The following is a 229220-nucleotide window of genomic DNA, read 5'->3' as shown; positions in this document are numbered from 1 at the left end:
CCTCGGACTGGCCCGCGGGACGGCCCACGGCATCCTGCGGACGCTCCAGCTCGTCGGCTTCGTCGAGCAGGACGACGCGACGGGCAAATACCAGCTCGGGGCGGCCCTGCTCCACCTCGGCACCAGCTACCTCGACGTCAACGAACTGCGGTCCCGGGCCATCAACTGGGCCGACGCGCTGGCGGCGCGCAGCGGGGAGGCCGTCCGCATCGGCACCCACCTGCAGGGCAAGGTCCTGGTCGTCCACCACGTCTTCCGGCCGGACGACAGCCTCCAGACGCTCGACGTCGGCGTGCTGCTGCCGATGCACGCCACGGCCATCGGCAAGGTCCTGCTCGCGTACGACGCCAACGCCGCGGCGGCGGCGCAGGACAGCGAGCTGGAGCAGTTCAGCCGGCGCACCATCCGCACGCCGAAGGAACTGGCCCGCGCGCTCTCGGGTGTCCGCGAGGTCGGCTGGGCCGCCGACGTCGACGAGATCGCCATGGGAGAGGCGGGGGTGGCCGCCCCGATCCGGGGGTACGGAGGGCTGGTGGTCGGAGCGATGGGCATATCCGGCTCCGCCGACCGGATCTGCGACGCCGCCGGACGCCCCCGGGGAGAGCTGGTGAGCTACGTGCGCGACGCGGCGCGGGCCGTCTCCCGCGACCTCGGCGCCGCACGCTGGTGACCGTCACCCCCACAGCCCCGCACCCCGTCGCCCTCACTTCTTTCTCCCCTCGCGGCCGTCCCGGCACGACCTGCCGGAGACCGCCCGCCGTCCCTCCCGACGCCCGCCCGACCCGGAGGTAGGCCACGTGACCGAGCGCTATGTCATGTCCATCGACCAGGGCACCACCTCGACCCGCTGCATCCTGTTCGACCACCGCGGCCGCCTGGTCTCGGTCACCCAGCGCGAGCACAAGCAGCACTTCCCCAGGCCCGGCTGGGTGGAGCACGACCCGATGGAGATCTGGCGCAACCTGGAGCGGATCGCGCCGGAGGCGCTCGCCCAGGCCGGCATCGGCCCCGGCGAGGTGGCCGCCGTCGGCATCGCCAACCAGCGCGAGACGACCGTGCTGTGGGACCGCCGCACCGGGCTCCCGGTCACCCCCGCCGTCGTCTGGCAGGACACCCGGACCGGCGACCTGGTCGACGAGCTGGCCCGGCGGCCGGACGCGCACGTGGTCAAGGACCGGTGCGGGCTGCCCCTGGCCACCTACTTCGCCGCCCCCACCGTCCGCTGGCTGCTCGACCACACCCCGCGCCTGCGCGAACGCGCCGAGCGCGGCGAGGTGCTCTTCGGCACCATGGAGAGCTGGCTCATCTGGAACCTGACCGGCGGACCCGACGGCGGCGTCCACGTCACCGACGTCACCAACGCCAGCCGGACCCTGCTCATGGATCTCCGCGCCCTGTCCTGGGATCCCGTCCTGCTCGACTTCTTCGGCGTGCCGCGGGCCATGCTCCCCGAGATCCGGCCGTCCAGCGAGACGTACGGCACGGCGCGGCGGGTGCTTCCCGGCGTGCGGATCGCCGCCGCGCTGGGCGACCAGCAGGCGGCGCTGTTCGGGCAGACCTGCTTCCACCGCGGCGAGGCCAAGTGCACGTACGGCACGGGCGCCTTCCTGCTGCTCAACACCGGCACCGAGCCGGTCGCCTCGACCCACGGCCTGCTCACCACCGTGGGCTACCAGATCGGCGACCAGCCCGCGGTCTACGCGCTGGAGGGGTCGATCGCCATCACGGGCGCGCTGGTTCAGTGGTTCCGCGACCGTCTCGGGATCATCAGCAGCGCCCCCGAGATCGAGACGCTGGCCCGCACCGTCGACGACAACGGCGGCTGCTACATCGTGCCGGCCTTCTCCGGCCTGTTCGCGCCCCACTGGCGCAGCGAGGCCCGCGGCGTCATCGTGGGCCTGACCTCGTACATCACCAAGGGCCACCTCGCCCGCGCCGTGCTGGAGGCGACCGGCTGGCAGACCCGCGAGGTCGTCGACGCGATGAACGCCGACGCCGGGCTGACGCTGACCACGCTCAAGGTCGACGGCGGCATGACCTCCGACAACCTGCTCATGCAGTTCATCGCCGACGTCCTCGACGTGCCGGTGGTCCGGCCCATGGTCGCCGAGACCGTCTCCCTCGGCGCGGCGTACGCCGCGGGCCTCGCGGTCGGCTACTGGCCCGACCTGGAGGTCCTGCGCGGCAACTGGCACCGCGCCGGCCAGTGGCTGCCCGCGATGGACCCGCAGCGCAGGGAGAGCGAGTACGGCAACTGGCGGCGCGCGGTCGAACGCACCCTCGACTGGATCAAGCCGCCGGCCGGCTGACCCGGACGGCCTCCCGCATGTGCGGGACCGCTAATGGCGGGGCCCCGATGGCGCGGCCCGCGCCGGGACGCGCCCGGCCGTGCTCTCCCTGACCTCCAGGCGGTATCCCACGGTGACCTCCTGCGGGGGGCGTCCCGGCCCCTCGTCGAAACGGCGGCGCAGCAGCCTGACGGCGGCGCGGGCGAGCTCCGCCTTGTCCTGGGCGAGCGTGGTCAGCGTGGGCGTGCTGAAGCGGCCGTCCTCGATGTCGTCGAGCCCCGCCACCGCGATGTCCTCCGGCACCCGCAGTCCCGCGGCGAGGATGGCGCGCATCGCCCCGAGCGCGAGCAGGTCGTTGAAGCAGAACACCGCGTCCGGCGGCTCCGGCGCGGCCAGCAGCCGGCTCATGGCCGCCGCGCCCTCCGCCCGGCTGAAACGCTCGACCTTCGCGAGCCGCTGGGGCAGCCCGTGGGCGGCCATCGCCGCGGCGTAACCGGCCAGCCGCAGCGGGGCCGTGCCGCTCGCGGTGTTGTCCTGCGCTCCGAGCGCGGCGACCCGGCGGCGACCCAGTGCGAGCAGGTGATCGGTGATGTCCCTGGCGGCCCGGACGTTGTCGATGGCCACATGGTCGGCGGGGCCGTCGTGGATGCGCTCCCCCAGCAGGACGAGGGCGGCGGCGTCGGTCCGCGCGGCCAGCTCCTCGACCCCGATGGCGAGGGGGCTCAGGATCACCCCGTCGACCAGGTGGTCGCGCACCCCGTCGAGGACCCGCCGCTCCCGGTCGAGGATCCCGTCGGTCTGCTCGATCACGACGATCCACTTGTGCTCCGCGGCCGCGTCGATGACGAACCGCGACAGCTCGGCGAAGTAGGGCGCGGTGAGGTCCGGCAGCGCGAGAGCGATCACACCGGTGCGGCCGAGCCGCAGGTTGCGGGCCGACAGGTTGGGCCGGTAGGCGAGCTGCGACAGGGCCTGCTCGACCTTCGCCCTGGTCTCGGCGGACACGTGCGCGTAGCCGTTCACCACATTGGAGACGGTCTTCACCGAGACTCCGGCGAGCACGGCGACGTCGCGCAGACTCACTCCCACAGCACGCAGCCTCCGATGCTCCGTACGGCCGTGGCGGCCCGTACCGCACCTGATCCTAACGTTCCGCGGTCGACCTCGATTGACAGGATGTAATGTCCGGCCGGATAGGGACGTCACACGCTCCGTATACTGTAGGCAGTCACGACGGGCGGGAGAGTTCCAGCACGATGCCATCGCACTCCGGCGGAGCGATGAAGATTCCCCGGCCGATCCCGTTGAGAGAGAGCGTCTTCGAGGCTCTCCTCGAGCTCATCATCTCCGGGCAGCTCACGCGCGGTCAGCATCTCGTCGAGAGCGAGCTGGCGGCACTGCTGGGCGTCTCCCGGCAGCCCGTCCGCGAGGCGCTCCAGCTGCTGAGCGGCGAGGGATGGGTTGACCTTCATCCCGGTCAGGGCGCGTTCGTCCACTCCCCCACCGCGGAGGAGGCCGACCAGCTCCTGGCGGTCCGGGCGCTGCTCGAGACGGAGTCGGCCCGGCTCGCGGCGCGGCACGCGACCGCGGAGGAAGTGGAGCGGCTCCGCGCCCTGTGCGCCCGCGGCATGGCGGCGACCGAGGCCGGCGACATCGACACGACGGTCGCGCTCAACTCCGAGCTGCACGCCGCCGTCACGGAGCTGTCCCGCAACGCGGTGCTGGGAGACCTCGCCGCGCAGGTGTCCCGCCGGGTCCGCTGGTATTACACCCCGGTGGCCGCCCGCCGCGGCCGGTCCTCCTGGGAGGAGCACGCCGCGTTGATCGACGCGATCGCGGACGGCGACGCCGGCCAGGCCGCGACGATCATGCGCGCCCACACCGAACACACCCGCACGGTCTATCTGAGCCGGCTCGCCGAGGAGCACCCGGCATCGCCGGAGCCGGTCCGGCGCAGGCGCCGCCGCGGTCCCCTCGACAGTTGACACAGATGTCACCGGCCGGGCGCGCCGGTGAAACATCCGTGGGCGAGAGTGGTCAGTGGCGGGACGACCGGTCCGAGGACGGGTCTGGCGAAAACCGACGGCACGCGGTGAGGCACCATTCGCCAGGCCCGGCCCGAACCATCGAGTGACGGCGTAGCGGATCAGCCGTTGGGCCCCGCCTGGGGACCGGCTCCGCCGTGATGACCACCCCCGCCGCCACCGGGACCAGCCCCGCCGGGACCGCCTGCGCCGCCGCCCGGCCCACCGCCGGGGCCCTGCCGCCCGCCGCCCGCGCCGCCGCCCGCGCCGCCGCCAGGGCCGCCGAACCCGTCGTTCGGGCCGAAGTCGGGCGTGGTCCGTACGGGCTGGCAGGAGCTGCCGCAGCCGCCGAAGCGGGCGGTGTCGATCGGCGGGAACGACGTCGCCTTGGTCCCCTTCAGCGCCGCGATCATGGTGTACTTCCAGATCCGGCCGGAGATGTCGGCTCCGAAGACGGCGGAGTAGTAGTGGCCGCCGATGGTCACGCCGGACAGCCGGTGAGCCGACGCGCCGCGGGGGTCGCCCAGGCTGACCGCGCCGGCGAGATCCGGGGTGAAGCCGGCGAACCAGGCGGTGGCGTAGTCGTCGCTCGTGCCGGTCTTGCCCGCGGCGTCACGCCCGATGCCGCCCACCGCGGCCATCGTCCCGCTGGGGCCGAGGACGCCCTTCAGGATGTGCGCGGCCGCGTCGGCGACGGCCGGTTCGAGAGCCTGACTGCACTTCGGCTGGTAGGTGGTCGTCTTGCCGTTCCGGTCGGTGATGGAGGTGATCGCCTGCGGCGGGCAGTAGGAGCCGCGGGCGCCGATCGCGGCGTAGGCCGCGGCCACGGTCACCGGGTCCATCTCGTTGATTCCGAGCGTGAAGGTCTCGAACTGCTGGAGCGGCTTCCCGTCCGCCCGCTTGATGCCCAGCGACTCGGCCGTCTTGACGACGTTGCAGAGGCCGACCTTCTGTTCGAGCATGAGGAAGAAGGTGTTGACCGACTCCCAGGTGCCCGTCTGCAGCGTCTTGAACCCGCCGGATCCCTCGTCGTTGAGGACGGGATGACTGGGATCGCCGATGGGCTGATCCGCGCAGTTCCGGAACGCGCCGGCGGAAGGGGCGTGGTAGACCGCGGGCGCGCTCAGCCCATCGTTGATCTTCATGCCCTGCTTGAGCGCGGTGAGCAGCGTGAACACCTTGAACGTCGAGCCCGCCTGGAACCCGGTACCGCCGCCGTGCGCGGCGTTGGCCGGCAGGTTGTAGGAGATCTCGTGCTTGGCGACGCCGTACTTCCTGCTGGTCGCCAGCGCCTTGATCTGCCCGGTGCCCGGCTGGACGAGGGCCTCGGACGCGACGGGGTTGTCCGTCGGGAAGACCCGGTCGCGGATGGCCTTGTCGGCCGCGGCCTGCATCTTCGGGTCGATCGTGGTCTTGATCGTCAGGCCGCCCTGCTTGAGGAAGCGGTCGCGGGCCTGCGGCGTCTTGCCGAAGGCGCGGAAGACGGGGTTGGTCAGGATGTCGGACTTCACGTACATGCAGAAGTACGGATAGCGGCTCGCCTCGCACCCGCCCGGCAGCGGAACGCCCTTGTAACCGAGGGGCCGGGCCTTCGCCTCGGTCGCCTGCGCCTTGGTGATCTTGCCGAGTTCGGCCATCCGGTCCAGCACGACATTCCGCCGGGAGACCAGCCGCTGGCGGGCCGAGCGTCCGGTCGAGGGGTCGGTCGAGTTGGGCAGCCGCACCGCGGCCGCCAGCGTGGCGGCCTGGACGAGGTTCAGGTTCGCCGCGGTGACCCCGAAGAAGCGCTTGGCCGCGGCCTGCACGCCGTTGGCCCCGGCGCCGAAGTAGGCGATGTTGAGGTACTTCCCCAGGATCTCGTCCTTGGTGTACTTCTTCTCCATGCCCATCGCGTACCGCAGCTCGTTGAGCTTGCGGGTGTAGCTGGGCGCCAGCGCCTTCTCCTTGTCGGCCTCGGTCGGCGCCATGTTGTACAGGACCTGCTTGACGTACTGCTGGGTGATGCTCGAACCACCCTGGGCCACCCCGCCGGAGGTGATGTTCCGGGCGAGGGCGCGCACCGTGCCCTCGATGTCGATCGGCCCGTGCTGGTAGAACCGGTCGTCCTCGATCGAGATGATCGCCGTCTTCATCACGTCCGCGACCTGGTCGAGCGGGACGCTCTCCCGGTACTGGTCGTAGAACTGGGCGATCTGGTGCCCGTTGGCGTCGAGCACCGTCGTCTTCTCGGGCAGCGGTGGTTCCTTCAGGTCCTCTGGCTTGAGATCCAGCACGTCAGACGCGGTCTTGACGCCCAGGCCCGCACCGCCGACCGCCGGCAGGCATATCCCCGCCACCAGCAGTCCCGCGACGACCGCCACTCCCAGCAGGCTTACGAGCCCCCGGCCCGCCCCAGCCCGATTGAACCCCCGATTTGCCATGAATCTAGGGTATTGGGTGGTTGATGTGGCTTGGGTGACCGTTCCCTGAGGATTGCCGCAGAGCTCACTCGCCTCAGCCGACGAAGGCCGGGTTAAGGGCGGCGAGCGCCACCCGCGCCGGCGCACCCGTCCCGTCCGCGGGGACCGACCACAGGTCGTCGCCGAAGTCGCCGGCCAGGCCGTACAGCACCCTGTCGCCGTCCGCCCAAACCACCTGGTCGTCGACGCTGCGCGATTCGGCGAGCGGCGTCTCCCGCATGGTCCGCAGGTCGAGCGCGTACAGCCGCCAGGGCGCGTCGGGACTGAGGCCCGCCACGCGCTTCTTGAACACCAGCCGGGTGCCGTCCGGTGACAGCGACGGGCACTCCACATTGGGACGGACCGTCGTCAGCGTGCGCGCGGCGACGTCCCCGCGCACGAGGTACGTCCGCCCCTTCGTGGCGACGGTGGCGTAGAAGCGGCGGTCGTCGGCGAAGGTGACGCCCCAGACGTTGACGTCGGGCGCGCGGTAGGTCCGCCCGTCCTTGATCACTCGGTACGACTCCAGGTTCGGCGTCAGCGTCCACGTCCGCGTGTCGACGATCGAGGTCCGCGTGGAGAACGCGCTGCTCGCGTAGGCGTCGCCGCCCACGAAGACCGTCCAGGCCGCCAGGTGACCGGACGGCGACATCCGCGCCCGCGACGGGACGCCCGCGAGGGGGAACTCGCGCAGCGTCTTCAGCCCCGTGTCGAGGATCGACGCGACGTAGCTCTCCCCCACCGCGTCGTCCGCTCCGCGGAGGCAGACCCCGGCGCCGGCGGCCGCGTGGAACCGCAGGCAGCGCACCGGCGCCGCGACGCGCCGCCCACCGGGGTCCGCGGCGTCGACGGACACCAGGTCGTCGCGGAACGGCCCCCAGGTCATGTTCCGGAAGATCATCTGCTTGTGGCCGGCGAGGGTGACCGTCCCGGCGACGACGCCGGGGCCGCCGGGCCGCTCCCCCTGGTCCCGGTCCCCCGCCCGGCCGCCGCCGTGCCAGACCGAGGCGGCGCCCGCCACGGTCAGCGCCACCACTGCCGCCGCTGCCGCCGACAGCGTGAGCAGTCGAGCCCGCGATGCCACCGCGCCTCCCATGGGTTTCCCGTCGGCTTCCCGTCGGCCCCGTCCGCCGCTCCCTCACCGGGCCGGCTCGAAGTCGGTCAGCTCCAGATTCCGGTGATGTCCGAGGCGGAGGCCGCGTTGCCCGCGTGGGTCGTCAGGCCGGCCAGGTCCTCCAGCGTCCGGAGCAGGTTGTAGTGGTTGTAGGTGGTGCTCGAACTGCTGCCCGCGGTGACGTGCGCGCCGTACACGACGGTCGCGATGCGGTTGCCGCTCAGGCTGTTGTCCTCGTCGAAGGTGAGGACGAGCAGGCTGTTGTTCGACTTCGCCCAGGTCGCGTAGGCGCCGAGATTGTTCTTCACCCAGGTGTCGCCGGTCGAGACCGAGCAGTCGTGCATGTCGTTGCAGAGGTTCGGCACCACGAAGGAGACCTTCGGCAGCGTCGCGAAGTTCGTGGGGAACTGCGCCATCGTGTACGCCGTGGACGCCGGCACGTTGGCGAAGCCGAACCACGGGTTGTGCTTCTGCGCGTACTTGGTGCCGCTGCTGGTGCACACCGTGGACCCCTGGCTGGGCAGGCCCTCGTTGTAGCTGCCCCACGTCTGCCCGGCGGCGATCAGCTCGGAGCCGAGGTTGGCGGCGGAGCTGAACCCGATCTTGACGCAGCTGTCGTTCGTGATGCCCTGGGTCTTGCCCGAGAACATCGCGTAGTAGTTGGGCTGGCTCGGGTGCGTCTCGGCGTAGAACTGACTGAGGTTGGCGCCGCCCGTACGCAGGGAGTTGATGTACGGGGCGCTGGAGCTGCCGATGACCTGCGAGTAGGCGTGGTTCTCGAAGACCACCACGACCACGTGGTCGGGCCGCGGCAGGGAGGCGGCGTCCGCCCCGGTCGCGGCCACGCCGCTGGCCGTGGCCGCGACGCCCAGCACGGAGGCGATCGCGAGGAACTTTCGCCGGGAATGCGTCTTTCCAGCAGAAAAGACCATGACCATCCTTCTTCGGGGGGTTTACGAAGCGATGTCAGATTAGATCGACATTGGGGATCTCTTGGAGCAGCCGGGTGAATAGCAGCCGAACACTGCGTGCCTCTCCCACGCGGCTCCCGGCCCCGCCGGGACTGCCGGGCCGGAGCTCGCCCGGCGACGGAGATCGTCTTCTGTTACCGTTGGTAACAGCTGAGAGGGGAGCGGGAAGATGACCTTCTGTCCCGAGGTGAGCGACGACGTCCGCGAGGTGCGCGACTGGGTGCACGAGTTCGCCAGGGACGTGATCCGTCCGGCCGGCGCGGAATGGGACGAACGGGAGGAGACCCCGTGGCCCGTCATCCAGGAGGCCGCCAAGATCGGGCTCTACTCCCTGGACTTCTTCGCACAACAGTGGTTCGAGGAGTCGGGGCTGGGGCTGCCGGTCGCGTTCGAGGAGCTGTTCTGGGGGGACGCGGGCATCGGCCTGTCCATCGTCGCGACCGGGCTCGCCGCCGCGGCGGTCGCCAAGAACGGCACGCCGGAGCAGATGGGTGAATGGCTCCCGCTCATGTTCGGCACGCCGGACGACGTGAGGCTCGGGGCGTTCTGCGCCTCGGAGCCGGACGCCGGGAGCGACATCGGCGCGATCAGGACGCGGGCCGTCTACGACGAGGCGGCGGACGAGTGGGTGCTCAACGGGGTAAAGACGTGGGCGACCAACGGCGGCATCGCCGACGTCCACGTGATCGTCGCGTCCGTCGACCCCGCTCTGGGCAGCCGGGGCCAGGCGTCGTTCGTCGTCCCGCCCGGCACCCGCGGGCTCTCACAGGGACAGAAGTTCAGGAAACACGGCATCCGGGCCTCGCACACCGCCGAGGTCGTCCTCGACGACGTACGGGTGCCTGGCCGGTGCCTGCTGGGCGGCCGGGACCGGCTGGAGGAGCGGCTGGCCCGGGTCAGGTCGGGCGCCCACGGCGGCGGCCAGGCCGCCATGCGCACCTTCGAGGCCACCCGCCCGGCCGTGGCCGCGATGGCCGTCGGCGTCGCCAGGGCCGCGTACGAGTACGCCCGCGACTACGCCCGGGAACGCGAGCAGTTCGGCCGGAGGATCGGCGAGAACCAGGCCGTCGCCTTCCTGCTGGCCGACATGGCCACCAGGGTCGACATGGCGCGGCTGATGACCTGGCGAGCCGCGTGGATGGCCCGCCAGGGCCGTCCGTTCGACCGGGCCGAGGGCTCCATGAGCAAGCTCGTGGCCGGCGAGACGGCGGTGTGGGTGACCGAGCAGGCCGTCCAGATCCTCGGCGGCGCCGGTTACACCCGCGAGCACCCGGTCGAGCGCTTCCACCGGGACGCCAAGATCTACACCATCTTCGAGGGCACCAGCGAGATCCAGCGCCTCATCATCGCCCGCGCCGTCACCGGCCTCCCCGTGCGCTGACAGCACCGCGGCCTCGCGCGAACGGCGGCGAGCCGTCGCCCGCTTCGGCGCCTGTCATTACGGAAGTCCATTTCCCGGCTTTCTATCGCCTTTTACGCTATTCATCAGGCGACGCGAGCGACGCCGCGCCGCGCCTCAGCGCGACCCGGCCCCTTTATTTACCGATATTTCGGCATACACCATTTCCTCTAGACATCTGACCTGATTTACAGATACATTGTCGCCGCCGAACCGAAGTGAGGACCGATGGCATGGGCGGGGCCGCCGGTCGAATGAGCCGGTTCGAATGAACGGAGGCCTTCTTCAGTGAGCGTTGCCGACGTGGAATCACGAGTGACAACCATCTGCGCGGAGGTTCTGAACCGTTCGGATCTCGGCCCCGACGACGACCTGATGGAGGCCGGGATGGACTCCCTGGCCGCCGTCGAGATCGTGACGCGGATCGAGCTCGCCTTCGGCGTCGACGTCGTCGACGCCGTGTTCGACACCCCGACGGTGCGCCAGCTCTGCCTGGTCGTCCGCAAGTCGATCGAGTCCGCCGGGGCGGCCGAGGGGTCCGATGGCACGGCCTGACTCCGCTCCGGAGTGGGGCTCGCTCACCGCCACGAACATCGCCGGCCTGGTCACGGGCGCCGCGGGCGCGTACGGCGACCGGCCGTACCTGATGCCCGCCGAGCCGGAGGGCCGCGTCCTCACCTTCGCGGACATCCTGACCTTCGCGAAGGGGTGCGCGGCCCTGCTCGACGAGCACGGTGTGCCGCGCGGGGGGCGCGTCGCCGTCGTCGCGCCCAACTCGTCGCTCGCCGCGCTGCTGTTCCTCGGCGTCGTCGCCGCGCAACGCGTGATCGTCCCACTGAACCCGAAGGCCGGTGCGGCCGAGCTGGACGTGCTCCTCGCCCACGCACGGCCGGGGCTCGTGCTCGGCCGCGCGCCGTCGGCCGCGAAGCTGGAGGGCCGCTGGGCCTGGCTGTCCGCCGACGACGAGCAGGCGCTGCTGTCGGACGTCCTGTCCCGCGGCGCGGCCTGCGCCGGACCGCTGCCCCCGGCCGGGGGCGACGGGACCGAGGACGCCACGATCGTCTACACCTCCGGCTCCACGGGCACGCCCAAGGGCGTCGTGCTGTCGCACCGGAGCCTGCTGTCCGGATCGGCCTCGATGGCGCGCTGGGCCGGCGCGGACGAGGACGATCTGATCCTCAACGTGAACCCGATGTTCCACGCGGGCGGGCAGATGTTCCCGACGCTGACCCCGCTGTGGAGCGGCGGCCGGACCGTCTGCGTCCGCTCGGAGGCGGGCCTGGCCCGGTTCTGGGGGTATGTGGACCGGTTCGAGCCCACCTGGACGCTGGTGGTCAACGCCTACCTGGCCCATCTGGCCGAGCGGCCGGAACGCCCGGTCTCCCGGCGCCTCAAGGGCGTGCTCGCCGGCGGCTCCCCGCTCAGCCCCGAGCTGATCCACCGTTTCGAGGGCACCTTCGGCATCCCCGTCCATCAGGTGTACGGCATGACCGAGATGGCGTCCGTCACCACCGTCGAGCCACGCCGGGAGCCGGGCGACCGCCGCACCGCCGGGCTGCCCATCGACTGCAGCGAGGTCCGCGTCGTCGCGGAGGACGGGAGCGACCGGCCGGCCGGGCAGAACGGCGAGGTCCTCCTGCGGGGCGACAACATGTTCACCCGCTACGAGGACGCCCCCGAGCTCACCGAGCGGCGGCTCAGGAACGGCTGGATCCACACCGGCGACCTGGGGCAGCTGGACGAGAACGGGGAGCTGTCCATCGTCGACAGGCTCGACAGCATGGTCATCGTCAACGGCGAGAACATGTACCCCGCCGAGGTCGAGGGCGTCGTGCCCCACCTCGAAGGCGTTGAGGACGCCGTCCTGGTGGCCCTGCCGCACCCGGTGACGGGGGTCGAGCTCGTGCTCGTCTACACGCTGCTGCCCGGGGCGACGGCCAGAGCCGACGATTGGCGCGCGACGCTGCTGAAGTTCGTCAGCACCTTCAAGGTGCCGCGCAGGTTCGTCCCGCTGGCGGACCTGGGCGCCGACGCCTTCCCCCGCACCCCGCTCGGCAAGATCGTACGGCCGGACGTCCAGCGGCTGGCGACCGAGCGCCTGTCGTGAGTTCCGGCGGGAGCGCTCCCCTGGTGGTCGACCAGATGCGGCGCGCGCTCCGGCTGGCCCACGAGCGGCGCGGCTCGTTCGAGGACATCCGCCGCCGCGAGGCCCTCGTCGCGGCCCGCCGCCGGGCCCTCATACCGGCCGTCGCGGAGACCTGCGGCGGTGTCGGGACGCTCCGCGTCCGGCGGGGCACGACCGGCGGGCCCGGCGTCATCGTGTTCGCGCACGGCGGCGGTTTCGTCACCGGTTCGCCGGAGCTGTGCCTCCCGCTCGCCGTACGGCTCGCCGAGTCGTCCGGGTGCGACGTCGTCCTGCCGCGCTACCGGCTGGCTCCCGAGCATCCCGCCCCCGCGGCGATCGACGACGTCACGGCGGTCGTCGTCGCGGTCTCCGCCGCGCTCCGCGCCGCCGACGGCGCGTCCGGCGGGGTGGTGCTGGCGGGGTGCTCGGCGGGCGGCGGGATCGCCCTGTCCGCGGCGCGCGCCCTGCGCGGGACGGACGCGGCGCCGCGCGGGCTGGTGCTCACCTCGCCCTGGGTGGACCTGCGGCTGCTCACGCCCACCCTCTCGCGGGCCGGCCGTCTCGACCCGGCCGTGACCTCCGACGAGCTGGGGCGCTGCGCGGACGCCTACCGCGGGCCGCTCCCGGTGACCGACCCGCACGTGTCCCCCGTCCTCGGCGATCTGCCGGGGCTGCCGCCGGCGCTCGTCCAGGTGGGCACGGACGAGGCGCTGCACGGCGACGCGGCGCTCCTGACCGCGCGGCTGCGCGCCGACGGCGTCGACTGCGAGCTGCGCGAGTGGCCCGCGATGATCCACAACTGGCAGTTCTTCCTGGAGTCCCTCGCCGAGGCGGGGGCCGCCGTCGACGAGGCCGCGCGCTGGTGCCGGGAGAGGCTGGCGCGTCCGCCGGGCGGGCCGGGCGGGCGGGGCGACGCCCGCTGACCGCGCGGCGCGTCCCCGCCCGTGTGATCCGCGGGCCGGCTCTCAGACCGGGCCGGCTCCGGGACCGGCCGGAAGGCTCCGCACCTGGCGGGAGGGCAGCGCGAACTGCATGGTGCCGACGGCGATCAACCGTCCGTCCACGTCGCTGACCCAGCCGTTGGTGACCGCCATCCGGCGTCCCAGCTTGGCCACCTGGATCACCACCTCCAGCGGGCCCGGCTCGGCGGCCTCCAGCAGGTTCACGCTGCCGTGCGTGAGCACTCCTGTCACCACCCGGCCCGCGTAGGCGTTGACCGCCAGGAACGCGGACAGGTCGAGCGCCTTGAAGATCGCCGGTCCGGAGAGCGTGCCGCCCGGCCTGGTCTCCAGCCCGTCGGGCCCGGCCGTCACCACCACGCGGCGCGGGGACACCTCCCTGACCCACAGGCCGGAGCCGGGCAGGAACTCCTCGAGGAGCTCCCGCACCTCCTCCAGCGACAGGCGGGGCTGCGTGACCGGGTGATCGATCGGGGGGCCCGTCTCGCCGGAACGCACACCGGCGCCGTTCAACCGCGGGGTCGCAATCATCGTCTCTCCTTGACGTCGGCCACGTGGGTGACGTGCTGCCAGGGGTACGCCGGCACAGTGGCGACGTTCCGGACGGCGCCGGACGTCTCCCAGGGCAGCGGCTCCGACTCGCCCAGGAACCGGACCCGGGGGTGCTCGCGGCCGCCGGCCAGCGCGTCCGCCGCCTCGCGGGCGGACGCCACGCCGCCCGCCTCGACCCACGCCGTACGGCGCTGGCGCGTGCGGCCGTGCGTGGCGGTGTACGCGAACGCCGGATATCCCGGCTCGCCGAGCTCGGCGAGGTGCTTCCGGTAGCGCCCGGCGAGTTCCTCCAGGGCGGCCGGGGTGCGGGCGGAGACCATGAACCCAGGCGCCGGGCCCGCGGCCGGTTCCGCCGGAGGCGCGGCGGACAGCACGGCGTAGGCGTTGGTCCCGCTCATGCCGTACGAGCAGACGGACGCGCGGTCGCCCGCCTCGGCCCCCCACACGCGCGGCGCGGCCGGGATGACGACACCGGTGCCGGACAGGTCGATCCTGGGGTTGAGCACGGCGAAGCCGGCCTGCGGGGGGATCACCCGCCGCTCCAGGCAGAGCAGGGCCTTGATGAGCCCCAGCACGCCCGCGGCCGACTCCGTGTGGCCGACGTTCGCCTTGACCGAGCCGACGTAGAGGGTGCGGTCACCGGCTCCGCCGTCCGGGCCCGGGCGGAGGGCGGCCGTGATGGCCGCCATCTCGATCGGGTCGCCGAGCGGCGTGCCCGTGCCGTGGGCCTCGTGGTAGCCGATGTCCGCCCCGGTCAGGCCCGTAGCCGCGAGCAGCGACGCGATGAGCCTGGTCTGGGCCTCCACGTTGGGCGCGGTGAAGGTGGCCGAACGCCCGTCCTGGTTGATGGCGCTGCCGTCGATCACGGCCCGGATCCGGTCGCGGTCGCGGAGCGCGTCGTCCAGGCGCTTCAAAATCACAGCCCCGCACGCCTCGCCGCGGACGAAGCCGTTCGCCGCGGCGTCGAACGGCCGTGAGCTGCCGTCCGGCGACAGCGCCCCGGTCTTGCCGACCTCCCGCGTGGTGTGCGGCGACAGGATCAGGTTGACCCCCGACGCGACGGCGACGTCGCAGTCTCCCGCGGCGAGCGCCCGGCAGGCGGTGTGGACCGCCACGAGCGACGACGAGCACGCCGTGTCCAGCGCGAACGCCGGCCCCTGTAACCCCAGGGCGTGCGCGATCCGCCCGGCCGAGAAGCTGTGCCCGTTTCCCACGGTGGTGTAGGAGTTGGGCTCCGCCGGCAGCCAGCGCCGGTAGTCCTGGCCCGTGACGCCCACGAAGACCCCGGCCGACTCGGCCACCGTGTGCGGCGGGATCGCGGCGTCCTCGAACGCCTCCCAGACGACTTCGAGCAGCAGCCGGTGCTGCGGGTCGGCCGTGCGGGCCTCGCGCGGCGACATGTCGAAGAACCGGGCGTCGAAGTCGAACGGCCGGTCCAGGTAGCCGCCCCGGGTGACCAGGTCGTCCCACTCCGCGCCGAAGGCGTCCCGACGGTCCGCCGGCATGTCGCCGGTCAGGACGCGCGCGCCCACGACGGCCGCCCAGTACGACTCGGTGTCGGTGACGCCGCCGGGGGCGCGGATGCCCGCGCCCACCACGGCGACGCGCGTGGGCCGGGGCGACGTGGGAGGCATCTCAGGCCACCCGGCGCAGCCAGTTGTGCGTGTCCGCGGCCCGGCCGTACTGGATGTCCACGATGTGCCGGCGGATGTCGAGCGTCGCGGCGCCGGGCCTCCCGTCGGCCACCACCTGCTCGTAGCCGTTGCCCTTGAACCCGACGATGGGCGTGATGACCGCCGCGGTCCCCGCCGCGAACATCTCGACGATGGAGCCGTCCGCGCAGCCGGCCCGCAGCTCGTCGATGCCGACCTGCCGCTCCACCGCTTTGAGCCCGTGCTCGACCGCCAGGTCGAGCACGCTCGTCCTGGTCACGCCGTCGAGGATGGTGCCGAGGCACGGCGTGACCACCTCCCGGTCGGCGGTGACGAGGAACAAGTTCATGGTGCCCGACTCCTCCAGGTGGCGGTGTTCGTCGCCGCTGAGGTAGAGCACCTGGTCGCAGCCGTGCTCGGCGGCCTCGACCTGCGCGGCGAGGCTTGAGGCGTAGTTGCCGCCGCACTTCGCCGCGCCCGTGCCGCCCCTGGCCGCCCGCGTGTAGTTCTCGCTCACCCAGAGCGTGACGCCGCCGCTTCCCGCCGCGAAGTACGCCGCCGCCGGAGAGGCGATCACGCCGTACCTGACCTCGGCCGCGGGGCGCACGCCGAGGAACGCCTCGGAACCGAACATGTACGGCCGGACGTAGAGGCTGCGCTCTCCGTCGTACGGAGGCACCCACGAGCGGTCGGCCCGCACCAGGGCCGTGACGCTCTCCACGAACAACTCCTCGTCGAGCACGGGAAGCGCCAGCCGCCGGGCCGAGTGCGCGAACCGCCGCGCGTTCAGCTCGGGCCGGAACAGCCAGACGCTCCCGTCGGCGTGCCGGAACGCCTTCACCCCTTCGAAGATCTCCTGCGCGTAGTGCAGCACGGCCGCCGCGGGGTGCAGCGTGACGGGCGCGAGCGCGGCCACCCGGAGATCGTGCCAGCCCGCGTCCGGCGTCCAGGTGGCGGACGCCATGTGGTCGGTGAAGTGCCGGCCGAATCCGGGGTCGGCGAGAATTTTCTCCCTTTCGTCGTCCGGAAGGGGACGCTCGGCGGGGTGAAACTGAAATTCGGCCCTCATATGTTTCCTCCTGACAATCGCCGGCTCAATCGGATCCGTCCGCGGCGGTGAACACCGCCACACAATTCTGCCCGCCGAACCCGAACGCGTTGGTGGACGCGACACGCACCGGCATCCGCCGGGCGTCATGCGGAACATAGTCCAGATCGCATTCCGGATCCGGGATGTTCAGGTTGACGGTGGGCGGCACGACGCCGTCACGAATCGCCATGGCGCACACCATCGCGCCGAGCGAGCCCGCCGCCCCGATCAGGTGGCCGACCATCGACTTCGGGCTGCTGACGGCGACGTGATCGGCGGCCGGGCCGAGGGCTTCGCGGATCGCCCGCGTTTCGGCCCGGTCGTTCGCCGCCGTGGAGGTGCCGTGCGCGCAGACGTAGTCGACGTCGGCGGGCCGCACCCCGGCCCTCTCGTGGGCCTGCCTGATCGCGGCCGCCGCGTGCTCGGCCCCCGGGCCGGGTGCGCTGACGTGGAAAGCGTCGCAGGTCAGCGCCCCACCGGCGACGGTCGCGTACGGGATGACACCGCGCCGTGCGGCGTGCTCCGCGGACTCCAGGACGAGGACCACGGCCCCCTCGCCGAACACGAACCCGTCGCGGTCGGCGGAGAACGGCCTGCTCGCGCCCTCGGGGTCGTCGTTGCGCTCGGACATCGCGCCCATGCTCACCAGGCCGGCGAACATCACGGGGGTGATCGCGGCGTCGGTGCCCCCGCAGACCACCACGTCGGCCTCGCCCGCGAGGATGAGCCTCCGGGCGTCGAGCAGCGCGTACAGGCCGCTCGCGCAGGCAAGGGCGCTGGCGTTGACCGGGCCGTGCGCCCCGAGGTCGATCGCTATCTCACAGGCCGGCATGTTGGTCAGCGACGAGGGGACGAAGTAGCTACTCGGCGCGAGGGGCTCCGGCGCGGTCAGCAGTCCCCGGGTCGCTGCCTCGACCGTGTCGAACCCGGCCACCGCCGCGTTCACCACCACGCCGACCCGCGCGGCGTTGCCGGCGTCGACCTCGAACTTCGCGTCGGCGACCGCCTCGCGCGCCGCCGCGATCGCGAACTGCGAGAAACGCGCGGACCGGCGGATCCGCTTGGCGTCGAGGAAGGCGGCGGGATCGAAGCCCTTCACCTCGGCCGCGATCCTGGTCGGCAGCCCGGCGGCGTCGAACGCGGTGACCGGGCCGACGCCGGACCGCCCGGCGAGGAGGTTGCGCCAGGTGACGTCCCGGCCGACGCCGACCGGCGTGACGGCGCCGATGCCGGTGATCACGACGTCGCGGCTCGGGTGTCTGTCAGCCATCGGCCGGCCCTCCCACACTCGCGGGACCGGCGCCGCCTCGCGCCCCGGGTCCCTCCTCATCGATCCCGTCCACGATCTCCCCCGCGATCTCGGTCGCGGCCTCCTCCGCGGCGGCGAACCCCTCGGCGAAGGCCCGTACGGCGTCCAGCCCGCCGGCGTCGCGCGCGCCGCCGGCGACGCGGTGCCACACCCCGGCCCGCCGGACGAGGGCGGGGACGACGTCGTCGGCGATCTGACCGGCGGCGATCACGACGGTGTCCGCCTCGATCACACGGTCACCGCCCTCCGCGCCGGAGACATCGGCGCCGCAGATGTGCACGCCCTCAGGCGAGATCCGCCGGCACCGGATGGCGGGCACGACCCGCACGCCCTGGCGGCGCAGCTCGGCGAGCACCGCCCAGCGGGTCGACCGGCCCACGCGTCCGGCGAGCCGCGCGCCGCGGTGCAGCACGGTGACCGGGACGCGCCCGGTGACCGGCACCGCGCCCGCCGCCAGGCCGTGCTCCCGCAGGAATCGTTCGGCGTCGCCGAGGGGGCTGTCGCCGCGGCTCGCCAGATGGGCGAGGTCGGCCGCGACGCCGCCGCCGCCGATGATCACGACGCGTCCTTTCATGGCCCCGTCGGCGAACGCCTCGGGGTAGGTCAGCACGTTGGGCAGATCGGCGCCGGGGATGTCCACCCGCCGCGGCCGCACCCCGGTGGCGACGATCGCCCCGTCGTACGAGCGCAGCAGATCGAGGTCGGCGGGCCCGATCGCCCGGCCGAGGTGGACGCGCACACCGTGGCGGGCCAGCTCGGCGGCGAAGTAGGCGACGGTCTCGCCGTAGTCGGACTTGCCGGGCACCCGGGCGGCCAGGCGGAACTGGCCGCCGAGCGCGTCGCCCGCCTCGTACAGGTCCACGCGGTGGCCGCGGACCGCCAGCCGCTGCGCGGCCTGCAGGCCGGCCGGCCCGCCCCCGACGACCGCGACGCGGCGCGGCGCGGCGGTCCGTACGGCACGCGTGGCGCGCTCCCGCCCCGCGCGGGGGTTCACCAGGCACGACACCTCGCGGTCGGCGAGCGAGCGGTCGACGCAGGCCTGGTTGCACCCGATGCAGACGTTGACCGCGCCGCCGCCACGGGCCTTCGCGACGATCCGCGGGTCCGCGAGGAACGGCCGCGCCATGGAGACGAAGTCGAGGGAGGTGGACGCGAGGATCTCGGCGGCCTGCCCGATCCGGGTCACCCGGTTTCCGGCGATCACCGGCAGCTCGCCGACCGCCGCCTTCACCCCCTCGGCGTACCGCACCCACGTCCCCGGCGGCACGACGGCCTGGACGGTGGGCACCGCGGACTCGTGCCAGCCGACGCCGACGTTCAGCGCGTCGGCTCCCGCGGCGGCCAGGGCCCGGGCGAACGCGAGGGCCTCGTCCCAGCCGGTGCCGCCCTCCATGAGGTCGAGGCCGGAGAACCGGACGATGACCGGGTAGCCGGGCCCGGCCGCCGCCCGGACCGCCCGCGTCACCTCCGCGCCGAACCGCCCGCGCCGCCCGGCGTCTCCGCCCCAGGCGTCGTCGCGGAGGTTGGTCAGCGGGGAGAGGAACTGGTCGATCAGGTACCCCTCCGAGCCCATGATCTCCACCGCGTCGAACCCGAGGTCGCGGGCGTACTCGGCTCCCCTGGCGAAGTCGCCGACGGTGTCGGCGATCTGCGCCGAGGTCAGGGCGACCGGCTCGCAGCGGGAGAACCGGCTGTAGACGGCGGACGGCGCGACCGGCGGCCGGCCGGACGCCGAGGGCGGCGCGTACCGGCCGGCGTGGAAGAGCTGCAGCGCGACCAGCCCGCCGGCGGCGTGCGCCTCCTCCGCGACCCGCCGCAGCCGGGACCGGTACCCGGCGTCGGTCAGGACCCCGTATCCGGGGCCGCCCGCGCCGGCCGCGTTCACCGCCGCTCCGCCGGTGACCATGAGCCCGGCGCCGCCTCTGGCCCGTTCCGCGTAGAACGCGGCCAGGCTCGCGCCCTCGTCGTCGCGCGACTCCAGGCCCAGGTGCATGGCGCCCATGACGATCCGGTGCGGGAGCTCCAGACCGCCGATCCGGCCGGCGGCGAAGACGCGGCCGAGGTCAGCCATGCCACGCCAGCGGCGGCGTCAGGTCCTCGGCGAACGGCGGCGCGACCACCGACAGGCCGCCGTCGACGACGATCGTCTGCCCCGTGACGTACTCCGAGGCGGGCGACAGCAGGAACGCGACCACGTCGGCGACCTCCTGGACGGTCCCCATCCGGGCCTTGGGGATCTTCGGCAGCACCCGCGACAGCGGCGCCATGCCGGGGACGTCGTAGAAGAAGGCCGAGGAGTCCGACTCGATGATGCCGCCGTTCACCGCGTTGACGTTGACGCCCTTGTGCGCGAACTCCACCGCCATGTACCGCACCCACGCCTCGATGGCCGCCTTGGCGGCCCCCAGGTTGGCGTAGGTGGGATAGGCCCGGATGCTGCCGTAGCTGGACAGGGCGACGATCCGGCCGCCGTCCGTCATCAGGCGCACGGCGTGCTGGGCGCCGAGCACGAAGGCCCGCACGTTCATCGCGTACGAGCGGTCCAGGTGGTGCCGCCGCAGATCCTCGATGTTCTTGAACGAACTGGCCGCCGCGTTGCAGACGAAGAAGTCGACCCGGCCGAAGGCGTCGCCCACGGCCTCGAACAGCGCGTCGATCTCCTCCGGCTGCTCGACGTCGGCCCGTACGGCGATCGCCGTGCCACCGGCCTGCTCGACGTCCTTGCACGTCCGCTCGGCGAGGTCGGCGTTCTTCTTGTAGTTCACCACGATCGAGGCGCCGCCCGCGGCCAGCGTCAGCGCGAGCGACCGCCCGATGCCGCGCGAACTGCCCGTGATCACCGCGACCTTGCCCTGATATCCCGTCATCGTCCGGCCCCCAGCACGTCCCGCGCGATCACCGTCTTCTGGATCTCGTTGGTGCCCTCCTCGAACCGCTGCGCCCTCGCGTCGCGGTAGACCCGTTCGATCGGGCTCGACTCCCAGTAGCCGATGCCGCCGTGCACCTGCAGCGCCTTGTCGGTGACCCGGGTGAGCATGTCGACCGCGGTCAGCTTCGCCATTGACGACAGCGCCGCCGCCCGCTCGTCGCCCAGCTCCCAGCGGCGCGCCGCGTAGAGGGTGAGCTGGCGGGCGGCCTCCAGGTCGGCCGCGTTCTCGGCGAGCGCGAACGCGATCGCCTGCCGCGAGGCCAGCGGCTTGCCGAAGGTGCGCCGGGTCCGGGCGTGCTCGGTGGCGAGCTCCTGGGCCCGCCGGGCGAGCCCGACGCAGGTCATGGCGACCGCGATGCGGCTGGGGGTGAGGAAGCCGCCCAGGGCGACCTCCAGGCCGCGGCCCTCGTCGCCGAGCCGGTTGGCCACCGGCACCGGGGTGCGGTCGAAGAGCAGCCGGGCGTGGTCGGTGCCGCGAACGCCCATGGTGCCGGGCATGGCCTCCACGGTGACGCCGGGCGCGTGCCGGTCCACCAGGAGGGCGACCGTGCCGTCCCGCCCCGCGGTGCCCTCCAGGCGGGCGAACAGCAGCCAGTAGTCGCAGCTCACCCCGAAGGTGATCAGGTGCTTCTCCCCGGACAGGAGGTAGGTGTCCCCTTCGCGGGTCACGCTGCTGCGCAGGTCGGCCCCGGTGCCCGCGGTCGGCTCCGTCAGCGTGAACGCGACCCTGATGTCACCGGCGACCTGGGGCAGCACGAACTTCTTGCGCTGCTCGTCGGTGGCGAACCGGTCCATGGACCGCCACACGCCGTTGCACACGTGCACGATCATCCGTACCGAGGCGTGCGACATCGAGACCAGTTCGAGGACCTCGAGGTAGCGGGAGAACGGGATGCCCCGTCCGCCGTACTCCTGCGGCGCGGCCAGCCGCAGGTAGCCGCGGTCGCGCAGGTCCTCCCACAGCCGTTCGGGCACCGCGCGGGTGCGCTCGATCTCCGCCGCGTACTTCTCACCGGGGCCGCGGACGAACGCCTCGACCTCCTCGAGCAATGCCCCTAACTGCGCCTCGTCGGCCGTCATCACCCTCGTCCCTCGCTGTCGATCGATCGCCGTACCCACTCGCGGAGCACGAACTTCTGCACCTTGCCTGCCGGGTTGCGGGGCAGCCGGTCGACGACCTCCAGCCGCTCCGGCCAGTAGTGCTTGGCCACCCGGCGGGCATCGAGGAAGCCGCGTACCTCCGTCAGGTCGATCGGCCCCGCCGCCACCACGTACGCGCACGCGCGCTCGCCCAGCCGGTCGTCGGGCATGGCGACGATCGCGACGTCCGCGACGGCGGGGTGGGTGTGCAGCAGCTGCTCGATCTCCGCGACCGGCACCTTCTCGCCGCCACGGTTGATCACGTCCTTGACCCGGCCGGTGATCCGGACGAACCCCGCCTGGTCGATCACCGCGAGGTCGCCGCTGCGGTACCAGCCGTCGGGGGTGATCGCGGCCTCGGTCCACTCCGGATGGTCCAGGTAGCCCTCGAAGAGGCACCTGCTGGTGATCTCGAAGTTGCCCTCCTGGTCGGGGCCGAGGACGTTCCCCGCGTCGTCGGTCACCCGGATGCGGACGCCGGTGAGGGCGCGCCCGTCGGTGCCCCAAACCAGTCCCGGCTCGTCGCCGGGCGCGGCCAGGGTGCCGAGGCCGGTCTCGGTGGTGCCCCATGCGCCGCACACCGCGGCACCCAGCGTGCGGGTCGCCCGCTCCGCGAGCGCGCGCGGCACGGCCGTCCCGGTGGCCACGAAGACGCGCAGCGACTCGGGTGTCAGGCCCGTCTCCTCGACGGCGTTCAGCAGGTCCGACAGGAACGGCGTGGCCGCCTGGACGAAGGTGCAGCCCCATCGGCGCAGCGCGCCGAGCGCGGCGCGGCCGTCCCACACCGGCTGCACGACGTGCGGCACGCCGAGCGTCAGGGCCAGCCACATGCCATAGAGGAACCCGGTCTGGTGGGCCATCGGAGACGGAACGAAGATCCGGTCGCCGGGGGTGAGGCCCAGGTGCCGCACCTCCATCGCCGCGGCCCTGGTCAGCACGTCCATCCGGTGCAGCACGCCCTTGGGCTCCCCCGAGGTGCCCGAGGTGAACAGCAGCTGGGCGAGGGCGCCCGGCTCCGGCCGGCGCGCGTCGAGGGCGGAGCGGTCCACCGGCTGCCCGGCCACCGCCTCCTCGAAGCGGTGCCAGCGCGCCCTCGCGTCACCCGGCGCCTCCGGCGGAAGCGCCCGGTCGCCGCCGACCACGAGGACGTGCTCGACCGGCGGGGCGTCCGGCCCGGCGAGCAGCCCGGCCAGCTCGGCGGCGTGCTCACGCCCGCGGAACCGGTCGGGCACGACGACCACCCGCGCGCGGGAACGGCCCAGCATGAAGGCCATCTCGCGTTCGCGGAAGATCGGCATGAGCGGGCAGGCGATCGCGCCGATCCGGGCCGCCGCCACCGAAAGCACGGTGAACTCCGTCCAGTTCGGCAGCTGCCAGGCCACCGGCTCGCCGGGCGCGACGCCCAGCCGGAGCAGCAGCGACGCGGCGGCGTCCGCGCGCTCGTCGAGCTCTCTCCAGGTGACGACCTGTTCGGGGCGGCCCGGCGAGGCCACCTCGACCATCGCCGTGTCGTCCGGCCGCCGCCGCGCCCAGCGGCGCACGTACGCGCCGAGCGTGGTGGCCGCCAGCCTGCCCGGCTCGATCGCCGGGGCCGTGCCGGCGGGACGCGCCGTGCCCGCCGTGCCCGCCGCATCGGCCCTGTCCGTCCCGCGTCGTGCGGGCCGGACCGTCGTCTCCACCGACATGGACATGCCGATCGAGTTCATCTCGTCGAGGAAGCGCGGATACGAGATCTGGTAGGCGTTCGGGTAGGTCAGCCGGCTCTCGCCGTCGGCACGCGAGGCGGCGACCGCCAGCGCCATCAGCACCCGGTGGTCGTTGAAGGACGACAGGTCGGCGGGGGCGAAGTCGCCGGCGCCGTGGCAGAGCAGCCGCTCCCCGCGCAGCTCCAGCCGCGCGCCCATGCGGTTGAGCTGCAGCATCGCGGAGACCCTGTCGGACTCCTTGAGCCGCACGTGCGCGACGTTGTCCAGGACGGACGTCCCGCCGGCCTGGCTCGCGAGCACGCTCAGCACCGGCAGCATGTCCGGGACCACGCGGCAGTCGACCGACACCGGGGACAGCCGCAGGCCGTCGTGGCGCACCCGGACGAAGCCGGTGGCGGGATCGGGGTCGAGCGGCACGCCCATCCCGGCCAGGACGGTCAGCAGGTCGGCCTCGGGGTGATCGGTCCGCGCCGCGCCGACCGCGGGCAGACCGCGGAACAGCACGTCAGACGGGTGCAGCGCGGTGGCCGCGAGCCCGAACGCGGCGGCGCCGATGTCCGGTGGAAGGCACACCGTCGCCGGGTGCGGCCGCTGCCCCGGCTCGACGGAGAAGCTGCGGCCGTCCGCGCCGACGTCCACGACCAGGCCGAAACGCCGCATCATCGCGATGGTGAGGTCGACGTACGAACGCTCGTTGAACGGGCCGGTGACCTCGATGAGGCTGGGGCCGGACGCGAACGGCGCGACGAGCAGCAGGCCCGAGATCCACTGCGACAGGGCGCCGGGGATGGCGACCCTGCCTCCGGCCGGACGGTGCGGGACGACCGAGATGGGCGGGCTGCCGGTGGGCGCGTCGAGGCGCACACCCAGTGCGGCGAGCGCCTCGAGCAGCGGCCGGATCGGCCTGCGCTGGAAGTACTTCTGCCCCACGATCGTGACGGGCGCGGCCGCCAGGGAGACCAGCGGCGTCAGGAAGTAGAGAGTGGTGCCGGAACTGCCGACCGTCACCCGCTCGCGCACCGGGCGGTACTGCCCGCCCTCCACCACGAACGTGTCCCCGTCGACCTCGATGGACGTGCCGAGCTGCCGGAGCGCCCGGATGGTGTGCCGGACGTGGCCCGCCTCCGAAAGGCCGTGGATGCGGCTGGTCCCCGGCGCGAGCGAGGCGAGGATCAGGGCCCGGTGAGCGTGATATTTGGAGACCGGAATGTCGAGTGTCCCGGTGAGCGGTCCGACCGGACCCTTGACCAGGAGACGCACGCAGTGCTCCTTCCGTCCGTCACGGCAGTCGCCACGACGAGAGATGTCCCGGGCACGCTCGGTGCCGGGGCCGGGTGCCGAGACCGCGGCGCCGGGTCACGGCGCCGGTCACGGCGCGACGGGCATGGTGGGGGCCGCTCCGCGGGCGACATCCGGGGTGCCGCCGGGGGTGACGGGCGCGGCCGGGCGGCCGGCCCCGACCCCTCCGGTGACCGCGTGCATGCCGCCGTCGGCGTGCAGCACCTGGCCGGTGGTGTATCTCGCGAGGTCGGACAGGAGGAACAGCACCGAGCCGACCACGCGCGCCGGATCGGTGCGGTCCCACCCGAGGGGTGCCCACCGCTCGTAGTAGTCCGCGAGGTCGCCGAAGGAGGCCACCCCGCGCGCGGACACGGTCTCCACGGGTCCCGCGGCCACCAGGTTCGCCCGGATGCCGGAGGGGCCCAGATAGAGGGCCAGGTACTGGCAGATGGACTCCATCGCGGTCTTGAACACGCCCATCCAGTCGTAGCCCGGCAGGGCCCGGCCGGTGTCGACGGTCATCCCGACGATCGACCCGCCGTGCTCGGCGCGGGCCAGCGCGGGCGCGACCGCGTACGCGAGTTGCTGGAGGGAGTACGCGGAGGTGCGGAAACCCTGGAGGGCGCTGTCGGCCGGGGTGCTGAGGAACGCCGAGCCCAGCGCGTCGGACGGCGCGTAGGCGACGCTGTGCAGCACGCCGTCGATCCGGTCCCACCCCCCGACCTCCTCGGCCAGGGCCCGGAAACCCGCGTCGTCGGTCACGTCGAGTTCGAGGACGTCCGCCGCGGACGGCAGCAGACCGGCCGCCTTGCGGGTGATGCGCAGGGCGCGCCCGAACGACGTCAGCACGACGTCGGCGCCCTCCCGCTGCAGCGCCGCCGCGACATGCCAGGCGATGGACTCGTCGTTGAGCACACCGGTGATGAGGTACTTCCTGCCCGTGAACAGTCCGAACACCTGATGACTCCCGTCGCGGCCGGGCCGCGCCCGGTCCCCCCGCCGCGGCCCGGCCGCGGCCTCCGGGGACGACCTCGAACGCGGCCTCCTCCCCCTGTCTCACCCGGGTCCCTGGGTCACCCAGGTCTCACCCAGGCGGTCCGCCGCGCGCGGCGAACCCCATCGATCACGCGGAGGCCGCCGGCCTCTCCCGTACGACGCGCTCGGCCAGCTGCCCCAGGGTGATGCCGACGAGGTCCCGGCGCGGGATCTCGACCCCGTAGTCACGCTTGATCGAGGTCATCAGGTCGGCGACGTCGAGCGAGTCGATGTCGAGCTCGTCGAACCTCGCGTCCGCGGTGATCGAGTCCTCCTCCACACCGAGGTCGAGCAGCTCCTTCTTGATGAACTCCTGGATGGTGGACTCCACGGCTTCCTGCGACATGTCTGCGTTCCCTTCGGCTAGACGGCGGATGCGGACGTGGGACGGCGGGCGAAGTTCGGCGAATGGCGCTGCGACCAGTACCACTGCCGCCAGTAGGCCTCGGCGAGGTCGACCCACGTCTCCAACCGGCCGGCGTCGTCGAGGAACCGGTTGAGGCTGACGACCAGCCAGGTGTAGACGGCCTGACTGTCGCGGCAGCCGCCGCAGTCCCCCGAGGTGCAGCAGAACTGCAGGGTCCGGTAGTCGGCGCCGTAGACGGCGAACCCGTCGATGACCGGCTGGCCGCTGGCCACCCGCTCGGCGTGCTCGGGAAGCTCGACGCTGATGCTCGGGCAGACGTCGTATCCGAACTGGCCGCCCCAGTGGGTGCGCCCGGTGATCAGTGTCTCGATGTAGTAGGGGTGGCTCACCACCGTCTCCGGGAACAGCTCCTTCACCCGGAGCGCCTCGGCCAGGGTCCGCTTCTCGTTCTCGATCCGCAGCGGGTGGTCGGTGCCGTGCGCGCTGTAGAAGTTGAAGGTGACCTGGTTTCCATTGTCCTGGATGGCCCGAACCGTCGACTCGACGTACTGCAGGCCCTCCTCCGACAGGGCGTAGACGAAGGTGACCCGGGGATCGTCGCGGTAGTGGTTCAGGGCCTTCTCGAAGAGGCCGGTGAACGTCGACCCGTTGGGCCGGTGCGCGCGCAGGTCGTCGTCGAGCGGCCCGCCGCCGAAGAGGCTGATCGCGACCGCGACGTTCTCGAAGCCCTCACGGGGCAGGGGCCGCAGCCCGTTGGTCGAGATCGTGATGTACGGGAGCCGCTCGACGAACGGGATGACCCGGTTGAGCACCAGGGTCGGCTCGCCGCCGATGAGCGTCGCCTGGGTCACCCCGTCGGCGTCCAGCTTCTCGGCGAAGGCCCGGATCAGTCCCAGGTCGGACGTCTCGGGGACCGCGGCGTCGAAACCGCCCTCGAAGTACCAGCATCCCTTGCAGCGGATGTTGCAGGTGGTGGTCAGGTGGACCTCGCAGGCGCGGACCCGGCGGCCCATGTCCCGGATGGTCTGCAGGCGCCCGGCGAGGTCGGGGCGCTCGGCGAGCAGCGCGCGCAGCCGGGCCTTCGACTCGCGTCGTCCCGGTACGGGCGGATTGATATGGACCGGAATCGCCGTCATCTGATCAGGCCGCCTCAGTGCCGGGCACGCGCAGTCCCAGCTCCACGATGCGGCGCGACACGATGGCGACCCACTGGTCGCGGGCCTCGGCGTTGGTGGTCTTGCGCAGGCCGTACCGGACCGCCAGGTCCGCCCGCCTGGAGTTCGGGTTGCCGAAGACGCCGATGAAGGTGGGCCACAGCCGGTCGACGGCCGCCTGCAGCTGCTCGCGCCCCTCCTCGGTCACGGCGAGGTTCCGGCACACGCGGGCGCCGTGGGCGATGTGGATCTTCTCGTCGAGGATGATGGTGCGGACGGCGTCCGCCCACGGCTTGTAGCTGCTCTCCGCGAACTCGCGGATCATCAGCAGCGCCGCCTCCTCGCCGATGTAGGAGAAGACGCCGCGCTCCGCCCACGTGGTGCACGTGTGCAGTCCCTGGTCCGCGAACAGGTTGCGGTCGTCGAGCGACTGCGTCTCCATGTAGGTGGTGTCGACGCCGAGGTCGGCCAGCACCTTCTTGCCGATCTTGTAGTGGTCGTACTCCTCGGCGGCGCGCTCGGCGCACACCTGACGCTCCTCCGCGTTCGGCGCCATCGGGAGGAACATCATCGTGTAGTCGTCGCCGCCGGACAGCTCGCCCTCGGTGTTGATCATTATTTGACTGATGAGTAACTTCTGGTAGTCGGCGGGCGCCCGGTGAAATTCCTCTGGTGTTCGCACCACGAATGCTTCGTCATCGAGAACCGCGACTTTCTGGGCCACCGTCACGCCACCCTCCAATACCGGGCTGGGCCTACTGTTTCTCCAGGTACACGCACGTGAATATCGCGGAGATCGCGCCAGGCTCCGGCGCTCCGAACGTCCCCCGTCCCTGGCGGAAGCTATCAACAAGTCAAGGCCCAAAACAAGGGCGGGGTTACGACGGTGTGGCCTCCCCGTGAATGACGGGCCCTCCCCCATTCTCGTTTCCGCTGCTGAGAGGCGGTCCGCCGGGAGATTTCCACACCACCGAGCCCTGATATAACACTAAAGTAGTATGAGCCTCCGACCTGCGGGTTCATCGAAAATGACGGCCACTCGAACGGCCAGGCAGCGGGCGCGAATTTTGGTCCCTACAGATCCGCGAGAGTCCCCATGACGCTAATCGGGTACGGTCGGTGACGATCCCGATACAGGAACATGACCACACCGAAGCCACCCCGTCATGCGTGTCGTAAACAGCCCATCGGGAATGCCGGCGGACCAGAATTCGCCACTCCGATCCGCCGACCGAAACGTGCGGGACACGGCATGGGCGAACGGATCCGGGCGACCGATAAATGAGCGCTCCACGGCCGATTACCGGTGAGACGTACTGTGGTTTACTGAATCGGCGGACTCCGCGGCCGGAATGGCCGGCCCCCCGGGTCGCCGGCCGGTGCGCAGGCCTATTCGCGTTCGGAGGGCAGGGCAATGACCACGACACCGCTGGAGAGCGACTTCGACCCCTTCGCACCGGAGACCATGGCCGATCCGTACCCGGCCCTCGCCGGCCTGCTCCGCTCCGGCGAGCCGGCCTATCTGGAGCACCGCGAGATGTGGGTCGTGACGCGGTACGACGACGTACGGGCGGCCACCAAGGACCACACGCGATTCTCCTCAGCCGACGGCATCGCCTACGACCGTTCGCGGCTGCCGATCCTCTTCGGCGTCGACCCGCCGGACCACACCCGGCTCCGCCGCCTGATCAGCCGGGACTTCACGCCCCGCGCCGTGGAGTCGTGGCGTCCGCTCGTCGAGCGGATCTGCGGCGAGCTCGTCCGCGCGGCCGTCGAGGCCGGGGAGGTCGACCTGGTGCGCGAGGTGCTCGTGCCGCTTCCGGTGCGCGTCATCGCCGCGCTCCTCGGCATTCCGGGCGACGACGTCGCGCAGTTCAAGGCGTGGTCCGAAGGGGTCATCGAGGGGTTCAACGCCAACGCCCGGCTCCGCGTCCACGGGCGGCTCGGGCCGGACGCCACGGAGGAGGCCGCGCACCGCCAGCGGGCCGCCAAGAAGGCGCTCTCGGCCGTCGCGAACATCTCCGTCTACTTCCACACCCTGCTGGAGGAGCGGCGGGCGCAGCCGCGCGGCACCGACCTGATCTCGAAGCTGCTCGCCGCCAACGAGGACAACCTGCGCGACGACGAACTCGTCTGGCTCTGCCTCGCCCTGCTCGTCGGCGGCAACGAGACGACGACGCACCTGCTGGGAAACCTGTGCGTCGCCCTGATGGACCACCCCGGCGAGCACCGGCTCGCCCGCACCGGCCCGGAGCCCATGGCGGCGGCCATCGAGGAGACCCTGCGGTTCGATCCGCCCGTCCAGAGTGTCTTCCGCACGGCGGCCGGCGACATCGAGATCGGCGGCACGCTCATCCCGCGCGGCTCCCGGGTGCAACTGTCGTTCGCCGCGGCGAACCGCGACCCGCGCCGGTGGGACGATCCCGGCCGGTTCTCCATCGAGCGGGCGTCCGACGGACACCTGTCGTTCGGCAGCGGGATCCACTTCTGCGTCGGCGCCCCGCTGGTCCGGCTGGAGGCGGCGACGTTCCTTCGGCAGCTCTTCGAGAGCACCGACGCCATGGCGCTCAACGGCGAGCCGGAAAGGATCAAGAGCCCGACGTTCCGCGGATTCGCGCGGCTGCCGATGCGGCTCACGCCGTCCGCGCGCGCGTCGTAGGTCGTCAGTGGCCCCGCCGGGCCGACGTACGGAGAGAGGCCGGCAATTTGACCAACCAGGCACCGTCGCCGATCGCCCCGACGGCCCTGCCGCTGTCGCTGCAGCACACGGAGAACATGCCGGCGGGGTTCGCCGCGTCGACCAACGTGCCGATCGTCGCCGCCCGGTTCGGTGACGGACTGTGCCCCGATCGGCTGGCGCGCGCCTTCGCGTCCGTGGTCGCCCGGCACGAGGCCCTCCGCCTGCGATTCGTCTCCGGGCCCGGCGGCCCGGCCGGCCAGGTCATCGCCGCCGCCGGCGCCGTCGTCCGTGACTCTCTCCCGGGTGTTACCGACGACGCCGAGGTGACGGCCGAGTTCGAACGGATCCTGCGCGACCCGATGGATCTGGCCTCGGACGGCCCGGTGATCTCCAGGATCTACCGGCTCGGCGACGGCGGCCACGCGGCGCTGTTCGCGGTGAGCCACGTGGCCGCGGACGGCTGGTCCGCCGGTGTGCTGCGGCGCGACATCTCCCGGCTCTACCTGCGACCGCCGGACGGAGCGCTGCCCGCCCTGGAGGAGGACTACTACAGCCGCCACATGCCGGCCCAGCGCCGACCCGGCGAGACACTCACCGCGCGTCAGGCCGGCTTCTTCCGGTCGTCGCTGCGAGGAGTGCCCGCGCTGCCGGCGCGCCGGGGGCCGGACACCTCGCCCGTCCCGGCGTACCGGTACGCGGGGCGGCGGCTGGCGGACGCGGACGCTTCGGCCGTGTTCGACCTGGCGCGACGGTTGCGCACCACACCCGCCAAGATCCTCATGGCGGCCGCGTTCCTCGCGCTGCGCGACTACTTCGGCCGCGATTCCTTCGGCGTCCTGGACGTCGGCGCCGCGCGGAGCCGGGGCCAGGCCGACTGGGTCGGCCTGCTGTCCAAGGGCGTTCCCGTGCCCGTCCGCGCGCGGGACGACATGACGGCCGGAGGGTTCGTCGCGGACGTCCACCGGCAGTCACTGCAGGCGCTGCACATGATCAACGAGCCGTACACCCTCAAGCGGGTCCTCACCCTCCTCCACGGCACGGGCGAGTCGGACATGGCGAGCGCCCTCTACCGGCGGTTCTGGACGGACGAGGCGCCGTCCTCCCATTCGGTCATGTTCAACTGCCTCACCGTCCCGCCCGCACCGGCGGCGCCCTTCGGGCCGGACGTGGCGGTCCGCCCGCTTTTCCCGCGGGTTCCGCAGGCGCCGCAGAAGAGCAGGATCTCCGACCTGGACGTGCTCCCCGTCATCGAGGGCACGTCCATCACCGTCGCCGTCGCCGCGCACCCCGGCGTTCACGACGCGGCGGACGTGGAACGCGTCCTGTCGTCGTTCGAGCGCGTTTTGATCCGCTGGGCCCGCGACTGGGACGGGGACGCGCCCCTCTCCCGCTTCCGGTGACGCCCGCGTTTGGTTCCCTTCATGGTGACTTCCGCGTTTGGCGCCGCGGGACGGCCGCCGGGCATGGCAGCCGTCCGATCGGGAACTCCCTGGTCATGACCGAAGAAACGCACCAGTGGCGGGGCCGCCGCCCGGACGGGCTCGACGACACCACGGTCGAGGCCCTCAACCTGCTGTCCGACGCGCTGGGGATGGCGGTGCGCGCCCGCGGCCACCTCTACAGCTTCCATCAGCTCACCGGCGGCGCGCACGAGCGGCTCGCGGAGGCCGTGGAGCTGCTGCGGAACGCCGGCCACCACGAGCAGGCGGAGACGCTGTCGAAGGAACTGCTCGGCCTGGACGTCCTCCCGGGCAGATGGACGTTCCAGGTCGTCGAGGAGTACGACGACGGCTACTACGCGGCATTCACGGCGATGGAGAAGCGCCTGCGCGACGACCTGGCGGGGGGCCGGCGCAACATCCAGGAGTCGGAGCTGAAGGAGAGCCAGCAGAGCTGAGCGCTCGAAACGCCCGGGGGTGGCGCCGAGCCGAAGGCGCGCCCCCGGGCGGACAAATGTCATCCTCCCAGGGGAGCACGTCTTTACCCCCGTGGAGGAAGTCTGTCCACAGGCCCAATCGCGATTTGACTACCGCATGTAATCGGCTGATAGCTTCCCGCGCATGCCTGGCGCCCGACACGACGCGACCAACGAACTGGTCCGCCACCACCCCGAACTCGTCCAGCACCTCCTCCAGACCGTCGGCGGCTTCCCCCTGCCCGACAACGTCCCACTCCACATCCACAGCGGCGAACTCAACGACCGCATCTCCACCAACCGCCACGCCGACACCCTCATCCTCGCCGACCCCCCACACGACCCCCACTACGGCCTGATCTGCGAAATCACCGACCCCGACCAGGCCGTCGCCGACCCCGCCATGGCCACACTGTCAGTGATGCACCACGGCGACCGCAAAGAAGTCGCCGAAGCATTCCTGATCGGCCTCTCCACCCTCGATAACTCAGCGCGATATTATGAATACGCTCACGACATGGCTCCCCACCCGGTCAGACAAACCCTGGAGGAGTGATGACCACCACCAGCTGGCCCGTGTACAGCCCCTTCGCGAAAGAGCACTACGGCAAGGGCAAAGCCGAAGGCCTGGTCGAAGGCGCAGTGAAGGGCAAGGCGGAAGGCCTGGCCGAAGGCAAGGCCGCCGCGATACTGGCCGTACTCGCCGCCCGCGACCTCACCGTCACCCAAGCACAACGAGAGCTGATCGAAAACACCACCGACCACGACCGCCTCGACACCTGGGTCCGCCGCGCCGTAACCGTCCCCTCCACCGACGCGCTCCTCACCCCGGAGCAGGGCCGGTCGCCGTCTCATCCGGGAGCGCCCGACACGGCGGCAGACCGGTGACCGCGGGCCGGCCCTGAGACCCGTTCCCGAACGCCGGGGCCCGCGCTCCCGGCGTTCGGCGGCTGCTACAGGTTGTGCCGGGGAGAGGCCGGTTCGCGCCACCCCAGCATCGCCTCGGTCATCCGGACGGCCATGACGGCCCCGGGCACGTCGTGCACCCGGACGATCCGGGCGCCCTGGAGGACGCAGGCGACGTTCGCCGCGATCGTGCCCTCAAGCCGCCGATCCTTGGGCAGGTCCAGTGTCTCGCCGATGAAGTCCTTGTTGGACACCGCGACCAGCGTCGGATAGCCGATCGCGCAGATCTCGCCGAGCCGCCTGGTCAGCTCCAGGGAATGGTAGGTGTTCTTGTTCAGGTCGTGGCCGGGATCGATGACGATGTGGTCGGCCGGGATGCCGTTTTCGACGGCGAACCGAGCCCGGTCCCTCAGGAACTCGGCGACCTCAGCGACCACGTCGCCGTAGGCGGGCCGGGCGACCAATTTGCCCGGGCCGCCGATGCTGTGGGTGACGACGGCGTGTGCTCCGGCCTCGGCGACGGCGACGCAGACGCCGGGCCCGCGCAGCCCGTTGGTGTCGTTCAGCACGTCGGCCCCGGCGGCGAACGCGGCCCTCGCGACCTCGGCGCGGTGGGTGTCCACGGAGATCACGGCGTCGGTCTTCGCGCGGATCCGCTCGATGACCGGCACGACCCTGCCGATCTCCTCGCCGACCCCGATCTCGTCCTGGTCGTGGCGGAAGGCGAGGCCACCGACGTCGAGCCAGTCCGCGCCGTCCTCGACGGCCCGCAGGGCCGCCTCCACGGCCTGGTCCAGGGCGAACGTCCGCCCCCTGTCATGGAAGGAGTTCGGCGTCCGGTTCACGATCGCCATGATCGCGACCTGCCGGTTGAAGTCGAACGTCCGCCGGCCGATGCGCCGGACCGGCGCGATCAGGTCGGGGAGGAAGATACTGCTCGCCTCGCGCCCCATGAACTCTCTTCCCTCGATGACGACGATCACTAGGCCATGCGCCGCCCTGAGCGTACGGCTCCGGCGCGCGCCACGGCGCGCGGGTCGCTCACTCCGCCGCGTGGCGTTCCAGGAACGCGTACACGTCGGCCTCGTCGACCCCGGGGAACGAGCCGGGCGGCAGCACGGTCAGCACGTGTGAGTTGGCCCGCGCCGAGGGCCAGGCGTATCCCTCCCACCGCTGCGCCAGCTCGGCCGGGGGACGGCGGCAGCATTCGCCGCTCGGGCAGTTCGACCGGGTCCGTGTCGTGGTGTCGCGCCCGCGGAACCAGCGTGACTCGCGGAACGGCACACCCAGGGTGATCGCGAAGTCCTTCTCCAGGGCGGGGTCGACGTGGGCGACGCAGAAGTACGTGCCGGTGGGCGTGTCGGAGTACTGGTAGTAGAGGGAGAACCGGTCCGGCGAGCGGAACACCTGGCGGCCCGACCACTGGCGGCACATCCGCTGCCCCTCGATCGCTCCCTGCTCGTCGGCGGGGAAGACGATGCCGTCGTTCTCGTACGCCTTGTAGATGATGCCGCCCGCGTCGTTGCGGACGAAATGGCAGGTCAGGTCGAGATGCCGGGTGGCGAGATTGGTGAAGCGGTGCGCGGCCATCTCGTAGGAGACGGCGAAGACGTCACGCAGGTCCTCCACGGACAGGGACCTGTCGTTCTTGGCCTCCCGCAGGAACGGTACGGCGGCGGCCTCGGGCACCAGGACGGCCGCGGCGAAGTAGTTGGCCTCCACCCGCTGGCGCAGGAAGTCCGCGAAGTCGCGCGGCCTGTCGTGCCGCAGGGCGATGTGACCGAGGGTCTGCAGCAGGACCGTGCGCGGGGTGTGCATGCCGAGCTGCTCGCGCTTGAGGTAGATACGCCGGTTGCGCAGGTCGGTGACCGACCTGGCCGAGCGGGGCAGGTCGGGGGCCGTGTGGACGGTGTAGCCGAAGTGCGCCACCAGCGCCTGCACGGTGCTCTCCGAGAGCGCTCCGGCACGGTAACCGACCGCGGCGAGCGCCTCGGCCGCCGACGTCTCGATGTCCTCGAAGTAGTTGCCGATCTCCCGTTGCCCGCGGCGCAGCTCCGCGTTGGCGGTCCGGGCCTCCTCGGGCGTCGCGGTGCCCTTGGCCTGCCGCGCCTTGAGCTCCTCGTACAGTCCGAGGATGTGCTCCAGCACGTCGTTCGGCACCCGGGCCGACACCTTGAGCCTGCTCAGACCGAGACCGGCGTACAGGGGATCGCGCTGCGCCTCCTCCAGGGCGATCTCCAGCTGGGCTCTGCGGTTGGGCGCCTGGCGGCGCAGCAGTTCCTCCACCGGCACGTTCAACGCGGCGGCGAGCGCCTTCAGCAGCGACAGCTTCGGCTCGCGTTTGCCGTTCTCCAGCAGCGAGAGCTGGCTGGGCGCCCGGCCCACGCGATCGCCGAGGTCGGACAGGGTCAGGCCACGCTGCTTGCGCAGGTGCTTGAGCCGCTGGCCGAAGGCCAGGAGATCGATCTCCTGGGTCAAAGACAGCGGTTCTTCGCCGAGCACGGTGGGCATAGCAGGATCCTAGGCGAAAAAACGAGTGTTCTTCCACTCGTCGCGCCGCCGGAGACTCGATTGGTCTAGTCCATTCGGAAAGTTAGACCCTTCTTCCGGCATATACCAGGCCACAATTCGACAATAATAGAAGAATCGCCTTTCTTTCCAGAGCTCCCTTCTTGGCTGATGTCTTGATATCGACACAAACTCAGAGCAAGCCCCCAGGTGACGACAGTGGACGCAACGAGGGAGTGATCGTGAGATGTCTGACCGCCTCACCACCGCCGCCGAGCAGCTGCGGCACGAGTGGAACACGGACCCGCGGTGGCGCGACGTCGAGCGCACCTACACGGCCGAGGACGTCATCCGGCTCCGCGGCTCGGTGCGGGAGGAGCACACACTCGCCCGGCTCGGCGCCGAGCGGCTGTGGCACCTGCTGACCACGGAGGATTACGTCGCCGCTCTCGGGGCGCTCACCGGAAACCAGGCGGTCCAGCAGGTCAAGGCCGGGCTCAAGGCCGTCTACCTGTCGGGCTGGCAGGTGGCCGCGGACGCGAACCAGGCCGGCCAGACCTATCCCGACCAGAGTCTCTACCCGGCCGACTCGGTCCCCGCCGTGGTCCGCCGGATCAACAACGCGCTGCTGCGCGCCGACCAGATCACCTGGTCGGAGGGCGACGAGAGCGCGCCGCACTGGCTCGCGCCCATCGTGGCCGACGCCGAGGCGGGCTTCGGCGGCGTCCTCAACGCGTTCGAGCTGATGAAGGCGATGATCGCCGCCGGCGCCGCGGCCGTGCACTGGGAGGACCAGCTCGCCTCCGAGAAGAAGTGCGGCCACCTCGGCGGAAAGGTGCTGATCCCGACCGGGCAGCACATCAAGACGCTCAACGCGGCCCGCCTGGCGGCCGACGTCGCGGGCGTGCCCACGCTGATCATCGCGCGGACCGACGCCCAGGCCGCGACGCTGCTGACCAGCGACGTCGATCCCCGCGACCAGGCGTTCACCACGGGCGACCGCACCGCCGAGGGGTTCTACCGGGTGCGCAACGGCGTCGAGGCGTGTGTCGCCCGCGGCCTCGCCTACGCCCCGTACGCCGACCTGCTGTGGATGGAGACCTCCACCCCGGACCTCGACGTGGCCAGGGAGTTCGCGGAGGCGATCAAGGAGCGGTATCCCGAGCAGATGCTGGCCTACAACTGCTCACCGTCGTTCAACTGGCGCCGGCACCTGGACGACTCGACCATCGCCAAGTTCCAGCGCGAGCTCGGGCATATGGGATACGCGTTCCAGTTCATCACCCTGGCCGGATTCCACTCGCTGAACCACTCGATGTTCGACCTGGCCCACGGGTACGCCGAGGCGGGCATGCCGGCGTACGTGCGGCTCCAGGAGGCGGAGTTCGACGCCGAACAGCGCGGCTACACCGCCACCCGGCACCAGCGGGAGGTCGGCACCGGATACTTCGACCTGGTCAGCACGGCCATCGCGCCGGACTCCTCGACGACCGCCCTGACCGGCTCCACCGAGGAGGACCAGTTCGCGCGGTCACGCTGAGCCGGGCGGCGGCCGCCTGGAGGTTCAGGAGGCGGACCGGGAGGCGCGGGCGTACCAGCGGCCGTCCGCGGAGTCGAGCCGCAGCGGACGGCCGAAGCACTCGGACAGGGCGGCCCCGGTCAGCACCTCGCCCACCGGCCCGGCGGCCATGATCCTGGTGTCCCGCATCAGCAGGGCGTGGGTCGTGGTCGCCGGCACCTCCTCGAGGTGATGCGTCACCAGCACGGTCGTCAGTTCGTTCCTGGCGGCGGCCAGGTTTTCCAGCGCCTCGATCAGGTCCTCCCTCGCGGGCAGGTCGAGGCCCGCGAACGGCTCGTCGAGCAGCAGGATCGCCGGGTCGGCCATCAACGCGCGGGCCACTCGGACGCGGGCCCGCTCCCCCTGCGAGCACACCTGGAACCGGCGGTCGGCCAGGTCCTTGCAGCCGAGGTCGGCCAGCAGGCCGAGCGCGCGCTCACGCTCGGCCTCGCCGTACCGGTCCCACAGCGGGACGCTCGTGCCGGTGTGGCCGGTGAGGACGACGGTCAGCGCGGTGGCCTGCTCCTCCTCGAGGAGAGCCTCGTCCACCAGTCGCTGACTGGCCGCGACCAGCCCGATCTCGCGCCGCAGCTCACGCAGGTCGACCCGGCCGAGCCGCCGGCCGAGCACCGTGACGGAGCCCGAGCTGGGGTGCCGTACGGCGGCGGCGACCGACAGCATCGTGGTCTTCCCGGCCCCGTTCGGTCCGAGGATCACCCAGTGCTGGCCGTGCTCCACCCGCCAGTCGGCGCCGGAGACGAGGGTGCGGCCGACCACCCGGATGGTCACATCGTTCAGTTCGAGAGCGGGGTTCATGAGCACCTAGCATGCACCATCGGCTCCGGTGCGCGACTCACAGCCCGACGGCTTCGGCCGGCGTCGGAGTGGCCGTCGCGGCGGGGCTCGTGTCCGGCGCGGTCACCGAGGGCAGCGGGCTTGGCGAGGGCGATTCGCCGTCGCCCCACTGCGGCTCGGTCCCGATACTCGCGGACGGCCGGGGTGACCCGCTCTGTCCCGGCGGGCACCTCCTGGGCCGGCCCCTCGCGGTGAGACAGCTCTCGTCGTCCGGCGGCGGAGACGCGGAGGCCACGCCGCCACGGCCGCGTGGCGGGGGCGAGAGCGTGGCGGAGACCCACGGGCTCCGCGGCGTGTCCTCCGGCGGCGAGGCGGACCTGGTGGCGGTCACGGTCACCCAGGCACGCGGGCCGGGGGCCCCCGCCGTGCGCTCGGCCCCCCGCGCGTACCGCGGCGCGGACGAGGCGGGCGCGCCGCCGGGCGGCATCGTGCCGTCCTCGCCGGGGATCACGACCGGCCTCGCGGGCGGATCGACGGTCCCCTGCATGCGGGCGGCCCCGGTGCCCGCGGCCACCACGGTCATCGCGGCGATCGTCACCGTGGCGAGCGCGGCGAACCCCGCGTGCGCCACGTGGCCGTCCCGTCCATGGTCGCGCCCGTGGTCCCCCCCGCCGCGCCGGCGGCGCCGCGGCGGGCGCCGGTCCCTCTCCACGGTGGGCCCCGGCTCGGCCGCCGGGTACGGCACCGGCTGCCAGGTCTCCTCCAGCACCGCGGCCACGGCGGCGCGCGGCTCCGCGGCCGCGGTCAGGCCGCCGGCGGCGAGCAGGGCGGACAGCAGCGACGCCGAGGAAGGCCGGGCGGCCGGGTCCTTGGCGAGCGCGGCGGCGACGGCGTCCCACAGCAGCTTCGGCACGCCGGAGATCCTGGGCTCCTCCACCAGGATGCGCCGCGTCAGCACGTCGAGCTCTCCCGTGCCGAACGGGTGGCGGCCGGTCGCGGCGAAGGCGACCAGGCAGCCCCACGAGAAGACGTCGGAGGCGGGGATCGCCGGGCCGCCGCTCAGGCGTTCCGGGGCGACCCAGCCCGGGCTGCCCATGATCTGCCCCGCCTGGGTGTGGGCCACGGCCGCGTCGACGTCACGCGCGATGCCGAAGTCGATGACGAAGGGCCCGCGGGGCGACAGCAGCACGTTGCCCGGCTTGAGGTCCCGATGGACGAGCCCGGCATCGTGCGTGGCGACGAGGGCCGCGGCGGCCCCCAGGGCCACGCCGTACGCCAGGTCGGGGGTGAGCGGCCCTCCGGCCGTCACGACGTGGGACAGGGCCGGGCCGGGGATGTACTCGGTGACCAGATAGGGGCGTTCCCGATCAAACCCATCCTCGATGGGGGCCGCGGTGCAGAACGGGACCACCCGCCGGGAGTAGTCCACCTCCTCGGCGAAACGCGCACGCAGAGTGGGGTCGGACAGGTGCACGGCGTGGGGCGTCTTCAGGGCGACGAGGCCACCGTGGGGATGCTCGGCCAGGTAGACCACGCCCATGCCGCCCGCGCCGAGCCGGCCGAGGAGCAGATAGCGTCCGATGAAGACCGGGTCGCCGACCGTCAGCGGGCGCACGCCGGGAGGGATGCCGTCACGGGGGCCTGTTCCGCCTGGTGCCATACGGAAGCTACCTCTCTCACGGAAGTGCCGCACAGCACACTGTCGTCGGTTGGAACGCGCCACGCGGCCAAGTAGCCCCAAGCGGCATGACAGGTAAGGTCAATGGCACCTTGAGGTAAGAGAGCGGGAGAAGTCGCTGGTCACAGCCTCACCATTGGTCACATATCCCCCCTCAGGCCGCGTCCGCGCCGGGCTTCGCCGCGTGCGCCTCCACGGCGGCGAGGAAGCGGCGGATGTGCCCGAACAGCAGCCGGGCCTCGGGAAGGACGTCGGCCAGGATCGCGAAGACGTGCGGCATCCTCCGCCACTCCTCGTACGTCACCGGCACGCCGTTCTCCCGGGCGCTGGTCGCCACCCGGCGTCCGTCGTCGCGGAGGAGCTCGGTGGAGCCGGTCACTATCATCAGCGGCGGCACGCCCGTGTAGTCGCCGTACACCGGGGACACCAGGGGGTCGCACGGGTCGAGCCCGTCGGTCCAGCGGCGGGCCAGCCACTCGACGCGTCCTGCGGGGAGCATGGGGTCGGCCCAGAAGCGCGCCCGGCGGCGGGGACCGCTGAGATCGGTCCAGGGGGACAGGCAGATCGCGGACCCGGGCAGAGGCAGGCCGCGGTCGCGGAGGGTCAGCAGGAGGGCGAGGGTCAGATGACCGCCGGCCGAGTCGCCCGCCACCAGGATGTCGCGGCTCCGGTAGCCGCGGTCCAGCAGGCCCTCGTACGCGCCGAGCGCGTCGGCGAGGGACTCGCCGAGGGAGTGCGGCGGCCCCTGCCGGTAGTCCGCGGCGAAGACCGGGCGGCCGGCCGCGGCGGACAGGCGCCAGGTGATGGGACGGTGCGTGGCCGGGGAGCACACGAAGTAGGCGCCGCCGTGGAAGTAGAGGGCGACCTTGTCCTCGTCCAGGTCGCCGTGGAGATCGCCGTCGAGATCACCGTCTAAGCCGCCGTCGGAGCCTTCCCGTGGCCGGTCGCCGAGGCCGGCGGCGAGGCTCCCGTCGAGCCCGGCGCCGGCACTCCCCAGGGCGCTCTCGCGGAGGCCGCGGCCGGCCCTGACCCACTCTCCCGGGCAGGGGCCGGACCGGTCCGGCGTGACGCTGACGTCCCCCGGCAGCGTGCCGGGAACCCGGGCCCCGAGGCCCATCAGGCGGCCGGCCACCGCCATGCCCGCCGCGTTGCGCACGAGGAGGGACGAGATCGGCTTCATGGTTCCCCGGAGCACCCCGTTCAGCGCGGCCGCCTGCCAGCTGATGGGATATTCCGGCGTTATGTCCACATTGAGGTCATAGTCCATACAAACCCTCCTAAACGGGACATCCCGTAGAAGGACGGTTCTACCGGTCGGATTATTTCCCCATGCTTACAGCAACGTTTCGGTCAGGTAACGCCGCTGGTCGGAGGCATCCCGCGCACCCCTCGTCTCAGCCGCCACGCCGGCGCGCCTTTACAAAGTAGATCAAAGGTGTCCCGGACGTGGTCGTCAGTAGCCGAGGCCCTCGTCGTACTCCTCCTGGTCGTCGTCTCCGTCGGCCCTCACCCAGCGGGACGGCATCAGCACGGGAACGAACAGCGCCACGCCGAGCATGCCGTACACGCCGGTCGACAGGAGGGTGAGCATCCCCCGGCCCGCCTCCGCGAGATCCTGCTGGACGGAGGCGCCGGCGGGAACGAGGCTGGCGGCGCGGGAGACGTCGAGGATGTAGACGACGGTCCAGGCGAGCAGCGCCATCGAGGGGAGGAACGTGGCGAGCGGCGACACCCGGCACGCGATGACCAGCGCGAGCAGCAGTCCCACGGCCGCCATCACTCCGATGGCGATCAGCAGGCGGGTGTCCTTGGCGGGGTCGATGCTCTGCGCGGCGCCCCGGACCGCCTCCTGCGACGCCCATCCTCCGCCGAGCAGTACCGCCGCCGCGACGACAACACCAAGGAGCAGCCCGAAAAAGTGCCGCAATGCACACCGCCTTGTGAGAGGTCCGCGGCAACATTAGCGACAAAGAGCGGTAATAGGCACTATCTATCTGATGATCTTCTCCCCGTCCTCCATCGTCGCCCGTCCGGCGCCGCCGGCTCCCCATGTGGCACCCTCCCCGCACCCTTCCCAGAAGGAGACCCCCTTGCTTCCCGACCACGGCAGGACCGCCGACGATCTGCTGGCCGAGCTCACCGCGCTCAAGGCCGCCGACCTCCCGGTACGCGGGGGCAGGGTGACCGCGTACGTCTACGACACCGGACGGCCCGGCGTGCATGAGGCCGCCCACCGGGCGTACGCCGAGATGCTGGAGGTGAACATGCTCGACCCGACGGCGTTCCCGAGCATGGTCGCACTGGAGAAGCGGGTGATCGGGGCCGCCGCGGAGCTGCTCGGACGGCCGGACGCCGCCGGGATCTTCACCAGCGGCGGCACGGAATCGATCATGCTGGCGGTCAAGGCGGCCAGGGACGCCCGGCCCGGCGCCACCCGCGTGGTCCTGCCGGTCACCGCGCATCCGGCGTTCCACAAGGCCGCCCACTACCTCGGCATGGAGATCGTCCCCGTGCCCGTGGACCCGGACACGTTCCAGGCCTCGGTGCCGGCGGTCGAGGCGGCCGTCGACGACCGGACCGCTCTCGTCGTGGTGTCCGCCCCCTCGTACCCGCAGGGCGTGGTCGACCCGGTCGAGCGGATCGCGGCCGTCGCCGCGTCGCGGGGCGCGCTCTGCCACGTGGACGCGTGCGTCGGCGGCTGGCTGCTGCCGTGGCTGCGGGAGGCGGGCGCGGAGGTGCCGCCGTTCGACCTGTCCGTCCCCGGGGTCACCTCGCTCTCGTGTGATCTGCACAAGTACGGCTACGCGCCCAAGGGGGCCTCCGTGCTGCTCTTCGCGGATCCGGCGCTGCGGCGGCACGCGTACTTCGCCTCGGGGGCGTGGCCCGGGTACACGGTGATCAACGCCACGGTGCAGAGCTCGCGGTCGGCCGGCCCGCTGGCCGGCGCCTGGGCCACCATGCAGTCCCTGGGCAGGGAGGGTTACCGCGAGCTGGGCCGTGCCACCCTGGAGGCGACCCGCCGCCTCGTCCTCGGCGTCGGCGCGATACCGGGCCTGCGGGTGCTAGGGCGGCCGGAGGCGGCACTCGTCGCGATCGCCGGGTCCGCCGGCGTCGACGTGTTCGTGCTGGCGGACGAGGCCCGCCGGCGGGGCTGGTTCCTGCAGCCGCAGCTGTCCTACGCGGGGATCCCCGCCAATCTGCACATCACGGTCACCGGCGTCACGCTCGCCGGGGTCGACGCGATGCTTCAGGTCATCGCGGAATCGGCGGAGGCCGCGCGGGCGAACGGCCCGGCGAAGGTGCCGGACGGCCTGCCCGAGCTGATCGCCTCCCTCGACCTGGACGCCCTCGACGACGCGACCTTCGCGGAGCTCGCCTCCTCCGTGGGAATCGACCTCGCCGGCGCGGCGCAGGGCGGCGGCGAGACGGGCGGCGGGGGCATGGCCGCCGTGAACGCCGTGCTCGACGCCCTTCCCGCACCGACGCGAGAGGCGATCCTCGTGCGGTTCCTGTCCGTGCTGTACGGCTGAGCCGCGGGGCCGGATCCCCGCCCGCCAGGCGGGGCCGCGCCCGCGCTTTCTGGAACGCTCCAATCGCGGCGCATGTCGCTAAGCCGCCGATCCGCCCTCGGCCACCGCAAGGAAGTCCTGCGCCGTCGCCGTCAGCCGCCGCCGCGCGTGGACGACCGCGATGATCTTCCTGAGGGACGGGTCGAGCGAACGGACCACCAGACCGGCGCGCGCCGCCTGGTCGGCCATGCCGCGGTACCAGAGCAGGGACGCCTTGCCCTCGCGGACCGCGCGCAGCCAGCCCCGCCGCTCGTCCGACTCGATCGCCGGAATGGGCCGGACTCCGTACGTCGCGAAGATGTGGTCGAACTCCCTGCGCCGCGGGCTGCCCGGGGCCGGCAGGATCAGGCGCATGCCGCCGAGCCTGGCCATGGGCACCGGGTCGGGCAGGTCGACGCCGGGCGGGGAGATCAGCACGATCTCCTGGCGTTCGAGCGGATGGCTGACCAGGTCGGCGGGGACCGGCAGGTCGGTCAGCCCGAGGTCGGCCCGCTGTTCCCGGACGGCGCTGACGACGCCCTCCCGGCCGTCGCACCGCACGATCTGGACGCGGATGCCCGGATGCTCGGCGGTGTAGGCGGGCAACAGGCGCCCCGCCAGGCCCGGCTCCAGGCTGGGGGTCGAGGCGATCCGCAGTTCGGCGCCCTGGGAAGACCCCTGCGTGGCCAGCGCCTCGATCTCCGCCACCGCGTCGAGCGCCTCCCTGGCGAGTTTGACGACCCGCCGGCCCTGCGCGGTGACGACGACTCCCCTGCCGGAACGCGCGAAAAGCGTCATTCCGAGCTCCCGTTCCAAATCGCGTATCGCGCGAGAGAGCGCGGGCTGCGCGATATACAGCGACCTGGCCGCGTCGGTCATGGTGCGGTGCTCCGCGGTGGCGACCACATAACGGAGCTGCTGCAGATTCATGCGAAAAACGCTAGGGCAGACGAGCCCGGCGATTCCGGAACATCGCAGAGATCACCTCGGACGATTACGGAACGTACCCACCATCGACCACATCCGTGACGCCTGTTATTTCAGTATTGTTTTGCCCTGAATTAGCCGAGGGGGCCATTCGCCCGGATATCGCATCTGTAGTCCGTTCGCGGGTCATCCGTGGCCCATCCGCGAGCCGCCTCCGCCGCCTCACCGGGGCGGCGCGACCGGGCGGGCGCCGACCCTCGCCGCCCCCGGGCCCGCGCAGGTCATCCACCGCCTGTCCGCCCGCCCGGGGCCCACCGGACGGCCGATCCCGGGGCGCGGCGACGGGCGCCCGTGTCGTGCGGGTAAGCCTGAACTCTCGTTTACGTGACTCTTGTCCGGATATGGGGGTTAGAATCCCTAGCCAAGATTCGACGAGAGAGCGGTGAACCATGCACGGCGAGGGTCGCTCCGACGAGGCCGGGAGCCTCCCGGAAGGGCAGGGCCCACGCCGTCGGCGGGGAGAACCGGCGAGCACGGAGGATCGGGCGGTGCCCGTGTCCACCCTGTCACCCGCCTCGGACCAGTCGTCCGCCTCCTCAAAGGGCCCGTCGGGCGCCGGAGACCCGGCCCCGGCGCCCGGCCCTCGGAAGACGGGCCGCCCGCGGTTCGCCCGGCCGCTGAGCACCGGCGCGCTGATCGGCTGGACGGCCCTGTCGGCGGTCGTGCCGGGCGCCGCCCACCTGCGCGCGGGCCGTCGCCGCACCGGATTCGTCCTGCTGGGCGTTTTCGGCACCACGCTGGTGGCGCTCGGCATCCTCGCCCTCAAGCTCAGCGAGAACGCCCAGGTGGTGCTGCGCGGCAGCACGATGACGACCATCATGATCGGGGCGGGCGTCGGCGCCGTCGCCTGGTGCTCGCTCGTCGCCTTCTCCTACGTCGCCCTCCGTCCCCAGCGGCTCTCCCAGGGCGGTCAGGTGCTCTCGGGTGTCGTCGCCGGGTTCCTGTGCGTGTCGGTCATGGCGCCGTTCGTGTTCACCGCCGGCACGATCAGGACGGCGAGCCAGCTCCTCGACGCCGTCACCGCGCCCGTCGCCGGGGTCACCGCCTCACCGGTCCGGGCCGAGGACCCGTGGGACGGCCGCAAGCGGGTCAACTTCCTGCTGATCGGCGGCGACGCGGCCGGAAACCGGGTGGGTGTGCGCACCGACTCGATGACGGTGGCCAGCGTCAACATCGCCACTGGCAACACCGTGCTGCTGAGCCTGCCGCGCAATCTGCAGTATGTCCACTTCCCGGCGAGCAGTCCGCTGCGCAAGCAGTTCCCCGACGGCTTCAACGCCGAGGGGCAGGGCCTGCTCAACTCGGTCTGGTACTACGCGGACAACAATCCGCAGGTCATGGGCGGCAAGAACCGGGGCGCCCAGGCGCTCAAGGACGCCATCGGCTACACCCTCGGCCTGCACATCGACTACTACGCGATGGTCGACATGTTCGGCTTCGCCGCCCTGATCGACGCGGTCGGCGGTCTCAAGATCCGGGTCGAGCGCGACGTCAGGTGGGGCGGCCACTTCGGCACGGCAGGGACCATCAAGGCGGGCTACCGCACGCTGAACGGCGAGGAGGTGCTCTGGTACGGCCGCTCCCGGGTGGACAGCGACGACTTCTCCCGGATGGCCCGTCAGCGGTGCGTCATCGGCGCGCTCGCCCAGCAGGTCACGCCGGCGACCGTGCTCGCCAACTTCACCCGGATCGCGTCCGCGGCCCGGCACATGTTCCGGACGGACATCCCCCGCGACCTGCTGGAGCACCTGGTGCCGCTCGGCATGAAGGTGCGGAAGGCCTCGATCACCAGCCTCCAGTTCGTCCCGCCGATCATCTACCCCGGCGCCGCCGACTGGGCCAAGATCCGGAACATGACCCGGGAGGCCATCCGTGAGTCGATGGCCGATCGCCCCGCCACGACGACCGCCACGAACGGCGTGACCGGCGTGACCGCCGCGTCCCCGGGCACGTCACCGGGCACGACCGGAGGCGCCGGATCGTCGTCCGCCTCCGCCGGGGCTGCCTCCTCGCCCGCAGACGGCGCGTCGACGCCGACGGCGCGCGCCTCCTCGCCCCGGCTGACCCCCACGCCCAACAGCGGCAAGGCCGCCAAGAGCCTGTCCGAGCTCTGCGGCCTCTGATGCGGCCCGCCGACCGCTCAAAAACTTGCGCATCGCGCATCTTTGCGCGGCCCGCAAGTTTTGGTACGGTGAAGGGGTGAACGACGACAGGGGCGAGCGGGCGGGCCTGCGGGAGCGCAAGAAGCAGGAGACGCGGATCGCCCTGAGCTGGGCGGCCATCCGGCTTGTGGTCGAACGCGGGCTGGACAACGTCCGGGTGGAGGACATCGCCGCGGCCGCCGGTGTCTCTCCGCGCACGTTCAACAACTATTTCTCCAGCAAGGCCGAGGCGATCACCGCCCGCCACCTGGACCGGAGCAGGCTCACCGCCGAAGAACTCCGCCGCAGACCGGCGTCGGAGCCTCTGTGGGAGGCCATCCGGAACGCGGTGATCGCACGGCTGACGCTGGGGCAGGACGCCCCGACCGGCATGCCGGACCAGCAGTGGATCGACGGCGTGCGGCTGATGGTGCGTGAGCCGGCCCTCCAGGCCGAGTTCATCAGGGCGGAGGTCGAGGCGGAGGCCGCGCTCGCCGCCGCGGTCGCCGAGCGCGTCGGCGCCGATCCCGTGCACGACATGTATCCCCGTCTCGTGGCCGGCGCCGTCGGCGCGGCCGTCCGGATCGCCACGGACCACTTCCTGCGGGCCGATCCGCCGGCCGCGTTCGCCCCGCTGCTGGAGGATGCGCTCGGCCAGATCGCCCGGGGCCTCCCGGCCCCCTGATCCGCCGACTCACCCGAAGCCCGGGCACGTCTCCGCCACCGGGGCTCGGCACCCACCGATAGAACCGGCCCGACCGGCGCCGCCGGTCCGTCCCGTCATGCCCTTCCACGGACGGCCGGGTTCCCCACCATCGAAGGAGTATTCGTCATGCCCATCGACGTCGTCATCGCCGGGGCGGGGCCGAACGGCCTCATGCTGGCCTGCGAGCTGAGCCTGGCCGGAGTGCGTCCCGTCGTCCTGGAACGGCTCGTCACGCAGCCCGAGGAGAACCGGGCCAACGGCCTGGTCGGCCAGGTCGTCCGCGTGCTCGACCGCCGCGGCCTCTACCAGCGCCTGAGCGGTGGAACGGAGCCGCCGCAGCCCACCCCCGGCTTCGTCTTCGGCGCGCTGCCCCTGAATCTCTCCGTCCTGGACGACAACCCGATGTACATCCTCCCGGTGCCGCAGCGCCGGCTTGAGCGGGAGCTCGCGGCACGCGCCCAGGAGCTCGGCGTCGAGATCCGCCGCGGCCACGAGCTCACCGGGATCTCCCAGGACGGCGACGGGGTCGACCTGGAGATCGACGGACCCGACGGCCCCTACCGGCTGCGCACCGGCTGGCTGGCCGGGGCCGACGGCGGCCACAGCACCACGCGCAAGCTCTCCGGGATCGGCTTCCCCGGTGTCACCAGGGACGACTCCGTCTCCTTCACCGCGCACGTCTCCGTGCCCGCCGAACTGATCGATCCGGCCACCGGAGGGCTCCAGGTGCCCGGGTACGGCCTCGTCCCCGCGTTCCTGCACCACCGCACCGAACGCGGGCTCTTCGTCTACGCCGCCTTCCCCTCCCGCCCCCCGATGATGACCACGGTGGAATGGGGGCCTGAGGAGCCCGAGGGCGCGGCGCCCACCCTCGACGACTTCCGGGCGAGCGTTCGCCGGGTGCTCGGCGTGGACGTGCCGTTCGGCCCGCCGGAGGGCGAGGGCCCCCACATGCTGCGCCGGCTCGTCGGGGGCAACACCCGGCTGGCCGACCGCTTCCGGGACGGGCGGGTGCTGCTCGTCGGCGACGCGGCGCACGTGCACAGCTCGATCGGCGGCCCCGGCCTCAACCTGGGCCTGCAGGACACCGTCAACCTGGGCTGGAAGCTGGCCGCCGAGATCCACGGCTGGGCCCCGCCGGGCCTGCTGGACACCTACGACTCCGAGCGGCGGCCGGTGTCCCAGCGCGTCGTCATGCACACCCAGGCGCAGTCGGCGCTGATCGCCCCCGGGCCGGAGGTCACCGCGCTGCGCGAGCTGTTCGGCGAGCTGCTCACCGAGCCTCGCGTCGTCCGGCACATCGCCGCCCTCATGTCCGGGACGGACATCAGGTACGGCTACGCGACGCCCGGCGACCATCCGCTGGCCGGGCGGTGGGCCCCCGACCTCCTCCTGGAGACGGACGGCGGCACCGTACGGCTCGCGGAACTGACCAGGAACGCCCGGCCGCTGCTGCTCGACCTGACGGAGGACGCCTCGCTCGTGGCCGAGCTCGCCGCCTGGCGAGGACGGGTGGACATCGTCGCCGCCCGCGTGGGCACGCCGGAGGCTCCCGCCGCGCTGCTGCTGCGGCCCGACTGCCACGTGGCGTGGGCGACCGGCTCGGCCCGCCCGAGCCGGGCCGAACGCGACGGGTTGCGGGCGGCGGCCGCCCGCTGGTTCGGCGCCGCCGAACGCTGAGCGGCGGCCGCGCGGGCGGAGATCGGGCGGGGTCAGGTGTCGAGCGGGACGCTCCATTCGAGGCGGGCGCCGCCGCCCTCTCCGGAGGTGATCCGGAAGTCCCCGCCCAGCCGTTCGGCTCGGTCGGCGAGATTGCGCAGGCCGCTGCGGCGGCCCTTGGCGGGCACTCCCACGCCGTCGTCCTGGACGATGAGGGTCAGCCGCCGGTCCGCGGTCCGCACGGTGACGTCGGCACGGGACGCCTTCGCGTGGCGGACGACGTTCGACAGCGCCTCCCGCAGGACGGCCAGCAGATGCTCGGCCGGTTCCGCCGGCACGTCGGTGTCGAGGCGTCCCTCCAGGGTCAGGCCGGGCATGAAGCCGAGGTGACCGCGGGCGCCCTCGACCAGGTCGACGATCTGGGCGCGCAGACTCCGGACGGCCTCCTCGCGTGGTGTCTGGAGGGCGAAGATGGTCGAGCGGATCTGCCGGATGGTGGTGTCCAGCTCGTCGATCGCCGTCTGCACGCGCGCGGAGGCCTCCGGGTGGTCCACCAGCCGGACCGCGCTCATCAGCGTCATCGCCACCGCGAAGAGCCGCTGGATGACCACGTCGTGCAGGTCCTTGGCGATGCGGTCGCGGTCTTCGAGCAGCCCGAGCTTCTCGGCGTCCCTGCGGGCTTCGGCGAGCTCAAGGGCCACCGCCGCCTGCCCCGCGAAGGCGTGCAGCATCCGGAGCTCCGGGGTGCTGAACGGCAGGCGCCCCGCCCGTTTCGCGAGCAGGAGCACACCTCGTACGGCGCCCGCCGCGCCGAGCGGCACCGCGGCCACCGGGCCGAGCGCGCCACGCCGCGTGAAGGCCCGCACGGCGTCGGTCACGGCGGCGTCGTCGACCATGAGCGGCTCGCCCCGCAAGAACGCCCGGCCGGTCAGCGTCTCGGCGACCGCGACGTCCCGCAGCGCCGGGCCCGGTGCGCCGTCGTCCCAGATCGAGCCGTCCTCGAGCACGGGATGCAGGACCTTCGCGTCCGCCCCGGGCAGCAGGACGGCCGTGAGATCGGTGTCGGACATCTCCCGCGCGCGGCGCGCGATGAGCGTGAGCACCTCATGCGGCTCGGCGCCGGAGAGCAGCCGGGTGGTGATCTCCGAGGACGCCTGCAGCCAGGTCTCGCGGCGCCGGGTGTCCTCGTACAGCCGGGCGTTCTCGATGGCGACGCCTGCCGCGGTGGCGAGGGCGACGACGATCGCCTCGTCGTCCTCGTCGAACTCTCCGCCCCCGCGCTTCTCGGTGAGGTAGAGGTTGCCGAAGACGGAGTCCCTGACCCGGATGGGGACGCCGAGGAAGCTGCCCATCGCCGGGTGGCCGGGCGGGAACCCGTACGACTCCGGGTGATCGGAGATGTGGGACATCCGCAGCGTCTGCGGCTCCTTGATGAGCAGGCCGAGCAGGCCGAGGCCGTGGGGCCAGTGCTCGATGCGGGCGATCTCCTCCTCGGACAGCCCGACGGGGATGAACTCCACGAGCGTGTTCTCCTCCCCGATCACCCCCAGGGCGCCGTAGGTGGCGTCGACCAGGGTGGTCGCCGTCTCCACGATGCGACGGAGGACGGTCTCCAGGTCGAGGTCGCTGCCGACCGAGACGACGGCCTCCAGGAGCGCGTGGACGCGGTCACGGGTGGCGAGAACCGCCTCAAGCCGTGTCTGCAGCTCCGCCAGCAGTTCGTCCAGCCGCATGTGCGGCACGAGCGGCCGGGCCTCGTTGTCCGTCATAGCCCGAAGTTTTCCACCCCCGGCACGCGACTGCCCACCCCCCGGGGAAGGTAGGCGTCCGGGGCCGGCGCTCCGGTCACCTCAGGCCCTCTCACCCGAGGCCCGCTCATCTGGGCCCCGTCACATGGCCCCGTCACTTGAGCACGATCACTTGAGCACGATCACTTGAGCACGGGGAAGCGCCGCACCAGGGCGGTCCGGGTCCACTGGACGCCGAGCCCGAGGGTCCGTCCGGCGCCCGCCAGGGCGAGGCCGATCACGACGATCGCGTAGACGATGTGCTCGTCCAGGAAGGGGTTGGTGGTGAGGGGAAGCTCGGCGGCCCACATGAGGACCAGCAGGAGCGTCGCTGAGACCGCGGCGATCCGCATGCCCACGCCGAGGACGAGGGCGACGCCGATGCCGAGCAGCCCGCCCATGAAGAGCCAGTCGACCCACGCCTGACCGGCGAGGGCGCCGAACACCCCGCCGAACGTCCGGTCCGCGGTGCCCTTGAGGAAGCCGGTGGTCGGGCTGCCGCCGTTCACCCACGCGCCCTTGGCTGGGGTGGCGAAGCCCCAGCCGAAGAGCTTGTCGAGGAACGCCCAGAGGAACACCCAGCCGACGGCGATCCTCGCGACGGCCCAGACGTACGCGGCCGGGCCCGATCCGCTCCGATGGGGAGCGGTCGCGGCTTCCGCGGCCGCGGCGCCGTCGGCCACGTGGCGCCCGGCCGGGATACCGGCGGGGATGGAGGCCGCGTGACCGGAAGCGATGTGGTTGCGCCCGTGGTGCCCTTCGGTGATGGCCATGACCGGCCCCTCTCGACTCGTCCGCTGTTCGCGTCCCAAGCAAACCGCGGGGAGATCTTCTCCAGCAGAGCCGTAGGGCTCGCCTCTTCACCGCCGAAGTCCCGCCGGCGCGGGACTTTCGGCCCTCCGCGCCAACGTCGCCGTGGAGGGCACGGGCCGAGCCCGGGACACGATCGGCCCGAGCCTGGGCGATCGTGTCTCGAGTGGATGCGCCGGCGCTCAGTCCGTCATCTCGGCGGAGGGGCGGCGGACGCTGCGGCTCTCGTCGAGGACGAAGCCGAGCCTCATGACCATCTGCGGGAACCGGCCGGAGCTGAGGTTCCTCCTGATGAACTCCCTCAGCTCGGGCATCTCCAGCGCCTGGGTGTGGAAGGCGGCGCTCAGGCCGTAGGCGGAGCCGTGCAGGAGGACCCGCTGCAGCGCCTCTCCGGCGGCCACCCAGTCCCGCCGGCCGTCTCCGGCGGTCGTGAGCAGCGCGACCAGGCCGGTGGCGGAGGTGATCCGCTGGTCGGTCTCGATCCCCCAGGGGTGACCACGCGCGTAGTCACGCTGGGCGAAGTGCTGCGGACTGGTACGGGCCGGACCGCTCGGATAGGCCCCTGCGGGCACCCCGTCGCGGCGGGCGCTCCCCGGTGGCCGGGCCCACCGCAGGAGCTCCAGGCTGTAGACCCGGTCCTGCGACTGGATTTCCTGGGCGGCGGACGTGAGGTCGGCGAGCACCCGCACGGCGTGCTTCGAGACCACAGGTAGCAGGCAGGCGCCCTCGGCGGTCGCCGCGTCGACGAGCGCGGCCACCAGACGGTCGGGCACGGCCAGTCCGGTGAACCCGGCCCGGTGGGTGCGCCTGCGCTCGATCTCGGCGTGCAGCAGTGTGGCGTGCTCCTCGACCGGTGTGGACAGCCCGGGTGGACGGACCCGGACCGTCGCCACCAGAAGCGGCCGTTCCGGGTCGGGAAGGACACGCACCTCCGGCACCCAGCCCAGCGCGCGCAGCGTGACGCGCACGTTGAACAGCGCGGCACCGCAGCTGATGAGCATCTGTCGCCCGTCCGGGTCGCCGATCCGCATCTTCCGGTCGGGATCGGCCCGGAGGCAGATCTCGTCGCCGGAGACGGCGAACGACCAGGGCTGCGTGTTGTGGATGGACGGCGCCCATACCGCCGCCTCCACCGCCGCGTGAGCGGCACTGGCGATCGTGTCAGCGTTGTTCATGGTGTTCCCTCCGCCCGGGAGGTTGCCCACTCCTCCTCCCCTTACCCTGCCCCGCACAGCGGGCACGGGTCAGCGGTGAAGGTCCCGGCGAAAGGGGACTTTCGGCAGTGAACAGACGAGGATCAACCGTCGCGGCGGCGCGGGCCGGAGACGTCATCGTGCGGAGCGTCGGTGTCGATGACCTCGCCGTGCACCACCCGCCCCGGGCGCGAGCCGCCACCGGCGTAACCGGCCCCCGGAGCGCCGGCGGAACCGCCGCCCGCCGCGGACCCCGCCGTGAACTCCGTCGTGAAGAGAGGGCCGTACGGCGAGCTCTGCGCGAGGGCTCGGACCCGGCGGCCGAAGAACCACGACGCCGCCCGGCGGGCGATCGGCCGGGTGAACGGAAGGATCATGAAGAATCCGGCCACGTCGCTCAGGAAGCCGGGCGTCAGGAGCAGGGCGCCGCCCGCCACGATCAACGCGCCGTCGGCGAGCTCACGGTCCGGCATGCGCCCGGACTGGACGGCGGTCCGCAGCGCGGCCCAGGCCCTGCGGCCCTCCCTGCGCACGAGCCAGGCTCCGAGCAGGCTGTCCGCGATCAGCAGGGCAACGGTCTGCCAGCCGCCGATGACCGTGCCGACCCGGATCAGGAACCAGATCTCCAGCACGGGGACGACCAGGAAAGCGAGGAAAAGCCCGATCCGCAGCATCATTGCCTCATTCACACGGCAGTCGTACTACGGGCTCAACGTCCTCACCGGCGGCCTGGTTCCTCCCGGTCGCCTCCGGCGCTATCGCCGTGGGCGAAACCGCTCCTGCCAGCCGGTCACGCCCCACATGGTCACCCGCCAGAGCGCCTCGAGGATGACCTTGCGGCTCATCTTGCTGTTGCCCACGGTGCGCTCGACGAACGTGATGGGCACCTCGGCGGCGCGCAGGCCCTGCCTGACGGTCCGGAGGGTGAGGTCGATCTGGAAGCAGTAGCCCTGGGAGTCGACGTCGTTCAGCCCGATCTTCTCCAGGGTGGACGCCCGGTAGGCGCGGAAGCCGGCGGTGGCGTCGCGGACCGGCAGGCCCAGCATGATCCCCACGTAGGTGTTCGCCCCGCGCGACAGCAACTCACGGGAGACGGGCCAGTTGACGACTTTGCCCCCCGGCACGTAGCGGGAGCCGATCGCGAGGTCGGCGCCGTCGGCCACCGCGTCGAGCAGTTTGTGCAGCTCCTCGGGCTGGTGGGAGCCGTCGGCGTCCATCTCCACGAGCACGTCGTAGCCCTCGTCGAGACCCCAGCGGAACCCGGCGATGTAGGCGGCGCCCAGGCCCTGCTTCCCCGGCCGGTGCAGCACGTGGACGTGGTCGTCGGCCGCGGCGAGCTCGTCGGCGATGTCGCCCGTGCCGTCGGGGCTGTTGTCGTCGGCGACCAGCAGATGCGCGTCCGGCAGCGCGGCGCGCAGCCGGCCCGCGATCATCGGCAGGTTCTCCCGCTCGTTGTACGTGGGAACGATCACGAGCACCCGCCCGGGAGTACGCTCCATCAGCTCTTCCTCCGCCTCGAGATCGCCGCCACCGTGGCTCCGGCTCCCATCAGTATCAAAGTCCACTCCGGTAGTGCACCTACCCTGCTGGCCAGCGTGTTCTTTGTCCTCACGGGAACATCCACGACGTTCATCCCCGGCACGAGCTCGGCCGTCCGCCACTCCACGGTTCCCTCGGGATCGACGTACGCCGAGATCCCGGTGGTGGCGGCGGTGATCACCGCCCGGTTGAACTCCACCGCCCGCAGCTGCGACATGGCGAGCTGCTGCGGCGGGAGATTGGTCAACGCGTATGTCGCGTCGTTCGTCTGCACGACCAGGGGCGTGCCGCCCGCGTCCACGGTGTCACGGACGAGGCCGTCGAAGGCGACCTCGTAGCACTCGACCATCCCGACCGTGACCGGGCCCATGCGAAGGGCGCCCGGACGGTCCCCGGGGACGGACTGCCTGCCCACCAGGTTGGCCCGGGCGGAAAGCTTCAGGAAAAGATCTTTGAATGGGGTGTACTCGCCGAAGGGCACGAGCTTGCGCTTGTCGTAGTAGGCGCCGGGACCGGTGACCGGGTCCCACACGATGCCACGGGTGGCCCGGTGCTCGGTCCCGATCTCCGCCACCGCCCCGACGAGGATCGGCACGCCGATGTCCTTGGCGGCCGCGTCGATGACCGAGCGGGCGTAGTCGCTGCGGTAGGGATCGATGTCGGTCGAGTTCTCCGGCCACACGACGATGTCCGGTTTGGGCAGTGTGCCCTGTCGCACGGCCTGCGCCATCCGGTGCGTCTCGTCCGCGTGGTTGCGCAGCACGACGGCCGGCTCGTTCCCGAGGAAGTCCATCCCCCGTCCCGGCACGTTGCCCTGGATGACGCCGATCCTCACTGTCCTGCCCTCGTCGCCGAGCAGGGGCACCAACGACCCCAACACCGGTACGGCTATCGCGCCGAGGAGCGTTCCGGCAATGACCCGGTCCGGCCGGCGTGCCGCCACGACCCTCGTGACCAGCGACGCGACCAGCGCGCCGCAGAGGACGACCGTGAAACTTACAAGCGGCGCACCTCCGAGTGAAGCGAACCGGGTGAAGGGCGACTCGCCCTGGCTGAAGGCCAGCCGGGCCCAGGGGAAGCCGCCGACGGGGAAGAGGCCCCGGGCCCACTCCTGCGCCACCCACAGGGTGGCGACCCAGAGGGGCCACAGCCGCAGCCGGAGGACCAACGCGGCACCGGCGGCCATGGCGGCCCAGAAGAGGCTCTCGACGCCGGCCAGGGCCGCCCACGCGTCGTCTCCGATGGGCCGGACCCACGCCAGGGTGGGAAGGAGGAACGCGGCGCCCCCGAGGTAGCCGAGCCAGGCCGCGCGGCGCACCCGGACCCCGCGCAGGGCCAGCACGGACAGCCCCACGCCGAGCGGGGCGCAGAACCACCACCCGATGGGCGGGAACGCCAGGTATGTCAGCAGGCCGCCGGCGATCGACCCGCCGGCCCGGAGGAGGACGCCCAGCGGCGACGACCGGTGCGCCATCGGGGCGGGCGCGGCCACCTGATCTGTGATCTTCACTGCCACCGGGTGGTTCTCTCCTCATCTGTCGTGCCGCGAGGGCCGCCACACGCGGACGTCCGTCTCGTGTGCTCGACGGATGAGGCCCGACCGGCACGTCCGGACCTCGTCACTCTACGGCCGGTGGGAGTCGCTCGGGCGAGCGGATGCGCGCCTGTGGACAACCGCTCCGGCGCCGTCACATGGCGCGGCGAGCGCCCCGGCGAGCGACGGACAGACGAAGGCGGCGAACCCGCCCCGCTGGGAGAGGAGGGCCCGGATGTCCCTTCGGACCGGTTTCCGTCCCGCCGGCGGCGGGCGCGGAGCTCCGTTGTCTACTGGGCATCCGGGCCCCTCCCGGGTCCAACCCCCCGGCCGGCTGGGGTGCCCCGACAGGGCGGAACGCAGATCTGCGCCTGGATGGGCGGACGGAACGACGCGGGGAACGCCGCTCCGCCACGGACGCAGAGACCGCCGGACGCCACACGACGGCCAACCGGACAGTCCCGTGCTGGACCGCAGAGCAAACTACCGACCTCAGCTCAGATGTCAACCGCCTCCCGATCAGCGGGAACGACGGGTCTCCGCAGGCGGGGAAGGGCCGTCGGCGTCGGGCCCGTCCGGGCCGCCGCGTGTCTCGAGATCGCCGAGAACGGCGGGCAGCGGACCGGTGTGGACGACGCCGAGCCGCCCGGTCGCCCTGGTGAGCGCCACGTAGAGGTCGCTCGGGCCGCGGGACGACTCGGCCAGGATCCGGCCGGGGTTCACCACGATCACCGAGTCGAACTCGAGTCCCTTGGCGTCGGCGACGGAGAGTACGGCGACGGGCGCGTCGAGGGTGGCCGGTCCCGGCCCGGCCGCCGCGCCGGGCACCGCCCCGGCGACCGCCTTCCCGACCTCGGGCAGCTCCGAGGCGGGGACGATGACCACCAGCCGCCCGCCTTCGACGATCTCCTCCCGCACGACGGTCCCGACCTGGCCGAGGTCGCCGGCCCGCAGCGCCCACGGCCGCTCCCCCGTCTCCCGGACGGACTCGGGGGCCTTCAGGTCGGGGCCGACCAGTTCCAGGACGCGGGCGGCCACCCCCATCAGCTCCGCAGGCGTGCGGTAGTTGACGGTCAGCCGCTCCTCCCGCCATCGGCCCCCGACGTACGGGTCGAGGACGTGACCCCAGCTCGCGGCGCCCGCCGCCGACCCGGTCTGCGCGATGTCCCCGACGAGCGTCATCGAACGGCTCGGGCAGCGCCGCATGACCATCCGCCAGGCCATCTCGGACAGCTCCTGCGCCTCGTCGACGATCACGTGCCCGAACGCCCAGGTGCGGTCGCGGGCGGCGCGCTCCGCGGTGGTCAGGTACACCTCGTCGGCCTGCTGCCGCTCGGCGAACCGCTCGGCGTCCATGACGTCCGCCAGGCCGGTCAGTTCGAGCACCTCCCGGGCGTAGGCGATCCGCTCCTCCCGTTCCTGCTCGGCGCGGCGGGCCGCCCGCAGCACTCCCTCGTCGATGTCGCCGAGCAGTTCGGCGGCCTCGTCGAGCAGGGGCACGTCGGCCACGCTCCACCAGTCCTCCCCGGGCGCGGGCGGCACCCGGAGCAGCGTCCTGCTGTCACGGGCGGACAGCCCCGCGCGGGACATGCGCTCCGCCGAGGTGAACAGCCCGATCAGCAGTTGCTGCGGCGTCAGGTACGGCCAGAGCCGGTTGAGCGCCAGCCGGACCGGCTCCTCGGTGCGCAGGTCCTCGCGCAGTTCGGCGAAGTCGGCCTCGTCGAGCATGCCGCGGCCGAGGTGGCGGGCGGCCTGCCGGGTCAGCGCCGTGAGCAGGTGGCGGACGAACACCGCCCTGGCCTGGTTGTGCGGGCGGCGCGACCGCACGGCCTTGGTCTGGGCGGACTCCAGTGTCCGCCGGTCGAGGGTGAGGGTGAAGCGGTCGAGCCGGATCTCGACGGGCGTGCGCGGCACGCGCTGCCGCTCCCGCACGGCCGCCGCCACGACGTCGGCCATCCGGGCGGCGCCCTTCAGTGCCGCGGCCTCCGGCGTCTCGGTGCGGCGGCCGGTGACGCCCGGATAGAGGTCCCCGACGGACGACAGCAGCACGTCGGTCTCGCCCAGCGAGGGCAGCACCTGCTCGATGTAGCGCAGGAACGTCGGGTTGGGACCGAGGATCAGCACGCCGCGGCGTTCCAGCCGCTCACGGTAGGTGTAGAGGAGGTAGGCGGCGCGGTGCAGGGCGACCACGGTCTTCCCGGTGCCCGGCCCGCCCTGGACGACGAGGACCCCGCTCAGATCGCCGCGGATGATCCGGTCCTGCTCCGCCTGGATCGTGGCGACGATGTCGCGCATCCGTCCGGTCCGCTTCTCCGTGAGCGCGGCGAGCAGGGCGGCCTCGCCGTTCAGGGAGGCGCGGTCGGCGTCCGCGAGCCGGTCGAGGTCGAGCAGGTCGTCGTCGATCCCGGTCACGGTACGGCCCCGGGTGTAGAGGTGGCGGCGCCGCGTGACCCCCATGGGCGCGGCGGGCGTGGCCCGGTAGAACGGCTGCGCGACCGGGGCGCGCCAGTCGATCAGCAGCCGCTGCTGCTCGTCGTCGGACAGGCCGATCCGGCCGATGTACAGCCGCGAGTCGTCGGCGTGGTCGAGCCGGCCGAAGCAGAGCCCCGCCTCCACCGCCCACAGCCGGGACAGCCGCTGGGCGTACATGCCGGCGAAGGAGTCCCGCTCGGACCGGTTCTGGTGGGTGCCGGAGGCACCCTGGGCCAGCACGTCGTCGAGCCGCGCCCGGGTGCGCTCGCGCAGCACGTCGAGGCGGCCGTACAGGTCGGCCACGTATTCCTGCTCGCGGGCCAGTTCGCCCGCCGAAGACTTCGACATAGGCCGCCAGATTCTACGTGGTCGCGGGCCCGGGCCCGAGCCGCTCCCGCCCGCGAGAGTCGTGCCGGCCACCCCGCAACGGCTTGGCGGTGACCCGATCACAGGTCGGTTTCGAGCCAGTCCGGGCCCTTGACGCGCACGATGGGCAGTTCGTACCTTCCTCGAAATTAGGAAAGTTTCCTAACTTTGTAACGGAGGTCCGTGGTGAGCCGCCCGACACCCGGCACGCCGAGCCTGCTGCGGGCGATCAACGACCGCGCCGCGCTCACCGCGCTGCTCGAACGCGGCCCCCTCACCCGGCCGGAGCTGGGCGCGCTGACGGGCCTGTCGAAGCCCACCGCATCACAGCTGCTCGCCCGCCTCCAGGACGCGGGGCTGGTCGTCCTGGACGGCATCCGCGAGGGACTGCCCGGCCGCACCGCGGAGCTCTACCGGATCAACCCCCGTGCGGCGCACGTCGCGGGTCTGGACGTGACCCCGGCGCGGATCGCCGTCCAGGTGGCCGACATCACGGGCGCGGTCGTCGCCGAGCACCGCCTCGCCACTCCCGGACGGTCGGGCGGCGACGTCGTCGAGCGGGTCCGCGCCGCCCTCGCGGGCGCCTGCGCGGGCGCCGGGATCGCCCCGGACGGGCTCAACCGGGTGGTGATCGGGATCGGCGGCGCCGTCGACCCGTCGACCGGACGGCTCGGCTACGCGGCCCACATCCCCGGATGGCACATCCCCGGCCTGGTCGGCACCCTCCGCGACGGCATCGGCGTGCCCGTCGACGTCGAGAACGACGTGAACCTGGTGGCCCAGGCCGAGCGGTCCCACGGGACGGCGCGCGGGCACCGGGACTTCGTGCTGCTGTGGGCCGACGAGGGACTCGGCTCGGCCCTCGTGCTTGGCGGCCGCCTGCACCGCGGCGCGACCGGCGGTGCGGGCGAGGTCGGGTACATGCCCGTCGTCGGCGCGCCCACCGCCCGCGACGTCGGCAAGCGCGCCAGACACGGCTTCCAGGCGCTCTCCGGCGGCCCCGCGGTGCTCGCCACACTCCGCCGTCACGGCGTCCGGGCGTCCACGCCTCCGGCGGCCGTGCGGAACGCCGTCGCCGCCGCCGCCCGCGGCGGACCGGCCGGCAGACGGGCCCACGACGGCCTCACCGAGGTCGCCCGCGGGCTCGCGCTCGGCCTGGCGCCGATCACCGCCGTGGTCGATCCCGAGATCGTCGTGCTGTCCGGCGGCGTGGCTCTCGCCGGCGGGGAGCTCCTGCGGGACCTCGCCGAGCAGGAGCTGCACGCGCTGACGATTCCCCGGCCGCGGCTGCGGCTGTCCACCGTCGAGGGCAACCCCGTTCTGGCGGGCGCCCTCGACCTCGCCCTCGGCACGGCCCGCGACGACGTGTTCGGCGCGGTCAACCGCACGCCCGGGGACGCACCTCAGACCTCCCCTCCTGTCCCACCCCCCGCACCAAGGAGGCACTCCCCGTGAAACGACTGCCGGCGCTGTCGGCCGCCGTGGGCCTGGCCCTGCTCACCGCCTGTACGGCGGGCACAGAGAACAGCGCGCCGAGCGTCCCGGCCGGCTCGGCCAACCACGATCCGGTCACCATCGAGTTCTGGCACGGCTTCAGCGCCGACAACGAGCTGAAGGCGTTCGACGACACCCTCGCCGGGTTCAAGCAGAAATATCCGTGGATCACGGTGAAGGCCACCAAGGCCGTCCAGGACGACCAGATCCTGCAGGCCGTCCGCGGCGGGAACCCGCCGGACGTCGCGCTGTCCTTCACCACCGACAGCGTCGCCGAGTTCTGCAAGGCGGGGATCTTCCAGGACCTGAACCCGTACCTGGCGGCGAGCAAGATCGACCCGGCGACCCTGTTCCCGCCCGTGATCGCCGAGTACACCCAATACCAGGGCAAGCGGTGCGTGATGCCCATGCTCGCCGACGCGTACGGCCTCTACTACAACAAGAAGCTCATGAAGGGCAGCCAGCCGCCGAAGACGCTGAGCGAGCTGGCCGGCCTCGCCAAGAAGCTGACGGTCAAGGACGACAAGGGCGACATCGAGGTCGCCGGGTTCGTGCCGACCAGCCAGATGTACGAGAACGCGCCCATCCACACCGGCGTCATGGTGGGCGCCAAGTGGACCAACCCCGACGGCACCTCGGCCATCGGCTCCGACCCGCAGTGGAAGAAGCTGATGACCTGGCAGAAGGAGCTCGCCGACTGGTACGGCTACGACAAGCTGGAGAAGTTCCGCAAGAGCTTCGGCGACGAGTGGTCGGCCGACAACCCCTTCAACAAGGGCAAGGTCGCCATGGCGATCGACGGCGAGTGGCGCAACGCCATGCTCGCGTCCGACGCCCCCGGCGTCGACTACGGCACGGCGCCGCTGCCGGTCGCCGACGACCAGCAGGACCGGTACGGCGCGGGCTTCATCACCGGCACCGTCATCGGCATCCCGCGCGGCGCCCGCCACCAGGAGGCCGCCTGGGACCTGGTCGAATACCTCACCACGGACACCGACGCGCTGGTGAAGCTGTCGAACGCGATCAGGAACGTGCCGAGCACCCTGCCCGCGCTGCGGTCGCCGGACCTGGACAAGGACCCGAACTTCCAGACGTTCCTCGACATCTTCGCCAACCCGAACAGCTCGACGCTGCCGGCGAACGTCAACTCGGTGTTCAACCAGCAGACGATGCAGGAGGCGCAGATCCAGTGGGAGTCGGGACGCGCGACCGACCTGGACGCCCTGCTCGCCGACGTCGACAAGAAGATAAACGACAAGCTGAAGCTGACGGCGGGCGGCTGACGCATGGCGGCGACGGCGCTCGGGCGCCGCGGGCCGGCGGTGCCGTCCTCCTCCAGAGGAGGCCGGCGCCGCGCGAACCTCCGCGCCCTGCTCTACCTGTCCCCCTGGCTGGCCGGGTTCGCGATCTTCTTCGTCTACCCGCTGCTGTCCACGGTGTACTTCTCCTTCCAGCGGTACGACATGTTCACGCTGGAGCCGGTGGGGCTGCTGAACTACCGGTACCTCCTGCACGACGACGCCGCCTGGACGGCCCTGCGTAACACCCTGTGGCTGGTGGTCGTCATGGTGCCGCTGCGGGTGCTGTTCGGCCTCGGCGTCGCGCAGCTGATCACCAAGGTCAAGGCCGGGGCGGGCGTCCTGCGCACGATCTTCTACCTGCCGTCCCTGGTGCCGCTGGTGGCGGGCACGCTGGGGTTCGTCTACCTGCTCAACCCCGGCACGGGCCCCGTGCAGGCCGTGCTGGACGCGGTGGGCCTCCCCTCGCCCGACTGGTTCGGCGATCCCGCCTGGTCGAAGTGGGGCCTGACGATACTCGGGCTCTGGTCCGTGGGCGACCTCATGGTCATCTTCCTCGCCGCCCTGCTCGACGTGCCCAGGCAGCTCTACGAGGCCGCCGCGATCGACGGCGCGAACGCGTGGCACCAGTTCACCCGCATCACACTGCCCATCATCCGGCCGGTGCTGATGTTCGCCACCGTCACCGGCGTGATCCAGACCCTGCAGTACTTCACCCAGGCCATGGTCGCCGCCAGGGTCGCCTCCGGGGCCACCGACTCGGCCGGCTCGGTCTTCGTGCCCGGCTACCCCGACCAGTCCACCCTCACGTTCCCCGAGTGGCTCTTCCACCAGGGGTTCCGCGACTACGCGATGGGCTACGCCTGCGTGCTGGCGCTCGTGCTGTTCGCGATCTCGATGGTGTTCACGCTCATCCTGCTGCGTCAGTTCCGCGGCTTCGCCGAGGAGGAGGCATGACGACGACTCTCGCGTCCCGGCCGGTCGCCGCCGGGCCGGCGGCCCCGGCCCGGGGCACCCGCGGCAGGACCGCGCTGCTGTGGATCGCCCGGCACGCGATCGCCGTCGCGCTGTCCGTCATGTTCCTCGGCCCGCTGGGGTTCATCGTGCTCACCGCGCTGATGAGCGACCAGCAGGCGCTGACCTCCGAGCTGTGGCCGCGGAGCTGGAACTGGGGCAACTTCGCCGAGATCTTCGAGACCGCGCCCCTGCTCACCTGGATCCGCAACACGCTGCTCTACTCGGTGCTCGCCACCGCGTTCATGCTGGTGTCGTCGATCCCCGTGGCGTACGCGCTGGCGAAGTTCCGCTTCCGCGGCAGGAAACTGGCGTTCCTGCTGGTCATCACCACGATGATGCTGCCGCCGCAGGTGGTGGCGGTGCCCGTCTACCTGATCTGGGCCCGCTTCCACCTGACCGGCACGCTCTGGCCGCTGATCCTGCCGATGCTGCTCGGCGACGCGTTCTCGATCTTCCTGCTCCGTCAGTTCCTCGTCACGATCCCCCGGGAGTATTCGGACGCCGCGCGGGTCGACGGGTGCGGGGAGTTCCGGACCCTGGTGCGGGTGATCCTGCCCATGGCCCGCCCCGCGATCGCGGCCGTGGCCCTCTTCCAGTTCTTCTACTGCTGGAACGACTACTACGGGCCTCTGCTGTACGCGGGGACCGACCTGGACAACTGGACCCTGTCGATCGGCCTGGCCGCGTTCCGGTCGGTGCACCGCGTGCAGTGGAACCTCACCATGGCGGCCACCGTGCTCGCCACGGCCCCCGTGATCGTCGTGTTCTTCTTCGCCCAGAAGGTCTTCATCGAGGGCGTGAAGCTCACCGGGGTCAAGTAGGGCCCTCACCCACCACCTTTGCGAAGGGAGGACGGCGCACCGCCCGGGACCCGGTCCCCACGGCCCCGGCCGGTGCGCCGCACACCACATGAAACTGGCCGTTGTCGGGGGCGGTTCCACGTACACGCCGGAGCTGATCGACGGCTTCGCGCGGCTGCGCGACGAGCTTCCCCTGTCCGAGATCGCGCTCGTCGATCCGGACGAGCGGCGCCTGTCGCTCGTCGGCGGAATGGCCGCCCGGATGCTGGCCCGGGCCGGTCATCCGGCCACGCTGACCACGACCACCTCCGTCGAGGAGGGCGTCGCGGGCGCGGGCGCCGTGCTCCTGCAGCTCCGCGTCGGCGGTCAGGCCGCGCGGAACGTCGACGAGACCCTGCCGCTGGAGTGCGGGTGCGTCGGCCAGGAGACCACCGGCGCGGGCGGCCTGGCCAAGGCCCTGCGGACCGTCCCCGTCGTGCTCGACATCGCCGAGAAGGCGCGCGCGCTCGCGCCGGGCGCGTGGATCGTCGACTTCACCAACCCGGTCGGCATCGTGACGAAGGCGCTGCTCGACGCCGGCCACCGGGCCATCGGGCTGTGCAACGTGGCGATCGGCTTCCAGCGCCGGTTCGCCGCGACGCTCGGCGTCTCCCCCGAGCGCGTACGGCTCGGCCACGTCGGGCTCAACCACCTCACCTGGGAGCGGGCCGTCTACCTGGACGGCGAGGACGTGCTGCCCGCCCTGCTGGCCGGGCACGCCGACGAGATCGCCGCCGACGTCGGCCTGCCCGCCTGGGTGCTGCGCAGGCTCGGCTCGGTGCCGTCCTACTACCTGCGGTACTTCTACGAGCACGACGCGGTGGTGGACGAGCAGCGGGCCGGGCCGTCCCGGGCCGCCGAGGTCGCCGCGATGGAGTCGGCCCTGCTCGACCTCTACGCCGACCCGTCCGTGGACACCAAACCCGCGCTCCTGGAGCAGCGGGGCGGCGCCTTCTACTCGGAGGCGGCCGTCGCGCTGATCGCCTCCCTCGTGGGCGACCGCGGCGACACGCAGGTGGTGAACACCCGCAACAACGGCACCCTGCCGTTCCTCGACGACGACGCGGTGATCGAGGTCCCGGCCGCCGTCGGGGCGGACGGAGCCGTCCCGCTTCCGGTCGGCCCGGTCGAACCGCTCTATCGCGGGCTGATCGCCCACGTGTCGGCGTACGAGAGCCTCGCCCTGGAGGCCGCCCTCCACGGCGGCGAGGAGCGGGTGCGGGACGCCCTGCTGGCCCACCCGCTGATCGGCCAGGCGGCGCCTGCCGACGGCCTCGCCGCGCGGCTGGTCGAGGCCAACCGCGACTTCCTGCCCTGGGCGGTGTCCCGGTGACCTCCGCCGGACGAACGGGCGCCCTCCGTACGGTCCTGGCGGTCGACGGGGGCAACAGCAAGACCGACGTGGCCCTGGTCCGGGAGGACGGCGTGGTCCTGGCCGCCGCGCGCGGCCCGGCGTTCAAACCGCAGAGCGCCGGGGTGGCGCGGGCCGTCGACGTGATCGGCGAGACCGTGCGGCAGGCGCTCGCCGGCCTCCCCACCGGGCTCTCCGCCGGGCTCTCCGGCGCAACCGGGGACGGGGCCCCGCCGTACGCCGACCACGTGGCGGCGTACGTGGCGGGGGCCGACCTGCCGATCGAGGAGGAGCGGCTCGCGGACGAACTGCTGGCCCGCGGCTACGGCCGCACGGTGGCGGTCGGCAACGACACCTTCGCCCTGCTGCGGGCGGGATCGCGCACCGGGTGGGGCGTCGCCGTCGTCTGCGGCGCCGGCATCAACGCGGTCGGCGTCTCCCCCACCGGCAGGGTCGCGCGCTTTCCCGCGCTGGGCCGGATCAGCGGCGACTGGGGCGGCGGCCACCACCTCGGCGAGGAGACGCTGTGGCACGCCGTGCGCGCCGAGGACGGCCGGGGGCCTGCCACGGCCCTGACGGAGGTCGTCCGGTCGTGCTTCGGCCGCCCGGCCGTGGCGGATGTCGTCGTGGGCCTGCACTTCGGCGAACTGGCGGCCGAGCGGCTGCACGCGCTCGTGCCGCCGCTGCTCGACGCCGCGGGAGACGGCGACCAGGTCGCCCTGTCGCTCGTCGAGCGGCAGGCCGAGGAGGTCGCCGTGCTCGGCGAGGTCGCCCTGCGGCGTCTCGGCCTGCTCGGCGAGCCCTGCGAGGTCGTCCTCGGCGGGGGTGTCCTCACCTCGGGTCATCCGCTGCTCATGTCGCTGGTCGAGGGACACTACGCCCGGCGGGCGCCGCTGGCCCGGCTCGTCGTCGCCGATGTGCCGCCGATCGTGGGCGCGGCGCTGCTCGGCCTCGACCGGCTCGGCGCCACCGCCGAGGCCGGCGACCTGGTACGGCGGCGCTTCGCCGGACCGGGATGTCCGTCCCCGCGTCCGTAGGCGACGCCGGCTCTATCCGGGCGGTGGTGTGGTCCGGCCTCGGGCCGGCTGGCGCGCCTGGTCGCGCGCGTCCGTTCCGGCGCTCCGGCCGGCGGGATCGGGGGCGTGCTGGGTGCCGAGCATGTCGAGCAGGACCATGGCGTCGTGGTCGGGGCTCGCGACGTCGGCGTAGTAGACGACGAGGCGCTGACCGGAGGTGCCTTCGAGTTCCATGGGCTGGTAGCCGAGGGTGAGGTCGCCGACCTGGGGGTGGCGGAAGTGCTTGGTGCCGGGGCGATGGGCGCGGACGTCGTAGCGCTCCCACATGTGGGCGAAGTCAGGACTCTTCATCAGGAGTTCGCCGACGAGCTGGGCGAGGTCGGGGGCATCGGGGTCCGTTCCGGCCAGGGCCCGCAGGCGTGCGACGCACCCGCGGATCTGGTTGTCCCAGTCGGTGAACAGATCGCGGGCGGCGGGGTGGAGGAAGTAGTAGCGGGCGAGGTTGCGCCGCTTGGCCGGCCAGCTCTCGATGCCCGCGTAAAGGCGCAGGCCGCCGGGGTTGGCGGCGAGCACGTCCAGGGTGCGGCTCAGGACGTAGGCGGGGCTCGGCCGCAGATTCTCCAGCAGCAGCGGGACGCCGGGCCCCACCGCGCGGCAGGGCGCGGCGGGGGGCTCGGGTGCTGATCTGACGGCCCGGGCGGCGAGCCGGCGCAGGTGTTCGTGTTCGTCCCCCTCCAGGCGCAGCGCGCGGGCGAGAGAGTCGATGACGGCCTGGCTCGGATGGGTCTCCTTGCCGCGTTCCAGGCGCGTGTAGTAGTCGATGCTGACCCCGGCGAGGGTGGCGAGCTCCTCCCGGCGCAGTCCGGGGGTGCGGCGGCGCCCCGGGCCGATGGGGAGGCCGGCCCGTTCGGGAGAGAGCTGGGTGCGGCGGGCGCGCAGAAACCCCGCCAGGTCGTTTCCGTGCTGGTCAGAGGTCACGTGGACAGTGTGGCAGTCCGGTGACGGTGCTCCGGCGGCCGTGGGGGGCCGTGTTACTGCCTGGCACGCCGCTCCCCTGCACCGTGCGGCCTGCAACGGGATGGTCCCGGGCCGCGAGAGTGGAGAAGCCGCGAGGCCCTCGACCCGGCGGCTTCCCGTTCACGGGCTGTGATCCGGCAGCCCTCCGATCCGGTACGGGGCAGAAAACAGGAGGCAGGAAACACTATGCGCACCACCACCTTGGGCACCCACGGACCGCAGGTCGGCGTCATCGGCCTGGGAGCCATGGGGATGAGCTTCGCCTACGACATGACCACCCCACGCGACGACGTCACCTCCGTCTCCGTCGTCCACCAGGCCCTCGATCTGGGCATGACCTTGATCGACACCGCCGACGTCTACGGGCCCTACACCAACGAGGAACTCCTCGGCCGCGCTCTGGCCGGTCGGCGCGACCGTGTGGTGCTCGCCACCAAGGTGGGCCTGGAGGCCGTCGATCCCACCGGCGGCCCCGGCGGTTCCCCGCTGGTAAGGACCAATGGACGGCCCGAGCATGTCCGTGCGTCCATCGACGCCAGCCTGCGCCGCCTGGGCACCGACCATGTCGACCTCTACCAGCTCCACCGCGTCGACCCCCAGGTCGCGATCGAGGAGACCTGGGGTGCCATGGCGGAGGCCGTCGCGGCCGGCAAGGCTCGCCACCTGGGGCTGTCCGAGGTGGACGTCGAGCAGATCCGGCGTGCCCATGCCGTGCATCCGGTCACCACCGTGCAGTCCGAGTTCTCGCTGTGGTCCCGCGAGGTCCAGGCCGAGGTCCTGCCCTACTGCGAGCGGCACGGCATCGGCTTCCTGCCGTACTCGCCTCTGGGCCGCGGCTTCCTCGTCGGCCGGTTCACGTCTTTCGACGAACTCCCGCGAAACGACATGCGGCGGCGCCTGCCGCGTTTCCAGCAGGACAACCTGCGGGCCAATCTCGGCATCGCGGCCGGGGTCCGCGAGGTCGCGGACCGGATCGGCGCCACTCCCGCTCAGGTCGCCCTCGCCTGGCTCGTCGCCCAGGGCCCGCACGTCGTCCCCATCCCCGGCACCAAGACCCCGGAATACCTCGCCGACAACGCGGGCGCCGCGAACATCCGGCTGTCCCCGGACGACCTCGCGGATCTCGACGCCATCCCGGCCCCCGTCGGCGCCCGGTACTACTGACCGTCCCGTCCCGGCGCCAACCGGCGACCGGACCGTTCAGCGGGCGGCGTCGCCGGCGTCCTCGTCGGTCCGGATCCGGGGCGGCCGGTAGTCGAACGGCGTGCTCAAAACCACCGTGGTCCGGGTGCTCACGTTCGCCGACGCGCGGATCTGCTGGAGCAGCTCCTCGAGGTCGAGCGGCGAGGCCACCCGGACCTTGAGGATGTAGCTCTCCTCACCTGCCACGCTGTGGCACGACTCGATGGCGTCGAGGTGGCTGAGCCGCTCCGGGGCGTCGTCGGGCGCGGCCGGATCGATCGGCTTGATCGAGACGAACGCGGTGAGGGGGAGGCCGATCTCGTCGTAGTCCACCAGAGCCGAGTAGCCGCGGACGACGCCCCGCCTCTCCAGCCTGCGCACCCGCTGGTGCACCGCGGACACGGACAGGCCCGTCTCCTTGGCGAGGTCGGTGAAGCTCATCCGGCCGTCTTTCGCCAGGAGCGTGACGATACGGCGATCGATCTCCTCCACCCCTGCAACGGTAGCGCCGCCGGGCCACCGCCCGATATCGGAACCGGTCACGGCATGATTCCATCCCTGCCGGGACGACTCCCGACGATCCAGACAGACCTCAACAGAGCCGGACGCCGTCGCGTCAGACCGCCCAGTCCATCGGCGCGGGAGGCGTGAAAGCCGAGGTCAGCTCCACCGGCTTGCCCGTCTCGTACGACTCCCGGGTGGCGCAGAGGATCTCCACCACGTGGGCGGCCTGCCGTCCGGTGGCCCGGTGCGGCCGGTCCTCCCGGATCGCGGCGGCGAGGTCGCGGACCGCCCGCCCCCACTCCACCCTCGGGTACGGCTCCCGCACGGGGGCGACCGGCCGCGGGGGTCCGCCGGGGGTCCACAGGTCCAGGGCCTGGTCGAAGTCGTGCCAGCTCTCCAGCAGGAGCGATCCGTCGTCTCCGTGGAACTCCAGCCCGCGCTGCCGCGTCCCCTCGTTGTTCACGTAGAAATCGCAGGTGAGGCGGAGCGTGACGGGGCCGTCGAACTCGACGTTCGCGACCACGTAGTCGGGCGTGGTGATCGTGAACGGCGTGCCGTCCTTCCGGACGCGGTCCGGCCGGACGACCGAGGCGAACGCCGTCACCCGGCGGGCCGGACCGAGCGCTGTGGTGACGATGGTGAGCGGGTAGACCCCCACGTCGAAGAGCGGGCCGACCTCGTAGAACCCCTCGGGCTCGGGGTGCCAGCTCTCGATCCTGCCCCAGTTGACCTCGGCGTAGACGAGGCGCACCCGGCCGATCCCGCCCTCCCTGAGCAGCTTCAGCGCGGTCTGCTGGGTCTCGCCGAGGAACGTCGCGGGCGCGCAGCCCAGCCGGACGCCCCGGCTCTCGGCGAGGGCCACGAGCCCGGCCGCCTCCTCGTGGGTGAGGGCGAGCGGCTTCTCGCTGTGGACGTGCTTGCCCGCCTCCAGGCAGCGCCTGATCACCTCGTAGTGGGCCCGGTGCACCGTCAGGTTCACCACGATGCCGACCTCGTCGTCGGCGACGACCTCGTCCAGGGAGCCGTACACCCGCGCGCCGTGCGGGTCCGCGAGCGTCCGGGCCCGCTCCGGCTGGACGTCGTACGCGCCCACCAGCCGCATCTCCGGATAGCCGGCCAGGTTCTCGGCGTACCGGGCGGCGATGTTGCCGCAGCCGACGATGGCCACACCGGTGCTGTCGGGACGCACGATCGCTCTCCTCCGGCTCGGGAAATCCGGGTGCCCGATTCACTATGGATTTCAGTGAAAATCGGCACTCGCGACCGGACGGTACGCCCGCAGCCCGCGGTGGTCAAGGCCAAAAATCCCGCCAAACCAGCAGTTCTGGTCGCCTTGACGGCCCGGACATCCCGACCTAGCGTCGACCGCGGAGCGTATTTCACTGAAATTTCAGCAGCAGGGACGGGACATGCGCATCGCCCATCACATGCTGACCTGGCTCAACTGGCACAGCGAGCGGGACCCGCTGGAGCTGGACCGCATGCTGGAGGAGATCCGGGAGACGGGCTACGAGGGTGTCGAGCTGATGGAGCTGCCGGTCCTGCCCCCGGCGGCCATCGTCAAGGCGCGGCTGGCGGCGCACGACCTGGTCCCGGCGGCCTTCGCCAGCCTGGTCCCCGCCCGGCCCGAGGACGAGGAGCGCTACCGCGCCGACATGGACTACGCGGCCGAGCTCGGCATCACCACGATCATGGTGTGCGGCGGCTGGCTCGGGGAGGCGGGCCGCCGGACGACCTTCGACGACGACTACGCCCGCCTGGCGGAGAGCCTGTCCGCGGCGATCGATCACGCCGCGCGCAACGGCCAGATCGTGGCCTACCACCCGCACACCGGGACCATCGTGGAGACCGAGGAGGAGATCGCGATGCTCCTGCGCCACCTGCCCGGCCTGCGGCTGTGCGTCGACACCGGGCACCTCCTCGCCGTACGGTCCGACCCGGCGCGGGTCGTGCGCACCTACCCGGGACGGGTGGTGCACGCGCACCTGAAGGACTGGAGCCGCCGTGACCGGTTCTTCGCCGAGATCGGGCAGGGGGATTCCGGGCTGGACCTGACCACCTTCATCGGCGACCTGGAGCGCGACGGTTACGACGGCTGGCTCGTCGTCGAACGCGATCATCCGCGGGTCCCGCCGAAGGAGTCGGCCGCGCTCAGCTACGGTCACCTGAGGCGGATCGGCGTGCGCTGAGATCCTCCGGCCACCGGTAGGTTGGCTGCCGAGGAGGGGCTGATGGGGCGAGTGACGGGACGGTCCACTCTCAAGGAGGTGGCCGAGCGGGCAGGCGTGTCCATCGGCACGGCCTCGGCCGTCTTCGCCGGAAAGCCCTGGGTTTCCTCCGCGACCGGTTCGGTGGTGCGCCGGGCCGCCGAGGAGCTCGGTTACCGGCCGCGGCCGCGCCGGGGAGCCGAGCCGACCGGCATGATCGGCTTCGTCGCCCGGGCGAGCGAGCAGTTCTCCCCCGACGACCCCTACTACGCCCCGGTGCTGTTCGGCGCCCAGCAGGCCTGCGCCGAGCTGGGCCTGTCGCTGACGTACGAGGCGATCCCCCTGGGCGGCCGGCTCCCCTTGTGCGTCGAACGCGGCCAGGCGGACGGCCTGCTCATGCTCAGTCTGGGCAGCGACCGCGACTATCTGGCCAGGATCCTCGGCGCCGGCGTCAGCTGCGTCCTGCTGGAGCACGCCGTCGGCGACCTGCCGGTCGACCATGTCCGCCACGACGACGAGACGGGCGGCTATCTGGCCACCCGCCACCTGCTCGATCTCGGTCACACCGACCCGCCGCCCGCGATCATCACGGCGGGCGACCACATCGTGCCCGCCGCGCGCCGGCTGGCCGGTTACCGCAGGGCGCTGGCGGAGGCCGGGCTGCGGGCCGACCCGGCGTACCTGCGCCGCAGCGAGTTCAGCGTGCGGACGGGCCACGAGCAGACCACCGCCCTGCTGGACCTGCCCGTGCCCCCGACCGCCGTCTTCTGCGCCAACGACCTGTCGGCGATCGGCGCCCTCGACGCCCTGCGCGAGCGAGGGCTACGTGTCCCCGGCGACGTCAGCGTGGTCGGCTACGACGACATCGCCACGGCCGCCCACACGTCGCCACCCCTCACCACCGTCGCGTCCGACAAGGAGCTCCTGGGCGCGCAGGCCGTGTGGCACCTGGTGGAACGCATGCGCCGGCCCGGCATGACGAGCCGGGACACGCGCCTCGCGGTCCACCTGGCCGAACGCGCCTCGACCGCCCCGCCCCGCCGCTGACCCGGCGCCCGCCGGCCGCCACCACCGTCCGGCGTACGCGGCGCATACGCGGCGTACGCGGTCAGCCGGCGATCGCGCGGCCGATCACCACCCGCTGGATCTGGTTGGTGCCCTCGACGATCTGCAGCACCTTCGCCTCCCGCATGTACCGCTCGGCCGGGAAGTCCTCGACGTACCCGTACCCGCCGAGCACCTGCACCGCGTCGGTCGTGACCTTCATGCACACGTCGGTCGCGAACAGCTTGGCCATCGCGGCCCGGGTGCCGTACGGCCGGCCGGCGTCGCGCAGCCGCGCGGCGTCCAGGTACAGGGCACGCGCCGCCGCGATCGAGGTGGCCATGTCGGCCAGCATGAAGGCGAGCCCCTGGAAGTCGACGATCCGGGAGCCGAACTGCCGCCGCTGCCTGGCGTAGTCGGACGCGACGTCGAAGGCGGCCTGGGCCACCCCGACGGCGCAGGCGGCGATGCCGAGCCTGCCGCCGTCGAGGGCCGCCAGGGCGATCCGCAGGCCCTCCCCCTCGGCCCCGACGCGGGCGTCCTCCGGCAGCCGCACGGCGTCGAACCGGACCTGCGCCGTCGGCGAGGAGCGCATGCCCATCTTCCGTTCCGGCGGCCCGAACGACAGCCCCTCCAGGCCCGCGGGAACGTGGAAGCAGGAGACGCCGTGGGTGCGGTCCGGGGAGGTGCGGGCCAGGAGCGTGTAGAAGTCGGCGACGCCGGCGTGGGTGGTCCACGCCTTGACGCCGTCGACCACATAGCCGTCCCCGCCTGTCACCGGCCCGGTCACCGGCTGCGCGGCCGCCCGGGTGGTCATGGACGCCGCGTCGGAGCCCGACTGCGGCTCGGACAGGCAGTACGCGCCCAGCCGCTCGCCGCCGATCATGCCGGGCAGCCGCCCGGCGCGCTGCGCCGCCGTGCCGTACGACGCCAGGGGGAAGCACGAGAGCGTGTGGACCGAGACGCCCAGGCCGACCGCCAGCCACGCCGCCGCGAGTTCCTCCACCACCTGGAGGTAGACCTCGTACGGCTGGGCCGCCCCGCCGTGCTCCTCGGGATAGGGCAGGCCCAGCAGCCCGGAGGAGCCGAGCAGGTGGAACAGGTCGCGGGGGAACCGGCCGGCGGACTCGTCGGCCGCGGCCCGGGGCGCGACCTCCTTCACGGCCAGCTCGCGGGTCAGATCCAGCAGGTCGCGTGCCTCTGATGTGGGCAGAACGCGGTCGACGCTCATCGCAGGTGCTCTCCTACCCTGTGGGGTGGTACGGCTGTCGGGACGCGGGGCGGCCGGGATCGCCGGCCGCCGTGACATTGTTCCCGAACTTCGCCGATCTCCACAGGGGTCGGGCGCCGGCTGTCAGACCACCACGAGATCGCGGGTGCTGTGGTTGAGCCGCTCGCCCGCCGTCTCACCGCAGATGAGTATGTCCTCGATCCGGGCGCCGTGCTCCCCGGCCAGGTAGATGCCGGGTTCGACGGAGAACGCGAAGCCCGGCTCCATGAGCTCGTCGTTGCCCGCCACGATGTAGGGCTCCTCGTGGGTCTCCAGCCCGATGCCGTGGCCCGTGCGATGGATGAACAGGTCGCCGTACCCGGCCTCCTCGATCACCTCGCGGGCTGCGGCGTCGACCGACGCGCAGGTCACGCCGGGGCGCACATGGGCGCAGGCGGCCTCCTGCGCGCGCTGGAGCACCTCGTAGTAGCGGACGAACTCCGCGGGGGGCTCGCCCACGCTGTAGACCCGCGTGGAGTCGGAGCAGTAGCCGCTCGGCATCGTGCCGCCGATGTCCACGACCACGGGCTCGCCCGCCTGGATGACCCGGTCGGACAGCTCGTGGTGCGGGCTCGCGCCGTTCGGCCCGGACCCCACGATCACGAAGTCGACCCGGGCGTGCCCGGCCGCGACGATGGCCTCGGCGATGTCCTTGCCGACCTCGCGCTCGGTGCGGCCCGCCTTCAGCAGCCCGGGGACGAGGGCGTGGACCTCGTCGATCGCCGCGCCCGCCTCGGCCAGCGCCGCGGCCTCGGCCGGCGACTTGCGCATCCGCAGCTCGCGCAGCACCCCGCCGGCCAGCACCTGCTCGGTCCCCGGCATGGCGTCGCGGAAGCGGATCGACTGCATCGCCCACATCCGGTCGGCCAGGCCCACCCGGCCGACGGCGCCCAGCCGGCTCGCCACCCGTGCGTACGGGTCGTCGGTCTCGTCCCACGCCACGAACTCCACGCCGAGACGATCGGCCGGGGAGTGCCGGGCGGCGGGCAGTTCCAGGCGCGGCACCATCAGGAACGGCTCGCCGGACGCCGGCACGACGAGGCAGGTCAGCCGCTCCAGCGGCATCGCCTCGTAACCGGTGACGTAGCGCAGATCGGGGCCCGGGGTCAGCAGCAGCGCGCCGAGACCGGCCCGCGCGGTGGCCTCCTGGACCGCGGCCAGCCTGGTCGTGGGATAGAGCTCGGAGGAGTCGAACGACGTCGTTGTCACGAGACCAAATCTAACGACACGGCGGGCGCGCGGGCACACCGAGGCACACCCACCGGGGCACGACCGCCGAATCACGACCACCGAGTCACGACCACTGGGGCGAGCCGGACGGGACACACCGCGACGGCCCCCGCCGCACGGCTTTATTCCACGCGAGCGTAGAAAACCCACCCCGCCGGTTTCCCCTACTGCTACGCTCCGCGCTGGGGCGATCACCTTGCGTCCCGAAAAGATCACGCAATCCGAGAGCGAGACATATGGTCGGCGTAGTGGGCGGCGCCCAGCCACCCCTTCCCCCCGCGGACGACCGCGAGCCGGGCCCGGAGCCCGGCCCCATCCCCGGCGTCCTTCCCGAGGCCCCACCGGACCTCCTGGCCGAAGACATCACCGCGGACATCACCGAAGACATCACCGGTGACCTCGCCGTGAGCCTGCCGGGCGCGGTGCCCGCGGGCGTCCCGGCGGCGGTTCCGGCGGGCGTTCCCGCAGCCGTCCCGGCCGGGCCGCACGGCATGACGTACGGCCGCCCGGCCGCACCGAAGTACGCCGCGCTCCCGGCCCACCCGCGGCCGCGGACCCCCGACCTGAGCTGGAGCGAGTGGTATCCGTCCGACTCGCGGCGGCAGCTCGTCGAGGCCCGCGAGCGGGCGGCGGACGAGCGCAGGGTGACGCTGGCGCTCCGCGAGGCGATCCTGCCCGAGCCCGGATCGCCGGCCGTGCTGCCCTACGCCCGGATCGCGGTGCGGTACGTCCCCGCGGGCAAGGCGGGCAGCCTGGGCGGCGACTGGTACGACGCGACCACCCTGCCCGACGGCCGGATGTTCCTCGCCGTCGGCGACGTCTCCGGGCACGGGCTGCCCGCCATCGCCGAGATGGCCCAGCTCCGGCACGCGCTGCTGGGGCTGACCATGACCGGAGCCTCCCCCGGCATGCTGCTCGAATGGCTCAACGCCCTGGTGCTCAACCGGCTCGACGACACGACGGCGACCGTGGTGTGCGGATACTTCGATCCGGTGACCCGGCTGTTCACCTGGGCGCACGCGGGTCACCCGGCCCCGATCCTGGTGCGGCGCGGGGGCGCGCACCAGCTGGTCGCGCCGCGCGGGGTCGTGCTCGGGGCGACCCCGCACCTGCGCTACTCGGTGGCCGACGTCCGGCTGGAGCCGGGCGACCTGCTGCTGATGTTCACCGACGGCGTCGTGGAGCGCCGGACCCGCGGCCTGGACGAGGGGCTGTCGCTCATCGTCCGGGCCGCCGCCGCGGTCCCCGCCTGCGGCGACCTCGACGCGGGCCTCGACCGGCTGGTCGCCGCGATCGGCGGGCCCAACCCCGAGGACGACACCTGCCTGCTGGCGGTCGGCGTGACCGGAGGGTAGCGCCCGGCCGCAGGCGTGACAATGAAGGGGTGCTGATGCTTCTCGACACCCCGTCCCTGTACTTCCGCGCGTTCTACGGAGTCCCGGATTCGCTGACCGCGCCCGACGGGACACCGGTCAACGCCGTGCGCGGGCTGATCGACATGATCGCCACGCTGGTCCGGGACCACTCCCCCGCCGAGCTGGCCGCGTGCATGGACGCGGACTGGCGGCCGGCCTTCCGGGTGGCCGCCATCCCGTCGTACAAGGCCCACCGGGTGGCGAACGGCGACGAGGAGTCCGTGCCCGACACCCTGGCGCCGCAGGTGCCGGTGATCGAGGAGGTCCTCGACGCCCTGGGCATCGCCACGATCGGCGTGCCGGGCTACGAGGCCGACGACGTCATCGGCACGCTCACGGCCGGTGCGAGCGGAGCGGTCGACATCGTCACCGGCGACCGGGACCTGTTCCAGCTGGTCGACGACGCGAAACCGTGCCGGGCCCTTTACACAGTAAGGGGGATTCGCAACCTCCAGATGGTCGACGAGGCGTTCGTCAGCCAGAAGTACGGCATTCCGGGGCGGGCGTACGCCGACTTCGCCACGCTCAGGGGCGACCCGAGCGACGGGCTTCCCGGCGTGCCGGGCGTCGGCGACAAGAGCGCCGCCGCGCTGATCACCCGGTTCGGCTCGCTGGCCGCCGTGCTGACGGCTCTGGACGACGGGGTGACCGACGGGTTCCCCGCGGGGGTGCGCAACAAGCTGAACGCGGCCCGCGACTACCTCGCCGTGGCGCCCGCCGTCGTGCGGGTCGCTCACGACGCGCCGGTCCCGGCGATCGATCTCACCCGGCCGGCCAAGCCGCGCGACCCGGAACGGCTGATCGGCCTGGCCGACCGGTACGGCCTCGACGGCCCGCTCAACCGGCTGCTCGGCGTGCTCTCCGGCCGCTGACGCGGCCGCAGCGAATCTTCGGGAGACGCGGCGGTTCAGCCGACGGAGGAGTAGGCGACGACGCCGCGGCGCATGGCCTCGACGGCCCGCCCCGCGGCCGCGCCCACGGTGCCCCCCTTGGGCGCGGTGTCCTTGAGCTGGCCGAGCAGGTCGAGCAGCTGCTTCACCCAGCGGACGAAGTCGCCCGCGGCGAGGTCGCAGTCGGTCAGGACGGCGTCGAGGCTGTGTCCCCTGGCCCACCGGAAGGCCGCCCAGGCGAAGCCCAGGTCGGGCTCGCGGACGAACGACAGGCCGTGGTCCTGCTCGATGCCCTCGAGTTCGCCGAACAGCCGGACCATCTCGACGAGCGCGTCCCTGGCCGCCCCACCGGGGATCTTCGGGCTGCGCAGGTCGTCCGACTGACGGGACTCGTACACCAGCGCGGAGACGCAGGCCGCCAGCTCGGCGGGGCCGAGACCCTCCCACACGCCGGAGCGCAGGCACTCGGCGGTGAGCAGATCGAGCTCGGTGTAGAGCTTGGCCAGCCGCCGTCCCTCCTGGGTGACCGTCTCACCCTCGAGGTAGCCGAGCTGTTCGAGCACGCCGCAGACCTTGTCGAAGGTGCGGGCGATGACATGCGAACGGCCCTCCACGCGGCGGCGCAGCGACTCGGCGTCGCGGAGCAGCTTGTGGTATCGCTCGGCCCACCGCGCGTGGTCCTCGCGCTCGTCGCAGCCATGGCAGGGATGCTGCCGCAACTCGCGGCGGAGGCGGAGGATCTCGTCGTCCTCGGCGGCGTGGTCGCGGGCGCGCACCGGCCCGCCGAGGTCGCGGTCGCCGAGCTTGGCGTGGACGGTGGAGACGAGGTTGGCCCGTTCCTTGGGCGATCGGGGGTTGAACCCCTTCGGGATCCTGATCTTCTCCACGGGTTCGACCGGAACCGGGAAGTCGGCCGCCGACAGCCGCTTCACCTGCTTGCCGATGGTCAGCACCAGCGGAGACGGGCCCTCGCCGCGGCCGTCGGTGCCGGGGTCGAGCACGACGGCGATCCCGGCGCGCCGGCCGCCCGGCACGCGGATGACGTCTCCCGGCTTGAGGACCTCCAGCGACTGCACGGCCTGCGCCCGCCTGGCCGCCCCGCGCTGGCGGGCCAGCTCGGACTCCCGGTCGGACAGCCGCCGGCGCAGCCCGGCGTACTCCTGGAAGTCGCCCAGGTGGCAGGTCATCGCCTCGGCGTAACCCTCCAGGGCCTGCTCCGCCTTGCGGAGCTGCCGGGCGATCCCGACGACGGCGCGGTCGGCCTGGAACTGGGCGAAGGAGTCCTCCAGCAGGGTGCGGGCCCGTTCCCGGCCCACCTGGCCGACCAGGTTGACCGCCATGTTGTACGACGGCTGGAAGCTGGAGCGGAGGGGATAGGTGCGGGTGCCGGCGAGGCCGGCCACGCTCAGCGGGTCCGTCCCCGCCTGCCAGACCACCACCGCGTGGCCCTCGACGTCGATGCCGCGCCGCCCGGCCCGCCCGGTGAGCTGGGTGTACTCCCCTGGGGTGAGGTCGGCGTGGGTCTCCCCGTTCCACTTGTCGAGCTTCTCGATGACGACGGACCTGGCCGGCATGTTGATGCCCAGCGCCAGGGTCTCGGTGGCGAAGACGGCCTTGACCAGGCCCTTGGTGAACAGCTCCTCGACGACCTCCTTGAAGGCGGGGAGCATGCCGGCGTGGTGGGCCGCCAGGCCCCGCTCCAGGCAGTCGCGCCACTCCAGGTAGCCGAGGACGGCCAGGTCCTCGTCCGGCAGGTGGGCGGTGCGCTCGTCGACGATCTGCCTGATCTCGTGGCGCTCCTGCTCGGTCGTCAGCCGCAGCCCCGCGTAGAGGCACTGCATGACGGCGGCGTCGCAGCCGGCCCGGGAGAAGATGAACGTGATCGACGGCAGCAGGCCCTCGGCGTCGAGCTTCTCGATCACGTCGGAGCGGTTCGACTGGGGCGCGCGGGGCCGGCCGTATCCGCGCCGCCCGCGCTGCGCCAGCCGGGACTCGTCGCGGGTGATCCGCATCAGGGACGGGTTGATCCTGAGCGTGTCGTCGCCCTCGTTCACGAAGAGGTCGTAGAGCCGGTTGCCGACCATCATGTGCTGCCACAGCGGGACCGGCCGGTGCTCGTCGACGATCACGGTGGTGTCGCCCCGCACCGTGCCGAGCCACTCGCCGAACTCCTCGGCGTTGCTCACGGTCGCCGACAGGGCCACCACCCGGACCGCCTCCGGCAGGTGGATGATGACCTCCTCCCAGACCGCGCCGCGGAACCGGTCGGCCAGGTAGTGCACCTCGTCCATGACCACGTACGCCAGGCCCGTGAGCGTGTGGGAGCCCGCGTACAGCATGTTGCGCAGGACCTCGGTGGTCATCACCACGATCGGGGCCTCGCCGTTGACGCTGTTGTCGCCGGTGAGCAGTCCGACCCGGGCGGCGCCGTACCGGCGGACCAGGTCGTTGTACTTCTGGTTCGACAGCGCCTTGATCGGGGTGGTGTAGAAGCACTTGCGGCCCTGGGCGAGGGCGAGGTGGACGGCGAACTCGCCCACCACGGTCTTGCCCGACCCCGTCGGCGCGGCCACCAGGACTCCGTCACCCGCCTCCAGCGCCTGGCAGGCGTCGAGCTGGAACTCGTCCAGCTCGAAGTCGTACAGTCCGCGGAACGAGGTCAGAGCCGGTCCGTTGCCGGACTGCAGCTCACGGAATGCGGCGTAGCGTTCCGCTGGCGTACTCATACATCAACACTACCGATAACACCGATTGCGGCCATCCTTCACGACCAACGCGAGGCGGCTCAGGGAACCAGCACCCGGAGCGCTCCCGGCTCGACCGCGCAGCTCACCGGCGTGGGCCCCAGCCGTTCGCCGTCGGCGTAGGCGATCACGCCCGCCGCGTCCACGGTCACGTTCGCGGCCCGCCGCACCGTCACCGCCGGATGGCGGACGTGACCGCCCCGGTACACCAGCGGGAACGTCCGGAGGAAGTCGCCCCGCGGCATGGCGCCCAGCACCAGCACGTCGAGCAGGCCGTCGTCGGGGCGCGCGTCCGGGCAGATGCGCATACCAGCGCCGTAGGAGGCGGTGTTGGCCACCGCCACCAGGATCGCGTCCCGCTCCTCCGTCTCGCCGTCGAGTGTGAGGCGGAACGGGATCGGCGCGAACGAGCGGAGCTCCTGGGCGAGCGCGACCAGATACCTGGCCATGCCGGGAGGGCGGGTCATCCGGTTGGCCCGTTCGTTCACCCGGGAGTCGAACCCGCACGCCAGGACACCGGCGAACCACTCGCCCCGCTCCGTCCTGGCGGCGTCGACCGACCGCGTCCGGCCCGTGGCCACCCCCGCGGCCACCACGGCCGCGGCGGCCATCGGGTCCTTCCCGGGGATGCCGAGGGCGCCGGCGATGTCGTTGCCGGTCCCGGCCGGGACGATGCCCAGCGGCACCTCCGTCCCGGTCACGGCCTGGACGGCCAGGTGGACCAGCCCGTCGCCGCCGAAGGCCACGAGCGCGTCCGGCCCGGACGCCACCGCCCCGCGGGCCCGTTCGAGCGCGTCCGCCGGGGAGACGCCGACGACGACGGAGACGCGCCGCCCGCCCTGCCGCAGCCGGCGTACGACGGGATCCAGCAGGTGGCGGGTACGGCCGCCACGGGCGGCGGGGTTCGCGAGGACGACGATCTCACCGGGCACATGCGGAACATAGCGCCCGGATCGTGCGACGACCAGAAGCAGAGCGAACGCGCCGCGGGCATGGGCCCGCGGCGCGTTCGCCGGAAACGGAATCAGTCCAGGGTGTCGACGGAGTCGGCCGAGGACGCCGAGGCGCCGTCCAGCTCCTCCTCGATCGCCCGGGCCCGCAGCGCGTCGGCCGCGTCCTTCCTCTTGTCGTGGAAGTGCATGAACACCTCCGCGACGAAGAACAGGATGACCATCGGGAGCGCCAGCGCGAGCATGGTGAACGGGTCCTGGCTCGGCGTCGCGACCGCCGCGAAGACGAACAGCAGGAAGACGACCATGCGCTGGTGCTTGGCCACGGTCTGGAACCGCAGCACCCCGATCACGTTCAGGAACACCATCAGCAGAGGCATCAGGAACGACACCCCGAAGATGACGAGCATCAGGATCAGGAACGTCAGGTAGTCGTCCACGTCGATCAGCGGGACCGCGTTGCCGGGGACGAAGCTGAGCAGCAGGGACAGCCCTCGGTCCATCGTGAGGTAGGCGAGGGCCGCGCCGGCGGCGAACAGCGGGACGGCCAGGCACAGGAAACCGAGCGAGTAACGCCGCTCGTTCTGGTAGAGGCCGGGGGTGACGAAGGCCCAGACCTGGTACAGCCAGATGGGAGCGCTCACCACCGCCCCGAAGATGATCGCCACCTTCAAGTTGATCATGAAGCCGTCGAGCACCCCGTGGACGACCAGGGTGCACGCCGCGCCGTTGGTGATCCGGTATGCCTGGGGCAGCCGGCAGAACGGCGCCGTCATGAAGTCCCAGATGGGCCCGAAGAAGGCGAACCCCACGACGGTGCCGACGACGACGGCCAGCAGCATTTTGACGATGCGGTTGCGGAGCTCGCGAATGTGCTCCATGAGCGTCATGCGCCCGTCTTCCACCGGGGGAGCGGGGGTCGACCGCTTCAGCAGCGCCATCTGTTGATCCTGCTCGGAAAGGGGGCCGGGGCCCGGAGGGGTCAGCTAGATCTCTGGTCGTTCTGGGCCTGCGACAGCGGCACGCCGTTGACGGTGGGCTCGGCCGTGGCCTTCAGCCGCCGGTTCTCCTCCTCCAGCGTACGCAGCCGCTCCTCGACCGACGGGGTGGAGGGGATCTGCTGCGGGGGCACGGGCTCGGCCTTCACCACAGTGGGGGCCGGCTCGTCCTCCTCGCGCATCTTCGAGGTCTCCTTCTTGAACATGCGCAGAGACTGACCGAGAGCCCTGGCCGTGTCCGGGAGCTTCTTGGCCCCGAACAGCAGGATCAAAACCACGCCGATGATGAGCAGTTCCGGCGCACCGAGTTGGGACATGTCCGCTTCCTTCACACGCAGGGAGGTACCATCACCGATCGTACGCGCTACACCCGCGGGTCTTCACCCGCCACCCGCCCCGGTCCCGCGATCGGTCACCGGGAATTCATCGCCCGTCGGTCTGAGAGACCGGCGCGCCCGGTCCAGCTCGCCGCCCAGCTCACGGGCGGCGACCAGCACCCGGGCCGCCGGAACCGCCAGGGCGGCCAAGCCGGCCACCCCCGCGGAGACGGCGGCGAAGATCCACGTCATGACCGCCATGCTAACCCGGACCCATGCGGTCGGCCCAGCCCCCGATTTTCAGACGGCCGATTCGTACGCCGCCAGCGCGGTGCCCGCCGCCGCCGCCACGCGCCCGGCGAGGGAGGCCGGGGAGATAACCCTGCCGCTGTCGCCCAGCCGCAGCGCGAGCCGCACGACCCAGGACTGGTCGCGGGCGCGCAGCCGGATCCGCTGCCGGCCCTCCCCCAGCTCGGCGACCTCCTCGCAGGGGTAGTACTCGGCGACCCAGCGGCCCGCCGCGGTCACCTCCAGCTCGACCAGTTCGTCGCTCTCCGTGGGCCGGAACACGCCCCCGGCGACGTCCATGGGCTCGGCCTCAGCCGGCGGGTCGGCGGGCACGTCGAGCACCTCGACCTCGACGATCCGGTCGAGACGGAACATCCGCATCGCCTCCGCCCGGTAGCACCATCCCTCCAGGTAGTGCCATCCGTCCACGAGCACCACCCGGAGCGGGTCGACCTCCCTCGGGGTGATCTCGTCCCGGCCGGGGACGTAGTAGCGCAGGGACAGCCGCCGGCCCCGGCGGGACGCCTCGGTGATCAGCGCCAGCGCGTCCGGCGCGGCGCCGATGTCGACCTGCACCTGGCTGCTCACGGTCGACGCGCCGTCGCCGGCCGCCCGCTCCAGCTTGGCGATCACCCGTCCCAGCACGTCGCGGTCGGAGAACTCGGGCAGCTCGCCGAGCATGCGCAGCGCCACGAGCAGGGCGCTCGCCTCGTCCACGCCGAGCTTCAGGGGCCGGGCGATGGCGTCGGCGTTGTCGATGAGGATCTCGCCGCCGTCCCAGGAGACGTCGATCAGGTCGCCGGGGGTGTGTCCGGGCAGGCCGCACATCCACACCAGCTGCAGGTCGTCGACGAGCTGCTTCTCCGACAGGCCGAACAGCCGCGCCACCTCGGGCACCTGCGCCCCGGGGTTGGACATGAGGTACGGCACGAGCGCGAGCAGGCGCGGCAGCCGGTCGGAACTCATCGCCGCCACCCCTTCCCCGTGTACGGTCGCGCGCTCACTGCATGGCTCCTTTCAGGCGCCGGATCACGGCCTCGCGCGCGTCCGGCGGGTCGATCACCACGGCGTCCGCGCCCAGGCTGGCCATCCAGCTCGCCAGCCGCTCGGCGTCGGTGAAGGCGACCTCCACCTCGTCCCAGCCCTCCGGCCCGGGACGGACGGCCTGCGCGGCGTGCCGCAGGCCCAGGCAGGTCCCCTGGCGGACCCGGACGAGGGCCACCCGCTCTGCGGGCAGCTCCTGGTAGCCCACCATCGACCGCAGGTCGACGTCATCGGGGACGGAGAAGGCGTCTGGCCGGCCCGGCGTCGTGACCGCCCCGGCGATGCGGCTGAGCCGGAACACCCGGGACGCGCCGCGGTCGCGGTCGTGCCCGACGAGATACCACCGGCCGCGCCGGCTCACCACGCCCCAGGGCTCGACGGTGCGGGTGAGCACCGACTCGCTGCCGGCCGAGCGGTAGCCGAAGCGCACCACCCGCCGGTCCCGAACGGCCTCCCAGAGGGCGGGGAAGGCGGGGTCGCGGGTGTCCACGCGCAGCTCGAGAGGGCTTTCGACCAGGTCGGCCCGCACGCCCCCGGCCCGGAGCTTCAGCAGCGCCCCGCTCGCCGCGTCGGCGAGGCTGGCCCGCTCCCACACCTGCGCGGCCAGGCCGATGACCGCCGCCTCGTCGGCCTCCAGCGTGATCTCCGGCAGCTCGTAGGACTCGCGGACGATGCGGTAGCCGGGGTCGTCCTCCCAGGGATCCCGGTGGACCTCGACCGGGATGCCGATCTCGCGCAGTTCGCTCTTGTCGCGCTCGAACATGCGCTGGAAGGCCTCGTCGTTCTCCGGGTCGTACCCCGGCACGGCCTGACGGATCTGCTCCGCGCTCAGCGGCCGCCGCGTCGCGAGCAGGCAGATCACCAGATTGAGCAGCCGCTCGGTCTTCCGCCGCGACATCGGGCCTCCCCTCCAATCGAGAACGCTACCCTTTTCGGCGTGATCAGATGGCGCAAGGGCGAGGTGGTCCGGATCCGGCGGGAGTGGCCGGGGGCGGTGGAGCTCGACGTCACCCTCGCCGAGGGCACGTGCCGCGCCCTCGCCTATCCCCCGCTGGTCGGACGGCCCCTGCCGGGCGACACCGTGCTGCTCAACACGACGGCGCTCGCCATGGGCCTCGGTACGGGAGGGTACGCCATGGTGGTGGCCGTCCCGGACCGTTTGCCGGAAGATCCGTCCGGACCGGGACATCTGGTCAAGGCTCGGTACACCCCGCTCCAGGCGACCGTCCTGGGCGCGGACGAGCAGGACTCCCCCCATCACGAGGCGCTGCGCGACGCGGACTCGCTCGACGGGATGCCCGTCGTGATCGCCGACCTGCACTCGGCGCTGCCGCCGATCCTGTGCGGCCTGTACGCCTCCGCGACCGGCGCCCGGCCCCGCGTGGCGTACGTGATGACCGACGGCGGCGCCCTGCCGGCCTGGTTCTCCATGTCGTGCGCCGAGCTGAGAGCCCGCGAGTGGCTGTGCGGGGTGGTGACGACGGGCCAGTCCTTCGGCGGCGACGTCGAGGCCGTCACCCTGCACACCGGGCTCCTGGCCGCCCGGCACGTGCTCGGCGCCGACGTCGCCGTGGTGACCCAGGGGCCCGGCAACCTGGGCACCGGCACCCGCTGGGGGTTCTCCGGGGTGGCCGCGGGCGAGGCGGTGAACGCGGCTGCCGTCCTGAACGGCCGGGGGGTGGCCGCGCTGCGGGTCAGCGACGGCGACGCCAGGGAACGGCACCAGGGGGTCTCGCATCACTCACTGACCGCCTACGGCAGGGTCGCGCTCGCCCGGGCCCGGGTCGCGGTGCCCGCGCTGCCCGGCGCGTTCGGCGCCAGGGTGCGCGAGCAGGCCGCCCCCCTCGCCGTACGGCACGAGCTCGTGAACGTGCCCGTCGACGGCCTGCTCGACGCCCTGGAGGAGTCGCCCGTGCGGCTGTCCACGATGGGCCGCGGGCTCCGGGAGGACCTGTCCTACTTCCTCTCCTCCGCGGCGGCGGGCCGCGACGCGGCCTCGCTGCTGTCGTAGAAGTCCTTGAACGTGAAGGCGTGCGGCCCCGGCCCCTCCGCGCGGAGCAGGTCGAGCCGGGCCATCGCCTCCTCCAGCGGCGGCTCATGCCCCTCCGGCACCCACCACATGACGCTGTAGGGCTCGGCGACGCGGAGGAACCACTCCCGCCGCCGCCGCAGCACGTCCAGATGGACGCTGCGGTAGACGAAGTTCCACAACGCCTCCCGCGACTCCCACACCGACAGGTTCGTCACCAGGTGATCACCGTAGTCGTGTTGGACGGTGTCGGTCGGCAGCTCTCCGCCCTTGAGCCGCCAGACGAACCCCGGCGAGGTGTCGGAGACCGCGTTGACGGGCTCGAGCAGGGCCACGAAGCCGGCCAGTGTTTCCGAGTCGATCGGCGCGAGGAGGTGGGCGACGTTCAGTTGTGCGAGGTGCATGCCGCGATTCTAAGTCAATCTTCGTTGTTTTTAGAAGGGCCGGTTCGGGTGAAGGCGACGCAGCACTCCCCGGGCCGCGGATCGAGCGCGGCGGCGACGTCCCGTTCGCCCCGGGCTTCGAGCAGTCCCTCGCACATCGCGAGGTTCACCGAGCAGACGAGCCGGGGATGTGACTCGGCCAGCGTGTGGAAGGGGCAGTTGCGCAGCCGGATCCGGCTGCCCTCGTCGTACGGCTCGTAGCCGCGCGCCTCCAGGGCCTCCTTCAGGCCCGCTCCGGGATCCTCGGCGGCCGACCGCCTCCCCACCCGCCGGGCCGCCGCCTCCACCTGCTCGTCGTCGCCCAGCAGGTCCACGACCTCGGCCAGCACGAAGGCGAGGGTCCCGTAGTCACGCGGCGGAAGGCTCACCGAGAGCTCGCCGGCCGCCCGCCGGTAGACCTTGGCGGGACGGCCGCTGCCGGGCCCCGTGCGGTCTCCCAGGCGCCGGAAACCCGCCTCCAGCAGGCCCGCCTCCACCAGTTTGTCGAGGTGGAAGGCGGCGAGCGTGCGCTGGATCCCCGCGGCCTCGGCCGCCTCGTTGCGTCCCACGTCGCGCCCTCGCCCGGCCACGAAGCGGTACAGCCGCCGGCGCACGGGATCGGCGAGCGCGCTCATCGACTCAAGGTCGTCGCTCCTCACAGCCCGGAGTCTAAGTCGTCTCCCGCCGCGCCCCCGCGCCCCGCCGACCGGCGGGCTCCGAAGTTGACTTCCCCCTACCGCGCCGCTCTCATTGGGAACCTCCCGCACGAACGCGCCCGCCCCCGGAGCAGGCGGAGAAACGGACCCCCGGACTCATGAAGAACCCCTGGCCACGGCGCGCCGCCGCCCTGACGCTGGCCGCGAGCGCGGTCCTGGTGACCGCCCGGGCGGGGCTGGCCGCACGGCACCCGCGGCCCGGCGGCCCCGGGCCGGAGACGGCCGCGAGCCCGCTGGTCGTCGCCACCGCGGCGGCCCCGGCCGACCTCACGGACCCGGAGAAGAAGGAGATCGCGATGGAGCTCGTCTCCAGCGCGGAGAACTCCACACTCGACTGGCGGGCCCAGTACGCCTACATCGAGGACATCGGCGACGGCCGCGGTTACACGGCCGGCCTCATCGGATTCTGCTCCGGCACCGGAGACATGCTGAGGCTCGTCGAGCTCTACACGCGCCGCGAGCCGGGCAACCCGCTCGCCGCGTACCTTCCCGCGCTGCGGAAGGTGAACGGCACCGACGCGCACAAGGGGCTCTCCGGCTTCCCGAAGGCATGGCGCGCCGCGGCGGCCGACCCGGTCTTCCGGCGGGCCCAGGACGACGAACGCGACCGGGTCTACTTCGGCCCCGCCGTACGGCAGGCCAGGGCCGACGGTATGCGCGCGCTCGGCCAGTTCGTCTACTACGACGCCATGGTCATGCACGGGCCCGGCGCGGACCCCGCCAGCTTCGGCGGCATCCGTCAAACGGCGACGAAGAAGGCGAGGACGCCCGCGCGGGGCGGCGACGAGGTCGCCTACCTCAACGCGTTCCTCGACGCCCGCAAGGCCGCGATGAAGACCGAGGAGGCCCACAGCGACACCAGCCGCGTCGACACCGAGCAGCGGGTCTTCCTGCGGAACGGCAACCTGGACCTGGACCCGCCGCTGACGTGGAAGGTGTACGGCGATCCGTACCGGATCGGGGGCTAGGTCGTTTCCCGGCGCGACGGCCCGGCCTCGGCGAGGCCGCCGCGCGGGGAGCCGCCGATCAGGCCGCGCCGAGGACGTCGACCACGAAGACGAGGGTGTCGGTGCCCTTGATGCCGCCCTGCGGGTTGCCCTGCTTGCCGTACCCGAGGTCCGGCGGGATGGTGATCAGCACCCGGCTGCCGACGGGAACGCCGGTCAGGCCCTGCGACCAGCCCTTCACGACCTGGTTGAGGGCGAGCGGCGCGGGCGTGCCGCGGTCCCAGCTCGAGTCGAACTTCTTGTCGGTGCCCCAGATCTTCCCGATGTAGTGCGTGAGGACGGTCTGGTCGGCCTTCACCGCCGGCCCGTCGCCCTTGATGACCGTCTTGACCGTCAGCTTCTTCGGCGGCTTCGCGGCGGTCTTGGTGGTCAGCGTGGGGGCCTTGTCGCCGCCCGGGTTCTCCAGCTTGACCCCGTTGACACCCGGATCGACGGCGGTGCCCTGGGCGGCCTTGGCCGTGGCGTTGACCACGTCGACCACCAGCACCTGCGAGCTGGTGTCGAAGTCGGTGCCGCCCTGCTTGGCCTGGCTGATCTGGTCGGGCGTCAGGTTGTCCTTCGCGACCACGGCGAGCACCCGGCCGCCGGGCTTGGCGCCCACCAGCGCCTCGTGCAGGGCCTTCGGCAGGTTGGGGCTGACCGTGACGAACTCGGCCCGGCCCTGGTCGTAGTCGGAGCCCGGCGACGAGTTGGCCTTGCCGTCCCAGTTGTAGACCGTGACGTTCGCCATGAGGACGTCGCCGTCCTTGGCCGGCTCGCCGGAACCCTCGAGCACCTTCTGGGACGACGACGTCAGCGTGGGCTTGCCCGGCGGGAAGGTGAGGGTGGGCTTCTTGCCCGCCTCACCCGCCACCTTGATGCCGGAGGCGGCCTGCTGGGCGGGGCTGGCGCTGGGCGCGCTCTTCTGCGCGGTGCCGCACGCGGCGGCGAGCAGCAAAGGTAGTGCAGCGGCGATTGCCGTACGGCGGCGCATGTGGAAATCCTCTAACAGACAGCGGGTCCGGGTAACCCTACCCGAACCCGCTGTCAGAACCGTGTAAGACGATCACATGCCCGCGATCAGCTTGTCGACCCTCTCGTCGACGCTGCGGAACGGGTCCTTGCACAGGACGGTCCGCTGCGCCTGGTCGTTGAGCTTGAGGTGTACCCAGTCGACGGTGAAGTCGCGCCGCTTCTCCTGGGCCTTCCGGATGAACTCGCCGCGCAGTTTGGCGCGGGTGGTCTGCGGCGGGACCGACTTCGCCTCGAAGATCCGGACGTCGCTGGCGACCCGCTCGACCGCCCCGCGCTTCTGCAGCAGGTAGTAGAGGCCCCGCTTGCGGTGCACGTCGTGATACGCGAGATCGAGCTGCGCGACCCTCGGTGAGGAGAGCGGAAGGTCGTACTTCTGTCTGTAACGTTCAATCATCTGGTATTTGGTGACCCAGTCGATCTCCCGGGAGACGAGGTCGAGGTCGCCGGTGTCGACCGCCCGCAGCGTGCGCTCCCACAGTTCGAGCACCCGCTTGCTGGTCTCGTCCCCGCCGCGGCGGTCGACGAAGTCACGCGCCTTGGTCAGGTACTCCTGCTGGATCTCCAGCGAGGACGCCTCCCGCCCGTTGGCCAGGCGGACCCGACGGCGGCCGGTCATGTCGTGCGAGACCTCACGGATCGCCCTGATGGGGTTCTCCAGCGAGAGGTCGCGCATCACCACGCCCGCCTCGATCATGCGGAGCACCAGGTCGGTCGCGCCGACCTTGAGCAGCATCGTCGTCTCGCTCATGTTGGAGTCGCCGACGATCACATGCAGGCGGCGGAAGCGCTCGGCGTCCGCGTGCGGCTCGTCTCGGGTGTTGATGATCGGACGCGATCGGGTGGTCGCGGAGGACACACCCTCCCAGATGTGCTCGGCCCGCTGCGACACGCAGTAGACCGCGCCCCTGGGGGTCTGCAGCACCTTGCCGGCGCCACAGATGATCTGCCGCGTCACCAGGTATGGGATCAGGACGTCGGCCAGCCGTCCGAACTCCCCGTGCCGGCCGACGAGGTAGTTCTCGTGGCAGCCGTAGGAGTTGCCGGCCGAGTCGGTGTTGTTCTTGAAGAGGTAGATGTCGCCCGCGATGCCCTCCTCGCGGAGCCGCTTCTCGGCGTCGACGAGCAGGCCCTCCAGGATGCGCTCCCCCGCCTTGTCGTGGGTCACGAGCTCCACGACGTTGTCGCACTCAGGGGTGGCGTACTCAGGATGGCTGCCCACGTCGAGGTACAGGCGCGCGCCGTTGCGGAGGAATACGTTGCTCGATCGGCCCCAGGACACCACTCGCCGGAACAGGTACCGCGCCACCTCGTCCGGCGACAGCCTGCGCTGCCCGCGGAAAGTGCAGGTGACGCCGTACTCGTTCTCAAGCCCGAAGATGCGTCGATCCATCACCTCACCCTATTCCCCGAAACCGGCGAACGAACAGGGATCACACGGCTTATTGCCCGGCGGGACACAGGGCTGACACTCAGGCGGCGTAAATCTCGACGACCTTGACGATCTGGCGGCCCTGCACGGTGACGAGTGCGTACATGTCGCCCTTGTCGGCGCGGCTGATCAGCTTGTCCCGGGAGCAGCGCTGCGTCCCCACGTAACTGCTGTTGATCGTCTGGTCCTTGCCGTCGCAGCCGACGGCGCTGAGGAAGACGACGCCCTTCGCGATCGGCGCCGCGAAGGCCAGGCCGTCGCCCTCCGGAGGGCCCTCGAAGTGGCCGGCCGTGGAGCCGCCGACCTCCTTGACCCACTTGACGGGGACGTACTCGACGACGTTGGCGTCCGTCATGGTGCGCAGCTGGGCCCGGACCACGCCGTCCCGGCTCGGGCTGATGCCCTTCGTGAAGTCGTGCCCGGGGTCCGACTGGAAGACGCCGCCGAAGACCGGCGGGTTGGCGGCGGAGATGGGCGGCCGGGAGTCGTCGGCCGTCGGGTCGGCGACGCCGTTCCCGGCGGGCGCGCCGGGCGTCTCGGACGCATCGGGCGTGCCCGCGGCCGGCGAGTCCGCGGGGGCCGGCGCGCCGGTGGCCGCCGTCTCGGTGACCGTCACGGTCGCCGTGGGCGCGGCTACCGGGTCGGGCGTGCCGGAGCAGGCGGCCAGCGAGAGGAGAGCGACGGCGGCAGCGGGAATGCTCGCCCGTCGGAACAGGTCAAAGGTCGTCACAACCGGATGAGAGTAGCGAAATCCCGGTTTGGTTGCGCCCGGAACCCGTGATCTCCATCACCGGCTCCACGCATCGGTTCGAGCCCGGCCGAGCCCGGTTCGGCCCACGGACGCCGGAGGCGCGGCGGGCCGTGAGGCGGGCACGGCGCCGCCGCGTTCCGCCTCGACGGAACGCGGCGGCGGACACCACCCCACTGGCACCACCCCACTGGCACCACCCCACTGACGCCGGCTCACCGAACGCCGGCGACGCTGGGACCGGCTACTCGCCGGAACCCGTGTCGATGTCCCCGTCGGGCGCGGTCGGCGCCTCGTCACCTGTGTCGCCCGTGTCACCTGTGTCGCCGGAGGCGCCCGTGCCGGGGGCCTCCGCCGCCGGGGGCTGCGGCGCCTCGCTCGCGGCCTCGGCGAGCAGGCGCTCAAGCCTGGGCCCGGTCAGCCGCAGGAACTTGCGGTGCTCGCGGCCCCGGTCGAGGACGGCCACTTCGAGCTGGGTGGCCGGGGGCCGCTCGCCGCCCGGCTCGGTCAGCGCGTTGAGCGCGGCGTCGAGAGCCCGCGGCAGTGGCAGCGCCTCGCGGTAGTGCTCCTTCAGCCGGCCGCCCACCGCCTCGGCCTGGCCGCCGATCACGGCCATGCCCTGCTCGTCGAAGACCGAGCCGTCGAAGGTCAGCCGGTAGATCTGGTCTTCCTGGGGGCTCTCCCCCACCTCGGCGACGACGATCTCCACCTCGAGCGCCTTGATCGACTCCGTGAAGATCATGCCGAGGTGCTGGGCGTACAGGTTGGCGAGCCCGCGGCCGGTGACGTCGCTGCGGTTGAAGGAGTAGCCGTTCAGATCGGCATAGCGGATCCCGGCCAGCCGGAGCGACTCGAACTCGTTGTACCGCCCGACGGCCGCGAAGCCGATCCGATCGTAGATCTCGCTGATCTTGTGAAGGGCCTTGGACGGGTTGGGCGCCACGAACAGGATGCCGTCCGCGTACTGCATGACGACCACGCTGCGGCCTCGCGCGATGCCCTTACGCGCATACTCCGCCCTGTCCCGCATGATCTGCTCGGGTGAGGCATATCCAAAGGGCATGGACACCGGGGGTGTTCCTTCCTCGAAGAGTTAGCGCAGCGGGGCGGTCGGGCCGTCCGGGTCGGCCATCCGGACCTCCAGCATGGACTGGACGAACTCGGCGACCTCGTCGTCCGGCAGGCGGCGGAAGCCGTCGGCGGTGATGACCGCGACGACCGGCCAGATCTTGCGGGTCACGTCGGGACCGCCCGTCGCCGAGTCGTCGTCGGCCGCGTCGTACAGCGCGTTCACACAGGCGAGAACGGTGTCCTGCGGGCTGGCGCCCTCCCGGTACAGCTTCTTCAGCGCGCCCCGGGCGAAGATCGATCCGGAGCCGATCGAGTGGAAGTTCTGCGTCTCGTACGGCCCGCCGCCCACGTCGTAGCTGAAGATCCGGCCGGCGTCGCGGTCGGCGTCGTAGGCGGCGAACAGCGGGACCACCACAAGGCCCTGCATCGCCATGGCGAGGTTGCCGCGGATCATCGTGGCGAGGCGGTGCGCCTTGCCCTCGGTGGACAGCGAGCGTCCCTCGTTCTTCTCGTAGTGCTCCAGCTCGACCTGGAAGAGCCGCGCCAGTTCGATGCCGGTGCTCGCGGTGCCCGCGATGCCCATGCACGAGTAGTCGTCCGCGCGGAAGACCTTCTCCATGTCCCGCTGGGAGATCATGTTCCCGGAGGTCGCCCGCCTGTCACCCGCCATCACCACGCCGCCGGCGCAGGTCGCGGCGACGATCGTGGTCGCGTGGGGGATCTGGTCGCCCACCGGGGCCGCCAGCGCCTCGGCACGCGTCGGCAGCAGGTCCGGCGCGTACGCCCCGAGAAACTCGGTGAACGACGGCGATCCCGTATATGTGAAGAGGCTGTTCATCCAGGCTGGCTGAGATGCCACGCGACTCCCTCCAAGCGTGCGTTGTTACGCCCGACCCTACTCATGTCTCCGCACTGGTTGCACTCTTCCCGATCAGCTAAGCGCGAACCAGAGGTACGCCGGCGTCTCACCGCGCCCTCCGGGGCGCTCGGAGGCGCCGGCGGGGAAGGTAGCGGTCGTGGGGAATCTTGTACGCGGCACGGTCGTCCGCGGGACGTGGACGCTCGGCGACCGGCTGGCCGGGCCGGTCGTGGAGGTGCCCGTCGAGGTGCGGCCCGGCACGGCCGCCCTGACGGTGCGCCTGTCCTACGACAGGGCGGCGGGGGTGCTCGACCTCGGCTGCGCGGGCCCTGACGGCTTCCGGGGATGGTCGGGCGGCGCGCGGGACGGGTACACCGTCACGACTGACTGGGCGACCCCGGGTTACCTGCCGGGCGAGCCGGAGCCGGGGCTGTGGCACGTGCTGGTCGGCCTGCACCGCGTGCCCGCCGCCGGCCTGCCGTACGAGATCGAGGTCGTCGCACACGCCCGGCCCCCGGCCGTTCCGTCCGGGCATCCCGGCCGCTGCGGGCCGCCGCCGCGCCCAACGCGCCCGCCGGCCCGGGTTCCGGCCGCGGCGCGGCGTGGCCTGCCGGCGGTGGACGGGTTCCGGTGGCTGGCCGGAGATCTCCACGCGCACACCCACCATTCCGACGGCTCGCTCGGCGTTCTCGAGCTCGCGCGTGTCGCCGCCGGCCGGGGGCTGGACTACTTGGCGATCACCGACCACAACACGGTGAGCCACCACGCCGAGCTGGCCGCGGCCGGCGCGGCGGCCGGGATCGTGCTCGTGCCCGGCCAGGAGATCACCACCGACCTCGGCCACGCCAACGCCTTCGGCGCGATCGGCTGGGTCGACTTCCGGCGGCCCCCGGACGAGTGGGCAGCAGCCGTGCGGGCGGCCGGCGGGGTCCTGTCGGTGAACCACCCGGTGGCGGCGGACTGCGCCTGGCGGCACCCCATGGCCGACCGGCCCCGGGTGGCGGAGCTGTGGCACCGGAGCTGGTGGGACCGCACCTGGGGCGCGCCCCTCGCCTGGGGCCAGGCCTGGTCCGACGAGCTGGTGGCCGTGGGCGGCGGCGATTACCACAGCCCCAGGGAGGGCGGTCCGCCGGGCGAGCCGGCCACGTGGGTGCTCGCCGACGCGGCGGCGTGCGGCCCGCGGGCACATGGAGCCGGCGCGGCCGCGGAGGCGGTGGTGGCCGCGGTCGCGGCCGGGCGCACGGCCGTCTCGGCGTCACCCGACGGCCCGCTGCTCCTGCGGTACGGCGAGGAGTTCCTGGCCGTGGACGCCGACGGACTGATCCTTTGGGGCCCGGAGACCCGCGCGGTCGTCCGGGGGGACCGCGCCCGGCTGGCCGCCCGGCCGGGCCTCCACCGGCTGGAGAGCACGTCCAACGAGGTCCTGGCCCTGTGCGGCTGACCCTTCCGGACCGGTGGTTGCGCCGCCCGGCGGACGGGAAGGTGCAATCACACAGAAATCTCCACGAGTGGGGATGGATAGGGATCAATCGGACGAGGAGGGGCCGTGGACACGGTGAGAGTGGGGATCGTCGGGCTCGGCGCGATCGCACAGGTCGTCTACCTGCCGCTGCTCGCCCGGCGCGCGGACGGTTTCCGCATCGGCGCCGTCTGCGACCTCGACGGGGACCACGCCGCGGAGTTCGGCCGACGGCTGGGAGTGCCGGCGTTCGACGACCCGGCGCGGATGCTGGACGCCGGAGGCTTCGAGGCGCTCATCGTGCTGACCCCGGGATCCCACGGCCCGCTGGTGCGCGCCGCGCTCGACCGGGGCCTGTGGGTGCTGTCGGAGAAGCCCCTCGCGTACAGCAGGGCGGAGCTGCGCGGCATCCCCGAGGACGCCCGGCTGATGGTCGGCTACATGAAGCAGTACGACCCGGCGACGCAACGGCTCCTGGAGACGCTGCACGAGGTCGGCGGCCCGGCCGGGGTGCGCCACATGGACGTGACCGTGCTGCACCCGTCGGAGGAGTCGCAGCTGCTGTTCGCGCGGGCCCGGCCGTCGCGGCCGTCGCCCTCGAGTCTCGCCCCCTACCTCGGCGCGGACGACCGCGCGCTGACCACCGCGCTCGGCACCTCCGCCCACCGGCTGCGCAGGCTGTACGCCGAGGTGGTGCTGGGAAGCGTGTGCCTCGACCTGTCGCTGATGCGGCTGCTCGTCGGGCCGCCCGACACCGTCGACCACGTGGCGGTCTGGCCCGCCGACGCCTTCCCGCCCTCGCTGGAGATCAGCGGCGTCCTGCCCGGGGGCGGCAGATACGGCCTGCGCTGGCACCACCTGCCGGGCTATCCTGCCTATCGCGAGATCGTGACCCTGCACCACGATCACGGGTCGCTGCAACTGCGGTTCCCCTCGCCGTACCTGCTGAACGCCCCCACCCACTTCAGCCTCACCTGCCGGGTGGGCATCACGGAACGCACGACGGTCTACCGGGACGTCGCCGAGGCCTTCGAGCGTCAGCTCCTCGCGTTCCACCGGTTCGTGACGGAGGACACGCCGCCCCTCACCGGGCTGCCGGGCGCGCGGACCGACATCGTCACGGCCCAGCGGGTCGTCGCCCGGTACGCCGGGTGGGCCGGCATCCCGGTCGGCGGGGAGTGCGCCGCGGAGGGTCCAGGCGGCCCGGACGGCCCGGACGGCCCGGTCACCGAGGAGGCGCTGGTTGGCGGATGAGGCCTGGCCGGCCGCCGCCGGGCCCGAGGGCGGGACGGCCGCCTCCCCGCCGTGACGCGGGGCGGCCCCGGGGGCGCGCCACCCGCCCCCGGGTCCCGCTACTCGCCGCCCTTCTGCACGTAGGAACGGACGAACTCCTCGGCGTTCTCCTCAAGAACCTCGTCGATCTCGTCCAGGATCGCGTCGACGTCGTCGGTGAGCTTCTCGTGGCGCTCCTGGACGTCCGGGGACGCCTGCGCCTCGGTCTCCTCGACCTCGTTCTCCTGCCGGCCGGTCTGCTTCTGGCCGCCCGTCTCCTTCGTGGCCATCCTGATACCTCCGGTGCTCGGGGACCCCTTTCCCCATATCTTCCCCGAACCCGCCGACATTGCGCGCGAAAGGCTTCGCGATCTCTGTCTTCTCCATCACGCCCCCGCGCTCACCGGGCTCGGAGATCGGATCGTTATGGACGTCACACGTACCGTAACCGTCATCACGCGCGGCGCCCCCCGGATCAGGACGACAATGGGAGAGCTCGAAGACGGTGAGCCGGTGGCACGCGGATGGGTGATGGGAACGGGCGCACGGGAACTGCTGGCCGACCGCTACCGGTTGCTGTCCCCTGTCCGCCGCAACGGCGGGGGCATCATGTGGCACGCGCACGATCTGCGCCTCAAGCGCGACGTGGCGATCAAGGAGGTGCAGCCGCCGTACGAGCCCGACGTCGTGGACCTGGCCGCGGCACGGCGCCAGGCGCTGCGTGAGGCTCGATCTGCGGCCCGGCTGAGCCATCCGGCCGTGATCACGGTCCACGATCTCCTCGAGGACAAGGGCCGCCTCTGGATCGTCACCGAGCTGCTCCAGGGCCTCACGCTGAGCGAGACCGTGCGGCACCTGGGCAGGCTCCCGGTGCACTGGGCCGCCTGGGTGGGCTTCCAGCTCCTGTCGGGCGTACGGCACGCGCACACCATGGGTGTCGTCCACGGGGACATCCGCCCCGGCAACGTCCTGCTGACCGAGGACCGGGTGGTGCTGACGGACTTCGGGATCGCGGCCTTCGACCGCGGCCCGGACACCTCCGCGACCGTGCCGAACCTGCGGGCGGGCCCATACCTGGCTCCCGAGCGCCTGCGCGACCAGGTCATGACACCGGCCGCGGACCTGTGGTCGTTCGGCGCGACCCTGTACTGCGGAGTGGAGGGCAGACCGCCCCACCTCGGCGCCGAGCCCGCCGGGCACGCTGGTCTCACCGGTCCCGCTGCTCCCACTGGTCCCGGCGGGTTCGCCGGCTCCGGCGAGACGGCGACGCGGGAGCCCGGCGCGCCCAGGCGGGCGGGCCCGCTCCGGGAGGTGCTCGACGGGCTGCTGCGGCCCGACCCGGCTGATCGGCTGAGCGCAGACGAGGCCACGAAGCTGCTCGCCGAGGTGCTGCGGCGGCAGGGCATTCCCGCCGCTCCGCCCGGCCGCAGCTCCGGGGAGTTGCCCGCCGCCCGCCCGGCCGCCCACACGCCGGCCCACGCGGCCGTACGGCCACCTTTGCGACCGTCAGGGCCGGCGCAGGGCACGGATCACCGGGGCTGGCCGGTGCCCGATCACCCCGCGCTCTGATCGCGTCTGCGGCCCGTACGCGGAACGGCCGGTGCGGGCCGCGTACGAGCCGGGCGGCGAAAGGGGCGGCTCAGCCCTGGCCGGTGAGAGCGGCGACGAGGTCGGCGGCGGTGCGGCAGTTGTCCAGCAGCTCGCCCACGTGCGCCTTGGTGCCCCGCAGAGGCTCCAGCGTCGGCACCCGCTGCAGCGACTCCCGGCCGGGGATGTCGAAGATCACCGAGTCCCACGAGGCCGCGGCCACCGAGTCGCTGTACTGCCGCAGGCAGCGCCCGCGGAAGTAGGCGCGGGTGTCGGTGGGCGGCAACTCGACCGCGCGGTCGACCTCGTCGTCCGTGACCAGCCGATGCATGCGCCCGCGGGCGACGAGCCGGTTGTAGAGGCCGCGCTCCGGCCGGATGTCGGAGTACTGCAGGTCGACGAGCTGGAGCCGGGGATGGGACCAGGGCAGCCCGTCACGGGTGCGGTAGCCCTCGAGCAGCTCCAGCTTCGCCACCCAGTCGAGCTCGCGCGACAACTGCATCGGGTCCTCGGCGAGCCGGGTGAGCACCGACTCCCAGCGGTTGAGCACGTCCTTGGTCATGTCGTCGGCCCCGGAGCCGAACCGGTCCTCGACGTACTTGCGGGCCTGCTCCAGGTATTCCATCTGGAGCTGGACGGCGGTCATCTTGCGCCCGTTGCGCAGGGCGATCTCGTACCGGCAGGTGGGGTCATGGGACACCGCCCGCAGGGCCGCCACCGGGGACTCCGGCGACAGGTCGGTGGTGAGGAATCCCTCCTCGATCATGGCGAGGACGAGAGCCGTCGTACCAAGCTTCAAATATGTCGAAATTTCCGACATATTGGCGTCGCCGATGATCACGTGCAGCCGGCGGTACTTCTCCGGGTCGGCGTGCGGCTCGTCCCGGGTGTTGATGATCGGGCGCTTGAGCGTCGTCTCGAGGCCGACCTCGACCTCGAAGAAGTCGGCGCGCTGACTGATCTGGAAGCCCTCGCCGCGCGAGTCCTGCCCGATGCCGACCTTCCCGGCCCCGCAGACCACCTGGCGGGTGACGAAGAACGGCGTCAGGTACCGGACGATGTCCGCGAACGGCGTCGCCCGGCGCATCAGGTAGTTCTCGTGACAGCCGTAGGAGGCGCCCTTGGCGTCGGTGTTGTTCTTGTAGAGCTGGATCGGCGCGTTGCCGGGCATCGACGACGCGCGGACCGCCGCGTCGTACATCACCCGCTCTCCCGCCTTGTCCCAGATGACCGCCGCCCGGGGGTTGGTGCACTCGGGCGTCGAATACTCGGGATGCGCGTGGTCGACGTAGAGCCGCGCCCCGTTGGTGAGGATCACGTTCGCGAGGCCGAGTTCCTCGTCGGTGAGCTGGCTCTGATCGGCCACCTCGCGGGCGAGGTCGAATCCCCGTGCGTCGCGGAGCGGGTTCTCCTCCTCGAAGTCCCACCGGGCCCGGCGAGCCCGGGCGGCCGACGCCGCCAGATACGCGTTGACGACCTGTGAGGAGGTCACCATCGCGTTGGCTCCCGGTTGACCTGGTACGGCGATGCCGTACTCGGTCTCGATGCCCATCACCCGCCGAACCGTCATTCGCACCCCGCCTGCTTCAGGCCGTTGTCGTCATAACCGAGCCTAGCCCTTTCTCTATGCCCTGCTACCGGACAGTTACGGCACAGATGCCTCCCGACTTTGCGCCGGGACCGGCCGCCTCGGCGGAGCGGAACGGCCCGATCCGCGGCCTCCCCGCCTCCGCGACGACGGCAGCAGGGCACTCAGCCGGGCGCGCAACCACCGCTGACCTGGCCTGTCGACGACCCGGTACACGAGGTAGGCGAGCGCGATCGAGACCGTCATGGTGATCGCGGCCAGCAACCAGGGGTCGAGCGCGTCCCGATATGTGGGGATCAGTACGGCCGAGACGGTCTGGTGCAGCAGATACAGGGGATACGTGAGTGCTCCGACGACCATCAGACGGCGCCAGCGCAGCCATCTCAGCCACCCCAGCGCCACGGCCGCCATCAGCAGGAAGATCACTGTGATCGCGGCGATCACCGCGGGCGGCGGGGCCGGGTAGTGCTTGGCGCCGACCAGCCGCACCCGTTCCGCCACGCGCTCCAGGGCGGCGTACACGCCCATGGCGTAGCCGCCCGCCACGAACAGCCAGGACAGCAGCCCGGCTGCCCGCGGGCCGAACCGGTGGATCAGGTAGAAGGCCATGCCCGCGATGAAGTACGGCGCCTGCCGGGGCTGGAAGAGGAAGACGAGCGCGTCGTTCTGCGTGTACTCGGCCAGCAGCGCGAGCGCGAACCAGGCGCCCATGAAGGCCAGGCAGCGCCACAGGGTGATCCCGAAGAGGGCGAACACCGCGACCAGGAGGTAGAAGCGCAGCTCCACCCACAGAGACCAGAAGACCGCGCCCGCGTGGCCCACGTCGAAGGCGCCCTGGAAGAGGGTCAGGTTCAGCGCGTACTCGCCGGTCGTCAGCTTGGGGTCGAAGCTGGTCACGCCGCTGAACCGGTACATGATGAAGATCACGATCACGGCGAACCAGTACGCCGGGTAGAGCCGCGAGACACGGGACACGGCGAACTCCCCGACCGTGCGTCCCCACGCGCTCATCAGGATGACGAACCCGCTGATGAGGAAGAACAGCTCCACGCCCAGGATGCCGAGCGTCGTCAGATGGTCGACCGGGGCGAACAGCGTCGTCGGATATTCGTTCCAGAGCGACTTGCTGGCCGCCAGGTAATGGAACGACATCACCGCGAAGGCGGCGACGAAGCGCAGGACGTCCAGTTCGAAGAGGCGGACCCCCTTCGCCGGCCCGGTGGCTCGCCGGCCCGGGGAAGGCACAGAAGTCACTCGCGCACCTTTAGGTAGATCACGCCATATTGGACGTAACGAGGCCCTGTCCCGGTTCCCCCCGATCTTTACCGTTCTCTCGTATCGCTCTGTCCTGCCGGGCGCACGCCGGAGGGCGGCGCGATCGTGGATCGCGCCGCCCTCCATGGGTGACGCTCTAACCGCACGCCGGTCGGCGCGCGGCGCCCGTCAGGGCCTGCGGGTCACAGGTACTGACCGGTGTTGGCGACCGTGTCGATCGACCGGCCGGCCTCGGTGCCCTGCTTGCCCTGCACGAGGGTGCGGATGTAGACGATCCGCTCGCCCTTCTTGCCGGAGATGCGGGCCCAGTCGTCCGGGTTGGTGGTGTTGGGCAGGTCCTCGTTCTCGGAGAACTCGTCCACGCAGGCCGCCAGCAGATGCGAGATCCGCAGGCCCTTCTGCTTGGTCTCCAGGAACTCCTTGATGGCCATCTTCTTGCCGCGGTCCACGATGTTCTGGATCATGGCCCCGGAGTTGAAGTCCTTGAAGTACAGGACCTCCTTGTCGCCGTTGGCGTAGGTCACCTCGAGGAAGCGGTTCTCCTCACTCTCGGCGTACATGCGCTCGACGACCCGCTGGATCATCGCCGAGATCGTGCCCTCACGGCTGTCGCCGTGTTCGCTGAGATCCTCGGCGTGCAGGGGCAGGTCGCTGACGAGGTACTTCGAGAAGATGTCCTTGGCCGCCTCGGCGTCCGGCCGCTCGATCTTGATCTTGACGTCCAGACGGCCGGGCCGCAGGATCGCGGGGTCGATCATGTCCTCGCGGTTGGAGGCGCCGATGACGATGACGTTCTCCAGGCCCTCGACACCGTCGATCTCCGACAGCAGCTGGGGGACGATGGTGTTCTCGACGTCGGAGGAGACGCCGGAACCACGGGTGCGGAAGATCGAGTCCATCTCGTCGAAGAACACGATCACCGGCGTGCCCTCGGATGCCTTCTCACGGGCCCGCTGGAAGACCAGGCGGATGTGCCGCTCGGTCTCGCCGACGTACTTGTTCAGCAGCTCCGGACCCTTGATGTTGAGGAAGAAGCTCTTGCCGGACTGGCCGGTCTTCTCCGCGACCTGCTTGGCCAGGGAGTTGGCCACGGCCTTGGCGATGAGCGTCTTGCCGCATCCGGGCGGCCCGTAGAGCAGCACGCCCTTCGGCGGGCGGAGCTTGTGCTCGCGGAACAGGTCGGCGTGCAGATAGGGCAGCTCGATCGCGTCCCTGATCTGCTCGATCTGCCGGCTGAGGCCGCCGATCTCCTCGTAGGAGATGTCGGGGACCTCCTCAAGCACGAGCTCCTCGACCTCCGACTTCGGAATCCGCTCGTAGACGTAGTTGGAGCGCGGTTCGAGCAGAAGCGAGTCGCCCGCGCGGATCGGCTGGTCGAGCAGCGAGTGGGCGAGCTTGACAACCCGCTCCTCGTCGGCGTGGGAGATGACCAGGGCGCGCTCTCCGCCGTCCAGCACTTCCTTCAGCATGACGATCTCGCCGACGTCCTCGTAGCCGAGAGCCTCGACCACGTTGAGCGCCTCGTTCAGCATGACCTCCTGGCCACGCTTGAGCGAGTCGACGTCCACGGCGGGACTGACGTTCACCCTGAGCTTGCGGCCGCCGGTGAACACCTCGACCGTGCCGTCTTCCCTGGCTTCGAGGAAGACTCCGAAACCGGATGGCGGCTGCGCCAGCCGGTCGACCTCCTCCTTCAGGGCGACAATCTGATCCCTGGCCTCCTTGAGGGTGGAAACCAGCCGCTCGTTCTGGCTGGTGAGGGCGGCCACCTGGGCCTGCGCCTCATGCAGACGCTCTTCGATGACCCTGGCCTGCCGGGGGGACTCGGCGAGCTTCCGGCGCAACGCGGTGATCTCCTCCTGAAGGAAGGAGACCTGTGTTGTGAGGTCTGCGACCTCCCGTTCGCGCTGCGCGGCCCGAGCCTCAGCGTCGTCGCGAGCTGCCACGCCCCGTCACCTCCTTCCCCGTCGAGAACGACTACTCAAGACCCTACCTATCTTGGCGCTGTACGTAACCTGGCCGGGCAGTGTTCGTGTAGTTACGTTGGGTGTTCGGCGTTTGAGACCTTATGGATGGTTTCTTTCGCTCAGCATTAGGAACACACCCATATGTTCCCTTGTCACGCGGTTTTGCCGGGTTGTGGCTGAATTGTCACAGTTGTTCGATCCCCTCTCCATACGCCCCCTTGGCCGGGCGCCTGCGCCGGGGTGGGGGTGTCACGCCGTCCGCCATGCGACGGGCGGTGACGAGAAACCCCGTGTGGCCGACCATCCGATGATCCGGCCGTACGGCGAGGCCTTCCACATGCCAGTCGCGAACCAAGGTCTCCCACGCGTGGGGCTCGGTGAAACTCCCGTGCTCCCGCAGCGTCTCCACGGTTCTCGACATCTGCGTCGTAGTCGCCACATAACAGCAAATAACTCCGCCGGGGGTGAGCGCTTTCGCGGCGGCGTCGACGCACTCCCACGGCGCGAGCATGTCGAGGATCACCCGGTCCACGTCGGCCTCGTCGAGCGCCGACACGAAGTCGCCGACCACGAGCCGCCACTGCTCCATCGGACCGCCGAAGAACTTCTCCACGTTCTTCGTGGCGACCTCGGCGAAGTCGGCCCGGCGCTCGTAGGACGTCAGCGCCCCCTCCTGGCCGACGGCGCGCAGCAGGAAGCAGGTGAGCGCGCCGGAGCCCACGCCGGCCTCGACGACGCGCGCGCCGGGGAAGATGTCGGCCATCGCCACGATCTGCGCGGCGTCCTTGGGATAGACGACCGCGGCGCCCCGGGGCATGGAGAGGGTGTAGTCGGCGAGCAGGTGACGGAACGCCAGGTAGGCCGTGCCTCCGGAGGAGCGGACGACCGAGCCCTCGGGCTGGCCGATCAGGTCATCGTGCGGAATCGACCCCTTGTGCGTGTGGAACACACCGCCCTCTTTCAGCGTCACGGTGTGCCGCTTGTTCTTGGGATCGGTGAGCTGGACCTGATCTCCGGCCTGGAACGGGCCGTGCCTGCGGAAACCCATGGGGAAAGGCTAGTGCCCCTCCCGCGGGCCTTCGCCCCGTCGCGTCGCCGGGAGCGACCGGAGAGATCGGCCGAACCGGCCTCAGTCGGCCCCGTACGCCGCCCGCAGCTTGCCGAAGGCGGCGTCGGTGCCCTGCAGGGCCCGGTCGATCTCCTCGTCGGTGTGGGCGGTGGACAGGAACCAGTTGTGCCACCCGTGGAGGTACACCCCCTCGTCCAGGCAGGCGGCCGCCCAGGCCATGCCCTTCTCCAGGGTCTCGTCGCCCTCGAACGACAGCCACGGGACCTGCACGGGGCCGGTCTGCCTGACCACGAAGCCGTGTGACGCCGCCTGGGCCGCGATTCCCTCGCGCAGGCGGGTGCCGGCCCGGTGCATCAGCGCGACGCCGTCCGTCTCCCTGAGGATCTCAATGGTGGCCTTGGCGGCGGCCATGGCCGTCGCGGAGAACCAGAAGGAGCCCGTGGAGTAGAGGGTCTGGGCCGGTCCGCGCAGGGCGTCGGTCCCCGTGACGGCCGCGATGGGGAAGCCGTTCGCCATGGCCTTGCTCCACGCGGTGAGGTCGGGCCGGACGCCGAACGGCTCCCACGAGCCGCGCAGGTCGAGCCGCCAGCCCGCCCGCACGTCGTCGATCACCAGCGCGGCGCCGAGCCGGTCGGCCAGGGCCCGCACGCCGCGGGCGAAGGCCGGGTCGGCCGCCTCCTGGTCTTCGAAGGAGTCGTGCTTGAACGGGGTGACCAGGATGGCCGCCACGTCTCCCCCGGCCTGCTCGGCGGCCGTCTCCGCGCTCGCGAGGTCGTTGTAGGTGAACTCGATCGAGTCGGCGCGCTGGCTGGGCGTGACGCCGGACAGGCCGGGCGTGCACCAGGGGTCGGCGCCGTGGTAGGCCCCGTGGGCCACCAGCACCTTGGTGCGGCCGGTGGCGGCCCTGGCCACCATGAGGGCCTGGGTGGTGGCGTCGGTGCCGTTCTTGGAGAACATGGCCCAGTCGGCCGAGGGGATGAGGTCGACGAGGAGCTCGGCCAGCTCGACCATGATCGGGCCCGGCCCGTTCAGGCAGTCGCCCGCCGCCTGCTGTGCCGCCGCCGCGGCCTCGACCCGCGGGTTGCGGTGGCCCACGATCATGGGGCCCCAGCTGCACATCAGGTCGACGTACTCGCGGCCGTCGGCGTCCCACTGGCGGGCGCCCTCTGCCCGGACGAAGAACTGCGGATAGCTCTCACCGTGGAGCGCCGCGTTGAGGTGGCCGTACATGCCACCGGGGACGACCTTGGCGGCGCGGGCCCGCAGGGAGGCGTCGAGCGACATGGGGGTTCTCCCGTCTGTCAGCGGTCGGCGGCGCCGGGCGCACCGGCCCCGCCGCTGTCGGTGGCGCCGGATCCGGCGTCCGGGGTGAGTGGCCCGCCTGTGACGGGACCCTCCGTGATCGGCCCGTCGAGGCCCGCGTCGGAGCCCAGGCCCCCGGCGACCCGGGCCGCCACGGCGGTCGCGAGCCGGGCGGCGGCGAGCACGTCGCGGCCGCCCAGCAGGCCGGCGACGAAGCCGGCGCAGTAAGCGTCTCCGCAGCCCGTGGTGTCGACCACCGGGACGTCGAGCGCGGGCACCGTCACCGCGCCGGAGGGGGTGACGACCAGGCTGCCGGCGGCCCCGAGGGTGATCAGCGCGCCGCGCGGCCCGTCGGCCAGCAGGGCGGCGGCGGCCTCCGCCGCGGTGGCGGCGCCCGTGAGCATGAGCGCCTGCTCCTCGTTGGGCAGCACGTAGTCGACGTGCGGGAGGAACGACCGCACCGCCGGCATGAGGTCCGGCATGTTCGACAGCAGGTCCATCGTGACCACGGCGCCCGCTTCGCGCGCCTTGTCGAGCAGCGCGAAGAACTCCGGATCGTGCAGGCCCCAGGTGACGTCCATGCCGCCGAGGTGCACGATCTTCGCCCGGGCGAGGCGCTCCTGGTCGATGTCGGCGGTCGAGAGCCCCAGATTGGCCCCGGGCACGTGGAACGACGGCCGGCCGCCGTCCGGGCGGATCGGCAGGATCGAGGCGGCCGTCTGCTCGCCCGTCCTGCGGACCACCCCGCCCACGTCGACGCCGTGCCGCGCCATGATCATCAGGAGGAAGTCGCCCAGCTCGTCGTCGCCGACGGCGCCGAGGGAGGCCACCGGGACCCCGAGCTTCGCGAGGTCGACCGCCGTGCCCGCGGCGGCGCCCGCCGCGGTGATGCGGATCTGCTCCAGCAGGTGGGTGTCCTGCCCCGAGGGGATCGACTCCACCGGCCTGGCCAGCACGTCGACGATGTGCACGCCGACCGTCACAACCGACATGTGCGCATAATAGACGGGCGACCGACTAAAAGGTCAACCCGAAGGGGGAACAGCCGTGCCGAAGATCGTCGACCACGGGGAGCGGCGGGAGGAAGTTGTCGAGGCCGCCCGGCGGATCATCCTGCGGGACGGCATCGACGCCGCCACGACCCGGGCCATCGCCAGGGAGGCCGGATACTCCAACGGCGTCCTGACCCACTACTTCGCCGACAAGGACGACATCCTCGTGTCGGCCCTCGAGGCGTCGCACCGGAGGATCGCCGAGCGGCTCCGGGCCAGGCTCGCCGGGCTGACCGGGCTCGCGGCCCTGCGCGAGGTCCTCCTCGACAACGTGCCGCTGGACGAGGAGCGCAGAGGCGAGACCGGCCTTGAGGTCGGCTTCTGGGGGCGCAGCCTCACCGACCCCGCTCTTCTCGAGGTACAGCGGCGCGAGGCCGCCGAACTGCGCTATCTCGTGGTGAGCCTGCTCAGGTCGGCCGCCGAGGCAGGCGAGGTGCGCACCGGCGGGCGCCTGGACGAGGACCTCGACGACGTGGCAGAACGGCTCCTCGCGCTGGTGGACGGCCTGAGCGTCCACCGGCTGCTCTACCCCGGCCGCGTCCCCGACGACCGCCTCGAACGGCTCATCCTGGCCGAGCTCGACCGCCTCACCGCCTGACCACCCGGCCGCCTGCCCTCCGTATCGGGGGCCTCCTAGCCGACGGCGGCCACCCGGGGGGCGACGCGCTCGGCCAGCAGCTCGGCGAAGGCCGCCGGGTCGCGGTCCGGGAGCACCTGGACCTCAGCCACGCCGAGCTTGGCGTACTCCTCGATCTCCGCGAGGAACGCGTCGGTCTGGTCGAGCACCGAACCGCTGCTGTACATCACGGTCTTCTCGATGGCCTGATAGTCGCGCCCCTCGGCCTCGCAGTGCGCCCGCAGCACGTCGAGCTTGCGGGCTACCTCGTCCCGCCCCCGGGCGAACAGGTTGCAGGCGTCGCCGTACCGGGCGACCAGCAGCAGGGTCTTCTTCTCCCCGCCGCCCCCGATCAGGATGCGCGGGCGGGGACGGGAGAGCGGCGCGGGGACGCAGATCGTCTCCTCCAGCCGGTAGTGCCGCCCTTCGTACGGCCCGTCGTCCTCGCTCCACATCTGCAGGCAGATCCGCAGCGTCTCCTCCAGCCGCTCGAACCGCTCGGCCATCGGCACCACGGGCACGCCGTACGCCCGCTGCTCACGCTCGTACCAGGAGGCGCCGAGCCCGAGCTGGGCGCGGCCGCCGGACAGCACGTCGAGCGTGGTCACGATCTTCGCCAGCGGCCCCGGGTGCCGGTACATGACACCCGTGACCAGGACGCCGAGCCGGATCCGCTCGGTGAGCGCCGCGACGTAGCCGAGCGTGGTGTAGGCCTCGAGCATCGGCTCGTCCGCGTGGCTGGCCGCCGTCTGCATCTGCAGGTAGTGATCCATGACGCTGAACGACGACAGGCCGGCCTGGTCGGCCACGCGCGCCGTCCGGGCCAGCGTCGGCGCGATCAGCGCCGGGTCGGCCGGGGTCGAGAAGTTCCAGTAGTGCAGGCCGAGCTTCACGGTCACCTCCGGGACAGGGGACTGCCTCGGCCGCCGGGGCGGCGGCGAGGCTCGGCGTCCGAGCGGCGGCCCGGACGGCCGGCGGATCGGCGGGGAGCTCCGTACGCCCTACGCGTTGCGGAGCCCCTCGTAGCGCATGGTGCGGGAGACACCCACCCGGACGGTCGTGCCGGGGAGGATCGGCACGGGCTCGTTCGGCGGGATGTCATAGAAGTTCGGGTCGCCGGGCGGCTGGATCTGCGTTCCGTTGACCGAGCCGAGGTCGAGCAGGTTGACGTCCCAGTTTTCCAGGAACACGCGCAGGTGCCGGCGGGACACCGATCCGTCGGGGCTGGTCACCCGGGCCGGCCGGGCCTCCCCCGACTGCACCTCCGCCGCCCGCTCCGGGTCGCGTCCGAGCACGTAGTCGCCGTCCAGCGGGAGCGACATCCCGTCGTCCAGCTGAAGCACGCCGAGCTGCGGCCGCGGCCCCTTGTAGGGCACCACCGCCCGCTGGTCGATCGGCACCCCGCAGATCGAGCAGTAGGTCGCCCGCGGGTCGTTGAAGTGGTCGTTCGTGCAGTCCACGCCGTACACCATGGGGCGCGAGTCACGCTCGGGCGTCACGTCGAGCTGGGTGGCCTCGCCCGCGTCCTCCTCCTGCGCCGCGGGGGCGGCGTGCGCGGCGGGCTCGTAGGCGGAACCCTCGAACCCTGGGCCCTCGAACCCGGACTTCTCGAACCCGGACTTCTCGAAGGCCGGGCCGTCGAAGCCGGGCCCCTCGAACGCGGGGCCGTCGAACGCGGTTGGGTCGTAGGCGGGGGGCTCGTAGGGCGGAGCCGGCTCGAAGGGAGCGCCGCCGGCGTCCTGACGGGGCCGGTCCTCGCCGCCGGGCCTGTCGTACGGCTGCGGCAGGTCCGGCCCGGTGTCGTACAGCGGGTGCGGGTCCTGGCCAGGCTCCTGCACCGGCTGGGGGCCGGACACCGGGCCCGGCACGGACTCGGGGAGCGGCGGCTGCTGGTCCGGCTGCGGCGTCCCGAGGTAAGGCGGCAGCGGACCGAACGGCCCGGACGACGCGGGGTCGGAGATCGGGGGCGGCGGGGCGAGCGGCTGCGAGGGCTGGGGCAGATAGGGCGAGGAGACGGGCTGCGGCGGCTGCGAGGGGTACGGCGGCGCGAGCCCGGGCTCCGGCGGCACGGCGGGGGGAACGGGACCGGGCGGCATGGGCGGCGGCGGGACCAGCGGTTCGCGGGGGGAGATCGGCTCGGGCAGCCCGGGAGCCGGCGGCTGGTAGGGCTGTCCGTGCGGGGGCCGCGGCGGCAGCGGGGGGAAGGCGAGCTCGCCGCTCTGGCTGAAGTCGCACTCGATCCCGGCGCCGCCGACCACTCCGCCGTCCAGGCGGGCGTACGGCCCGGCCTGGCCCGCGCCGGGCAGGCGCAGCTCGATCCGGGTCACCGGGCCGTTGACGAGCCTGTCGGTCCAGGTCAGGGCGTCCCGGCCGGCCAGCCGGACCTCACCGTCGGGGCCTCCCGACACGACCGCGAGCGCGGCCCCGCTGACAAGCACCGCGACACCGCCCCCCGCGGGGCCGGCCACCGCGCAGGTGACGGGCTCGCCGCCGATCGACCGGTCCATCGCCCTGGCGAGTACCTGGGCCACCCGGCGGGCCAGCGCGCGGCCGTCGCCCCCCGTCGTGGCGGTCTCGTTCAGCGCGCCGAGCAGTTCCTCGACCGGCTGCTCAGCGGCGGCGCACACGAGCAGCAGGCCGTTCACGTGCGCGACCACGCCCTCTCCCGGCAGCGGGCGGACCACCCCCACGCCCTGTTCCGTCACAGAACTCTCCCTCCGGAAACGCCACCGGTCTGACCGGCACCTTCGTCGGCACACCCGGCCGGTGCCGGATCGATCACCCCAGAAAGTAGCAAAAAGAACCGTGAAACGGCCGTGTCCGGAACGGCGGCGCTCGCTCCCGGACACCCACTCTGTGCCGAGGCAACCCTATGCCCACCGGCGGCGGGCCGACGAGGGGGAGGGACGGGAGTCAGACCCCGCTGAACACCCGGTTGACGTCGGCTGTCGCGAGCACCCCGTAGATCTCGCCGCCCCGCTCGACGAGCAGGTACTCCCCCGCCGGGGTCTCCCGCATCGCGTCCAGCAGCGACTCGCCCTCCAGGTCGGCCCCGAGCACCAGCGCGGGCTCAAGCGCGCGGGACAGCGAGCCGACGTTGACCCACGGCCGGCGCTGCTCGGGGGTGGCGGTGACGGCCGCCTCGTTGACGATGCCGATCGGATGGCCGTCGTGGTCGACCAGGACCATCGCCCCGGCCCCGGCCTCACGCGCGCGCCGCAGGCCCTCCGACAGCGGCACCTCGGACGTGACGGGAATCGCCCGGCGGGCCAGCGCCCTGGCGCGCAACTTCGGGAGCCGGGCCCGGGCGCGGGCGACCCGCAGCGACTGGGTGGCGCCGAACCAGATGAACGACCCCAGCACGATTCCCCACACCAGCATCTCGAGGCGGGGCTCCTGGCCGGAGGCGAGGGCGAGGATCAGCGGCACCACGACGACCGCCACGGCGACCGTGCGGCCGACCCAGGCGGCGGCCACGGTGCCCGTGCCGGAGTCGCTGGACACCTTCCAGACGGCGGCCCTGAGCATGCGGCCGCCGTCCAGCGGCAGGCCGGGCAGCAGGTTGAAGACGCCGACCACCAGGTTGGACCACCACAGCTGCATGACCAGCACCGAGACGACCCCCTCCGGGGGGACGGCGTAGCGGTAGGCCAGGTAGCCGACGCCCGCGAGCCCGAGCGACAGCAGCGGTCCGGCGAAGGCGACGTTGAACTCCCGGCCCGCCGTCTCCGGCTCCCGCTCGATCTCCGACACGCCGCCGAGGAGATAGAGCGTGATGCGGCGCACCGGCAGGCCGTAGTGCTTGGCCACGACGCAGTGGGCCAGCTCGTGCAGCAGCACCGAAACGTACAGCAGGACGGCGAAGGCGAGCGCCACGGCGTAGGTCCCGGCCTCGCCGTACTCCGGCAGCCTGGAGGCGAACGCCGGCTGCAACGTGATCGTGATGAACGCCGCCACGATGAGCCACGTCGGGGAGACGTAGACCGGAATGCCGAACGGACGCCCCATCCGCAACCCCGGCGACGTTTTGACAGGTGTGCTCATGCTGGCCGCCTTCTCTTCCCTTGGCCTCGATGCTACGCGCCCGCGAGGTGAGATCAGCCTAGGTCGTACGGGCCCGGTCTGTCGGTCGGGTGTCCTACAGTTCCGGTCATGACCCTCGCCGAAGAGCGCTCGATCATCGGCGCCCTCTCCCCCTCCCGCGCCGGTGATTTCATGACCTGCCCGCTGCTCTACCGGTTCCGGGTCATCGACCAGCTTCCCGAGCGGCCCTCCTCGGCCGCGGTGCGCGGCACGCTGGTCCACGCGGTGCTGGAGCGGCTGTACGACCTGCCGGCCGAGGCCCGCACCGTCGCGGCCGCCCGCGACCTGCTCGACCCGCAGTGGCGGCGGCTGCTCACCGACGAGCCCGAGTACGCCGGGCTGTTCGAGACCGACGAGGAGCGCGACGCCTGGCTCGCCCAGGCCGCCGGCATGCTCGAGCGCTACTTCACGCTGGAGGACCCGCGGCGCCTGGAGCCGGCCGAGCGTGAGATGTACGTCGAGACCGTGCTCGACAGCGGGCTGCTGCTGCGCGGCTACATCGACCGGCTCGACGTGGCGCCCACCGGCGAGATCCGGGTGGTCGACTACAAGACGGGCACGGCCCCCGGCCGGGAGTTCGAGGCGAAGGCGCTGTTCCAGATGAAGTTCTACGCCCTCGCGCTGTGGCGGCGCGACGGGCGGGTGCCGCGCATGCTCCAGCTCATGTACCTGGGAAACGGCGAGATCCTCCGCTACGTGCCGGACGAGGCCGACCTGCGGGCCACCGAGCGCAAGGTCGAGGCGCTGTGGGCGGCGATCGAGCGGGCGATCCGCACCCGCGAGTGGCGGGCCCGCCCGTCCCGGCTGTGCGACTGGTGCGATCACCAGGCGCTGTGCCCCGAGTTCGGCGGCACACCGCCGCCGGTGCCCGACAGGGAGCCCGGTCTGTCGGCCCGGCCCGGGAGCAGGAGGGCCGCGACCGACGAGCTGTGACCTCTCCTCCCCGCGGAGGAGAGCCGATATCCCACCCAGGCAGGGTGGCGTCCAGATCTGACCGCCTAGATTTGGTGGGTGCGCACCACCCTCGACGGCCCGCGGTCCCGGCTTCGAGCCCCTCTGATCGCCGACTCGATCATCGCGGTGGTCCTGACGGCCGGCTCCCTTGTGGTCATCGGCGCCACGAGCCCGCGAATCCCGGTGCGCCTGCCGGACGCCGCGGCCGTCCGCGCGCCGGACGCGCTGAACCTCGTCCTGGCGGCGTTGTGCACGCTTCCCGTCGCACTGCGCCGGCGCTGGCCGTTCGTGATGCTGGCGGCGACCGCGATCCCCGCGTGGGCGCTCGTCGCGCTCGGCTACGACTCGGGGCTCGGCATCGCCGGGGTGCTGATCCTGCTCTACTCCGTGGCCGCCCACCGGGGCCTCGCCCTGAGCCTCGCCGCGCTCGTGACCGCGCTGGCGACCAGCGCGGTCAGCGCCTCCGTCCGGCCGGGACCGGTGTCGTGGGCCGACCACGTCGTGGTCTTCGTGGTCACGCTGCTGTGCTGGGTGTGCGGCCGCGCCATCCGGCTGCGCCGCGCGTACCTCGCCGAGCTCGTCCAGCGGGCCCACCGGCTGGAACGTGCGCGTGAGGCCGACACCCGGGCCGCCCGGGCGGAGGAGCGCTCCCGGATCGCGCGGGAGCTGCACGACGTGGTCGCTCACCACGTCAGCGTCATGACCGTCCAGGCCGCGGCGGCCCGCAGGATGCTCGACAGCGACCCGGAGGTCACCCGGGACGCCCTCACCGCCATCGAGGAGATGGGACGGACGGCGATGGCGGAGATGCGCGACATCGTCGGCGTCCTACGCACGGACGACCCGGCCGAGCTGAGACCGCAGCCGGGCATGCAGGACATTCCGGCGCTGGTCGAGCAGATGCGGGAGGCGGGCCTGCGCGCGCAGCTGCGGATCGGCGGCGAGCGGCGCGGGCTGCCGCCGGGGATCGACCTGGCCGCCTACCGGCTGGTTCAGGAGGCCCTGACGAACAGCCTCCGGCACGCGGGCCCCGCGGCCCGGGCCTGGGTGACGGTGCGGCACGAGCCCGCCGAGCTGACCGTTCACATCGAGGACGACGGCCGGGGCGACGCCGACGGGGCTCTCACCGTGAAGGGGAAGGGTCACGGTCTGGTGGGTATCAGGGAGCGGGTCGCGCTCTATGGTGGAATTCTGCACATCGGCCCCCGAACCGGGGGCGGATTCGAGGTCCGGGCCCGCTTCCCCCTCAAGGACAGACCATGACAATCAGGGCGATACCCCTTAACCGCCCATCCACCCGACCCGGCTCAGGAGACCTGTGGTGACCATCCGGGTCCTGCTGGTCGACGATCAGCCGCTGCTGCGCACCGGCTTCCGGTTCATCCTGGAGGCCGAGTCCGACGTCACCGTGGTCGGCGAGGCCGGTGACGGGGCGACGGCGATGGACCAGTCCCGGGCGCTGCTCCCCGACGTGGTGCTGATGGACGTGCGCATGCCCGGTACCGACGGCATCGAGGCGACGCGGCGCATCGTCCGCGAGGCCGCGCCCAACGCGCACGTGCCGAAGGTACTGGTGCTGACCACCTTCGACCTGGACGAGTACATCGTCGAGGCGCTGCGGGCGGGGGCGAGCGGCTTCCTGCTCAAGGACGTGCCGCCGGACGAGCTCGTCCAGGCCATCCGGGTGGTCGCCGCGGGCGACGCGATCGTGGCTCCCAGCGTGACCCGCCGCCTGCTCGACCGTTTCGCGACGCGCCTTCCTCCCGTGCACGAGCAGGCGACACCGGCCAGGCTCGACCGGCTGACCGAGCGCGAGCTGGAGGTCCTGCGCCTGATCGCCAGAGGCATGTCGAACGCCGAGATCGCCGCGGAGCTGGTGGTCAGCGAGACGACCGTGAAGACGCATGTGGGCAACGTGCTGACCAAGCTGGGGCTGCGCGACCGCGTCCAGGCGGCCGTGCTCGCCTACGAGACCGGGCTGATCATCCCCGGCGCGTTCTCCTGATCCCGCACTCTGAATAGAGTGCCTTCGGGACCGGGGGCTCACGGCTCCTCCCGGCGGAGGACGCGGCGTCCCGGTTGTACGTCTGAGGGAGCAGGCGAGACCGGTCCCGCGGGCGGATCCGCCGCGGCGGCCGGACCCGTACGGTAGTTCCCGGGGGTCGCGATAAAGGGGGGCGGCACTCGCCGGCACGGCTACCGCGCAACGTCGGGGGAACGACGGCGGCAGCCGTGCCGGCGGTGGCCGGACGCGCGAACGTCCAGCCAGCGCGACAGGGCAGGGCGTCCGGTGTCAGCCCGCGGCCGGGCCGGAGCCCGCGCCCGGGGCCACCGTTCCGGAAGTCGCGGACGCGGCGCCGGCGGACCCCGCGGACGCGGGTGCGTTCTCGGGGAAGTGGCAGGCCACCTGGTGGCCGGAGGCCAGCGTCTCCAGCGGCGGCTCCACCGTGCGGCACACCTCCTGCGCCTTCCAGCAGCGGGTGTGGAAGCGGCAGGCCGGCGGCGGGTTCAGCGGCGAGGGGACGTCGCCCTGCAGCCGGATGCGCTCCCGCTCCGCGCGCCGCTTGGGGTCCGGGATCGGCACGGCCGACAGCAGCGCGTTGGTGTACGGATGCATCGGGGAGTCGTACAGGCTCTTGCGGTCGGCGATCTCGACGATCTTGCCGAGGTACATGACCGCGACCCGGTCGCTGATGTGCCGGACCACGGACAGGTCGTGCGCGATGACCACGTAGGTGAGGTCGAGCTCGCGCTGCAGGTCCTCCAGCAGGTTGACGACCTGGGCCTGGATCGACACGTCGAGCGCGGAGACGGGCTCGTCGGCGATGATCAGCTTGGGCCGCAGGGCCAGGGTCCTGGCGATGCCGATCCGCTGCCGCTGACCCCCGGAGAACTCGTGCGGGTAGCGGTTGTAGTGCTCGGGGTTGAGCCCGACCAGCTCCAGGATCTCCTGGACGGCCTTCTTGGTGCCCTGCTCGGTCGCGACGCCCTGGATGCGGAACGGCGCGCCGACGATGGCGCCGACCGTGTGCCGCGGGTTGAGCGAGCTGTAGGGGTCCTGGAAGATCATCTGCACGTCCCGCCGGAGCGGGCGCAGCTTCCCCTGGGACATGTGCGTGATGTCCACGCCCTCGAAGACTATCTTCCCGTCGGTCGGCTCGACCAGCCTGGTGATCAGCCGTCCGGTCGTGGTCTTGCCGCACCCCGACTCGCCGACGAGGCCGAGGGTCTCGCCCTTGACGACGTCGAAGCCGATGCCGTCGACCGCCCTGACCGCGCCGACCTGCCGCCGGAGCAGCCCCTTCACGACGGGGAAGTGCTTGCGCAGGCCCTGAACGGACAGCAGCGGCTCGCCGGTCGTCGCGGCGCCCTCGCTCCGCTCGCTCATGAGGCCTCCAGGTTCGGCTTGATCTCGTTCTCCCAGATGGCGCGGCGCCGCTCGCGCGGCAGGTGACAGCGCACCAGGTGGCCCCCCTCGGTCTCCAGCAGCTCCGGCACCTCGGTTTGCGCGCGCCCCTCCGTCCGCTCCTCGAAGGCGCAGCGCGGGTGGAACGCGCAGCCGGAGGGCACGTTGATGAGCGACGGGGGCGTTCCCTTGATCGGGAGCAGCCGCTCGGTCGGCTCACGGTCAAGACGCGGCATCGAGCCGAGCAGCCCCCAGGTGTACGGGTGCTCGGGCCGCTCGAAGATGTCCTCGGCGGTGCCGTACTCGACGCACTTGCCCCCGTACATCACAAGGATGTCGTCGGAGAGCTCGGCGACCACGCCGAGGTCGTGCGTGATGACGATCAGCGCGGCGTTGAAGTCACGCTGCAGGTCGCGCATGAGGTCGAGGATCTGCGCCTGGACGGTCACGTCGAGCGCCGTGGTGGGCTCGTCCGCGATCAGCAGCTCGGGGTCGCAGCTCAGCGCCATGGCGATCATCGCGCGCTGCCGCATGCCGCCGGAGAACTCGTGGGGGTAACTGTCGACGCGCCGATCCGGCTGCGGGATGCCGACCCGGCCCAGCATGTCGACGGCGTGCTTGCGGGCGACCTTCTTGCTGACCTTGTTGTGGATCCGGTACGCCTCGATGATCTGCTGGCCCACCGTGTAGAAGGGGTGCATGGCCGACAGCGGATCCTGGAAGATCATCGCCATCTTCTTGCCGCGCAGCCCGCGCACGTGCTCCTGGGACGCGCCGACCAGCTCCTCGCCGTCGAGCCAGATCTCGCCGGAGATGTTCGCGCCGCGGCCCTTGTGCAGGCCGAGGACGCCGAGGCTGGTGACGGACTTGCCCGAACCGGACTCCCCCACGATGCCGAGGGTCTTGCCCCGTTCCACGCTGAAGGTCAGCCCGTCGACGGACTTGACCAGGCCGTCGTCGGTCGGAAAGTGGATTTTCAGATTCCTGACGTCGAGGAACGCACCCTCGGTCACGCGAGCCTCACCCTCGGGTCCACGACCGCGTAGAGCAGGTCGACGATCAGGTTGGCCAGGATGATGAAGATCGCCGCGACCAGCGTGACCCCCATCACCTGCGGAAGGTCGTTGTTGCCGATGGCGTCGACCGCGTACTTGCCGATGCCCGGCAGGGAGAACGTGCTCTCGGTCAGGACGGCGCCGCCGAGCAGCAGGCCGAGGTCGAGGCCGAAGATGGTGAGCACGGGGGTGAGCGTGGCCCGCAGCCCGTGTTTCAGCACGACCGTGCGCTCGGGCAGTCCCTTGGCGCGGGCCGTGCGGATGTAGTCCTCGGACATGGTCTCCAGCATGCCCGCCCGGGTGAGCCGGGCATAACCGGCGGCGTACAGGAAGGCGAGCGTGATCCACGGCAGGCTCAGGTTGTTCGCCCAGGTCAACGGGTCCTGCGTGAACGGGACCCAGTCGGCGACGTCGCCCACCAGACCCAGCTGGTCGCGGAAGATCGCGAGCGAGACGATGCCGGTGAAGAAGATGGGCAGCGAGACGCCGGCCAGGGCGACGCCCATGGAGATCCGGTCGAAGACGCTGCCGCGCCGCAGCGCGGAGACGACGCCGGCCGCGACGCCGAACACCAGCCAGATCACCGCGGCGCCGAGCGCGAGGGACAGCGTGACCGGCAGGCGGTCGAGCAGGTCGGGCAGCACCGGGTTCTGGGTGACGTAGGAGTAGCCCAGGCACGGCGCCGGGCAGTGCTCGATCCCGGGACCGTAGTTCCGGTCGACGCCCAGGAAGAGGCCCTTCACGAACCGCCCGTACTGCACGAGGATCGGGTCGTAGAACCCGAGCCGCGTCGCGGTGTCATGGATGACCTGGGAGTTCGCCGCCTTGCTCACGTACCGGGAGGCCAGGTCGTCGGCCGACATGCCGGCGAGCCTCGGCACGAGGAAGAAGATGGCGAACGTGGTGATGCTGACCACGAAGAGCAGCACGACGGCCGCCGCCAGCCGCCTGATGATGTAAGTGACCACTGATCTCGGCCATGACGGCCGGGCCCGGGGGCCCGGCCGTCGAGGCCTTCACCTGCTTTCTCGAACGCCGCCGATTACCTGCAGGATTACTGGGTGCTCAGCGTGAGGAACTCGTACATGCCCCAGTTCTGGCTGATGAACGCGTTCTTCAGCGTCGCGGGGCGGTAGAACAGGCCGCGCGCCCAGACGTAGGGAAGGATGTACGCGTCGTCCATCACCTTCGAGTCGACCTGCGACCACAGCTGGTTACGCGCGGTGGCGTCCTGCTCGATGGCGGCCTTGTCGATGAGCTTGTCGACCTCGGGGTCCTTCACGCTCAGGTTGGTGTTGCCGGCCGACCGGATGATCCGGCTGTCGACGATCTGCTGGAAGAAGCCGAAGCCCTCGGGGTAGTCGGCGCCCCAGCCGTAGACGATGATGCCCAGGCCGTTCTTCTTGGCGAAGTCGGGCTTGCCGGCGTAGAGCTTGAAGTAGTCGCCCTGCGGGAACGGCTTGATGTCCAGCTTGATGCCGACCCGGTCGAGCGACTGCTGCAGCGCCTCGGCGGTCTGCTTCTCGGCCGCCCGCTCGGTGCGGTAGGAGATCGAGGTGCTGAAGCCGTTGGGCTGGCCGCAGGCCTGCAGTTCCTGCTTGGCCTTGTCGACGTCGCCCGTCGGGTGCGCCTCGACGCCGTACGGGTCGATCTTCTGGTAGCCGGTCATGACCGGAGGCATGATGCTGAGCGCGATGTCGCCGCCGGCGACCGGGCCGCCGTACGCGCCCTGGATGGCCGAGCGGTCGGCCGCGTACTCCACGGCCTTGCGGCAGTGGATGTTGTCGAGCGGCGGCACGTCGCCGTTGATGTTGGCGAACCAGGTGCGGGCCAGGGCGGCCGAGTCGGCGTACTGCTTGCGCTTGGGGTCGGTCAGCACGGCCTTGCGCGCGTTGGCCCCGACGCCGGTGCTGTTGATCTTGACGTCGATCTTGCCGGACAGCAGCCGCTGGTCGAGGTCGTCCTCGTTCTGGCCGAGCAGCACCTCGACGGAGTCGTTGAGCTGCTTGCGGTTCGGGTCGGTGGCCGGGTCCCAGTTCGGGTTCTTCACGAGCTCGATGCGCTTGCCCAGCTCGTGGGTCTGGAACATGTACGGGCCGGTGGAGACCGGGTGCTCCTTGTACTTGGAGCCGGTGTCCTTCGCCTCGGGCACCGGGGCCGTCTGCGGGAGCATCGCGAAGTAGTCGAAGCCGCCGTACGCCTTCTTCAGGTGGAAGACGATCGTCTGGTCGTCGGGCGTCTCGATGCCCTTCCAGTCGTCGAGCTTGCCCTTCATCTTGTACGGCCCGGTGTAGTCACCGGTGTCCAGCCAGTCGTTGAAGTACGTCGGGCCGCTCGGCAGCACGTCCTTGTCGAGGGAGCGCGCGACGGCGTACTTGACGTCCTTGGAGGTGACCGGCGAGCCGTCCTCGAACTTCAGGCCGGGGCGCAGCTTGTAGGTCCAGGTCTTGCCGCCGTCGCTGGCCTTGCCGAGGCTCTCGGCGAGGTCCGGCACCAGCTCCAGGCCCTCCTTGCCGGGGACCGGCTTGAACATGACGAGCGCACGGGTGTACAGGCGGGCGAAGTTCCACGCGTAGCTGTAGTACATGTCGCCGGGGTCGACCGAGTCGAAGTCGCCGGGCATGCCCATGTGGAGGGTGCCGCCCGTCTTGTCGGACGGGTTGACGACCTGGGTGACACCCGCGTTGTACTCGCTCGACGGCCCCGCCGCGGCGCCGCCGCCGCTGCCGCTGCTGCTTGAGCCGCTCTTGGCGCCGCCGCCGCAGGCGGAGACGGCTAACGCGAGACTGGCCGTGACGGCCAGCACCGACGCAGTGGATCGAAGGTTCATCGACCTGAACACCCCTTTTATCTAGGAGCCGGGAAATGGCGGGACATGCACGCGATCAGCGTGACTTGGGGTCGAACGCGTCCCTGAGACCGTCGCCGAACAGGTTGAACGACAGAACGGTGATGAAGATCGCAAGACCAGGGAAGATCATGTAGTTGGGCGCCACGTCGTAGTTGTGGACCGCGTCGGCCAGCATCCCGCCCCACGTGGGAGTCGGCGGCCGCACGCCCACGCCCAGGAAGGACAGCGCGGCCTCGAACAGGATGTTCGACGGGATGAGCAGGGTCGAGTAGACCAGGACCGGCGCGAGCAGGTTGGGCAGGATCTCCCGGAACAGGATGCTGTGGTTGCGCGCGCCCAGGCTCCGCGCGGCGTCGACGAACTCCCGTTCGCGCAGGGAGAGCGTCTGGCCCCGGATGATCCGCCCGATGTACGGCCAGTTGAAGAAGCCGATGATGAACACGAGCAGGCTGATCCGCAGCGCGTCGCCCGACAGGCCGAACGCCTTGTCGGGGATGACACCGGCCAGGGCGAGGGCGAAGACCAGCAGCGGGAAGGCGAGGAAGATGTCCATCAGCCGGCTGATGATCGCGTCGACCCAGCCGCCGAAGAACCCCGCGATCATCCCCATGACCGTGCCGAGCAGCACGCACAGCAGGGTGGCGAAGAACGCGATCAGCAGCGAGATCCGCGCGCCGTACAGCACGCGGCTGAACAGGTCGCGGCCCGTGGTGGGCTCGACGCCGAACAGGAAGTCGCGGCTGATTCCGCCGAACGCGCCGATCGGAGCCTGGATGGCCGGGTCGATCTTCTCCCGGTGCCACTCCGCCGGCGGATGGCCCAACCATGACACCAGCAGCGGCGCGAAGACCGCCACCAGGATCAGGATGATGACCACCGCCGCACCGGTCATCGCCACCTTGTCACGCTTGAGCCGCATCCAGGCGATCCGGCCGAGCGAACGGCCCTGGATCGCCTGACGCCCCGCCCCCTCGAGGACGACCTCCGGCGGCGCCTCGGATTGAGAGCCGGTGACGTCCAGCGGTGCGGTCATTGGTACGGGCCCCCTGGGTCACAGACGACATTGTTCGGAGGCCCGGCCGTTTAGCCGCGCCTCTGGAACGGACAATGTATGCGCTGAGCTGGGATGACCAGTCCCCAGACGACCGCTGTGGCTTAACTGTGATTTATGCGAAACTCATTCGTATCGATCTTGACAGGTTGTGTCGGCGTCTCGTTCCGGTTCTGTCGCGGTTCCGTGACACACGTTCCGGCAGGTCTCCACGTCTCGTCAGATGAGACGATCAGCCGATCCCCCGGCGCTTCAGGATGTCCTCGATCTCCGAGAAGTCGCCGTCCCCGGCGGGCTCGGCGGTCCGGCCGCCGACGGGCCGGGGAGCCTCCTTCGCGCGGCCCGGGGCGGACGCTCCGGCCGCGCCGCCCGGCGCCTTCCCCGCCGCACCCGCCGCACCCGCCGCGCCGGCCGTGCCGGTAGCACCGCCCCCGTCCGGCTGTGCCCGGGACCGTCTGCGGGCGCGGGACAGCGTACGGCCGCGCAGCGTCCCGGAGACCACGAAAAGCACGGCGGACAGGCCCGCCAGGGCCACGCCGGCCCAGACCGACGGCGAGAGGACGAGGCCCGCCACGAACCCCACGATCGCCGAGCCGATGTTCCACAGCGTGCGCAGCGCCCCGGTGAGGTAGGCGGCGAGCGGCAGCAGCGCCCACGCGGTGGCGCGCAGTCCCGCGACCGCTCCCCTGCGCCGGAAGGCGAGGTAGGCCAGCCCGGCTCCCACGGCGGTCAGCCCGCCGCACAGCGGCAGCCAGGCGATGTCCTCGAATCTCATGACGGGCCCCCTTGTCGCGGCGTACCTCCATCCTGGCACCCCGCGCGGCGCCGCGACGGATCACGGCGGCGGCCGTTCGCCCTCAGCTGATCATCGACCGGAGCAGGACGGGATCCACCTCCACCAGGGACGGCATGATCAGGCGGCCCGGCGCGGCGGCGATGGGCAGGAGGCTCGGCACCGCCAGGACCCGGCAGCCCGCGGCGGTCGCGGACGCGACGCCGTTCGGCGAGTCCTCCAGCACGACGCAGCGCGGCGGATCGACGCCGAGGAGCGTCGCCGCCGTGATGTACGGCTCCGGGTCGGGCTTGGTCAGCGTCACGTCGTCGGCCGTGACGATCACCTCGAAGTGCTCGCGGCCCACGCTCTTCAGCACCGCGTCGGCGATGACCCGCAGCGACGAGGTCACCAGCGCCGTGCGGATCCCCTCGTCGGCGAGGGCCCGCAGCAGTTCCTTGGCCCCCGGCATGGTCACCACGCCGGTGGACAGCCGGTTCACCATCCCGTCGATGAGCCACTCGCCCACGAGGGCGGGATCCTCGTCGGCCCCGGTGAGCTGGAGCATGTACGACACCGTCCGGTCCCACGAGCCACCCACCAGCTGCTCCTGGTGCTCCGGCCCCCAGGATCCGCCGAGGCGGGTGACCACCTCGGTCTCGACCTCGAACCACACCCCCTCGGTGTCGACCAGCAGCCCGTCCATGTCGAACAGCACAGCGTCCACGTGGCCCCTTCCCCCGGCGAGTGCCCCCGATAAGGGGGGACCAACATGGTAGACGTCCGTGCCGGGCGGCTTCGCCCCCGGCGGGGGCGAAGCTCTCACACGTTGAAGTACTTGGCCTCGGGATGGTGTGTGATCAGCGCGGACGTGGCCTGCTCGGGATGGAGCTGGAACTCCTCCGACAGCGTCACCCCGATGCGTGCGGGGTCGAGCAGCTCCATGACCTGCACCTGGTCCTCCAGGTTGGGGCAGGCCGGGTAGCCGAACGAGTAGCGGCAGCCGGCGATGTTGACCTTCAGCATGTCGGCCAGCGCCTCGTCGCCCCCGATGCCCAGCTCGGACCGCACCCGCGCGTGCCAGTACTCCGCGAGCGCCTCGGTGAGCTGGACGGACAGCCCGTGGAGCTCCAGGTAGTCGCGATAGGAGTCGTTGCCGAACAGCTCGGCGGTGGCCTCGCTCACCCGGTTGCCCATCGTGACGACCTGGAAGGCGACGACGTCGGTCTCGCCCGACTCCCTCGGCCGGAAGAAGTCGGACAGGCACAGGTGCCGGTCGCGGCGCTGCCGGGGGAAGCTGAAGCGGGTCCGCTCGTCTCCCGCCTCGTTCAGGATGATCAGATCGTCGCCCTCGCTGACGCACGGGAAGTAGCCGTAGACGACGGCCGCCTCCAGCAGGTTCTCCGTCTGCAGCCGGTCGAGCCACATCCGCAGCCGCGGGCGTCCCTCGGTCTCGACGAGCTCCTCGTATGAGGGACCGTCGCCGGCCCGCGACGCCTTGAGGCCCCACTGCCCCATGAACGTCGCCCGCTCGTCGAGGAACGCGGCGTAGTCGGCCAGCGGGATGCCCTTCACGATGCGGTCGCCCAGGAACGGCGCGGCCGGCACCGGGTTGTCCGTCTTGACGTCCGAGCGGGCCGGCAGGTCCTCCACGGCCGTCCGCTTGAGCACGGCGCCGGTCTTCACCCGGCGCTCGCGCAGCGGCGGCAGCGTGGCGCCGTCCTCGCCCCGCTTGACGGCCATGAAGGCGTCCATCAGCCGCAGGCCCTCGAAGGCGTCCCTGGCGTACCTGACCTCGCCCTGATAGAGGTCGGCCAGGTCCTGTTCGACGTACGCCCGGGTGAGGGCGGCGCCGCCGAGGAGCACGGGGTATCGGTCCGCGATGCCCCGTGCGTTCATCTCCTCCAGGTTCTCCTTCATCACGACCGTCGACTTGACCAGGAGGCCGGACATCCCGATGACGTCGGCCTTGTTCTCGTCGGCGGCCTCCAGGATCGTGGAGACCGGCTGCTTGATGCCGAGGTTCACCACCTCGTAGCCGTTGTTGGTCAGGATGATGTCGACCAGGTTCTTGCCGATGTCGTGGACGTCGCCCTTGACGGTGGCCAGCACGATCCGGCCCTTGCCCTCGCCCTCGACCCGCTCCATGTACGGCTCCAGATAGGCGACCGCCGTCTTCATGACCTCGGCCGACTGGAGCACGAACGGCAGTTGCATCTCGCCGGAGCCGAACAGCTCGCCGACCGTCTTCATGCCTTCCAGCAGCACGTCGTTGATGATCTCCAGGGCGGGCCGCTGGGCGAGGGCCTCGTCCAGGTCGGCCTCCAGGCCCTTGCGCTCACCGTCGACGATGCGCCGCTTGAGCCGCTCCCACAGCGGCAGCCCGGCCAGCTCGGCGGCCTTCCCGGCCTTCATGGACGCGGCGTCGACGCCCTCGAACAGCTCCATGAACCGCTGCAGCGGGTCGTAGCCCTCGCGGCGGCGGTCGTAGACGAGGTCGAGCGCGACCTGCCGCTGCTCGTCGGGAATGCGGGCCATCGGGAGGATCTTGGACGCGTGCACGATCGCCGAGTCGAGCCCGGCGTTCACGCACTCGTTGAGGAACACCGAGTTGAGGACCATGCGGGCGGCCGGGTTGAGGCCGAACGATACGTTGGACAGGCCCAGCGTCGTCTGCACCGCCGGATAGCGCCGCTTGAGCTCGCGGATCGCCTCGATGGTCTCCAGGCCGTCGCGACGGGTCTCCTCCTGGCCGGTCGCGATGGGGAACGTCAGGCAGTCGACGATGATGTCCTCGACCCGCATGCCCCAGTTGCGGACCAGGTCCTCGATGAGGCGGGTCGCCACCCGCACCTTCCAGTCGGCGGTGCGCGCCTGGCCCTCCTCGTCGATGGTCAGCGCGACCACGGCCGCGCCGTGCTCCTTCACCAGGCGCATGACCTTGGTGAAGCGCGAGTCGGGCCCGTCGCCGTCCTCGTAGTTGACGGAGTTGACGACGGCCCGGCCGCCGAGCATCTCCAGCCCGGCCTCGATGACCGCGGGCTCGGTGGAGTCGATCACGATGGGCAGGGTGGAGGCCGTGGCGAAGCGGAACGCCAGTTCCTTCATGTCGGCGACGCCGTCGCGGCCGACGTAGTCGACGCACAGGTCGAGCAGGTGCGCGCCGTCACGGGCCTGCGCCCGGGCGATCTCGACGCACTCCTCGTAGTCGCCCGCCAGCATCGCCTCGCGGAACGCCTTGGAGCCGTTGGCGTTGGTCCGCTCGCCGATGGCCAGGTAGGAGGTGTCCTGCCGGAAGGGGACGTGCTGGTACAGCGACGCGGCCCCCGCCTCGGGGCGGGGACGGCGCGGCGCCCGCTCCCGGCCGCCCACCCGCTCGACCACCTGGCGCAGGTGCTCAGGCGTGGTGCCGCAGCAGCCGCCGACCAGGGCCAGGCCGTAGTCGCGGGTGAAGCCCTCGTGGGCGTCGGCCAGCTCCCCCGGTGAGAGGGGATAGAACGCGCCGTCGGAGGTGAGCTGCGGCAGGCCCGCGTTCGGCATGCAGGACAGCGGCACCTTGGCGTGCCTGGCCAGGTAGCGCAGGTGCTCGCTCATCTCGGCCGGGCCCGTGGCGCAGTTGAGGCCGATCAGGTCGACGCCGAGCGGCTCGATCGCCGTCAGCGCCGCGCCGATCTCGGAGCCGAGCAGCATCGCGCCGTTGGTCTCGATCGTGACCTGCGTGATGATCGGGACGTCACGTCCGGCGTCCTCGATCGCCCGCTTGGCCCCCACCACGGCGGCCTTGACCTGGAGCAGGTCCTGGCAGGTCTCGATGATCAGCGCGTCGGCGCCGCCCGCGATCAGACCGGCGGCGTTCTCACGGTAGGCGTCACGCAGCGTCTCGTACGGCAGATGGCCCAGGGTGGGCAGCTTCGTCCCCGGTCCCATCGAGCCGAGCACGAACCGCGGGCGGTCGGAGGTGGACCACTCGTCGGCGCGCTCACGGGCGAGCCGCGCACCGGCCTCGGACAGCTCGAAGATCCGGTCGGCGATGCCGTACTCGCCGAGTGCCGCCTGGTTGGCGTTGAACGTGTTGGTCTCGACGCAGTCGACCCCGACCGCGAGGTAGGCGTCATGGACGGCTCGCACGATGTCGGGACGGCTCACGTTGAGCACGTCGTTGCAGCCCTCGTGGCCCTGGAAGTCGTCAAGGGTGGGGTCGTAGGACTGCAGCATCGTCCCCATGGCCCCGTCTGCGATCAGAACTCGCTCGGACAGCACTGCGCGGAAGGACGGTCTGCTGGTCATGGAGCAAGAATATCCGTCCGCAAAGAGCCCGGCGCATGCGGTGATCACCGTGGGCGGACGCGCGCGAGACCCGCGCGGACACCGGGCATCCCGCCGGACGGGCCGGCGTGGACCGTTCACGGGACCGTGCACGGGATTGCCGGAGGCATGTCCGGGGAGCCACGCCGGGACGCCGCGCACACGGGAGTGACGCCCGGGTCCCCTTACCGAATAGTCTTGGGGTGGGTAATACTGCGAAGGCCAGTAAGGGAGGCGGCGCGTGATCGAGTTCGAAGGGCTCCCCGAGCTCGTCGACCCGGTGCTGATCGCCGCGTTCGAAGGGTGGAACGACGCCGGCGAGGCGTCGAGCGGCGTTATCGCGCACCTGGAGGCCGAGTGGAAGGCGACTCCGCTGGTCGAGCTCGACCCGGAGGACTACTACGACTTCCAGGTGACCAGGCCCGTCGTCGAGCTGGGCGACGGGGTCACCCGTTCGATCACCTGGCCCACCACCCGTCTGATGCTCGCCCGCCCGCCCGGCGCGAAGCGTGACGTGGTGCTGCTGCGCGGCATCGAGCCCAACATGCGCTGGCGGTCGTTCTGCGCCGAGATCGTCGGCCTCTGTCACGACCTCGGTGTCGACCTGGCGATCCTGCTGGGCGCGCTGCTCAACGACTCGCCCCACACCCGTCCGGTCCCGATCGTCGGCTCGGTCAGCGACCCGGGCATGGCCCGTGCCCTCAACCTGGAACTGACCAAATACGAGGGTCCCACCGGCATCGTGGGGGTGCTGCAGCACACGCTCGGCGCCGCCGGGCTGCGGACCGTGTCGCTGTGGGCGTCCGTCCCCCACTACGTCGCCCAGCCGCCCAATCCCAAGGCGACCCTGGCGCTGCTGCGCCGGATCGAGGACATGCTCGACATCCCCATGCCGTACGGCGACCTGGCCGAGGAGGCCCGTGCCTGGGAGCACGGCGTCGACGAACTCGCCGCCCAGGACACCGAGGTGGCCGAGTACGTCAGGGAGCTGGAGGAGCGCAAGGACGCCGCCGATCTGCCCGAGGCGAGCGGCGACGCCATCGCGGCGGAGTTCGAGCGCTACCTGCGCCGCCGCGACCGCGGCACCGACCGCTAGCCTCCGGCTCTGACGACAACCACGTTGGACGCGGGGACGTCCGCCGGACAGGCGACGTCGACGACGGTGACCACGGGATCCGCGGCGGGCCCGCCGGAGAGCCGGACGCAGACCGCCGCGGCCACGCCGGCGTAGTCGAGCCCACCGCCCGCCTGCCCGCCGGACATGAGAACCATGTCGGCGTCGACGGTTCCGCCGGCTCCGGGTCTGAGCGTCACGATGGCGCCGCTGTGGGAAGTGCCGTCGCGGCGTCCGAAGTCGAGTTCGAGCGCCCTCATCGTCTCCTCGGCGGAGGCCCGCCCTGATCGCCAGCCTTCCCGCAGCAGGCCCGTCATCCGCGTCCTGGCCTCGTCGAGCTCGTGCCGTACGGATCGCGTGGCCTGCTGGACGGCTCGCTCGCGCGGCGACTCGACGAGCGCGCACGCCGGAGCGGTGGCGGCGAGGAATACGCTCGCCGCCACCGCCAGACCGGGCAGTCGCCGACGCATCAGAATCCGGGCGCCAGAGTGACCGAGTTGAACGCCTGGGTGTACAAACCGGCACCCAGCTCGAGGTTGGGGTGGAACGACTGGGCGGACTTGCCGGGGAGGTTCCACTTGCCCGGCAGCAACGAGTCGTCACCGGGGGTGAGGTCGGTCACCAGCTCATGGATGGCCTCGTTGCCGTCGCCCGTGCACGCGCCGTGTTCGCCGTTGACACCGAAGTAGGGCCTCGGGTCGGCCACCCTCAGCGTGATTCCCGCCAGCGCCGGGTCGCTCGGCAGAGCCAGCATCATCTGATCCATCAGGTTGGCCATCTCGCTGGTCCAGTCGACCTCGCTCTGATCGATGATCTGGCCCCCGACGGGCCCGCACGGCGCCCCCACGACGATCGGATACCCCATCAGGAGAATCTTCGCGTTCGGCGCTTCCCGGTGGACGATCCGCAGGGTCTGGATGATCGAGTCACGCACCTTCCCGTTGATCCGCTCCGGCACGGCGACTTTCAGGGGATCGGATCCGAACGCGGGCAGCGAGACGTCCTGGCAGGGGTCGTCGTCGAGGAGGCAGGCCTGGATGATCGGTCCGAATCCGGTGTCGTTGCCGCCGATCCCGAGGATGACCAGAGTGGTGTTCCGGTCCAGGAAGCCCTTGTCGATCTGGGACAGCTCGCCGTACTGGCCGAGCACGGTGTCGCCGAAGGCGTTCCGCTCCCCCAGGGGCAGGACGTTCTCCGTCTCGGCTCCCGAACAGGCGATCAGGTGGTAGTCCATGTTCGAGTCCCAGGCATCGGCTCGCGCGCCGATCGAGGTGGTGGAGTCGGCCAGCCTTCCCATCCGGGACCACGCGTACCTGGACCGGTGGCACGCGTTGCGGAATCGGGGGTCACCGGCGAGCTGGCGGGGGTAGTTCGGGTCGTTGGCCCGCTGCCCGGTGCCGTTGTTGTCGCTGTCGCGGTAGTAGTCGACGCCGCCGGTGTGCGAGATGCCCTCACCCGAGGAGTAGGAGTCGCCCATGGCCACCACGATGTTCCGCGGCTTGGCGGGCAGCTTCTGGAAGGCGACCGCGTCCCAGGCTATGGCCGTGGAGCCGTTGCCGAAGGGCTCCGCCGGATCGCCGTCACCCGGGGAGTCGGCGACCCAGTTGGTCAGGCGCACGTAGGGCGTGCCGGCGAACTGGAACACGCCGAGCGAGACCCAGGCGTTGGCCTCCAGGCGCTGCGGCAGAGTCCGCGTCTGATAGATCGCGCCGGTGCCGGGGTCCACGAGCGGACCCACGGTGTACGGGGCGCGCTGGGACCACGCCCGCCGGGCCGGCAGATGGACGAACACCCGGGCCCAGCCGTTGACGGACTGGTTCAGCGTCCACGTGCCGGTGACCTTGAACACATTCCCGGAATGCGCGCTGTCCCGCGTGTAGGCGAACCACTCGTGCCCGCCGAAGCCGTTGCCGAGTTGCTGGAAGTCGGCCTTGGCGGGAGTACGCCCCTGGGAGTCGCGGCCGAACTCGAACGCGAAGCTGCCCGAGTTGGTCCACTTGGTGTTGTCACATTGGCCGCGGACCGGTGGCACGCCGTCGGGCACGTCGTCGACGATCAGCGCCCCTGTGGGCAGGCCCGGCGTCGTGCAGGGATACCAGTAGTCCGTGGGTTCCTCCCGCTCCTTGCCGGCCCAGGTGCCGTCGTACCGGATCGCCCCCTCGTTGCCGCACGTCGAGGAGCAGTCGGCCTTCCAGACCTTGGGCAGGTGCCACCAGCACTTCGAGTCGCTGCGCTGGCAGACGCCCGCGGTCGGGACCGGGAGGGCGTTCGTGCCGGGCTGGCAGTTGTTGTGGTTGTCCCCGCCCGCCGAGCTCGGCACGCAGAAGGCGTTGACGTCCACGAGGACCGTGGATTCGGTGGCTCCCGGCGGAAAGGCCGGCACGATCCTCCCTCTGTCGGCGGAGGTGTTCCACCAGGCGGCGTTGTATCCCGCCTGGGTCATCCACTTGTTCGCCGCGGTGTCGTAGTAGTCCTTCGCGATCGGCCAGGCCGCCCACCCGAGAACCTTCTCCTGGTACGGCCAGTCCTGCGGATGCGCGGCGTCCGCGTAGGTGTTGTTGTTCAGGAATGGACGGCGACCGGGCTTGTACGCCGGGTTGGACGGATTGTTCGCCCAGCCCACGCCCCATGCTCCGTTGTTGGGCACGCCGTCCTTGTCCACGCCCGACGCCTCGGACTTCGGGTGCCAGCCGGAGTTGTAGGCCCAGACCGCCAGGTACCAGTTCTCGATCCGCGACGGGTCACCGTTGTTGATCTTCGCCTGGCCGCCGGTGTCCTGCCAAACCTCGTTCCACTTCCTGGTCAGCAGCTGCAGCCCGGCCGCGATGTTGGTCACGTAGTCCACAGCGATCATCCGCTGCTGGTCGGCGGACAGGAGCCGTTCACCTGGGCGCTCGTATCCGGCCCGGCGCATGCCGTCGGTCATCTGCGTGACGCCGTAGCCGCAGTCGGCCTTGGAGAAGTCGATGGCCCAGTCGTTGGAGGTGTCGCTGTCGTAGACGTTGACACCATAGAAGTTGCCGACGAGTGGGTTGCCCGTCTCGCCTTCGACCACGTTGCGCTGCGCCTGCCACAGGTTGGACTCCTGTGCCAGGATCCCGAGCATGATGTTGGTCGGAACCCGGCCGCCCGTCGTCCCCTTGAGATCATCCGCGGGGAACAGCGACTGCGGCGACCAGGCCGGCAGCCCCGATCCTTTCCAGCCGGGCCCCCGTGTGACCGTGAGGCGTTTGAAGACCAGCTGGTCCACAGCCCACTCCACCTGCCTCCAGTGCGGCTGGTACACCTGGGTCCTGACGTCGTTGCGCGGGACCGCACACGAATACCCCTGGTCGACGGGGTCTTCCGCGCTCGCCGTCGTGCTCGTGGCCGCCGTGGTGGCGAGCCCGGTGGCGAGCAGGCGTGGGTTGGGCGCGCGGCCCGACTTCGACTCGGGCGACACGCGCGCCTCGGGCTCCACCGCGAAGCTCAGCCGGCTCTGCGTGGCGGGGACCAGCGCCGTCAGGTCGATCGTGGTGGCCACCCCGTCGTCGCGGCCGACGCCCTGGATCCCGGTGCCAGAGTCGGCGACGCCGCTGGTGGGACGGAGGCTCCGGCTCGCCGCGCTCTGGATCACCAGTTCGCCGAGCGAGGAGACCTCGGCGTCGCCCGGGGCGGCCAGTGCCGACACGGCGGCCGGCAGAGCCGACGTCGTGCGGGCCCCGAGCAGGAAGACCCGGCCACCTGTGCCCGCGCGCACGGAGGTCGCGCCCAGTGGCCCGGTCGCGAGCGTGCGGGTGGCGTCACCTCTGTGGTACTTCACGGTGACCTCGCCGCCGGTGTGCTCGGCGAAGGTGAGACCGCCGTCCCGGTCGGGGCGCAGGTCGAAGGGCACGGAGCTCGTCGTGGCCCTCGTGGTGAGCGCGCCCTTCGCCGACACCTCGACCAGGCGCGATCCGGCGGCGGCCATCACCGTCCCGGCCACGGGGACGGCGGAGGTCAGCTGCCCGGGTGTCACCGATCTCCGGGTCACCTTGGCGTTCGTGGTGTCCACCACGAGGAGTCGCGTGGTGTTGTGGTTCTCCACGGAACCCTGCGTGAGAACCGCCTTCCCGTCGGCGCCGCAGCCCGGGTTGAAGTAGGCGAGCGACACCTGGTCCTTCAGCTTGGTCACCTCGCCGGTGGCCATGTCGACGATCGCGGCGAACGCTCCCCGGTTGAACAGTGTGTCCCGGTTGGTGAAGTGCCGGGGTGCGTAGACGGCGACGACCCGGCCTCCGGTGCCGGTCATGCAGGCGTTGCCGATCCACTGGTCGGTGTCCATGCCCGGTTCGCTCAGCGTGGCGAGTGTGCGCCACTGGTAGCCGGTGCCCGCCTCGGCGACGAGCACGTGGAACCCGGTCGCGTCGCCCGCCGTGGCCAGCGCCCGGTCGTCCGACGCCCGCCATCCCTTCCGCAGGACGCGATCGCGTACCGCCGAGTCGACGACCGACCGATCCGCGGGGCGGCCGGGCGGGTCTTCCGCGGTGACCGGCGGCGGTGTCGGACCGCCTCCCGGCGGGGTCGCCACCGCGGGCCCACCGCCCGCCACCACCGCTCCCAGAATGAAGGACAGGACAAGAAACAGGACGAACGCATGCCGTTTAGGCGCGCTTTTCATTCCGTTCTCCAGGCAGGCGAAAGGCTATGGGGTAATCCAGCGGAACGGACAGAGCCGCACTAGAGGCAGTCTCTCCACGCGATCGAACTGATGGTGTCGTTCATCCCCCACGGGCTGAGGTCGTTGACCATGTAGCCGTCATTGTCGCCGTAGGGGATGATCAGTGCGTTGCCTCCATAGTCGGCGTTCTGAAAGAGAGCCGGCTTGCAGTAGGCGTCGCCATTCAAGACGGAACTCGTCCGGTCGTTCACGATCGCGTTGCTGGGGGCGGGCCACGAGCCGCTGAAATACCAGAAGGTGTCATCGGTGAAGTTGGGATCCGCGTTGAAGTAGTCGCGCCGCCCGCCACCGCCGTACCAGTGCTCGAAGACGCACACTTCCCTTTCCGTGCAGTATCCGTCGTTCTCGTCGGCCCACGCGGGTGTCGCCACGGCGCCGACGGCGACGGCGCTCGCCAGAAGTGCGCTCACCAATGCGGGAATTATGACCCGAGTTCCGCGTCGCCTGTTCATCTTGTCCTTCCGGGTTCGGCCGTTCGGGGCCAGGATTCGTCCGTGCGGTTCGCGGTCACGGGTGTCCGCCGTTCATGACAGTGTCCGCGTTCCGCTTGAGGGTTTCGCGGTTCCGCTGGATCGCCGACAGCTCGTCGGCATGCTGCCGGATGAGGTCCTCCTCGTAGGAGTTCTGCACCGAGACGAGATCCTCGACATAGCCGACCTGGTCCTTGCACTCCATGTCGGCCACGGCGGCCTTCTTCTCCTCCGCGCTCGCGCCGGCGGCGGTGCGCGCGGGACGCCAGCGGGGGTCCTCCCAGGCGTCCACGGGCATCGCGTAGTCGTAGCCTCGGCCCTTCATGCACGCGGCCCAGGCGGCCACCGGCTTCTTGACGCGTTCGTCCCGCGCCGCCAGGTCCGCGGCCTGTCCCATCAACTGCCAGGGAAGAAGACGGTCGGCCTTCGGGGCGTTCTTCTGCAGCACGCCGTCGGCCGCACCGACACAGCCGCCAGGGGCGACGGTTCTGCCCTGGTAACGCGTGGCGCCTCCGCCGGAGAGAACGCTCCGCTCGTCCGGCGACACGGTGGTCTCCAGCGTGTCCTTGGGCTTGTCGAAGTCCTTGGCACGCGCCGGATCGATTCCGTATCCGAAGCGGGCCGCCTCAGCCGGCGGGACGTACAGGAAACGGCGGCCGGTGACCAGCGGGGGCGGGTCGTTGGCGACCTCGCGCGTGCGGAAACCGGTGAAACCGAACTCCTTCATGCAGCCCTGCACCAGCCGGACGCGCGCGTTCATCTCCTTTCTGCGCTGTTCCGGAGTGTCCACATAGCGGGTCAGAGCTGTTTCTCCGTTCCTCAGCGTCGTATCGGGCTGGGCGAGCACCTCGGCTGCCGAGGCGTTCACACCGACAGCCCAGATGAGGAGGCTCGCCCCCGCGAGCATCACCGAATTCCGTGATTTCACGTTTCGCTGACCTCTCGTTCAGTAGAGGTTCCGATCGGAAGTCCGGGCATTCCGGGCCGGATTCGCGCGAATGCGCGGGGAAAATCGATCCGCACGGGAGAGAAATTCCTGACCGGGCGCCGGGCCGGACAGACCTGATCGTGCCCGCACGCCTTGGAAACGGGCAAGTTCAGATATGGGTGACGGACATCACAATTGACTGTTGTCACAACTGGAGTAAAGTGCCCCGCGCCCGCCCCCGTTGACGCGAATTCCCCCTCCGGTGGCGCGCCGCGGAAAGCGCGGATTAGTCCGTTCGCGGTCGGTCACCCGCAGACCCGGCGTTTCCCTCGCGACGAGCCGTGCCGGACCCGCCGGGCCGGACGGACGGGAAGCCGGCGCGAGCGACGAGTCGCGCGGCCCACGTCCGGAGCGTCCGAAGATCCCGCCGGCGAGACGCCGCCGCCCCGCGCACCGCCCCTCACCGGAGAGGGCCTGGGCCGACGCCGGGAGGCTTATACAGCTAACCTGCGCAGGTAAACTGGACAATATGAGCCGATGGCTCTACGGTGAGGCCCATGAGCGAAGACCAGGGGCCGTCGCCTTCTGCCGTCCGGGCCTCGCAGGAGATCCGGGCCGTCGTCGGCCGATTGCGGCGCCGCATCCGCGCCGCCACGGGCACCGGGGACATCAGCCTCACCCAGGCGACGGTGCTGGCCCGCCTCATGGGCGAGGAGGGGCTCACGACCAGCGACCTCGCCGCCGCCGAGGGGATGCGGCACCAGTCGATGGCGACCACGGTGGCCGCTCTGGCCGGCCTCGGACTTGTCGACCGGCGCCGCGACCCGGGCGACGGCCGGCGCGTGTTGATCGCGCTCACCCCGGAGGGCCGCCGGCGGGCCGAGGAGGGCAGGCAGGCCCGCGGCGAATGGCTCGCCGCCGAACTGCAGAAGAAGTGCACAGAAGAAGAACGGCAGACCGTGATCGCGGCCATGGCCCTGCTGGAGCGACTCGTCCATGACTGATCGGCCGGCCGACGCGGGCGGCGCCGGGGACGCGGGTTTCGACCGCAGGCTCGTCCCGCCGATGATCCTGGGCTCGGTCCTGAACCCGATCAACTCCACCATCGTCGCCGTCGCGCTCGTCCCCATCGGCGCCGCGTTCGGGGCGCCGCCGTCGCAGACCGCCTGGCTGGTCTCGGCCCTCTACCTGGCCACCGCCCTCGGACAGCCGATCGCCGGCCGTCTGATCGACATCTTCGGCCCCCGCCGCCTCTTCCTCCTCAGCACCGGCCTCGTCGGTGTCGCCGGAGTCGTCGGCGCGCTGGCCCCCGGCCTCGGAGTCGTGATCGCGGCACGGGTCCTGCTCGGCTTCGGAACGTGTGCCGGCTACCCCGCCGCCATGGCCCTGCTGCGCGGCGAGGCCGACCGAACCGGCCGGAACAGTCCCGCGGGCGTGCTGACCGCACTGGCGGTCGCCAACCAGACCGTCGCCGTGGCCGGCCCCCTGCTGGGCGGCCTGCTGATCGGACTGGGCGGATGGCGTGCCGTCTTCGCGCTCAACATCCCCCTGTCGGCGGTCGCGGTCACCCTCGGCGCGCTGCGGCTGCCCAAGCACCCCAGGCAGCCCGGGCAGCCCGGGCAGCCGGGCACCGGCGCGGCGGCCCGGGGCGGGACGGCCGCACAGCTCGATCTGCCGGGCATGGGCCTGTTCGCGGCCATGCTGTTCTCGCTGCTGCTGTTCCTCATGAACCCGCGCGCCGGCACGTGGTACCTGCCGGTGATCACCGTCGCCGCCGGAGCCGGCTTCACCGTCCGGGAGCTGCGCGCGAGGACGCCGTTCATCGACCTCCGGGTGCTCGGCGGCAACGCGCCGCTGCTGGCCACCTACGGACGGGCACTGGTGGCCTACGTCGTCGGCTACGCCTTCCTCTACGGGTTCACCCAGTGGACGGAGGAGGGCTACGGGCTCTCGCCCTTCCACGCCGGACTGGTGCAGATCCCGATGTTCCTCGTGGGGATCGCCGTCTCCGTCACCCTCGGACGGCGCGGCGGCGTCGTCGGCAAACTGCTGCTCGGCGCCGCCGGGCAGATCGCCGCCTGCGCCCTCATGCCGGCCGTCACCGCGTCCAGCCCGCTGTGGACGCTACTCCTCCTCGCCGTGCTCTTCGGCGTGCCGCAGGGCGCCAACGGCCTTGCGCTGCAGAACTCGGTGTACTTCCAGGCCGACCCCCAGCGCATCGGCTCCTCCGCCGGTCTGCTGCGGACCTTCGCCTACCTGGGCTCCATGATCGCCTCATCGGCCTCCGCCGCCTCCTTCGGGCAGCGCGCCTCGACGGAGGGCATGCACCACCTCGCCTGGATCATGCTCGGCGCCGGAGTCCTCTATCTGCTCATCACCCTCTTCGACCGTAGCCTGCGACGCCTCCCGACCGGCCCGCCCGGAAAAACCGGCCCGCCCGGAAAGGCGGGGGCGCCGCACACCCCATCCCGAACCAAGTCACCGTCGTCGTGAAAGGCCGGACCGTGTCCCGCACCGCACTGCTCTCCATGGACCTTCAGCTCAGCACCCTCGCCCAGGTTCCCGACGGCTATCTGCCGGCCGCCGTCCGGGCACTGGAAACGGCCCGGGCGGCCGGGATCCCCGTCATCCACGTCATACTGCGACTCCGTCCCGGCCACGTCGACGCCCACCCCCGCAACAAGGTCTTCGGATCCCTGCCGGCCCATGTCTTCACCTCCGCGGATCCGGGCGCCGCCATCCACCCGGACGTCGCCCCTCGCGGCGGCGAGATCGTGGTGCACAAGAACCGGGTCAGCGCGTTCGCGGGCAACAACCTCCGGCAGATCCTCGACGCGCAGGACATCGGCCACCTGGTCATGGCGGGCATCGCCACCGGCGGCATCGTCTTGTCCACCGCCCTGCAGGCGGCCGACCTGGACTACCGCGTCACCGTGCTGTCCGACGCCTGCGCCGACCGCGACCCCGGCCTGCACGACACCCTGGTCACCAAGGTGCTGGGCCGCCGCGGCGACGTGATCACGACGGGCGAGTGGGCGGACACCCTGACGGCCGCGGTGTGACCCGGCCGCCCTGCCCCGCCCCGGGCGGTCCGCCGTTCACATAAACGCCCACTCGAAACGATCACATGGAGTGCGACGTGACCGGGCGGGCGCGGCGGAACCGGTGGGCCGCGGCGGCCTCGTCGAAGCGGGTCCAGATCAGCTCCGCGATGCCGGCGTCAACGCCGAGGGGCGCGCTGACCACGTCGGCGCCGCTGGACGTCAGGCGGTCGTGGAAGAACCCGGGGGCGAGCAGGTAGGAGGCGATCGCCACGCGCGACCCCGGGGCCCGTCGGGCGTGCTCCAGGGCCTCCCCGACGGCCGGGCTGCCCGAAGAGGCGAACGCGGCCGTGACGGGGCGGGAGAGCCGTACGGACAGCAGGCGGGCGGCGGCCCGGACGTCCTCCAGGGCGGCGGGGTCGGAGGAGCCCGCCGCGCCGAGGATGACCCGGTCCCAGGGCCGCAGCCCGGCGGCGGCGAGCCGCCGCGCCAGCACGCCGGTGAGCAGCGGGTGGGGCCCGAGCTGCCCGGTCACGACGGCGTCGGGCCGGGTACGGGCGACCACGGCGGGCAGGTCGATGTGCACGTGATAGCCACCGGCCAGCAGCAGCGGCACCACCACGACGGGCCCGGGTACCGACTCCAGCACGCCGGCGAGCAGCGGCGAGCTGATCTCCAGGTAGCCGAGCTCGGCCCGGCGGCCCGGCCTGGCCCGGCGCACGAGCCCGGCCAGGGACTCCATGACGGACTCCCAGTGCCCGCTGCGCGCGCCGTGCGCGGCCATGACAAGGGTCGGCTCCGTGCCCCTGCCCGTGCTCCGGCGGCCGGGGTACGTCATCGCTCGTCCCGGCCGCAGGCCAGCCGGTATCCGCGTTTGACCACGGTCTCGACGATGCCGGTCGGCCCGAGGGCGCGCCGCAGCCGCGTGATGGCCATCTCGACGGCGTGCTCGGCCGAGTCGCGGGACGGCGAGCCGGGCAGCACGATCCGCAGATCGGAGCGGGGAACGACGTGCCCGGGCCGCTCGGCCAGGCGCTTGAGCACAGCCATCGGCGCGGGCGGGAGCGGCTTGAGGTCCCCGTCGACGGCGACGGCGTGTCCGCGGATCTCCAGGTCGTGCCCGCCCGCGACCAGCCTGGTGACGCTGCCCGCGGGCAGGTGGCGGGCGAGCGCCCGGGCGAGCGCGCCGAGCCTCGCCCGGTCCGGCTGGACCACCCGCACGCCCTGCCGTGTCAGCGGACCGGCGGTGACCGGGCCGACGCACGCGGCGACGACCCGGGTGTTGAACGCCGCGAGCAGCGCGTCCTCCAGTCCGTCCCCGCGTGCGGCCTGGAGCGTGGCGAGGACGGCGGGCGCGCTGGTGAACGCCACGGCGTCCACCGAGCCCGAGACGGCCTGGCTCACCAGGCGCCGCAACGGCGAGGTGTCCCGGTAGGGGAGCCAGCGGTAGACCGGCACCTCTATCACCTCCGCGCCCGCCCCTCGGAGCGCGGCGACGAACCCGTCCAGCGGCTCGCCGTGAAGCTGGACGGCGATGCGGCGGCCCCGCAGGTCCTGGGCGAGCAGATACTCCTTCACCTCCTCGCACGACTCCGTGGCGGGCGTCCAGTAGTCGGCGAGCCCGGCCGCGCGGACGGCGCCCCTGGCCTTGGGGCCGCGGGCCAGCAGGCGGGCGGCGGTGAGGTGGGCGTTGAGGTCGCCGGACAGACCCCATCCCTCGGCCGCGGCCATCCAGCCGCGGAAGCCCACGCCGGTGGTGATGACCACGTCGTCGACCGGGGCGGCCAGGCATGCCCGGGTGGCGGCCAGCAGACCGGTGTCCTCGGCGAGAGGGACGATTCGGATGGCCGGCGCCCGCACCACGCGGGCGCCGCGCCGTTCCAGGAGCGCCGACAGCTCCTCGCTGCGGCGGGTCGCGGTGACCCCGATGGTGAACCCGGCGAGCGCGTCCGGCGCGGTCTCCGGGCTCACCACTGCCTCGTCTGCGAGCACGGTCATGCCGCGCTCACCTCGACGATCCCGTCCGACACGCGGACGGGGTAGGTCGGCACCACGGTGTCGGGGTCGTCCACGCAGACCCCGGTGACCAGGGAGAAGACCTGCTTGTGCATGGGCGAGGCGACGGTCGGCTCGCCGTTCCTGGTGCCGACGATGCCTCGGGACAGGACGTAGGCCCCGCTGTAGGGGTCCAGGTTGTCCAGGGCGTACAGGACGCCGTCGAAGGTGCGGAACACCGCCACCTGCCGGCCGTCGACGAGCACCGCGACGCCGCGTTCCGGGAGCATGTCGCCGTACGAGCAGGCGGGCGTCCACTCACGCCGCCGCGCCGAGGGCGGGGTCTGGTCGAGGACGGTCATCTGCGTGCCACCTCCAGAGGTATCAACACGGGCTTGATCTGGTCGCGTTCGGTTTCGAAGGTGATGGAAGGGTCGGGGACGTCGGGGGCGTTGACGAAGCTCACGAACCGCCGGAGCTTGTCGGGGTCCTCGATCGCGGCCCGCCACTCGTCGACGTACGTGGCCGTGTGCCGGGCCATCTGCGCGTCGAGGTCGGCGCAGATGCCGAGCGAGTCATCCATGATCACGGAGCGGAGGTAGTCGAGACCGCCCTCCAGTCCCTCCAGCCACGCCGCGGTCCGCTGGAGGCGGTCGGCGGTGCGGATGTAGAACATCAGGAACCTGTCGATGGTCCTGACCAGCTCCTCCGTGCTCAGGTCGGCCGCCAGGAGGTCGGCGTGGCGGGGCTTGAAGCCGCCGTTGCCGGCCACGTAGAGGTTCCATCCCTGCTCGGTGGCGATGATCCCGAAGTCCTTCGACCGCGCCTCGGCGCACTCGCGGGCGCAGCCGGAGACGGCCGACTTCAGCTTGTGCGGGGAACGCAGGCCCCGGTATCGCAGCTCCAGGGCGATGGCGAGGCCAACCGAGTCCTGCACGCCGTAGCGGCACCAGGTCGACCCCACACAGGACTTCACCGTCCGCAACGCCTTGCCGTAAGCGTGCCCGGACTCGAACCCGGCGTCGACCAGTCTCCGCCAGATGGCGGGGAGCTGCTCGACGCGGGCGCCGAGCAGGTCGATCCGCTGCGCGCCGGTGATCTTGGTGTAGAGCCCGAAGTCGCGGGCGACCTCACCGATGACGATGAGCTTGTCCGGGGTGATCTCGCCGCCGGGGACGCGGGGCACCACCGAGTAGGTGCCGTTCTTCTGGATGTTGGCCAGGAAGTGGTCGTTGGTGTCCTGCAGCGCCGCCTGCTCGCCGTCGAGGATGTGGCCGTTGCCGAGTGAGGCGAGGATCGAGGCGACCGCCGGCTTGCAGATGTCACAGCCGCGCCCGGTCCCGTGCTCGGCGATGAGCTGGGAGAACGTCGTGATGCCGCGGACGCTGATGATGTCGAACAGCTCGGCCCTGCTGTGCGGGAAGTGCTCGCACAGCGCCTTGCCGACGTCCACGCCCGACTTCACCAGGATCTGCTTGAGCATCGGCAGGCAGCTGCCGCAGGTGGTGCCGGCACGGGTGCACTTCTTGATGCCCGGCACGTCGGTCAGGCCGTTCTCCACGATCGCCGCGGTGATCTGGCCCTTGGTGACGTTGTTGCAGGAGCAGACCTGGGCGTCGTCCGGCAGGTCGGCCGACGTGCCGCCGCCCGCGCCCGCGAACAGCAGGTCGCTCGGTGCCCCGGGCAGCGGCCGGCCCACGAACGGACGGAGGGTGTTGTACGGCGCCGCGTCGCCGACGCAGACGCCGCCGAGCAGCGTCTGGGCGTCGTCGCTGATGAACAGCCGCTTGTAGACGCCGCCGACGGGGTCCATGTACGTGACGTCCAGCGCACCGGACATCGCCCCGAACTGGGCCACCTCGACGCCGAGCAGCTTGAGCTTGGTCGACATGTCCGCGCCCTCGAAGGACGCCGTGCCGCCGAGGATGCGGTCGGCCGCCACCTCGGCCTGGGTGAAGCACGGGCCGACGAGGCCGTACACCATGCCGCCCGCGAGGGCGCACTCCCCGACGGCGTAGATGTGCTCGTCGCCGGTGCGCATCCCCTCGTCGACCACGATGCCGCCGCGCTCGCCCACCTCAAGACCGCTCGCCCGGGCCAGCTCGTCGCGGGGCCTGATGCCCGCGGAGAAGACCACGACCTGCGCCTCGATGGCCTCGCCGTCCGGCTTGACCAGGGCGGAGACCCGGCCGTCCGGGCCGGCCTCGATGGACCTGACTCCGGCGCCGGTGTGGACGCCCAGCCCGAGCGCCTCGATCTGCCCGCGCAGCACCGAGCCGCCGCCCTCGTCGACCTGCCGCGGCATCAGCCAGGGGCTCATCTCCACCACGTGGGTCCGGAGCCCGAGCCCGCGCAGCGCGTCGGCCGCCTCCAGGCCGAGCAGCCCGCCGCCGATCACCACACCCGACACGGCGCCGTCCGCGGCGTCCCTGATGGCGTCCAGGTCGTCGATGGTGCGGTAGACGAAACAACCCGGCAGCTCACGGCCCGGCACCGGCGGCACGAACGGCGCGGAGCCCGTGGCCAGGACCAGCAGGTCGTACGGCTCCCGCGCGCCGGCGTCGGTCACGACCTCGCGGTTGTCACGGTCGATCGCGGTCACCCGTTCGCCCACCCGGAGACTCACCCCATCCGGCACCGGGTAGGTGAGGTCTTCGAGGGTCTTCCCGTCGAGGTAGGAGGTGAGCGCCACCCGGTCGTACGCCGGGCGGGGCTCCTCCCCGAAGACGGTCACGGCTCCCGTGAAGCCCCGGTCCAGGAGCGTCTCGACCAGGCGGTGCGCCGTGGGGCCGTACCCGACGACGACGAGGCGGCGCGCCCCGGCGCGCTCCTCACCCTTGGCCGCGTTCCGGTTCTCGTTCATGCGCTCACGCCTTCCTGCTCACACAGCCAGCCGACGATGCCCTCGACCGCGTCGCGGCAGCCGCCGCAACCGGTCGTGGCCCTCGTGGCGGCGGCCACGGCCTCCACATCCCGCGCGCCGGACTCCCAGCACGCCCTGATCTGGCCTTTCGTCACGTTGTTGCACTGGCAGACCCGTGCGGCGTCAGGCATCCGCATCGGGCTGTCCGCCACGGCCGCGCCGCCCGCGCCGGGAAAGAGCAGCCCCGCGCGGTCGTAGGGAAGCGGCCCTCCCCGGTCGAAGAGCTGGGTCAGCGTGCCCACGGCCGCCGTCTCGCCCAGCAGGATCGCGCCGACCAGCCGGTCGCCGCGGATCACGAGCTTGCGGTAGGTGCCCTTGTGCCGGTGGGAGAAGCGGACGATCTCCGCCTCGTCCTCGGTCAGGTGCGTCTCCCCCATCGCGGCCAGCTCGACGCTCCTGGCCTTGAGGCGGGTGACCAGGCGCGACCCGCGATACCTGGCGTGTTTGTCGGTCCCGGTCACCAGGTCCGCCACGATCGCGGCCTGTTCCCAGGCCGGCGCCACCAGGCCGTAGACCTGCCCGGCGTGCTCCGCGCACTCGCCGATGGCGAAGATCGCGGGATCGTCGGTTCGCAGCTCGTCGTCCACCACGACGCCGCGGCCCACCTCCAGGCCCGCGTCCCGCGCCAGCCCGACCACCGGCCGTACGCCGCACGCCATCACGACGAGGTCGGCGGGGAGCGCCTCTCCGGTGGACAGCTCCACCTCCCGCTCCCGGACGGCGCTCACGGTGACGCCCGTACGGATGTCCACGCCGAGGTCGCGCAGCGTCTCCCTGAGGATGAGCCCGGCCTCCTCGTCGAGCTGCCGCTCCATCAGGTGCCCGGCCAGGTGGAGCAGGGTCACCGGAACGCCCCTGCCGGCGAGGCCGCGGGCCGCCTCGATGCCCAGCAGGCCGCCGCCGACGACGACCGCCCGCGCCTCGGACGCGGCGGCCGACTCCGCGGCCGCCCTGATCCGGTCGCAGTCGTCCAGCGTGCGGAAGGCCGTGGCCCGCTCCACGCCGGGGATCGGCGGCACCACCGGCTCGCTGCCCGTGGCGAGCACCAGCACGTCGTACGGCTCCCGCGTCCCGTCGGCCGCGATGACGGCGCCGCTGTCCCGGTCGATCGCGACGACCTCGACGCCGAGCCGGGCCGTCACGTTGTGATCGGCGTACCAGCGGGGTTCGAGCAGCCGGACCTGCTCCGGTGTCGACGTGCCGGCCAGCACGTTCGACAGCAGCACCCGGTTGTACGGCTGCCAGGTCTCCGCCCCGAAGACCGTGATCCGCACGTCCTTGTCACGTGCGCGGACCTCGCTCACGAGGCGGGCGCCGGCCATCCCGTTTCCCACGACGACGAGCCTCACGCCACGCCCTCCTCACCCGCGAGGCGTTCGACCGCCACCGCGCAGACCTTGAACTCCGGCATCCGCGACACGGGGTCGAGGGCCGGGTTGGTGAGCCGGTTCACGCCCTCCCAGTGGAACGGCATGAACACGGTGTCGGGCCGGATGGCGTCGTTCACCCTGGCCACGCCCTCGGCGGCGCCCCGCCGGCCGCGCACCCGCACCATGTCGCCTGGTGCGACGCCGAGCCGCTCGGCCAGCTCCGGGTGGAGCTCGACGAACAGCTCGGGCGCGGCCTGGGTCAGCGGGCGGATCCGCCTGGTCTGCGCCCCGGACTGGTAGTGCGCGAGCACCCGGCCGGAGGTCAGGTAGACCGGGAACTCCTCGTCGACGTCCTCAGCCGGCGGGCGGTGCTCGACCGCGATCATCCGGGCGCGGCCGTCGGGCGTGGGGAAGCGGTCAAGGAACGGCCGGGGGGTGCCGGGGTGCGGCTCCTCGCCGGCGCCGGTCGCCGGGCAGGGCCAGAACACCCCGGTCTCGGCGGCGATCCGTTCGTAGGTGATGCCGGAGTAGTCGGCCACGCCTCCGGCGGAGGCGGCGCGCAGCTCGTCGAAGACGGTGCGCGGGTCGGTGGGGAACCGCTCGCCGCAGCCCATCCGGTCGGCGAGCCCCCGCAGGATCTCCAGGTCGGTGCGGACTCCCTCGGGCGGCTCGGCGGCCCGGCGGCGGAGCAGGACGCGGCCCTCCAGGTTGGTCATCGTGCCGGCCTCCTCGGCCCACTGGGTGGTGGGCAGCACGACGTCCGCCATCGCCGCGGTCTCCGAGAGCACGAAGTCGGAGACGACGAGCAGGTCGAGCCCGGCCAGCCGCTCCGCGACGTGCCCCGCCCTCGGGGCCGACACCAGCGGGTTCGAGCCGAACAGCAGCAGCGCCTTCGGCCCGCCGGGCGTGCCCAGCGAGTCGAGCAGCTCGTAGGCGGACCTGCCGGGACCGGGCAGGTCGGCCGGGTCCACCCCCCACACGGCCGCGACGTGCTCCCGCGCCGCCGGGTCGTCGATCTTGCGGTAGCCGGGGAGCTGGTCGGCCTTCTGCCCGTGCTCGCGGCCTCCCTGTCCGTTGCCCTGGCCGGTGACGCAGCCGTAGCCGGAGCCCTCCCGGCCGGGCAGCCCGAGCGCGAGGGCCAGGTTGACGAACGCGGTGACCGTGTCGGTGCCCTTGGCGTGCTGCTCGGCTCCGCGGCCCGTGAGGACCATGGCGCGGGACGCCTCCCCGAGGATCCGCACGGCCTCGCGCATCAGCGCGACCGGGACGCCGGTCACCCGTTCCACGCGCTCGGGCCACCAGGCCGACACCGAGGTCCGCACCGCCTCGAAGCCGGTCGTACGGGACTCCAGGTAGCCGAGGTCGGCGTGCCCGTCGGCGACGGCGATGTGCAGCAGCCCGAGCGCGAGGGCGAGGTCGGTGCCCGGGGTGACCTGGAGGTGGAGGTCGGCCCGCCTGGCCGTCTGGGTGAGCCGGGGGTCGACGACGATCAGGCGCCCACCGCCCGCCCGCATCTCGGACAGGTGGCGGACGAACGGCGGCATGGTCTCCGCGACGTTGACCCCGGCCAGCAGGACCGCGTCCGCGCGGTCGATGTCGGTGATCGGGAACGGCAGGCCGCGGTCCATGCCGAACGCCCGGTTGGCCGCGGCCGCGGCCGACGACATGCAGAACCTGCCGTTGTAGTCGATCTGGCTGGTCCGCAGCGCCACCCGGGCGAACTTGCCGAGCTGGTAGGCCTTCTCGTTGGTCAGCCCACCGCCGCCGAACACGGCCACTCCGTCGGGGCCGTGCTCGGCCCGCACGGCCCCGATCCGGTCGGCGACGAAGCCGAGGGCCTCGTCCCAGCCGGCCGGTCTGCCGTGCAGGAGGGGGGTGGTCAGGCGCTCGGGCGAGGAGAGCAACTCCGCCGCCGTCCAGCCCTTCTGACACAGCCCCCCGGCGTTGGCCGGGATGTCCTCCCGGGGTGTGATCTGGCCGTCCGTCACGTACATGCCGCACTGCAGCGCGCAGTACGGGCAGTGCGTGGCCGAGCCCGCGGGCACCTGCGCAATCACAGGAGCGGGATCGGACAGTGAGGTCGGCATGGCTCCGATCGTGCTCAGAGGCGGTTTCACCGCTGGGTCCCTTCTGTTACCGCTTTGCTACAAGGCGCCAACCGCGCTAACACGCGCGATCCGCGGAATGTGAGAGACCTCGTCGTCTCGCCTGATGACCGGTGAGGAAAACCGTGTGTGGCCGTCCCTGAGCCGTCCGGTGGCCGTCCCGGGCCCGGACGCGCGAGACGCCCCCGGCTCGCGCCCGTGTGGGCGCCGGAGCCGGGGGCCGGCGACGGCACGCCCCGGTGCGACCGGGGCCGGGACCGCGAGGGCCGCTCCCGTCCGACCGGGGGCACCGCGAACCCGCGACAGCCGTCCCGCTCAGACGCGGGCGGCGGCCAGGCTGGTGGCCGCCCGCACGCCGGTCGTCCGGAGGTAGCAGAACCAGGTGAGCGCGAAGCAGACGGCGTAGAAGGCGGCGAAGGCGACGAACGCGGCGCCGGCGCCGCCGGTGGCGGCGATGGAGCTGCCGAAGCCGCGGTTGATGAAGAAGCCGCCGAAGGCGCCGATGGCGGAGATGAAGCCGATGGCCGCGGCCGAGTCGCGCCGGGCCACCCGGACCGCCTCCTCGTGCTCGGGAGTGCCCGGCTCAAGGCCCGCGACCGCCCTCGCCCGGAAGATCGCGGGGATCATGCGGTACGTCGAGCCGTTGCCGATCCCCGAGGTGGCGATCAGCAGCATGTAGGCGGCGAAGAACAGCCCGATCGAGTGGGCGGACAGGCCCTGCCAGACCAGCAGCACCGCGGCGATCATCGCGGCGAAGTTCCAGAAGGTCACCGAGGCCCCGCCGAGGCGGTCCGACAGCCAGCCGCCTGCGGGCCGGATCAGCGAGCCGACCAGCGGGCCGAGGAACGCCAGCGAGACCAGCGAGGCGTGCTCGGCGAACTGCGACTTGATCAGCAGCGGGAAGGCCGTCGAGTAGCCGATGAACGAGCCGAACGTGCCGATGTAGAGCACCGACATGATCCACGTCTGGGCGCGCCCGGCGGCCCGCGCCATCTCCTTCGGCTCCGCCTTCGCCGAGGTGAGGTTGTCCATGCAGAGGAAGGCGCCGATCGCGGCGGCCACGATGAACGGCACCCAGAACAGCCCCGCGGCGGCCAGCCCGAAGCCGCCGATGACCAGCGGCATCACCAGCTGCACCGAGCTGACCCCGACGTTGCCGCCCGCCGCGTTCAGGCCGAGGGCCGCGCCCTGCTTGTTCTGCGGGTAGAAGTACGTGATGTTGGCCATGCTGGAGGCGAAGTTCCCGCCGCCCAGCCCGGCCGTCGCGGCGATCACGAGGAACGCCCAGAACGGCGTGCCCGGGTTGTTCACCGCGACCGCGAGCAGGACGGCGGGCACGAGCAGCAGCGTCGCGCTGACGATCGTCCAGTTCCGCCCACCGAACCGCGCGGGCGCGAACGTGTAGGGGATGCGCAGCGTCGAGCCGACCAGGTTGGGCAGGGAGACGATCCAGAAGAGCTGGTCGGTCGAGAAGTGGTACGACCCCAGTTTGACGGCGACGATGCTCCAGACCGTCCAGATCGTGAAGCCGAGGTGCTCGGCGAAGATCGAGAAGATGAGGTTGCGACGGGCGGTCCGCCGCCCGGACGCCGCCCAGAAGGCCGGGTCGTCCGGCCGCCAGTCGCCTATCCAGCGACCCTTCTGGTGGGCCGTGGGCGTCTCCTGCGTCACCGTCATCGTTCCTCCCGCATGGTCTTTGGGCCGGTACCGAAGCTAGGAGGACCGCGTTACGCACTTTGACCGTAGGTGACCGTGCAGCAGTTACATGTCGCGCACTCGCGAAACAGGCAATCCACAGGCATAACGGAAGCAACATGGATTTAACAAAGGTTGGCCATCCCCGGAGTGGGAAATTTCCCCTTGGTGTCATCGTCGCCCGTGGGGAGCGTGAATGACTGTCCCTCAGATCCGCATGTTCGCCGATCCGGCGTTACGGCGCGTAGCCGAACCCGTCACCTCGTTCGACCGATCCCTCCGCGATCTGGTCCGGTCGCTGACGGCGACCATGCGCGCCGGCCCCGGCCGGGCCGGTCTGGCCGCGCCGCAGATCGGCGTCCCGCTCAGAGTGATCGCCTACAGCGTGGAGGGACGGTCCGGCCACATCGTCAATCCGCGGCTCGAACTGTCGGAACGCACGGTCCTGGCCGACGAGGCCTGCCTCTCCGCGCCCGGGGTCTGGTGGCCCAGAGAGCGATCCTTCGCCGTGGCCGCCAGAGGCAGGGACATGAACGGCAAGCCGGTCACGCTGCGGGCCGTCGGCATGCTGGCGAGGGTGCTCCAGCACGAGGTCGACCATCTCGACGGCGTGCTGTTCATCGACCACCTTCCGGCCGAGGATCGGCGCCGCTTCCTGGCCGCCCTGCCGTGAGCGATCCCCCCGCCTCGCCACCGAGGTGGGGGGAAATATCCCTTCATTTCCAAGCACTGACGTGCCTGCCGTATTCATAGGGCGGCCCTGGCACGGACATACCGGTTCACATGTGACCGGTTTCCGGTCGGCCGGAATATCCTCGCCGGACCGTGGGGATATCGATGCAACCTCCCGCCGGACGTGGGCCCTCGTGGTCCCGCGCACATTCGGGAGGACGCATTGCCAGGCATCACACGCCGGGGATTCCTGTCGGCCGCGATCGCGTCGGCAGGCGGCGGCCTGGCCGCCGGAGTCCTGTCCGCCGGCGAGGCGTCCGCCGCCACCCGTCTGTCCGCCCTCTCCTCGGGCTCCGGGGCCGACGCCGGTCCCCCCTCACCGGGCATGTCCGCGGGCAGCCCCGCGACCAGCCCCGGCAACGGCTCGCGGAGCAGTCTCGCGAACGGCCCCGCGAACACCCCCGCGGACAGCCCCGCGACCCTGCCGGGGTCCGGGAACGTGACCGAAACCCGGCCGGAGAACGTCACGGACGGCCTGCCGGAGGCGCTCGCCGGGCCGGAGGACGCGGCCGGCGCCACGGAGTACGGTCCGCCGGCCATACCGCCGCCCGCGGCTCTGTCACCGCCCCCGGCAATGTCACCGGTGCTGGTGGACGACGCCCGGGCCGGGGCGTTCACGAAGCCGCCGTCGCGGCCCCGCGTCTACACGCGCAGCGAGTGGCGGGCCGATCCCCCCAAGCACAAGGCGGACGTCCTCGAGCGGGCCCCGGACCGGCTGGTGGTGCACCACACCGCCACCCCGAACACCGCCGATCGCGGCCTGGACGCGGCGTTCGCCCTCTCCCGCGCGATCCAGCGCTATCACATGGGCCACAACCGGTGGGACGACATCGGGGAGCAGTTCACGGTCAGCCGGGGCGGGCACATCATGGAGGGCCGCAACCGCACCCTGCCCGCCGTGGCGGAGGGCAGGCTGGTGCAGGGCGCCCAGGCGGCCAACCACAACGGCCACACCCTGGGCATCGAGACCGAGGGCACGTACATGACCGAACTGCCGCCCTCGGTCCAGCTCGCCTCGCTGACCGACCTGCTGACCTGGCTGTGTCACGCCTACCGGCTGAACCCGTACGAGGCGATCATCGGGCACCGGGACCTCAACTCCACCTCGTGCCCGGGCGACCGGCTCTACGCGTATCTGCCCCTGCTGCGGGCGAGCGTCGCCCGGCGCCTGCACGTGAGCCCGCCCGCGCGGGAGCCCGCGTCGCGCGCCATGCGGCTGGGCCGGCCGGGGCGGCGGTCCCCCGGGCCGCCGCCCGGGGAGCCGCTCGTGCCGTTCGAGCACGGGCCGGCGACCGGCCCGCGGGACCGGCGGCGCGCCGGGAAGTGATCAGAGGCGAACCCGGTGGGCGGCTCGGCGCGCGGCTCGGTGGACGGCTAGAGGGCGACGCCGAGCAGTGCGTCGGCGACGTCGCGGACCAGCGCGGGCGCGCCGGTGTCGTCTCCCTCCGCCGCCGCCCAGGCGTCCACGATCGCGAGGGCCCCCGGAGCGTCCAGGTCGTCGGCGATCCGTTCCCGGACGCCGGCGAGCACCGCCGCGCCGTCCGGGCCGGACGGCCGCGCCACCGCCGCACGCCAGCGGGCGAGCCGCGCCGCCGCCTCGTCGAGCTGCTCGGGGGTCCACTCCCAGTCCGTCCGGTAGTGGTGCGCCAGCAGGGCCAGCCGTACGGCCATGGGGTCGGCCGACTGCCGCAGGCGCGAGACGAAGACGAGGTTGCCCTTGGACTTCGACATCTTGGCCCCGTCGAGGCCGACCATGCCGGCGTGGACGTACGCCCGGGCGAACGGCCACTCGCCGGTCGCCACGTGGCCCTCGCAGGCGCCCATCTCGTGGTGGGGGAAGATCAGGTCCGAACCCCCTCCGCTGACGTCGAAGCCCGTGCCGAGGTTGCGCAGGGCGATCGCGGTGCACTCGACGTGCCAGCCGGGCCGCCCCGGCCCGAACGGCGACGGCCAGGACGGCTCGCCCGGCCGCTCGGCGCGCCACAGCAGCCAGTCGAGCGGGTGGCGTTTGCCCGGGCGGGCCGGGTCGCCGCCCCGCTCGCCGAACAGCTCCGTCATCGTCTCCTCGGAGTAACCGGAGACGGCCCCGAACTTCGGGGCGGAGGCGACGGAGAAGTAGACGTCCCCGTCGAGCCGGTAGGTGGCGCCCCGTTCGGTCAGCCGGGAGATCACGTCCGCGATCTCGCCGACGACCTCGGTGACCCCGACGTACTCCCGGGGCGGCAGGATCCGCAGCGCCTCCATGTCCGAGCGGAACAGGTCGATCTCCCGCCGGGCGAGGTCCTGCCAGTCGGTGCCGGTCGCGGCGGCCCGCTCCAGCAGCGGGTCGTCCACGTCGGTGGCGTTCTGCGTGTAGTGCACATCGTGGCCGGCGTCCCGCCAGGCCCGGTTGACGAGGTCGAAGGCCAGATACGTGTTGGCGTGCCCGAGGTGGGTGGCGTCGTAGGGGGTGATCCCGCAGACGTACATCCGCGCCTCCCCCGATGGGGTGGTCTCGCGGACCTCGCGCGCGGCGGTGTCGTAGAGACGCAGCGGGAGGCCCGGACCGGGCAGCCTGGGGACGTTCGGAGCAGACCACGATCGCATGATGAGAAGCCTATCCGCGCGGCCGGAGGGAGCGGTCAGCCGGTCGTGTCCACTCTGTGCCAGGTCGACGGCTCGTCGGGGCGCGGGCAGAAGTCGTAGCGCAGTCCTTCGGCCGACAGGGCGACGAGGGTCACACTGAGGCTGGCGTAGACACGGCGGTCCGGGAGCCGGCGATTCACGATCAGCGCCCGGGGGTCGTCCACGGCGAGCCCCCCGCCGGAGGCCAAGGTCAGCCACTCTCCCCAGAAACGCTCGGGTGAGTCGCAGTCCGAGGTCCACACGGGGCGCGGGGCCGCGGCGAAGAGGGGGCGGAACCAGGCGGCGCGGGGGTCGTCGTCGCCCCGCTCCCAGCCGTCGTTGCCCAGCACGTGCACGCCTCTGGGCAGCTTCTCCTCGGCCAGGCTCTCGCCGTCCCAGCTCCACAGCCGCACGCCGTCCAGGCCCGCGATCAGCAGGTGGAACGGGTCGTAGACACGGGGGTCCACGGGCGGCAGGTCGCCCTCGGCCGCGGCGCGCAGCGGCAGCTCGCCGCGGGATCGCCGGGTCTCGGGCGGGGCGGCGGGGCCGCGGCCGTTGAGCAGCGCGGCCACCCTCCTGTCGGCGGGATGGGCGGCGAGCCAGGTGCCGCCGGCCTCCAGGTCCCGTCCCCCGAGGATCTCGGGGTGGCCGGGCCAGTACCGGCCCGGGGACATCCAGGGCCGCGTGACGAACTCGTCGCGCACCCCGGCAAGGAGCACCGGCACCTCGGAGTCCGGCTCCACGCTCACAACGACGGTACACAAAGGATGTTCCCTCCGTATCGGTAGAGACTCCTGCAGAGTGCACAATTCACTCGATTACCGCAAGTGCGGACAAGAGCTCCCATTACGGCGGGTCGCCGGGGGCGCTGGACCTGGGCTGGACCTGGGCAGGATCCGGGCTAGATCGGCGGCCAGGGGATGGCGGGCCAGTCCTCGGAGGGATGGGGGTGCACACCCGTGGAGATGAGCCGCTTGACCCGCTCCCAGGTGGCCTCCACCTCGGCGGCCGTGAGGAGCTCCCGCAGCCGCCGGCCGAGCCGCCCGCGCTCCATCTCGCGTTCGAGCCGCACGAGCACGGTCATCGCCTCACGCGACAGCGACTTGCCGCGCCACTGCCACAGCACGGTGCGGAGCTTGTCGTCGACGGAGAAGCAGACGCCGTGGTCGACGCCGTAGACGTGCCCGTCGGGCAGCGGCAGCAGGTGGCCGCCCTTGCGGTCGGCGTTGTTCACGACGGCGTCGAAGACCGCCAGCCGCCGCAGGACCGGGTTGCGGCTGCGCATCAGCGCCATCAGGTCGGTCTCCGGGTCGGCGTCGATCCACAACTGGACCATCCCCGGCCCGAACGGGCCGTCGCGGTAGACCGTCGGCGGAACGATCCGCCACCCGGTCGCCGCGGCCACCTCGTAGGCCGCCACCTCCCGCGCCGCCAGCGTCCCGTCGGGGAAGTCCCACAGAGGGCGCTCGCCGCGCACGGGTTTGTACACGCACGCCGCGGCGTGCTCCCCGTTGGTGACGGAGCAGTACAGAGTCATGTTCGTCGCCTCGACCAGGCGACCGGCCACGTCTAACCTGCCCTCCTTGAGCAGGGTCAAGGCCGTGGCGTCGTCCAGCCCGTGCCCGTCGGTGTCGCTGATGCCCGCCTCACCCTCGGCCGTCATAAGGATTCCCGATCGCCGCCGCCCCCGCCGGGCGGCCGTCTCGCCGCGTCACGCCGTCAGTCCTCCGGGATGGTGACCGTTCAGCCGGACGCAGATGTGCCCGCCGGTGTCGAGCGGCCGGCCGCAGAGCGGGCACGGCGGACGCCCGGCGGCGACGACGTTCAGGGCCCGCCGGCTGAAGGCACGCGCCGCGGCTGCGCTGATCCGCACCCGGAGGACGGCGGGCTCCGGCCGGTCGTCGAGGATCGGCTCGTCCTCCTCCTCCTCGTCGTCGCCCTCGGTGGCCTCCTGGGCCTCGATGACGACCTGGGCGCTGTCGGCGTCCCACGCCAGGGCCATCGTGCCGACCCGGAAGTCCTCGTCGATGGGAAGATCGAGGGGGCCCTCGTCGGCCAGCTCCGCGGGGGCCATGGCCGGAACGGGCGCGCGGCCGCCGCTGCGGCGCAGCACCTCGTCGAGCAGTTCGTCGAGGCGATCCGCGAGGACCGCGACCTGGAACTTCTCCAGCCCGACGGTCGTGATCCTGCCCTGGCCGCGGGCCTGCAGGAAGAAGGCTCGTGCGCCCGGTTGCCCAACGGCACCGGCCACGAATCTGTCAGGTGGATCGTAGTCGAAGACCGGCATAGCCCGACCCTATGCGTTCCCGGAGCCGCCGCCGACGGCGGCATCGCTCCCGGAGCCCGCGGGCTCCCCGCCCGCACCCTCCGGGGCGTCGGGCGCGGGCACGAGATTGGCCACGTCTCCCCCCGTGTCGTTCGCCCTGAGCAGGAAGGGCCGCAGCGGCGTGTACCGGATCACCGTCACCGACGCCGGATCGGCCGTGATCCGCTGGAACTGGTCGAGGTGCAGCCCCAGCGCGTCGGCCACGATCGCCTTGATGACGTCCCCGTGGCTGCAGACCAGGTAGACGGCCTTCTCGCCCAGGCGCTCGTTCCAGTCGCGCACGGCGCGGACGGCCCGGCTCCGCACGTCGGCCAGCGCCTCCCCGCCGGGGAACACCGCGGCGCTGGGGTGGGCCTGGACGACCTGCCAGAGCGGCTCCTTGGCCAGCTCGGCGATCGGCCGGCCGGTCCAGTCGCCGTACCCGCACTCGCCGAACCTGTCGTCGGTCTGCACCGTGACCGGCCGGCCGGCCGCGATGGCCGCGGCGGTCTCCTGGCACCGCTCCAGCGGGCTGGCGACGATCGCGTCGAGCTCCAGCGGCGCGAGTCGCGCGGCCACGGCCTCGGCCTGCCTGCGGCCCCGCTCGTCCAGGTGCACCCCGGGCGTCCATCCGGCCAGCACCGGGCCGGTCATCTCGGTGAGGCCGTGCCGTACGAGCAGGACGGTGGTCATGACGCGACCACCCCCAGGGTCAGCAGGGTGAGCAGGAACGCTCCGGCGAACACGCGGTAGACCACGAACACGATGGTGGAATGGCGGGCGACGTAGCGCAACAGCCAGGCGATCGAGGCGTATCCGACGACGAACGAGACGGCGGTCGCGATGACGGTCGGCACCAGGGGCGGCCCGCCGCCCGCGCCGACGTCACGCAGCTCGAAGAGACCGGACAGCACCACCGCGGGGATCGACAGCAGGAACGAGTATCGGGCGGCCGCCTCGCGCGTGTAGCCGAGGAACATGGCGCCGGTCATCGTGGAGCCCGACCGGGAGGCGCCCGGGATCAGCGGCAGCATCTGCCAGGCGCCGATGATCAGGGCGTCCCGCATGTTGAGGTCGGCGACCTCCTTCTTCTTCCGGCCCGTCTGCTCCGCGGCGAGCAGCACGAGGCCGAAGACGATCAGCATGCTCGCGTTGAGCCACAGGTTGCGCGCCGGGCCCTCGATCGCGTCCTTGAACAGCAGCCCGGCCACGCCGATCGGGATCGTGCCGAGGCCGATGTACCACCCCATCCGGGCGTCCAGGTCGTCGCGCAGCTCCGGCTGGCGGAGGCTGCGCAGCCACGCCCACACGATGCGGACGATGTCCCGCCAGAAGTACAGGAGCACCGCGAGCATCGTGCCCAGCTGGATCACCGCGGTGAAGGCGGCGCCGGGGTCGGACCAGCCGGCCAGTTTGGGCACGATCAGCAGGTGGGCGGAGCTGGAAATCGGCAGAAATTCCGTCAATCCCTGCACAATGCCCAGCACAATGGCCTGTAGTACGTCCATGGTGCCGACAGCCTATCGGCTAGTCTTACCGCACAATGGACCAGCGATTTGTCGGGCGCAGCGGTCTTTCGGTGTCGCGGATAGGACTCGGCACCATGACGTGGGCCCGCGACACCTCCGCCGAGGAGGCGACGGCGCAGCTGACGGCCTTCGCCGAGGCCGGGGGCACGCTGATCGACACCGCCGACGTGTACGGCGGCGGTGACGCGGAGCGCCTGATCGGCAGGCTCATCCGCGACGTGGTGCCCCGCTCCGAGCTGGTGATCGCCACCAAGGCGGTCCTCACCCCGGCGGGCGTCAGGGACGGCTCCCGGCGTCACCTCATCCGCGCCCTCGACGCCTCACTCGCCCGGCTCGGGCTCGACGAGGTGGACCTGTGGCAGCTCCACGCGTTCGATCCGGCGGTGCCGCTCGAGGAGACCCTGGCGGCCGTCGACTTCGCCGTCTCCACCGGCCGTACGGCGTACGCGGGGGTGTGCAACTACACCGGATGGCAGCTCGCCGCGGCCGCGGTCTGGCAGCGCGCCGGCGACTCGCGCGCCCCGATCGTGTCCACGCAGGCGGAGTACTCCCTGCTGGCCCGGGACGCCGAGGAGGAGGTGGTGCCGGCCGCGGCGCACGTGGGCGCCGGGATCCTCGCCTGGTCGCCGCTCGGGCGGGGCGTGCTGACCGGCAAGTACCGCACCGGCATCCCCGCGGACTCGCGAGCGGCGACGCCGCATTTCGCCGAGTTCGTCCAGCCGTATCTCGACGAGCGCTGCCGCCGGATCGTGGAGTCGGTGACCACGGCCGCTGAAGGCCTCGGCGTGTCGCCGCTCTCCGTCGCACTTTCCTGGGTGCGCGACCGCCCGGGCGTGTCGTCGGCCATCGTCGGCGCCAGGACCCACGCCCAGTTGCTCGGCGTGCTCCAGGCCGAGAAGCTGACCCTCCCCTGGGAGATCCGCGAGGCGCTGGACGACGTCTCCGATCCCTGACCAGAACGAGAATCGGTCTCACGTATCACGCATCGATACCGAATCGCAACTTTCTACTGCATAACCCCGCGCGGTGGCGAACAGTGGCGGGGTACGGATCAGCTTGACGGAAGGGGACACATGGGGATCGCGCGCAACACATCGGCGATCTCCGCGGGGATACTTGCGATCGCGCTCGGCGGGGCGATCCCCCTGGCCGCTCCGGCCCCCGCGAACGCCCGCGACTGCGCCGGCGGCGGAGGTCTCCTCTCGGGGGTGACCAACACCCTGTGCTCGGTGACCGACGGGGTCGCCCAGACGGTGAACCAGGTGACCGACGTGGCCGACAAGGTCACCGGCGGCGCGACGAAACCGGTCACCAAGGCCGTCGACGACGTGGTCGGCACGACGACCAGCACGGTGGGCACGGCGGTCAACGACGTGGGCAAAACCGTCGACGACACCCTCTCCGCGGCCACCGGGAGCGGCGGCCAGACGCCCGCGCCCAGCTCCGGGAGCGGCGGGGCCGCCGGTGCGGTGGGGTCGGCCGTCGGCTCGGCGGTCGGCGGCGCGGTGGACACGGTGCGGGACGTCACCGGAGCGGGCGGCGCGGCCGGGCCCGCCGCCAGCCCCGCGCAGGCCCTCACCGACGGGCTGAGCAAGGCCGTGCGGGACACCTGCCTTCCCCTTGTCGGCGGCGGCTGCGTCCCCGACGCGGATGAGGGCCGGGCGAAGCGGCCGAAGGAGGCCGGAGCCCCCGTCCCATCCGCGCGTCCGGGCACCCTGCCCACCGAGCCCGCGCGGCCGTCCCTCTCCGGCTACGCGCCGGCGGCTGACGAGACCGGCTCCCCCGTCCGGGTCCACCCGGACGAGGACGGCATGATCCCCCTGCTCTGGCCCGGGCTCCGGCTCCCCCAGATGAGCCCCGCGACCCGGGGCGCCGTCATCCGCCCGCACCGGCCGCACGACGGGACGGGCACCGCGCTGACGGCCCTGCTGCTGCTGTCGGCGGTACTCGCCACGCGGGTGGTGTCGGCCCGGCGCGCCCGCGCCGAGCAGCAGGAGTCGATTCCGTTCGAGGGCGGCCTGCGCGTGCCGGGCAGGTCCGGCCGCCATCGCCTCGCCTGAGCCGTCAACCAGTGGTTGACGGATATCCATGCGTCAACCTAAGGTTGTCGCATGGACATCACTTTTCCCCAGTTGGGCGAACTGATCCAGTTCGTGAAACGCGAGCACCCCGAGGGCGACGCCCTGGAGCAGCTCTCGCACGCGATGCTGCTCGCCGACCACCTCGGCGAGACGGCCGACCACCTCGTCGGGCACTTCGTCGACCAGGCGCGCAGAGCGGGCGCCTCCTGGACCGAGATCGGCAGGAGCATGGGCGTCACCAAGCAGGCCGCCCAGAAGCGCTTCGTCACCAAGCGCGCCGCCGAACTGGGCGCGGCCGGCCCCGGCGGCGTCTGGTCCGCCTTCACCGACGAGGCACGCCGGGTGGTGGTGGGAGCGCAGGAGGAGGCGCGCCAGGCCCGGCACGACTACATCGGCACCGAGCACATCGTCCTCGCTCTCCTGCGGGAGGGCGGCAGCGTCGCCGTCCGGGCCGTCGAGTCCCTCGCCTCCGCCGACGCGGTCCGGGAGGCGGTCACCGGCGCGCTCGGCCCCGCCGTCACGGCGCCGACCGGCCACATCCCGTTCACGGCCCGGGCCAAGGAGTCGATCGACCGGGCCGTGGAGGAGGCGCGGCGCCTCGGCCACACCCACGTGGGGCCGGAGCATCTGCTGCTCGGCGTACTGGGCGACGAAGGGAGTGTGGGCGCGCAGTTCCTGATCGGGACCGGGGTGACCAAGGCCGCCGCCGAGGCCGCCATCGCGCGCCTCCTCGACGAGTAGCGGCCGTGGACGGGCGCCGAGAGGTTTGACCTTGACGCGACGTCAACGTTTCTAATGAGCGCATGCGGATCGGCGAACTGGCCGCACTCGCCGGAGTCTCCACCCGGACGGTGCGCCACTACCACCACATGGGACTCCTGCCCGAACCCGTCCGGCTGGCGAACGGATACCGGTCGTACGGCCTGCGCCACGCGGTCGTGCTCGCCCGGGTGCGCAGGCTGGCGGAGCTGGGCCTGTCCCTGGACGAGATCCGCGACGTGCTGGCCGACGACCGGGGCAGGGATCTGCGGGAGGTGCTCGGCGAGCTCGACGCCGACCTCGCCCGCGAGCAGGAGGAGCTCGCGGGCAGGCGGGCCAGGCTCGCCGAGCTGCTCGCCCAGACCGACCTGCACCCGGACGCGGCGGTCTCCCCCGGGATGGCCGAGTTGCTGGGCCGGCTGCGTTCACCGGGATCGCGCAGCGCCGACCTCGACCGGGACCTGCTCGCGCTGATGGACAGCGCGGCCGGTCCCGCGGAGCGGGACCGGATCGTCGAGCTCATGCGTCCGCTCACAGAACCGGGCGCCCTCGCGGCCGGCCACGCCCTGTGGGCCCGGCTCGACGAGCTGGCCGGAGCAGGCCCCGCCGATCCGCGGGTGGCCGCGCTCGCCGCGGACCTGGCGGAGCACATCCCCCGCGAACTGGCCGCCGTGATCCTCTCGCGCCTGCCGGCCGGCCCGCAGGAGCAGCCGGGCGGGGACGAGTGGCTGGCCGCCGTCTCGGGTGAGCTGTCCCCGGCCCAGGCCGAGGTCGTCCGCCTCGCCGTGGCCGTCCTGCGGGACCGGGCATGACGCCCGCCGTCACCCGCCCGCGACGTGTGCCGTTCGAACCGGTACGCAGGATCCTGGGCTTCGACGCCAGGGGCCTGGTCAGCCTCGTCCTGTGGGTCACGAGGCGGCGGGACGGCGTCTCCCCTGGCGCCGTCCCTGTGGCGTACGCGGGCGAGCAGGTGCCGTCGGCGCTGATCCTGCTGTTCGTGCTGGCCGTGGAGACCCCGGCGGCGGAGGTGCTGCTGCGGGCCCTCGGCGCGCCGGCGGCGCTGCGCGCCCTGGTGCTCGTGGCCGATCTCTACTCGATCGTCTTCTGCCTGGCCGTCCACGCGGCCTGCGTCACCCGGCCGCACGTGGTGTCGGAGACCGAGCTGCGGATCCGCTACGGCGTGTTCTTCGACGCCCGGATCCCCCGGGAGCTGATCTCCTCGGTGCGGACGGCCCGCGACGACAACGAGCCCGGCATGGTGAGCGTACGCGACGGGCGGCTCGGCGTGGCGGTCGGCTCGCGGACGAACGTCGTCGTCCGGCTGGCCGGACCGGTCACGGTGACCCGCCCCCTCGGGCGCCACGCCGACGTGATCGAGGTCCGCTTCTTCGCCGACGCGCCCCACACGGTCACGGCCGCGCTCCGGCGGCCCGCCGGCTGAGCCGTGCGCGCCGAAGAGCGCACGGCCTGGAAAAGCACGGACGCGGACAGGCGACCGCGGGATCAGCCTCCCATGGCGTGCACGCCTCCGTCGACGTGCACGATCTCACCGGTGGTCGCCGGGAACCAGTCCGACAGCAACGCGACGCACGCCCTGGCGGCGGGGGCGGTGTCGGTCAGATCCCACCCGAGGGGCGCCTTCGCCGGCCAGCTCTCCTCGAACTCCTTGAACCCGGGGATGCTCTTGGCCGCCATCGTCCGCAACGGCCCGGCGGCGACCAGGTTGACCCTGATGCCCTGCTTGCCCAGATCGCGGGCGAGGTAGCGGGAGCACGACTCCAGCCCGGCCTTGGCCACGCCCATCCAGTCGTAGACCGGCCACGCCTTGGTCGCGTCGAAGTCGAGACCGACGACGGCGCCGCCCTCCTTCATGAGGGGCAGGCACGCCACGGCGAGCGACTTGAAGGAGTAGGTGGAGACGTGGACGGCCGTGGCGACGTCCTCCCACGAGGTGTTGAGGAAGTTGCCGCCGAGGGCCGTCTGCGGCGCGAACCCGATCGAGTGCACCACCCCGTCCAGGCCGCCGAGGTGCTCGCCGACCCGGTCGGCCAGCGTGTCGAGGTGCTCGGTGTTCTGCACGTCGAGCTCGATCACCGGCGGCGGCTCGGGCAGCCGCTTCGCGATGCGCTCGACCAGGCTCAGGCGGCCGAACCCGGTCAGCACGACCTGGGCGCCCTCCTCCTGGGCGAGCTTCGCCACGTTGAAGGCGATCGACGAGTCGGTGAGGACGCCGGTGACCAGCAGTCGCTTCCCGTCCAGCAAACCCATGCTCTGCTCTCCAGTCTCTCGGCCGTCGGCGGTGACGGGCGTCCGGTCAGTGTCCCATCCCGAGGCCGCCGTCGACCGGGATGACCGCGCCGGTGATGTACGAGGCGTCCTCTCCCGCGAGGAACCGCACGACCCGGGCGACCTCCTCCGGCCTGGCCTGCCTGCCCAGGGGGATGGTCTTGCGGATCTGCTCCTGGTACGCCTCTTCGAGCACGGCCGTCATGTCGGTCTCCACGAAGCCCGGGGAGACGACGTTGACCGTGATGCCGCGCGAGCCCAGCTCGCGGGCGAGGGACCGGCCGAACCCGATCAGGCCGGCCTTGGAGGCGGCGTAGTTGGTCTGCCCGGCCGATCCCGACAGGCCGACGACGGAGGAGATCAGGATGATCCGGCCCCGCCGCAGGCGCAGCATGGGCCGCACGGCCCGCTTGGCCACCCGGTAGGCGCCCGTCAGGTTCGTGTCGATGACGTCGGTGAAGGTCTCCTCCTTCATCATCGGCAGGAGGGTGTCCTTGGTGATGCCCGCGTTGGCCACGACGACCTCGACCGGCCCGTGCTCGGCCTCGGCCTTCTCGAACGCGGCGTCGACGTCGGCGGCGCTCGTCACGTCGCAGCGGACCCCGAACAGGCCCTCGGGCGGCTCCCCCGAACGGTAGGTGACGGCGACGGCGTCCCCCGCGGCCGAGAGCTCGCGGGCGATCGCGAGGCCGATGCCGCGATTTCCGCCGGTGACGAGTACAGAACGAACCATGCGACTGACGGTATCCCCTACCGGGCGGTATACCACTTGTCCGCCGGACACAAGATCACGGGGTTAGGATCGTGGACATGCGCCAGATCGACCCCGACTTTCTCGCCCTGCCGCTGCGGCGGCTGGCGGACGCGGCCCTGCAACGCGCCCGTGATCTGGGAGCCGACCACGCCTCCTTCCGCCTGGAACGGGTGCGCGCCGAGACGCTGCGCCTGTTCGACGCCCGGCTTGAGGGCTCGATGGACGCCGACGACCTCGGCTTCGCCGTACGAGTCATCAAGGGCGGCACCTGGGGCTTCGCCTCGGGCGTCGAGCTGACTCCGGAGGCCGCGGCCCTCGCCGCCGCCGAGGCCGTGCGGGTGGCCGAGGTCAGCGCGCCGATCAACCGGGAGCCGGTCCAGCTCGCCGCCGAGCCCGTCTACGACGACGTGACCTGGGTGTCGGCCTACGACGTCGACCCCTTCGAGGTGCCGCTGCCCGACAAGGCGGCGCTGCTGGCCGAGTGGTCGTCGGGCCTGCTCGGCCGGGTCGACCACGTGTCGGCCGCGCTGATGCAGGTCAAGGAGCAGAAGTTCTACGCCGACACGGCCGGCACGGTGACCACCCAGCAGCGGGTGCGGGTCCACCCGGTGGTGACCGCGATGAAGTCCGAGGGCGACCGGTTCGACGACATGCGGACGCTCGCCCCGCCGGCCGGCCGGGGGTACGAATACCTGACCGGCACCGGCTGGGACTTCCCCGCCGAGCTGGCGGAGCTCCCCGAGCTGCTGGCCGAGAAGCTGAAGGCCCCCTCGGTGGAGGCCGGCACGTACGACCTGGTGATCGACCCGTCCAACCTCTGGCTGACGATCCACGAGTCGATCGGCCACGCCACCGAGCTGGACCGGGCGCTCGGCTACGAGGCGGCCTACGCCGGCACGTCGTTCGCCACCTTCGACCAGCTCGGCACGCTGCACTACGGCTCGCCGGTGATGAACGTCGTGGGCGACCGCACGGTCGAGCACGGCCTCGCCACCGTCGGCTGGGACGACGAGGGCGTGGCCGGGCAGTCGTTCGACATCGTCCGCGAGGGCACGCTCGTCGGCTACCAGCTCGACCGGCGCATGGCGCTGCTGAAGGGCCTCGGCCGCTCCAACGGGTGCGCCTTCGCCGACTCCCCCGGGCACGTGCCGATCCAGCGGATGGCGAACGTGTCGCTGCGGCCCGCCGATGACGGCCCGTCCACCGAGGAGCTGATCTCCCGGGTGCGGCGCGGGATCTACGTGGTCGGCGACAAGAGCTGGTCCATCGACATGCAGAGATACAACTTCCAGTTCACCGGCCAGCGCTTCTTCCGCATCGACGACGGCCGGCTGACCGGGCAGCTGCGCGACGTCGCCTACCAGGCCACCACCACCGACTTCTGGCGGTCGATGGAGGCCGTCGGCGGCCCGTCGACGTACGTGCTCGGCGGCGCCTTCAACTGCGGCAAGGGGCAGCCGGGCCAGGTCGCCCCGGTCAGTCACGGCACTCCGTCCGCCCTGTTCCGCGGCGTGCGGATCCTCAACACCGTCCAGGAGGCCGGCAAGTGAACTCGCCACAGGAGACCGTGGAGCGGGCGCTGGCGCTGAGCCGGGCCGACGACTGTGTCGTGATCGTCGACGAGGGTTCGACGGCCAACCTGCGCTTCGCCGGCAACACGCTCACGACGAACGGCGTGGCCCGCTCGACCCGCCTGACGGTCGTCTCCGTCGCCGGGCAGGGCGTGGGAGTGGTCTCCCGCTCCGCGGTCCGGCCCGACCAGCTCGCCGAGGTGGTCGAGGCCGCCGACCGGGCCGCCCGGGAGGCGCGGCCGTCCGAGGACGCCCGGCCCCTCGTGGAGGGCGGCACGTCGGACGGGTGGGACCGCCCGGTCGAACCGACCTCGATCGGGGTGTTCGGCGCCTTCGCGCCGGCGCTGGGCGAGTCGTTCGCCGCCGCCGAGGCGTCGGGGCGCCGGTTGTACGGCTTCGCCGAGCACATCCTCACCTCGACGTTCGTCGGCTCCTCGACCGGGCTGCGGCTGCGGCACGACCAGCCGACCGGCCGCCTTGAACTGAACGCGAAGTCCGCGGACATGTCCCGGTCGGCGTGGACCGGCGTGGCGACCCGCGACTTCGCCGACGTGGACGTGGCCGCGCTCGACGCGACGCTCGCCCAGCGGCTGGAGTGGGGCAAGCGGAAGATCGCGCTGGAGGCCGGCCGCTACGAGACGGTGCTGCCGCCGACCGCCGTCTCCGACCTGCTCATCTACCTCTACTGGTCGGCCGGGGCCCGCGACGCCGCCGACGGGCGGACCGTCTTCTCCAAGCCGGGCGGCGGCACCCGGGTGGGCGAGCGGCTCTCCCCCATCCCACTGCGGCTGTCGAGCGACCCGGGCAGGCCCGGGATCGAGTGCGCGCCGTTCGTGGTGGCGCACGCCTCCAGCCGCGAGCAGTCGGTGTTCGACAACGGCCTGCCCCTCGGCCGCACCGACTGGATCTCGGACGGGAAGCTGGCCAACCTCATGCAGACCCGGCACTCGGCCGAGCTGACCGGCCTCGCGGCCACCCCGCAGATCGACAACCTGATCCTGGAGGGCCCGGACGGCGGCCGCTCCCTGGAGGAGATGGTCGCCTCGACCGAGCGCGGGCTGCTGCTCACCTGCCTGTGGTACATCCGGGAGGTCGACCCGCAGACGCTGCTGCTCACCGGCCTCACCCGCGACGGCGTCTACCTGGTCGAAGGGGGCGAGGTCGTCGGCGAGGTCAACAACTTCCGGTTCAACGAGTCGCCGGTCGACCTGCTCGGCAGGATCACCGAGGTCGGCGCGAGCGGGCAGACGCTGCCGCGGGAGTGGAACGACTACTTCACCCGTGCCGTGATGCCGCCGCTGCGGGTGCCCGACTTCAACATGTCGACGGTCAGCCAGGCGAGCTGACGCCCGTCCTGACAGGAGCTGTCAGGCGTCCTCGAGGCGGAAGCCCACTTTCATGCCGACCTGGAAGTGGGCGACCTCGCCGTCCACGATGTGCCCCCGGACCTCGGTCACCTCGAACCAGTCGAGGTGACGCAGGGTCTGGGCGGCGCGCCTGACCCCGTTGCGAATGGCCTGGTCAACGCTGTCCGCCGAGGTCCCGACGATCTCGGTCACCCGGTAAGTCCGATCCGACATGGTGTCCTCCTGCTCGCTCTCCGCGCGATCTTACGCCGTGCGGCGTGTCCGTCGCCCCGCCTCGGGGTCTACCGTGGAAAACGTGAAGCCTTCGCGGAGATTCCGGCATGATCGGCCGGTGGTCCACCAGGTCACCGACGCGCAGCCGTCGCTGACCGACGACATCAGGCGCCGCGAGCGCAGCTATCTGATCAAGATGGGCATCCGGATCGTCTGTCTCATCCTGGCCGTCGCCCTGCCCGCCCCCTGGCCGGTCCGGGCCCTGCTGGTCGCGGGCGCGGTCCTTTTACCATACCTTGCCGTAATCGGGGCCAACCAACGAGATACGAGCGTTTCAGCAGGCCAGGACTTGACCGGACCTGACCAAAACGAGATACCACGGCATCGACGCGAGATCGGGTCGTGACAAACTCTTGACGCAATCCATGGGTTAGAGGTGTACAGTTTAGCCAAGCGCTCTGGTCCCCCGTCAGAGCGCTGGTGCCGGCGTTCCGGGCCCCCGTCGGAACGCCGATGAAGCGACGCCGGGTGGTTTGCCCCCGTAACCACCCGGCGTCGCCCTTTTCCCAGGAAGTTCCCAGGCCAGGCCCCTTACGACCGGTCTGACTCCTTCTTTCCCCACTCGCCGGCCAGGCGCGACAGCCGCTCCAGCGCGTCCGGCGGAGCCGTCCCCGCGCCCTGGGCCAGCCCGACCAGGTACGCCGTCAACGGAGCGGCCGGCCGGGCCACCCCGTGGGCGACATCCCTCGTCAGATCGAGCATCGCGTCGCGGTCCACCCGGCCTGGGTCCACGCCCAGCTCCCGGCAGACCAGCGCGGTCCACTCCTCCAGCACGTTCATGGGCCTCCTTCAGTCCGGGGTCCTAGTCAGGGCCCGAGTCAGGGCGCGCCGGCCCGGCGGCGCGCCGCGCCGAGATCGTCGACAGTGTCGCAGTCGAACCATGGCTCACGTCCGTCCGCCCTCGCCGGCCGCAGCCGCACCGGCGCCAGCGGGCCGAGCAGCCCGTGCAGAGAGCGGCCCTCGTACGGCTCCAGGGCCCGCCGCAGGACGGCCGTACGCCACACGCCGGCGAGCCACTGCTCCCGCCCGCCGTCGTCGACCAGCACAGCCCCCGCCGCGCCCACCTCGTCTGTGCCCGCCCCGTCTGTGCCCGTCCCGCCCGCGAGCGCCGCGCGCAGCAGGGCCGTGACATCTGCGGCTCCCATGAACGGCAGATCCGCCGCGAGCAGGGCCACCCAGTCGCGCCGCACCTGGCCGAGCCCGGCGCGCAGGGCCGGGATCGGGCCGCCGCCGGGCGGCTCCTCCCTGGTGAACACCGCGCGCAGGCCCGGACGGAACGGCCCCACGACGACGATCGTCCCGGCGGCCGCGACGGCGGCCGCGACCCGCTCCACCAGCGGCCTGCCGCCGACGAGCGCGCCCGGTTTGTCGCCGCCGCCGAACCGCTCGGCCCGCCCTCCCGCGAGGATCACGGCGTCGTACGGCGGGCTCTCGGGCGTGCCGGGTCGCACCGTGAGCCGCCGGTCAGCCGCCGATGGCCGACATCGGCCGGGCGGGCTGCAGGAAACTCGGGTCGTCGATGCCGTGTCCGGCCCGCTTGCCGGCCACGGCCGCGACCCAGCGGGCGGCCAGCTCGTCGTCTGTGGCGCCGGACCGCAGCGCCGCCCGCAGGTCGGACTCCTCCCGGGCGAACAGGCAGTTGCGCACCTGGCCGTCCGCGGTCAGCCGGACCCGATCGCAGGAGCCGCAGAACGGCCGGGTGACCGAGCCGATGACGCCCACCCGGCGCGGGCCGCCCTCCACCAGGAACAGCTCGGCGGGCGCGCTGCCCCGGTCGCCGGGATCGTCCTCCACCAGGTCGAACGCGTCCTTCAGGAGGCCGAGGATCTCGTCGGCGGTCACCATCTCCTCGCGGCGCCAGCCGTGCTGCGCGTCGAGCGGCATCTGCTCGATGAAGCGCAACTCGTATCCCTTGTCGAGGCAGTACCGCAGCAGCGGCACCGCCTCCCGCTCGTTGACGCCCCGCATGAGCACCGCGTTGACCTTGACCGGCGTCAGCCCGGCCGCGGCCGCCGCCGCCATGCCGTCGAGCACGTCGTTCAGCCGGTCGCGGCGGGCCAGCCGGACGAAGACCTCGGGGTCGAGGGTGTCGAGGGAGACGTTGACGCGGTCGAGCCCGGCCGCGGCGAGGGGCGCGGCGAGCCTGGCCAGCCCGATGCCGTTCGTGGTGAGCTGGACCTGCGGCCGGGGACGCAGCGCGGCGGTCGCCGCGACGATCTCGACCAGTTCCCGGCGGAGGAGCGGCTCGCCTCCTGTGTAGCGGACCTCGCGGACGCCGAGCCGCTCCACCCCGATCCGTACCAGCCGGATGATCTCCTCGGCCGTGAGCAGCTCGGGTTTGGGCAGCCAGGACAGGCCCTCGGGCGGCATGCAGTACGAGCACCGCAGGTTGCACCGGTCGGTCAGCGACACCCGCAGGTCGGTCGCGACCCGGCCGAACGAGTCAACCAGCACGAGGGACCTCCATCACCTGAGAGAGTCAAGACTAAGCCCTCGCCGATCGCGGGGAGCCACCGCCCGCCCCTCATTCACCCGCGCCCGCGCTGAAATAACCGGGCTGCGATATCCGGGTGGAAAATATTCGGTTGGTATCCGGGGCGGCTCTCGGCACAGTTGATCACGACACCGATCGAGGAGGCCGTCATGCCGAAGCTGGTAGCGCCCAACCTCCTGTCGTGGGCGAGTGAGATCGACCCCGCGACGGTCGACCAGGCCGCGCGCACGGCGCGGCTGCCGTTCGTGGCGGGCCATGTGGCGCTCATGCCGGACGCGCACATCGGCATCGGCGCCACCGTCGGGTCGGTGATCCCCACCGAGAACGCGATCATCCCGGCCGCCGTCGGCGTCGACATCGGCTGCGGAATGGTCGCCACCGAGACGACGCTCACCGCCGCAGACCTCCCGGAGAACCTCGACGCGCTCATGCCGCTGGTCGAGCGGCGGATCCCGGCCGGGGTCGGCCGGGGGCATGAGAGCCGCGCGGCCGACCGCGCGCTCGCCGGGCTGGGCCGCCCGCACACGCCGCTCAGCCCGAAGCAGGAGACGACCGTGGCCCGCCAGTTCGGGACGCTCGGCTCCGGCAACCACTTCGTGGAGGTCTGCCTGGACGAGCGCGACCGGGTGTGGACGGTCCTCCACTCGGGCTCGCGCGGCATCGGTAACCAGCTCGCCGGCGCGCACATCACGGGGGCCAGGAACCTGATGAAGCGGCTGGCGATCGGGCTGGAGGACGCCGACCTGGCCTACTTCACCCAGGGCACCCCCGAGTTCGAGGCGTACGTCGAGGACATGCTGTGGGCGCAGCGCTACGCGATGGCGTCGCGGGCCCGGATGGACCGCGTGCTGAGCGAGGCGCTGTTCCGGGTGACGGGCACGGGCGCCCGGGTGCGGACCATCAACTGCCACCACAACTTCACGCAGCTGGAGACGCACCACGGGAAGCCGCTGTGGATCACCAGGAAGGGCGCGATCAAGGCCGACCGGGGTGACGAGGGCGTGATCCCGGGCTCGATGGGCACCCGGTCGTACGTCGTGCGCGGGCTGGGCAACCCGGAGTCGTACAACTCCTGCTCCCATGGAGCGGGCCGCCGGATGTCACGGGCCCGGGCGAAGCGGGAGCTCTCCGCCGAGTCGCTGGCCCAGGCGATGCGCGGCCGCACCTGGAACGCCGACCGAGCCGCCTTCCTGGTCGACGAGCACCCGGAGGCGTACAAGCCCATCGATCAGGTCATGGCGGACCAGCGGGACCTGGTGGAGATCCGGCACACCCTGCGGCAGGTGTTCAACTACAAGGGCTGATCGCCGCCGACCCGCGCGGGCGGCGTCAGAGCTTGTACAGCTTGGTGTACGGCGCTCTGATCCATTCGCGCCGGGTGCGGAAGTCGACGAGGACGGCCGCGTCCGGCGCGATCTCGACGACGACGCCCAGGCCGTACTGGTCGTGGCTCACCTGGTCGTCGAGGACGAACTCCTCGGGGGGCGAGGGCGGCGGTGCGGGTTTGAAAGGGCTGGTGGGCAGGTGGCGCCGGGATCCGGCACTGGCTGGCTTCACGTACCTGAGTATGCGCCGCCCCCGGATCGCACCTGCTCGCGGCCCCCTCCCGGACGTGCGCCTCAGGACGCGGCCACACCCGTCCCGCGGATCGCGAGCAGCACCACGCCCACCGCGGCCACGGCGATCGCGGCGGCGAACGGCACCTTCGGCGAGCGTCCGCCGAGCAGGACGCCGGCCACCGAGCATCCCCCGGCGAGGCCCAGCGCGGCCCAGCCGGCCGGTTCCGCCGGGCCGGGCGGCGCGACCAGCAGGACCGCGGAGGCCGCCAGCAGGGGCACCGGGATGAGGACGCGCACCCGGGCCGGCCCCAGCCGCTGCGGCCACCCCCGCACTCCGGCGGCGAGGTCTCCGGCGATGTCGGGCAGCACGTTGGCCAGATGGGCCCCGCAGCCGAGGAGGGCGCCGGCGACGACCGCCCACCAGGCCGGCCGGGGATGGCCGGGGAGCCCGGCCGCGACGAACACCGGCAGCGCGCCGAACCCCACGACGTACGGCGCCCAGGACAGGGCGGTGGCCTTGAGCCCGAGGTTGTACGCCCAGGCCGCCGCCACCCCGAGGAGGTGGGCGAGGCCGGCGACCAGGCCGCAGGCGAGCGAGAGGGGGACGCAGGCGGCCAGCGCGAGCCCGGCCGCCACGCGCACGGCCGACCGGCTCACCCGCCCGGAGACGATGGGCTTCCCGGTCCGTCCGGCGGCGGCGTCGCGCCCGGCGTCCACCACGTCGTTGCACCAGCCGACGGACAGCTGACCGGTCAGCACGGCCGCCGCGACCAGGGCCGAGCCGGCCGGGCCGCGCCCGCCGGCCGCGGCCAGCGCGGTGATCAGGACGGTGACGGCGGCGGCCGGACCGGGGTGGCAGGCGAGCGCGAGCCCGGCGAGGGCCCGAAGCGGCGCTCCCCGGGCGGCTCCGTCGATCACCCGACGAGCATAACCGCGAGGCGCGGCCGGAACCCCTCCATTGGGAGCGCCAGGCATGCCGACGCCAAAGACGGGCAAAATCCCTAGCGTCAGCTGTCGCCGGCCTGGGGAAGTCGAATGACGCGAATCGCGGCTGTCCACGGTGTGCTCCCGCCCAACCGCTACTCGCAGTCAGAGATCACCGACACTCTCGCCCGCGTCTGCCTCCCCGAAGGCGCCGACCGCCGGTTGCTCGACCGGCTGCACGGCAGCGCGCGCGTGCGTCACCGCAATCTGGTGCTCCCGCTGGGCCAGTACGGAAAGCTCGACGGATTCGGCACGGCGAACGACATTTTCATCGAGGCGGCCCTCGACCTCGGCGCCGAGGCGCTGACGGGCGCGCTGGAGGCGGCCGGGATCGCCCCCTCGGACGTCGACATGATCATGTGTACCTCGGTCACCGGCATCGCCACGCCGTCCCTCGACGCGCGTCTGGTGCAGCGGGTCGGCCTGCGCCCGGACGTGAAGCGACTGCCCGTTTTCGGCCTCGGCTGCGTGGCGGGCGCGGCCGGGATCGCACGCCTGCACGACTACCTGAGCGGCTGGCCCGGCCACGTGGCGGTGCTCCTGTCGGTGGAGCTGTGCTCACTCACGCTGCAGCGCGGCGACGCGTCGGTGGCCAACCTGGTGGCGGGCGCCCTCTTCGGCGACGGCGCGGCGGCCGTGGTGGCCGTGGGCGACGACCACCCGGGCGGGCGAGACGGCGGGCCCGGCAGGGGGCCCGGCAGTGGACGCGACAGAGAGCAGGGCGGTGGGGCGGGCCCGTCCGTGGTGGCGACCCGGAGCCGCCTCTACCCCGGCTCGGAGCGGGTCATGGGCTGGGACGTCCGCGACTCCGGCTTCCGGGTGGTGCTCGACGCCGGGGTGCCCGACGTCGTCCGCACGTACCTGAACGGCGACGTGGCCGGCTTCCTCGCCGATCACGGCCTGGCCGCGGGCGACATCGCCGCGTGGGTGTGCCACCCCGGAGGCCCGAAGGTGCTTGAGGCGGTGGCCGAGACCCTGTGCCTGCCCGAGGGCGCGCTCGACCTGACCTGGCGCTCACTCGCGGAGACCGGCAATCTGTCGTCGTCGTCGGTGCTCCACGTGCTGCGCGACACCCTCGCGCTGCGCCCGCCGCCGCCCGGCACGCCGGGACTGCTCATCGCGATGGGCCCGGGCTTCTGCTCGGAGCTCGTGCTGCTGCGCTGGTGACCGGCCCGCGGGCCGGAGCGTTCGGAGGGATCGGAGGGGGACGTGTCACCCTGGTACGCGCTGCTCATAGCGCTCGTCGCCGTGGAGCGGCTGGCCGAACTGGTCGTCGCCCGCCGCAACGCCCGGTGGAGCCTCGCCCGCGGCGGAGTCGTGAGCGGCCGGGGCCACTACCCGTTCATGGTCGTCCTGCACACGGGGCTGCTGGCCGGGTGCCTGCTGGAGGCGGGGCTGGCCGGCCGGCCGTTCGTCCCGGCGCTCGGCTGGCCCATGCTCGGGCTGGTGGTCGCGGCCCAGGGGCTGCGCTGGTGGTGCGTGACGTCCCTGGGACGGCAGTGGAACACCCAGGTCATCGTCGTCCCCGGCCTGCCGCGGGTGCGGCGCGGGCCGTACCGGGTGGCCTGGCTGCCGCATCCCAACTACGTGGCCGTGGCCGTGGAGGGCGCGGCGCTGCCGCTGGTGCACGACGCCTGGGTGACGGCCCTGGCGTTCACCCTGCTCAACGTGCCGCTGATGATCGTCCGGATCAGGGCGGAGAACGCGGCGCTCGCGGCGCTGGGTGAAGCGGCGCCGCGCCACGGCGAGGTCGCCCGGGACACCCGGTGATCGACCTGCTGGTCGCCGGGGGCGGGCCCGCGGGCCTGGCCACCGCGATCCACGCCGCGCTCGCCGGGATGGAGACGGTCGTGGTCGAGCCGCGCGGCGGGCCGGTCGACAAGGCCTGCGGCGAGGGGCTGATGCCGTCGGGCGCCGCCGCCCTCGCCGGGCTCGGGGTGCGGGTGCCCGAGAGCAGGCCGTTCCGCGGCATCCGCTACCTGGACGGGCGGCACCGGGCCGAGGCGGCGTTCCGGGACGGGTCCGGGCTCGGGGTGCGCCGGACCCTGCTGCACGGGGCGCTGCTGCGGCGGGCGCGGGAGGCCGGCGTGCGGCTCGTGCCGGGCCGGGTGCGCGGCGTCCGGCAGGAGGTGGATCGGGTGGTCGCCGTGGGGGCGACGGGGGCCGAACTGGAGGCGCGGTGGCTGGCGGCCGCCGACGGGCTGCGCTCCCCGGTGCGGGCGTGCCTCGGACTGGAGGAGCCCGCGGCCGGGCCCCGCAGGTACGGCCTGCGCCGGCACTTCCGCGTGGCCCCCTGGACCGACTTCGTGGAGGTCCACTGGGCCCCGGGCGGCGAGGCGTACGTCACCCCGGTCGGTGACGACCTGGTGGGTGTGGCCGTGCTCAGCACGTGGCGGCGCGGCTACGGGGAACATCTGGCGGAGTTCCCCGACCTGCTGGCCCGGCTTGAGGGCCCGCCCGCCACCGAGGTGCTGGGCGCGGGCCCGCTGCGCCGACGCGTCCGCGCCCGGGTGGCCGGGCGGGTGCTGCTCGTCGGCGACGCGGCGGGCTACGTCGACGCCATCACGGGTGAGGGGCTGTCGCTGGCGTTGTTGTCGGCCGGGGCACTCGTCCGCGCCCTGCGCGACGGCCGTCCGGAGGCGTACGAGGACGCCTGGCTGCGTCTGTCGCGGCGGTCCCGGCTGCTCACCTCGGCGCTGCTCAAGGCCCGCGGCCACGCCGCCGCCGCGTCGTTGATCGTGCCCGCCGCGCAGCGCCTTCCCGCGCTGTTCGGCGCGGCCGTACGGGCCCTCGCCTGACGGCCGTCGCGCGGACGCGCACTCTCAACGCATTGTCGTGACTCTGTGTCAGATGTTTTGGTCGACCATTTCCGACGGCCGGAATTCATGTTTGGTAACGCCGATTCCGGCACCCAGCCGCGTGCCTCTTCCGTGCCACCATAGTGGACAGATTCGATATAGCCCGACTGACCATATTTTCCCCACTCATATGCAATGATCAGTGGCGTGTCCAGAAAGGCGCGGCCGATCTTCCGGCAAAGGTGACTGGAGGATCTCCGCTTGCCCACAATTGCGACGCTCACTGTGCTCACACTCCTCGGTGTGTCACTGTGCGTCACCCTCGCCCTCCTGCTGCGCCGGCTCAGGCGGCTGCGGGCGACGCAGGCCGAGGCCGTACGGCAGGCGGCGTCGGACGCCCGGGAGCGATTCGGGCGGGACGTGCACGATCTGATCAGCAGCCGGCTGTGGCTGGCCACGCTCAAGAGCGAACTCGCCTACCGTCTCGCCGACGAGGACTCACCCGTCCGCCCGGCCCTCGCCGACGTGGTCAGGTCGATCCGGCAGGCGGCCACGGACATCCGCTACGTGACCCGCTCCTACCAGGAGATATCCCTGACCACCGAGCTGGCGGACGCCAGGGCGGTGCTGCGGGCGTACGGGGCCGCCTGTGAGATCGAGACACCCGGCTCGGCGCTCAAGCCCGACGTCGACGCGGTGCTCGCCGTCATGGTGCGCGAGGCCGTGACGAACGTGCTGCGGCACAGCAACGCCACGACCTGCGCCATCGAGGTGACCGAGCGGGACGGGGCGGTCCTCCTCGTGGTGGCCAACGACGGCGCCGACCCCACGGCCCGCCCCGGCGCCGGCAGCGGCATCGACAACCTGCGCCGCCGCGCGGCCGAGTTCGGCGGCGCGGTGCGCACGGACGTGGCCGCCGACGGCTGGTTCCGGCTCACCGCCGAGATCCCCGACCGGCCGCTGCCGTAACGCCCCCACCCCACCCACAGGCCCGGCCCGTGCCGGCCGGTCCGTGTTCTTCGGCCCGCGTTCCGCCTGCCCGCTCGCGTCACCCGTGAACGGGTCACCAATGCACCCGTGACCCGCTGCATGGGTCGTTATGTGAATTTCCCATGCCTCGCTGTTGACGGGCGTAACTTGGCCAAAGTCTCCATATCCGGAATTCTTTGATGTGACCGGCCTGAGGGGACATCTGGTGATTAGTAAGTACGAGATTTACTGCCTCGCAGATCCCTTGTTCTACGACACCCTCGACAGCAAGCGCGTGGAGCACCCCGACTTCTCCGTGACCGAGCGGCCCGTGCCCGACGGGTGGGCCCACCTCGCCACGGACACCTGGATGCACTACGCGCCGGCCGGCGTCACCCTCCCCACACAGGGCTGGAAGATCCACATCTCGTCCCGGGTGGAGGACGCGGAGCGGGTCATCGCGGCGGCGTGGGACTACTGCGTGCCCCGCGGGCTGGCGTTCAAATACCTGCGCGGCGCCCGGGTGATGCTGATGCAGAACTCCAAGTACGCGTCCCGCGGCGCGAGCGGCAAGCTCGTGACCGTCTACCCGTTCGACGAGGCCCAGCTCGAGCTGGTGCTGAAGGAGCTCGCCGAGATCCTCGACGGCGTCGAGGGGCCGTACATCCTGAGCGACCTGCGCTACGGCGACGGCCCGCTGTTCGTCCGGTACGGCGGCTTCGCCGAGCGCCACTGCGCCGGGGAGAACGGCGAGCAGGTGCTGGCCATCGAGGACCCGGACGGCAGGCTCGTGCCCGATGTGCGCGGGCCCGGCTTCGCCCTCCCCCCCTGGGTGCCGCTACCGGCGTTCCTCGAACCCCACCTGGCCGCGCGCAACGCCGTCACCCTGGAGGGCCTGCCGTACCAGGTGGAGAGCGTGCTGCACTTCTCCAACGGCGGAGGGGTGTACCTCGGCCGCGACGTCCGGACGGGTGAGCGGGTCGTGCTGAAGGAGGCCCGCCCGCACGCCGGGCTCGACACGGCCGGGCGCGACGCGGTCACCCGCCTGCGGCACGAGGCCGACATCATGGAGCGGCTGGCGGGTCTCGACGCGGTGCCGGCCGCCCTCGACTACTTCACACTGGGCGACCACCACTTCCTCGTCCAGGAGTACGTGGACGGCGCGACGCTGAGCCAGCTCATCGCCCAGAAACACCCGCTCACCCGGGCCGACGTGACGCCGGAGATGGTCGCCGGCTACACGGACTGGGCGGTCGCGATGCTCGCCCGGGTGCGGCGAGCCGTCGCGGACCTGCACGGACGCGGAGTCGTCTTCGGCGATCTCCACCCCTTCAACATCCTCGTCGACGGCGAAAGGGTGGTGCTGATCGACTTCGAGGTCTCCTCGCTCGCCGAGGAGCGCAGGCGGCCCACGCTGGCCAACCCCGGCTTCGTCCCGCCGCCCGACCGGCTGGGCGTCGAGGCCGACGAGTACGCCCTCGCCTGCCTGCACCTCGGGATGTTCGCCCCGATGTCGACGATGCTGCTGCCGCTCCACCGGCCGAAGGCCGTCCAGCTCGCCCGGCTCATCACCGAGACGTTCCCCGCGCCGGCGCCGCTCATGGCGGGCGCCGTCCGCACCCTCCTCGGGCGCGAGCCGGAACCCGAGCCCAGCCTGCTCTCCCGGCCCTGGCCCGAGCTGCGGGAGGCGATCGCCACCGCGATCCTCGCCGCCGCCACCCCCGGCCGTACGGACCGGCTGTTCCCCGGCGACATCGTGCAGTTCGAGCCGGGCGGCGGCGTCAGTCTCGCCAACGGCGCGGCCGGCGTCCTGTACGCCCTCGCGGTCACCGGTGCCGGGCGGTTCCCCGAGCACGAGGAGTGGCTGGCCGGCCGGGCCGCGCGGGCCGGGGCGGGCATCGGGTTCTACAACGGACTGCACGGCGTGGCCTACGCCCTGCTCGCCCTCGACCGGCGGCGGGACGCGCTCGACGTGGCCGAGCTGTGCGGCCGGCAGGACTGGGCCGGCCTCGACCTCAGCCTCTACCGCGGCCTGTCCGGTGTGGCGCTGAGCCTCATGCACCTGCACGGCGCCACCGGTGAGACGGCGTTCCGCGACGAGGCCGAGCGGGTCGTCCAGGCCGTGGCCGACCGCCTCGGCGGGGCCGGCGACGTCCCGGAGATCAGCGGCGGCGTCCATCCGCATGCCGGTCTGATGTACGGCTCCTCCGGCCCGGCCCTCATGTTCCTGCATGCCTACGAGCGGTGCGGCGACACCCGGTTCCTCGACCTGGCCGCGACCGCGCTCCGGCAGGACCTGCGTCGCTGTGTCACCCGCGAGGACGGCCAGCTGCAGGTGCAGCAGGGCTGGCGTACCAACCCGTACCTGGATGAGGGGTCGGCGGGCATCGGGCTCGTCCTGGACCGCTTCCTCACCCACCGGCACGAGGACGACCTCGCCGCCGCGTCCGACGCGATCCGCCCGGTCATGTCGCTGCCGTACTACATCCAGTCGGGCCTGTTCGCCGGGCGGGCCGGCATGATCGCCGGTCTGGCCACAGGCTCGCGGCCCGACCGGCGGGCGGCGGGCGAGCACATCGCCCTGCTGGGCTGGCACGAGCTTCCGTACGGAGGCGGGCTGGCCTTCCCCGGAGCCCAGTTGCTCCGCCTTTCCACAGACTTCGCCACCGGGAGCGCCGGAGTGCTGTTCGCGCTCGGCACCGTGCTGCACGACCAGCCGGTCTCGCTCCCGTTCCTCGAGCCCCCGGACGGTCCCAGGCGCAGGGGCCCCTGCGCACCGCCGCCGGGTCATCTGTCCCGACCAGCACCGGAAGGAGGTGTTCGTAATGGCGCTCCTCGACCTGCAGACCCTTGAGGCTCCTCACGGCGGTGGCGGCGGCGGCGGTGGTAGCAACCTGAGCCTGCTCGCCTGCACCCCGCACGAGAACAGCAGCCTCAGCATCATCTGTGGCTGATAGCGGTTCACGCGTTTGACGCGGAAGCCTGGGCGGCCCGTGGCCGTCCAGGCTTCCGTCGTTCGCGCCCTGCTGTTCAAGACCCCTCTCTCGCCCGAATCCTCGTTCAGCTCTACGTCCTCCGGGAGGCACGGTGACCTCGCGGTCCGCGGACCGGCTCATCCTCGACGCCGTACGGCGGGGCGGCCCGTGGCTCGCCGGGCTCGCCGCCGCCGCGCTCGTCGGCGCCGCGGCCGAGCTGGCGCTCCCCGCGGCCCTCGCCCAGGCCGTCGACGCCCTCGTCTCCGGGACGCCCGGCGGCGAACGCCGGGTGATCCTCACCGCGCTGCTGGTCGGCGTGGTGGTCGCCTGCGACGCCGTGCGGGTGCTCGCGGCCGGCCGGGCCGGGGCGCGCACCGCGCTCTGGCTGCGCCGCCGGGCCGTCGTCCACGTTCTGTCGTCGGGCACCGCGCTGAGCCGGCGCCTCACCCCCGGGGAGATCGTCACCCGGGCCGGCGTCAACGCCGAAGAGGTGGCACGCACCCCCGAGGCGGTGGTCACCGCGGCGGCGCTGCTGGTGCCGTCCGCGGGCAGCGTGATCGCGCTCGCCCTGATCGATCCGTCGCTGGCGGTCACCCTCGTGGCCGGGCTCGTGCTGATCGTGGCCGTCCTGCGGGCCTTCATCCGGCGCACCACCGCCGCCTCCGGGGGCTACCAGCGGGCGCAGGGACAGATCGCGGCCAGGCTCGTCGGCGCCCTCGCGGGGGCGCGCACCGTCGCCGCCGCCGGAACCCAGGATCGGGAGGCCCGCCGCGTGCTGGCCCCGCTCCCCCGCCTGCGCGAGCACGGCCTCGACCTGTGGCGGCTGCAGGCGCGGGCCGGCGTGCGGGCCGCCGTGGTGATCCCTCTGCTGGAGACCGCCGTCCTCGCGGTCGGCGGGCTGCGGCTCGCCGCCGGCGACCTCACCGTCGGGGAGTTGCTGGCCGCCGCCCGGTATGTCGTCCTCGGCGCCGGCCTCGGGTCGGCGATCGGGTACGCCGCCCGGCTGGCCCGCGCCCGCTCGGCCGCCGGCCGCCTGGACGAGCTGCTGGCCGCGCCCGCCCCTGCGTACGGCTCCCGCCCGCTGCCCGACGGGCCGGGGCGGCTGGAGCTGCGCGGCGTCACCCTCGACGCGGACGGCGGGCCCGTGCTCGCCGGCGTCGACCTGATCGTGCCCGGCGGGTCGTGCGTCGCGGTGGTGGGCAGATCGGGTGCGGGCAAGTCGTCCCTGGCCGCGGTGGCGGGCCGGCTCGCCGATCCCGACTCGGGGTCGGTCCTGCTGGACGGCGTGCCGCTGCGCGAGATCGACCGTCGGGAGCTGAGGAGTGCCGTCGGCTACGCCTTCGAGCGTCCGGTCCTGTTCGGGGAGACGCTGGGCGACGCGATGGGTTCAGGCGTGCCGGGCCAGGACGGCGGGCGGGTGCGCGCGGCGGCGGCCGCCGCGTGCGCCGACGGCTTCGTCCGCCGCCTGCCCCTCGGCTACGCCACCCCGATCGCCGACGCCCCGATGTCGGGCGGGGAGGTGCAGCGGATCGGCCTGGCGCGGGCCTTCGCCCAGGCCGAGCGGCTGCTCATCCTCGACGACGCCATGTCGAGCCTCGACACGGTGACGGAACGGCAGGTCGGCCGGGCGCTCACCGGCGGCCTGGCGGACCGCACCCGGCTGGTGGTCGCCCACCGCGCGGGCACCGCCGCACGTGCCGACCAGGTCGTCTGGCTCGACGAGGGCCGGGTCCGGGCCACCGGCCCGCACGCCCTGCTGTGGCGCGACCCGGCCTACCGGGCCGTCTTCCAGGGGGACTCGTGAGGCCCGGGCGGTTCCTCCCCAAGGTGCCGCCCGCGGCGGCTTCCCTTCTGTGGCGGGCGCTCACGCGGCAGCCGCGCCTGCTCGTCCGGCTGGGAGCGTGGTCGCTGGCGGAGGCGGCGCCCGCCCTGGCGGGAGGGACCGCGGTCGCGCACGCCGTCGACGACGGCTTCGCCGCGGGCCGGCCCGGCACCGGCCTGGCCTGGGTCGCGGTGCCGGCCGTCGCCTGGCTGCTCGCCGCGGTCGCCGCCCGGCAGGTCATGCTGGCCGTCGCCGCCGTGGTGGAGCCGTTCCGCGACGAGTTGCTGGAGACGGTCGTGACCGGCGCGCTGCGGGCCGGTCACGGCGACACGGCGGCGGTCGCGCGGATGAACCATCAGGTCGAGCTGGCCAGGGACGCGTTCGCCGCGATCATCACGGTCGTCAGGTCGTTCGCCTTCACCCTGGTGGGCGTGGCGCTCGGGATCGCGACGCTGGCCCCGGCCGTGCTGCCCGTCGTGCTGCCCCCGGTGCTGGCCGGGCTGCTGCTGTTCCTGCTGTCGCTGCCCACGCTGGCCCGCCGGCAGCGCGACGTCATCCTGGCCGACGAGGCGACCGCCGAGGCCGTCTCCGCGATGGCCGGGGGCCTGCGGGACATCACCGCCTGCGGAGCCGAGTCCCGGGCCGCCGAACGGGTCGGCGGCGAGGTCGTGCGGCAGGCCCGGGCCGCCGGAGCGCTGGCCGCGGTGACCGCCGCCCGTACGCTCACCCTCGCCGTCGGCGGGGGCCTGCCCGTTCTGCTGCTGCTCGCCTTCACCCCCTGGCTGCTGGACCGGGGACTGACGGGCGGCGTCGTCCTGGGCGCGCTCACCTACGTGATGCAGTCGCTCACGCCCGCGCTCGGGGGTCTCATCCAGGGGCTCGGGGTGAGCGGTGTGCGGCTGGCCGTCACCCTCGACCGCATCCTGGGCGCGGCGGCCCCCGCCCCGCCCAGGGGGGACCGGACCCCGGACGGCGTACGGCTGGAACTGCGCGGGGTCCGCTTCGCCTACGGCCCGGCGGCCGAACCGGTGATCGACGACCTCGACCTCGTCGTGGCCGAAGGTGAGCACCTCGCCGTGGTGGGCCCGAGCGGGATCGGCAAGTCGACGCTCGCGGCGCTGGTCACCGGGGTGCTGACGCCCGGTCGCGGGGAGGTTCTGCTGGGCGGCGTCCCGGCGGCCGAGGTCACCCCCGGAGCGCGGGCCCTGATCCCGCAGGAGGCGTACGTCTTCCACGGGAGCCTGACGGAGAATCTGACCTATCTCGCGCCGGACGCCACCCCGGAGGAGGTCGACGAGGCGGTGGCGCTGTTCGGGCTGGCCGAGCCGGCCCGGCGCTGCGGCGGGCGGGACGCTCCGCTCGACCCGGCGGCCCTGTCGGCGGGTGAGCGGCAGCTCGTCGCGCTGGCCAGGACATACCTGTCCCCCGCCCGCCTGGTCGTGCTCGACGAGGCCACCTCCCATCTCGACCCGGCGGCGGAGGCGCGGGCGGAGGCTGCGTTCGCGGCCCGCGGGGGGACCCTGGTGGTGATCGCCCATCGGATCTCGTCGGCGCTGCGCGCCCGCCGCGTCCTGGTCATGGACGGCGCCAGGGTCACGGCGGGAACGCACGACGAGCTCGTGTCGGCCTCGCCGCTCTACGCCGACCTGGTGGGGCACTGGGAGGGCGGCCCGCCGATGGGAACGCTAGCGGCGGGCGCGGTAGCGGAGGACGCCGAGGTCGCGCCCGGCCGGCGGCCACAGCCAACCGCACTCGGAGGCGATCTGGATCGCCTCGACGCGTGATCGGGCGCCGACCTTGCTGAGGATGCGCGACAGGTAGTTGCGGACCGTTCCACGCGAAAGGCACAGCCGGTCGGCGATCTCGCCCACGGTGGCGCCGTCCGCGGCCGTCTCCAGGACGTCGAGCTCGCGCGCCGTGAGCGGGTTGCTGTCCGCGTCGAGGGCCGCGACGGCCAAATCGGGGTCGATCACCCGCTCGCCCCGGGACACGCGGCGGATGCAGTCCACGAGGTGGCTGGGCAGGGCGTCCTTCACGACGAAGCCCCGCACGTTGGCGTCGAGCGCCCGGCGCAGCGCCATCGGGGTGCCCAGGCCGGTGAGGACGATCGTCTTGCAGGACGGCAGCCGGCGGTGCAGTTCGGCGGCGGCGGTGAGGCCGTCGACCCCCGGCATGCCGATGTCGAGGAGCGCGATCTCGGGCCGCCGCAGGCAGGCCAGGCGCACGATGTCCTCGCCCCGGTCGGCCTCGGCCACCACCTCGAGGTCATGCTCTCCGGACAGGAGGGCGACCAGGGCCTTCCTGATCAGATGCATGTCCTCGGCCAGCAGCAATCGGATCACTGTCGGTCTCCCCACACGCCCGTCGGGCACGCACCTGACATCGATTCTCCACCCACTATGGCCGTTAACCGGAGACGCGGAGACCTCTATACCCCAGCTGCAATCGTTAATCTGAGAATTCAGTCAGAGATGTGGGTAATGCTCCGTCAATCGTCTGGTTTGCACGAGAAACGCCCGGCTGTCGGGAGACAGCCGGGCGTTCCCCAGGGTGGCCCGAGAGGCCGACCGGTGAGATGCCGCCTAGTGGCGGACGACCTTCACGTAGTCGTACGCCTCGGAGGCCTTGAGCCGGCCGTTGCCGGCGTACCGCACGCCCCAGGTGCCGGACGAGACGGCCTTCACCCTGGTGGAGAAGTCACCGTCGCCGTCGGTGCCCAGGGTCTTGACGTACTTCCACTTGTGCGAGCCCGCGGGCAGGAAGTAGACGCCGATCTCCTGGCCGCCGAGCCAGTGCCAGTCGTGCCAGTAGGACTGGTTGTCGTGGCAGTTGGCGGGGCCGCCGTGGACGCTGACATAGTCGTTCGGGCGGTAGTACCAGTCGCTGTAGCACTGCGCGACCTGCAGCTCGCCCTTGAGGGTGAGCGAGCGGCCCTTGCGCACCGGCTCCGGCGTGGCGTCGAAACCGGCGATGCGGGTCGCCTTCGGCCCCCTCGGCCGCGGCGGGACGGGCTGGTGCTTCACGACGAAGCCCTGGTCCGCCGACAGCCGCTTGCCGTCGGCACCCACCGCCTCGACGTGGACCTTCCAGTAACCGGTCCGGTCGTTCCAGTCGATCCGCCACGACCGGGACGCGGAGTCGAAGCGCGGCCCGTCGTGGTCGCCGGGCCAGCCCTTCCGCGCCTCCCAGTGCCCGCCGCCGAAGTGGCCGCCGCCGCGCGGGCCCCACAGCTCGATGGAGACGACCCTGGCGTCCTTCGTCCGGACGCTCGCGGTCACCTCGGAGGAGCCGTGCCACCGGACGACGACCGGGTTGGGGCTGACATACACCCCGAGAATCTTCGGGTCGGGGTGATAGGAGGGCTTGGGGGGGTGCGCCGGAGCGAGCGGCGAGGGACTCACCGAAGGGCTGGGGCTGGGGCTGGGGGTGACGGCGGGACTGGGCGTGGGGTCCGCGTTGGCCGGTGCAGCCGCCAGCACCGTCGCGCCCGCCGCGACCGCTAACGCGGTTGCGAGTCTTTTCACGTTGAGGGTCCTCTCCCCGTGTCCGAGCGCGCCCCGGGTGGGCGCGCCTACGTCATAGACGACAGTTCAGAGGAGAAAGTTGCTCATGAATCCAAAAACGTGATCACAAATACATAACTACCAGTAAGGGTAGGTGTCACCATTTGTGAACGTTAGTGGTGGGTTGTGGCCTATAGTCGCTTTTCCTGGCTCGTTGACCGGGCGTACCGGGTCGTGCCCGGATACTCGGCGCGCCAGACGCCCGCGACCCTACCCCGGGCCCGGGCACTGAACCAGCCGTCCCGCCGGGTGACGGCCGATCCCGCCGGCTGCCACTCACCGGCCCCGGACGGGCGGAACCACAGGCGGACCCGCTGCCCCGGGAAGGGCCGGTAGTCGACCCGTCCGAGGGGATCGACCCGCAGCAGCGTCCCGCTGACCCGGACCCCCGCGCGTCCGTCCCGGACGACCCTGGCCCCGTCGATCTCGGTCGCCCGCCGCAGGTAGAAGACGGTCTTCTCGGCGAGCTCCCCGCCTCGCCCGTTCCTGGCCGTGGCCGTGACCGTCCACGCTCCACTCGGATAGCGTCGCGACAGCCGCCTCTGCGGCAGGAACCGCCAGGTCTCCCAGCCACCGGAGCCCGCCGCGCCGGCTCGTACGGGTACGCGGACGGCACGGGCCGCCCACCCGGACGGCGACCGCCGGCCGGCGAGCGGAACCCCGAGCAGTCGCGGCACGGGGGTCGTCATGACCGGGCCGAGCCCACCGGGGTCGTCCGCGCCGTCGCCCGTCCCTTCGTCCTCCGGACCGCCCGGTGCGCCGTCGGCGGGGCCCGCCCCCGGCTGGAGCGGCGAGGCGCTTCCGGACTCCTGCCCGCCGGCCTGCCCCGGCTCGTCGTCCCCCCAGCCGTCCTGCCCCGGCCCGGAGGGCCCGTCCGGCTCCTCGCCCTCGTCCGATTCCGGGCGGCCCGGTTCGAGCGTGACGTCGACCCGGTCTGCGCCGCGCGCGGCGACGTCGACCACCAGCCGCACCGAGCCGGTCGGCCCCACGACGGGTTCGGCGGGCCGTACCGTGACCGCCCGGATGGCCAGGTCCGGCTCATTACGGGGGAAGACAGCGGCCGGGACCGCCGGGACCGCCTCTACCGCTCCGGCCGGTGCGCCCGGCGCGGCCGTCACTGCGACAACGGCGACCGCCGCCGCCGCGAGGGTGCGTCTCGTCATGCCCCGAGACCGTACGCAGCCCTCCGGGCCCGTCCGGCTTCGACACACTCCCCCGCAGGCAAAGACTCGGCCATGGAGTGGCGATCGGACGGCCTCGTACCCGCGCGGGCGCATCGGCCGCGAGCGCGGGAGAGGGCGCCCCACCCGCCTGACCAGGAGAGGACAGGAGGACGGAGATCCCGCGCAGCATAACGGACAAATAACGCATACAGCCAGATAAGGTACAGAAACGCTGCGCGATCGGGGGAGAGCGCATGACATCCGGACTTTCGGAGCCGCCCGTGCGGGAGCGGGCGTTCTTCGGCCATCCCCGGGGGCTGGCCACGCTGTTCGGCACCGAGATGTGGGAGCGGTTCAGCTACTACGGCATGCGGGCCATCCTGGTGCTGTATCTCTCGGCGCCCGCCGTACGCGGCGGGATGGGCCTGCCGGAGACCACCGCCGTCGGCGTCTACGGCGTCTACATCGCCTCGGTCTACCTGCTCGCCCTGGCCGGAGGATGGCTGGCCGACCGGCTGTTGGGCCCCCGCCGGACGGTCCTGTACGGCGCCGCCGTCATCATGGCCGGGCACCTGAGCATGGCGATCCCCCTCCGGGGGGCCACCGTGTGGCTCGGGCTCGTCCTGATCGCGCTCGGCAGCGGCCTGATGAAGCCCAACATCGCGGCGCTGGTGGGCGAGCTCTACCGGCACGAGGACGACGCCCGGCGCGACTCCGGCTACACGATCTTCTACATGGGCGTCAACCTCGGCGCCTTCATCGGCATCATGGTGGTGCCCTGGCTGCAGACCGGGGGCCGCTGGCACCTCGCCTTCGGCGCCGCCGCCGTCGGGATGGCCGCCGGGCTGACGCAGTACGTCCTCGGCCGCAGGCATCTGGCGGGCGCGGGCGAGGAGCCGGACCACCGGCTCACCCCCGAGGAGGAACGGCGCTTCCGCAGCGTCCTGGCCCTGTCGGTCGCCGGGCTGGCGGCGGCCCTGGCCCTGTGGGCGATCAGCGGCACCCTGACGGTCGACCGGTTCTCCCTGGCGCTGACCGTGGTGACCGCCGCCGTCCCCGTCGCGTACTTCGTCTTCCTGTTCCGCGGCTCCCACGAGATCACCGACGAGGAGCGGACCCGCCTGACCGCCTACGTCTGGTTGTTCGCCGCCGCGGCGATCTTCTGGCTGGTCTACGACCAGGCCGGCAGCGCGCTGCTGCTGTTCGCGAAGAACGACACCGACCTGCGCGTCTTCGGCTACGTCATTCCCCCCGGCTGGGTCGCGAACATCAACTCGATCGCGATCGTCCTTTTCGCCCCCGTGTTCGCCGACCTGTTCCTGAAGGCGGGCGACCGGATCACGGCGCCCGTCAAGTTCGCCGTCGGGCTGGTGTTCGTCGGGCTGAGCTTCGTCGTCATGTACGGCGCCGCCGACCTCGCCTCCGGCGGCGCGAAGGTCTCGGTGATGTGGCTGCTGTCGGTGTACGTGATCCAGACCATCGGCGAGCTCTTCCTCAGCCCGGCGGGCCTGTCGGTCACGAACAAGCTCGCCCCCCGGGCGTTCGAGAACCAGATGATGGGCGTGTGGTATCTCGCCATCGCCGTCGGCGACTCCCTGGGCGGGCAGACCTACCGGATGACGAAGGTCGTGCCTCTGCCCGTCTACTTCCTGGCCCTCGCCCTCCTCGCCGTCGCGGCCGGTCTGCTCCTGCTGCTGTGGTCCCGGCGGGTGCACGCGCTCATGGCCGAGCGGCCGGTCACAACGCCGGTGTGAGGGGCTGCCCCGGGCGGTAGCCGTACGGGACGGACGAGGCGGCGATGCGGCGCACCGCCTCCCTGAGCACCTGGGGCGGCTGGGTGAACGGGATCCGCAGGTAGTTCTCGAGCGTCCCGTCCACCCCGAACCACGGGCCGGGGGCCAGCCGCACGCCGCGCTCCGCGGCCGCCGCGGCCACGTCGGTGGCCCCGGACGAGCCGAGCCTGACCCACAGCGAGCCTCCGCCGGACGGCACCCGGAACGACCACTGCGGAAACTCCTCGCGCAGGGCGGCGGTCAGGGTCGCGCGGGAGGCGTCCAGCGCCCGGCGGCGCTCCTGCCTGGCCTGCTCGACCTGCTCGAACAGCCGCGCCACCACGAGCTGCTCCAGCACCGAGGTGGCGATGTCGACCGAGGCCCGCAGCGCCGCCAGGCGGCCCGCCAGCGCCGCCGTTCCCCTGACCCAGCCGACCCGCAGCCCGCCCCACCACAGCTTCGAGGCGGAGCCGATGCTGATCACGGTCCGGTCGAACGACGCCAGCGGAGGCGGGACCTCCCCGTCGATCTCCGTCTCGGCCCAGGTCTCGTCCGCGATCAGCGTCGTGCCGCTCCGGCGGGCGGCGGCCGTCAACGCGGCCCGATCGTCCCGGCTCATCAGATGGCCGGTCGGGTTGTGGAAGTCCGGGATCACGTACGCGACGCGGGCCTCCGACTGCCGCATCGCGGCGGCGACCAGATCGATGTGCCAGCCGTCCTCCGGCATCCCGACGGGCACCAGGCGGGTCCCGCGCAGCCGGGCCGAGTCGATCGCGTGCGGGAAGGTCGGCGAGTCGAGCAGCACGGGATCGCCCGGCGCCGCCAGCAGGAACAGGAGCAGGTGGAGCGCGTGCTGGGCGCCGGCCGTGACGAAGATCTGCTCGGGCCGGGTCGGCAGTCCCCGCTCGCCGTACCTGCGGGCGACGGCCTCGCGCAGCGCCGGAAGGCCCGCTGGGTGATATCCCATGCCGAGGGTGTAGCGGTGGTAGTCGCGGCCCGCCTCCTCGATCGCGCGGGAGAGCACCGGCGTGGCGGCCGGGGCCGCGGTGTGCAGCGGCAGCAGGCCGTCGCCGTCCGGCGCGGCCCAGGGGTTGTCGGCCCCGAGCGCGGCGGGGTCGGGCAGCGCGGCCCGGCTCCCGGATCCCTGGCGGCTCTCCAGGTAGCCCTGCTCGCGCAGCCGGTCGTACGCGGCGGTGACGGTGGTCCTGCTGACGCCCATCTCCGCGGCGAGCAGCCGCTCGGGGGGCAGCCGCACTCCCACGGGGAGCCGCCCGTCGAGCACCAGGGCCCGGACGGCCCCGGCGAGCGCCTCGTAATAAGGCCGGGCGCCCGGCGGCACCCGCAGCAGCCGGGCGAGTTGTACGGCACTGAGGTGACGATCCACAATGGGCCAATTTTCCTTATTGGCTCTGTTTATGCAACAGCGTGGCGCCGGATCATGTGCATCGTGACAGAGCTCTCCCTCCCCCGTCCCCGTGCCCTCCCGGGACGTCTCCTCCGCCTCTACACCGGCCTCGCCGGTTATGGCGCCGGTATCGCGCTGCTGGTCAGGTCGAACCTCGGGCTCGACCCCTGGGAGGTCTTCCACCAGGGCCTGTCCTTCCGCACGGGCTGGTCGCTCGGCGTGTGCATCAACCTGGTCGGGGCGCTCGTCCTGCTGTTGTGGATCCCGTTGCGGCAGCGGCCGGGCCTCGGCACGATCAGCAACGTGCTGCTGGTCGGCGCCAGCGCCGACCTGGTCATGTGGCTGGTGCCGGCGCCGTCGCCGTGGCCGCTCAGGTGGGCCCTGCTGCTGGGCGGCATCGTCGCCATCGCGGCCTCGTCGGGGCTCTACATCAATGCGGGCTTCGGCCCGGGCCCCCGCGACGGGCTGATGACCGGGCTCAACCGGCTCGGGCTGTCCATCCGGGTCGCCCGCACCCTCGTGGAGCTCACCGTGCTCGCCGCGGGCTGGCTGCTTGGCGGCACCGTGGGAATCGGCACCATCCTCTTCGCCGTGACCATCGGCCCCCTCACACAGGTGTTCATGAAAGCGACCCAGCCGGGGCGGGTAGCGTGGCGCCATGCGGATCGAGGACTACGCCCTCATCGGTGACATGCAGTCGGCGGCCCTCGTGGGCGGCGACGGGTCGATCGACTGGCTCTGCCTGCCCAGATTCGACTCCCCCGCGTGCTTCGCCCGGCTCGTCGGAGACGAGTCCAACGGCTTCTGGCGTCTCGCCGCCGCGAACGCCGACCGGCCCGCCAGCCGCGCGTACGCCGAGAACACCCTGGTCCTCGAGACCGTCTGGACGACCCCGACCGGCACCGCCAAGGTCGTCGACTTCATGCCGCCCCGGCACGCCAGCCCGGACGTGGTCCGCATCGTGGAGGGCCTGTCCGGGACCGTCGAGATGGAGGCGGAGATCCGCATCCGGTTCGACTACGGCCGCATCGTCCCCTGGGTCAGGCGCACCGACGGCCACATGCACGCGGTGGGCGGGCCCGACTCCGTCTGGATCCACTCCGGCGTTCCGTTGAAGGGCGGCGACTTCCGGCACAAGGGGCGCTTCACCGTGGCGGCGGGCGAGCGGGTGCCGTTCGTGTTCACCTGGCACCCTTCCCACCAGCCGCAGCCCGATCCGATCGATCCGCTGGAGCAGCTCGACCAGACCAGCGCCATGTGGCGGGAGTGGGTCGCGCGGTGCGGGTACGCGGGCCCGTGGCGGGACGCCGTCGTCCGCTCGCTGATCACGCTCAAGGCCCTCACGTACGGGCCCACCGGTGGGATCGTGGCCGCTCCCACGACGTCACTCCCGGAGGACCTGGGCGGCGTCCGCAACTGGGACTACCGGTTCTGCTGGCTCCGCGACGCCGCCATGACGCTCGACGCCCTCACCAGCTCCGGGTATGTCGAGGAGGCCGACGCCTGGCGCACCTGGCTGCTGCGGGTCATCGCCGGCCGCCCCGAGGACCTGCAGGTCCTCTACGGTGTCGCCGGAGAGCGGCGGCTGCCGGAGCTGACGCTCGACTGGCTGTCCGGCTACGAGGAGTCCCGGCCGGTGCGGATCGGCAACAGCGCCGCCGGGCAACTCCAGCTCGACATCTACGGCGAGGTCGTCAACGCCCTCTACCAGGCCCGCAAACACGGCATGCCGCCCAACGACCACGCCTGGGCCATGATCCGCAAGGTGATGGAGTTCCTGGAGCACAACTGGGACCAGCCCGACGAGGGGCTGTGGGAGGTCCGCGGCCCACGACGGCACTTCGTCCACTCGAAGGTGATGGCCTGGGTCGCGGCCGACCGGATGGTCCGCGTCGTCGAGGAGCTCGGCCGCACCGGCCCGGTCGAGCGGTGGCGGACGCTGCGCGAGCGGATCCACGCCGAGGTCTGCGAGAAGGGCTTCGATCCCGAGCGCGGCACGTTCACCCAGTCGTACGGCTCCCGCGAGCTGGACGCCTCCCTGCTGCTGATCCCCATCGTCGGCTTCCTGCCGGCCGACGACCCCCGGGTGATCGGAACGGTGAACGCCATCGAGCGGGAGCTCATGACCGACGGCCTCGTCCTGCGCTATCCCCTGGCCGAGGACAACACGGTGGACGGCCTGCCCGGCGGAGAGGGCGCCTTCCTCGCCTGCAGCTTCTGGCTGGCCCAGGCCCGCGCCATGATGGGCCGCCGCGAGGAGGCCGTGGAGCTGTTCGAGCACCTGCTGTCGCTCACCAACGACGTCGGCCTGCTCGCCGAGGAATACGATCCCCACCTCGGCCGCCAGCTCGGCAACTTCCCCCAGGCGTTCAGCCACATCCACCTGATCCGGACCGCTCTGTCGCTCTGCTGACCCACGGCCTCACCTCTGGTGCCGGGGGCGACGCGTTGCCATCGGCATACTCGCGGACGTATATTCGTAGGCGAGTAAAGGAGGCGGCATGGCGAAACGACGCAAGGTGAACAACATGCTCGGCCTCGCCGTGCTCGCGACCGTCATCGAGCGACCGATGCATCCGTACGAGATGGCCTCGCTCGTGCGTGCCCGCGGCAAGGACGACGACATGCGGATCAAGTGGGGTTCGCTCTACACCGTCGTACGAAACCTGGAGAAGCACGGCTTTCTGGAGGTGGCGGGCAGCGACAAGGAGGGCGGTCACCCGGAGCGGACGATCTACCGCATCACCGACGCGGGGCGGCAGGAGTACGCCGACTGGGTGCGGGACCTCCTCGCCACTCCCGAGCGCGAGCAGTCCGCGTTCAAGGCGGCCCTCTCGGTGTGGGGCATCCTCACCCCCGACGAGGTCACGAGCCTGCTCCGCGGCCGGGTGGCCCTGCTGGAGAAGGAGCTGGCGGACCAGCGGGCGGCCCTGAACGGGCACCTCTCGGAGATACCCCGCCTGTTCCTCGTCGAGGCCGAGTATGACCTGGCCGTTCGCGAGGCCGAGCTCGCCTGGACCAGGTCCCTGCTCGGGGAGCTCAGCGAAGGCACCTTCCCCGGCCTGGACGCGTGGCGTCACTGGCACGCCACCGGTGAGGTGCCGCAGGAGTTGCACGACCTGTTCGGCAGGGGCATCGGCGCCGACTGACGACCGCTCGGTCACACGGCCCCGGCGGGGTGCGGGAACACCCCACCGGGACCTCATCCTCGAACCGATCCGCGGAACGGAAACCCGGCCACGAGGTGGCAACCGCAACATTACCCGGGCTCCGTCCCCGGCCGGTTCGGACACGCATGATCCGGAACCGGAGGAGACACATGGAGAACAACACCCGCCACGCGCAGTCCCAGGCGCCCCGCATGGAGGGCGCGACGGCCCGGTGGTACGCCCGCCAGCGTGGCTCGGCGCCCCAGATGGCCGCCGTCCGGCGCCAGGCCGCCGAGCTGACGGCCGCCCTCCCGTCCGGCGCCGCGATTCTGGAGATCGCGCCCGGGCCGGGCTACCTGGCGGTGGAGATGGCCCGGCTCGGCTTCACGGTCACCGCGCTCGACCTCAGCCGGACGTTCCTGGAGATCGGCGCCGGAAACGCCCGCCTGGCGGGCGTCTCGATCGACTTCCGGCACGGTGACGCCGCCGACCTCCCCCTCGGCGACGACTCGTTCGACCTGATCGTGTGCCAGGCCGCGTTCAAGAACTTCGGGCGTCCCGTCGACGCGCTCGACGAGATGCATCGGGTGCTGCGTCCCGGCCGCTCGGCGGTCATCCAGGACATGAACCGGGACGCCACGAACGCCGACATCGACGAAGAGGTCGAGAGGATGGGGCTCAGTCCGCTGAACTCCGTCATGACCAAGGTGCCCCTGCGGGCACTGCGGCGGCGGGCCTACTCACGTGGCCGCTTCGAGCGGATCGCCGCCGACAGCGCCTTTCCCACCTGGTCCATCCGCGCCGACGGGATCACCCTGGAGGTGCACCTGATCAAGGACGCGACGGCCTGACCGATTGCCGGCGAGGCGGCGCACGACCGGAACCCCGGCCGCGCGCCGCCTCAGGGCAGGCCGTACCGCGCCCTGATGGCCGTGGCCTCGGCCTCCGTCACCTCCGGCGGCGTGCGGGCCAGTGCCGTGCGCAGGTCGGCGAGCACGCGATCGCTCACCTGCCGGACCCGGGAGCGATGGTGGGCGAACTCCGCGTCGAAACGCTCGGCCGCCGCCCCGCTCCACACCGTGCCCGTGTGCAGGTCGCGGTACGGCCCCTCGATACCCCTCTCGATCTCGTCGACGAGCGGTTCCACCGTGCGCAGCGCCTGCTGGACGGCCACATACAGGGGGTTCGGCACGAGCTGCGCCACGGTCAGCCCCGCTTCCCGCCGGAGGACCGCCCGGCCCCGGAAGGACCCGGCGACACGGCGCTCGCGTCCGTGATCAGCTTCGGTGCGATCAGCCTCATCAGCGCCACCACATCAGCCGCGTTGTCCCGCCCCGCCACACCGATTTCGAGTTGGATGTTCAGCTCCGCCCTGCCTTGTACGAGCATCGCATAAGCAGAGTTTGATTTGCTGTACCTATCCTTGAAGTAGTATCCAATGGCTCCGGGAACGATTTCCGGCAACGATGAGGCCCCCTGGGCCAACCGCTCTTGAATCTCCCCAACCGACCCGCCGGGGGTGAGTTCAATCTGCAGGAATTTTCTGTGGCCACCCTCCCGCTCATAAACAGCGCAACCGCCATCGCCCAGGCCATTTACCGCTGCGAGATCGAAAGACCCTCGCGCCAGGGGCGAATGGAGGCCAGTCATGAGCTGCGCGGCGTTCAAGGGAACATAGTCACACAGGTAAGGAGCGGTGGCACCGTCGGGCATCGGACTACGGTCGACCGTCTGTGCTTCATTCCGACACGCCGCAGAGAAAAGCAGAGCCGACAATGCCATCAGTGCCAAAATGGATGATTTAGACATCATGGCTCGTACTGAGCAAAGCCTCGGTCGAAGCCCTGATCCAGGCGATCCTCGACCGAGCGCCAGGGATCTCCGGAAGGACCCTCGTAGAGCCAGCGCTCGTATGCCTCCAGTCGCGTGTCGTCGACCCCTCCACCCGGCACCCTCCCGATCATCTCACTGCGGGTCATTATCGTTCGGCCGTCGTCCTTAAGGAAATTGTTCGGGTTTTGGCGAGGGTCGTCACCCTTTTTCAGCCCTTCCAGAGACGCCCATGGATGCGTCGACGCGGCAGGCTCACCCGCTCCGAAAGCACCATACTTCAGCATGGCCTGAACCGTAAGGTCATGCAGAAGGATATGAGCCTGGTCGACGGCCGAGTTCGCATCGCTTCGCGCCTTGCTCTCGGCCTCTCCTTGAGCGGCATCCTCTATTAAGCCCGTCCAGGCTCCGATGACACCTGCCACAATCGGGATTCCCGCCTTTTGTGGAATGGCAAGCCCAGTGTTGACTACGGCGGTGAGGATCTTCATGTTGCGTTCTTGCGCCTCATCCAGGGATTTACCTTCCTCGATCTTCGCGAGACCTGCCGCATCAGTGATGAACGCAAATCCAACTCCCACCTGTTTAGCATTGGTGAGCAAAGTCCCTTGATCCTTGCTCTCGGTTAGATCCTTGGCGCCCTGATCCATAAGCCAGCCGGTGGAAGCCGTCTGCGCGGCCATGACCGGGGTGAAAGCCGCCGCGTCCGTGAACGCCTCCCGCATCACCAGCCTTAAATCATCCTTTACGAATTGCGCCCCCCATGGATCCCGACCGGCAAGACCGGGATTGTCCGATCCACGAACCCCAGGAACGACAGGATCGTTCCCCTTCATCGCGACGTAATCGATGTCGCTGATGTAGCCGGCGAGGATGCGGCCGGTGGTCACCGGTTTGACCGGGGGATCCACGGCGTCGCCCTTGTCAATCCGCTCGGCTTCGAGGTGGACGAACTCCGAGGTCAGCTTGGCCGACAGGTAACCCCGCGACGGATGCTCCGGCGAGCCGTCGTGGTCGCGGAAGGTGAGCGTGGCCGCCTCCAGCGCCTTTCCCAGCGCCACGCCCTGGTCGGGCATCGCGCGTTCGACCAGGAAATGCCGGAGCGCGGTCGGATCTTCGGTGAAGAAGTCCTGGGCCGCGGCCGGATCACGGCTCAACGCCTCCATCAGCGCGACCATCACGCCGGGATCCACCCCGGGACGTCGTTCCTCACCCTTGCGATCCCACGCGTCCAGGCCCTTCGCCACCGCGGTCAGAAACCGGCTGTCGTACGTGCCGTACCGCAGCGCCGAGGCGACTGCCAGTCCGTCCCGCCAGCTGGGGCCGATCCCCGTCGTCAGCTTGTCACGCCAGGCGGGGTCGAGCCGGGAACTCGCCGCGGCCAACGCCTTCCCCAGCGCGGCCTGCAACCGCCGCGCCTTCTGATCCCCCGCCTTCACCGTCGCCTTCATCGCCTCCCGGAAACGGTCCGCCCCGAGCACACTCATCAAGGCCGTGGCGAATCCGGCGTCGCCCACACGCTTCTCCAGCACCGCGAGCGCCTTCTCGTCGATCTCGCCGCCGCCGGCCGCCTCGGTGACCTTCCTCACCGCGGCGTAGACCTCGGGATCGTGAGCGGCCTTCCCGTACAGGGCCTCATCGAAGGCCCACAGCTCGGCGGGCACACCCGAGCTGTCCCACTCCGACTTCTCCGCGCGGATCGTCTCCACGCGCCGCCGCAGGTCAGGACGGCCCGACGCGATCCAGGACCGCGCCTCGCGCAACACCGCCAGGCCAGAGGTGTCCAGGTCGATCTTCCCAAGCTCCCGGCCGATCACCGGCTCGTTGCGTCCGAGCGCGTCTTCCAACCGGCCCAGCGCCCGTTCGAACGCCTCCAGCGCGTCGGGATTGAGGCCGGAGAACCCACCGGAGACCCCGGCGGTGGGAGACACCTGCGGGGCGGACGAGGGCAGCCTCGGCGGGGCGGGATGCTCGACCGGAACGGGAGCCGCGGGTGGCGACGCGGGAGCCGGCAACGGCCTGGGCGATGGTTCGGTCATGAGGCCGGGGAACTCCAGCGCGATCGGCAGAACACAACAGCTCCGGGCGAAAAGGCTATGTTCTCACCATTCCTAAAGTAAAGGCATTCACCCCTACACTACGGTCTTCGCCCGGTCGGCTACGGCACATGAGACGTATCGCATCTATTTCCCCATAGAGCCGGAGATGCCGGCCGTTGTCCGCCACCGATTCGGGCAGCCGAAATCCTCATCCCGCAAATGACATACGCCGCCCGAAACGCACGCCATTCCACCTGACGCCGCCCCGGAAAAAGCGACCGGTTTCGCCCGGCGACGTTTTCCCGCCGATCGTCCCGTTCGCCGTGAGGGACGGGTACGGCGGCCCGTCAGGTCAGGGGGCCCGATAGCGCAGCAGGGTGGTGGCGATGGCGACCTGGGCCGGCTCCAGCGCGGTCTCGCCGTCCTTGATGTCCCACAACGCGTTCTGCAGCACGCGGCCGAGCGTCCAGCCGGTCGCCCGTCGCCGGTCGAGGCCGAGGGCTTCGGTCAGCAGGTCGAAGCGGCGGAGTACCGCGCGGGGCACGTCACCGGTCGCCGTCACCTCCTCCCACCGGTTGTCCAGTGCGGGCAGCAGCTCGAAGCCGGGGTCGCCGGCGAGTGGTTTGGGGTCGATGGCCAGCCAGGGCTCTCGCCGTCCGGCGAGGACGTTGTCGTAGTGCAGGTCCCAGTGCAGCAGGCGGTCACCGGGCTCGCCGATCAGTTCGGCCACGGCGGACGCGCAGGTCCGCACCAGCCGTCTCTCGGCCGGGTCTGCCAGTGCGGGGACGGCCCGCGGCACCCGGCCGAGCATGGCGGCGGCGATGTCGGCCAGGCGGCGAAGGCCCTTCGGCGCGGGCACCGCGACCAGCCGCTCCAGCAGGCCGGCCAGGATCCGCAAGGCGGCGGTGTCGTCGGCCACCGCCGACAGGGGCCGGGTCGCGTCCAGCCGCTCCAGGAGCATGGTGCCGCTCTCCGGGTCGTGGCGGAGCAGGCGAACCACTCCGTCGCCGTCCCATGCGCGCAGCCCGATCGGCTCGGTGACGTTCTCGTCGCTGACCGGCTGGAGCTTCAGCGCGGCCGGGACGCCGTCCGCGCGGGTCACCGGCAGCACGAGCGATACCATGCCGTGCCGTCCCGGCCCGTCCAATCGCAGCTCCCAGCGATCCAGGAACCCCGCGGCGAGCCGGGGCAGCTCGGCGATCCAGGCTCGGCCGGACGCACCGCCGTACTTGCTGTGCGAGGCGGCCAGCGCTTCGGGGACGTCGATGCGGATCGGCTCCTGCACGGTGAACGCCTCCTTCCCGGGCCCCCGCTCCGATCGCGTGGCACGAAGGAGACGGTGCCGGTGCGGACCGGAACCGGCTAGAACTGCTCGGCGATCCGGGCGAGGAGGCGGGCGAACTCGGGCGGCGGGGCGACGACGAGCCGGGTCTGCCCGTCGTGGTCGACCAGATCGGCCTGGATGCGGGTCAGCCGGTCACGGTGCCACCAGTAGACGTGGGGGCTCAGCCCGTCCGCCCTGGCCGTCCACTCGCGCTGGGCGAACATCCGCAGCCGCTCGATGGCCCTGACCACGCCGATGCCGGCGACGGGATGCAGCGCGACCAGACCGCGATGCGGCAGCGCGGCCAGCATGCCGTCATCGGGCACCGTGACGAGTTCTGGCAGGCGGCGCAGGTGGGCGGCCGCGCTGGGGGCCGTGAGCAGCGAGACCCCCGTGCCGCCCAGATCGAGCCCGGTCACCGTCGGGCGCTCGTCGGTCAGCGCGTTGCCGACGGCCATGTCGAGCGCCTCACCCGGAGGGATCGGCCAGCAGAAGGCCTCCTCCGGCCGCACCGGCCGGGCGCCGATCGTGAGCACCTCGATGAGGTCGGCGCTCAGGTGCCGGCCGATGATGCGCGAGGGGTCGGGAATGCCGGGGTCGTCCGCGGCGTGGACCCGGGTGCGCAGGAGGGGCCGGATCGGCGTGAGGTTGCAGGCGTCGAACGGCTCCCCGGACACGGCGTGGGCGAGGTGCTCGGACACGAGCATGGGCCAGTCCTCGCGGCTGCGCCGACCGGCCTCCCGCCGCAGGCCCACCAGGTTGACCACGCGGTCGAGACCCGGATCGGGCTCCCCGGGCCGCCGGCTCCCCGGCTCACGCTCCTCGCCGGACGGCGCCCGCAGCGTCAGCGACCCGCCGTCCGCCGTGAACACGCAGGTGTAGCCCATGGTCTCGGCGACCAGGGCGAGAAGGGAGTCGAGATCGACGTCTTCGACGGTTCTGGCTGCGGGATGGTCCGACCTCGTCCGGCCGAGCAGTCGCCGCAAGAGTCCCAATGCACCATCCCTCCACCGCCGCCCGGTCCGTTCCGGGGCCGCGTTTCAGGGTGCCTCGTCAGGGTTGCGGAACATGCCCGACAGAGAACACGATTTCGCATCAATCACACCAACAGCCTCCATCCACACACAGAACTGTGGTGATCCGTGTCCGATCGGGAGACCGGCGATGATCGGCACGCCCAGCGGCGTCAGCCGCTCCGCGAGCACCGGCAGAGGGTCGCCGCAGTTCACCCAGGATCCCAGGACCAGGCCCCGGACGCCGTCGAGACACCCCGCCTGCAGCAGCTGCGTCACCATCCGGTCGATCCGGTACGGCGCCTCGTCGATGTCCTCGAGCAGCACGATCCGCCCCTCCCCGCGCAGGGCGTCGGGCGTGCCGCAGAGGGCGGCGAGCAGGGACAGGTTACCCCCCGTGACGGGGCCCTCCGCCCGGCCGGGCACGAGGACGGCGTCGCCGGTGACCGAACCGGGCGTGCCTCCTTCGAACAGCGCCGCGCGCAGATGGGTGAACGTGACCGGCTCCGGGCCCTCGGGGTCGCTGATCGTCGCGGACGCCGGCATCGGGCCGAAGAGGGTGGCCACGCCGAGCCGGGTGGCGAAGGAGCGGTGCAGCGCGGTGATGTCGCTGGAGCCGAGCAGGACCTTCGGCTCGGCGCGGGCCATCGCGTCCCAGTCGAGCAGCCCGAGCAGCCGCGTGGCGCCGTATCCGCCCCGGACGCACAGGACCGCGGCCACCGAGGGGTCGCACCACGCCTCCTGCAGGTCGGCGGCGCGGGCGGCGTCCGGTCCCGCGAGGTAGCCTTCTCCGGCCAGTACGGCGGAGCCGAGCACCACCTCCAGGCCCAGATCGCCGAGGACGGCCACGCCGCGCTCCAGCCGTTCGGGATCGACCGGGCCCGATGGCGCGACCAGCGCGACCCGGTCGCCGGGCCGCAGCCGTCGCGGCACGCGTGGCGTGTGGGGGCCCGCCGCCGGCGGCCCGCCTGGGAACGTTACGGAGGCGTCATCGCCCGCCCCGCCCGGGATGCGCTCACTCACCCCCCAAAGGGTGTCAGACTTAGCCGTACCTATGCGACCTCCGACGCACATACTCGTGGTCAACGGTGTCAAGGTCCGCCGGCCGGTCTTCGTGATCGGCGCCCCGCATTCCGGCGCGGACCTCCTCGGCCGTGCCCTCAAGCGCTCGCCCGGCCTTCACATGACCATGGGACGCGCGTCGGTCGCCCGGGTCGTGTACGCGTTCGCGCGGCGGCCCTCCATCGCCCGCAGCGGCGGGGCGCCGAGCGTCCTGCGGGACGTCCTGGCGGAGGCGTGGCAGATCGTCCCCGGGGCCTGCGCCGAGTGCGCCGCGGTCTGCCGGGAGGCGGGCGGCATCGTCGGCTCGGGGCCGTGCGTGGGCCCGGGCACGCTGTCCCGGTTCGGCGACGCCAGCCCCGACCTGCTCTACAGCGCTCCGATCCTGCTGCAGGCCTTCCCCGACGCCCGGCTGATCCAGATCATCAGGGACGGCCGGGACGTGGTGGCCGACATGCTGGCCGACCCGGCCTGCATGCGGTGGTTCAAGCCCCACATGCTGAGCGAGGACGCCGAGTTCCCCAACCCGTTCCTCGGGGTGCGGGCCGCCGAGCACCGGGAGCGGTGGAACGCGATGCCGGCCGCGGGCAAGTGCGCCCTGCGGTGGCGCGGCGCGGTCCGGCTCAGCGCGGCGTTGCGCCATGAGCTGCCCCCCGAGCAGCTCCTCACCCTCCGGTACGAGGACGTGCTGACCTCTCCGGGCGACGCCATCGGCGCGGTGTCGGACTTCCTGGAGACCAGGGTGTCCACCATCGCCCTGTACGGCACGGCGGCGTCGAAGCCCGGCGGCTGGCGCAAGCGGCTGTCGGCCGCCGACGCCGACCTCGTCGCGCGGGTGGGCCGCGACGAGCTCAGTCGCCTGGGCTACCGCTGACCTGGGCGGCCGGGGCGGCCGGCGACGAGCCGTCGCTGAACTGGGTCCGGTAGAGCTCGGCGTAGGCCCCGCCCAGGTTCAGCAGGTCCTCGTGGCGGCCGGTCTCCACCACCCGGCCGTCCTCGACCACAAGGATCTTGTCGGCCTCGCGGATGGTCGACAGCCGGTGGGCGATCACCAGGGAGGTCCGTCCGCGCAGGGCGGTCTTCAGGGCCTGCTGCACCGCGGCCTCGGACTCCGAGTCGAGGTGGGCGGTGGCCTCGTCCAGCACGACGACCCTGGGCGCCTTGAGCAGCAGCCGGGCCAGCGCCATCCGCTGCTTCTCGCCGCCGGACAGGCGGTAGCCGCGGTCGCCGACGACCGTCTCCAGCTCTTCGGGGAGGTTCTTGACGAGGTCGGCGATCTGGGCGGCGCGCAGGGCGTCCCAGATCTCCTCGTCGGTGGCCTCGGGCCTGGCGTACCTGAGGTTGCTGCCGATCGTGTCGTGGAACAGGTGGGCGTCCTGGGTGACCACGCCGACGGTGTCCCTGATGCTGTCTAGGGTGGCGTCGCGCACGTCGAGGCCGTTGATCCTGACCGCTCCCTCGTCGACGTCGTACAGCCGGGAGGCCAGGGAGGTGATCGTGGTCTTGCCCGCGCCGGAGTGGCCGACCAGCGCCACCATCTCCCCGGGGCGGGCCACGAACGACACCTCCTTGAGAACCTCCTGCGAGGGCCCGGTGTCCGGGCGTGCCACCGATTCGAGGGACGCCAGCGAGACGTCCGACGCCGCCGGGTAGCGGAACCGCACGGCGTCGAACTCGACGGTCACCGGCCCGTCGGGGATGGGCTCGGCGCCGGGCCGCTCGGCCACCATCGGCTTGAGATCGAGCACCTCGAAGACCCGGTCGAAGCTGACCAGCGCCGTCATCACGTCCACGTGGACGTTGGAGAGGCTGGTCAGCGGGCCGTACAGGCGCAGCAGCAGCGACGAGAGCGCGACCAGGGTGCCGAGGGCGAACGCCCCGGAGACGGCGAGCTCGCCGCCGAACCCGTAGACGAGCGCGGTCGCCAGCGCGGCGACCAGGCCGAGCGCGATCCGGAAGACCGCGCCGTACATCGCCACTGTCACGCCGACGTCGCGCACCCGCCCGGCGCGCTCACCGAAGTGGTGCGCCTCCTCGTCGGGCCTGCCGTACAGCTTGGCGACCATGGCGCCCGCCACGTTGAACCGCTCGGTCATGACCGAGCTCATCTCGGCGTCGAGCTGCATCTGCTCCCGCGTGATCGCCGACATGCGGCGCCCCACCCACTTGGCCGGGAGGATGAAGACCGGCAGCAGGACCAGCGCCACGAGGGTGATCTGCCACGACAGGACGAGCATGGCGACGAGCACCATGACCAGGCTCACCACGTTGGAGACCACGGACGACAGGGTGCTCGTGAGGGCGCGCTGCGCCCCGATCACGTCGGTGTTGAGCCGGGAGACGAGCGCGCCCGTCTGCGCCCGCATGAAGAACGCCACCGGCATGCGCTGGACGTGGTCGAACACCTCGGTGCGGAGGTTGTAGATCAGGCCCTCGCCGATTCGGGCGGAGTACCAGCGCTGGAGCAGTCCGAACAGGGCGTCGACCAGGGACAGCCCGGCGATCGCCAGCGCCAGCCCCAGGACGACGTCGCTCCGCCTCGGCATGATGCCGTCGTTGATGATCGACCTGATCAGCAGCGGATTGGCGATCACGATGGCGGCGTCGACGACGACGAGCGCGAGGAATCCCACGATCTGGCGCCGGAAGGGACCGGCGTAGCGGGCGATGCGCCGCACGGTGCCCGGCGCCAGCCTCTCCTTGGTGACGGAGCTGTCACGCCGTAACGACCGCATCATCTGGGGGCCGTAACCCCCGCCCATATTTGCCATAACCCGCATATCCTCCCACCGGTCCAGCATCGGCAGGAGGTCTCCGATTCCTCCCTCAGCTCCGGGCGAACAGCGCCCGGATCCGTACCACCTGTTCGGCCCGTTCGGCGGCGGCCTGCTCCGCCAGAGTCCGGCCGGGCGCGCCCTGCAGGAGTCTCTTGGTCGCCGTCGCCGCGGCCCGGTCGGTCGCCAGCAGCGCCGACGCGAGATCGCGCACGGCCTCCGCCGCGCCCACCGTCCGCGCCGTCAGGCACAGCTCGATGGCACGGGAGACGCCGACGATGTCGACCAGCGGCTTGGTCCCCGTCAGGTCGGGCACCAGGCCCAGAGCGGGCTCCTTCATGCAGAACATCACGTCGTCCGCGACCACCCGAAGGTCGCAGGCGAGCGCCAGTTGGAATCCCGCGCCGATCGCGTGGCCCTGGACGGCCGCGATCGACACGATGTCTGGCCTGCGCAGCCACAGGAAGCCCTGCTGGAACTCGGCGACACGCCGTTCGAGCGCCCCGTCGTCGAGGGCGGCGACCGCCGGCTGAGAAGGACGGCCCCTCGCCTCGGACCACGACGACGCGCACCTGGTCCGGGAGGTCCTCCCCGATCCGGGCCAGTGCCGACCAGGTCGCCAACGTCTGAGCGTTGTGTCTGCCCGGCCGGTCAAGAGTTATCGTCGCGATCTCGCCGTCCACCTCGAAGCGCACTCCGACCTCGGCCGGCGCGGCCGCCGAGATCGTCTCCGTGTACGGGTCACCCGCCGCTGCGACGTGCTCCCCGTTCCCCCCTTGTGCCGTTTCCGCCATGCCTGTCGTTCCTGCCCTCGTCGGAGCCGATGGCCTCGCACGGCCGGTCCGGTGCGGCGCACCGCCCGTGCCAGGGGCCGCGCTCCTCTCGTCCGCGGTCGGGCCCGAGCCTACCGAACATCGTTCTGGCATCCGGGTCGCGACCACTCCTCCAGCGGGAACGAGCGGCTGCGGTCACGCGTCGTGAGGCGGATTCCTAGCGCTTGGACTTGCCGCGGGTCGCCCCGCCACGCCCACGCAGAGTCACTCCGGACTCGCTCAGGATGCGGTGGATGAACCCGTATGACCGGCCGGTAGAAGCAGCCAGAGCGCGGATACTCTCACCCGCGGAATAGCGCTTCTTGAGATCACTGGCCAGCTTTTCGCGGTCGGCCCCGGTCACCCGGGTGCCCTTCTTGAGAGTCTCGGCCACGAGTACCTCCTGTAGTGCCAGACTTCCGCAGCGTTACTTCAGCCCATGATCAGTCATTTCGACGGGATCGGCTACCTACTCCGCGGGAAAAGATCCCTACCCGCTCAAATTAAGATCAGGCGAGTGCCACAAGATCGGAAAATTCGTCGCTCCATGCGTCTTCTACTCCGTCTGGCAACAGAATCACCCTATCCGGCCGGAGGGCCTCTACGGCACCCTCATCGTGTGTGACCAGCACAATCGCCCCCGTGTAGGAGCCGAGGGCCGACAGCACCTGGTCTCTGGAGGCCGGATCGAGGTTGTTGGTGGGCTCGTCGAGGAGCAGCACGTTGGCGCTCGACAGCACCAGCGTCGCGAGGGCGAGGCGGGTCTTCTCGCCGCCGGACAGGACGCCCGCGGGCTTGTCCACGTCGTCGCCGGAGAAGAGGAACGAGCCGAGGACCTTGCGCAGGTCGACGTCGGCCAGATCGGGTCCGGCCGAGCGCATGTTCTCCAGCACGGTGCGCCCGGCGTCGAGGGTCTCGTGCTCCTGCGCGTAGTAGCCGAGCTTCAGCCCGTGGCCGGCCCTGACCTCCCCCGTGTCGGGCGTCTCGATGCCGCCGAGCAGCCGCAGCAGGGTGGTCTTCCCCGCGCCGTTCAGGCCGAGGATCACGATCCGCGAGCCCCTGTCGACGGCCGCGTCGACGTCGGTGAACACCTCGAGCGAGCCGTACGACTTGGACAGGCCGTGCGCGGTGAGCGGCGTCCTGCCGCAGGGGGCCGGATCGGGGAAGCGCAGCTTGGCGACCCGGTCGCTGCGGCGCTCACCCTCCAGCCCGCCCAGCAGGCGCTTGGCCCGGCGCTCCATGTCCTGCGCGGCCTTGGCCTTGGTGGCCTTGGCCCGCATGCGGTCGGCCTGCGACAGCAGCGCGGACGCCTGACGCTCGGCGTTGGCCCGCTCCCGCTTCCTGCGCTTCTCGTCGGTCTCCCGCTGCGCCAGGTAGGCCTTCCAGCCGACGTTGTAGGTGTCGATCACGCACCGGTTCGCGTCGAGGTGCAGGACCCGGTTTACCGTCGCTTCAAGAAGGTTGACGTCGTGGCTGATGATCACCAAGCCGCCCTGGTGTGAGCGCAAAAAATCACGAAGCCAGCCGATTGAGTCTGCATCGAGGTGGTTTGTCGGCTCGTCAAGCAGGAGAGTCTCGGCCCCGCTGAAGAGAATCCTGGCCAGCTCGACCCGTCTGCGCTGGCCGCCCGAGAGGGTCTCCAGCGGCTGTCCGATGACCCGGTCCGCCAGGCCGAGGCTCGACGCGATGGACGCCGCCTCCGACTCCGCCGCGTAGCCGCCCAGCACGTGGAGACGGTCTTCCAGGCGTCCGTACGCCCGGACGGCCCGGTCGCGCACCCGCTGGTCGTCGGAGGCCATGCCCACCTCGGCCGCCCGCAGGTCGCGCAGGACCTCGTCCAGCCCCCGGGCCGACAGGATGCGGTCGCGGGCGAGCACGGAGAGGTCGCCGGTGCGCGGATCCTGCGGGAGATAGCCGACGCTGCCGGCGATCGTCACGCCGCCGGCCGCCGGGATGCCCTCCCCGGCCAGGACCTTCGTCAGCGTGGTCTTCCCCGCGCCGTTCCGGCCGACGAGGCCGATCTTGTCGCCGGGGTTGACGCGGAATGTGGCGCCCTCGATGAGCAGCCGGGAGCCCGCGCGCAGTTCGATGTCAGTAGCGGTGATCATGATGAGAGAAGACACTCCCGTGAGGAGACGGCGGGGACTCGGCGCAGGGACCGATCAGTCGGGAGTGGACATGTGCGCCATCCTAATCCCCGTACCGGACGCGAGCGAGGCGACAAGGACGTCGCCACGCTCCCGCGGCGGCCCAGGCGGTCCCTACGCCGCGCCGTCCCGGGCGGGATCCACGACTCCGGGGTCCACGGCACCGGGCTCCACGACAGGATTCATGACGGGATCCACGACGCGGATCCGGACGGCGCGGAACATCGAGGGCGTCCCCCGCAGGACGGCGAACCCGGGGTCGGGGACGGTCAGGAACGGCCCGGTCTCCAGGGCGAGGATCGGCGCCAGGCGCCGGTCCTCCCGCAGTTCGTCGACCGCCCGCCTGTCCCCGCCGAGCACCACCGCGTCGAGGTCGGCCTCCCGTGGGCCCAGCACCCGGAGGGCGACCTCGGCCGCCGCGCGCAGCGCCTGCGCCGCCTGGTTGTCCCTGCGCCGGGCGAACCGCTGCTGCGACCAGCCGCCCGCCGCGCTGCGCCCGTGCACCTGCCGGGACCCGACCTTCGACACGACCAGGCGTTCCCCGGTGAACACGCCGGCCGCGTGACCGCCGAGCCGTACGAGCAGCACCCCGACCGTCCGCTCCCGGGACGCGTGGGCGAGCAGCGCCGCCACCCGGCCGTCCACGCCATCGGCGCCGTCCACCAGAGCGGCTTCGCCCAGCCGATCGGCGCCGTTCACCCGGGCGGCCGGGAGGCGGAGCGGCGGGAACGGCACCCGGCACTCGGCCAGCGCTCCGTCCGCCCCTTCCAGGCGCACGGCCTCCCATCCGTCCGCTCCGGCGACCGGGACGCCGGCGACCGCGGTGACGGGCCCGTGCCGTTCCGAGAAACGCGCGATCCATGTCGCGAGCCGTTCCGGGGCCACCGTGACCCATCTGCCCCCGCCCGCCGCCGGCCGTGCTGTCATGGCAGCTCAGACTACCTGTCAGACAATCTCTGGGACCACACACAACTCATGGGGAAATGTAGGTGAATTCCGTGTCTTATTGACCGATCCATGGACTCATTAGGCTCAGAATTCATTCGTGTCGGTCTCCTCCTCCTCGGCGGTACCGTTTACCACGCCGCTCGCCACGGCCGCTCCGGACGGCCCCCCGCCCGGCCACTACCCCGTCGCGGGATTCGTCCCGCAGGCCCCGGCCTTCCCGGGACAGGCCCCGGACACCGGTCCCCGGAGTCCCGGCCGCACCCCGCAGGGATCGCCGGGCGCCCCCTCGGGCCCCCTCTTCCTCCCGGTCGTCGACCTCGACACCGGAGGCGTGGTGGCCGTCGAGGTGATCGCCGATGCCGGCTCCGGCGAGCCGGGACCGGCCGGGACGGTCAACGGCGTCGTCGCGGCGACCCGCGAGGAGGCCCTGCTGCCGCTGATTCTGCCGATCCCCGCCGCGGCGGTCGTCCGCGGTTCGGCCGGCCTCGCGCCGCTGCACGAGGCGCTGCGGGTGTGCAACCGCCGCCCCCGCGAGATGATCCTCGTGATCGAGGGCGACGTCTCCCCCGCCGACCGGCGGCCCTTGCTGGCCGGCGTCGACGGCCTGCGGGCGGCCGGCTATCTCATCGCCTTCGGCGGCCTGGGGACCGCGCACCTGCCGCTCGACATGCTCGCCGACGCGTCGCCGTACGTGATCGTGCTCTCCGGTGACCTGCTCGCGCGCGTGCCGCGCGACCCGCGCCGGGGGGCGGTGGTCGAGTCGCTGGTACGGCTGGCCCGCGGCATCGGCGCGCACGTCCTGGCGCCGGGGCTGCACGACGAGGCGCAGCTGGGCGCCGTGCGGAGCTGGGGAATCCGGCTGGCCCAGGGCCCGCTGCTCGCGCCGCTCGACTGGCGTCCCTCCCAGGGCCACGGCCGGGTCCACGTGCCCCTGCCGGTGCCCGAGACCACCCCGGCCGGCGCCATGCTCGGACCCCGCGTGCAGGAGTTCCTGCTGCCCGCGGTGACGCTGCCCGCCGACTCGCCGGCCGAGGACGTGGTCGCCGCGCTGAGCGCCGAGCCCTCGATCACCAGCGTCATCCTGGTCGACGAGTACCAGCGCCCGCAGGGCAGCGTGGACCGCAGCCGCTTCCTGCTGTTCATGGCCGGCGCGTACGGCCACGCGCTGCACGCCAGGAAACCGGCGCGGCGGCTGGCGGACCAGCCCAAGGTGGTGCCCAAGACGACGCCCGCGATAGCGGCCATGCAGGTGGCGGGCCGGGACAACGCCCGGGTGTACGACGACATCGTGGTGGTCGACGAGGTGGGCCGCTGCATGGGCGTGGTGCGGGTGAGCGACCTGATCAGGCACGTCGCGGACGCGCGCCAGTCCCGCTGAGCGGGGCCCTCGGAGTGCCCTCGGGGGCTCTCACAGCCAGCCCTGGGCCTGCGCCTTCTGCACCGCCTCGATGCGGTTGCGGGCGCCCGTCTTCTGGATCGACGAGGACAGGTAGTTGCGCACGGTGCCCTCCGACAGGTGCAGGCGACCGGCGATGTCGACGATGGTCGAGCCGTCGGCGGCGGCCTCGAGCACCTGCCGTTCGCGTGGGGAGAGCGGATTGGGGCCGGCGCTGAGCGCCGCGGCGGCGAGCCCGGGGTCGATGACCCGTTCTCCGGCCAGCACCCGCCTGATGGCGGCGGCCAGCTCCCGGGCGGGGCTGTCCTTCACCAGGAAGGCCGCGGCCCCCGCCTCCATGGCCCTGCGCAGATAGCCCGGCCGCCCGAAGGTGGTCAGGATCATCACCTGGCACTCGGGGACGCGGCTGCGGATCTTCCCGGCCGCCGTGATGCCGTCCGTTCCGGGCATCTCGATGTCGAGCAGCGCGATGTCCGGCCTGACCTCGGCCGCGACCGTGACGGCCTCGTCTCCGGTGGACGCCTCGCCCACGACCTCGATGTCGGGCTCCAGCCCCAGCAGGGAGGCCAGCGCCCCTCTGATCATGCTCTGGTCCTCGGCCAGCATCACCCTGATCACGCGCACAACCTACCGCTGGTCAGATGGCCGCCGGCACTTCCACGACCGGCCTGGGGATCCGCACGCGCAGGCGGAACCCCGCGGACGCCGGTTCCGCCTCCACCGACCCTCCCGCCGCGGCCACCCGCTCGCTGAGCCCGCCGAGTCCGTTGCCCGGCTGGTACGGCCCGGGACTGCCGTTGTCCGCCACCTCCAGCACGGCGCCCTCCCTGCCGTACGAGAGGTTGATCTCGCACTTCGTGGCCCGCGCGTGCCGGAGGACGTTGGTGACGGCCTCCCGTACGGCCCAGCCGAACAGTCCGTCGAGCGCGTCCGGCAGCGGGGTGCCCTTGGTCCGCACGGTCAGCGACACCCCTGCGGCGTCGAGCGCCGCCCTGGCCCCGTCGATCTCGTCCGACATGCAGCGCCTGCGGTAGCCCGTGACGGCCTCCCGCACCTCGACCAGCGCCTGCCGGGCGACCGACTCGATGTCGGCGACCTCCTGGGCGGCCCGGCCGGGGTCGTTCTCGGCCATGCGACCGGCGAGCTCGCTCTTCAGCACGATCAGCGAGAGGCTGTGCCCGAGCAGGTCGTGCAGGTCGCGGGCGATCCGCAGGCGCTCCTCGGTGGCCGCGAGCCCGGCGATCTCCCGCTGCGCCATCCGGAGCTTCAGAACCAGCACCCGGGTGTTGCGGACGCTGATGAACAGCACGCCGAGCGTCACGATCTCGAGGACCAGTATGCCGAGGGTCGCGACGTCGGCATGGACGATGTGGCCCTCGACCAGGACCACGACGACCATGGCGCCCATCATGACGAGCGCGCCCCTGGGCTTCAGGGACATGGCGGAGATGACGGTCAGGTAGATCGGCAGCGCGAGCCAGCCGCCGCCGAACAGGAGCGGGTAGACGACCGCCATCAGGGTGGTGAGGCTCAGCAGGGGAAGCGTCCAGCGGCTCCAGGTGCCGTTGTCGCGCGGGCTGAGGGCCGTCGCCGAGTAGGACACGATGAAGCCCACCACCGCCGCGATCTGCCAGCCGACCTGACCGGCGGGCACCTTGCCCGTGGCGATGTCCGCGAGGGGATAGAACAGGTAGACCAGGCCCACAGACATGCCGATGAGACGCCGTCCCCGCGAGGGTCTCTCGTCCACTCCGCCGAAGGTGAAAACGTCGGTCAGCCGGCTCATCGCGCTCCCTCCCCGTGATGCCGCCGCCGGGGCGCGCGGGGCGTCCCGGCGGGGCGGTGTTCCAAAGTGATCCAAGGGGATCCAAGGTGATGGTAGGTCACCCTCGTCCGGTCGTCTCTAGTCGCGCACGGTCGCCCGCCGGTAGGCGATCAGGGCCAGCGCCCCGAGCCCGGCGGTCCAGGCGAGCAGCCCGGCGACCTCACCGGCTCGCGGTGCCTGACCGGCCACGATCCGCCAGCCGACGTTGGCGTAGTCGTACGAGGGCAGGACCTGGGCGATGGACCGCATGGCCGACGGCATGATCTCGACGGGGAACCACAGGCCGCCCAGCAGGGCCAGGCCGAACATGCCGATCATGGCGACCGGCTGCGCGGTGTCCGGAGGCAGCAGCGATCCGATGGTGAGCCCGAGCGCCGCGAACGGGATCGTGCCGGCCCACATCGTGAGGATGAGCGCGACCCACTCGCCGGCGGTGAGCGACACGTGCTGGGTCAGCACGGCGGCCAGCCCGACGAGCAGCAGCGCCGGCAGCACCAGGAGCAGCGACGCGACGAGCTTGACGACGATGATCGACCACCTCGGCAACGGGGTGATCTGCAGCTGCCGCAGCCAGCCACTGTGCCGCTCCTGCGACCACGGGACGGCCGTGGACATCATCGACGCGGCGAGCGCGCCGTACGCGCCCATCGAGACCATCAGGATGACGCTGGCCCGCACCCCCGTCGTGCTGTCGACCTGGGAGCCCCAGAGGTTGGAGTAGAGCAGGTAGAAGGCGACGGGGAAGGCCACCACGAAGATCACGTAACGCTTGTTGCGCGCCATGCGGAGCAGCTCGACCTTGAGGTAGTGCGGCACGGTCAGATCTCCTTGGTGAGAGCGATGAAGGCGTCCTCCAGATCGGCCCCGTGGACCTGGAGATCGCGTACGTCGAGGGTCGTCTTGCGGTAGAGCGCCTCGATCGTGGCGTCCGGGTCGCTCGTCCGCAGTGTGACCCGGCCGCCCTGGACCTCGACCCCGGTGGCGCCGGGCAGCGCGTCGAGCCCGGCCATCGACTGGCCGCCCAGCCGGAAGCTCACGGCGTGGCCCGCCACACTCGCCTTGATCTCGGCGGCCGTGCCGTCGGCCACCACCCGGCCGCGGGCGACGACGACCACCCGGTCGGAGTTCTCGTCCGCCTCCTCCAGGTAGTGGGTGGCGAACAGGATGGTCCTGCCCTGCGAGGCGTAGGACCGCATGTTGTCCCAGAAGGCCCGGCGCGACTCGACGTCCATGGCCGCGGTCGGCTCGTCGAGGAGCAGCAGGCGGGGCGCGCCGGCGATGGCGAGGGCGAAGCGGACCCGCTGTGTCTGCCCGCCCGACAGCCGGTCGGCCCGCCGCCCGGCCAGGTCGGTGAGGTCCGCGAGCCGGAGGATCTCGGCCAGGGGCAGCGGCTCGGGGTAGAGCCTGCGGATGAAGTCGACCGTCTCCGCGACGGTCAGCTCGGGGATCAGCGTGCCCTCCTGCAGCATCGCCCCGACCTCGCCGCGCGCCACCGCCTCGTGGGGGGTGGCGCCGAAGACCCTGATGTCACCACTGGTCGGCTTCAGCAGGCCGAGCAGCATGTTGATCGACGTGGACTTCCCCGCCCCGTTCGGGCCCAGCAGCGCGACCGTGCTGCCGGCCGGGACCTCCAGATCGAGCCCGTCGACCGCGAGCACGCCGCCATAGCTCTTGCTGACGGCGGTGAAGGCGATTGCGTTCATGGGAAAGACGGTACGGTCATGCAAAGGTAGATCATTAGTGGTACGACTCCGGCCTTCACCGTGACATTTGTCAGGCTTAGCGGCCCCCGCGGCCCGCGCCTCGCCGCGTCGGCGCCCCTGCCTACCGTGGAGAGATGGGCAGGATCCTGGTGGGCACGGCCTCGTGGACGGATCGGACGCTGCTGGCGTCGGGCTGGTACCCGCCGGACGTCACCACGCCGGAGGAGCGCCTGCGGCACTACGCGGCCCGCTTCCCGCTGGTCGAGGTCGACGCGACCTACTACGCCCTGCCGGCGGAGCACACAGCCCGGCTGTGGGCGGAGCGGACGCCCGCCGGGTTCGTCTTCGACGTCAAGGCGTTCTCACTGCTCACCGGCCATCCGACCCGCCCGGCCGCGCTGCCGGCGGAGCTGCGGCCGGCCGGCCGCCCGACGGGGAACCTGTACGCGCACCACATGGACGCCGCCGTCGTGGACCAGGTGTGGGAGCGCTTCGTCGCCGCGCTGCTGCCGCTCCGGGAGGCGGGCAGGCTGGGGGCGGTGCTGTTCCAGTTCCCCCGCTGGTTCCCCATCGGCGGACGCAACAAGCGGTACATCCTGGAGTGCAAGGCCCGGTGCGCGCCCCTGCCGATCTCGGTGGAGTTCCGCAACCGCACCTGGATGACGGAGGACAACCGGGCCGAAACCCTCGACTTCCTGCGCTCGTACGCGATCCCGTACGTGTGCGTGGACATGCCGCAGGGGTACCCCGACTCGGTGCCCCCGGTCCTGGCGGCGACCGCCGACCTGGAGGTGGTGCGGTTCCACGGCCACAGCGACAGGTGGACCAGCCACGACATCCACGAGCGCTTCGGTTATCGCTACTCGGAGGAGGAGCTTCGGGACTGGGCGCCCCGGCTGGCCGAGCTGGCCGAGCTGGCGTCCCGCACGCACGTGCTCATGAACAACTGCTACCGCGACTACGCCCAGACGAACGCGCGGCAGCTCGCCGGGGTCCTCGCGGACCTCACCGGACCGGAGAAGGCGACGCCCGGGGCCGTCGCCCCGGGCGTCGTGGACGGCGGCGACGTCAGAGGCGGCAGGCGAAGATCGCGGTGACGAGGATGGCCTTGGCCTCGATCTCCCAGAGGCGGTCCATCACCTGCTGGTGGCCCTTGCGCGGGACCATCGCCCGCACGGCCACCCAGCCCTCGCGGTGCAGCGGGGAGACGGTCGGTCCCTCCATGCCCGGCGTGATCGCGATCGCCTCGTCGATGCGCTCGGCCCGGATGTCGTAGTCGATCATGACGTAGTCACGGGCCACCAGGACGCCCTGGAGACGGCGGATGAGCTGGTTGAAGCCGTTCGACTCGGGCGCGCCGGCCCGCTTGATGAGCACGGCCTCGGAGCGCGCGATCGGCTCACCGAAGACTTCGAGCCCGACGTTGCGCAGGGTGGTCCCGGTCTCGACCACGTCGGCCACGGCGTCGGCGACGCCGAGCCGGATCGCGGTCTCCACGGCGCCGTCGAGCTTGATGACGCGGGCGTCGACGCCCTGGTCGGCGAGGTGCTTGCCGAGCAGCCCGGCGTACGAGGTGGCGATGCGCAGCCCGGTGAGGTCGGCGACGCCGGAGAAGGCGCCGGGCGTGGAGGCGAACCGGAACGTGGACTGGCCGAACCCGAGCGGCACGACTTCCTCGGCCGGGGCGCCGGAGTCGAAGAGCATGTCACGACCGGTGATGCCGGCGTCGAGCGTGCCCTCGCCGACGTAGACGGCGATGTCGCGCGGACGCAGGAAGAACAGCTCGCAGTCGTTGTCGGGGTCGACGACCACGAGCTCCTTGCTGTCCTTGCGCTGCCGGTATCCGGCCTCTTTCAGGATGGTCTGGGCGGCGTCGGTGAGCGCGCCCTTGTTCGGTACCGCGAGACGCAACATGATGCGGGAAACCCTCCAGGAGTGGGCGAGGTCGATGGCACGGGGCGGCCGCGGGAAGCCCGCGGCTACAGATGCTTGTAGACCTCGTCCAGACCGACGCCGCGCGCCAGCATGAGGACCTGGACGTGATAGAGCAGCTGGGAGATCTCCTCCGCGGCCCGCTCGGTCGACTCGTGTTCGGCCGCCATCCAGGCCTCGGCGGCCTCCTCCACGACCTTCTTGCCGATGGCATGGACGCCGGCGTCCAGTGCGGCGACGGTGCCGGACCCCGCGGGCCGGGTGCGCGCCTTCTCCTCCAGCTCGGCGTACAGCTCTTCGAAGGTCTTCATCGTCTCTCTCGGGATCGTCGGACGTGCCCGACCAGGGTATCCGCCCCGGCCGTGTTACAGGTTAGTGACCCCGCGACGTCTCATCAGGCGGACGGGTGATCGCGGCACGTAAAGGGGAATGTCAACGGGCGAGGGCGTGCGACGGCCGCCGGCGAGGAGTAGCCGCTCCCGCCCCGCGGGCCCGCCGCCGGCCGCCGCCAAGACGGGCGGCTGTCCCGGTTAAGGGGGTTCCGGCCCGCGCCGCGAGCTGCGAAATCAGCGGTGAGCCGGGCGAAGCGCACGTCTATCCCCAATTTCCTCACCTCTTGCAACTGATCCGGTTTAGTGCTGAGATCTGCACAAATTCGGCGCGCGAAAGGTACGGCCGCGCCAGAGATGAAACTCGCGGCAGGACCGATCCCGGAGGGCGCCGGCACACCATCGATCAACGCTTTCCGTCAAGATCGGAGATGTCCATGCGACGTACGACGGCGGCGGCCTGTGCCGCCCTGCTCGCCGCCCTGGGCGCGGGTTGCGCCACGAGCGGCACCGGGCCGACCAAGCAGGCGGACGCGAACGCCCCCGCGAACCTCGTCTGGTGGTCGACCGGCGGCGACGACGAGACCGCGGCCTTCCAGAAGGCCGCCGACCTCTACGCTCGGTCACACCCCGGGGTCACCATCAAGGTGCAGACCCTGAGCTGGGACGACGCGTACGCCAAGATGCTGGCCGCGTCGAGCAGCCGCAGCGGGCCCGACCTCATCTCGGGCGGCATGACCTGGACGATCCAGTTCGGACTGCGCGGCGGCATGATCGACCTGCGCTCGTTCGGGATCGAACAGCTCAAGACGCAGGCACAGCCCGCCCAGTGGAAGTCGGCCGTCTCGCCCGACGGCACCGTCTACGGGATCCCGCTCGACATGTCGACCGAGGCCCTCTACTACCGCAAGGACCTGCTCAAGAAGGCCGGCCTCGACGGCCCGCCCAAGACCTGGGACGAGCTGACCGCCGACATCGCGAAGCTCAAGGCCGCCGGCGTGAAGCGGCCGCTCAGCATCGACTGGGGCAACCTCGACTGGATCGGCTACTTCAACTTCCTCTATCAGGCCGGCGGCAGCTTCTACACGCCGGACTGCAAGCCCTCGCTCGACACCCCACAGGCCCAGCGGGCGCTGTCGTACTGGATCGACCTCTACCGCAAGGGAGGGGCGCCGACGGACACCGTCGCGACGCCGGACGCGCTCGAGACCGGCATCGCGATGGTCTACGGCGGCAACTGGAACGCCAAGGTCCTCGACACCTCCAAGCCGAAGCTGAAGGGCAAGTGGGCCATGGCGCCGCTGCCCGCCGGACCCGCCGGCCCGACCACGTTCATCGGAGGCCGGGCGGTCGGGGTGACGTCCTACAGCAAGCACGTGCAGCAGGCGGGCGACTTCGTGAGGTTCCTCTACACGGACGAGGCCATCGACGCGATCAACGCCGAGTCCAAGGCCCGCAACGTCTCCTACCTCCCGCCCAGGCCCGACAAGATCGGCGACGCGCCGTTCCCGCCGGAGCAGTCGGCGGTGTTCGGAGACATCATCAGCACGGGCGCGGCGGCGCCCGGCTGCCCGGGCTGGGACGAGAGCGCGGGCGATGTCGCCAAGCAGCTCCAGTCGGCCATCCTCGGCAAGGCGGACATGAAGACCGCGCTGAGCGAGGCCGCCAAGATCATGGGGCGTAACGCACAGTGACCGCCCGCCCGGTGACACCTGACCTCACCGGCATGCGGCACCGCTCCCTCGCCTGGCCGGCGCGCCACCCGCGCCGGCCAGGCGCACCCTCCGGGTACACCCCGGAATGTCCAGGAGTGTCCCCGGTCCTGCGTAGCGCGCGGGCCGGGGACGACCCGCTCCCCGATGGAGACGACATGGCACCGCACGCCGCCTCGCCACGATCCCGATGGCGCCGCCACGGCACGTCCTACCTGATGCTGCTCCCGTTCCTCGGCCTTTTCGCCGGATTCCTGATCTGGCCGCTGGCCAACTCCCTCTATCTCAGCTTCACCTCGTTCGACGGGGTGACCGTCCCGCGCTTCACCGGCCTGGAGAACTTCCGGAGCCTGCTGTTCGACGACGACAGGTTCCGGCACGCCCTGGGCAACACGTTCATCTACGTCGTGGCGTCCGTCGGGCTGGGCACGCTGCTGTCGCTCGGCCTGGCGCTGGCGTTCAACGGCTCCAGCTGGCCGCACCGCATCATGCGCACGATCTTCTTCCTGCCGTCGGTCACCTCCACGATCGCGCTCATGCTGCTGTGGAAGTGGATCTTCAATCCCGGCGACTACGGCCTGGCCAACACGGCGATCAGCTGGTTCGGCGGCACCGCCGTCGAGTGGCTGGCCACGCCCGGGCTGACGATCCCGATCCTCGTGCTCATGTCGGTCTGGGGCGGCATGGGCTACGGGATGGTCCTCTACGTCTCCGGGCTCAACACGATCCCGGAGGAGTACTACGAGGCCGCCCGCATCGACGGCGCCACCGACTGGCAGCGGTTCCGCCGGATCACTCTGCCGCTGCTGCGCCCGGTCACCACGTACGTCGTCGTCACGGGGCTCATCGGGGCCTTCCAGATCTTCGAGGCCGTCTACATCGTGTTCCGCGGCACCAACAACATCGGCGGCGTCCTCGACTCCGCCCTGATGATCGTTCCGTACCTGTACGACCAGGGCTTCACCCACTTCCGGCTCGGCTACGCCTCCGCGATCGCCTGGGTGCTCTTCCTGATCATCTTCGCGATCAGCATGGTCAACCTCCGCATCGGCCGCGCCCTGAAGGAGCTGTGATGGCCGCCGCCCCCACGACCACGCCGCCGATCACGGCCGCCCCGGCGGCGCCGCGGCGCTCGTCCGGCGCCCGCCCGCGCACCACCTGGCGCGGGCACCTGCTGCGCCTGCCGTTCTACCTGCTGGCGCTGACGATGATCGCGCCGTTCTACTGGATGGTCATCAGCGTCTTCAAGCCGGTCTCCGAGCTGGCCCGGCAGCCGCCGTCGTTCGTGCCCGAGCATCCCACGCTGACCAACCTCTACGACTCCGGATACTCCCCCGAACGGGTCAATCTGGGTCACCAGCAGGGTCTCTTCCAGCGGTTCGAGGTCGAGTTCGGCTTCGGCCGGTTCATGTTCAACAGCCTGGTGGTCACCGTCGCGATCACCGTGGGGTCGCTGCTGATCGCCTCACTGGCGGCATACGTGATCACCAAGCACCGGGTCCCCGGCCGGCGGGCGATCTTCCTGGTGATCGTCGCGTCCATGATGGTGCCCTGGCAGACCACACTGGTCCCCAACTATGTGATCATGCGTAACCTGGGCTGGCTCGACACCTACCAGGGATACGTCATCCCGGCGCTCGCCAAGGCGTTCGTGCTGTTCTTCCTCGTGCAGTTCCTGCACTCGATCCCCGACGAGCTGATCCAGGCCGCCCGGGTCGACGGAGCCGGAGAGTGGCGCATCTGGTGGCGCATCGTGATGCCGCTGCTCCGCCCGGCCCTCGCCGCGATGTCGATCTTCATCGTGCTCGCGGAGTGGAACAACTTCCTCTGGCCGCTGATCATCGTGCAGAGCGACGAGATGGCGAACGTCCCGGTCGCCCTGGCCCGGCTCAACTCGTACTTCCCGGGGGTGCAGAACGAGGGCGTCATCCTGGCGGGAGGGCTGCTCGCCTCCCTGCCCTCGATCGCCTTCTTCCTCCTCTTTCAGCGCCATTTCACCCGAGGGATCGTGCTCAGCGGCCTGAAGGGCTGATCCGCCCCGGGACGGCCGAAGGGCCGCGATCGTGATGATCGCGGCCCTCCGGGACGTTCTCGTGTGCGCCGGTTCAGCGGCCGGTGACCCGGCCCCGCCCGCGGCCGCCGAACCCCCGGCCACCGAGTTCCCTGCCGCCGCGCCCTGCGGGGCCGCCGGATCCCCCGCGCGACCGCTCGGCGTGCTCCGGCCGCTTCCGGCGGGACTCCGGGTCGACCGCACGGCCGCCGTCACGACCGCCGTCACGACCGCCGTCACGACCGCCGTCACGGGAGATCTCACGACCGCCCTCGCGGTACCCCTCACGGGAAGCCGCGCGGCCGCCGTCGCGGTGACCGTCCTCGAAGCGACGCGGACGGCGCTCCCCGCGCGGCCTGTCGCCCCGCTGGGGCCGCTCGGGTCGCTGCCGCTGGCGCGCCGCGGGCTCCCAGACCGCCACGGGCTCGCCGCTGGGCCGCCGGGCCCCCGCGAGCTCGGCGAGGACCGGCTCGCCTGGTTCCACGTGGTGCCGGGTCGCCGTGACGCCCGCGCGGCGCATCATCGTCTCCGTCGCGCGGCGCTCGCTCGGCAGCACCAGGGTCAGCACGGTGCCACGCTCCCCCGCCCGGGCGGTACGGCCGCCCCTGTGCAGGTAGCTCTTGTGGTCGGCCGGCGGGTCCACGTGCAGGACGAGACTGACGTCGTCCACGTGGATGCCGCGCGCCGCCACGTCGGTGCAGACCAGCACGTTGATCGCGCCCTCGCGGAACTCGGCGAGGATCCGGGTGCGCTGGTTCTGCCGCTTCCCTCCGTGCAGGCCCCCGGCGCGCACGCCGACCCGCGCCAGCTGCTTCACGACGCGGTCGACCCCGTGCTGGGTGCGGACGAACAGGATCGTCCGTCCCTCCCGGTTGGCGATCTCGGCCGTGACGTCGGGCTTCTCCTCACGCTGGACCTGGAGCACGTGGTGCTCCATCGTCTCCACGGATGAGGTGGCCGGGTCGAGCGAGTGGACGACCGGGTCGGTGAGGAAACGCTTCACCAGCTTGTCGACGTCGCCGTCGAGGGTGGCGGAGAACAGCAGCCGCTGGCCGTCGGCGGGAGTCCTAGCCAGCAGGGCGGTGACGACGGGCAGGAAGCCGAGGTCGCACATGTGGTCGGCCTCGTCGAGCACGGTCACCCGGACGTCGTCGAGCGCGCACTCGCCCTGCTCGATGAGGTCGGTCAGCCGGCCGGGGGTCGCGACGACGATCTCCACGCCTCGGCGCAGGGACTCGATCTGCCGTCCCATCGGCATGCCGCCGACGACGGTCCGGGTACGGAGGCCGAGCCCCCGGCCCAGGGGCTCGATCGTGTCGGAGACCTGGAGGGCCAGCTCGCGGGTGGGCACGAGGATGAGAGCGAGGGGACGCTTGGGCGACGCCTTCTCCCCCGCGATGCGGGTCATCGTGGGAAGGCCGAACGCGAGGGTCTTGCCTGACCCGGTCTGGCCCCGTCCGAGGACGTCGTTTCCGGCGAGGACGTCGGGGATGGCGGCCCGCTGGATGGGGAACGGCGCGGTGATTCCCTGCCTGGCCAGCCCGGCCACGAGCGGCTTGGGCAGTCCGAGCAGAGCGAATTCGTCCGCGATCTCCGTGTTCGCACGGAGGTCGAGCATGGTCACGAAATCGTGCCTTTCGTCGAAGATGACGTGTCGAGACACGCCAGGGCACGTCACTTCTGCGAAAGGACGAGCCGGTAACGGCGCGGCCGGTCGGCCGCGCACAGGGACGCGATGAGCGGGAGTCGCTCGTGGGGCCGCGTCCTGGCGGTGCTCCGCGCCCTTTCCATGAGGCGCCCCGTTGTGAGGAGCCCTACTTGTGTGGCGCACTGCCCATGAGGCGCTCCGTCCGTGAGGCACTCGTGCCCACGGGAAGGACCGCACCGCGATGATCAGACGACGCCGGCATCCCGCAGACGTGGCGGCCACCGGTCCGTCGCCGGGGCCGTCCCACAGATGCCTGCACCGCGTCGCACAGTGAAGCGAAGGTCCACTCTACGGCATCGCCCGGCCGCGCCGGACCTCCGGCGCCGGGCGCCCCAGACCGGGACCCGAAGACCGGGACCCGGACCGCGCGGCCGGGGATGGAAGAAACGGGAGAAAAGGGCGCCGGGGGACGGCGCGCGAACCCGGGCCGGCCGCTCATCGGACGGCGCCGGAACTCGGTGGCCTCGGCTGACCTCGTCAGACGTTGAACCCGAGCATCCGCAGCTGGTCGCGGCCCTCGTCGGTGATCTTGTCGGGCCCCCACGGCGGCAGCCAGACCCAGTTGATGACCACATTGGACACCAGGTCGGCCAGCGCCGAGTTGGCCTGGTCCTCGATCACGTCGGTCAGCGGGCACGCGGCGCTCGTCAGCGTCATGTCGATCGTCGCGATCGGGCGCTCGCCCTCGGCGGCGGGATCGAGGTTGACGCCGTAGACCAGGCCGAGATCGACGACGTTGATGCCCAGCTCGGGGTCGACGACGTCCCTCAGCGCCTCCAGCACGTCGTCGACGGCGGTCTCACCGTCGTACGCCGGGACGGTCGTCGCGGTCGGTGTCTCCGTCGGCTTGCTCACGTCGTCCTCTCCTCGCGTCGCGGCCCGCCCGCCGTCGGGGCGGCCCCGCATCCTCCAACACGGCGGGGACCGCCGGTCATCCCTGACTCCTGATCACGGCGTCCTTGTAGGCCATCCAGGCCAGAAGCGCGCACTTGACCCGGGCGGGGAACTTGGCCACCCCGGCGAACGCCACCGCGTCGCCGAGCACGTCCTCGTCCGGCTCCACCTGGCCGCGGCCCTGCATCAGCCGGGTGAACTCGTCGACCACGGAGAGCGTCTCCTCGACGGTCGAGCCCGTCGTGAGCTCGTGGAGCACCGACGCCGCCGCCTGACTGATGGAGCACCCCTGCCCGTCGTAGGAGACGTCGAGCACCTTGCCGCCGTCGGCCAGCTTCACCCGCATGGTGACCTCGTCGCCGCAGGTCGGGTTGACGTGGTGCACCTCGGCGTCGAACGGCTCGCGCAGGCCCCGTCCCTGAGGATGCTTGTAGTGCTCCAGGATCAGCTCCTGGTACATCGATTCCGCGATCATGACTCAGCCGAACACCTTCTGCACGTGGTGGAGGCCGCGGACCAGTGCGTCGATCTCGGCCGTCGTGTTGTACAGGTACAACGACGCCCGCGTCGTCGCCGGGATTCCGAACCGCAGATGGAGCGGCCGGGCGCAGTGATGACCTACCCGCACCGCGATCCCGTACACGTCGTCGAGGATCTGCCCCACGTCGTGCGGGTGGATCCCCTCCAAGGTGAACGACACCGTGCCGCCGCGCGCGATCGCCGTGCGCGGCCCGATGACCGTCAGCCCGGGGACCTCCTGGAGCACGTCGAGAGCGTAGGTGACCAGCCGCTTCTCGTGGGCCTTGATCTCCTCCATGCCGATGGAGGTGAGGTAGTCGACGGCCGCGCCGAGACCGACCGCCTCGACGATGGGCGGCGTGCCGGCCTCGAACTTGTGGGGCACCGGGGCGAAGGTCGAGTGGTCCATCCAGACCGCCTCGATCATCTCGCCGCCGCCCAGGAACGGGGGCATCGCGTCGAGCAGCTCGCGCCTGCCCCACAGCACGCCGATGCCGGACGGGCCGAGCATCTTGTGCCCCGTGAAGGCGACGAAGTCGACGCCGAGCTCGGCCACGTCGACCGGCTGGTGCGGCACCGACTGGGACGCGTCGAGCATCATCAGCGCGCCGACCTGGCGAACCCGGGCGAGGATGGGAGACACCGAGTTGACGGTGCCCAGCACGTTCGACTGGTGCGCGATGGACACGATCTTGGTGCGCTCGTTGACCAGCTCGTCCAGGCCGCCGACGTCCAGGCGGCCCTCGTCGGTGACGGGGAACCAGCGCAGCGTCGCGCCGGTCCGCTGCGCGAGCAGCTGCCACGGCACGATGTTGGAGTGGTGCTCCATCTCCGAGATGACGATCTCGTCGCCGGGGCCAAGACGGAACCGCTCGTCGGTGTTGTTCGGGTTGCCGAACGAGTAGGCCACCAGGTTGAGGGCCTCGGAGGCGTTCTTGGTGAAGATCACCTCGTCCCGGGACGGCGCTCCGACGAAAGCCGCGATCTTGCTCCTGGCGTCCTCGTACGCCTCGGTCGACTCGCTGCCCAGCACGTGCAGGGCCCGCCCGACATTGGCGTAGTGCGACGCCATGTGCTCGCGCATGGCCTCGATCACCTGGGTCGGCTTCTGCGAGGAGTTGCCCGAGTCAAGGTAGACCAGGGGCCTGCCTCCGGGCAGCTCGCGGGTGAGGATCGGGAAGTCCTTCCTGATCCTCTCCACGTCGAAGCTCTGCTGGGTCATCAGGCGGACGCCTTCGTGTACGCCTCGTAGCCCTCGGCCTCCAGCTTCTCCGCCAGCTCGGGGCCGCCCTCCTCCACCACGCGCCCGCCGGCGAAGACGTGGACGAAGTCGGGGGTCACGTAGCGCAGAATGCGGGTGTAGTGCGTGATCAGCAGCACGCCGGTGTCCTCGTGGGCGCGGAACCTGTTGATGCCCTCGGAGACCACGCGGAGCGCGTCGACGTCGAGGCCCGAGTCGGTCTCGTCGAGGATGGCGATCTTCGGCTTGAGCAGTTCGAGCTGGAGGATCTCGTGGCGCTTCTTCTCGCCGCCCGAGAAGCCCTCGTTGGTGTTGCGCTGGGCGAAGGCCGGGTCGATGGACAGCGCGTCCATGCCGGACTTCAGCTCCTTGGCGAACTCGCGCAGCTTGGGCGCCTCACCCCGGACGGCGGTGATGGCCGAGCGCAGGAAGTTCGACACGCTGACGCCGGGGACCTCGACGGGGTACTGCATGGCGAGGAACAGGCCGGCCCGGGCGCGCTCGTCGACCGTCATGCCCAGCAGGTCCTCGCCGTCGAGCAGGACCTCGCCGGACGTGATCGTGTACTTGGGGTGACCGGCGATCGCGTAGGCGAGCGTCGACTTGCCCGAGCCGTTCGGGCCCATGATGGCGTGCGTCTGGCCGGAGCGCACGGTCAGGTCGACGCCGCGGAGGATCTCCTTGTCGCCCACGGCGACGTGCAGGTCACGGATCTCTAGGGTGGACACGTTGTATTACTCCTTCGAGAGCGAGACGTACACGTCGTCGCCGTCGATCTTGACTCGGTATACGTTGACGGGCTTGGTGGCGGGCGGCCCGGTGGGCTTGCCGCTGCGCAGGTCGAAGCAGGAGCCGTGCAGCCAGCACTCCAGGGTGTGGTCGTAGACCTCGCCCTCGCTGAGCCGTACCTCGGCGTGGGAGCAGACGTCGTGCAGGGCGAACACCTCCTGGCCGGTGCGGACCAGGGCGACGGGGACGCCGTCGACCTCGACGCCGAGGGCGCCCTTGTCCGGGATGTCGCCGACCTGGCAGACCTTCTCCCAGCGGTCGGTGTCCGCGCCGCTCATCGCGCCAGCTCCGCCTCTACGGCCGCGAGCACGCGCTCGCGGATCTCGGGCACCTCGATCCGCTCGAGGAGCTGGGCGAAGAACCCGTGCACGACCAGGCGGCGGGCCTCCTCGTGCGGGATGCCGCGGGCCTGGAGGTAGAACAGGTGCTCGTCGTCGATCCGGCCGGAGGCCGACGCGTGACCCGCCCCGGCGACCTCACCCGTGAGGATCTCCAGGTTGGGCACCGAGTCGGCGCGGGCGCCGTCGGTGAGGATCAGGTTGCGGTTCAGCTCGTAGGTGTCGGTGCCCTCGGCCTCGGCCCTGATGATGACGTCGCCGATCCACACCGCGTGGGCGCCGTCGCCCTGCAGCGCGCCCTTGTACGTCACGTTGCTGCGGCAGTTGGGCACCGTGTGGTCGACCAGCAGGCGGTGCTCCAGGTGCTGGCCGGCGTCCACGAAGTAGAGGCCGGTGAGGTCGGCGTCGCCGCCGGGAGCGGTGTAGGACACCGAGGGCGACAGCCGTACCAGGTCGCCGCCGAGGGTGACCGCGAACGACCGGAACGTCGCGTCCCTGCCGAGCGCGGCGTGGTGGTGGGACACGTGGACCGCGTCGTCGTCCCAGTCCTGCAGGCTGACGACCTTGAGGATGGCCCCGTCGCCGACGACGAACTCGACGTTGTCGGCGTACACCGCGGTGCCGCGGTGGTCGAGGACCAGCACGGCCTCGGCCATCGGCTCCAGCGTGACGAGGATGTGCCCGTAGGCCGCGCCGCCGCCCGCCCCGCGGACGTTGACGACGGTGGGCCGGGAGGCCGCGGTCGCCCGCGGCACCGTGATCACGGTCGCCTTCTCGAACGACGCGTACGCCTGGGCGCTCACCCGGTCGGCCGGCACGTAGGCCCGGCCGAGCCGCGCGTCGTCGCGGGAGACGGTCTCGACCGTCACCTCGGGCGCCGCGTCCACGTCGACCGCCACGGCGCCCGACCCGGCGGCGGTGCCGTTGTGCAGGCCCTTGAGGCGGGACAGCGGGGTGAACCGCCACTCCTCCTCCCGGCCCGTGGGCACCGGGAAGTCCTCCACGTTGTACGACGTCGTCTCGTGGAGCGTCGAAACCGGCTTCGTCTCCAGGCCCATCAGCCGACCGCTCCTTCCATCTGCAGCTCGATCAGGCGGTTGAGCTCCAGGGCGTACTCCATGGGCAGCTCGCGGGCGATCGGCTCGACGAATCCTCGAACGATCATCGCCATCGCCTCGTCCTCGCCCAGGCCCCGGCTCATCAGGTAGAACAACTGGTCCTCGGACACCTTGGAGACCGTGGCCTCGTGGCCCATCGAGACGTCGTCCTCGCGGACGTCGACGTACGGGTAGGTGTCGGAACGGCTGATCTGGTCGACCAGCAGGGCGTCACACTTGACCGTCGACGCCGAGCCCGCCGCGCCCTCCTCGATCTGGACCAGGCCGCGGTAGGACGTGCGGCCGCCGCCCCGGGCGACGGACTTGGACACGATTGTCGAGGACGTCTTCGGCGCGAGGTGCACCATCTTGGCGCCCGCGTCCTGGTGCTGCCCCTCACCCGCGAACGCGACCGACAGCGTCTCGCCCTTGGCGTGCTCGCCCATCAGGTAGACGGCGGGGTACTTCATCGTGACCTTGGAGCCGATGTTGCCGTCGATCCACTCCATGGTCGCGCCCTCGTACGCCACGGCGCGCTTGGTGACCAGGTTGTAGACGTTGTTCGACCAGTTCTGGATGGTCGTGTAGCGGCAGCGGGCGCCCTTCTTCACGATGATCTCGACGACCGCCGAGTGCAGCGAGTCGGACGAGTAGATCGGCGCGGTGCAGCCCTCGACGTAGTGGACGTAGGAGTTCTCGTCCACGATGATCAGGGTCCGCTCGAACTGGCCCATGTTCTCGGTGTTGATCCGGAAGTAGGCCTGCAGCGGGATCTCGACCGTCACGTTCGGCGGCACGTAGATGAAGGATCCACCGGACCAGGTCGCGGTGTTCAGCGCCGCGAACTTGTTGTCGCCCACCGGGATGACCGAGCCGAAGTACTCCTTGAAGAGCTCCTCGTGCTCACGCAGACCGGTGTCGGTGTCGACGAAGATGACGCCCTTCTCCTCGAGGTCCTCACGGATCTTGTGATAGACGACCTCGGACTCGTACTGCGCCGCGACACCCGCGATCAGGCGCTGCTTCTCCGCCTCGGGGATGCCCAGCTTGTCGTAGGTGCTCTTGATGTCCGCGGGCAGCTCGTCCCAGGAGGCGGCCTGCTTCTCCGTCGAGCGGACGAAGTACTTGATGTTCTCGAAGTCGATGGCCGACAGGTCGGAGCCCCACGTGGGCAGGGGCTTCCTGCCGAACAGCCGAAGACCCTTGAGGCGCAGGTCGAGCATCCACTCCGGCTCGTTCTTGAGCGCGGAGATGTCGCGGACGACCTCTTCGGACAGCCCGCGCCGGGCCGCGGACCCGGCCGCGTCCGAGTCGGCCCAGCCGAACTTGTAATTCCCGAGGCCTTCCAGCTCCGGGCGGTCGGTGACAGTCACCTTCCGGTCTCCTTGCTCGTCGATGTGCTCGAAACTTCAGTGCTCCGCGCCTGCCGTCCGGCGAGCGCGTGGGAACTCACGTGGGTGGTGCAGACCCCGTCGCCGTTGGCGATCGTGGCCAGGCGCTGCACGGGCGTGCCGAGCAACAGCGCGAACGCCTCGGTCTCGGCCTCGCACAGCTGCGGGAACGCCGCCGCCACATGGGCGACCGGGCAGTGGTGCTGGCACAGCTGCTCGCCGCCCTTGCCGGTCTTGGTGGCCGACGCCGCGTAGCCCTCGGCCGACAGCGCCTCCGCCAGGACGCGGACCCGCTGGTCGGCGGGGACCTCCTCCATCAGCGCCGCCAGCCTGCCGACCAGGCCGGACACCTGTGCCCGGGCGAACTCGGACACCGCCTCCTCGCCCATCCGCTCGGCGAGGAACCGCAGCGCACTGCCCGCCAGGTCGTCGTACGCGTGCACGAACGCGCTGCGCCCCGCGTCGGTGATGGCGAACATCTTCGCCGGGCGGCCCCGGCCGCGCTGCCCGCGCGTGCGAGCCGTCCGGGGCTCGATCATCCCCTCGGCGAGCAGCGCGTCGAGATGCCGTCGCACCGCCGCAGGGGTGAGGCCGAGCCGCTCCCCGAGCGCGGCCGCGGTCACCGGGCCGTGCTCCAATATCAGGCGTGCCACCCGGGCCCGGGTGCCGCGCTCGACGGAGATCTGCGTCGTCACGCCCGAGACCGGATGCGGCCACGAACTCGCGGGCCGCTCCGGGGGCATGCCGGCGGACCGCGCCTCCGCGGCCATCTCGGCGTTCCCCTTCCCGGACATGTTTTTCACAACATCAGTGTGCCGTAATTGCTTCCCACATCACAAACCCAAGGCGAGGTCGACGGGAATGCAATACCTCACGCAGGTTAGGCTTACCTTATTTTCCCTTTGCGCGCCGCCGACCTGGGCGAATGCCCGGCAGGGAGCGGCTTTCAGGCGCGGGTGACGCGGCACCGCGGGCCCATCCGGCCGATCCGCGGCGTCCGCCGTCACGGTCCGGGCCCAATCCTGACCCAACTTTTACCCGCCGCGCCGCCGCTTCCCGCCCTCCGCCGCAGGAGGCGGACCCGTCGCTCCCTAGACTCAACTCGAATCGACGACCACCAGGGCGGCCGTCCCGGCGGCGTCCGGCGGTCTCGTCTGGCGAGGGGAGGCCGGGCACGTGCGGGCGGTGGAGGACGACACGAGCGGCGACCCGGCGGACGCGCCCGCCGTGGAGATCCGCGATCTGGTCAAGCGGTACGGGCGCACCACCGCCGTCGACGGGCTCAGCCTGACCTGCGCGCGTCGCGAGGTCACCGCGATCCTCGGCCCCAACGGCGCGGGGAAGACCTCGACGCTCGAAATCTGCGAGGGGTTCCGCCGTCCGGACGGCGGAACCGTGCGCGTCCTCGGGCTCGAACCGCACGACCGGGCGCTCCGCCCCCGCGTCGGGATCATGCTCCAGGCGGGCGGCGTGCCGCCCGCGGCGCGCGCCGGGGAGTGGCTGCGCACCGTCGCCCGATTCCACTCCGCCCCGCTCGACCCGGGCGCCCTCCTCCGCCTGCTGGGCCTGACGGAACACGCGCGCACGCCCTACCGGCGCCTTTCCGGCGGGCAGCAGCAGCGCCTGTCGCTGGCGGCGGCCGTGATCGGCCGGCCGGAGCTGGTGTTCCTGGACGAGCCGACGGCCGGCCTCGACCCGCAGGCGCGGCACGCCTGCTGGGACGTGATCACCGCCCTGCGTGACGCCGGGGTGTCGGTCGTCCTCACGACCCACCAGATGGACGAGGCCGAGAAGCTGTCGGACCGGGTGGTGGTGATCGACCACGGCCGGGTGGTCGCCGACGGTACCCCGCAGTCGCTGACCGGCGCCGAGCGACAGCTCCGCTTCCGGGCCCGGCCCGGCCTCGACCTGGACGAGCTGCTCGCCGCGCTGCCTCCGGGAAGCGCCGCCAAGGAGTCGCCGTCCGGCCACTACATCATCGAGGGGCTGGTCGGCCCGCAGCTGCTGGCCACCGTCACCGCCTGGTGCGCCACCGAGGGCGTCGCGGCGGAGGACCTGCGCATCGAGCGCCGTACGCTGGAGGACGTCTTCCTCGAACTCACCGGACGGGAGCTGCGGTGAGCACCCCGCCGCCGCGCCTTCCCGGGCCCCTCAGACTCCTCGCACACCTCGGACATTTCGGATAGGGCGGGACCGCACGATGACGACGCTCGGCTTCACGCCCGACTTCGCCCCGCGGCCCGGGGCCGCGCCGCTCCCCCGCATGGTCCTCGCCCAGGCGGGCGCGGAGGTGCGTGCGACGCTGCGCAACGGCGAGCAGCTCCTGCTCACCATGATCATTCCGATCCTGCTGCTGGTCGGCTTCTCCGTGGCGCCGCTGGTGAACGTGGGCAGCGGCGCCAGGATCGACTTCGTCGCCCCGGGCATCCTCGCACTCGCCGTCATGTCGACGGCCTTCACCGGCCAGGCCATCGCCACCGGCTTCGAGCGGCGGTACGGCGTGCTCAAGCGGCTGGGGGCGACCCCGTTGTCGCGCGCCGGGCTGCTGCTGGCCAAGACCTGCGCGGTCCTCGCCGTCGAGGCTCTGCAGCTCGTGGTGATCTGCGCGGTCGCCCTGGCTCTCGGGTGGTCGCCCGGCGGCGACCCCGTGTGGGCCGTGCCGCTGCTCCTGCTCGGCACGGCGGCGTTCAGCGGCCTGGGGCTCCTGCTGGCCGGGACGCTGCGCGCCGAGGCGACGCTGGCCGCGGCCAACCTCATCTATCTGGTGCTGCTGGGGCTCGGCGGGGTGGTTTTCCCGCTGTCGGCGTTCCCGCCGGGCGTCCGGTCCGCGCTCGACCTCCTGCCGATCAGCGCGCTGACCGGCGGCCTGCGGTCGGTCCTGTCCGGAGGCGGCGTGCCGGGCGGTCCGCTCCTGGTGCTGGCCTGCTGGACCGCGGTGACGCTGGGCCTGGCCGCGCGCACCTTCCGCTGGGAGTAGCGGGTGTCCGCCGAACCTCTGTCCGGGTCCGCCCGGCCGTACCGGCTACGGCTGGGCGGCCTGCCGAGAGCGGCCGCGGACGCGGTGCCGCCGTCCGGGCTGGTCCTGCTCGCGATCCTGTCCGTGCAGCTCGGCGCCGGGCTGGCGAAGAACCTCTTCGCCGAGCTGCCCCCGGCGGCCGTGGTGTTCCTGCGGATCGGCACCGGCGCCGTCATGATCCTGGCCGTGGCCCGGCCGCGCGTGCGCGGGATGTCGCGGCGCGACCTCGCGGTCGGCGTCGCCTTCGGGGTGAGCCTCGGGCTGATGAACCTGTCGTTCTACGAGTCCCTCGCCCGGCTGCCGATCGGCATCGCGGTGGCGATCGAGTTCCTCGGGCCGCTGACGCTCGCGGTGCTCTCCTCACGGCGGCGGCTCGACCTGCTGTGGGTGGCGCTCGCAGCCGCCGGGGTGGCGCTGCTCGCGCCCTGGGGGCAGGCGGCCGCGGCGAGCTGGGCCGGCATCGGCTTCGCCGCCCTCGCCGGGGCCTTCTGGGCCGGCTACATCGTGTTCTCCGCGGCGACCGGCGCGCGGTTCCCCGGCACCAGCGGCCTCTCCTTCGCCATGGTCGTATCCGTGATCGTGGTCAGCCCGATCGGGATCGCCTCCGGGGGCGCCGGCCTGCTGCGCCCGGAGATCCTCCTTCTCGGAGCCGGGGTCGGCCTGCTGTCGTCGGTGATCCCCTACTCGCTTGAGCTGGAGGCCCTGCGGCGGATGCCGAAGCGGGTCTTCGGCATCCTCATGAGCCTCGAACCCGCCGTCGCCGCGCTCGTCGGGCTCTTCGTCCTGGGCGAGGTGCTGGACGCGCGGGAGTGGGCGGCCATCGGCTGCGTCGTCGTGGCCTCCATCGGCGCGACCCGGTCCGGCGGGTGAGGCGCCGCGCGACGCGCCCCTCCACGCCCGCCGCCCTGAGGGGCGCGGACGGGACCACGGGGGGCGCCACCTAGCATGAATGCCGTGAACCAGCACGCCGACCGGCTCCGCGCGTACGTGGCCGCCCTCGCGATCGCCTTCTATCGCTCGTTCGCGTTTCCCACCGCGGAGACGCTCCGGCGGTGGGCGCTCGCGGCGGTCGTCGTCAACGCGGGCATCACCGTGACGGGCGCGGCCGTACGGCTCAGCGGCTCGGGACTCGGCTGCCCGACCTGGCCGAGGTGCACACCGGACAGCTTCGTCCCGGCCCACAACGACGCCCACGGGCCGGTCAACATGTCGATCGAGTTCGGCAACCGGCTGCTGACGTTCCTCGTCCTGGCCGTCGCGGTGGCGTGCGTGATCGCGGCCCTGCGGATGGGGCACCGGAACGGCGGCGAGCGCCGGCCGGTCCTGGTCCGCCTCGCCCTGCTCCAGCCCGCCGGGGTCGTCGTGCAGGCCATGTGGGGCGGCCTCGTGGTCCGCACGCTGCTCAACCCGGTCACGGTGAGCGTCCACTTCCTGTTCTCGATCGGCATGATCGCCGCCGCCTACGCCCTGTTCGCCCGGTCCGCCGAGGGGGACGAGCCGGCCCGGCGGCTGGTGCACCGCGACATCCGCACGCTCGGTTTCGCGATGGTGGCCGCCGTCCTCACGCTGGTGGTGGCCGGGATGGTGGTGACGGGCACCGGTCCGCACTCCGGCGACCAGGCGGCCTCCCGCTTCGGGTTCGACATCGAGACCGTGGTGCGGCTGCACAGCGATCTGGCCTACATCGTGGTCGGGACGACCTTCGCCCTGTTGTTCGCGCTGCACGTCAGCGACGCCCCCGGCCGGGCCAGGCGGGCCGCGCTCGGCCTCCTGCTGGTCGAGCTGGCCCAGGGCGTGATCGGCTACGTGCAGTATTTCCTGGCCGTGCCCGCGCTCCTCGTCGGCGTCCATGTGCTCGGGTCGACTCTGGTGTGGATCGCCGCCCTGCGCGTGGTCTACCTGATGCGGACCCGCGACCCCATCGCGCCGGCGACCGCGGAGCGGCCCCGGGTGCGGCAGGCGGTCGCCTGACGGCCACGCGCCGAAACTTTCACCCGGGTACGGCGGCGACCTGCGCGGGCGGGCACGGCGGCCGGACCGTCCTGGCCCGGCCACGGCCAGCGGGTTAAGGTCTCGGCACCACACCCATGGGAGCGCTCCCATGGCAGTGGCCCGGGAGGTGAGGAAACACTCGCACAGTGGCTGACGTACCGCGGGTACGAGGCGGATCCTCCTCCGCCCACCCATCGCGCATCACGCCCGGGAGGCCGGCTCGCCGCCTCCCGGGCGTTACTCGCGTCTGGGGCGCTTCCGCGCCTCAGCGACTCATCCGCAGGAGATGTCGCTGATCGTCGGAGTCGTGGACGCGCTGCCGAGGAATCCGGCCGTGGCGGTCGCTCCGGGCGCCAGCGACGAGTTCCACTCCGCCGCGTGGATCATCGCGAACGGCCCGCTCTGCATCGAGGTGCCGTTCCACGCCTGGGTGACCGTGGCTCCCAGCGGCATCTGCCACTGGACGTACCAGGCGTTCAGCGGCCCGGTCCCGGTGTTCTTGATCGTGACCTCTCCCTGGAAGCCGCCCTGCCAGGTGTTGGTCAGCCGGACCGTGGCGGTGCACGACGGGTTGGCGAAGGTCGGGCTCACGGTGGGCGTCGGGCTCGCCGACGGAGACACCGACGGGGACACCGACGGGCTGACCCCGGGCGAGGGCGACGTGGTCGGCGAGGCGCTGGGCGAGGCGGTGCCGCCCACGAAGTTCACGTCGGAGCAGCCGTAGAAGGTCTCCTGGCTGTCCGAGCGGTACCAGACGGCGTAGATGATGTGCCTGCCGCTCTTGTTGGGCAGCCTGCCCGAGAACCGGTAGGCGCCGTTGCTCACCGCTGGCTCGGGGTCGACGGTCAGGAACGGCTGCTCCTCCATGTCGGCCCAGGTGAGCGGCTTGGTCGGGTCGTAGCCGTCCTTCGTGACATAGAGCTTGAAGCCGCCCGGATGCGGCACCCACGCGCCGTAGGCGAAGTCGTAGTTCGAGTTCGCCTGGAGGGTCGTGGTGGGCCAGTCGGTCCGCGGGGCGTCGTAGGCGGCGTACTTGGCGAAGCCGCCGCTGCACAGCTGGCCGTCGGGGATGAAGCCGCGGGTGCGGCCGCCGCCGTCCGACCGGAGCACGCCGTACCAGTCGTAGAGCGGCTGGGTGCCGCCGGTCGCCACCGCCTGCTTGCACGCGGGGTTGTTGGGCTTGATCTCGCCGCCGGTGAGGCCGTCCACGTAGCAGGCGTAGGTGCGGCTGGCGGGCGCCTGCAGGGCGCCGTGCGCGTCGGCCGAGTGCTCGAAGAGCACGGCGACGAGGCCGGTGAGCGCGACCGTGATCGCGGTGAGAACGACGAGCTTGCGCCTGGGTCTCACAGGTGTCTCTCCTCGTGATGGGCGTGCCTCAGGGCACGCCGGATCGACTGCCGTACGAGACACCGCGTGCGTCATCGCCGCACGCCCTCCTGGAGCCCACCCATCTCAGTGGCCACCGCGCACGGTGATTGAAGCACGGCGCGGCCCGTCTGGCCACCCCGCCCCTTCATCCGCCGGCGGCTCCGCTAACCCCCGGCCGGGTCCGGCGGGCCGGGCCGGCCGCCGGAATCCGGCCCGTACGGACCGGGCCCTCCTGCGGGAGACGGCCCGGCGGGGCCACTCCTCCCGGTTCCACCCCTCCCGGTTCCGCGCATCCCGGGTCCGCGCCTGCCGGGAGGCGGCGCCCCCGGGGCGTACCCCGGCGGCGGCACTCCCTTCGCGGCGTTCGCCGCGTGCCGCTCGGGCAGCGGGAAGGACAGCCGCGCGTAGGCCATGAGATCGACCAGGGCCCGCTGGGTGGCCCGGAACGACGCCTCGTCGATCCCGCCGCGCGCCGCGCGGGCGTGCAGCAGGCCGAGCTCGGTGGCGGCCAGCTGGTAGTCGCTCATCACGCGGGCCCCGGCCCGGCCCCCGTGGGCCTTGGCCCAGGCCCTGGCCTGCCGGCGCCCGCGCAGCGACGAGAGCATGAAGATGTCCGCCTGGTTCACCACGCCGGTCGTCTGGTACGGCGGCAGGTACGTCTGGATGAGCCCGACGATGCGTTTCCTGTCCCGCACGATCACGGCGAGCTCGATCACGAGCAGCGTCATCAGGATGAGGTACGCGACGGCCAGCCCGCCGAGGCCGAAGGACGCGAAGCCGTTCCAGATGCCGTGCAGCGCCATCGCCCCGATCCAGCCGATGACGATCACCACCACACCGGCCGCTCCCCGGCGCTGCGCCGCGTACGCCACCGAGATGCCGATCAGCGAGGTGAACAGCGGGTGGGCGAACGGCGAGAGCACGGCCCGAAGCACCAGGGTGGCCGCCAGCACCTGGGTGCCGTTCTCCTCCAGGGCGGCGATGTAGTAGCTGACGTTCTCCGACATCGCGAAGCCGAGCCCGACCATGCCCGCGTAGATGATGCCGTCGGTGGGACCGTCGAGCTCATGGCGGCGGAACCACAGCAGGCCGACCAGGACCAGTCCCTTGAGCGTCTCCTCCACCGGCGGCGCGCCGAACGTGGCGACGAGGCTGCGCGCCCCGGCGACGCTGCCGAGCTGGTGCTCCACGTAGATGAGGTTGAGGGAGTTCAGCAGGCCCGCGAGCAGGACGGCGACGCCCGCGCCCCAGGCGAAGGCGAAGATCAGGTCGGCGCGCGGCTCGGGTTCCAGGCGGTCGAGCGCGAGCAGGCCGGCGAGCAGCAGCGGGACGGGAGCCACGGCCAGCCCGAGCGCGATGAAGAACTGGACGGGATCGCCGTTGATGATGTCGAAGGAGAAGGTCACCAGGGCGCACAGCCCCGCGACGACCAGGCCGGCGATCAGGCCGACGGACGGGCGTTCCTTCAGCACCGCGCGCGGATCGAGGCTCGCCATTCCGTGACTGTAACCGACCATGACCGCTCCGGTCCCCTCCGGCCCCGTGGAGCCCGCTCTTCCCCCGCCCTGATTACGGGGCCGTCACCGTCTCCCGCACCGTCCCCGGACGCCCGGCGGCGCGGCGAAGTGCCGGGGTCGCGCACGTCCCGGGGGTACGGCACGGTACCGTCGCGTCACGATGTCGGCAGCCCGCGCATAGGACGATCATGGATGACACACCCCCCGGCCGGCTCGGCAGGCGCGGATTCCTGCGCCTGGCGGGCGTGGCGGCCACCGCCTCGGTGGCCGGATGGGGCGGCCCCGGGCGGCCGGAGGGGCCCTCTCAGGGCCGTCTCGGGGGCTCTCTCGCCGCCGCTCCCGCGTCCGCGCGCCCGGCGGCCTCGCCGGGGACCGCGCCGTCGCCCCGGCCGGTCCCCGAGCGGCTGCTGCCCGGGGATCCTCACTGGCGGCTGCGCAGGTACGGCCCGCAGGAGGCCGTCGAGGCCTACTGCGACCAGGTCAGCGTCCTGCCGGGCGAGACCGCCTGGCTGCACATGTCCACCACGGCCGAACGCGTCCGCGTCACCGCGTACCGGATGGGCTGGTACGGCGGGGCGCTGGCGCGGGCGGTGTGGCGCTCCGGGCCGGTGCGCGGCCACCGGCAGTCGCCCGGCCGGTTCGCGCCGGCCACCCGCACCAATTACGCCGCCTGGGGGCGGTCGCTGGCGATCCCCACCGAGGGCTGGCCCGAGGGGGCCTACCTGCTGCGCCTCGACGCGGATCACGGCCCCCAGCGGTACGTGCCGCTGATCGTGCGCTCGGCCTCCGGCGCGGGCCGCACCGTGCTCGTGCACGCGGCCGCCACCTGGCAGGCCTACAACCGGTGGGGCGGCTCCAGCCTCTATTACGGCGAGGACGGGCGCTACCTCAGCCGTTCGCTCGCCGTGAGCTTCGACCGGCCCTACGACAAGACGGGCATCAAGAAGTTCCTGGTCCACGAGCGGCCCGTGGTGGAGCTGGCCGAACGGCTCGGGCTGCCCCTGGCGTACACGACGGGCGTCGACCTGGACGCCGGCGGCGAGGTGCTCGACGGGGCGTCCGCCGTGGTCTTCCTGGGTCACGACGAGTACTGGACGCCGCAGGCCAGGCGGCGGGTGACCGGCGCCAGGGACGCGGGCGTCAACCTGGCGTTCCTCGGCGCCAACAGCTGCTACCGCCGGGTCCGGCTGGAGAAGGGGCGGCGCCTGGTCGTCTGCTACAAGACCGACGTGACCGGCGACCCCCTGTATGGCAGGCGGCCGTCGCTGGTGACCACCGACTTCCGGGCGGCCCCCGCGCCGGACCCGGAGTCTTCACTGGTCGGCGTCTACTACGACGGCTACCCGGCCGACGCGCCCTACGTGGTGCGGGCTCCCCGGCACTGGGCCTTCGCCGGCACCGGGGTCGAGAGGGGCGACGCCTTCCCCCACCTCGTGGGCGTGGAGTACGACCGCGTGACGCCGCAGGTGCCGACCCCGCGGCCGTTGCAGATCCTGTCGCACTCGCCGCTGACGTGCGTCGGCCGGCCCAGCTTCGCCGACTCGGCGTACTACACCGCGCCCGGCGGGGCCGGGGTGTTCGCCACGGGGACCATGCGCTGGGCGGAGGCGCTGATGGCGGGCACCCGCGACAGCCTCCAGGCCCACGGCATCGGCGCGCGGACCCGCCGGTTCGTCACGACCGTGACCGAGAACGTGCTGCGCGGCTTCGCCGAGGGCCCGGCCGCGGCCCGCCTGCCCACCCCGGACGACGACGTCGACAAGGTCTACCGGTGATCGCGGCGGATCAGCTGAACAGCGAGTCGACCGCGACGGTCAGGAAGAGCAGCGCCAGGTAGACGTTCGACCAGTGGAAGAACCGCATGGGACGGAGGTCGACGCCGGTCCGTCCGGCGTTCACCCGGCCGCGCAGGCGGTAGACCTCGACCAGGCAGACCGCGCCGAGCGCCACGGCGACGGCCGGGTAGAGCGGCGACGTGCCGGCGATCGGCCACAGCAGCAGCGAGCAGAGCACCGTGGCCCACGTGTAGGCGACGATCTGGTTGACCACGCGGCGCTCGGTGGTCACCACCGGCAGCATGGGCACCTTGGCCGCCGCGTAGTCCTCCTTGTATCGCATGGCCAGCGCCCAGGTGTGCGGGGGCGTCCAGAAGAACACCACGCCGAACAGGACGACCGGGGCCCATGACAGGCCGCCGGTGACGCCCGACCAGCCGATCAGCACCGGCATGCACCCGGCGATGCCACCCCACACGATGTTCTGCGAGGTGCGCCGCTTGAGGAGCAGCGAGTACACGAAGACGTAGAAAAGGATCGCGGCCAGCGACAGGACCGCCGCGAGCACGTTGACCGCGAGCGCCAGGCCCAGCGTCGACAGCGCGCCCAGCACCACGCCGAAGACGAGCGCGCCGAGCGGCGAGACCTCGTGCTTGGCCAGCGGACGGCGACGGGTGCGCCGCATGGTGCGGTCGATGTCGCGGTCGATGTAACAGTTCAGCACGTTCGCGCTGCCGGCCGACAGGGTGCCGAAGACCATGGTCGCCGTGGCCGTCCACAGATCGGGCAGACCGTGCGCCGCCAGGAACATCACCGGCAGGGTCGTGATCAGCAGCAGCTCGATGATCCTGGGCTTCGTCAGCGCGACGTACGCCCTGACGCGGGCCGCCGCCGAACGCGGCGCGGTCGTCGGGGCCGTGCCCAGGCGGGGCATGGTCTGCTTGTTCGTCAGGACCGTCAAGGCGCTTCCAACACGTGCGGGGTCAACGCGTAACCTCTGATAGGAGCGGATCTGCGGGCAGCTGCCGGCACTTGCGCAAACACTGTAGTCGGCGTGACAGGTGGTCCAGGAATCGGGGCCGAACCCGCTGTGTTCCCGTCGGCGTATCGCACACAGAAGACAGACGACGGCACGGGGTGGCCGCTGCAAGCTACGGCGGCCCACCCGTTAGGGTCCGGTGTGGGCGGGAAATGCCACAACCGGCGCTAAAACAAGAGGGGATCGAGCAATTTTGAGCAGCGCAAGCCTTGAGTGGACCGACCTCGATCGGAAGGCGGTCGACGTCGTGCGCGCCCTGGCGATGGACGCGGTGGAAAAGGCGGGCAACGGGCATCCCGGAACCGCCATGAGCCTCGCCCCGGCGGCGTACCTTCTCTTTCAGCGAGTCCTGCGGCACGACCCCTCGGACCCCACGTGGGTGGGCCGGGACCGGTTCGTGCTCTCCGCCGGGCACAGCAGCCTCACCCTTTACATCCAGCTCTACCTGTCCGGCTACGGCCTGACCCTGGACGACCTGAAGGGGCTGCGCCAGTGGGGCAGCCTCACTCCCGGTCATCCCGAGTACGGCCACACCATCGGCGTCGAGACCACGACCGGCCCGCTGGGCCAGGGACTGGGCAACGCGGTCGGCATGGCGATGGCGGCCCGCAGGGAGCGGGGCCTGTTCGACCCCGACGCCGCTCCGGGCACCTCGCCGTTCGACCACATGATCTGGTGCATCGCCTCCGAGGGGGACATCGAGGAGGGCATCAGCCACGAGGTCAGCTCCATCGCCGGCCACCAGAAGCTCGGCAACCTGGCTGTGATCTTCGACTCCAACCACATCTCCATCGAGGACGACACCCAGATCGCGCTGTCCGAGGACATCGTGAAGCGCTACGAGGCGTACGGGTGGCACGTGCAGGAGGTCGACTGGACGGTCACCGGCGAGTACCACGAGGACGTCCAGGCGCTGTACGCGGCGATGGAGGCGGCCCGCGCCGAGACCGACCGCCCGTCGTTCATCCGGCTGCGCACCGTCATCGGCTGGCCCGCCCCCA

The 229220-nt window shown here is 71.9% G+C and carries 201 protein-coding genes and 1 pseudogene (2 of these 202 only partly in view); 77 read left to right on the top strand and 125 right to left on the bottom strand.

Features of this window, described 5'->3' with window-relative positions:
* Both JOL79_RS08085 and glpK read left to right on the top strand, forming a co-directional pair.
* A protein-coding gene (locus JOL79_RS08085) for an IclR family transcriptional regulator (RefSeq protein ID WP_210155049.1) crosses the window boundary here: on the top strand, positions 1–670 show its 3' portion. The gene continues 98 nt to the left of window position 1, outside the view; the window shows 670 of its 768 coding nt (coding positions 99–768); its start codon lies off the left edge, out of view; its stop codon occupies positions 668–670.
* A gap of 127 nt (positions 671–797) precedes the next feature.
* Positions 798–2309, top strand: a complete 1512-nt coding sequence (gene glpK, locus JOL79_RS08080; protein WP_210155048.1) for a glycerol kinase GlpK — start codon at positions 798–800, stop codon at positions 2307–2309.
* A gap of 30 nt (positions 2310–2339) precedes the next feature.
* Here glpK and JOL79_RS08075 read toward each other — a convergent pair whose 3' ends face one another.
* Positions 2340–3377: a LacI family DNA-binding transcriptional regulator gene (locus JOL79_RS08075; protein WP_210155047.1), complete on the bottom strand. Its 1038-nt coding sequence runs from the start codon at positions 3375–3377 to the stop codon at positions 2340–2342.
* 191 nt (positions 3378–3568) lie between these two features.
* Between JOL79_RS08075 and JOL79_RS08070 the strand changes: the two genes are divergently transcribed.
* Positions 3569–4273, top strand: a complete 705-nt coding sequence (locus tag JOL79_RS08070) for a GntR family transcriptional regulator (RefSeq protein ID WP_230984409.1) — start codon at positions 3569–3571, stop codon at positions 4271–4273.
* Between the two features lie 161 nt (positions 4274–4434).
* On the opposite strand, the gene JOL79_RS08065 is transcribed toward JOL79_RS08070, so the two are convergent.
* The 3 genes from JOL79_RS08065 to JOL79_RS08055 form a co-directional block, all read right to left on the bottom strand.
* Positions 4435–6732 carry a transglycosylase domain-containing protein gene (locus tag JOL79_RS08065; RefSeq protein ID WP_210155045.1) on the bottom strand — a complete coding sequence of 766 codons (2298 nt, stop codon included), beginning with the start codon at positions 6730–6732 and terminating at the stop codon, positions 4435–4437.
* Between the two features lie 73 nt (positions 6733–6805).
* Positions 6806–7834, bottom strand: coding sequence for a TolB family protein (locus JOL79_RS08060; protein ID WP_210155044.1), 1029 nt, complete (start codon positions 7832–7834; stop codon positions 6806–6808).
* A 77-nt stretch (positions 7835–7911) separates the two neighbouring features.
* Positions 7912–8796, bottom strand: a complete 885-nt coding sequence (locus tag JOL79_RS08055; RefSeq protein ID WP_210155043.1) for an alkaline phosphatase family protein — start codon at positions 8794–8796, stop codon at positions 7912–7914.
* 208 nt (positions 8797–9004) lie between these two features.
* On the opposite strand from JOL79_RS08055, the gene JOL79_RS08050 reads away from it, so the two are divergent.
* The 4 genes from JOL79_RS08050 to JOL79_RS08035 all read left to right on the top strand — a co-directional run bounded on the left by JOL79_RS08050 (position 9005) and on the right by JOL79_RS08035 (position 13282).
* Positions 9005–10216, top strand: coding sequence for an acyl-CoA dehydrogenase family protein (locus JOL79_RS08050; RefSeq protein WP_210155042.1), 1212 nt, complete (start codon positions 9005–9007; stop codon positions 10214–10216).
* Between the two features lie 333 nt (positions 10217–10549).
* Entirely contained in the window at positions 10550–10789 is a 240-nt protein-coding gene (locus JOL79_RS08045) for an acyl carrier protein (protein ID WP_210155041.1), read from the top strand.
* Positions 10776–12341, top strand: a complete 1566-nt coding sequence (locus tag JOL79_RS08040) for a class I adenylate-forming enzyme family protein (RefSeq protein ID WP_210155040.1) — start codon at positions 10776–10778, stop codon at positions 12339–12341. The genes JOL79_RS08045 and JOL79_RS08040 overlap by 14 nt, the downstream gene beginning before the upstream one ends.
* On the top strand, positions 12338–13282 hold the full coding sequence (locus JOL79_RS08035) for an alpha/beta hydrolase (RefSeq protein WP_210155039.1): 945 nt from the start codon (positions 12338–12340) through the stop codon (positions 13280–13282). The genes JOL79_RS08040 and JOL79_RS08035 overlap by 4 nt, the downstream gene beginning before the upstream one ends.
* 42 nt (positions 13283–13324) lie before the next feature.
* On the opposite strand, the gene JOL79_RS08030 is transcribed toward JOL79_RS08035, so the two are convergent.
* The 12 genes from JOL79_RS08030 to JOL79_RS07975 form a co-directional block, all read right to left on the bottom strand.
* Entirely contained in the window at positions 13325–13849 is a 525-nt protein-coding gene (locus JOL79_RS08030; RefSeq protein WP_210155038.1) for a PaaI family thioesterase, read from the bottom strand.
* Complete coding sequence (locus JOL79_RS08025) at positions 13846–15504, bottom strand: beta-ketoacyl [acyl carrier protein] synthase domain-containing protein (RefSeq protein ID WP_210155037.1); 1659 nt, start codon at positions 15502–15504, stop codon at positions 13846–13848. The genes JOL79_RS08030 and JOL79_RS08025 overlap by 4 nt, the downstream gene beginning before the upstream one ends.
* A gap of 1 nt (position 15505) precedes the next feature.
* Positions 15506–16591 (bottom strand): branched-chain amino acid aminotransferase, encoded by a 1086-nt coding sequence (locus JOL79_RS08020; RefSeq protein WP_210155036.1) that lies wholly within the window; start codon positions 16589–16591, stop codon positions 15506–15508.
* 25 nt (positions 16592–16616) lie between these two features.
* Positions 16617–17882, bottom strand: coding sequence for a beta-ketoacyl-[acyl-carrier-protein] synthase family protein (locus JOL79_RS08015; RefSeq protein WP_210155035.1), 1266 nt, complete (start codon positions 17880–17882; stop codon positions 16617–16619).
* Complete coding sequence (locus tag JOL79_RS08010; RefSeq protein ID WP_210155034.1) at positions 17875–19992, bottom strand: oxidoreductase; 2118 nt, start codon at positions 19990–19992, stop codon at positions 17875–17877. Before JOL79_RS08010 ends, JOL79_RS08015 begins: the two co-directional genes overlap by 8 nt.
* The gene (locus JOL79_RS08005; protein WP_210155033.1) at positions 19985–20788 is read right to left on the bottom strand and encodes an SDR family oxidoreductase; all 804 of its coding nucleotides are present in this window, start codon (positions 20786–20788) and stop codon (positions 19985–19987) included. The genes JOL79_RS08010 and JOL79_RS08005 overlap by 8 nt, the downstream gene beginning before the upstream one ends.
* The gene (locus JOL79_RS08000; RefSeq protein WP_210155032.1) at positions 20785–21930 is read right to left on the bottom strand and encodes an acyl-CoA dehydrogenase family protein; all 1146 of its coding nucleotides are present in this window, start codon (positions 21928–21930) and stop codon (positions 20785–20787) included. Before JOL79_RS08000 ends, JOL79_RS08005 begins: the two co-directional genes overlap by 4 nt.
* The gene (locus tag JOL79_RS07995; protein WP_210155031.1) at positions 21930–24956 is read right to left on the bottom strand and encodes a carboxyvinyltransferase; all 3027 of its coding nucleotides are present in this window, start codon (positions 24954–24956) and stop codon (positions 21930–21932) included. The genes JOL79_RS08000 and JOL79_RS07995 overlap by 1 nt, the downstream gene beginning before the upstream one ends.
* Positions 24957–25064: 108 nt before the next feature.
* Positions 25065–25934, bottom strand: coding sequence for an SDR family oxidoreductase (locus tag JOL79_RS07990; RefSeq protein ID WP_210155030.1), 870 nt, complete (start codon positions 25932–25934; stop codon positions 25065–25067).
* A 166-nt stretch (positions 25935–26100) separates the two neighbouring features.
* Complete coding sequence (locus JOL79_RS07985) at positions 26101–26358, bottom strand: acyl carrier protein (protein ID WP_210155029.1); 258 nt, start codon at positions 26356–26358, stop codon at positions 26101–26103.
* A 17-nt stretch (positions 26359–26375) separates the two neighbouring features.
* Positions 26376–27515: a radical SAM family protein gene (locus tag JOL79_RS07980; RefSeq protein ID WP_210155028.1), complete on the bottom strand. Its 1140-nt coding sequence runs from the start codon at positions 27513–27515 to the stop codon at positions 26376–26378.
* A 4-nt stretch (positions 27516–27519) separates the two neighbouring features.
* Positions 27520–28218, bottom strand: coding sequence for a Phenylacetic acid catabolic protein (locus JOL79_RS07975; RefSeq protein ID WP_210155027.1), 699 nt, complete (start codon positions 28216–28218; stop codon positions 27520–27522).
* A 729-nt stretch (positions 28219–28947) separates the two neighbouring features.
* On the opposite strand from JOL79_RS07975, the gene JOL79_RS07970 reads away from it, so the two are divergent.
* The 5 genes from JOL79_RS07970 (at position 28948) to JOL79_RS07950 (ending at position 33016) form a co-directional block, all read left to right on the top strand.
* A complete protein-coding gene (locus JOL79_RS07970) occupies positions 28948–30192 on the top strand; it encodes a cytochrome P450 (RefSeq protein ID WP_210155026.1) in 1245 nt (414 codons plus the stop codon).
* A 47-nt stretch (positions 30193–30239) separates the two neighbouring features.
* Entirely contained in the window at positions 30240–31613 is a 1374-nt protein-coding gene (locus JOL79_RS07965) for a condensation domain-containing protein (protein ID WP_210155025.1), read from the top strand.
* A 95-nt stretch (positions 31614–31708) separates the two neighbouring features.
* Positions 31709–32110, top strand: coding sequence for a hypothetical protein (locus JOL79_RS07960; RefSeq protein ID WP_210155024.1), 402 nt, complete (start codon positions 31709–31711; stop codon positions 32108–32110).
* A gap of 163 nt (positions 32111–32273) precedes the next feature.
* Positions 32274–32684 carry a hypothetical protein gene (locus JOL79_RS07955; protein WP_210155023.1) on the top strand — a complete coding sequence of 137 codons (411 nt, stop codon included), beginning with the start codon at positions 32274–32276 and terminating at the stop codon, positions 32682–32684.
* Complete coding sequence (locus JOL79_RS07950) at positions 32684–33016, top strand: hypothetical protein (protein WP_210155022.1); 333 nt, start codon at positions 32684–32686, stop codon at positions 33014–33016. The genes JOL79_RS07955 and JOL79_RS07950 overlap by 1 nt, the downstream gene beginning before the upstream one ends.
* Positions 33017–33081: 65 nt before the next feature.
* On the opposite strand, the gene folP is transcribed toward JOL79_RS07950, so the two are convergent.
* Positions 33082–33987 carry a dihydropteroate synthase gene (gene folP / locus JOL79_RS07945; protein ID WP_210155021.1) on the bottom strand — a complete coding sequence of 302 codons (906 nt, stop codon included), beginning with the start codon at positions 33985–33987 and terminating at the stop codon, positions 33082–33084.
* 88 nt (positions 33988–34075) lie between these two features.
* Complete coding sequence (locus JOL79_RS07940) at positions 34076–35545, bottom strand: XRE family transcriptional regulator (RefSeq protein ID WP_230984408.1); 1470 nt, start codon at positions 35543–35545, stop codon at positions 34076–34078.
* 244 nt (positions 35546–35789) lie between these two features.
* On the opposite strand from JOL79_RS07940, the gene aceA reads away from it, so the two are divergent.
* Complete coding sequence (gene aceA, locus JOL79_RS07935; protein WP_210155020.1) at positions 35790–37082, top strand: isocitrate lyase; 1293 nt, start codon at positions 35790–35792, stop codon at positions 37080–37082.
* Positions 37083–37106: 24 nt separating this feature from the next.
* Here the strand turns inward: aceA and JOL79_RS07930 are convergent, their stop codons facing one another.
* From JOL79_RS07930 to JOL79_RS07915, 4 genes are all read right to left on the bottom strand, one after another.
* Entirely contained in the window at positions 37107–37916 is an 810-nt protein-coding gene (locus tag JOL79_RS07930) for an ABC transporter ATP-binding protein (protein ID WP_210155019.1), read from the bottom strand.
* 37 nt (positions 37917–37953) lie between these two features.
* Positions 37954–39510, bottom strand: coding sequence for a serine/threonine-protein kinase (locus JOL79_RS07925; RefSeq protein WP_210155018.1), 1557 nt, complete (start codon positions 39508–39510; stop codon positions 37954–37956).
* Between the two features lie 217 nt (positions 39511–39727).
* Positions 39728–40840, bottom strand: a complete 1113-nt coding sequence (locus JOL79_RS07920; RefSeq protein WP_230984407.1) for an alpha/beta hydrolase fold domain-containing protein — start codon at positions 40838–40840, stop codon at positions 39728–39730.
* Positions 40841–41026: 186 nt separating this feature from the next.
* Positions 41027–41500: a hypothetical protein gene (locus JOL79_RS07915; RefSeq protein WP_210155017.1), complete on the bottom strand. Its 474-nt coding sequence runs from the start codon at positions 41498–41500 to the stop codon at positions 41027–41029.
* A gap of 163 nt (positions 41501–41663) precedes the next feature.
* Between JOL79_RS07915 and JOL79_RS07910 the strand changes: the two genes are divergently transcribed.
* A complete protein-coding gene (locus JOL79_RS07910) occupies positions 41664–43103 on the top strand; it encodes a pyridoxal phosphate-dependent decarboxylase family protein (RefSeq protein WP_230984406.1) in 1440 nt (479 codons plus the stop codon).
* Between the two features lie 78 nt (positions 43104–43181).
* Here JOL79_RS07910 and JOL79_RS07905 read toward each other — a convergent pair whose 3' ends face one another.
* Entirely contained in the window at positions 43182–44051 is an 870-nt protein-coding gene (locus JOL79_RS07905) for a LysR family transcriptional regulator (protein ID WP_210155015.1), read from the bottom strand.
* Positions 44052–44596: 545 nt separating this feature from the next.
* Here JOL79_RS07905 and JOL79_RS07900 point away from each other — a divergent pair.
* The 3 genes from JOL79_RS07900 to JOL79_RS07890 all read left to right on the top strand — a co-directional run bounded on the left by JOL79_RS07900 (position 44597) and on the right by JOL79_RS07890 (position 48635).
* On the top strand, positions 44597–46231 hold the full coding sequence (locus tag JOL79_RS07900) for an LCP family protein (protein WP_307848392.1): 1635 nt from the start codon (positions 44597–44599) through the stop codon (positions 46229–46231).
* Positions 46232–46307: 76 nt separating this feature from the next.
* Positions 46308–46934, top strand: coding sequence for an acyl-CoA-like ligand-binding transcription factor (locus tag JOL79_RS07895; RefSeq protein ID WP_210155013.1), 627 nt, complete (start codon positions 46308–46310; stop codon positions 46932–46934).
* A 147-nt stretch (positions 46935–47081) separates the two neighbouring features.
* Positions 47082–48635, top strand: a complete 1554-nt coding sequence (locus tag JOL79_RS07890; protein WP_210155012.1) for an FAD-dependent monooxygenase — start codon at positions 47082–47084, stop codon at positions 48633–48635.
* Between the two features lie 32 nt (positions 48636–48667).
* On the opposite strand, the gene JOL79_RS07885 is transcribed toward JOL79_RS07890, so the two are convergent.
* The 7 genes from JOL79_RS07885 to JOL79_RS07855 all read right to left on the bottom strand — a co-directional run bounded on the left by JOL79_RS07885 (position 48668) and on the right by JOL79_RS07855 (position 58297).
* Positions 48668–50383 (bottom strand): sensor histidine kinase, encoded by a 1716-nt coding sequence (locus JOL79_RS07885; RefSeq protein WP_210155011.1) that lies wholly within the window; start codon positions 50381–50383, stop codon positions 48668–48670.
* 161 nt (positions 50384–50544) lie between these two features.
* Positions 50545–51174, bottom strand: coding sequence for a hypothetical protein (locus tag JOL79_RS07880; RefSeq protein WP_230984405.1), 630 nt, complete (start codon positions 51172–51174; stop codon positions 50545–50547).
* Positions 51175–51393: 219 nt separating this feature from the next.
* Positions 51394–52386, bottom strand: a complete 993-nt coding sequence (locus JOL79_RS07875; RefSeq protein WP_210155010.1) for an Acg family FMN-binding oxidoreductase — start codon at positions 52384–52386, stop codon at positions 51394–51396.
* 122 nt (positions 52387–52508) lie between these two features.
* A complete protein-coding gene (locus JOL79_RS07870) occupies positions 52509–53093 on the bottom strand; it encodes an FxsA family protein (RefSeq protein ID WP_307848391.1) in 585 nt (194 codons plus the stop codon).
* 66 nt (positions 53094–53159) lie between these two features.
* A complete protein-coding gene (locus tag JOL79_RS07865) occupies positions 53160–53903 on the bottom strand; it encodes a polyprenol monophosphomannose synthase (protein ID WP_210155009.1) in 744 nt (247 codons plus the stop codon).
* The gene (gene lnt / locus JOL79_RS07860) at positions 53903–55459 is read right to left on the bottom strand and encodes an apolipoprotein N-acyltransferase (RefSeq protein WP_307848390.1); all 1557 of its coding nucleotides are present in this window, start codon (positions 55457–55459) and stop codon (positions 53903–53905) included. The genes JOL79_RS07865 and lnt overlap by 1 nt, the downstream gene beginning before the upstream one ends.
* Before the next feature lie 537 nt (positions 55460–55996).
* Positions 55997–58297, bottom strand: a complete 2301-nt coding sequence (locus tag JOL79_RS07855; protein WP_210155008.1) for a HelD family protein — start codon at positions 58295–58297, stop codon at positions 55997–55999.
* Between the two features lie 204 nt (positions 58298–58501).
* Here JOL79_RS07855 and JOL79_RS07850 point away from each other — a divergent pair, with 204 nt between their 5' ends.
* The 6 genes from JOL79_RS07850 (at position 58502) to JOL79_RS07825 (ending at position 65351) form a co-directional block, all read left to right on the top strand.
* Positions 58502–59770 (top strand): ROK family transcriptional regulator, encoded by a 1269-nt coding sequence (locus tag JOL79_RS07850; RefSeq protein ID WP_210155007.1) that lies wholly within the window; start codon positions 58502–58504, stop codon positions 59768–59770.
* Positions 59767–61092: an extracellular solute-binding protein gene (locus tag JOL79_RS07845; protein WP_307848388.1), complete on the top strand. Its 1326-nt coding sequence runs from the start codon at positions 59767–59769 to the stop codon at positions 61090–61092. Before JOL79_RS07850 ends, JOL79_RS07845 begins: the two co-directional genes overlap by 4 nt.
* Positions 61093–61095: 3 nt before the next feature.
* Complete coding sequence (locus JOL79_RS07840; RefSeq protein WP_210155006.1) at positions 61096–62064, top strand: carbohydrate ABC transporter permease; 969 nt, start codon at positions 61096–61098, stop codon at positions 62062–62064.
* Complete coding sequence (locus JOL79_RS07835) at positions 62061–62945, top strand: carbohydrate ABC transporter permease (protein WP_210155005.1); 885 nt, start codon at positions 62061–62063, stop codon at positions 62943–62945. The genes JOL79_RS07840 and JOL79_RS07835 overlap by 4 nt, the downstream gene beginning before the upstream one ends.
* 88 nt (positions 62946–63033) lie before the next feature.
* Positions 63034–64296: a 6-phospho-beta-glucosidase gene (locus JOL79_RS07830; protein WP_210155004.1), complete on the top strand. Its 1263-nt coding sequence runs from the start codon at positions 63034–63036 to the stop codon at positions 64294–64296.
* On the top strand, positions 64293–65351 hold the full coding sequence (locus tag JOL79_RS07825; RefSeq protein WP_210155003.1) for an N-acetylglucosamine kinase: 1059 nt from the start codon (positions 64293–64295) through the stop codon (positions 65349–65351). Before JOL79_RS07830 ends, JOL79_RS07825 begins: the two co-directional genes overlap by 4 nt.
* A gap of 12 nt (positions 65352–65363) precedes the next feature.
* On the opposite strand, the gene JOL79_RS07820 is transcribed toward JOL79_RS07825, so the two are convergent.
* The gene (locus JOL79_RS07820) at positions 65364–66308 is read right to left on the bottom strand and encodes a helix-turn-helix transcriptional regulator (protein WP_210155002.1); all 945 of its coding nucleotides are present in this window, start codon (positions 66306–66308) and stop codon (positions 65364–65366) included.
* A 225-nt stretch (positions 66309–66533) separates the two neighbouring features.
* Here JOL79_RS07820 and JOL79_RS07815 point away from each other — a divergent pair, with 225 nt between their 5' ends.
* Positions 66534–67511: an aldo/keto reductase gene (locus JOL79_RS07815; protein WP_210155001.1), complete on the top strand. Its 978-nt coding sequence runs from the start codon at positions 66534–66536 to the stop codon at positions 67509–67511.
* A gap of 36 nt (positions 67512–67547) precedes the next feature.
* On the opposite strand, the gene JOL79_RS07810 is transcribed toward JOL79_RS07815, so the two are convergent.
* Together JOL79_RS07810 and JOL79_RS35360 are read right to left on the bottom strand one after the other, a co-directional pair.
* The gene (locus JOL79_RS07810) at positions 67548–68021 is read right to left on the bottom strand and encodes an Lrp/AsnC family transcriptional regulator (protein WP_210155000.1); all 474 of its coding nucleotides are present in this window, start codon (positions 68019–68021) and stop codon (positions 67548–67550) included.
* 124 nt (positions 68022–68145) lie between these two features.
* Positions 68146–69222 (bottom strand): Gfo/Idh/MocA family protein, encoded by a 1077-nt coding sequence (locus JOL79_RS35360; protein ID WP_210154999.1) that lies wholly within the window; start codon positions 69220–69222, stop codon positions 68146–68148.
* Between the two features lie 220 nt (positions 69223–69442).
* Here JOL79_RS35360 and JOL79_RS07800 point away from each other — a divergent pair, with 220 nt between their 5' ends.
* Together JOL79_RS07800 and JOL79_RS07795 are read left to right on the top strand one after the other, a co-directional pair.
* The gene (locus JOL79_RS07800; protein ID WP_210154998.1) at positions 69443–70222 is read left to right on the top strand and encodes a sugar phosphate isomerase/epimerase family protein; all 780 of its coding nucleotides are present in this window, start codon (positions 69443–69445) and stop codon (positions 70220–70222) included.
* 42 nt (positions 70223–70264) lie between these two features.
* On the top strand, positions 70265–71287 hold the full coding sequence (locus JOL79_RS07795) for a LacI family DNA-binding transcriptional regulator (protein ID WP_210154997.1): 1023 nt from the start codon (positions 70265–70267) through the stop codon (positions 71285–71287).
* Positions 71288–71348: 61 nt separating this feature from the next.
* Here the strand turns inward: JOL79_RS07795 and JOL79_RS07790 are convergent, their stop codons facing one another.
* Both JOL79_RS07790 and JOL79_RS07785 read right to left on the bottom strand, forming a co-directional pair.
* Complete coding sequence (locus JOL79_RS07790; protein ID WP_210154996.1) at positions 71349–72515, bottom strand: acyl-CoA dehydrogenase family protein; 1167 nt, start codon at positions 72513–72515, stop codon at positions 71349–71351.
* Positions 72516–72638: 123 nt separating this feature from the next.
* Positions 72639–73763 carry a M24 family metallopeptidase gene (locus JOL79_RS07785; protein ID WP_210154995.1) on the bottom strand — a complete coding sequence of 375 codons (1125 nt, stop codon included), beginning with the start codon at positions 73761–73763 and terminating at the stop codon, positions 72639–72641.
* 269 nt (positions 73764–74032) lie between these two features.
* Here JOL79_RS07785 and JOL79_RS35355 point away from each other — a divergent pair, with 269 nt between their 5' ends.
* Together JOL79_RS35355 and JOL79_RS07775 are read left to right on the top strand one after the other, a co-directional pair.
* Entirely contained in the window at positions 74033–75139 is a 1107-nt protein-coding gene (locus tag JOL79_RS35355; RefSeq protein ID WP_307848387.1) for a PP2C family protein-serine/threonine phosphatase, read from the top strand.
* Between the two features lie 35 nt (positions 75140–75174).
* A complete protein-coding gene (locus JOL79_RS07775; protein ID WP_210154993.1) occupies positions 75175–76071 on the top strand; it encodes a 5'-3' exonuclease in 897 nt (298 codons plus the stop codon).
* A gap of 35 nt (positions 76072–76106) precedes the next feature.
* Here the strand turns inward: JOL79_RS07775 and JOL79_RS07770 are convergent, their stop codons facing one another.
* The 7 genes from JOL79_RS07770 to JOL79_RS07740 all read right to left on the bottom strand — a co-directional run bounded on the left by JOL79_RS07770 (position 76107) and on the right by JOL79_RS07740 (position 83328).
* Entirely contained in the window at positions 76107–78815 is a 2709-nt protein-coding gene (locus tag JOL79_RS07770) for a DEAD/DEAH box helicase (protein WP_210154992.1), read from the bottom strand.
* Between the two features lie 59 nt (positions 78816–78874).
* A complete protein-coding gene (locus JOL79_RS07765) occupies positions 78875–79765 on the bottom strand; it encodes a diacylglycerol/lipid kinase family protein (protein WP_210154991.1) in 891 nt (296 codons plus the stop codon).
* Positions 79766–79857: 92 nt separating this feature from the next.
* Positions 79858–80724 (bottom strand): twin-arginine translocase subunit TatC, encoded by an 867-nt coding sequence (tatC, locus tag JOL79_RS07760; protein WP_210154990.1) that lies wholly within the window; start codon positions 80722–80724, stop codon positions 79858–79860.
* A 41-nt stretch (positions 80725–80765) separates the two neighbouring features.
* Positions 80766–81098, bottom strand: a complete 333-nt coding sequence (gene tatA / locus JOL79_RS07755) for a Sec-independent protein translocase subunit TatA (protein WP_210154989.1) — start codon at positions 81096–81098, stop codon at positions 80766–80768.
* A 63-nt stretch (positions 81099–81161) separates the two neighbouring features.
* Positions 81162–81350, bottom strand: coding sequence for a hypothetical protein (locus tag JOL79_RS07750; protein WP_210154988.1), 189 nt, complete (start codon positions 81348–81350; stop codon positions 81162–81164).
* Positions 81351–81398: 48 nt separating this feature from the next.
* Positions 81399–82352 carry a helix-turn-helix transcriptional regulator gene (locus JOL79_RS07745; protein ID WP_210154987.1) on the bottom strand — a complete coding sequence of 318 codons (954 nt, stop codon included), beginning with the start codon at positions 82350–82352 and terminating at the stop codon, positions 81399–81401.
* 34 nt (positions 82353–82386) lie between these two features.
* Entirely contained in the window at positions 82387–83328 is a 942-nt protein-coding gene (locus tag JOL79_RS07740) for a helix-turn-helix transcriptional regulator (protein ID WP_210154986.1), read from the bottom strand.
* Between the two features lie 39 nt (positions 83329–83367).
* On the opposite strand from JOL79_RS07740, the gene JOL79_RS07735 reads away from it, so the two are divergent.
* A complete protein-coding gene (locus JOL79_RS07735) occupies positions 83368–84441 on the top strand; it encodes a DUF3866 family protein (RefSeq protein ID WP_210154985.1) in 1074 nt (357 codons plus the stop codon).
* Here the strand turns inward: JOL79_RS07735 and JOL79_RS07730 are convergent.
* Both JOL79_RS07730 and JOL79_RS07725 read right to left on the bottom strand, forming a co-directional pair.
* Positions 84387–84863, bottom strand: a complete 477-nt coding sequence (locus tag JOL79_RS07730; RefSeq protein WP_210154984.1) for a DUF3291 domain-containing protein — start codon at positions 84861–84863, stop codon at positions 84387–84389. The genes JOL79_RS07735 and JOL79_RS07730 overlap by 55 nt on opposite strands.
* A 14-nt stretch (positions 84864–84877) precedes the next feature.
* Complete coding sequence (locus JOL79_RS07725; RefSeq protein ID WP_307848385.1) at positions 84878–85540, bottom strand: helix-turn-helix transcriptional regulator; 663 nt, start codon at positions 85538–85540, stop codon at positions 84878–84880.
* Positions 85541–85695: 155 nt separating this feature from the next.
* On the opposite strand from JOL79_RS07725, the gene JOL79_RS07720 reads away from it, so the two are divergent.
* On the top strand, positions 85696–86565 hold the full coding sequence (locus JOL79_RS07720) for a chitosanase (RefSeq protein ID WP_210154983.1): 870 nt from the start codon (positions 85696–85698) through the stop codon (positions 86563–86565).
* Between the two features lie 58 nt (positions 86566–86623).
* On the opposite strand, the gene JOL79_RS07715 is transcribed toward JOL79_RS07720, so the two are convergent.
* From JOL79_RS07715 to prcB, 5 genes are all read right to left on the bottom strand, one after another.
* Positions 86624–87577, bottom strand: a complete 954-nt coding sequence (locus JOL79_RS07715; protein WP_210154982.1) for an FKBP-type peptidyl-prolyl cis-trans isomerase — start codon at positions 87575–87577, stop codon at positions 86624–86626.
* Between the two features lie 72 nt (positions 87578–87649).
* The gene (gene pafA / locus JOL79_RS07710) at positions 87650–89008 is read right to left on the bottom strand and encodes a Pup--protein ligase (protein WP_210154981.1); all 1359 of its coding nucleotides are present in this window, start codon (positions 89006–89008) and stop codon (positions 87650–87652) included.
* Between the two features lie 79 nt (positions 89009–89087).
* Positions 89088–89777, bottom strand: coding sequence for a hypothetical protein (locus JOL79_RS07705; protein WP_210154980.1), 690 nt, complete (start codon positions 89775–89777; stop codon positions 89088–89090).
* 262 nt (positions 89778–90039) lie between these two features.
* Positions 90040–90858, bottom strand: a complete 819-nt coding sequence (gene prcA, locus JOL79_RS07700; RefSeq protein ID WP_210155189.1) for a proteasome subunit alpha — start codon at positions 90856–90858, stop codon at positions 90040–90042.
* A 30-nt stretch (positions 90859–90888) separates the two neighbouring features.
* Entirely contained in the window at positions 90889–91704 is an 816-nt protein-coding gene (prcB, locus tag JOL79_RS07695) for a proteasome subunit beta (RefSeq protein ID WP_210155188.1), read from the bottom strand.
* A 178-nt stretch (positions 91705–91882) separates the two neighbouring features.
* Between prcB and JOL79_RS07690 the strand changes: the two genes are divergently transcribed.
* Both JOL79_RS07690 and JOL79_RS07685 read left to right on the top strand, forming a co-directional pair.
* Positions 91883–93166, top strand: coding sequence for a CehA/McbA family metallohydrolase (locus JOL79_RS07690; protein ID WP_210154979.1), 1284 nt, complete (start codon positions 91883–91885; stop codon positions 93164–93166).
* Positions 93167–93271: 105 nt separating this feature from the next.
* Entirely contained in the window at positions 93272–94438 is a 1167-nt protein-coding gene (locus JOL79_RS07685; protein ID WP_307848384.1) for a Gfo/Idh/MocA family protein, read from the top strand.
* A gap of 98 nt (positions 94439–94536) precedes the next feature.
* On the opposite strand, the gene JOL79_RS07680 is transcribed toward JOL79_RS07685, so the two are convergent.
* A complete protein-coding gene (locus tag JOL79_RS07680; protein WP_210154978.1) occupies positions 94537–94746 on the bottom strand; it encodes a ubiquitin-like protein Pup in 210 nt (69 codons plus the stop codon).
* Between the two features lie 196 nt (positions 94747–94942).
* Between JOL79_RS07680 and JOL79_RS07675 the strand changes: the two genes are divergently transcribed.
* Entirely contained in the window at positions 94943–96025 is a 1083-nt protein-coding gene (locus tag JOL79_RS07675) for a serine/threonine-protein kinase (RefSeq protein WP_230984404.1), read from the top strand.
* A 70-nt stretch (positions 96026–96095) separates the two neighbouring features.
* Here JOL79_RS07675 and dop read toward each other — a convergent pair whose 3' ends face one another.
* The 6 genes from dop to JOL79_RS07645 form a co-directional block, all read right to left on the bottom strand.
* Positions 96096–97613 carry a depupylase/deamidase Dop gene (dop, locus tag JOL79_RS07670; RefSeq protein WP_210155185.1) on the bottom strand — a complete coding sequence of 506 codons (1518 nt, stop codon included), beginning with the start codon at positions 97611–97613 and terminating at the stop codon, positions 96096–96098.
* Positions 97614–97688: 75 nt separating this feature from the next.
* The gene (locus tag JOL79_RS07665) at positions 97689–98885 is read right to left on the bottom strand and encodes an acyltransferase family protein (protein WP_307848383.1); all 1197 of its coding nucleotides are present in this window, start codon (positions 98883–98885) and stop codon (positions 97689–97691) included.
* A 203-nt stretch (positions 98886–99088) separates the two neighbouring features.
* Positions 99089–100852 (bottom strand): proteasome ATPase, encoded by a 1764-nt coding sequence (gene arc / locus JOL79_RS07660; protein WP_210154976.1) that lies wholly within the window; start codon positions 100850–100852, stop codon positions 99089–99091.
* A 205-nt stretch (positions 100853–101057) separates the two neighbouring features.
* Entirely contained in the window at positions 101058–101921 is an 864-nt protein-coding gene (locus JOL79_RS07655; RefSeq protein ID WP_210154975.1) for a tRNA (adenine-N1)-methyltransferase, read from the bottom strand.
* 81 nt (positions 101922–102002) lie between these two features.
* Positions 102003–103226, bottom strand: coding sequence for an aminotransferase class III-fold pyridoxal phosphate-dependent enzyme (locus tag JOL79_RS07650; RefSeq protein ID WP_210154974.1), 1224 nt, complete (start codon positions 103224–103226; stop codon positions 102003–102005).
* Between the two features lie 17 nt (positions 103227–103243).
* Positions 103244–104236, bottom strand: coding sequence for a carbohydrate kinase family protein (locus tag JOL79_RS07645; protein WP_210154973.1), 993 nt, complete (start codon positions 104234–104236; stop codon positions 103244–103246).
* Positions 104237–104291: 55 nt separating this feature from the next.
* Between JOL79_RS07645 and JOL79_RS35350 the strand changes: the two genes are divergently transcribed.
* Entirely contained in the window at positions 104292–104894 is a 603-nt protein-coding gene (locus tag JOL79_RS35350) for a TetR/AcrR family transcriptional regulator (protein WP_210154972.1), read from the top strand.
* Between the two features lie 35 nt (positions 104895–104929).
* Here JOL79_RS35350 and JOL79_RS07635 read toward each other — a convergent pair whose 3' ends face one another.
* The 3 genes from JOL79_RS07635 to JOL79_RS07625 all read right to left on the bottom strand — a co-directional run bounded on the left by JOL79_RS07635 (position 104930) and on the right by JOL79_RS07625 (position 108956).
* Positions 104930–105811, bottom strand: coding sequence for an LLM class F420-dependent oxidoreductase (locus tag JOL79_RS07635; protein WP_210154971.1), 882 nt, complete (start codon positions 105809–105811; stop codon positions 104930–104932).
* A gap of 102 nt (positions 105812–105913) precedes the next feature.
* Positions 105914–107617 carry an FHA domain-containing protein gene (locus tag JOL79_RS07630; RefSeq protein WP_210154970.1) on the bottom strand — a complete coding sequence of 568 codons (1704 nt, stop codon included), beginning with the start codon at positions 107615–107617 and terminating at the stop codon, positions 105914–105916.
* 208 nt (positions 107618–107825) lie between these two features.
* Positions 107826–108956, bottom strand: coding sequence for a site-2 protease family protein (locus JOL79_RS07625; protein WP_210154969.1), 1131 nt, complete (start codon positions 108954–108956; stop codon positions 107826–107828).
* Positions 108957–109064: 108 nt separating this feature from the next.
* Between JOL79_RS07625 and JOL79_RS07620 the strand changes: the two genes are divergently transcribed.
* The 3 genes from JOL79_RS07620 to JOL79_RS07610 all read left to right on the top strand — a co-directional run bounded on the left by JOL79_RS07620 (position 109065) and on the right by JOL79_RS07610 (position 111954).
* Positions 109065–109928 carry a RecB family exonuclease gene (locus tag JOL79_RS07620; protein WP_210154968.1) on the top strand — a complete coding sequence of 288 codons (864 nt, stop codon included), beginning with the start codon at positions 109065–109067 and terminating at the stop codon, positions 109926–109928.
* A gap of 78 nt (positions 109929–110006) precedes the next feature.
* Positions 110007–111212, top strand: a complete 1206-nt coding sequence (locus tag JOL79_RS07615) for a sensor histidine kinase (protein WP_210154967.1) — start codon at positions 110007–110009, stop codon at positions 111210–111212.
* A gap of 58 nt (positions 111213–111270) precedes the next feature.
* Positions 111271–111954 carry a response regulator gene (locus JOL79_RS07610; RefSeq protein WP_210154966.1) on the top strand — a complete coding sequence of 228 codons (684 nt, stop codon included), beginning with the start codon at positions 111271–111273 and terminating at the stop codon, positions 111952–111954.
* Positions 111955–112242: 288 nt separating this feature from the next.
* On the opposite strand, the gene JOL79_RS07605 is transcribed toward JOL79_RS07610, so the two are convergent.
* The 8 genes from JOL79_RS07605 to metH all read right to left on the bottom strand — a co-directional run bounded on the left by JOL79_RS07605 (position 112243) and on the right by metH (position 123371).
* Positions 112243–113337, bottom strand: a complete 1095-nt coding sequence (locus JOL79_RS07605; protein ID WP_210154965.1) for an ABC transporter ATP-binding protein — start codon at positions 113335–113337, stop codon at positions 112243–112245.
* Positions 113334–114368: an ABC transporter ATP-binding protein gene (locus JOL79_RS07600; RefSeq protein WP_210154964.1), complete on the bottom strand. Its 1035-nt coding sequence runs from the start codon at positions 114366–114368 to the stop codon at positions 113334–113336. Before JOL79_RS07600 ends, JOL79_RS07605 begins: the two co-directional genes overlap by 4 nt.
* Positions 114365–115378 (bottom strand): ABC transporter permease, encoded by a 1014-nt coding sequence (locus JOL79_RS07595; RefSeq protein ID WP_210154963.1) that lies wholly within the window; start codon positions 115376–115378, stop codon positions 114365–114367. The genes JOL79_RS07600 and JOL79_RS07595 overlap by 4 nt, the downstream gene beginning before the upstream one ends.
* 86 nt (positions 115379–115464) lie before the next feature.
* Complete coding sequence (locus JOL79_RS07590) at positions 115465–117240, bottom strand: ABC transporter substrate-binding protein (RefSeq protein WP_210154962.1); 1776 nt, start codon at positions 117238–117240, stop codon at positions 115465–115467.
* Positions 117241–117295: 55 nt separating this feature from the next.
* Positions 117296–118294: an ABC transporter permease gene (locus JOL79_RS07585; RefSeq protein ID WP_210154961.1), complete on the bottom strand. Its 999-nt coding sequence runs from the start codon at positions 118292–118294 to the stop codon at positions 117296–117298.
* A gap of 250 nt (positions 118295–118544) precedes the next feature.
* On the bottom strand, positions 118545–119087 hold the full coding sequence (locus tag JOL79_RS07580; protein ID WP_210154960.1) for a cellulose synthase: 543 nt from the start codon (positions 119085–119087) through the stop codon (positions 118545–118547).
* An 82-nt stretch (positions 119088–119169) separates the two neighbouring features.
* Positions 119170–119811 carry an HAD family hydrolase gene (locus JOL79_RS07575; protein WP_210154959.1) on the bottom strand — a complete coding sequence of 214 codons (642 nt, stop codon included), beginning with the start codon at positions 119809–119811 and terminating at the stop codon, positions 119170–119172.
* Between the two features lie 95 nt (positions 119812–119906).
* The gene (gene metH / locus JOL79_RS07570) at positions 119907–123371 is read right to left on the bottom strand and encodes a methionine synthase (protein WP_210154958.1); all 3465 of its coding nucleotides are present in this window, start codon (positions 123369–123371) and stop codon (positions 119907–119909) included.
* A 259-nt stretch (positions 123372–123630) separates the two neighbouring features.
* Here metH and JOL79_RS07565 point away from each other — a divergent pair, with 259 nt between their 5' ends.
* Complete coding sequence (locus tag JOL79_RS07565; RefSeq protein WP_210154957.1) at positions 123631–124485, top strand: PAC2 family protein; 855 nt, start codon at positions 123631–123633, stop codon at positions 124483–124485.
* On the opposite strand, the gene JOL79_RS07560 is transcribed toward JOL79_RS07565, so the two are convergent.
* The 4 genes from JOL79_RS07560 to JOL79_RS07545 form a co-directional block, all read right to left on the bottom strand.
* Complete coding sequence (locus JOL79_RS07560) at positions 124482–124973, bottom strand: hypothetical protein (protein WP_210154956.1); 492 nt, start codon at positions 124971–124973, stop codon at positions 124482–124484. The genes JOL79_RS07565 and JOL79_RS07560 overlap by 4 nt on opposite strands.
* Positions 124973–129142, bottom strand: a complete 4170-nt coding sequence (locus JOL79_RS07555) for a hypothetical protein (protein WP_210154955.1) — start codon at positions 129140–129142, stop codon at positions 124973–124975. The genes JOL79_RS07560 and JOL79_RS07555 overlap by 1 nt, the downstream gene beginning before the upstream one ends.
* Before the next feature lie 59 nt (positions 129143–129201).
* A complete protein-coding gene (locus JOL79_RS07550) occupies positions 129202–129612 on the bottom strand; it encodes a hypothetical protein (protein ID WP_210154954.1) in 411 nt (136 codons plus the stop codon).
* 97 nt (positions 129613–129709) lie between these two features.
* Entirely contained in the window at positions 129710–130600 is an 891-nt protein-coding gene (locus JOL79_RS07545) for a hypothetical protein (RefSeq protein WP_210154953.1), read from the bottom strand.
* 557 nt (positions 130601–131157) lie between these two features.
* On the opposite strand from JOL79_RS07545, the gene JOL79_RS07540 reads away from it, so the two are divergent.
* Genes JOL79_RS07540 through JOL79_RS07530 form a run of 3 tightly spaced genes read left to right on the top strand, consistent with a single transcriptional unit; the run spans position 131158 to position 133662 of the window.
* On the top strand, positions 131158–131604 hold the full coding sequence (locus JOL79_RS07540) for a MarR family winged helix-turn-helix transcriptional regulator (protein ID WP_210154952.1): 447 nt from the start codon (positions 131158–131160) through the stop codon (positions 131602–131604).
* The gene (locus JOL79_RS07535) at positions 131597–133093 is read left to right on the top strand and encodes an MFS transporter (RefSeq protein ID WP_210154951.1); all 1497 of its coding nucleotides are present in this window, start codon (positions 131597–131599) and stop codon (positions 133091–133093) included. Before JOL79_RS07540 ends, JOL79_RS07535 begins: the two co-directional genes overlap by 8 nt.
* A gap of 11 nt (positions 133094–133104) precedes the next feature.
* Positions 133105–133662: a cysteine hydrolase family protein gene (locus tag JOL79_RS07530; RefSeq protein ID WP_210154950.1), complete on the top strand. Its 558-nt coding sequence runs from the start codon at positions 133105–133107 to the stop codon at positions 133660–133662.
* Positions 133663–133723: 61 nt separating this feature from the next.
* On the opposite strand, the gene JOL79_RS07525 is transcribed toward JOL79_RS07530, so the two are convergent.
* From JOL79_RS07525 to JOL79_RS07495, 7 genes are all read right to left on the bottom strand, one after another.
* Positions 133724–134479: a sirohydrochlorin chelatase gene (locus JOL79_RS07525; protein WP_210154949.1), complete on the bottom strand. Its 756-nt coding sequence runs from the start codon at positions 134477–134479 to the stop codon at positions 133724–133726.
* Positions 134476–135639: a uroporphyrinogen-III synthase gene (locus JOL79_RS07520; RefSeq protein ID WP_210154948.1), complete on the bottom strand. Its 1164-nt coding sequence runs from the start codon at positions 135637–135639 to the stop codon at positions 134476–134478. Before JOL79_RS07520 ends, JOL79_RS07525 begins: the two co-directional genes overlap by 4 nt.
* On the bottom strand, positions 135636–135998 hold the full coding sequence (gene nirD, locus JOL79_RS07515; RefSeq protein ID WP_210154947.1) for a nitrite reductase small subunit NirD: 363 nt from the start codon (positions 135996–135998) through the stop codon (positions 135636–135638). Before nirD ends, JOL79_RS07520 begins: the two co-directional genes overlap by 4 nt.
* A complete protein-coding gene (gene nirB / locus JOL79_RS07510; RefSeq protein ID WP_210154946.1) occupies positions 135995–138499 on the bottom strand; it encodes a nitrite reductase large subunit NirB in 2505 nt (834 codons plus the stop codon). The genes nirD and nirB overlap by 4 nt, the downstream gene beginning before the upstream one ends.
* A complete protein-coding gene (locus tag JOL79_RS07505) occupies positions 138496–139908 on the bottom strand; it encodes an FAD-dependent oxidoreductase (RefSeq protein WP_210154945.1) in 1413 nt (470 codons plus the stop codon). The genes nirB and JOL79_RS07505 overlap by 4 nt, the downstream gene beginning before the upstream one ends.
* Complete coding sequence (locus tag JOL79_RS07500; RefSeq protein ID WP_210154944.1) at positions 139905–142016, bottom strand: molybdopterin oxidoreductase family protein; 2112 nt, start codon at positions 142014–142016, stop codon at positions 139905–139907. Before JOL79_RS07500 ends, JOL79_RS07505 begins: the two co-directional genes overlap by 4 nt.
* 333 nt (positions 142017–142349) lie before the next feature.
* Positions 142350–143711 carry an MFS transporter gene (locus JOL79_RS07495; RefSeq protein WP_210154943.1) on the bottom strand — a complete coding sequence of 454 codons (1362 nt, stop codon included), beginning with the start codon at positions 143709–143711 and terminating at the stop codon, positions 142350–142352.
* Between the two features lie 214 nt (positions 143712–143925).
* Between JOL79_RS07495 and def the strand changes: the two genes are divergently transcribed.
* Entirely contained in the window at positions 143926–144402 is a 477-nt protein-coding gene (gene def, locus JOL79_RS07490; protein ID WP_210154942.1) for a peptide deformylase, read from the top strand.
* Between the two features lie 222 nt (positions 144403–144624).
* A complete protein-coding gene (locus tag JOL79_RS33810) occupies positions 144625–145788 on the top strand; it encodes a peptidoglycan recognition protein family protein (protein WP_230984403.1) in 1164 nt (387 codons plus the stop codon).
* A gap of 47 nt (positions 145789–145835) precedes the next feature.
* Here JOL79_RS33810 and mshC read toward each other — a convergent pair whose 3' ends face one another.
* From mshC to JOL79_RS07455, 6 genes are all read right to left on the bottom strand, one after another.
* Positions 145836–147047, bottom strand: a complete 1212-nt coding sequence (mshC, locus tag JOL79_RS07480) for a cysteine--1-D-myo-inosityl 2-amino-2-deoxy-alpha-D-glucopyranoside ligase (protein ID WP_210154941.1) — start codon at positions 147045–147047, stop codon at positions 145836–145838.
* Positions 147048–147082: 35 nt separating this feature from the next.
* Positions 147083–147814, bottom strand: a complete 732-nt coding sequence (locus JOL79_RS07475) for an NRDE family protein (RefSeq protein ID WP_307848381.1) — start codon at positions 147812–147814, stop codon at positions 147083–147085.
* A 152-nt stretch (positions 147815–147966) separates the two neighbouring features.
* Positions 147967–148728, bottom strand: a complete 762-nt coding sequence (locus JOL79_RS07470; protein WP_210154939.1) for an SCO1664 family protein — start codon at positions 148726–148728, stop codon at positions 147967–147969.
* 48 nt (positions 148729–148776) lie between these two features.
* A complete protein-coding gene (locus tag JOL79_RS07465; protein WP_210154938.1) occupies positions 148777–149352 on the bottom strand; it encodes a DUF3090 domain-containing protein in 576 nt (191 codons plus the stop codon).
* Between the two features lie 9 nt (positions 149353–149361).
* Positions 149362–150063: a histidine phosphatase family protein gene (locus JOL79_RS07460; RefSeq protein WP_210154937.1), complete on the bottom strand. Its 702-nt coding sequence runs from the start codon at positions 150061–150063 to the stop codon at positions 149362–149364.
* Positions 150060–150878: an undecaprenyl-diphosphate phosphatase gene (locus tag JOL79_RS07455; protein ID WP_210154936.1), complete on the bottom strand. Its 819-nt coding sequence runs from the start codon at positions 150876–150878 to the stop codon at positions 150060–150062. The genes JOL79_RS07460 and JOL79_RS07455 overlap by 4 nt, the downstream gene beginning before the upstream one ends.
* A gap of 35 nt (positions 150879–150913) precedes the next feature.
* Here JOL79_RS07455 and JOL79_RS07450 point away from each other — a divergent pair, with 35 nt between their 5' ends.
* From JOL79_RS07450 to JOL79_RS07430, 5 genes are all read left to right on the top strand, one after another.
* Complete coding sequence (locus tag JOL79_RS07450) at positions 150914–151852, top strand: aldo/keto reductase (protein WP_210154935.1); 939 nt, start codon at positions 150914–150916, stop codon at positions 151850–151852.
* 120 nt (positions 151853–151972) lie between these two features.
* On the top strand, positions 151973–152959 hold the full coding sequence (locus JOL79_RS07445) for a hypothetical protein (RefSeq protein ID WP_210154934.1): 987 nt from the start codon (positions 151973–151975) through the stop codon (positions 152957–152959).
* A gap of 51 nt (positions 152960–153010) precedes the next feature.
* On the top strand, positions 153011–153721 hold the full coding sequence (locus JOL79_RS07440; protein ID WP_210154933.1) for a Clp protease N-terminal domain-containing protein: 711 nt from the start codon (positions 153011–153013) through the stop codon (positions 153719–153721).
* A 62-nt stretch (positions 153722–153783) separates the two neighbouring features.
* Complete coding sequence (locus JOL79_RS07435; protein ID WP_210154932.1) at positions 153784–154551, top strand: MerR family transcriptional regulator; 768 nt, start codon at positions 153784–153786, stop codon at positions 154549–154551.
* Complete coding sequence (locus JOL79_RS07430; protein ID WP_210154931.1) at positions 154548–155180, top strand: hypothetical protein; 633 nt, start codon at positions 154548–154550, stop codon at positions 155178–155180. Before JOL79_RS07435 ends, JOL79_RS07430 begins: the two co-directional genes overlap by 4 nt.
* A 62-nt stretch (positions 155181–155242) precedes the next feature.
* On the opposite strand, the gene fabI is transcribed toward JOL79_RS07430, so the two are convergent.
* Together fabI and JOL79_RS07420 are read right to left on the bottom strand one after the other, a co-directional pair.
* Complete coding sequence (fabI, locus tag JOL79_RS07425; RefSeq protein ID WP_210154930.1) at positions 155243–156007, bottom strand: enoyl-ACP reductase FabI; 765 nt, start codon at positions 156005–156007, stop codon at positions 155243–155245.
* 46 nt (positions 156008–156053) lie between these two features.
* Positions 156054–156758 (bottom strand): beta-ketoacyl-ACP reductase, encoded by a 705-nt coding sequence (locus tag JOL79_RS07420; protein ID WP_210154929.1) that lies wholly within the window; start codon positions 156756–156758, stop codon positions 156054–156056.
* A gap of 77 nt (positions 156759–156835) precedes the next feature.
* Between JOL79_RS07420 and JOL79_RS07415 the strand changes: the two genes are divergently transcribed.
* Both JOL79_RS07415 and JOL79_RS07410 read left to right on the top strand, forming a co-directional pair.
* Positions 156836–158329 carry a TldD/PmbA family protein gene (locus JOL79_RS07415; RefSeq protein WP_210154928.1) on the top strand — a complete coding sequence of 498 codons (1494 nt, stop codon included), beginning with the start codon at positions 156836–156838 and terminating at the stop codon, positions 158327–158329.
* Entirely contained in the window at positions 158326–159696 is a 1371-nt protein-coding gene (locus JOL79_RS07410) for a metallopeptidase TldD-related protein (RefSeq protein WP_210154927.1), read from the top strand. The genes JOL79_RS07415 and JOL79_RS07410 overlap by 4 nt, the downstream gene beginning before the upstream one ends.
* Positions 159697–159717: 21 nt before the next feature.
* Here the strand turns inward: JOL79_RS07410 and JOL79_RS07405 are convergent, their stop codons facing one another.
* Positions 159718–159930: a dodecin gene (locus tag JOL79_RS07405; protein ID WP_210154926.1), complete on the bottom strand. Its 213-nt coding sequence runs from the start codon at positions 159928–159930 to the stop codon at positions 159718–159720.
* A gap of 118 nt (positions 159931–160048) precedes the next feature.
* Between JOL79_RS07405 and JOL79_RS34915 the strand changes: the two genes are divergently transcribed.
* A complete protein-coding gene (locus JOL79_RS34915) occupies positions 160049–160336 on the top strand; it encodes a DUF3099 domain-containing protein (RefSeq protein ID WP_307848380.1) in 288 nt (95 codons plus the stop codon).
* Between the two features lie 185 nt (positions 160337–160521).
* On the opposite strand, the gene JOL79_RS07395 is transcribed toward JOL79_RS34915, so the two are convergent.
* The 3 genes from JOL79_RS07395 to moaA are packed head-to-tail and all read right to left on the bottom strand — an operon-like array spanning position 160522 to position 162444.
* On the bottom strand, positions 160522–160770 hold the full coding sequence (locus tag JOL79_RS07395) for a DUF6457 domain-containing protein (protein WP_210154924.1): 249 nt from the start codon (positions 160768–160770) through the stop codon (positions 160522–160524).
* Between the two features lie 38 nt (positions 160771–160808).
* Positions 160809–161441: a molybdenum cofactor guanylyltransferase gene (gene mobA, locus JOL79_RS07390; RefSeq protein WP_210154923.1), complete on the bottom strand. Its 633-nt coding sequence runs from the start codon at positions 161439–161441 to the stop codon at positions 160809–160811.
* A gap of 13 nt (positions 161442–161454) precedes the next feature.
* A complete protein-coding gene (gene moaA / locus JOL79_RS07385; protein WP_210154922.1) occupies positions 161455–162444 on the bottom strand; it encodes a GTP 3',8-cyclase MoaA in 990 nt (329 codons plus the stop codon).
* 189 nt (positions 162445–162633) lie between these two features.
* Here moaA and JOL79_RS07380 point away from each other — a divergent pair, with 189 nt between their 5' ends.
* Positions 162634–163788 carry an RtcB family protein gene (locus JOL79_RS07380; protein ID WP_210154921.1) on the top strand — a complete coding sequence of 385 codons (1155 nt, stop codon included), beginning with the start codon at positions 162634–162636 and terminating at the stop codon, positions 163786–163788.
* 25 nt (positions 163789–163813) lie between these two features.
* On the opposite strand, the gene JOL79_RS07375 is transcribed toward JOL79_RS07380, so the two are convergent.
* Both JOL79_RS07375 and JOL79_RS07370 read right to left on the bottom strand, forming a co-directional pair.
* The gene (locus tag JOL79_RS07375; RefSeq protein ID WP_210154920.1) at positions 163814–164041 is read right to left on the bottom strand and encodes a hypothetical protein; all 228 of its coding nucleotides are present in this window, start codon (positions 164039–164041) and stop codon (positions 163814–163816) included.
* 62 nt (positions 164042–164103) lie between these two features.
* Complete coding sequence (locus JOL79_RS07370; protein ID WP_307848379.1) at positions 164104–164961, bottom strand: UbiA family prenyltransferase; 858 nt, start codon at positions 164959–164961, stop codon at positions 164104–164106.
* 117 nt (positions 164962–165078) lie between these two features.
* Here JOL79_RS07370 and JOL79_RS07365 point away from each other — a divergent pair, with 117 nt between their 5' ends.
* The 8 genes from JOL79_RS07365 (at position 165079) to JOL79_RS07330 (ending at position 175375) form a co-directional block, all read left to right on the top strand.
* Entirely contained in the window at positions 165079–166194 is a 1116-nt protein-coding gene (locus tag JOL79_RS07365) for a type III polyketide synthase (protein WP_210154918.1), read from the top strand.
* 42 nt (positions 166195–166236) lie between these two features.
* Positions 166237–166797: an isoprenylcysteine carboxyl methyltransferase family protein gene (locus tag JOL79_RS07360; protein WP_210154917.1), complete on the top strand. Its 561-nt coding sequence runs from the start codon at positions 166237–166239 to the stop codon at positions 166795–166797.
* Positions 166794–167825, top strand: coding sequence for an NAD(P)/FAD-dependent oxidoreductase (locus JOL79_RS07355; protein WP_210154916.1), 1032 nt, complete (start codon positions 166794–166796; stop codon positions 167823–167825). Before JOL79_RS07360 ends, JOL79_RS07355 begins: the two co-directional genes overlap by 4 nt.
* A gap of 261 nt (positions 167826–168086) precedes the next feature.
* Positions 168087–168794, top strand: a complete 708-nt coding sequence (locus JOL79_RS07350; RefSeq protein WP_210154915.1) for a sensor histidine kinase — start codon at positions 168087–168089, stop codon at positions 168792–168794.
* 226 nt (positions 168795–169020) lie between these two features.
* Positions 169021–171648, top strand: a complete 2628-nt coding sequence (gene lanKC, locus JOL79_RS07345) for a class III lanthionine synthetase LanKC (RefSeq protein WP_210154914.1) — start codon at positions 169021–169023, stop codon at positions 171646–171648.
* Complete coding sequence (locus JOL79_RS07340; protein WP_210154913.1) at positions 171620–171748, top strand: SapB/AmfS family lanthipeptide; 129 nt, start codon at positions 171620–171622, stop codon at positions 171746–171748. The genes lanKC and JOL79_RS07340 overlap by 29 nt, the downstream gene beginning before the upstream one ends.
* A gap of 133 nt (positions 171749–171881) precedes the next feature.
* Entirely contained in the window at positions 171882–173573 is a 1692-nt protein-coding gene (locus tag JOL79_RS07335) for an ABC transporter ATP-binding protein (protein ID WP_210154912.1), read from the top strand.
* Positions 173570–175375, top strand: a complete 1806-nt coding sequence (locus JOL79_RS07330) for an ATP-binding cassette domain-containing protein (protein ID WP_307848378.1) — start codon at positions 173570–173572, stop codon at positions 175373–175375. Before JOL79_RS07335 ends, JOL79_RS07330 begins: the two co-directional genes overlap by 4 nt.
* Here the strand turns inward: JOL79_RS07330 and JOL79_RS07325 are convergent.
* The 3 genes from JOL79_RS07325 to JOL79_RS07315 all read right to left on the bottom strand — a co-directional run bounded on the left by JOL79_RS07325 (position 175277) and on the right by JOL79_RS07315 (position 178317).
* On the bottom strand, positions 175277–175933 hold the full coding sequence (locus JOL79_RS07325) for a response regulator transcription factor (RefSeq protein WP_210154911.1): 657 nt from the start codon (positions 175931–175933) through the stop codon (positions 175277–175279). The two genes, JOL79_RS07330 and JOL79_RS07325, sit on opposite strands and share 99 nt — an antisense overlap.
* A gap of 240 nt (positions 175934–176173) precedes the next feature.
* Positions 176174–177115, bottom strand: coding sequence for a hypothetical protein (locus JOL79_RS07320; protein WP_210154910.1), 942 nt, complete (start codon positions 177113–177115; stop codon positions 176174–176176).
* A 170-nt stretch (positions 177116–177285) separates the two neighbouring features.
* Positions 177286–178317, bottom strand: coding sequence for a hypothetical protein (locus JOL79_RS07315; RefSeq protein ID WP_210154909.1), 1032 nt, complete (start codon positions 178315–178317; stop codon positions 177286–177288).
* A 254-nt stretch (positions 178318–178571) separates the two neighbouring features.
* Here JOL79_RS07315 and JOL79_RS07310 point away from each other — a divergent pair, with 254 nt between their 5' ends.
* Positions 178572–180071 carry a peptide MFS transporter gene (locus tag JOL79_RS07310; RefSeq protein ID WP_210154908.1) on the top strand — a complete coding sequence of 500 codons (1500 nt, stop codon included), beginning with the start codon at positions 178572–178574 and terminating at the stop codon, positions 180069–180071.
* Here JOL79_RS07310 and yczR read toward each other — a convergent pair.
* Positions 180055–181473 (bottom strand): MocR-like transcription factor YczR, encoded by a 1419-nt coding sequence (gene yczR / locus JOL79_RS07305; RefSeq protein ID WP_307848377.1) that lies wholly within the window; start codon positions 181471–181473, stop codon positions 180055–180057. The two genes, JOL79_RS07310 and yczR, sit on opposite strands and share 17 nt — an antisense overlap.
* A 54-nt stretch (positions 181474–181527) precedes the next feature.
* Between yczR and yczE the strand changes: the two genes are divergently transcribed.
* The 4 genes from yczE (at position 181528) to JOL79_RS07285 (ending at position 185494) form a co-directional block, all read left to right on the top strand.
* Positions 181528–182184, top strand: coding sequence for a membrane protein YczE (gene yczE, locus JOL79_RS07300; RefSeq protein WP_230984402.1), 657 nt, complete (start codon positions 181528–181530; stop codon positions 182182–182184).
* Complete coding sequence (locus JOL79_RS07295; protein WP_210154907.1) at positions 182153–183907, top strand: glycoside hydrolase family 15 protein; 1755 nt, start codon at positions 182153–182155, stop codon at positions 183905–183907. Before yczE ends, JOL79_RS07295 begins: the two co-directional genes overlap by 32 nt.
* A gap of 88 nt (positions 183908–183995) precedes the next feature.
* Positions 183996–184643 (top strand): PadR family transcriptional regulator, encoded by a 648-nt coding sequence (locus tag JOL79_RS07290; protein WP_210154906.1) that lies wholly within the window; start codon positions 183996–183998, stop codon positions 184641–184643.
* Positions 184644–184813: 170 nt separating this feature from the next.
* On the top strand, positions 184814–185494 hold the full coding sequence (locus JOL79_RS07285) for a class I SAM-dependent methyltransferase (RefSeq protein ID WP_210154905.1): 681 nt from the start codon (positions 184814–184816) through the stop codon (positions 185492–185494).
* Positions 185495–185544: 50 nt separating this feature from the next.
* On the opposite strand, the gene JOL79_RS07280 is transcribed toward JOL79_RS07285, so the two are convergent.
* The 6 genes from JOL79_RS07280 to JOL79_RS07255 all read right to left on the bottom strand — a co-directional run bounded on the left by JOL79_RS07280 (position 185545) and on the right by JOL79_RS07255 (position 191782).
* Positions 185545–185847: a WXG100 family type VII secretion target gene (locus JOL79_RS07280; RefSeq protein ID WP_210154904.1), complete on the bottom strand. Its 303-nt coding sequence runs from the start codon at positions 185845–185847 to the stop codon at positions 185545–185547.
* A gap of 2 nt (positions 185848–185849) precedes the next feature.
* Entirely contained in the window at positions 185850–186311 is a 462-nt protein-coding gene (locus tag JOL79_RS07275; RefSeq protein ID WP_210154903.1) for a hypothetical protein, read from the bottom strand.
* Positions 186312–186451: 140 nt separating this feature from the next.
* A complete protein-coding gene (locus JOL79_RS07270) occupies positions 186452–188404 on the bottom strand; it encodes a hypothetical protein (RefSeq protein WP_210154902.1) in 1953 nt (650 codons plus the stop codon).
* Between the two features lie 460 nt (positions 188405–188864).
* Positions 188865–189797 (bottom strand): aminoglycoside phosphotransferase family protein, encoded by a 933-nt coding sequence (locus JOL79_RS07265; RefSeq protein WP_210154901.1) that lies wholly within the window; start codon positions 189795–189797, stop codon positions 188865–188867.
* Between the two features lie 77 nt (positions 189798–189874).
* Positions 189875–190831, bottom strand: a complete 957-nt coding sequence (locus tag JOL79_RS07260; protein WP_230984401.1) for a hypothetical protein — start codon at positions 190829–190831, stop codon at positions 189875–189877.
* 45 nt (positions 190832–190876) lie between these two features.
* Positions 190877–191782 (bottom strand): S66 peptidase family protein, encoded by a 906-nt coding sequence (locus tag JOL79_RS07255; protein ID WP_307848376.1) that lies wholly within the window; start codon positions 191780–191782, stop codon positions 190877–190879.
* Positions 191783–191903: 121 nt separating this feature from the next.
* Between JOL79_RS07255 and JOL79_RS07250 the strand changes: the two genes are divergently transcribed.
* A complete protein-coding gene (locus JOL79_RS07250; protein ID WP_210154900.1) occupies positions 191904–192782 on the top strand; it encodes a sulfotransferase family protein in 879 nt (292 codons plus the stop codon).
* Here JOL79_RS07250 and JOL79_RS07245 read toward each other — a convergent pair.
* The 5 genes and pseudogenes from JOL79_RS07245 to JOL79_RS07225 form a co-directional block, all read right to left on the bottom strand.
* A complete protein-coding gene (locus JOL79_RS07245; protein ID WP_210154899.1) occupies positions 192760–194679 on the bottom strand; it encodes an ABC transporter ATP-binding protein in 1920 nt (639 codons plus the stop codon). The two genes, JOL79_RS07250 and JOL79_RS07245, sit on opposite strands and share 23 nt — an antisense overlap.
* A 55-nt stretch (positions 194680–194734) precedes the next feature.
* A pseudogene (locus tag JOL79_RS07240) lies at positions 194735–195476 on the bottom strand (enoyl-CoA hydratase/isomerase family protein).
* A 196-nt stretch (positions 195477–195672) separates the two neighbouring features.
* Positions 195673–195888, bottom strand: a complete 216-nt coding sequence (locus JOL79_RS07235; protein WP_030904785.1) for a helix-turn-helix domain-containing protein — start codon at positions 195886–195888, stop codon at positions 195673–195675.
* Between the two features lie 115 nt (positions 195889–196003).
* Positions 196004–197602, bottom strand: coding sequence for an ABC-F family ATP-binding cassette domain-containing protein (locus JOL79_RS07230; protein WP_210154898.1), 1599 nt, complete (start codon positions 197600–197602; stop codon positions 196004–196006).
* A gap of 153 nt (positions 197603–197755) precedes the next feature.
* Positions 197756–198568 carry an acVLRF1 family peptidyl-tRNA hydrolase gene (locus JOL79_RS07225; RefSeq protein ID WP_210154897.1) on the bottom strand — a complete coding sequence of 271 codons (813 nt, stop codon included), beginning with the start codon at positions 198566–198568 and terminating at the stop codon, positions 197756–197758.
* A gap of 118 nt (positions 198569–198686) precedes the next feature.
* On the opposite strand from JOL79_RS07225, the gene JOL79_RS07220 reads away from it, so the two are divergent.
* Entirely contained in the window at positions 198687–199967 is a 1281-nt protein-coding gene (locus JOL79_RS07220) for an EAL domain-containing protein (RefSeq protein WP_307848373.1), read from the top strand.
* A gap of 30 nt (positions 199968–199997) precedes the next feature.
* Here JOL79_RS07220 and JOL79_RS07215 read toward each other — a convergent pair whose 3' ends face one another.
* The 4 genes from JOL79_RS07215 to JOL79_RS07200 form a co-directional block, all read right to left on the bottom strand.
* A complete protein-coding gene (locus tag JOL79_RS07215) occupies positions 199998–200603 on the bottom strand; it encodes a response regulator transcription factor (RefSeq protein ID WP_210154896.1) in 606 nt (201 codons plus the stop codon).
* A gap of 19 nt (positions 200604–200622) precedes the next feature.
* Positions 200623–201771 (bottom strand): sensor histidine kinase, encoded by a 1149-nt coding sequence (locus JOL79_RS07210; protein WP_210154895.1) that lies wholly within the window; start codon positions 201769–201771, stop codon positions 200623–200625.
* 117 nt (positions 201772–201888) lie between these two features.
* Positions 201889–202626, bottom strand: coding sequence for an ABC transporter permease (locus JOL79_RS07205; RefSeq protein WP_210154894.1), 738 nt, complete (start codon positions 202624–202626; stop codon positions 201889–201891).
* 2 nt (positions 202627–202628) lie between these two features.
* Positions 202629–203513 carry an ABC transporter ATP-binding protein gene (locus JOL79_RS07200; protein WP_210154893.1) on the bottom strand — a complete coding sequence of 295 codons (885 nt, stop codon included), beginning with the start codon at positions 203511–203513 and terminating at the stop codon, positions 202629–202631.
* 134 nt (positions 203514–203647) lie between these two features.
* Between JOL79_RS07200 and JOL79_RS07195 the strand changes: the two genes are divergently transcribed.
* Positions 203648–204610: a DUF72 domain-containing protein gene (locus JOL79_RS07195; RefSeq protein ID WP_210154892.1), complete on the top strand. Its 963-nt coding sequence runs from the start codon at positions 203648–203650 to the stop codon at positions 204608–204610.
* Here JOL79_RS07195 and hisG read toward each other — a convergent pair.
* Both hisG and JOL79_RS07185 read right to left on the bottom strand, forming a co-directional pair.
* The gene (gene hisG / locus JOL79_RS07190; protein WP_210154891.1) at positions 204582–205427 is read right to left on the bottom strand and encodes an ATP phosphoribosyltransferase; all 846 of its coding nucleotides are present in this window, start codon (positions 205425–205427) and stop codon (positions 204582–204584) included. The two genes, JOL79_RS07195 and hisG, sit on opposite strands and share 29 nt — an antisense overlap.
* A gap of 65 nt (positions 205428–205492) precedes the next feature.
* Positions 205493–205756: a phosphoribosyl-ATP diphosphatase gene (locus JOL79_RS07185; protein ID WP_210154890.1), complete on the bottom strand. Its 264-nt coding sequence runs from the start codon at positions 205754–205756 to the stop codon at positions 205493–205495.
* Positions 205757–206211: 455 nt separating this feature from the next.
* Between JOL79_RS07185 and JOL79_RS07180 the strand changes: the two genes are divergently transcribed.
* From JOL79_RS07180 to JOL79_RS07170, 3 genes are all read left to right on the top strand, one after another.
* Positions 206212–207468 carry an extracellular solute-binding protein gene (locus JOL79_RS07180; RefSeq protein WP_210154889.1) on the top strand — a complete coding sequence of 419 codons (1257 nt, stop codon included), beginning with the start codon at positions 206212–206214 and terminating at the stop codon, positions 207466–207468.
* A 176-nt stretch (positions 207469–207644) separates the two neighbouring features.
* Complete coding sequence (locus tag JOL79_RS07175) at positions 207645–208559, top strand: carbohydrate ABC transporter permease (protein WP_210154888.1); 915 nt, start codon at positions 207645–207647, stop codon at positions 208557–208559.
* A complete protein-coding gene (locus JOL79_RS07170) occupies positions 208559–209518 on the top strand; it encodes a carbohydrate ABC transporter permease (RefSeq protein ID WP_210154887.1) in 960 nt (319 codons plus the stop codon). The genes JOL79_RS07175 and JOL79_RS07170 overlap by 1 nt, the downstream gene beginning before the upstream one ends.
* 73 nt (positions 209519–209591) lie before the next feature.
* Here the strand turns inward: JOL79_RS07170 and JOL79_RS07165 are convergent, their stop codons facing one another.
* From JOL79_RS07165 to JOL79_RS07125, 9 genes are all read right to left on the bottom strand, one after another.
* The gene (locus JOL79_RS07165) at positions 209592–211199 is read right to left on the bottom strand and encodes a DEAD/DEAH box helicase (RefSeq protein ID WP_307848371.1); all 1608 of its coding nucleotides are present in this window, start codon (positions 211197–211199) and stop codon (positions 209592–209594) included.
* A gap of 522 nt (positions 211200–211721) precedes the next feature.
* Positions 211722–212099: a metal-sulfur cluster assembly factor gene (locus tag JOL79_RS07160; protein WP_307848370.1), complete on the bottom strand. Its 378-nt coding sequence runs from the start codon at positions 212097–212099 to the stop codon at positions 211722–211724.
* Between the two features lie 76 nt (positions 212100–212175).
* Positions 212176–212613 carry a Fe-S cluster assembly sulfur transfer protein SufU gene (gene sufU, locus JOL79_RS07155; RefSeq protein WP_210154885.1) on the bottom strand — a complete coding sequence of 146 codons (438 nt, stop codon included), beginning with the start codon at positions 212611–212613 and terminating at the stop codon, positions 212176–212178.
* 3 nt (positions 212614–212616) lie between these two features.
* The gene (locus tag JOL79_RS07150; RefSeq protein WP_210154884.1) at positions 212617–213879 is read right to left on the bottom strand and encodes a cysteine desulfurase; all 1263 of its coding nucleotides are present in this window, start codon (positions 213877–213879) and stop codon (positions 212617–212619) included.
* The gene (gene sufC, locus JOL79_RS07145; protein WP_210154883.1) at positions 213879–214625 is read right to left on the bottom strand and encodes a Fe-S cluster assembly ATPase SufC; all 747 of its coding nucleotides are present in this window, start codon (positions 214623–214625) and stop codon (positions 213879–213881) included. The genes JOL79_RS07150 and sufC overlap by 1 nt, the downstream gene beginning before the upstream one ends.
* Positions 214626–214631: 6 nt before the next feature.
* On the bottom strand, positions 214632–214964 hold the full coding sequence (locus tag JOL79_RS07140; RefSeq protein ID WP_210154882.1) for a non-heme iron oxygenase ferredoxin subunit: 333 nt from the start codon (positions 214962–214964) through the stop codon (positions 214632–214634).
* Positions 214961–216082, bottom strand: coding sequence for a Fe-S cluster assembly protein SufD (gene sufD / locus JOL79_RS07135; RefSeq protein WP_210154881.1), 1122 nt, complete (start codon positions 216080–216082; stop codon positions 214961–214963). The genes JOL79_RS07140 and sufD overlap by 4 nt, the downstream gene beginning before the upstream one ends.
* Positions 216082–217494 carry a Fe-S cluster assembly protein SufB gene (gene sufB, locus JOL79_RS07130; RefSeq protein ID WP_210154880.1) on the bottom strand — a complete coding sequence of 471 codons (1413 nt, stop codon included), beginning with the start codon at positions 217492–217494 and terminating at the stop codon, positions 216082–216084. Before sufB ends, sufD begins: the two co-directional genes overlap by 1 nt.
* On the bottom strand, positions 217491–218255 hold the full coding sequence (locus tag JOL79_RS07125; RefSeq protein ID WP_210155177.1) for a helix-turn-helix transcriptional regulator: 765 nt from the start codon (positions 218253–218255) through the stop codon (positions 217491–217493). The genes sufB and JOL79_RS07125 overlap by 4 nt, the downstream gene beginning before the upstream one ends.
* Before the next feature lie 442 nt (positions 218256–218697).
* Here JOL79_RS07125 and JOL79_RS07120 point away from each other — a divergent pair, with 442 nt between their 5' ends.
* The 4 genes from JOL79_RS07120 (at position 218698) to JOL79_RS07105 (ending at position 222499) form a co-directional block, all read left to right on the top strand.
* Positions 218698–219633, top strand: a complete 936-nt coding sequence (locus JOL79_RS07120) for an ABC transporter ATP-binding protein (RefSeq protein WP_210155176.1) — start codon at positions 218698–218700, stop codon at positions 219631–219633.
* A gap of 79 nt (positions 219634–219712) precedes the next feature.
* The gene (locus JOL79_RS07115; RefSeq protein WP_210154879.1) at positions 219713–220489 is read left to right on the top strand and encodes an ABC transporter permease; all 777 of its coding nucleotides are present in this window, start codon (positions 219713–219715) and stop codon (positions 220487–220489) included.
* 3 nt (positions 220490–220492) lie between these two features.
* The gene (locus tag JOL79_RS07110) at positions 220493–221398 is read left to right on the top strand and encodes an EamA family transporter (RefSeq protein WP_210154878.1); all 906 of its coding nucleotides are present in this window, start codon (positions 220493–220495) and stop codon (positions 221396–221398) included.
* A 75-nt stretch (positions 221399–221473) separates the two neighbouring features.
* Positions 221474–222499, top strand: a complete 1026-nt coding sequence (locus JOL79_RS07105; RefSeq protein WP_210154877.1) for a COX15/CtaA family protein — start codon at positions 221474–221476, stop codon at positions 222497–222499.
* 294 nt (positions 222500–222793) lie between these two features.
* On the opposite strand, the gene JOL79_RS07100 is transcribed toward JOL79_RS07105, so the two are convergent.
* Both JOL79_RS07100 and JOL79_RS07095 read right to left on the bottom strand, forming a co-directional pair.
* On the bottom strand, positions 222794–223867 hold the full coding sequence (locus JOL79_RS07100; protein WP_210154876.1) for a lytic polysaccharide monooxygenase auxiliary activity family 9 protein: 1074 nt from the start codon (positions 223865–223867) through the stop codon (positions 222794–222796).
* Positions 223868–224052: 185 nt separating this feature from the next.
* A complete protein-coding gene (locus tag JOL79_RS07095) occupies positions 224053–225384 on the bottom strand; it encodes a PrsW family intramembrane metalloprotease (RefSeq protein WP_210154875.1) in 1332 nt (443 codons plus the stop codon).
* Positions 225385–225593: 209 nt separating this feature from the next.
* Here JOL79_RS07095 and JOL79_RS07090 point away from each other — a divergent pair, with 209 nt between their 5' ends.
* Positions 225594–227180: a N,N-dimethylformamidase beta subunit family domain-containing protein gene (locus JOL79_RS07090; protein ID WP_210154874.1), complete on the top strand. Its 1587-nt coding sequence runs from the start codon at positions 225594–225596 to the stop codon at positions 227178–227180.
* Positions 227181–227190: 10 nt separating this feature from the next.
* Here the strand turns inward: JOL79_RS07090 and JOL79_RS07085 are convergent, their stop codons facing one another.
* Positions 227191–228141: a heme o synthase gene (locus JOL79_RS07085; RefSeq protein ID WP_372446731.1), complete on the bottom strand. Its 951-nt coding sequence runs from the start codon at positions 228139–228141 to the stop codon at positions 227191–227193.
* 340 nt (positions 228142–228481) lie between these two features.
* Between JOL79_RS07085 and tkt the strand changes: the two genes are divergently transcribed.
* Positions 228482–229220 carry the 5' end (the start) of a transketolase gene (gene tkt / locus JOL79_RS07080; protein ID WP_230984436.1) on the top strand. 1295 nt of this gene lie beyond the right edge of the window, so 739 of the gene's 2034 nt are visible here — the first part of the coding sequence; the start codon lies at positions 228482–228484; the stop codon falls past the right edge of the window.

Source organism: Microbispora oryzae, from assembly GCF_017896165.1.
GTDB lineage: Bacteria > Actinomycetota > Actinomycetes > Streptosporangiales > Streptosporangiaceae > Microbispora > Microbispora oryzae.
This window is presented reverse-complemented; position numbering and strand designations above follow the sequence as displayed.

What these genes read in the sequence shown, in the direction of transcription:
- JOL79_RS08070 (WP_230984409.1), top strand. Translation starts at nt 3,569, where the DNA reads ATGAAGATTCCCCGGCCGATCCCGTTGAGAGAGAGCGTCTTCGAGGCT.
- JOL79_RS08065 (WP_210155045.1), bottom strand. Translation starts at nt 6,732, where the DNA reads ATGGCAAATCGGGGGTTCAATCGGGCTGGGGCGGGCCGGGGGCTCGTA.
- JOL79_RS08055 (WP_210155043.1), bottom strand. Translation starts at nt 8,796, where the DNA reads ATGGTCTTTTCTGCTGGAAAGACGCATTCCCGGCGAAAGTTCCTCGCG.
- JOL79_RS08050 (WP_210155042.1), top strand. Translation starts at nt 9,005, where the DNA reads ATGACCTTCTGTCCCGAGGTGAGCGACGACGTCCGCGAGGTGCGCGAC.
- JOL79_RS08040 (WP_210155040.1), top strand. Translation starts at nt 10,776, where the DNA reads ATGGCACGGCCTGACTCCGCTCCGGAGTGGGGCTCGCTCACCGCCACG.
- JOL79_RS08030 (WP_210155038.1), bottom strand. Translation starts at nt 13,849, where the DNA reads ATGATTGCGACCCCGCGGTTGAACGGCGCCGGTGTGCGTTCCGGCGAG.
- JOL79_RS08025 (WP_210155037.1), bottom strand. Translation starts at nt 15,504, where the DNA reads ATGCCTCCCACGTCGCCCCGGCCCACGCGCGTCGCCGTGGTGGGCGCG.
- JOL79_RS08020 (WP_210155036.1), bottom strand. Translation starts at nt 16,591, where the DNA reads ATGAGGGCCGAATTTCAGTTTCACCCCGCCGAGCGTCCCCTTCCGGAC.
- JOL79_RS08015 (WP_210155035.1), bottom strand. Translation starts at nt 17,882, where the DNA reads ATGGCTGACAGACACCCGAGCCGCGACGTCGTGATCACCGGCATCGGC.
- JOL79_RS08010 (WP_210155034.1), bottom strand. Translation starts at nt 19,992, where the DNA reads ATGGCTGACCTCGGCCGCGTCTTCGCCGCCGGCCGGATCGGCGGTCTG.
- JOL79_RS08005 (WP_210155033.1), bottom strand. Translation starts at nt 20,788, where the DNA reads ATGACGGGATATCAGGGCAAGGTCGCGGTGATCACGGGCAGTTCGCGC.
- JOL79_RS08000 (WP_210155032.1), bottom strand. Translation starts at nt 21,930, where the DNA reads ATGACGGCCGACGAGGCGCAGTTAGGGGCATTGCTCGAGGAGGTCGAG.
- JOL79_RS07985 (WP_210155029.1), bottom strand. Translation starts at nt 26,358, where the DNA reads ATGTCGCAGGAAGCCGTGGAGTCCACCATCCAGGAGTTCATCAAGAAG.
- JOL79_RS07980 (WP_210155028.1), bottom strand. Translation starts at nt 27,515, where the DNA reads ATGACGGCGATTCCGGTCCATATCAATCCGCCCGTACCGGGACGACGC.
- JOL79_RS07970 (WP_210155026.1), top strand. Translation starts at nt 28,948, where the DNA reads ATGACCACGACACCGCTGGAGAGCGACTTCGACCCCTTCGCACCGGAG.
- JOL79_RS07960 (WP_210155024.1), top strand. Translation starts at nt 31,709, where the DNA reads ATGACCGAAGAAACGCACCAGTGGCGGGGCCGCCGCCCGGACGGGCTC.
- JOL79_RS07955 (WP_210155023.1), top strand. Translation starts at nt 32,274, where the DNA reads ATGCCTGGCGCCCGACACGACGCGACCAACGAACTGGTCCGCCACCAC.
- JOL79_RS07950 (WP_210155022.1), top strand. Translation starts at nt 32,684, where the DNA reads ATGACCACCACCAGCTGGCCCGTGTACAGCCCCTTCGCGAAAGAGCAC.
- folP (WP_210155021.1), bottom strand. Translation starts at nt 33,987, where the DNA reads ATGGGGCGCGAGGCGAGCAGTATCTTCCTCCCCGACCTGATCGCGCCG.
- JOL79_RS07940 (WP_230984408.1), bottom strand. Translation starts at nt 35,545, where the DNA reads ATGCCCACCGTGCTCGGCGAAGAACCGCTGTCTTTGACCCAGGAGATC.
- aceA (WP_210155020.1), top strand. Translation starts at nt 35,790, where the DNA reads ATGTCTGACCGCCTCACCACCGCCGCCGAGCAGCTGCGGCACGAGTGG.
- JOL79_RS07930 (WP_210155019.1), bottom strand. Translation starts at nt 37,916, where the DNA reads ATGAACCCCGCTCTCGAACTGAACGATGTGACCATCCGGGTGGTCGGC.
- JOL79_RS07920 (WP_230984407.1), bottom strand. Translation starts at nt 40,840, where the DNA reads ATGGACTATGACCTCAATGTGGACATAACGCCGGAATATCCCATCAGC.
- JOL79_RS07905 (WP_210155015.1), bottom strand. Translation starts at nt 44,051, where the DNA reads ATGAATCTGCAGCAGCTCCGTTATGTGGTCGCCACCGCGGAGCACCGC.
- JOL79_RS07890 (WP_210155012.1), top strand. Translation starts at nt 47,082, where the DNA reads ATGCCCATCGACGTCGTCATCGCCGGGGCGGGGCCGAACGGCCTCATG.
- JOL79_RS07885 (WP_210155011.1), bottom strand. Translation starts at nt 50,383, where the DNA reads ATGACGGACAACGAGGCCCGGCCGCTCGTGCCGCACATGCGGCTGGAC.
- JOL79_RS07880 (WP_230984405.1), bottom strand. Translation starts at nt 51,174, where the DNA reads ATGGCCATCACCGAAGGGCACCACGGGCGCAACCACATCGCTTCCGGT.
- JOL79_RS07875 (WP_210155010.1), bottom strand. Translation starts at nt 52,386, where the DNA reads ATGAACAACGCTGACACGATCGCCAGTGCCGCTCACGCGGCGGTGGAG.
- JOL79_RS07865 (WP_210155009.1), bottom strand. Translation starts at nt 53,903, where the DNA reads ATGGAGCGTACTCCCGGGCGGGTGCTCGTGATCGTTCCCACGTACAAC.
- JOL79_RS07855 (WP_210155008.1), bottom strand. Translation starts at nt 58,297, where the DNA reads ATGTCGAAGTCTTCGGCGGGCGAACTGGCCCGCGAGCAGGAATACGTG.
- JOL79_RS07840 (WP_210155006.1), top strand. Translation starts at nt 61,096, where the DNA reads ATGGCGGCGACGGCGCTCGGGCGCCGCGGGCCGGCGGTGCCGTCCTCC.
- JOL79_RS07835 (WP_210155005.1), top strand. Translation starts at nt 62,061, where the DNA reads ATGACGACGACTCTCGCGTCCCGGCCGGTCGCCGCCGGGCCGGCGGCC.
- JOL79_RS07830 (WP_210155004.1), top strand. Translation starts at nt 63,034, where the DNA reads ATGAAACTGGCCGTTGTCGGGGGCGGTTCCACGTACACGCCGGAGCTG.
- JOL79_RS07815 (WP_210155001.1), top strand. Translation starts at nt 66,534, where the DNA reads ATGCGCACCACCACCTTGGGCACCCACGGACCGCAGGTCGGCGTCATC.
- JOL79_RS07800 (WP_210154998.1), top strand. Translation starts at nt 69,443, where the DNA reads ATGCGCATCGCCCATCACATGCTGACCTGGCTCAACTGGCACAGCGAG.
- JOL79_RS07795 (WP_210154997.1), top strand. Translation starts at nt 70,265, where the DNA reads ATGGGGCGAGTGACGGGACGGTCCACTCTCAAGGAGGTGGCCGAGCGG.
- JOL79_RS07790 (WP_210154996.1), bottom strand. Translation starts at nt 72,515, where the DNA reads ATGAGCGTCGACCGCGTTCTGCCCACATCAGAGGCACGCGACCTGCTG.
- JOL79_RS07775 (WP_210154993.1), top strand. Translation starts at nt 75,175, where the DNA reads ATGCTTCTCGACACCCCGTCCCTGTACTTCCGCGCGTTCTACGGAGTC.
- JOL79_RS07770 (WP_210154992.1), bottom strand. Translation starts at nt 78,815, where the DNA reads ATGAGTACGCCAGCGGAACGCTACGCCGCATTCCGTGAGCTGCAGTCC.
- tatC (WP_210154990.1), bottom strand. Translation starts at nt 80,724, where the DNA reads ATGGCGCTGCTGAAGCGGTCGACCCCCGCTCCCCCGGTGGAAGACGGG.
- tatA (WP_210154989.1), bottom strand. Translation starts at nt 81,098, where the DNA reads ATGTCCCAACTCGGTGCGCCGGAACTGCTCATCATCGGCGTGGTTTTG.
- JOL79_RS07750 (WP_210154988.1), bottom strand. Translation starts at nt 81,350, where the DNA reads ATGACGTGGATCTTCGCCGCCGTCTCCGCGGGGGTGGCCGGCTTGGCC.
- JOL79_RS07745 (WP_210154987.1), bottom strand. Translation starts at nt 82,352, where the DNA reads ATGAGTTCCGACCGGCTGCCGCGCCTGCTCGCGCTCGTGCCGTACCTC.
- JOL79_RS07740 (WP_210154986.1), bottom strand. Translation starts at nt 83,328, where the DNA reads ATGTCGCGGCGGAAGACCGAGCGGCTGCTCAATCTGGTGATCTGCCTG.
- JOL79_RS07730 (WP_210154984.1), bottom strand. Translation starts at nt 84,863, where the DNA reads ATGCACCTCGCACAACTGAACGTCGCCCACCTCCTCGCGCCGATCGAC.
- JOL79_RS07720 (WP_210154983.1), top strand. Translation starts at nt 85,696, where the DNA reads ATGAAGAACCCCTGGCCACGGCGCGCCGCCGCCCTGACGCTGGCCGCG.
- JOL79_RS07715 (WP_210154982.1), bottom strand. Translation starts at nt 87,577, where the DNA reads ATGCGCCGCCGTACGGCAATCGCCGCTGCACTACCTTTGCTGCTCGCC.
- pafA (WP_210154981.1), bottom strand. Translation starts at nt 89,008, where the DNA reads ATGGATCGACGCATCTTCGGGCTTGAGAACGAGTACGGCGTCACCTGC.
- prcA (WP_210155189.1), bottom strand. Translation starts at nt 90,858, where the DNA reads ATGCCCTTTGGATATGCCTCACCCGAGCAGATCATGCGGGACAGGGCG.
- prcB (WP_210155188.1), bottom strand. Translation starts at nt 91,704, where the DNA reads ATGAACAGCCTCTTCACATATACGGGATCGCCGTCGTTCACCGAGTTT.
- JOL79_RS07680 (WP_210154978.1), bottom strand. Translation starts at nt 94,746, where the DNA reads ATGGCCACGAAGGAGACGGGCGGCCAGAAGCAGACCGGCCGGCAGGAG.
- JOL79_RS07675 (WP_230984404.1), top strand. Translation starts at nt 94,943, where the DNA reads ATGGGAGAGCTCGAAGACGGTGAGCCGGTGGCACGCGGATGGGTGATG.
- dop (WP_210155185.1), bottom strand. Translation starts at nt 97,613, where the DNA reads ATGACGGTTCGGCGGGTGATGGGCATCGAGACCGAGTACGGCATCGCC.
- JOL79_RS07655 (WP_210154975.1), bottom strand. Translation starts at nt 101,921, where the DNA reads ATGGGTTTCCGCAGGCACGGCCCGTTCCAGGCCGGAGATCAGGTCCAG.
- JOL79_RS07650 (WP_210154974.1), bottom strand. Translation starts at nt 103,226, where the DNA reads ATGTCGCTCGACGCCTCCCTGCGGGCCCGCGCCGCCAAGGTCGTCCCC.
- JOL79_RS07645 (WP_210154973.1), bottom strand. Translation starts at nt 104,236, where the DNA reads ATGTCGGTTGTGACGGTCGGCGTGCACATCGTCGACGTGCTGGCCAGG.
- JOL79_RS07625 (WP_210154969.1), bottom strand. Translation starts at nt 108,956, where the DNA reads ATGAGCACACCTGTCAAAACGTCGCCGGGGTTGCGGATGGGGCGTCCG.
- JOL79_RS07620 (WP_210154968.1), top strand. Translation starts at nt 109,065, where the DNA reads ATGACCCTCGCCGAAGAGCGCTCGATCATCGGCGCCCTCTCCCCCTCC.
- JOL79_RS07605 (WP_210154965.1), bottom strand. Translation starts at nt 113,337, where the DNA reads ATGAGCGAGCGGAGCGAGGGCGCCGCGACGACCGGCGAGCCGCTGCTG.
- JOL79_RS07590 (WP_210154962.1), bottom strand. Translation starts at nt 117,240, where the DNA reads ATGAACCTTCGATCCACTGCGTCGGTGCTGGCCGTCACGGCCAGTCTC.
- JOL79_RS07585 (WP_210154961.1), bottom strand. Translation starts at nt 118,294, where the DNA reads ATGACCGCACCGCTGGACGTCACCGGCTCTCAATCCGAGGCGCCGCCG.
- JOL79_RS07580 (WP_210154960.1), bottom strand. Translation starts at nt 119,087, where the DNA reads ATGAGATTCGAGGACATCGCCTGGCTGCCGCTGTGCGGCGGGCTGACC.
- metH (WP_210154958.1), bottom strand. Translation starts at nt 123,371, where the DNA reads ATGACCAGCAGACCGTCCTTCCGCGCAGTGCTGTCCGAGCGAGTTCTG.
- JOL79_RS07560 (WP_210154956.1), bottom strand. Translation starts at nt 124,973, where the DNA reads ATGCGTCGGCGACTGCCCGGTCTGGCGGTGGCGGCGAGCGTATTCCTC.
- JOL79_RS07555 (WP_210154955.1), bottom strand. Translation starts at nt 129,142, where the DNA reads ATGAAAAGCGCGCCTAAACGGCATGCGTTCGTCCTGTTTCTTGTCCTG.
- JOL79_RS07540 (WP_210154952.1), top strand. Translation starts at nt 131,158, where the DNA reads ATGAGCGAAGACCAGGGGCCGTCGCCTTCTGCCGTCCGGGCCTCGCAG.
- JOL79_RS07535 (WP_210154951.1), top strand. Translation starts at nt 131,597, where the DNA reads ATGACTGATCGGCCGGCCGACGCGGGCGGCGCCGGGGACGCGGGTTTC.
- JOL79_RS07525 (WP_210154949.1), bottom strand. Translation starts at nt 134,479, where the DNA reads ATGACGTACCCCGGCCGCCGGAGCACGGGCAGGGGCACGGAGCCGACC.
- JOL79_RS07520 (WP_210154948.1), bottom strand. Translation starts at nt 135,639, where the DNA reads ATGACCGTGCTCGCAGACGAGGCAGTGGTGAGCCCGGAGACCGCGCCG.
- nirD (WP_210154947.1), bottom strand. Translation starts at nt 135,998, where the DNA reads ATGACCGTCCTCGACCAGACCCCGCCCTCGGCGCGGCGGCGTGAGTGG.
- nirB (WP_210154946.1), bottom strand. Translation starts at nt 138,499, where the DNA reads ATGAACGAGAACCGGAACGCGGCCAAGGGTGAGGAGCGCGCCGGGGCG.
- JOL79_RS07500 (WP_210154944.1), bottom strand. Translation starts at nt 142,016, where the DNA reads ATGCCGACCTCACTGTCCGATCCCGCTCCTGTGATTGCGCAGGTGCCC.
- JOL79_RS07495 (WP_210154943.1), bottom strand. Translation starts at nt 143,711, where the DNA reads ATGACGGTGACGCAGGAGACGCCCACGGCCCACCAGAAGGGTCGCTGG.
- def (WP_210154942.1), top strand. Translation starts at nt 143,926, where the DNA reads ATGACTGTCCCTCAGATCCGCATGTTCGCCGATCCGGCGTTACGGCGC.
- mshC (WP_210154941.1), bottom strand. Translation starts at nt 147,047, where the DNA reads ATGCGATCGTGGTCTGCTCCGAACGTCCCCAGGCTGCCCGGTCCGGGC.
- JOL79_RS07470 (WP_210154939.1), bottom strand. Translation starts at nt 148,728, where the DNA reads ATGACGGCCGAGGGTGAGGCGGGCATCAGCGACACCGACGGGCACGGG.
- JOL79_RS07465 (WP_210154938.1), bottom strand. Translation starts at nt 149,352, where the DNA reads ATGCCGGTCTTCGACTACGATCCACCTGACAGATTCGTGGCCGGTGCC.
- JOL79_RS07460 (WP_210154937.1), bottom strand. Translation starts at nt 150,063, where the DNA reads ATGACCACCGTCCTGCTCGTACGGCACGGCCTCACCGAGATGACCGGC.
- JOL79_RS07455 (WP_210154936.1), bottom strand. Translation starts at nt 150,878, where the DNA reads ATGGACGTACTACAGGCCATTGTGCTGGGCATTGTGCAGGGATTGACG.
- JOL79_RS07450 (WP_210154935.1), top strand. Translation starts at nt 150,914, where the DNA reads ATGGACCAGCGATTTGTCGGGCGCAGCGGTCTTTCGGTGTCGCGGATA.
- JOL79_RS07445 (WP_210154934.1), top strand. Translation starts at nt 151,973, where the DNA reads ATGGGGATCGCGCGCAACACATCGGCGATCTCCGCGGGGATACTTGCG.
- JOL79_RS07440 (WP_210154933.1), top strand. Translation starts at nt 153,011, where the DNA reads ATGGACATCACTTTTCCCCAGTTGGGCGAACTGATCCAGTTCGTGAAA.
- JOL79_RS07435 (WP_210154932.1), top strand. Translation starts at nt 153,784, where the DNA reads ATGCGGATCGGCGAACTGGCCGCACTCGCCGGAGTCTCCACCCGGACG.
- JOL79_RS07430 (WP_210154931.1), top strand. Translation starts at nt 154,548, where the DNA reads ATGACGCCCGCCGTCACCCGCCCGCGACGTGTGCCGTTCGAACCGGTA.
- fabI (WP_210154930.1), bottom strand. Translation starts at nt 156,007, where the DNA reads ATGGGTTTGCTGGACGGGAAGCGACTGCTGGTCACCGGCGTCCTCACC.
- JOL79_RS07420 (WP_210154929.1), bottom strand. Translation starts at nt 156,758, where the DNA reads ATGGTTCGTTCTGTACTCGTCACCGGCGGAAATCGCGGCATCGGCCTC.
- JOL79_RS07415 (WP_210154928.1), top strand. Translation starts at nt 156,836, where the DNA reads ATGCGCCAGATCGACCCCGACTTTCTCGCCCTGCCGCTGCGGCGGCTG.
- JOL79_RS07405 (WP_210154926.1), bottom strand. Translation starts at nt 159,930, where the DNA reads ATGTCGGATCGGACTTACCGGGTGACCGAGATCGTCGGGACCTCGGCG.
- JOL79_RS07395 (WP_210154924.1), bottom strand. Translation starts at nt 160,770, where the DNA reads ATGAACGTGCTGGAGGAGTGGACCGCGCTGGTCTGCCGGGAGCTGGGC.
- JOL79_RS07380 (WP_210154921.1), top strand. Translation starts at nt 162,634, where the DNA reads ATGCCGAAGCTGGTAGCGCCCAACCTCCTGTCGTGGGCGAGTGAGATC.
- JOL79_RS07365 (WP_210154918.1), top strand. Translation starts at nt 165,079, where the DNA reads ATGACGCGAATCGCGGCTGTCCACGGTGTGCTCCCGCCCAACCGCTAC.
- JOL79_RS07340 (WP_210154913.1), top strand. Translation starts at nt 171,620, where the DNA reads ATGGCGCTCCTCGACCTGCAGACCCTTGAGGCTCCTCACGGCGGTGGC.
- JOL79_RS07315 (WP_210154909.1), bottom strand. Translation starts at nt 178,317, where the DNA reads ATGACGAGACGCACCCTCGCGGCGGCGGCGGTCGCCGTTGTCGCAGTG.
- JOL79_RS07310 (WP_210154908.1), top strand. Translation starts at nt 178,572, where the DNA reads ATGACATCCGGACTTTCGGAGCCGCCCGTGCGGGAGCGGGCGTTCTTC.
- yczE (WP_230984402.1), top strand. Translation starts at nt 181,528, where the DNA reads ATGTGCATCGTGACAGAGCTCTCCCTCCCCCGTCCCCGTGCCCTCCCG.
- JOL79_RS07295 (WP_210154907.1), top strand. Translation starts at nt 182,153, where the DNA reads ATGCGGATCGAGGACTACGCCCTCATCGGTGACATGCAGTCGGCGGCC.
- JOL79_RS07290 (WP_210154906.1), top strand. Translation starts at nt 183,996, where the DNA reads ATGGCGAAACGACGCAAGGTGAACAACATGCTCGGCCTCGCCGTGCTC.
- JOL79_RS07285 (WP_210154905.1), top strand. Translation starts at nt 184,814, where the DNA reads ATGGAGAACAACACCCGCCACGCGCAGTCCCAGGCGCCCCGCATGGAG.
- JOL79_RS07250 (WP_210154900.1), top strand. Translation starts at nt 191,904, where the DNA reads ATGCGACCTCCGACGCACATACTCGTGGTCAACGGTGTCAAGGTCCGC.
- JOL79_RS07245 (WP_210154899.1), bottom strand. Translation starts at nt 194,679, where the DNA reads ATGGCAAATATGGGCGGGGGTTACGGCCCCCAGATGATGCGGTCGTTA.
- JOL79_RS07230 (WP_210154898.1), bottom strand. Translation starts at nt 197,602, where the DNA reads ATGATCACCGCTACTGACATCGAACTGCGCGCGGGCTCCCGGCTGCTC.
- JOL79_RS07225 (WP_210154897.1), bottom strand. Translation starts at nt 198,568, where the DNA reads ATGACAGCACGGCCGGCGGCGGGCGGGGGCAGATGGGTCACGGTGGCC.
- JOL79_RS07210 (WP_210154895.1), bottom strand. Translation starts at nt 201,771, where the DNA reads ATGAGCCGGCTGACCGACGTTTTCACCTTCGGCGGAGTGGACGAGAGA.
- JOL79_RS07200 (WP_210154893.1), bottom strand. Translation starts at nt 203,513, where the DNA reads ATGAACGCAATCGCCTTCACCGCCGTCAGCAAGAGCTATGGCGGCGTG.
- JOL79_RS07195 (WP_210154892.1), top strand. Translation starts at nt 203,648, where the DNA reads ATGGGCAGGATCCTGGTGGGCACGGCCTCGTGGACGGATCGGACGCTG.
- hisG (WP_210154891.1), bottom strand. Translation starts at nt 205,427, where the DNA reads ATGTTGCGTCTCGCGGTACCGAACAAGGGCGCGCTCACCGACGCCGCC.
- JOL79_RS07185 (WP_210154890.1), bottom strand. Translation starts at nt 205,756, where the DNA reads ATGAAGACCTTCGAAGAGCTGTACGCCGAGCTGGAGGAGAAGGCGCGC.
- JOL79_RS07180 (WP_210154889.1), top strand. Translation starts at nt 206,212, where the DNA reads ATGCGACGTACGACGGCGGCGGCCTGTGCCGCCCTGCTCGCCGCCCTG.
- JOL79_RS07175 (WP_210154888.1), top strand. Translation starts at nt 207,645, where the DNA reads ATGGCACCGCACGCCGCCTCGCCACGATCCCGATGGCGCCGCCACGGC.
- JOL79_RS07170 (WP_210154887.1), top strand. Translation starts at nt 208,559, where the DNA reads ATGGCCGCCGCCCCCACGACCACGCCGCCGATCACGGCCGCCCCGGCG.
- sufU (WP_210154885.1), bottom strand. Translation starts at nt 212,613, where the DNA reads ATGATCGCGGAATCGATGTACCAGGAGCTGATCCTGGAGCACTACAAG.
- JOL79_RS07150 (WP_210154884.1), bottom strand. Translation starts at nt 213,879, where the DNA reads ATGACCCAGCAGAGCTTCGACGTGGAGAGGATCAGGAAGGACTTCCCG.
- JOL79_RS07140 (WP_210154882.1), bottom strand. Translation starts at nt 214,964, where the DNA reads ATGAGCGGCGCGGACACCGACCGCTGGGAGAAGGTCTGCCAGGTCGGC.
- sufD (WP_210154881.1), bottom strand. Translation starts at nt 216,082, where the DNA reads ATGGGCCTGGAGACGAAGCCGGTTTCGACGCTCCACGAGACGACGTCG.
- JOL79_RS07125 (WP_210155177.1), bottom strand. Translation starts at nt 218,255, where the DNA reads ATGCCCCCGGAGCGGCCCGCGAGTTCGTGGCCGCATCCGGTCTCGGGC.
- JOL79_RS07115 (WP_210154879.1), top strand. Translation starts at nt 219,713, where the DNA reads ATGACGACGCTCGGCTTCACGCCCGACTTCGCCCCGCGGCCCGGGGCC.
- JOL79_RS07105 (WP_210154877.1), top strand. Translation starts at nt 221,474, where the DNA reads ATGAATGCCGTGAACCAGCACGCCGACCGGCTCCGCGCGTACGTGGCC.
- JOL79_RS07095 (WP_210154875.1), bottom strand. Translation starts at nt 225,384, where the DNA reads ATGGCGAGCCTCGATCCGCGCGCGGTGCTGAAGGAACGCCCGTCCGTC.
- JOL79_RS07090 (WP_210154874.1), top strand. Translation starts at nt 225,594, where the DNA reads ATGGATGACACACCCCCCGGCCGGCTCGGCAGGCGCGGATTCCTGCGC.